This window comes from Caballeronia humi, from assembly GCF_001544475.1.
GTDB classification, from domain to species: Bacteria; Pseudomonadota; Gammaproteobacteria; order Burkholderiales; family Burkholderiaceae; genus Caballeronia; species Caballeronia humi.
The window spans coordinates 1-178028 of the sequence record NZ_FCNW02000008.1 but is presented as its reverse complement, the minus strand read 5'-3'; the positions used below and the strand labels follow the sequence as shown (position 1 = coordinate 178028).

The 178028-nt window shown below is 62.5% G+C and carries 148 protein-coding genes and 4 pseudogenes; 87 read left to right on the top strand and 65 right to left on the bottom strand.

The genetic code is table 11. The features are described from left to right. Positions 1-116 precede the first annotated feature (116 nt). Positions 117-1340, top strand: a complete 1224-nt coding sequence (locus tag AWB65_RS11520; protein WP_087667279.1) for a glycosyltransferase family 4 protein — start codon at positions 117-119, stop codon at positions 1338-1340. 79 nt (positions 1341-1419) lie between these two features. Here AWB65_RS11520 and AWB65_RS11515 read toward each other — a convergent pair whose 3' ends face one another. From AWB65_RS11515 to AWB65_RS11495, 5 genes are all read right to left on the bottom strand, one after another. Further along, complete coding sequence (locus AWB65_RS11515) at positions 1420-2010, bottom strand: phosphatase PAP2 family protein (protein WP_087667294.1); 591 nt, start codon at positions 2008-2010, stop codon at positions 1420-1422. Positions 2011-2061: 51 nt separating this feature from the next. After that, positions 2062-3435, bottom strand: coding sequence for a UDP-glucose dehydrogenase family protein (locus AWB65_RS11510; RefSeq protein WP_087667278.1), 1374 nt, complete (start codon positions 3433-3435; stop codon positions 2062-2064). A 388-nt stretch (positions 3436-3823) separates the two neighbouring features. Beyond that, positions 3824-4495 carry a glycoside hydrolase family 19 protein gene (locus AWB65_RS11505; RefSeq protein WP_087667277.1) on the bottom strand — a complete coding sequence of 224 codons (672 nt, stop codon included), beginning with the start codon at positions 4493-4495 and terminating at the stop codon, positions 3824-3826. Between the two features lie 373 nt (positions 4496-4868). Then, positions 4869-5126 carry a hypothetical protein gene (locus AWB65_RS11500; protein WP_087667276.1) on the bottom strand — a complete coding sequence of 86 codons (258 nt, stop codon included), beginning with the start codon at positions 5124-5126 and terminating at the stop codon, positions 4869-4871. 88 nt (positions 5127-5214) lie between these two features. Beyond that, the gene (locus tag AWB65_RS11495) at positions 5215-5907 is read right to left on the bottom strand and encodes an aspartate/glutamate racemase family protein (protein WP_087667275.1); all 693 of its coding nucleotides are present in this window, start codon (positions 5905-5907) and stop codon (positions 5215-5217) included. 153 nt (positions 5908-6060) lie between these two features. Here AWB65_RS11495 and AWB65_RS11490 point away from each other — a divergent pair, with 153 nt between their 5' ends. Continuing rightward, complete coding sequence (locus AWB65_RS11490) at positions 6061-6708, top strand: LysE family translocator (protein WP_087667274.1); 648 nt, start codon at positions 6061-6063, stop codon at positions 6706-6708. 7 nt (positions 6709-6715) lie between these two features. On the opposite strand, the gene AWB65_RS35545 is transcribed toward AWB65_RS11490, so the two are convergent. The 6 genes from AWB65_RS35545 to AWB65_RS11465 all read right to left on the bottom strand — a co-directional run bounded on the left by AWB65_RS35545 (position 6716) and on the right by AWB65_RS11465 (position 12023). Then, a complete protein-coding gene (locus tag AWB65_RS35545; RefSeq protein WP_125474115.1) occupies positions 6716-6877 on the bottom strand; it encodes a helix-turn-helix transcriptional regulator in 162 nt (53 codons plus the stop codon). Continuing rightward, positions 6874-7470, bottom strand: coding sequence for a TetR/AcrR family transcriptional regulator (locus tag AWB65_RS11485; RefSeq protein ID WP_268808247.1), 597 nt, complete (start codon positions 7468-7470; stop codon positions 6874-6876). The genes AWB65_RS35545 and AWB65_RS11485 overlap by 4 nt, the downstream gene beginning before the upstream one ends. A 96-nt stretch (positions 7471-7566) precedes the next feature. After that, the gene (locus AWB65_RS11480) at positions 7567-9006 is read right to left on the bottom strand and encodes an efflux transporter outer membrane subunit (RefSeq protein WP_087667272.1); all 1440 of its coding nucleotides are present in this window, start codon (positions 9004-9006) and stop codon (positions 7567-7569) included. 10 nt (positions 9007-9016) lie between these two features. Then, complete coding sequence (locus tag AWB65_RS11475) at positions 9017-10162, bottom strand: ABC transporter permease (RefSeq protein ID WP_087667271.1); 1146 nt, start codon at positions 10160-10162, stop codon at positions 9017-9019. Beyond that, complete coding sequence (locus AWB65_RS11470) at positions 10159-11100, bottom strand: ABC transporter ATP-binding protein (RefSeq protein WP_087667270.1); 942 nt, start codon at positions 11098-11100, stop codon at positions 10159-10161. The genes AWB65_RS11475 and AWB65_RS11470 overlap by 4 nt, the downstream gene beginning before the upstream one ends. Further along, on the bottom strand, positions 11097-12023 hold the full coding sequence (locus AWB65_RS11465) for an HlyD family secretion protein (RefSeq protein WP_235007596.1): 927 nt from the start codon (positions 12021-12023) through the stop codon (positions 11097-11099). Before AWB65_RS11465 ends, AWB65_RS11470 begins: the two co-directional genes overlap by 4 nt. A 553-nt stretch (positions 12024-12576) precedes the next feature. Between AWB65_RS11465 and AWB65_RS11460 the strand changes: the two genes are divergently transcribed. After that, positions 12577-15141: a PAS domain-containing hybrid sensor histidine kinase/response regulator gene (locus AWB65_RS11460; RefSeq protein WP_235007592.1), complete on the top strand. Its 2565-nt coding sequence runs from the start codon at positions 12577-12579 to the stop codon at positions 15139-15141. 197 nt (positions 15142-15338) lie between these two features. Next, positions 15339-16730: a sigma-54 dependent transcriptional regulator gene (locus AWB65_RS11455; protein ID WP_125474114.1), complete on the top strand. Its 1392-nt coding sequence runs from the start codon at positions 15339-15341 to the stop codon at positions 16728-16730. A gap of 13 nt (positions 16731-16743) precedes the next feature. On the opposite strand, the gene AWB65_RS11450 is transcribed toward AWB65_RS11455, so the two are convergent. From AWB65_RS11450 to AWB65_RS11415, 8 genes are all read right to left on the bottom strand, one after another. Continuing rightward, positions 16744-19197 carry a glycosyl hydrolase 2 galactose-binding domain-containing protein gene (locus tag AWB65_RS11450; protein ID WP_087667293.1) on the bottom strand — a complete coding sequence of 818 codons (2454 nt, stop codon included), beginning with the start codon at positions 19195-19197 and terminating at the stop codon, positions 16744-16746. Between the two features lie 5 nt (positions 19198-19202). After that, positions 19203-20243: a DUF1839 family protein gene (locus tag AWB65_RS11445; RefSeq protein ID WP_087667266.1), complete on the bottom strand. Its 1041-nt coding sequence runs from the start codon at positions 20241-20243 to the stop codon at positions 19203-19205. Further along, entirely contained in the window at positions 20240-21283 is a 1044-nt protein-coding gene (locus AWB65_RS11440; RefSeq protein ID WP_087667265.1) for an amino acid--[acyl-carrier-protein] ligase, read from the bottom strand. Before AWB65_RS11440 ends, AWB65_RS11445 begins: the two co-directional genes overlap by 4 nt. 2 nt (positions 21284-21285) lie before the next feature. Beyond that, positions 21286-22545, bottom strand: a complete 1260-nt coding sequence (locus AWB65_RS11435) for an acyl-CoA dehydrogenase family protein (protein ID WP_087667264.1) — start codon at positions 22543-22545, stop codon at positions 21286-21288. Continuing rightward, the gene (locus AWB65_RS11430; protein ID WP_087656904.1) at positions 22542-22793 is read right to left on the bottom strand and encodes an acyl carrier protein; all 252 of its coding nucleotides are present in this window, start codon (positions 22791-22793) and stop codon (positions 22542-22544) included. The genes AWB65_RS11435 and AWB65_RS11430 overlap by 4 nt, the downstream gene beginning before the upstream one ends. Before the next feature lie 479 nt (positions 22794-23272). Beyond that, the gene (locus tag AWB65_RS11425; RefSeq protein WP_087667263.1) at positions 23273-24187 is read right to left on the bottom strand and encodes an ATP-grasp fold amidoligase family protein; all 915 of its coding nucleotides are present in this window, start codon (positions 24185-24187) and stop codon (positions 23273-23275) included. Between the two features lie 49 nt (positions 24188-24236). Further along, complete coding sequence (locus AWB65_RS11420) at positions 24237-26558, bottom strand: polysaccharide biosynthesis tyrosine autokinase (RefSeq protein ID WP_087667262.1); 2322 nt, start codon at positions 26556-26558, stop codon at positions 24237-24239. Between the two features lie 12 nt (positions 26559-26570). After that, complete coding sequence (locus tag AWB65_RS11415; RefSeq protein WP_087667292.1) at positions 26571-27812, bottom strand: glycosyltransferase family 4 protein; 1242 nt, start codon at positions 27810-27812, stop codon at positions 26571-26573. Positions 27813-28670: 858 nt separating this feature from the next. Between AWB65_RS11415 and AWB65_RS11410 the strand changes: the two genes are divergently transcribed. Further along, on the top strand, positions 28671-29402 hold the full coding sequence (locus AWB65_RS11410) for a Crp/Fnr family transcriptional regulator (protein ID WP_087667261.1): 732 nt from the start codon (positions 28671-28673) through the stop codon (positions 29400-29402). Between the two features lie 48 nt (positions 29403-29450). On the opposite strand, the gene AWB65_RS11405 is transcribed toward AWB65_RS11410, so the two are convergent. Continuing rightward, the gene (locus AWB65_RS11405; protein ID WP_087667260.1) at positions 29451-30308 is read right to left on the bottom strand and encodes a DUF3667 domain-containing protein; all 858 of its coding nucleotides are present in this window, start codon (positions 30306-30308) and stop codon (positions 29451-29453) included. 358 nt (positions 30309-30666) lie between these two features. Here AWB65_RS11405 and AWB65_RS11400 point away from each other — a divergent pair, with 358 nt between their 5' ends. Further along, a complete protein-coding gene (locus tag AWB65_RS11400; protein ID WP_087667259.1) occupies positions 30667-32415 on the top strand; it encodes a ShlB/FhaC/HecB family hemolysin secretion/activation protein in 1749 nt (582 codons plus the stop codon). 59 nt (positions 32416-32474) lie between these two features. On the opposite strand, the gene AWB65_RS11395 is transcribed toward AWB65_RS11400, so the two are convergent. From AWB65_RS11395 to AWB65_RS11365, 7 genes and pseudogenes are all read right to left on the bottom strand, one after another. Beyond that, positions 32475-33494, bottom strand: a complete 1020-nt coding sequence (locus tag AWB65_RS11395) for a hypothetical protein (protein ID WP_327357832.1) — start codon at positions 33492-33494, stop codon at positions 32475-32477. A 574-nt stretch (positions 33495-34068) separates the two neighbouring features. Continuing rightward, a complete protein-coding gene (locus AWB65_RS11390; RefSeq protein ID WP_159907613.1) occupies positions 34069-35070 on the bottom strand; it encodes a DUF3616 domain-containing protein in 1002 nt (333 codons plus the stop codon). 46 nt (positions 35071-35116) lie between these two features. Next, positions 35117-36604, bottom strand: coding sequence for an MFS transporter (locus AWB65_RS11385; RefSeq protein WP_087667257.1), 1488 nt, complete (start codon positions 36602-36604; stop codon positions 35117-35119). A gap of 203 nt (positions 36605-36807) precedes the next feature. After that, positions 36808-37953 (bottom strand): glycosyl hydrolase, encoded by a 1146-nt coding sequence (locus tag AWB65_RS11380; protein ID WP_087667290.1) that lies wholly within the window; start codon positions 37951-37953, stop codon positions 36808-36810. A 329-nt stretch (positions 37954-38282) separates the two neighbouring features. Further along, on the bottom strand, positions 38283-39185 hold the full coding sequence (locus AWB65_RS11375; RefSeq protein WP_235007590.1) for a glycosyl hydrolase: 903 nt from the start codon (positions 39183-39185) through the stop codon (positions 38283-38285). Between the two features lie 554 nt (positions 39186-39739). Further along, positions 39740-40006 (bottom strand): annotated as a pseudogene (locus AWB65_RS11370) (penicillin acylase family protein); the annotation flags it as partial. A 65-nt stretch (positions 40007-40071) separates the two neighbouring features. Then, positions 40072-40950 carry a LysR family transcriptional regulator gene (locus AWB65_RS11365; protein ID WP_087667255.1) on the bottom strand — a complete coding sequence of 293 codons (879 nt, stop codon included), beginning with the start codon at positions 40948-40950 and terminating at the stop codon, positions 40072-40074. Between the two features lie 87 nt (positions 40951-41037). Here AWB65_RS11365 and AWB65_RS11360 point away from each other — a divergent pair, with 87 nt between their 5' ends. Continuing rightward, positions 41038-41805 (top strand): sulfite exporter TauE/SafE family protein, encoded by a 768-nt coding sequence (locus AWB65_RS11360; protein ID WP_087667289.1) that lies wholly within the window; start codon positions 41038-41040, stop codon positions 41803-41805. 211 nt (positions 41806-42016) lie between these two features. On the opposite strand, the gene AWB65_RS11355 is transcribed toward AWB65_RS11360, so the two are convergent. Beyond that, a complete protein-coding gene (locus AWB65_RS11355) occupies positions 42017-42874 on the bottom strand; it encodes an EAL domain-containing protein (protein ID WP_087667288.1) in 858 nt (285 codons plus the stop codon). A gap of 289 nt (positions 42875-43163) precedes the next feature. Between AWB65_RS11355 and AWB65_RS11350 the strand changes: the two genes are divergently transcribed. Further along, positions 43164-44057, top strand: coding sequence for an IclR family transcriptional regulator (locus tag AWB65_RS11350; RefSeq protein WP_087667254.1), 894 nt, complete (start codon positions 43164-43166; stop codon positions 44055-44057). A 20-nt stretch (positions 44058-44077) separates the two neighbouring features. On the opposite strand, the gene AWB65_RS11345 is transcribed toward AWB65_RS11350, so the two are convergent. Beyond that, the gene (locus AWB65_RS11345; protein WP_087667253.1) at positions 44078-45151 is read right to left on the bottom strand and encodes a porin; all 1074 of its coding nucleotides are present in this window, start codon (positions 45149-45151) and stop codon (positions 44078-44080) included. Between the two features lie 443 nt (positions 45152-45594). Between AWB65_RS11345 and AWB65_RS11340 the strand changes: the two genes are divergently transcribed. The 14 genes from AWB65_RS11340 to AWB65_RS11275 are packed head-to-tail and all read left to right on the top strand — an operon-like array spanning position 45595 to position 58790. After that, a complete protein-coding gene (locus tag AWB65_RS11340; protein ID WP_087667252.1) occupies positions 45595-45912 on the top strand; it encodes a non-heme iron oxygenase ferredoxin subunit in 318 nt (105 codons plus the stop codon). A 1-nt stretch (position 45913) separates the two neighbouring features. Further along, positions 45914-46225 (top strand): recombinase-like helix-turn-helix domain-containing protein, encoded by a 312-nt coding sequence (locus tag AWB65_RS11335; protein ID WP_087667251.1) that lies wholly within the window; start codon positions 45914-45916, stop codon positions 46223-46225. Between the two features lie 36 nt (positions 46226-46261). Continuing rightward, positions 46262-47317, top strand: a complete 1056-nt coding sequence (locus AWB65_RS11330; RefSeq protein WP_087667250.1) for an aromatic ring-hydroxylating dioxygenase subunit alpha — start codon at positions 46262-46264, stop codon at positions 47315-47317. After that, positions 47310-48065, top strand: coding sequence for an SDR family oxidoreductase (locus AWB65_RS11325; RefSeq protein ID WP_087667249.1), 756 nt, complete (start codon positions 47310-47312; stop codon positions 48063-48065). Before AWB65_RS11330 ends, AWB65_RS11325 begins: the two co-directional genes overlap by 8 nt. A gap of 31 nt (positions 48066-48096) precedes the next feature. After that, positions 48097-48624, top strand: coding sequence for a cupin domain-containing protein (locus AWB65_RS11320; RefSeq protein ID WP_087667248.1), 528 nt, complete (start codon positions 48097-48099; stop codon positions 48622-48624). 4 nt (positions 48625-48628) lie between these two features. Continuing rightward, on the top strand, positions 48629-49495 hold the full coding sequence (locus tag AWB65_RS11315) for an alpha/beta fold hydrolase (protein ID WP_087667247.1): 867 nt from the start codon (positions 48629-48631) through the stop codon (positions 49493-49495). Then, a complete protein-coding gene (locus AWB65_RS11310) occupies positions 49496-50356 on the top strand; it encodes an IclR family transcriptional regulator (protein ID WP_087667246.1) in 861 nt (286 codons plus the stop codon). Next, the gene (locus tag AWB65_RS11305; protein WP_087667245.1) at positions 50353-51150 is read left to right on the top strand and encodes an SDR family oxidoreductase; all 798 of its coding nucleotides are present in this window, start codon (positions 50353-50355) and stop codon (positions 51148-51150) included. Before AWB65_RS11310 ends, AWB65_RS11305 begins: the two co-directional genes overlap by 4 nt. Beyond that, entirely contained in the window at positions 51143-52810 is a 1668-nt protein-coding gene (locus tag AWB65_RS11300; protein WP_087667244.1) for a thiamine pyrophosphate-binding protein, read from the top strand. Before AWB65_RS11305 ends, AWB65_RS11300 begins: the two co-directional genes overlap by 8 nt. Continuing rightward, a complete protein-coding gene (locus AWB65_RS11295; RefSeq protein WP_087667243.1) occupies positions 52803-53627 on the top strand; it encodes an aspartate dehydrogenase in 825 nt (274 codons plus the stop codon). The genes AWB65_RS11300 and AWB65_RS11295 overlap by 8 nt, the downstream gene beginning before the upstream one ends. Positions 53628-53657: 30 nt before the next feature. Beyond that, positions 53658-55148: an aldehyde dehydrogenase gene (locus tag AWB65_RS11290; RefSeq protein WP_087667242.1), complete on the top strand. Its 1491-nt coding sequence runs from the start codon at positions 53658-53660 to the stop codon at positions 55146-55148. A gap of 10 nt (positions 55149-55158) precedes the next feature. Next, positions 55159-56124, top strand: a complete 966-nt coding sequence (locus tag AWB65_RS11285; protein ID WP_087667241.1) for a VOC family protein — start codon at positions 55159-55161, stop codon at positions 56122-56124. A 7-nt stretch (positions 56125-56131) separates the two neighbouring features. Beyond that, positions 56132-57346 (top strand): NAD(P)/FAD-dependent oxidoreductase, encoded by a 1215-nt coding sequence (locus AWB65_RS11280; RefSeq protein ID WP_087667287.1) that lies wholly within the window; start codon positions 56132-56134, stop codon positions 57344-57346. Between the two features lie 40 nt (positions 57347-57386). Next, on the top strand, positions 57387-58790 hold the full coding sequence (locus AWB65_RS11275) for an MFS transporter (protein WP_087667240.1): 1404 nt from the start codon (positions 57387-57389) through the stop codon (positions 58788-58790). A 47-nt stretch (positions 58791-58837) separates the two neighbouring features. Here the strand turns inward: AWB65_RS11275 and AWB65_RS11270 are convergent, their stop codons facing one another. The 4 genes from AWB65_RS11270 to AWB65_RS11255 are packed head-to-tail and all read right to left on the bottom strand — an operon-like array spanning position 58838 to position 62763. Next, on the bottom strand, positions 58838-59182 hold the full coding sequence (locus AWB65_RS11270) for a cupin domain-containing protein (RefSeq protein WP_087667239.1): 345 nt from the start codon (positions 59180-59182) through the stop codon (positions 58838-58840). A 29-nt stretch (positions 59183-59211) separates the two neighbouring features. After that, positions 59212-60189: a M14 family metallopeptidase gene (locus AWB65_RS11265; protein ID WP_087667238.1), complete on the bottom strand. Its 978-nt coding sequence runs from the start codon at positions 60187-60189 to the stop codon at positions 59212-59214. Next, a complete protein-coding gene (locus AWB65_RS11260) occupies positions 60186-61658 on the bottom strand; it encodes an NAD-dependent succinate-semialdehyde dehydrogenase (protein WP_087667237.1) in 1473 nt (490 codons plus the stop codon). The genes AWB65_RS11265 and AWB65_RS11260 overlap by 4 nt, the downstream gene beginning before the upstream one ends. Before the next feature lie 25 nt (positions 61659-61683). Next, positions 61684-62763, bottom strand: a complete 1080-nt coding sequence (locus AWB65_RS11255; RefSeq protein WP_087667236.1) for a tartrate dehydrogenase — start codon at positions 62761-62763, stop codon at positions 61684-61686. Positions 62764-62869: 106 nt separating this feature from the next. Here AWB65_RS11255 and AWB65_RS11250 point away from each other — a divergent pair, with 106 nt between their 5' ends. Together AWB65_RS11250 and AWB65_RS11240 are read left to right on the top strand one after the other, a co-directional pair. Then, complete coding sequence (locus tag AWB65_RS11250) at positions 62870-63760, top strand: LysR substrate-binding domain-containing protein (RefSeq protein ID WP_087667286.1); 891 nt, start codon at positions 62870-62872, stop codon at positions 63758-63760. Between the two features lie 631 nt (positions 63761-64391). Then, on the top strand, positions 64392-66272 hold the full coding sequence (locus AWB65_RS11240) for an ATP-dependent nuclease (RefSeq protein WP_087667234.1): 1881 nt from the start codon (positions 64392-64394) through the stop codon (positions 66270-66272). Between the two features lie 232 nt (positions 66273-66504). Here the strand turns inward: AWB65_RS11240 and AWB65_RS36910 are convergent. From AWB65_RS36910 to AWB65_RS11200, 9 genes and pseudogenes are all read right to left on the bottom strand, one after another. Then, positions 66505-66718: pseudogene (locus AWB65_RS36910) on the bottom strand (transposase); the annotation flags it as partial. 185 nt (positions 66719-66903) lie between these two features. After that, positions 66904-68058 carry a multiple monosaccharide ABC transporter permease gene (gene mmsB / locus AWB65_RS11235; RefSeq protein WP_087667233.1) on the bottom strand — a complete coding sequence of 385 codons (1155 nt, stop codon included), beginning with the start codon at positions 68056-68058 and terminating at the stop codon, positions 66904-66906. A gap of 28 nt (positions 68059-68086) precedes the next feature. Then, complete coding sequence (gene mmsA / locus AWB65_RS11230; RefSeq protein WP_087667285.1) at positions 68087-69598, bottom strand: multiple monosaccharide ABC transporter ATP-binding protein; 1512 nt, start codon at positions 69596-69598, stop codon at positions 68087-68089. A 113-nt stretch (positions 69599-69711) separates the two neighbouring features. Further along, positions 69712-70773, bottom strand: a complete 1062-nt coding sequence (chvE, locus tag AWB65_RS11225) for a multiple monosaccharide ABC transporter substrate-binding protein (protein ID WP_087667232.1) — start codon at positions 70771-70773, stop codon at positions 69712-69714. Positions 70774-71997: 1224 nt separating this feature from the next. Beyond that, positions 71998-73338, bottom strand: coding sequence for an MFS transporter (locus tag AWB65_RS11220; protein WP_087667231.1), 1341 nt, complete (start codon positions 73336-73338; stop codon positions 71998-72000). 201 nt (positions 73339-73539) lie between these two features. Further along, positions 73540-74037, bottom strand: a complete 498-nt coding sequence (locus AWB65_RS11215; RefSeq protein ID WP_087656943.1) for an Lrp/AsnC family transcriptional regulator — start codon at positions 74035-74037, stop codon at positions 73540-73542. 59 nt (positions 74038-74096) lie between these two features. Then, positions 74097-75503: an aspartate aminotransferase family protein gene (locus AWB65_RS11210; RefSeq protein WP_087667230.1), complete on the bottom strand. Its 1407-nt coding sequence runs from the start codon at positions 75501-75503 to the stop codon at positions 74097-74099. 150 nt (positions 75504-75653) lie between these two features. After that, entirely contained in the window at positions 75654-76580 is a 927-nt protein-coding gene (locus AWB65_RS11205) for a 2-hydroxyacid dehydrogenase (protein ID WP_087667229.1), read from the bottom strand. Positions 76581-76584: 4 nt separating this feature from the next. Further along, the gene (locus tag AWB65_RS11200) at positions 76585-77466 is read right to left on the bottom strand and encodes a GNAT family N-acetyltransferase (RefSeq protein ID WP_087667228.1); all 882 of its coding nucleotides are present in this window, start codon (positions 77464-77466) and stop codon (positions 76585-76587) included. 241 nt (positions 77467-77707) lie between these two features. Between AWB65_RS11200 and AWB65_RS11195 the strand changes: the two genes are divergently transcribed. From AWB65_RS11195 to AWB65_RS11145, 11 genes are all read left to right on the top strand, one after another. After that, complete coding sequence (locus AWB65_RS11195) at positions 77708-79186, top strand: aldehyde dehydrogenase family protein (protein ID WP_087667227.1); 1479 nt, start codon at positions 77708-77710, stop codon at positions 79184-79186. Positions 79187-79382: 196 nt separating this feature from the next. Beyond that, entirely contained in the window at positions 79383-80051 is a 669-nt protein-coding gene (locus AWB65_RS11190) for a haloacid dehalogenase type II (RefSeq protein WP_087667226.1), read from the top strand. A gap of 31 nt (positions 80052-80082) precedes the next feature. Beyond that, positions 80083-81357 carry an NAD(P)/FAD-dependent oxidoreductase gene (locus tag AWB65_RS11185; RefSeq protein ID WP_087667225.1) on the top strand — a complete coding sequence of 425 codons (1275 nt, stop codon included), beginning with the start codon at positions 80083-80085 and terminating at the stop codon, positions 81355-81357. A 52-nt stretch (positions 81358-81409) separates the two neighbouring features. Next, positions 81410-83029 (top strand): ABC transporter substrate-binding protein, encoded by a 1620-nt coding sequence (locus tag AWB65_RS11180; protein WP_087667224.1) that lies wholly within the window; start codon positions 81410-81412, stop codon positions 83027-83029. A 67-nt stretch (positions 83030-83096) separates the two neighbouring features. Next, positions 83097-84053 (top strand): ABC transporter permease, encoded by a 957-nt coding sequence (locus AWB65_RS11175; protein WP_087667284.1) that lies wholly within the window; start codon positions 83097-83099, stop codon positions 84051-84053. Beyond that, entirely contained in the window at positions 84050-85009 is a 960-nt protein-coding gene (locus tag AWB65_RS11170; protein ID WP_087667223.1) for an ABC transporter permease, read from the top strand. The genes AWB65_RS11175 and AWB65_RS11170 overlap by 4 nt, the downstream gene beginning before the upstream one ends. Then, positions 85006-86835 (top strand): ABC transporter ATP-binding protein, encoded by a 1830-nt coding sequence (locus tag AWB65_RS11165; RefSeq protein WP_087667222.1) that lies wholly within the window; start codon positions 85006-85008, stop codon positions 86833-86835. Before AWB65_RS11170 ends, AWB65_RS11165 begins: the two co-directional genes overlap by 4 nt. Further along, positions 86832-87146, top strand: coding sequence for a (2Fe-2S)-binding protein (locus AWB65_RS11160; RefSeq protein WP_087667221.1), 315 nt, complete (start codon positions 86832-86834; stop codon positions 87144-87146). Before AWB65_RS11165 ends, AWB65_RS11160 begins: the two co-directional genes overlap by 4 nt. Further along, positions 87131-88507: an FAD/NAD(P)-dependent oxidoreductase gene (locus AWB65_RS11155; protein WP_087667220.1), complete on the top strand. Its 1377-nt coding sequence runs from the start codon at positions 87131-87133 to the stop codon at positions 88505-88507. The genes AWB65_RS11160 and AWB65_RS11155 overlap by 16 nt, the downstream gene beginning before the upstream one ends. Then, on the top strand, positions 88504-89655 hold the full coding sequence (locus AWB65_RS11150) for an NAD(P)/FAD-dependent oxidoreductase (RefSeq protein WP_087667219.1): 1152 nt from the start codon (positions 88504-88506) through the stop codon (positions 89653-89655). Before AWB65_RS11155 ends, AWB65_RS11150 begins: the two co-directional genes overlap by 4 nt. Next, positions 89655-89999: a helix-turn-helix transcriptional regulator gene (locus AWB65_RS11145; protein WP_200821705.1), complete on the top strand. Its 345-nt coding sequence runs from the start codon at positions 89655-89657 to the stop codon at positions 89997-89999. The genes AWB65_RS11150 and AWB65_RS11145 overlap by 1 nt, the downstream gene beginning before the upstream one ends. Positions 90000-90004: 5 nt before the next feature. On the opposite strand, the gene AWB65_RS11140 is transcribed toward AWB65_RS11145, so the two are convergent. After that, positions 90005-90976, bottom strand: coding sequence for a LysR substrate-binding domain-containing protein (locus tag AWB65_RS11140; RefSeq protein ID WP_087667217.1), 972 nt, complete (start codon positions 90974-90976; stop codon positions 90005-90007). Positions 90977-91077: 101 nt separating this feature from the next. On the opposite strand from AWB65_RS11140, the gene AWB65_RS11135 reads away from it, so the two are divergent. From AWB65_RS11135 to AWB65_RS11110, 6 genes are all read left to right on the top strand, one after another. After that, positions 91078-92154, top strand: a complete 1077-nt coding sequence (locus tag AWB65_RS11135) for an ABC transporter ATP-binding protein (RefSeq protein WP_087667216.1) — start codon at positions 91078-91080, stop codon at positions 92152-92154. Positions 92155-92222: 68 nt separating this feature from the next. Further along, positions 92223-92933, top strand: a complete 711-nt coding sequence (locus AWB65_RS11130; protein WP_087667215.1) for an HAD-IA family hydrolase — start codon at positions 92223-92225, stop codon at positions 92931-92933. A 4-nt stretch (positions 92934-92937) separates the two neighbouring features. Continuing rightward, positions 92938-94254 (top strand): NAD(P)/FAD-dependent oxidoreductase, encoded by a 1317-nt coding sequence (locus tag AWB65_RS11125; protein ID WP_087667214.1) that lies wholly within the window; start codon positions 92938-92940, stop codon positions 94252-94254. Between the two features lie 38 nt (positions 94255-94292). Further along, on the top strand, positions 94293-95159 hold the full coding sequence (locus AWB65_RS11120; RefSeq protein ID WP_235007589.1) for an ABC transporter permease: 867 nt from the start codon (positions 94293-94295) through the stop codon (positions 95157-95159). Then, complete coding sequence (locus AWB65_RS11115; protein ID WP_087656963.1) at positions 95156-95950, top strand: ABC transporter permease; 795 nt, start codon at positions 95156-95158, stop codon at positions 95948-95950. The genes AWB65_RS11120 and AWB65_RS11115 overlap by 4 nt, the downstream gene beginning before the upstream one ends. A gap of 24 nt (positions 95951-95974) precedes the next feature. After that, positions 95975-97402 (top strand): aldehyde dehydrogenase family protein, encoded by a 1428-nt coding sequence (locus tag AWB65_RS11110; protein ID WP_087667212.1) that lies wholly within the window; start codon positions 95975-95977, stop codon positions 97400-97402. 134 nt (positions 97403-97536) lie between these two features. Here AWB65_RS11110 and AWB65_RS11105 read toward each other — a convergent pair whose 3' ends face one another. Both AWB65_RS11105 and AWB65_RS11100 read right to left on the bottom strand, forming a co-directional pair. Beyond that, complete coding sequence (locus tag AWB65_RS11105) at positions 97537-99216, bottom strand: GMC family oxidoreductase (RefSeq protein WP_087667211.1); 1680 nt, start codon at positions 99214-99216, stop codon at positions 97537-97539. Positions 99217-99223: 7 nt separating this feature from the next. Continuing rightward, complete coding sequence (locus AWB65_RS11100; protein WP_200821701.1) at positions 99224-100267, bottom strand: ABC transporter substrate-binding protein; 1044 nt, start codon at positions 100265-100267, stop codon at positions 99224-99226. 423 nt (positions 100268-100690) lie between these two features. Between AWB65_RS11100 and AWB65_RS11095 the strand changes: the two genes are divergently transcribed. From AWB65_RS11095 to AWB65_RS11085, 3 genes are all read left to right on the top strand, one after another. Beyond that, complete coding sequence (locus tag AWB65_RS11095) at positions 100691-103183, top strand: PAS domain S-box protein (protein ID WP_087667210.1); 2493 nt, start codon at positions 100691-100693, stop codon at positions 103181-103183. Between the two features lie 148 nt (positions 103184-103331). Continuing rightward, positions 103332-104672, top strand: a complete 1341-nt coding sequence (locus AWB65_RS11090; RefSeq protein ID WP_200821700.1) for an MFS transporter — start codon at positions 103332-103334, stop codon at positions 104670-104672. 280 nt (positions 104673-104952) lie between these two features. Continuing rightward, on the top strand, positions 104953-106302 hold the full coding sequence (locus AWB65_RS11085) for an MFS transporter (RefSeq protein ID WP_087667209.1): 1350 nt from the start codon (positions 104953-104955) through the stop codon (positions 106300-106302). Between the two features lie 78 nt (positions 106303-106380). Here the strand turns inward: AWB65_RS11085 and AWB65_RS11080 are convergent, their stop codons facing one another. After that, on the bottom strand, positions 106381-107592 hold the full coding sequence (locus tag AWB65_RS11080; protein ID WP_087667208.1) for a benzoate/H(+) symporter BenE family transporter: 1212 nt from the start codon (positions 107590-107592) through the stop codon (positions 106381-106383). 186 nt (positions 107593-107778) lie between these two features. On the opposite strand from AWB65_RS11080, the gene AWB65_RS11075 reads away from it, so the two are divergent. Next, a complete protein-coding gene (locus AWB65_RS11075; protein ID WP_087667207.1) occupies positions 107779-108843 on the top strand; it encodes an aldo/keto reductase in 1065 nt (354 codons plus the stop codon). Positions 108844-108856: 13 nt separating this feature from the next. Further along, complete coding sequence (locus AWB65_RS11070) at positions 108857-110893, top strand: M3 family metallopeptidase (protein WP_087667206.1); 2037 nt, start codon at positions 108857-108859, stop codon at positions 110891-110893. Here AWB65_RS11070 and AWB65_RS11065 read toward each other — a convergent pair whose 3' ends face one another. Then, a complete protein-coding gene (locus AWB65_RS11065) occupies positions 110894-112246 on the bottom strand; it encodes a dicarboxylate/amino acid:cation symporter (RefSeq protein ID WP_087667205.1) in 1353 nt (450 codons plus the stop codon). It lies immediately after the preceding gene. A gap of 334 nt (positions 112247-112580) precedes the next feature. On the opposite strand from AWB65_RS11065, the gene AWB65_RS11060 reads away from it, so the two are divergent. The 3 genes from AWB65_RS11060 to AWB65_RS36320 all read left to right on the top strand — a co-directional run bounded on the left by AWB65_RS11060 (position 112581) and on the right by AWB65_RS36320 (position 115040). After that, complete coding sequence (locus tag AWB65_RS11060; RefSeq protein ID WP_087667204.1) at positions 112581-113369, top strand: COG4705 family protein; 789 nt, start codon at positions 112581-112583, stop codon at positions 113367-113369. A 676-nt stretch (positions 113370-114045) separates the two neighbouring features. After that, positions 114046-114549 carry an MgtC/SapB family protein gene (locus AWB65_RS11050; protein ID WP_087667202.1) on the top strand — a complete coding sequence of 168 codons (504 nt, stop codon included), beginning with the start codon at positions 114046-114048 and terminating at the stop codon, positions 114547-114549. Positions 114550-114884: 335 nt separating this feature from the next. Beyond that, entirely contained in the window at positions 114885-115040 is a 156-nt protein-coding gene (locus tag AWB65_RS36320; protein WP_159907609.1) for a hypothetical protein, read from the top strand. Between the two features lie 86 nt (positions 115041-115126). Here AWB65_RS36320 and AWB65_RS11045 read toward each other — a convergent pair whose 3' ends face one another. Further along, positions 115127-116032, bottom strand: coding sequence for a LysR substrate-binding domain-containing protein (locus AWB65_RS11045; protein ID WP_235007588.1), 906 nt, complete (start codon positions 116030-116032; stop codon positions 115127-115129). A 128-nt stretch (positions 116033-116160) separates the two neighbouring features. Between AWB65_RS11045 and AWB65_RS11040 the strand changes: the two genes are divergently transcribed. Together AWB65_RS11040 and AWB65_RS11035 are read left to right on the top strand one after the other, a co-directional pair. Next, positions 116161-117003, top strand: coding sequence for a class II aldolase/adducin family protein (locus AWB65_RS11040; RefSeq protein ID WP_087667200.1), 843 nt, complete (start codon positions 116161-116163; stop codon positions 117001-117003). A 253-nt stretch (positions 117004-117256) separates the two neighbouring features. After that, on the top strand, positions 117257-118576 hold the full coding sequence (locus tag AWB65_RS11035) for an MFS transporter (protein WP_087667199.1): 1320 nt from the start codon (positions 117257-117259) through the stop codon (positions 118574-118576). Between the two features lie 35 nt (positions 118577-118611). Here AWB65_RS11035 and AWB65_RS11030 read toward each other — a convergent pair whose 3' ends face one another. Beyond that, positions 118612-119295 (bottom strand): GntR family transcriptional regulator, encoded by a 684-nt coding sequence (locus AWB65_RS11030; protein ID WP_087667198.1) that lies wholly within the window; start codon positions 119293-119295, stop codon positions 118612-118614. Positions 119296-119519: 224 nt separating this feature from the next. Between AWB65_RS11030 and AWB65_RS11025 the strand changes: the two genes are divergently transcribed. Both AWB65_RS11025 and AWB65_RS11020 read left to right on the top strand, forming a co-directional pair. Then, on the top strand, positions 119520-121061 hold the full coding sequence (locus AWB65_RS11025; RefSeq protein WP_087667197.1) for a Rieske 2Fe-2S domain-containing protein: 1542 nt from the start codon (positions 119520-119522) through the stop codon (positions 121059-121061). Between the two features lie 69 nt (positions 121062-121130). Beyond that, positions 121131-122126 (top strand): PDR/VanB family oxidoreductase, encoded by a 996-nt coding sequence (locus tag AWB65_RS11020; RefSeq protein ID WP_087667196.1) that lies wholly within the window; start codon positions 121131-121133, stop codon positions 122124-122126. Here the strand turns inward: AWB65_RS11020 and tssE are convergent. The 6 genes from tssE to tssK form a co-directional block, all read right to left on the bottom strand. Continuing rightward, a complete protein-coding gene (gene tssE / locus AWB65_RS11015; RefSeq protein ID WP_087667195.1) occupies positions 122123-122548 on the bottom strand; it encodes a type VI secretion system baseplate subunit TssE in 426 nt (141 codons plus the stop codon). The genes AWB65_RS11020 and tssE overlap by 4 nt on opposite strands. Continuing rightward, a complete protein-coding gene (tssH, locus tag AWB65_RS11010; RefSeq protein WP_087667194.1) occupies positions 122545-125154 on the bottom strand; it encodes a type VI secretion system ATPase TssH in 2610 nt (869 codons plus the stop codon). Before tssH ends, tssE begins: the two co-directional genes overlap by 4 nt. Before the next feature lie 59 nt (positions 125155-125213). After that, complete coding sequence (locus tag AWB65_RS11005) at positions 125214-125699, bottom strand: Hcp family type VI secretion system effector (RefSeq protein WP_087667193.1); 486 nt, start codon at positions 125697-125699, stop codon at positions 125214-125216. 66 nt (positions 125700-125765) lie between these two features. Then, positions 125766-127364 (bottom strand): OmpA family protein, encoded by a 1599-nt coding sequence (locus AWB65_RS11000; RefSeq protein ID WP_087667192.1) that lies wholly within the window; start codon positions 127362-127364, stop codon positions 125766-125768. Next, a complete protein-coding gene (locus tag AWB65_RS10995; RefSeq protein ID WP_235007587.1) occupies positions 127361-128026 on the bottom strand; it encodes a DotU family type IV/VI secretion system protein in 666 nt (221 codons plus the stop codon). Before AWB65_RS10995 ends, AWB65_RS11000 begins: the two co-directional genes overlap by 4 nt. Beyond that, positions 128023-129372 (bottom strand): type VI secretion system baseplate subunit TssK, encoded by a 1350-nt coding sequence (gene tssK, locus AWB65_RS10990; RefSeq protein ID WP_087667191.1) that lies wholly within the window; start codon positions 129370-129372, stop codon positions 128023-128025. The genes AWB65_RS10995 and tssK overlap by 4 nt, the downstream gene beginning before the upstream one ends. A 521-nt stretch (positions 129373-129893) precedes the next feature. On the opposite strand from tssK, the gene tssB reads away from it, so the two are divergent. The 7 genes from tssB (at position 129894) to AWB65_RS10955 (ending at position 138742) form a co-directional block, all read left to right on the top strand. Beyond that, the gene (tssB, locus tag AWB65_RS10985) at positions 129894-130409 is read left to right on the top strand and encodes a type VI secretion system contractile sheath small subunit (protein ID WP_087667190.1); all 516 of its coding nucleotides are present in this window, start codon (positions 129894-129896) and stop codon (positions 130407-130409) included. Between the two features lie 48 nt (positions 130410-130457). Then, positions 130458-131996: a type VI secretion system contractile sheath large subunit gene (gene tssC / locus AWB65_RS10980; RefSeq protein WP_087667189.1), complete on the top strand. Its 1539-nt coding sequence runs from the start codon at positions 130458-130460 to the stop codon at positions 131994-131996. An 11-nt stretch (positions 131997-132007) separates the two neighbouring features. Beyond that, positions 132008-134827, top strand: a complete 2820-nt coding sequence (vgrG, locus tag AWB65_RS10975; protein ID WP_087667188.1) for a Tle4 family T6SS lipase effector — start codon at positions 132008-132010, stop codon at positions 134825-134827. After that, positions 134824-135921, top strand: a complete 1098-nt coding sequence (locus tag AWB65_RS10970) for a T6SS immunity protein Tli4 family protein (RefSeq protein ID WP_087667187.1) — start codon at positions 134824-134826, stop codon at positions 135919-135921. Before vgrG ends, AWB65_RS10970 begins: the two co-directional genes overlap by 4 nt. Before the next feature lie 130 nt (positions 135922-136051). After that, positions 136052-137113: a T6SS immunity protein Tli4 family protein gene (locus AWB65_RS10965; protein ID WP_087667186.1), complete on the top strand. Its 1062-nt coding sequence runs from the start codon at positions 136052-136054 to the stop codon at positions 137111-137113. Positions 137114-137126: 13 nt separating this feature from the next. After that, positions 137127-138437, top strand: a complete 1311-nt coding sequence (locus AWB65_RS10960) for a KPHS_23130 family T6SS system protein (RefSeq protein WP_125474112.1) — start codon at positions 137127-137129, stop codon at positions 138435-138437. Between the two features lie 14 nt (positions 138438-138451). Beyond that, on the top strand, positions 138452-138742 hold the full coding sequence (locus AWB65_RS10955; protein WP_087667184.1) for a PAAR domain-containing protein: 291 nt from the start codon (positions 138452-138454) through the stop codon (positions 138740-138742). Positions 138743-139166: 424 nt separating this feature from the next. On the opposite strand, the gene AWB65_RS36905 is transcribed toward AWB65_RS10955, so the two are convergent. Beyond that, positions 139167-139424 carry a hypothetical protein gene (locus AWB65_RS36905; protein ID WP_235007586.1) on the bottom strand — a complete coding sequence of 86 codons (258 nt, stop codon included), beginning with the start codon at positions 139422-139424 and terminating at the stop codon, positions 139167-139169. A 555-nt stretch (positions 139425-139979) separates the two neighbouring features. On the opposite strand from AWB65_RS36905, the gene AWB65_RS10950 reads away from it, so the two are divergent. The 5 genes from AWB65_RS10950 to tssJ are packed head-to-tail and all read left to right on the top strand — an operon-like array spanning position 139980 to position 147440. Further along, a complete protein-coding gene (locus AWB65_RS10950; RefSeq protein ID WP_235007585.1) occupies positions 139980-142523 on the top strand; it encodes an ImcF-related family protein in 2544 nt (847 codons plus the stop codon). Further along, positions 142520-144094 carry a type VI secretion system protein TssA gene (gene tssA, locus AWB65_RS10945; RefSeq protein WP_087667182.1) on the top strand — a complete coding sequence of 525 codons (1575 nt, stop codon included), beginning with the start codon at positions 142520-142522 and terminating at the stop codon, positions 144092-144094. The genes AWB65_RS10950 and tssA overlap by 4 nt, the downstream gene beginning before the upstream one ends. A 22-nt stretch (positions 144095-144116) precedes the next feature. Further along, complete coding sequence (gene tssF / locus AWB65_RS10940) at positions 144117-145892, top strand: type VI secretion system baseplate subunit TssF (RefSeq protein ID WP_087667181.1); 1776 nt, start codon at positions 144117-144119, stop codon at positions 145890-145892. Further along, on the top strand, positions 145889-146923 hold the full coding sequence (gene tssG / locus AWB65_RS10935) for a type VI secretion system baseplate subunit TssG (RefSeq protein WP_235007584.1): 1035 nt from the start codon (positions 145889-145891) through the stop codon (positions 146921-146923). Before tssF ends, tssG begins: the two co-directional genes overlap by 4 nt. A 13-nt stretch (positions 146924-146936) precedes the next feature. Beyond that, positions 146937-147440 (top strand): type VI secretion system lipoprotein TssJ, encoded by a 504-nt coding sequence (gene tssJ / locus AWB65_RS10930; RefSeq protein WP_087667179.1) that lies wholly within the window; start codon positions 146937-146939, stop codon positions 147438-147440. Here tssJ and AWB65_RS10925 read toward each other — a convergent pair. Then, complete coding sequence (locus AWB65_RS10925) at positions 147437-148801, bottom strand: glycosyl hydrolase (protein WP_087667178.1); 1365 nt, start codon at positions 148799-148801, stop codon at positions 147437-147439. The two genes, tssJ and AWB65_RS10925, sit on opposite strands and share 4 nt — an antisense overlap. A 503-nt stretch (positions 148802-149304) precedes the next feature. Here AWB65_RS10925 and AWB65_RS10920 point away from each other — a divergent pair. From AWB65_RS10920 to AWB65_RS10870, 11 genes are all read left to right on the top strand, one after another. Then, positions 149305-149556 carry a hypothetical protein gene (locus AWB65_RS10920; protein WP_087667177.1) on the top strand — a complete coding sequence of 84 codons (252 nt, stop codon included), beginning with the start codon at positions 149305-149307 and terminating at the stop codon, positions 149554-149556. A gap of 84 nt (positions 149557-149640) precedes the next feature. Then, positions 149641-151266 (top strand): methyl-accepting chemotaxis protein, encoded by a 1626-nt coding sequence (locus AWB65_RS10915; RefSeq protein ID WP_087667281.1) that lies wholly within the window; start codon positions 149641-149643, stop codon positions 151264-151266. 18 nt (positions 151267-151284) lie between these two features. Continuing rightward, on the top strand, positions 151285-151752 hold the full coding sequence (locus tag AWB65_RS10910) for a chemotaxis protein CheW (RefSeq protein ID WP_087667176.1): 468 nt from the start codon (positions 151285-151287) through the stop codon (positions 151750-151752). After that, the gene (locus AWB65_RS10905) at positions 151749-153035 is read left to right on the top strand and encodes a CheR family methyltransferase (RefSeq protein ID WP_235007583.1); all 1287 of its coding nucleotides are present in this window, start codon (positions 151749-151751) and stop codon (positions 153033-153035) included. The genes AWB65_RS10910 and AWB65_RS10905 overlap by 4 nt, the downstream gene beginning before the upstream one ends. Next, positions 153032-153754 carry a chemotaxis protein CheW gene (locus AWB65_RS10900; RefSeq protein ID WP_087667174.1) on the top strand — a complete coding sequence of 241 codons (723 nt, stop codon included), beginning with the start codon at positions 153032-153034 and terminating at the stop codon, positions 153752-153754. Before AWB65_RS10905 ends, AWB65_RS10900 begins: the two co-directional genes overlap by 4 nt. Next, positions 153751-156141: a hybrid sensor histidine kinase/response regulator gene (locus tag AWB65_RS10895; protein ID WP_087667173.1), complete on the top strand. Its 2391-nt coding sequence runs from the start codon at positions 153751-153753 to the stop codon at positions 156139-156141. The genes AWB65_RS10900 and AWB65_RS10895 overlap by 4 nt, the downstream gene beginning before the upstream one ends. A gap of 22 nt (positions 156142-156163) precedes the next feature. Further along, complete coding sequence (locus AWB65_RS10890; RefSeq protein ID WP_087667172.1) at positions 156164-157174, top strand: chemotaxis response regulator protein-glutamate methylesterase; 1011 nt, start codon at positions 156164-156166, stop codon at positions 157172-157174. Positions 157175-157201: 27 nt separating this feature from the next. Next, positions 157202-158356, top strand: coding sequence for a diguanylate cyclase (locus AWB65_RS10885; RefSeq protein WP_087667171.1), 1155 nt, complete (start codon positions 157202-157204; stop codon positions 158354-158356). A gap of 258 nt (positions 158357-158614) precedes the next feature. After that, positions 158615-160834 (top strand): hybrid sensor histidine kinase/response regulator family protein, encoded by a 2220-nt coding sequence (locus tag AWB65_RS10880; protein WP_087667170.1) that lies wholly within the window; start codon positions 158615-158617, stop codon positions 160832-160834. A gap of 99 nt (positions 160835-160933) precedes the next feature. Beyond that, positions 160934-161680, top strand: coding sequence for a YoaK family protein (locus AWB65_RS10875; protein WP_087667169.1), 747 nt, complete (start codon positions 160934-160936; stop codon positions 161678-161680). 7 nt (positions 161681-161687) lie between these two features. After that, positions 161688-162605 carry a LysR family transcriptional regulator gene (locus AWB65_RS10870; RefSeq protein ID WP_087667168.1) on the top strand — a complete coding sequence of 306 codons (918 nt, stop codon included), beginning with the start codon at positions 161688-161690 and terminating at the stop codon, positions 162603-162605. Between the two features lie 8 nt (positions 162606-162613). Here the strand turns inward: AWB65_RS10870 and AWB65_RS10865 are convergent, their stop codons facing one another. Continuing rightward, on the bottom strand, positions 162614-163084 hold the full coding sequence (locus AWB65_RS10865) for a RidA family protein (RefSeq protein WP_087667167.1): 471 nt from the start codon (positions 163082-163084) through the stop codon (positions 162614-162616). A 263-nt stretch (positions 163085-163347) separates the two neighbouring features. Here AWB65_RS10865 and AWB65_RS10860 point away from each other — a divergent pair, with 263 nt between their 5' ends. Beyond that, entirely contained in the window at positions 163348-164583 is a 1236-nt protein-coding gene (locus tag AWB65_RS10860; protein ID WP_087667166.1) for an MFS transporter, read from the top strand. Between the two features lie 108 nt (positions 164584-164691). Next, positions 164692-165321 (top strand): hypothetical protein, encoded by a 630-nt coding sequence (locus AWB65_RS10855; RefSeq protein ID WP_087667165.1) that lies wholly within the window; start codon positions 164692-164694, stop codon positions 165319-165321. A gap of 55 nt (positions 165322-165376) precedes the next feature. Here AWB65_RS10855 and AWB65_RS10850 read toward each other — a convergent pair whose 3' ends face one another. The 3 genes from AWB65_RS10850 to AWB65_RS10840 all read right to left on the bottom strand — a co-directional run bounded on the left by AWB65_RS10850 (position 165377) and on the right by AWB65_RS10840 (position 167699). Then, entirely contained in the window at positions 165377-166711 is a 1335-nt protein-coding gene (locus tag AWB65_RS10850; RefSeq protein ID WP_087667164.1) for a type II toxin-antitoxin system HipA family toxin, read from the bottom strand. Positions 166712-166713: 2 nt separating this feature from the next. Then, positions 166714-167091 carry a helix-turn-helix transcriptional regulator gene (locus AWB65_RS10845; protein ID WP_087667163.1) on the bottom strand — a complete coding sequence of 126 codons (378 nt, stop codon included), beginning with the start codon at positions 167089-167091 and terminating at the stop codon, positions 166714-166716. A gap of 161 nt (positions 167092-167252) precedes the next feature. Next, the gene (locus AWB65_RS10840; protein ID WP_087667280.1) at positions 167253-167699 is read right to left on the bottom strand and encodes a universal stress protein; all 447 of its coding nucleotides are present in this window, start codon (positions 167697-167699) and stop codon (positions 167253-167255) included. Here AWB65_RS10840 and AWB65_RS35540 point away from each other — a divergent pair. Beyond that, positions 167698-167925: a hypothetical protein gene (locus tag AWB65_RS35540; RefSeq protein ID WP_125474111.1), complete on the top strand. Its 228-nt coding sequence runs from the start codon at positions 167698-167700 to the stop codon at positions 167923-167925. The two genes, AWB65_RS10840 and AWB65_RS35540, sit on opposite strands and share 2 nt — an antisense overlap. Before the next feature lie 21 nt (positions 167926-167946). On the opposite strand, the gene AWB65_RS10835 is transcribed toward AWB65_RS35540, so the two are convergent. Together AWB65_RS10835 and AWB65_RS10830 are read right to left on the bottom strand one after the other, a co-directional pair. Beyond that, positions 167947-168735, bottom strand: a complete 789-nt coding sequence (locus AWB65_RS10835) for an aldolase (RefSeq protein ID WP_087667162.1) — start codon at positions 168733-168735, stop codon at positions 167947-167949. Between the two features lie 15 nt (positions 168736-168750). Beyond that, positions 168751-169455: a haloacid dehalogenase type II gene (locus tag AWB65_RS10830; protein WP_087667161.1), complete on the bottom strand. Its 705-nt coding sequence runs from the start codon at positions 169453-169455 to the stop codon at positions 168751-168753. A gap of 116 nt (positions 169456-169571) precedes the next feature. Between AWB65_RS10830 and AWB65_RS10825 the strand changes: the two genes are divergently transcribed. Beyond that, a complete protein-coding gene (locus tag AWB65_RS10825) occupies positions 169572-170426 on the top strand; it encodes a LysR family transcriptional regulator (protein ID WP_087667160.1) in 855 nt (284 codons plus the stop codon). A 545-nt stretch (positions 170427-170971) separates the two neighbouring features. Next, positions 170972-172264, top strand: a complete 1293-nt coding sequence (locus AWB65_RS10820; protein WP_087667159.1) for a chloride channel protein — start codon at positions 170972-170974, stop codon at positions 172262-172264. A gap of 105 nt (positions 172265-172369) precedes the next feature. On the opposite strand, the pseudogene AWB65_RS37735 reads toward AWB65_RS10820, so the two are convergent. Continuing rightward, positions 172370-172850, bottom strand: a pseudogene (locus AWB65_RS37735) (RND transporter); the annotation flags it as partial. 192 nt (positions 172851-173042) lie between these two features. Between AWB65_RS37735 and AWB65_RS10810 the strand changes: the two are divergent. The 6 genes and pseudogenes from AWB65_RS10810 to AWB65_RS10785 all read left to right on the top strand — a co-directional run bounded on the left by AWB65_RS10810 (position 173043) and on the right by AWB65_RS10785 (position 177376). Then, entirely contained in the window at positions 173043-173864 is an 822-nt protein-coding gene (locus tag AWB65_RS10810; RefSeq protein ID WP_087667158.1) for an alpha/beta fold hydrolase, read from the top strand. 260 nt (positions 173865-174124) lie between these two features. Further along, a complete protein-coding gene (locus AWB65_RS10805; RefSeq protein ID WP_087667157.1) occupies positions 174125-175069 on the top strand; it encodes a helix-turn-helix domain-containing protein in 945 nt (314 codons plus the stop codon). Between the two features lie 50 nt (positions 175070-175119). Next, entirely contained in the window at positions 175120-175575 is a 456-nt protein-coding gene (locus AWB65_RS10800; RefSeq protein ID WP_087667156.1) for a DUF3331 domain-containing protein, read from the top strand. 56 nt (positions 175576-175631) lie between these two features. Then, positions 175632-176107, top strand: a pseudogene (locus tag AWB65_RS10795) (nuclear transport factor 2 family protein). Between the two features lie 130 nt (positions 176108-176237). Then, on the top strand, positions 176238-176786 hold the full coding sequence (locus AWB65_RS10790; protein ID WP_125474110.1) for a PH domain-containing protein: 549 nt from the start codon (positions 176238-176240) through the stop codon (positions 176784-176786). A gap of 221 nt (positions 176787-177007) precedes the next feature. After that, positions 177008-177376 (top strand): BON domain-containing protein, encoded by a 369-nt coding sequence (locus AWB65_RS10785; protein WP_087667154.1) that lies wholly within the window; start codon positions 177008-177010, stop codon positions 177374-177376. A gap of 108 nt (positions 177377-177484) precedes the next feature. Here AWB65_RS10785 and uraH read toward each other — a convergent pair whose 3' ends face one another. Beyond that, complete coding sequence (gene uraH / locus AWB65_RS10780; RefSeq protein WP_087667153.1) at positions 177485-177823, bottom strand: hydroxyisourate hydrolase; 339 nt, start codon at positions 177821-177823, stop codon at positions 177485-177487. Between the last annotated feature and the right edge of the window lie 205 nt (positions 177824-178028).

Here is a 178028-nt window from a genome sequence, read left to right as displayed (position 1 = left end):
GCCGGAAAGCTCGACTTCTCGGCCTTCAACCAACATGCCTCGTAAGCCGCATTACCCACTCCACTTTTGAAATAGCCGATTTTTTCAACCCACCGTTTTATAGCGAGAGAGATGCCGTGAAAGTTGCCATTGTCCACGACTGGCTTGTGGTGTCGGGGGGCGCCGAAAAGGTGCTGCAGCAGATCATCGAGTGTTTCCCGAACGCTGATATCTTTACCCTCGTCGATTTTCTCGAGGACCGTACGTGCATCAAGGGCCGTCCGGTGCAGTCGTCCTTTATACAGAAACTTCCGTTCGCGAAGAAGCGCTATCGGGGCTATTTGCCGCTCATGCCGCTCGCGATCGAACAGCTCGACCTCTCGGGCTACGATCTCGTCATTTCGAGCTCGTACGCGGTCGCCAAAGGCGTGCTGACCGGTCCCGATCAGTTGCATGTCAGTTACGTGCATTCGCCGATCCGCTACGCATGGGATCTGCAACATCAGTACCTGAAGGAGTCTGGGCTTTCCAAGGGCTTCAAGTCGATTCTTGCGCGCATCCTGCTTCACTACATTCGTGGCTGGGATGCGCGTTCGGCTAACGGGGTCGATTACCTGATAGCGAATTCGCATTTCATTGCGAGGCGCATCAAAAAGGCCTATCAGCGCGAATCGACGGTGATTTATCCGCCGGTCGACGTCCGCTCTTTGCCAGTTCGCGCGCAGAAGGATGATTTTTACCTGACCGCTTCGCGTATGGTTCCGTACAAGCGTATCGACATGATCGTCAGGGCGTTTTCGATGACGCCAGAGCGGCGGCTTGTCGTGATCGGCGACGGTCCTGATATGGAAAAGGTCAAGGCGGTCGCTGGGCCGAATGTCCAGATCATGGGATATCAGTCGTTCGAGGTGTTGCGCGATCACATGCAACGCGCCCGTGCATTCGTTTATGCTGCCGAGGAAGACTTCGGCATCTCGATCATCGAAGCACAGGCGTGCGGCACGCCGGTCATCACGTACGGCAAGGGCGGCGCGCTCGAAACGGTCATCGGCATGCCGCGCGAGCGGCCGACTGGCGTGTTCTTCCCGGAGCAGTCAGCGGAGGCGTTGGTCGACGCCGTCGAACGCTTCGAGCGCAATTCGCATCTTTTCGATCCGAAGGTCTGCCGCGAAAACGCCGAACGCTTCTCGACGGAGAAGTTCAAGGCATCGCTCTCTGCCTTCATCGAAGTGCGGCTTGCACGCTTCCGCTCGGAGACGGCAGTAGCACCGCGTCCCGCACGCAGCGAGACGCCGGCGACGGTGACGCGCATCGGCGAGGCATCGAACGCGGAGGAAAGAGTGGCGGTCCGGCATCAGTAAGCGGCTAGCGTAAAAAAGAGGGCGCGTTGAAGAAATTCAACGCGCCCTCTTTGTTGTGATGCTTGCGGTTTCGATGCGGTCAAAAACGCGTCGTGACCTCATGTGAGACCAACGCGCGCAGAGCTGGCGAATGCGTGTCGATCATTTCCTCGAACGGCATGCTGCGTCCGTAAGCGAGCATCGCCACGAGAGCGAATCCGGCCATCGCCCTCGCCGGCCAGCGCAGTTCCGCAGCGCTTCGCGTATAAGCTCGCAGGAACAACGCGGCAACGGCGGCGCCCACGAACCATCCCGAGATCACTTCGATCGGCGAATGCGATTGGTCGTGCACGCGCACGACGGCCGTAGCCGCGCCGATCAGCAGCCCCATCGCGACGCCCGGCGCCTTGCCGAGCATGACCCTGTCAGACAGCAGCGCGAGGACGACGGTCATCGTGGCCGTCGCCAGCATCGTGTGGCCGCTGACCATGCGAAAACCGATCGCATCGATCTCTGTGTGCCATCCCGCGTGGATGATCTTCGTGGCGCCCACCAGCCCCATGCCGAGGGCCAGTGTAACGATCCAGCGCATGGCAAGCCGCCAGCGCGATGTCGCGAGCCAGAGCGCGCAGGCGAAGGCGATCGGAAGGCTGAACCCCGCATCGCCGACATTGGTAAGAATATGCCCCATCATTTCCTTTTTGGTCAGGCGAAAACGATCGGGCTTGCGACGTGGATGCCGTTACATCGGCTCCACACTGCGTCGCCCGATGGCTTCATACACGAAGCCCAGTTCCGCCATGTTTTCCGGTTCGTAAAGGTTACGTCCGTCAAAAATCAACGGCGCATTCATACGCGCATGAAGCGTGCCGATGTCCGGACTCTTGAACGCTTTCCACTCCGTCACGATCACGAGCGCATCGGCGCCCGACACCGCATCGTATTGCTGCGAACAGAAATGCAGACGCTGGCTAAGGGCGGGCTGATCGGCGAGATCGAGCGCGAGCACACGTTCCGCTTCATCCTGCGAGACCGGGTCGTACGCGCGGATCGTCGCGCCCCGTGCGAGCAGTGCCGTGATCAGCGCGCGGCTCGGCGCTTCACGCATGTCGTCCGTATTCGGCTTGAACGCGAGGCCCCACACAGCAATCGTCTTGCCCGTCAGATCGTCGCCGAGACGCGCGCAGATCTTGTGGACGAGCACGCTCTTTTGCGCCTCATTCACCGATTCGACCGCATCGAGTATCTGGAGGTTCGCGCCGCGTTCCTGCGCTGTGCGGATTAGCGCACGCACGTCCTTCGGAAAGCACGAGCCGCCGTAGCCGCAGCCGGCGTACAGAAAGTGATAGCCGATGCGCGGGTCCGAGCCGATGCCGCGCCGTACCGCTTCGATGTCCGCGCCTACGATGTCCGCGAGATTCGCCATTTCGTTCATGAACGAGATGCGGGTCGCGAGCATGGCGTTGGCCGCGTACTTCGTGAACTCGGCGGAACGCACGTCCATGTACATCGTGCGTTCGTGATTGCGGTTGAACGGCGCGTAGAGGCGCATGAGCATCGCGCGGGCGCGTTCGCCGTCGGCGTCGTCCGCGATGCCGAGCACGATGCGGTCAGGACGCATGAAGTCTTCGACCGCGGCGCCTTCTTTCAGGAACTCCGGATTCGACACGACCGAGAAGCCATGTTTGACGCCGCGCGCATCGAGCGCCGCGCGCATGGTGGCCTGCACGCGATCCGCCGTGCCGACGGGCACCGTCGATTTGTCGACGATCACCTTGAAGCCTTCCGCATATTTGCCGATCTGTTCGGCGGCGGCGAGCACGTATTGAAGATCGGCGGAGCCGTCTTCGTCGGGCGGCGTGCCCACGCAGATGAACTGCACGTCGCCGTGTTCGACCGCTTTCGCGACGCTAGTCGAAAACTTGATGCGGCCTGCCTTGACGTTGCGTTCGATCAGTTCCTTCAGTCCCGGCTCATGGATCGGGATGCCGCCGTGATTGAGGATATCGATTTTTTTTGCGTCGACATCGAGGCAAAAGACGCTGTTGCCGATTTCCGCAAGACAGGCGCCGGTAACCAGGCCGACATAGCCCGTGCCAATGACAGTAACTTTCATATGTCCCGCTCGTCGTCGAAAGGTTAAAGGATTCTTTCCAGGAAATGCCGCGCGCACGAGGAAAGCGCATGGCGTCTCTGCCTTCTGCGCGGCATGTCGAATCGAAGGGGTGACGCCTTCGGGAGTATTGGGTGAAGCGTGGCCGATAACAGCTAGGCTTTGGCGGCTGTCACCGATGTGCTCTCACGAACTCGATGCAAAGAGGGTTGCGCCGCGTGTTGCGGGTGACTCGTTCAGCGCTGAACGTCGTCGGTCTTATCCTATCGTGGGAAACCCTCAGCTTTGTGGGCAAGGCAACTGAAGGGAACAATTAATCAATGGTCAAGGAAATTGGCTTCTTGTTTTAGCGGCGGCATGTGGGCCGATCTTAATGCCGCCGCCGTCGACTTCAGGCAACCGCGCTGCCGTTCGCCGGTTGCACGCCGAGCGCATTGCTTGCCAGTTCGAATGCGTCGTCGCGTCCTTCGGCGCCCGCCTTCGCCGGGTTGATCACCTTCGTGATCTGCTGGAAATTGCCGACATCGGCGAGTTCGTTGCAGCCATGCGATTTCCAGAACCATGCGGCGACGAGCGCGGCGACGTTCGCATCATTGCGTACGAGATCGGCCTTGGTCACGAGGTCCATGCCGATCGCCTTGCCTGCGCTGTCGAAGTTGGCTTTGAACGTGAGCTGGATGAGTCCGGAGCCGCGATACTTCCAGCCATCGCCGCTTGCCGCAGGGCCATTGCCGAATCGGTTCTGATACAGCAAGTTTGCGAGCTGCTGTTGACGCGCCGGCGGCACCGACGCCTCACCGGGCTGGCGGCCGAGCGAAGCGCACTGCGAGGGCGTCAGCGATGAGAACACTGCATGCAGGCGGTCCGCTGCATAGTTGAAACTCTCGGCGACCGGCGGCAGCGGAAAGCGTCCGCTCTCGTAGGCGACCTGTGCAAGAAAGGCGGCTTGTCGCGCAGGCGTGTTGATCTCGAATCGCTCCATCGCATTCATGATCGGCGTGAGCCAAAAGTTCGCGCTCGCCGCAGAGGCGCCGGTCGCTGCCATGAAGGTTGACTGGTCCATGCTGTTCTCCAAGTCCGAGTGGTGTAGGAGACACCTTCGTTCGTCGTCGGGAGGGTTGCGTCGACGAGGTGTCGATCGGCCAGTGTTGGAGTGAGATGCTTTTTTGCGCGGCCTCGAGGGGACGAATGCGACTAAGCCGGATGCGGCTCAGGGATATCGACCTGCGTATGGTTTTAGCACTCTTCGATTTGAAGATCATGCTTTGAATGATTGCGAATGAGCGCTTCGTCACACTTCGGTCTGTATGATGAACGGGCGATACTATGGGATGCGTAGCGATTCAAGCGCTATGACGATCCAGCGCAGGATTCTCCTATCACTTGCGCGGATCGTACTAACGGGTTCGACGCGCCGTGTGCTTGCGCGTCGCTGTCTATTCTTCTTTTGCAGGCTGTGGCAGCGCGCGGCCAGATTGCGTTTCAGCGAGCAGGAACGGTTGCCACGCGCGCATGACTTCGCCCCAAAGCAGAAACGGCGACGCGAACGGAAGGAGGAGCCATCGCGCGGCATCGAACGATGGCGTTGCGGTGATGTGGATCGTGATGCCTTCGGCGTTCTGGTCCGGCAGCGTGCGACGCGTGATCTCCACGTCGATGGCGGGAAGGTGTGCGGTCAACTTCGTTTCATCCATGTTCAGCCTCGCTGGTGGCGCGTGAATTCGCGCGGTCATGGTATCCGTTGCCTCTCCAGGCGGCAAGAATCCGAAATTTATAGCCGCTTCAAGTCAACGCCCAATCAACTGCAGCCTGCGCATGCAGCGCCGTGGTATCGAACACCGGCAACGCCACATCGTGCTGCGCGATCAGCATCGCGATCTCCGTGCAGCCGAGTATCACGCCTCCGACGCCTTGCGCCTGCATGCCTTCGATGACGCGTCGATACTCGTCACGCGAAGCATCGCGCAAGGTCCCGTGGCAAAGCTCGTCATAGATGATTCGATGCACGAGCGCGCGATCCTCCGCGCCGGGCACGATCACTTCGATGCCATGCCGTTCTTCCATACGGCCACGATAGAACGCCTGCTCCATCGTGAACGCGGTGCCGAGCAGACCGACACGCCGCACGCCGGCATTGCGCAATGCCTGTGCGGTCGGATCGACGATATGCAGGAGCGGTATCTTCAACGCGGCTTCGAGCACAGGTGCCACGCGGTGCATCGTGTTCGTGCAGAGCAGGACGAAATCCGCGCCAGCCGCTTCGACCTGCTGTGCGGCCTCTGCCATGCGCTCTCCGAGTTCGTCCCAGCGCTCTTCATGCTGCAGGGCCTTGATCTCTTCGAAGCTCACGGTAACCAGCACACTGCGCGCATTGCGATGACCGCCGAGCCGCGCCTTCATGTCCTGATTGATGACGCGGTAATACTCGACCGATGATTCCCAACTCATCCCGCCGATCAGTCCGATCGTTTTCATGCTGATTTCTTTGAGCGCCCGGGGCGCGTTTGCAGATTATGGAGGCGCAAATATAGCAGTCGATCAGGCGGTGACGTTCGTGAGATCATGCGGATTCTCTCGCCGCGCAACTGCATTGCATGGGGCCAGACTCTGGCCGACAGGAGAAAATATATGACCGCCGTCTCCGCCGTCTCCGCCGTCTCCGCCATTCTCGTTGCGCTGCTGCTTGGCGCCATGATCCCCGGTCCGAGCTTCGTGCTCGTTGCGCGCAATTCGATCGGCCTGTCACGCGGAGATGGCCTCGCCACCGCGCTTGGCATGGGCGTCGGCGGCATCTTTTTCGGCAGCATCGCGCTCGCCGGGCTTTATACGCTGCTGCTCGCCGTCGAATGGCTTTACATCGGCCTGAAGATCGCGGGCGGCGTGTATCTCGTCTACATCGCGTGGAATATCTGGCGAGGCGCATCGCAGCCGATGACCGTCGATGACGAAGCCGCGAGCCATCCGCGCAACGCGAGCAAATCGTTTTGGGTGGGTCTCACGACTCAGCTCAGCAACCCCAAGACCGCGATCTGGTACGGCAGTATCTTCGCCGCGTTGCTGCCGCAGCATCCACCGCTCTGGTGCTATTTCGTGCTGCCGCCGCTCGTCTTCGCGATCGAAGCGGGGTGGTACACGATCGTAGCGCTGTGCTTTTCGAGTCGTCGGCCGCGTGAGGTCTATTTGCGCGCGCGCAAGTGGATCGACCGGACCGCTGCTGCTGCGATCGCAGCGCTCGGATTGAGGCTGATTCTGACCGCCGGCAAAACGGGCATCTGAGCGACCGCTATTTCCGTTTCGAGCGCGCGTTCGCGCGCCGAAACGCGCGCGGCGTCCAGCCGACGTATCGATGAAACACTTCGGTGAAATGCTGCTCCCTAGGCAAGCCCGTGCGCGCGGCGACGTCGATGAGCGGGAGCGTTCCTTCGCCCGGCGTGAAAAGCGTCATCCGCGCGGCGCAACGGGTGAGTGCTGCCCGAACTTCTTGCGCGCGGCGGGCGTGAACACGCCGATGAAGAACAGGTCCAGCGCCTTCTCCAGCGCCTCGCGTGGCGTAAGGCCGGTTCGCGCGAGCATCGAAGGATCGTGCACGCCGCGCGCGACTTGTAGCCAGTATTCAGCGAGAAAGATCACGTCGATGTCGCCGCGGATCATCCCTTGCTCGATGCCGAGGCTCAGCACGCGAGAAAAAACCGTGGGAATGTTGCGCTCCTTGATCGCCTGGATTTCGCCGTGGAGTTGGGGCGCGAAGCGATCGAGGTCCTGCAGGAACGCTGGCGACATCGCGCCCACGTGATCGGCGACTACCCGCAGCAAACGCTCCAGCTTCTCGGGAAAGCGGCCAGGCCCATCGAGTATGTCGGTCACCTGACGTCGAATGGAGATGCCCGTCGCTGCGAAAATCGCGGAGACCATCGCGTCCTTCGACGGGAAATGCACATAGAGCGTCTTCTTGCTCATGCCGAGCGCAAGCGCGAGACGGTCCATCGTGAGGCCGCTGTAATGCTCGCGCAGCAGGATCTCTCGCGCGGCGGCGAGGATCGCGCCCGACGGCCCTTCGTCGAAGGCGACAGGCGGCAGAGATGACGGCGAGGTTGCGATTTTTCGATCCTTTGAAGTTCTTAGGGGAACGTCAGCTTAGCGTTGTGCCGTCTCCCAGCCGCCGCCCAGCGATTGAAAGAGAGCGGCGGTATCGGTGAACCGGTCGGCTTGCGCGCGGGTTCTATCGAGCGACGTCTGCAACGCTTGCCGTTGCGAATCGAGCAAGCTGAACTGGCTCACGCCGCCCGCTGCATATTGTGCATGAGCGATATCGACGCTCGCTTGCGCTTCGCGTGCGGCGTCCTCACGCGCCTGCAATTCGCGGGCGTCGTTCTGCAAGGCGGTCAGCGTATCCGCGACTTGTTGCAGCGCTTGCAGCACGGTTTGCTGATAGCCGCCGAGCGCCGCATCGTAGGCCGCTTGCGCCGAGCGTTTCTTTGCGCGCAATTCGCCGCCATGAAAGAGCGGCTGCGTGAGATTCAGGCCAATGTTCCAGATGTTCAATCCGCCTACCACGTCCTGTATGTTCGTGCGCTCCGACCCGATTCCCGCCGAGAGCGAGAACTGCGGATAAAGATTCGCCGTCGCGACGCCGATATTCGCGCTCGCCTGATGCAGCAGCGCTTCCGACGCGCGGATGTCGGGACGCTCGCGCGCGAGCGTCGAGGGCAGCGTGAGCGGCACGCTATCGGGCAAGTGAAGCGACTCGAGCGTGAGCGCATTGAAGCTCGCTTCCGATGGCGGCACGCCAAGCAGTATCGCGAGTTGATGATCGGCGGCGGCGAGTTGCGTCGCAAGCGGTGGCAGCGATGCGCGCGTTTGTGCGAGCAGCGTCCGCTGGGTGTGAACGTCGAGCCGTGACACGCCGCCCGCATCGAAGCGTGCTTCGACGATGGCAAGCTGCTGCGCTTCCTCATCGGCAAGTCGGCGCGTCAACGCGATCTGCTCTTGCAGCGACGCGCGCTTGATCGCGGTCGCTACGACGTTGCCCGCAATCGATAGCCGGGCTGCCTCCAGTTCGAAGCGTTTGTAATCGACTTGCGCCATCATCGCCTCGAGCGCGCGACGGTTGCCGCCGAATATATCGAACGTGTACGAGACGCTCACCGACGCGTTGAAAAGCGAGAACGGCCCCGGATTCGCCACATGCGGAATGCCGAATGCCGCGAGATCGACTTGTTGTCGCGAACCGGAGACTTTTGCATCGACGCTTGGATAAAGAGTAGTGCCCGCTTGCGCGTTGTAATTCTCGCGCGCTTCGATCAGCTTCGCGCGCGCTTGCGCGAGCGTCGGGCTTTGCTGCAGCGCTTGATCGACGAGACGGTCCAGCGCATCCGACTTGAATTGTTTCCACCACATCGGTATCGCACGATCTGCTGCGGCGAACGTCTGCGCGGTCCCGCTAGCCGTTTCGGTCGAAGCGGGCAGCGCTTCGTGCGTGTAGTTTTGCGTGCCGGGGACGGCGGGACTCTGGAAATCGGGGCCCACCGCGCAGCCACACAACGCGACGACGGTGAAGAAAACGAGGTGTTTCATGACGTGTTTCCTAGTCGAGCGTGCGCCGATAGAACCGCAGCGCGATGCCCATGACGATGGCGGTGAAGATCGCCATCGGCCATACCGAAGGCCAGAGATCCGCCCAGTCATTGCCCTTGAGCATGATGCCGCGAATCAGCCGGTTGAAGTACGTGAGCGGCAGCAGATTGCCGATAAACTGCGCCCAGCGCGGCATGCCAGCGAAAGGGAACATGAAGCCCGAGAGCAGGATGTTCGGCAGAAAATAGAAGACGGTGAGTTGCATCGCCTGCAACTGGTTTTGCGCGAGCGAAGAAAGCGTGATCCCGACCGTGAGATTTGCCGCGATGAACATCAACGCTGCGAGGTAGATCGCAAAGGGGCTGCCGACGAATGGAACATGAAACACGAAGTATGTCGCGAGCAGAATGATCGACGCCTGTATGAGTCCGATGACCACGTAAGGCACGATCTTTCCCGTCATCACTTCGATGGGAAGAACGGGTGTCGCGAGGAGGTTCTCCATCGTGCCGCGCTCGCGTTCGCGTGTGACGGCGAGGCCCGTCATCATGACGAGCGTCATCGTGAGGATCGTGCCCATCAGGCCTGGCACGACGTTGTATTGAGTGATGCCCTCGGGGTTGTAGAGGTTGTGGACCTGCACGCCGAACGCGGCCGGGCCGCCGTTCAGATGCGCGAGCGCCCCGGTGATGTCCTTGTCCGCGACCGGCTGCACGAGGCTCTGCAGCGCGGCGATTGCGGTGTTGGTCGCGGTAGGGTCGGTGGCGTCGGCTTCGACGAGCAGCGACGGTCGTTCTCCGCGCAACAGCCGTTTCGAGAAATCGACGGGGACGTTCAGCACGAATTGCACGCGCCCCTGTGCGAGTGCGCGGCGGCCGGCTTCCTCGTTTGGCAGCGTCTCGACGAAATCGAAGTACGCCGAGTTTTTCATCGCGGCGACGAAGCTGCGCGAGAACGCGCTGTTGTCGCCGACGATCACCGCCGTGGGCAGATGCTTCGGGTCGGTGTTGATCGCGAATCCGAACAGCGCGAGCTGCACGATCGGCAAGCCGATGATCATGCCGAAGGTCACGCGATCGCGCCGGAGTTGCAGGAATTCCTTGAGCACGATGCTCCACCAGCGCGTGATCGAGAAGCTATTGCGCAAGCTCGTCATGACGGCGCTCCGAAGTTATCCTTCGAGTGGCTCATCAGATAGATGAAGACGTCTTCGAGTCCCGTGCCGATGCGCTCGATTCGTAGCGGTGTGTTCTCCGTCGCCTGTTTGATCGAACGCTCGAGCGCGGCGTGATCGCGACCGCTGGCATGCAACGCTGAGCCGAAGACGACCGTCTGATCGATTCCCGGCATCGTGCGCAATTGCTCGGAAAGCTGGGTGAGTTGTTCGCCGTGGATGGCCCACGTCTGGAGGTCCTGTGATTCGATTACTTCGTTCGCGGTGCCTTTCGCGAGCAGCTTCCCGTACGCGATGTACGCGAGCTTGTGGCAGCGCTCCGCTTCGTCCATGTAGTGCGTGCTGACTAGCACCGAGATGCCGCGCGCGGCGAGCCGATGCAGCTCTTCCCAGAAGTCGCGTCGCGCGGTGGGATCGACGCCTGCGGTCGGCTCGTCGAGCAGCAACAGTTGCGGTTCATGAAGCATGCACGCGGCCAATGCAAGCCGTTGCTTCCAGCCGCCGGAAAGCGATCCGGTCAACTGATTCGCGCGGCTTTGCAGCCCGAGGCCTTCGAGCGAGCGCTCCACTGCTTCGCGCCGATTGCGCATCTGGTAGATACGCGCGACGAAGTCGAGGTTCTCGCGGATCGTCAGGTCTTCCCAGTACGAAAAGCGCTGCGTCATGTAGCCGACATTGCGCTTGATCTGGGCGCTCTCGGTGCGTATGTCGTAGCCGAGACAGGTGCCCGTGCCCGAATCGGGCGTGAGGAGGCCGCACATCAGACGGATCGAAGTCGTCTTGCCGCTACCGTTCGGCCCGAGAAAGCCGAAGATCTCGCCGCGTGCGACCTGCAAGGACACATTGTTGACAACATGCTTGTCGCCGAAGCGCTTGTTGAGGTTCTGCACGTCGATCACGTTATCGGGGGACTGGCTCATTGCAGTGTCACCGTGACGGGTTGTCCCGGATGCAGTTGCACGGCATCGGCAACCGACGGATGCGCCTCGACCATGAACACGAGCTTGGCGCGGCTCTCGTTGCTATAGATGACGGGCGGTGTGTATTCGGCTTTGCTCGATACATAGGTGATCTTCGCGGGCACGTCGGCGGCGCAGCCGTCGCAATGCACCATGAGCGCGCGCCCTGTTGCGAGTCCGCCGACGACGGCCTCCGGCACGAAGAGACGCACCTTGATGTTCTGCGGCGGCAGCATCTGAACGACAGGGCTGCCCGCCTGCACCCATTCGCCGGCGCGATACAGCGTGTCGTACACGAGCCCTTCCGCCGGCGCCGTCACGCGCTTCTGGTCGAGCTTCCATTGCGCCTGAACAACTGCTGCCTGTGCCGCTGCAACCTGCGCGGTCTGCGCCGTGATCTGCTGCGAACGGCCGGGGAGGCGCGCAACCTGCACCTGGCTCGTGAGCTCGCGAACTTGCGCGGTGGTCGCGTCGGCGTTGGCTCGTGAATCGTCGAGTTGCGACTTCGGGATGCCGCCCGCGCGGAATTGCGCTTCGTCACGCGTGAGTTGCAGCGCCGCCTTGCGCGCATTCGCTTGTGCTTGCGCCAATTGAGCGCGATCCACATCGATCTCGGGTGGCCGCTTGCCTGTCTGGATATCGGCCAGTTGAGCGCGTGCTGCCGCGAGTTGCTGCTGCGCTTGTTGAAGTGCAGCGTATTCGTCTGTTGATTCGAGTGCGAAGAGCGGAGCGCCTGATTTGATCGTCTGTCCGCGTGTCACCGGCAACTCCGCGAGCTGTCCCGATTGCGACGATGCCAGATAAACGAATTCGCCTTCGACGTAGCCCTGATAGGCGTTGTGATCCTGCCGCGAGCATGCCGACAGCAAGCCGACAATCGACATCAAAGCGAGCGATACGTATAGCGCGCGATTAACGGCGCGCCCGTGATAAGCAGCGTAAAGCGGTGACATCGTCTCGGTCCGGTTAAATGCAGTTATTCAAAGTGCGCTTAATACGCGTTTCCGAAACGAGCGTTGCCGCAGGCGCGTGCTTTTACGACGCATGCGTTTAGCGAACGTGCGTGCTCTGTTTTTAAAGCGTATTGACGGGCGTGGCGGGTTAAACGGAAACAGGCCGCTCGCCAGGAAGCGATGGAAACTATTATCGTAGTTATAGTTTCCTTGGTCAATCTCAAACTTGAGTGTCCGCGCGGGTTGAGTGGATATCAGAGTCAGGGAAGATTCGAGAGCAGAAGCGTAGTACCCCGCGCAATCGCTACTGTGCCGGGGCTGACGTTGAGCGTATCGTATGCACTAAAGGAAAAAAGGCCCGAGTGGTAGCCGCTTCAATTCAATCAGCGAGCTTTAAAAAATGGCTGAGGATACCCGGTCAGAAAGTGGACGTTCCGAGGCTGGCGGAGATGATCCCGCCCCCGCCCGCTTTCTGCCATCTTTCGTGTGGCGCGCGTCGCGTGATGGAGTCATTCGCTACGCCAATCCGTGGGCTTGCCAGTACTTGGGCGTGTCGTCGGAGAAGCTCGTCGGGCAGCACTGGAGTGTCTTCGTCAATCGCGAGGACATCGATTCCGTGCTCGAAGCAGTGCGTCAAATGAGCGGCAACGCGCTCTTGCGTAACGTCGACGTAAGGCTGCGCCGGGTCGACGGCGCCTTTCGCTGGCACACGCTTCACCTTCAGGCGACGCGCGACGAAGAGGGCAACATCGCGGACACCGTCGGCGTAGCGACCGACATCCACGAATGCAAGCACGCCTGGGAACTGTACGAAGCGAGCGAGCGGCGTCTCCAGGCCGCGTTTCAGGGCGCCTGCATGGGCGCCTGGGAATGGGACATGAAAACCTGCGTGGTGCGCATGACCGCGCAGCTCGCGAAGATCTATGCGTTCGCCGAAGGCACCGAAGCGGTGACGCTATCGGACCTGACAGAACGCGTTGCGCCCGCGTATCGCACGCTGTATCAACGCAAGCTCGACGAATGTCTGCGCTATCCCGAAACGTTCGAACTCGACTTTCTCCTGGACGAGCAGGTCGTGCCGCATCGGTGGCTGCGCATGCGCGGACATCCCGAATACGACCGCGACGGCCTCCTTGCGCGCGTGTATGGGGTAACGTTCGACATCAGCCAGCATCGACAGCATGAGGAACGCTTGAGCCTGAGCGAGCGGCGTTATCGCGCGCTCGTCGAATCGACAGGGGCAATGGTCTGGTCGGCGGGTCCGGATGGCCGCATTCTGCCGGCGGGTGGATCGTGGAGCGAATTCGCTACCGATTCTTCGCGCATGGCCGGCTGGGGATGGCTAGAACTTGTGCATCCCGAGGATCGCGAGATCACGCGCCGTGCGTGGCACGATGCCATTCACCAAAAGACGGCGCAGTCGCTCACGTTTCGCATGCGCAGAAACGACGGCGTTTATCGCGTGATGCAGGCACATGCGGCGCCGCTTTCGGATGAGCACGGCAATCTGCAGGAATGGTTCGGCACGACGACCGACGTCACCGTGCAGCACGAAGCCAAGGCCGCGATCGAGGCGCGCAGTCTGAGGCTGACCGTGGCGATGCAGGCGGCGAAGATACGCATCGTGACGCTGGAGCTGTCGGACTGGACGCTCTCCATCGAAGACGGCGGATACCGGCAGTTCAGCGAGCACTTGCCCTACGACATGGCCCTCGCGCGCGTGCATCCCGATGATCGCGCGGCGCTCGATCGCACGCTCAGGCGTCTTGCGAACGAAGAAGACCGCAGCGCGAACTTCGAATTCCGCGTCGAGAATCCCGATCGCGAGCAATGGATCGAAGGCAGCGCGCTTTTGCAGCGCAGTGTGGCGGGCAAGGCGGTGCGCATCATCGGCTCCATCATCGATATCACCGAGCGCAAGCGGCTCGAACTCATGCTGCGCGAATCGAGCCGTCGCAAGGACGAGTTCCTTGCGATGCTCGCGCACGAGTTGCGCAATCCTCTCGCGCCGCTAAGAACCGCCATCGCGCTGATGCAAAAGGACGAGCCGCGCAAAGAGCGCGAGCAGGATCTCATCGGGTTGATGCAGCGGCAAGTCGAACACATGACGCATATAGTCGACGACTTGCTCGAAGTCTCGCGCATCACGCAAGGGCGCATCGCACTCAAGCGCGAGCCGATCCTCGTATGCACGGCGGTTTATCACGCGGTAGAAGCGGTAGCCGGCATGGCGCAGGCGCGCGCCCAGCGCATGAATGTGCAGGCCGATGCAACGAGCTGGATTTGCGGCGACGGCACGCGCGTCTCGCAGATTCTGGTGAACATCCTGAACAATGCGAGCAAGTACACGCCGGAAGGCGGCAGTATCAGCGTCACGGCACAGGCAGACGATGCATGGGTATCGATCGTGATCGAAGACACCGGATCGGGCATTTCTTCCGATTTGCTGCCCAAGATTTTCGATCTCTTCTCGCAAGGCGAGCGTACGCTGGATCGCTCCGAGGGCGGTCTCGGCATTGGGCTATCGCTCGTGAAGAAGCTCGTGGAGATGCACGACGGACGGATCGCGGTGCAAAGTCCGGGTCCGGGGCTCGGTACGACCGTGACCGTCGATCTGCCGCGACTGCATCATCACGAGCCCCATTCGGGCGCGGCGCTTTCCGCACTCGATGCGCCAAGCGAAGGTGCGGTGCGGCGCATCCTGATCGTGGACGACAACCGCGACGCCGCCGATTCGCTTGCGATGCTTTGCGAGACGGAGAATCACATCACGCGCGTCGCGTATTCATCGATGGAAGCGCTCGATGCCGCGAGGGATTTTCGCCCAGATGTCGCTTTGCTCGATATCGGCCTGCCGGAAATGGACGGCTATGAACTCGCGCGGCGGCTACGTCAAAAAGGCGGTACGGCGCCATTGCTGATTGCGATCACGGGTTATGGGCAGGCGGAAGATCGTATTCGCGCGCAAGAGGCAGGATTCGATCTGCATTTTGTAAAACCGGTAAATGTCGAGAGTTTGCTCAAGGCACTTTCGGTGCGCGCGGCTTAAAGCGGCATTATTACCGATTCGGGTATTTATTTCCTGCACATGTAACAGCGTTGTTGCAATTAATCCCTCAAAAACCTTTATCGGTCTGCGGGATTGATCTAAACATTTCACATCGGTGAAACGTTTGCGCCGGATATCGCACATTGGGCCCTGCGGGCATACTGTCTCTTCATAATAAAAGAGCATGAGAGATCGCTATGACCGGGGAAACAAGGAGTGTGTATTACGTAGGGTCCGCTGTGGACGATGATTTGCACGCACGATTGACGGCGCGCAATTGGACTGTCGAATTAATCGATCCGGGTAAACGCGCTCCCGCAAATCGACGTTTCGACCAGGCTTCCGCCGGCATTCTCGATTTCTCGCATTGCCAATTCCCCCGCGATTTACCCGCGCTTCACGCATTGCTTTCCGTTTCGACCATCGGCTGGATCGCTATTGGTCATTCGGAACAAATTACCCAGCCGGCCGCGCTGCGACTCATCCGCGATTATTGCTTCGATTACCTCACGCTGCCGATGGCGAGCGATCGCATTATCGATTCGATTGGCCACGCGTATGGCATGGTTGCTCTGCATGACGCGGCATCGAACGATGCGCGCGGAGAGAGCCTGGGCGAAGGCGGCATGATCGGCTCGTGCGATGCGATGCTCGCGCTCTTCCGCTCGATCCGCAAGGTCGCCATGACCGATGCGCCCGTCTTTATCTCAGGCGAATCGGGCACCGGCAAGGAGCTGACGGCTGCGGCGATTCACGAGCGGTCGGTACGGCGCGCAGAGCCGTTCGTCGCGATCAACTGCGGCGCTATCCCGGCGCATCTCTTGCAATCTGAGTTGTTCGGCTATGAGCGCGGCGCGTTCACTGGCGCGAACCAGCGCAAGATCGGCCGCGTGGAAGCGGCGAACGGCGGCACGCTCTTCCTCGATGAAATCGGCGACTTGCCGATCGAGAGCCAGGCGAGCCTGCTGCGCTTCCTCCAGGAACGCAAGGTCGAACGGCTGGGCGGTCACGGCTCGACGCCGGTGGACGTGCGCATCATTTCCGCGACTCACGTCGATATGCAGACGGCGATGATCGAAGGGCGTTTTCGTGCTGACTTGTATCACCGCCTGTGTGTCCTGCAGATCGACGAGCCGCCGCTGCGCGCGCGCGGCAAGGATATCGAGCTGCTTGCCAAACACATGCTCGATCGCTTCAGGAAGGATGCGAGCCGTCGGTTGCGCGGCTTCTCGCCGTGCGCGATTGCCGCGATTCACAACTACGGCTGGCCCGGCAACGTGCGCGAGTTGATTAACCGCGTGCGTCGCGCAATCGTGATGTCGGAAGGGCGGCAGATTACTTCGCGCGATCTTGAACTCGGCGAATACGTTGAAGTCGCACCGGTGTCGCTGGCGCAGGCGCGCGAAACGGCGGAGCGGCAAGCGATCGAACTGGCGCTCTTGCGCCACCGCGGACGCCTGGGCGACGCAGCGCACGAACTCGGCATTTCGCGCGTGACGCTGTATCGGCTGCTCACGTCGCATGGGCTGCGTACGGCTTCGATCGACGTCACGGAGCCTCGTGCGCAAGTTGCGCGTCCGGCTGCGTGACGGGTGCCGCCCTTCAGTAACTGACCGCGCCTGCGGAATTCAAGGCGCGCACTTCACCTCCGGGCGGCGATGAAACCGACGCATTGCGCGCGATAAGCGGAATGCGCCGCGTGCTGCCCGGACGCAGATGAAACCAGTCCGCGCCCGCGTGATAGTTCTGATCGACCACGTGCACCCAGCGCGCGAGACGCGTCGATCCGACGACCAGATCCCAGCCCGCATTGCTCTTTTCCACTGCAACGCTCAAGCCCACGTCGTGCCGCTGGTCCAGCGACATGTCAGGGAAGTGGAATGCTTCGGAGATCACGTCGCCGTTCGCGCTCTCGGTCAGCGTGACGAGGGTTGCATCGTGCGCGCGCGGGCCGAAACGGTAAGCGTAAGTGAAGTCGAAGAACTGGCCGAGCAGCGCGCCTGCCGAAATCCGTTCGACGCTGCGTGCCTTCAGCACGACGTCACGCGATGCGCTTGCCACTTTCGTGACGCCGTCGCGCAGACACGCAAGCTCGATGCGCGCGTGCACATCGTGCGCCGTTTCGTTGATCAGATGCAGGTCGAGTCCGTCGAGGCCTTCATCGGTAACGAGTACCTGTACCGACTGCAACACGCTTGCGAGCCCATGCAGCGCGCTCTTCGGAACACCGAGCGCATCGATGATGCCCCAGCCCGCACCCGCCCGTACATCCTGCAATTGCCACACGATGCCGCCCGCGCATGACGATCCCGCGCGACGCCATTCGGAAAAGACCGCAGCCATCACATCGGCGACGATCGCGCGCGACAACTCCAGATAACGGTCATGATCTTCGTAACGCAGCCGCGCGATATCGACGCGATACAGCGTGCGCATGTAGTGCTCACGCACGTCGTCGAAGTCCCAGGACGCACCGGGATCGCGCGGCACAGCTTGCTTCCAGCCCGGTTCATGAATCAGCGCGGCGCGGGGCAGCGTGTGCAACGCGACATCGTCAGGCACGTTCGCGAAGCCGAGACATTCCGATGCGAAACGCACTTGCGCACGGCGCGCGTCGTCGAGCGGCCGTTGATATGCGCCGACGCCGTAGTAATGCGTGACGCCGGAGCGAGTCGCGAACGGCATCGACGTTTCATCGCCGGGAGCGGCGCACGGCGAGTTCTGGACGTAAGGGACATCCGGCCGCGACGCCGCGACGATCGACGGCAACAGTTCGGTAAAGAGCCGCTGCTGTCCTTGCGCGCGCGACAAGCCCAGCATCGCCGCTTGCTGATCGGCTTCGCTGCCGCCGCACAACACTACAAGCGAAGCGAAGCGCCGCGTGCGCGACAGGAACTGCGTGGCTTCCTGCTCGACGCTTGCGCGAAACGCAGGATCGTCGGGGTAGTCGAAGTTCGCGAAGGCGAAGTCCTGCCACACGAGGATGCCGTATTCGTCGGCGAGTTCGTAGAACGCATCGGACTCGTAGAGCATCGTTCCGCCCACGCGGATGATGTTCATGCCCGCCGCGCGAAGCGATTTGAATGCAGGTTCGAGTGTGTCGCGTGAGGCATTCAGCGAGACGAGGTCCGCCGAAGTCCAGCACGCACCGCGCGCAAACACGGGCACACCGTTAAGTACGAGCTGAAAGCCATCGTTCGATGCGCCGCGATCGACTTCGATTGTCCTGAAGCCAACGTCGCCCAGCGCGATCATGCCGAACGCTTGCGACTGGAGCCTGACCGCGTGAAGCGCTGGCTCGCCATGCGTATGCGGCCACCAAAGCGGCGCATTCGAAACCCGCACGCTGCCGGTGAGGGTGTGTGCATCGGTCCATTGAAGATCGGCTGAAGCCTGCGCGCATTCCAGCCGCGTCGCATGCCCATTCTGTGCATGAAAAAATCGCACGGTGACATCGACGATGCCATCCGCGCCATCCACACGCGAGCGCATATCGACACGATCGATCGACGCTGACGAATCGCCGATCAGTTCCACCGCGCGCCAGGGGCCCGCTGCTTGTATCGACGGACACCATCCAGGCATGTGACCGAGCAGCGTCGTTCGCACGTTGCGCAACGTCGCGGGCTGCGCAAGCCGCGGACGCCAGCGCGCACGTCCACGCCTTGCCGCGAGCGCGGGCGCCAAGGACCGGAAGCACAAATAAAGCGTAGCGTGACCGTCGACTTCGATATCGATGTCGTGCGCGACGAACATGGAATCAGAGTCGAGCAGCTTGCGGTCATCGAGCCACGCTTCGCAGATCGTCGCCAGTCCGTTCAGACGCAGCTTGCGTGCACCGTTCGCATCGAATCGCATGCGATACCAGTGATCACTGAACGCGAAAGCCGGTGCGTTGCTCTCATCGAGCTTGCCTGCGGCGCGAAGCGCGGACGCCACCGTGCCAGGCACTGGCGCATCGATCCAGCCGCTGGCGGAATCGAGTTCGGCCGGCGTCGCGAACGCGCCGGATGGCGTGCTGACGCACTGCCATCCGGAAGACAACTGACGTGCCATGATGTTCACGAGAAGAACGCAGCAAGCGGCGTCATCACGCGTTCATACGACACTTCGAGTCCGTCGAGGCAATCGTCGCAGAAGTCGGGACGTCCTCGCACGCGGGCTCGTGCCAGCCTGAACTGCATCACCATGGATTCCCGCGCGATGTGCTGCGCGTCCTTGGCAACACCCTCGGGCACGTCATAGCCGTGGTCGCGCAGCCACAGCACATACTTCGAGAGCATTTCGAAGTTCGCACCCAACTGACGCATCACGTTGAACGAATACTGATGAAAGTAATCGATGTCGCGATTTAGGACCGCATGGACGTGCTCTGCGAAAGCCGCGCGCCATTCGGTGATCGGATTGCTCGTCGGACGCCGCGAGAGATGCGTCGCAAGCGTGCTTACCGATACCTGCACGAGCTCCGTACCCGACAACGCAGGCCGATTGCGCTTGGCGAACTCCACGTACGGAAAGAGCAGGTTGGGATTGCCCGCCAGTTCCGGTGCAAGACTAAACACGCCGTCGTAATCGTCGCCGCCGAGCGTGTAATAGCCCGCGTTGTGGAAGTACTCGAGCTGCCGCGCGCTGGTATCGACGCGCTTGATGCCGATGGTGGTCTTCGAATGCGACTGATGGTAATTAGTCGCACGCGTGTCGGGCAGATAGAACGCATCGACCTCGACGATCACCAAGTGGCCGCGACGCGTCTGTTCGAGCACGTGCCGCTCCAGCGTGTCATAGATCGCGAGCTCCTGAGCCTGCAGGCCATAGAGCCGCGCGATGTCGTCCAGCGAAAACTTCGGAAACGTGAACTGGTCGCCTTCGAACGCTTGCAGCACGGTAAAGCCGAGCGCCGCGCGCGGATCGAAGCCGAAGTCGTGCAACAACTCAATCCACAGATCGACGTAGCAATTGGTTTCAAGCCACACGCGATCGCCCTGATGGAGCGGGTGACGATCCGCTTCGCGAAGCATTTGCCTCGCGAAAGCGGTTTGCTGCGGCGCCGCCGCCACGGCGCCATCCGCATTTGCGGCCTCAGCGGACGGGAGCGAACTCATGCGTTCGTGCCCGTGCGTGCCAGTGCGTCGGCGATCATCGGCGCGGCATCGCCCCACAGGAACGTGCGTACGGCTTCGGGCCATTTCGTCACGTCGAGGCCGTGATGGCGGAAGAGCGCGAGCGTGGTGCGCTCCATGCCGAAGCCGACACACGCCGTATGCGCAAGGCTGTCGTCGGCTTGCTGGATGTTCCAGATTTCGCCGAAGTGTTCCATGTGATAGTTGAACGACAGGCACGCGGTCAGCTTGTTCGGCGTCGCAACCGGCACGAGCAGTTCGAACTTGAGTTGCTGTTCGCGCTGGCTGTCGGCGACAATCTTGCCACCACGTCCGAAGAACGGATCGTTGGCGAGGTCGATTTCGAACGGCAGTTGCAAGAGGCGCACGAGTGCCGAGCCGCGCTCGATCCACTTCTGGCGGAACGCCATGACCTGAGCGGGGCTGCCGACGCGAATGTATTCGCGCATGCGGAACATCTGCATGCGGCCCGGATCGATGGAGGGCTCGTGGCGGAAGCAGTAAGCGAACACATCGACAATCGCGCCTTCTTCCGTGAGCTTGCCGCGCCGCGCGATCAGCGGATACACCGGATAGCAGGCGGCCGGCGTGAGCACGAGACGCGTCGGCTTTTGCTGATCCATCCATTCGTCGGAGCGTTCCTGGTCACCCACGGCGAGCGTCTTGTCGAGCGCTTCGAGCAGGCGATGATGGCCGCGGTCGTTGCCTTGGAATGCGTGGATCGTGCCGGCGAGATCGGGGAAGCTCTTCAGATACTCGCTATCCTCGAAGTCGTGACGGCGCATCGCGGGCGGAAAGCGCAGCACTTCCGCGCGCTGATCCGCGCCGAGCAGCGTGATGACCTTGTTCAGGCGATCGACCACATCTTCGAACACTTCACTACGGCCATAGAGACCGTTCTCTCCGGTATCGATCAGGATGCCGGCTTCGATCAGGCGATCGCGCAGCGTCGGATCGGATGCAACAGACGTCGTTTGTCCTGCGGCCTGCATCAGCACGGCCGGTTCGGTAGGCATGTTCATTTTTAGTTTGTCCCCGTTACTGCAGTGCGCTGCGCGAGCAGCAGATTGGCCGTGTTCAGTTCGATGCGGTCGTTGCTGATCATCAGCGGCGCCGACATGAGGTCGCGAAGATGGCGCCCCACGCTGTAGTCGCTGTCGTTTTTGTAGCCTGCCATGCCGCAAATCATCAGCGCTTCCTGCACGATCTGAAACGCCGATTGCGAGATCGCGATCTTGAGCATGTTCAGGTCGGCAGCCAGCCCGATCGACGCGCCGAGCGGCATGTCGACCTGGTCGCTTCCGATCGCCTGCCGTGCGACGCGTTCCGCGTTCGCTTCGGCAACCGCTTGAAGCGAAGCCTTCAGGCGAGCCTGCATCATGCGGTGCATCGTGACGGCTTGCACGAGACGCGATGCCGAGGGCGGCAACGCGCCGGGCTTGCCGCGCGCCTGATTGCGGAAGAACTGATGCGCGCGATTCACGGCATCCCCGGCGATGCCGATCCATACCGAAGCCCACAGCGTGTGCGATACCGGCAGCATGCTTTCATCCGCGATCTTCGCGAACGGCGCCGGCAGGATTTGCTCTGCGATGCCCTGCGCAGTGAGGCGATGGCCTTCGCTGCACGTTCCGCGCATGCCGAGCGTGTCCCACGTGCCGCGTCGCTCGAGTGTGAACGTATCGCGCGGTGCGACGATCAGCACCTGATCCGACGGCGGGGCATCCGGATGGCGGCGTGCCGTGACGAGGATGCAGTCCGCGTGCGCGCCATACGAGATGGTCGGCGCAAGCTTCTCGATGCTGAAGGCGCCGTCGACGAGATCGACTGCGCAAGCGCTCGTGCGCATGTTGCCGCCGATCGTCTCTTCGGACGTTGCCGAAGCGAGCAGCAATTGCTCACCGGCGATGCGTGCGAGCAGATCGTGCTGCCATGCCACGTCGGCCGCATGATCGACGATGCACGCGACCTGGCTCTGGTGCATCGCATAGATCATCGCGGCCGAAGCGCAGCCTTGCGCCAGCGCTTCGCAAAGACGCGCCACAGCATCGAGTTCGAGACCATCGCCGCCGAACGCGCGCGGGATCATTGCGGAGAGCAGGCGTTCGTTGCGCATCGCGTCGAACGCTTCGTGCGGGAAGCGTGCTTCGCGATCCACCGCGCTCGCATGCGCAGCCGAAATCGCGGCTACGCGACGGGCGGCGGCGAGCAGCGCGATTTCGTCACGCGCTGGCGGCGGCACGGTTGCGTCCGCGGGGTTGAAAACCTCCGTGCGGGCATTCATGCTGCGGCCTGCAGGCGGCGCAGTTCGACGATCGATGCTGCAAGCGTGTCGATGCTGGAAAACAGGCGGCGCGTGAGCATGCGATCGGGAATTTCGATGGCGAACTCGTCTTCGATGGCGAGCATCACATGCACGGTGGCAAGCGATGAGAGTCCTGCTGCATACAGATCGTCGCTGTCACCAAGCGAATCCACGGAGACGTCGAGACGGGCGGATTCAGAAAGGATACGGCGCAGTTGTGTTTTCATTGTTGTCATCCCCGGGGTGGCCACCGATTCATTCATTCGGCTATTTTCGATCAGAGCTTCGCATGGATTCGGCTTGCGTTCGGTGCTTGCCTGTTGCCATTCGAATCCCGCGCTGACGCTCGAGCGGCTCGTATCGAGTTGCTCATTACAAGCGTCTTACATCCGTCACCTTGCGCTCGTTCAGGCGTTGAAGCGGTGTCGTTTGTGTGACCGTATTTAACGAATTCCAATGGTCATACGTCCGTGCGATGGCGCACGAAATTGGGGCGGTCGGTATTTAGGCAACGTTTGAAGCATCTTGAGCTTCACTCGCGGTATGAGCCTTCGAACACAAAGCGTTTAGTGAGGCGTGTTCAGAATGCGGGGTCCGGGTGCTTACGTTGAGCAGGACCAGCATGAAAAGCTTCGATATGCACGCTCAAGCGGTGCAAAAAAAAAAGGCGCCTCGATTAAACGAGGCGCCTCTTTTTGCAAAAGCCTCAACGAGGCACGTTGACAGGCGAAGCAGCCACTCCCGTGGACGGAGAGTGCGCCTGGAGCATGCGTCCCCAGTCGTAGTCGATCTGATCCGGCGTCAGTCGATAAACACCCGCGCCCGGCGTAAAGGTCAACTCGCCGAAGAATATCCTGTCGTCCGGCGCGTAAAGGTCTACGCGCACATAGTCGAAGTTCGCCGACAGTTGCTTTGCGTTGCGGAGAATCTCGTCGAGGTTATCCGGACGCGGCGAAGGCACCGCGCTGTTCGGATAGTGCCCGATACGGATGTCGAGCTGGTTCCAGTCTTCATCGTAGAAGTCGCCGCGCGGATGAGGCGTGAAGCGGTCGGAGATATGCAGGATGAAAGCCTTCTGCTTACCCGCAACCTGGTTGAAGCAATGGATCTTGAAGTCGGCGGGGATGTTGCCGCTTTGATCGGTCAGCATCGCCTCGAAAAAGATCCGCGGCTTGATGTGCTCGTAGTGCCGCTCGCGCGCAACACGGTAGAAGTTCGCCGCCAGCCAGCGCTCGCTTAGCGCGTGCAACTCTTCGAAGGACGTCTCCGCTTTGTCATGAACCACCTTGACGTAGCCGCTTCCGTGATTGGCCTTCATCACGAACGAGGTGGGTAGCACGTCGAATACGTCCTTCGTGAAGTGATCGGGGCTCGCGAGTAAAGGAATCAGATGTTCCTCGCCGATCGTGCGGATGACGAAGTCGCGCACGAGGAGCTTGTCTGTCAGGTTCGCGAAACGTGGGTCAGGGTGAAGGCAGCGATAGACGATCTTCTCGTTGAACGTGACCGGATTCACGAGATCGGGAAACCGGCCAACGCTCATGCGGTGCGACAGACTCAAAAAGACCGAGTCGGGAAGTAGCTCTTTGACGGAGCCTGCGATTGTCTTCGAAAGCGACATGTCGTCCTCTGCTATTTGTTGTATTCGACCGCTTCCTTGGCTCACGCGGTCAGGGTTGGGAAGGGCCGTATGAGGGCGCGCCATAAGTACTTGAATACGCGCGGATGCGCTTGTCACTGCGACGCTTGGGCATTGCATTGAAAATCGCACCGGCCACTCTCGCCCCCGCGAGATCCAGCCGCTTGATCGCCTCACCGAGTTCGGCTTCACTTTGCGCGCTCGGACGCACCACGACGAGCGTCGAACCCGCAGCCGCGCCAACCATCACCGCATCGCTGACCGCGAGCACGGCAGGTGTATCGATGATGACAAGGTCGTATTGCGGCATCAGTTGTTCGAGCAGGGAACGCAGGCGCGTCGTCGAAAGCAGCTTCGACGGGTTGGCCGGCGGCACGCCGTTCGAGATCACGCTAAGACCCGGTATGCCCGACGCTTGCACCACCTCTTCGAGTTCGCGGCGATGCGTGAGCACTTCGGCGAGGCCGGCCGTGTGCGCAAGACCGAACTGGGAGGCAACCTGACCACGTCGCAGATCGCCGTCGATCAGGAGAACGCGATTGCCCGCTTGGGCGTGCAGCACGGCAAGGTTCGAAGCGATAAAGGTCTTGCCGATACCCGGCGTCGCACCTGCGACGGCGAGCACGTTGTTGCGCGCACCGTCGATGTCGCGCATCAAAGAAGTGCGGATGGCGCGCAACGCTTCGATGGCTTCTTCGTTCTGCGATGTCGTCGCGAGCAGGAGCGTGGCAGGGTCCGCATGCGGATCGCCGATACCGGCTTCAGCCAACTCCTTCGCGGCATCGCTCGCGTGCTCGTAAGGCATGCCGGGCAAGCGGCCACGAAGCGGCGATTCGTCCAGACGCAGTTGCTGGTCGCTGAACGCGACCGCGCCGAATACCGGAAGCTGCAGATGATGCTCGGCGGCATCCGGGCTGTGCACGATGCTCACCGACTTGCGCTGCCTCAGGAAGATATAGAGCCCGCTGATGATCAGGCCGCCGACGATCCCGCCCGCGATGACGAGCAAGCGCTTGGGCTTGGACGGCTCGGTCGGGTAGAGCGCGGTATCGACGAGGTGCACGTTGCCGATCGTGCCAGCGCGCGTGACCTGCAACTCGCGCGATTTGTCGAGCATCGCGACGTAGATGTCTTCAGCGACCTTGGCATTGCGCGTGAGATCGGCCGTCTTGCGATCCGACTCGGGCAACTGGTTGAAGCGCGAGTCGTACTGCTTTCTCTGCTGCTCGAGCGTCGCGAGTTGCTGATCGATCGTCTGCAGTTCCCGCGTGCCAGGTGCAAAGCGGCTGGCCGTTTGCGTGCGCTGCATCCTGAGGGTCGCGATCTGGGTTTCGATGTCGAGCGTGCCCTTCAAATACGACGATGCCTCCGCGCTCGGCGCCATCGAATTCGCTTGCGTGCGGTAGTCGCTAAGCTCGGTGTCCGCACGCTTGAGTTCGTCCTTGAGACGCGGCAGCTCGCTCTCGATGAAGTCGCGCGTGAGGCCCGCATCCTGACGCTTCTGATCGACATGCGACGCGATGTACGTTTGCGCGATCGAGTTGGTGATGGCTTGCGCGAGCTCAGGGCTCTTGTTCTCATACGAAATCTGCACGACGCCCGATTCCTTGGTGGATTCGGCCACCTTCAGCTTGCCGGAGAAGCGCTGCACGGCGGCGAACTCGCTAAAGCGCGCGACTGTGAACTCCGTGCCCGGACGCGCAACGAGATGGCGCACGAGCATCGTCACGCCATTGCCGGAAACCGGCGCACCCACTGCGCCTTCGAGTACCTTGTTGCCGTTGGGATCGATCAGCTCATAACGGTTGTTAGTCAGCGCGCGCAAGGTCATTTCCTTGTTGATGAAGCGCGACGGCACGTCGAGCGTATCGACGTTCAGCTCTTCACCACCCCATGCGAAAGAGCGCATGCCGAGAAACGCCGGCATCGGCTGGCCGGGATCTGAAAGCAACTCGGAGATGCGGCCGAGGACAGGGAACTGGTCCGGCGTCGCAAGGATGTCCTGCTTGTACTTTTTGATGACCGGCAACAGCACCGTGCGGCTCTGGATCATCTGGATCTCGGCATCGCTCGGCAAGGTCTTGGGGATGACCTCCTCTGATACGCTGCGTCCCGAACGCGAGTTGAGACCGAATGTGTTCGGATTCGGAAACTCGACGCGCACGACCGCATCGGCAGTGAACGTGGGTGTCGCCAGAAAGGCGTAGCTCGCGGCCAGCGCCGTGACCGCGATCACGATGAGAATGACTGCCCACATGTTGTCGATCAGCAGGCGCCATACGTTGACGGTGCGGGACGCCACCGTATTCCCGCTCGTGGAGTAAGGACCGTATTCGAGGATGGGTGTATTCATTACGCGCGTTCCTTATTTGCTGGTCGATTGCAGTTGCGGCGGGCGGTGCGTCGACGCTGCGCTGCGCTTCAGCGCTTCGCGATAGACCTTCAGATACGAATCGACCATCCTGTCAGGGCTGAACGAATCGGCATAACGGCGCAGTCGATCGTGCACTTGCGGGTCTTGCAGGGATGCGATCGCCTCGTGGATCCTGCCGATCATCGATTGCGGATCGTTGATGTCGAACACGAGATGCGAGGTGGGCTCGATCACTTCCGGGATGCCACCGGTATTGGCGCCGACGACCGGGACGCCTTGCGCATACGCTTCGACGATCACGCGGCCAAACGGCTCGTTCCATCGTGACGGCACGACCAGAACGTCGATGTCGTGCAGGAACGACGACGCATCGACGTGCCCGAGGAATTGCACGCGCGGGTCGTTGTAACGTGTCTTGAGGCTTTCGAGGTAGGCGTCGTCGCCCGTGCCGCCGATCGTTAGCGTCCAGTTGAGCGATGTATCGCGCATCAGCTCATCGACCAGCAATTCGACGCCCTTCTCTGGCGACACGCGACCGAGCATGCCGAGCCGCACCGCGTTCTTGACGAGACGGAAAGGGGTCTCCGGCGGTTCGCTCATCTCGGGCAAATGACAGTCGCTGATCACGCCTGTCGACGTTGCGCGCGCGAAGAAGCCGTTGTCGAGATGCTTGTCGAGCACGAAGCGGCTCACGCCGATCGCAACATCCACCTGGTCCGATTCGCTGCGCTTGTAGCCCGAGTAACAGGCGCACAGGGTGCATTGACGATCGCAGGAGCGGTTGCCCGAGAGCATCGTCGCGGAGGGGCACATCAGGTAGTAATCGCGCGCAGTATGAACGACCGGCAAGCCGGCCTTCTTGGCGATGCGCCAAAGATCGACGGAGAGGCACGACAGGTTGCTCGTGCTAACGAGATCCGGCTTTTCCTTGGCGACTACAGCGCGCAGCTTGCGCGCCATGAGCAGATTGTGCGAGTCGATGGCGTGCCAGACGAGCTTGGCGACGCGCGAGCGCTTGCCGGGGCGGTGAGGCCAGTAGAGATTGGCGAAACGAAGGCGCCAGATCTTTACGCCATTGAGTTCGGTCACGTGATCGACGCCCGTACCCGACGCGCAGACTACGGTCACTTCAGCGCCGGCTGCAACGAGTCCTTCCGCGAGTATCTGTGTGGAGACCTCCGCTCCGCCAAGAACGTCCGGATAGTACAGCGTGTTTGCAATCAATATCTTCATCTTATCCCCGGCCCACCTGAAGCCAGCCGTCATGCGAACGCCTGTTCGCAGCGTGTCACGTTATGCGCGCACGCAATGTCGACGTATTGCCGGGTGGGCTCGATCGCTTAATACGGTTTATTCATACGAAAAGAGCCGGACGTGGTCTACGTCTGGATCGCAACGCTCATGGATGTTGCTTTGGGCATAGACATCCTGCCCACGGGTCCACGGTATGTTGTTCAGCCGTGTCGTCTCGGTGCGTACGGATACACATAGACGATGCGGTGAAAACCGCAAGGGCTAAAGATAGGCTGGAAAGGACAACCGCTCAAGCTCGGTAACAGATTGATTCAGATGGACACAGGCGTGGCCCACGATTGCCTTTCAGTATCATATGAGCTTATGAAAGTTTTCGCCAATATATTTAGTTGGGATCGCGAATCAATGGATTAATCGGGAACTCGTTTGTTACTTAGCGTGAGCTTTCAGAAACAGGTTGCTTCGTGGATCGTTGTTGCACCAATGACGTGTTTTTTTGTTATCGTGCGCTCCTCTCTTACACACGGCGTTTGCCCATTTCGCCAATGAATCCGAAAAAGGTGCAATGCATATAATTTTTTAAATTCGCGCATTTTGCTCCGCGCAAACGGTTGCGCGTGACGTAAATCCGCTAATTCCCGTTATTGGGGCATTTTTTGCCCTTTCTGCGTCAAACCCTTTGCTGGCACGGGCGAGGTAATTGCTGCTGCGGTTCAAGCGTATACCCGTTGACGCTTCCTTCCTTTGCGAGCTTGCCTCGTTCCAGAGGCGCGCCCCTGTTTTCGCTTTAACCGACCCCGGCTGCGCCTCATGTGCGCGATTCCTGGAGATATGTCTATGCTGATGCTGCAATCCGATTTACACGGCAATCACTTGCTGAGCGGCCTTCCCACACAAGAGTGGAAGGCGATCGCCCCTGACCTCGAACTCGTGCGCCTCGAGTCTTCGCAGGTGCTTTGTGATGCGGGCGCGCGCGTGCGCCACATCTATTTTCCGATCACGGCGGTCGTTTCCTTGCTGCACACGATGGAGGACGGCCGCTCCGTCGAAGTGGCTTCGATCGGGCGCGAAGGAACAACCGGCGCCAACGTGCTGATGAACGGCGATGCGATGCCGTCGAACGTCGAGGTCCAGTGTTCGGGATCGGCGTATCGCGTAGACGCAGCGGCCCTGCGCCAGCATTTCGACCGATCGGAGGCAATGCGTCGCCTGATCATGCTGTATGCGCATGCGTTGTTTACGAAGATCGCGCAGACGGCTGCCTGCAATCGGCATCATTCGGTGAGTAACCAGTTCTCGCGCTGGCTTCTCGAGGCGATGGATGCGACCGGCTCGGACAAGCTCGTGATTACGCAACAGCGGATCGCAGATCTCCTGGGTGTGCGTCGCGAGGCGGTGACTGAAGCGGCGGGGCGCTTGCAATCGGCTGGGATCGTGTATCAGACGCGCGGTTCTATCCGCATCGTCGACCGGTGTGGACTCGAGGGACGTGCTTGTGAGTGTTATGGGTTGGTCAAGCGTGAGTTTGCTCGCCTTTTGCCTGCCATGCTGACAGAAGAAGCTGCGTAAGTATCGGAATATATGACCGCATTGTTTCGATGCGGTATCTTTTGCGTATTACGTCAGGTATAGCGTGATCAAAAAGATGACGAAGCGGTAGCCGAGGACAATGAACGCCGCGCCGATGGTCAACGCGGTGGCCCTGACAAAGCGCGCGAGTCCATGAGAATCGAACACGGGTCCCAGCGCAAGATATGCATATATCCCGCAGACACTGAGATTGATGAGCGAAAGCACCTTATCGACCGCGGGCGATGCGAGGCCTGCGCCTCCCGCGTGCACATTGATCGCCGCTATCATCAACGCCAGTGAAAAGAGCAACAGCAGAAACGCATAGAGATGCAGCGAGAAGTACACGTACGCGACGAACGGCTTGCGTTTCTGCTTGCGGACAAAAGCAAACGTCACTGAGAGCAGTAGCGCGAACGGCACGACCATGAGAATGATGAGCGATTTCGCATTGAGCACCGCAGCGCGATTGAACTCAGGCGTGTACTGCGCAAGATCGGTGTGAAGCATGGCGACTCGTTCAGCGACGAGGGTCGTCGCAAGCGGACTCCAGTCTTGGTGATTGAGATGCGACTCCATCGTCGAGCCGAAAATTTGCGTATCGGTCAGCGACTGCATCGCGAAGAAGAACGCGTTGGCAATGAGAAATAGTTGGAACGGAGCAACGTACGGCATGCGCTGCCCCTTGAGATGCGCGACGGTCAATTGCCCCGGATGGCAAAGCAGACACCACACCGTGCGCAGCAGTCTCCCGTCGATGCTCGTTGCCGCGTGCAGTACCTTGGCTGCGATGCCGCGCAGCGTGAGATCGGGCGGACGCAGCGGACTCTCGCCGCACTGCGGGCAGAAGGGGGTCGTGACCTCGATCGCACATGTTGGACATGTCCAGTGAGCGGGCGCAGACATGTTTGTCTCCTGCGCGGCAGCGCCGCATGAAGGCTGGTTCGATGCCATTGTGCGCCGGCGTCAGGCGATTGCTCGCTCATTTTGGAGGCCGCGTTGGCCGAAAAGGCGGGATCGAACTATCAATGCATTAATCGTCTGCTAAAGTAATGAGCGCTTTAGCGACATGAAAGTCAACCGGGCGCGCATATACGGCTTCGATCACTAACAGGCTCATCCGGAGGAACGGCGTGGTGACTATAGATGGCCGCTTCATGGCATCGGAACTCGAATCCGATACCCCCGCGTCAGGCCACACGCCTTTAGCGGCGCAGGCCATCCTTTTAATGCGCCGCTGGCAATTCGCGCATTGAGCCGCGCAATGGTGGCTTCATCGCGCTCGCTGCGCCTGCTTTGCGCGCTCGTCGCGCCTGCGTCGATGCTCGTCGCGACTGCCTCGCATGCGCAGTCCTATCGCGATGTGAACCCGGTTCCGCCGCCCGCGCCAGCACGTCCCGTCGCACCGCCGGTGCCGCCGGAGCCCGTCAGCGATTCGCAGCAGGTGGCCATCGAAGCATTGCGCGGTCTGATATTCGAAGCGCCCGGCGCGAGTGCGGATGAGCGCCCGAAAGACGGGATCGTCGCAAGAGACCTGCCGCTTCTCGACGAGGCGTTTCTCGCGGGCTTCGCCGCGGATATCGGCAAGCCGCTCACGCTCGGACGGCTCGCAGAAATTCGCAAGAGCGTCGTGCGGCGCTATCGCGATGCAGGCTTGCCGCTCGTCGACGTCTACGCGCCCGAGCAGGACGTAACCGATGGCGTCGTGCGTATCGTCGTCGCGAACTATCGGCTCGGTGCCGTGGTGCCGCGCGGCAATCGCTATTTTTCGAGCGATCTGCTCATGCGCGAAATGCCGCTCACCAAGGGCGCCCCGATCCGCGAAGCTGACGTGTCGTCGGGTCTCGCGCTGCTTAATGCGAATCCGTATCGAACGGTGGACGTGGTCTATGCGCCCGGCACCGAAGAGAATACGACCGACGTCGTGCTGCAAACACAGGACCGCTTTCCGCTGCGCGTAACCGCCGGCTACGATAACGCAGGCGTGCCGCAACTCGGTCGCGACCGTTTTTTTGCGGGTATCGACTATGGCAACCTGTTTGGACTGGATCAGCAGATCGCGTATCAGGTAACGGTCAGCAACGATTTTTTCAGCGGTAATCCGGACATCGAGGGACGGGAAAATCGTCCGCGTTTCGTTGCGCATGCGATGAGTTATAGCGCGCCCTTGCCGTGGCTGGACCGCATCGAACTGTTCGGTGTTTATGCGCAGAGCACGCCGCGTCTTCCCGACAGCTATGGGCAAACAGGCATCTCTGCGCAGCTCAGTTTTCGTTACGACTGGCGGCTCGCACCGCTAGGGACGTGGCAGCAGCAAGTGCAGTTCGGCTACGACTTCAAGCGCTCGAATAACGATCTCGAGTTCGGCGGCTTCCAGGTCTTCAATTCGAATACGCACATTCATCAGTTCGTCGTCAACTACGAGATCAGCAGGACGGATGCGCGCGGACAGGGGCGCGCGAACGCCATGGTCGTGCTGAGTCCCGGGCGTCTCGACGGAGACAATCAGGACGCCGCATTCGATGCGGCCCGCCACGGCGCGACGCCGCGCTATGCTTATCTGCAGTTGTCCGGGCAACGCGATGTGACGTTCGGACCCGGTTTCTCGGTTTCTGCGCGCGGCACTTTTCAATGGACGCCCGATACATTGCTGCCTAGCGAGGAACTCGGCCTCGGTGGAGACAGCAGTGTGCGCGGCTATGAACCGTATGTCGTGCAGGGCGATCGCGGCTGGAATGTGCAGACGGAACTACGCGTGCCTGCGTGGATCTTCGGTTCGAGCGGCATCGGCCTGCAGCCGTTCGTCTTCGTCGATGCGGGGCACGTTTGGAGCCGCATCGATCAGCCGGCCGAGCCGACCAATGGATCGCTCGTGAGCGTCGGCGCGGGCTTCCGTTTTCAGGCGGGGCGTTACGTGAACGTGCGCGGCACGTACGGTTTTCCGCTGCGCGCGCCGGTGCCTAACGGATCCAAGGCGCCGCTTGGAATGATCTTCGTCGTGCTTGGGAGTTGAGTGTCGTTAAAGCGCTTCAGGCGACAATCGCCGCCTGAAGCGCCATTATCGAACGACCATTACTTTGGCTCGTCCCAGTTGTAGGTGGCGAGCGTGCTGATCGGCGTCGTGCCCACCTGCAGCGTTACCGAGCGATGCGACGTCAACTCGATGTCGCTCAACGACCCCATCCAGCGACGCACGTCGCCATTGTCGTTGATATAGGCGACCACCGGACCCATCACACCCGCGACGTTCGTGCTCGTCAGCGGCTCTCCCCAAAGCGCAAAGAACTTGCCAAGCGTGAAGGCCTTGAGGTTGGGCGTCTCGATGTGAATGACGCCGGTGTTATCGTGCGTGTGCGTCTCATAGTTGCATCGCGGTGTAATGCCAATGTTCGCAGGCAGCGCAAGCCATTGGCCATCCTTGAAGATCGCGAGATGGGCATGTACGTGGTAGGACTCGACCATGCCGGCCGCGCAGATCACGTCGCCAATGGGCTGGCCCGTGCCGCCTGTCGCTGTGCTGCCGTTCGGCCAGAACGACGTGCCGATCGAGGTGCCGAAAGTGAGCGCAAGACGGTTGTTGTCGAAGGGCGGCGGATCGGTCCACGTGTACGTGGGGATCTGTGTGAGTGGCGTGCCGATCATGATGGTCACTTCACCATGCGTCGGCAGGACGAGACTCGAGAGGTCGCCCGTGTATTGCGTGAGTACGCCGTCACTCGTGACGTATGCGGTGACCTGCGTCCCCGTCACGCCGGCGACGTTCGTTGACGTAAGCGGTTGACCCCATATGGCAAAGAACTGTCCGAGCGTGTACGACGTATTGGTGCTCGCATCCATGCGGATCTTGCCCGATGAATCAAGAGTGTGAACGGGATACACGCACCCGGTTTGTGCAGCCAGCGTCGGCGCGATTGCGCCCACGTTAGCCGGCAGCGCGAGCAACTGGCCGTCCTGATAGATAGACAAATGCGAGTACGTATAGGCGCCGCCGGTCAGCGTGCAGTTGAGCCCACCGACAGCCTGGCCCAGTCCGCCCGACGTCGTCGCGCCTGCACTCCAATGAGCCGTGCCGAGTGGAGTGCCGTCGATCACGGGCGTTGCCGCTGCGAGCACTGGCGTGCTGGCCGCGCCGCCACTTGCACCCGCCGGGGCGCTCGCGCCACCGGGCGCAGACGCTGCTCCGTCGCTTGCGCCTGTTGCGGGGGCGGCCGTGCCACCGGAGGTGTTGGAATTGCTACTGCCTCCACCACCGCAACCGGCGAGATAAAGAAAACCGCTTATCACGATTAACCGCAAACAGACGCGACGCCACATGTCTTATCCCTCGCACAGATCATTGATTGAATTGTCAGCCAGCTACAAGAATGTCCTGTCTTTCGGCCAAGCGCAAACGTTTATGTCACGTCGAGGCAACGGCTAAGGGTCATTACCCATCCATTGCTTCGCTTAGCGAAGTTGCTAAGATGAATGACATCGATATGAATGCGCCGTATCGGAAAATAAGAAAGACGCACTGACGCGCTAAAGGGAAGAGTTGCTGCGGGCTTGGAGCACTTGAGTGGGTCACTCGATCAAACGACCGTGCTCAAGATGAGGTCGTTTCGCACGTCGTATTGCTTGCGCTTTGACGAATGCCGTCTATGTGTGGTCTGCCCCACAAATAGCTTTATGGGTAATCGAGCGCGATGCCTCTAAAGGTTTTGGCATCGGAAGGGAAGGGCTTCTTGCCGCAATCGACACGGTCGGCACGGTCGCCGCCGTCATCGCTCAGAAGATAGAGTTGATGCTTTCCCTGCATCTCGAAGATCGCTTCGGCGTGGAAGTCAGATGGTTCGACGTCGGTCCAGAATTTTGGCGCATCGGCAGGTGAGCCGCTCCACTTGTATAGCGCAAAGCGCGACGCGATGGATTTGCCGTCGCCATCATCGTGAGGTCCCGCTACGATCACGTATTGATGGCCGATGCGCTCGAGGCTCCGAATGCCTCGACCCGAAAGATCGAAGCGCACGAGGTCATCGAATACCGGGGCGGCGCCGCGTTCGACGACATCAGCCGGGTTGCGCAGCTTGAGCACGAGCGCCTGCTTGTTCGGCAAGGGGTTTCTGAATCCGATCAGCAAGGCGCCGTCTTCACTATCCGCCAGACCCTCGATGTTCAAGCCACCGGGCGCTTCAGGCGCGAGTTTCGATGCACGCGTCAACACGTCGAAGCGCGGATCCGCAGCGAGTGCCGTAAGGAGATTTGCGTAAGGTTGGGCTGCGACGGGAACAACGCCAGGCACCCCTTCCGTACGATCGATGCGCGTAACGAACAAGCGGTAGCGCGCGGGCTCGACGTTGCCGTGCCGGTCGCGTCCATGCGATGCGATCCAATAGATTCGGTCGCCGATTCTCGCCGCGCCTTCAAGGTCCGATTCCTTGTTCTTCTTGCCGTCCGGTGCGGCGAGATACTTCGACAGATCGACCATGCCCACGTGTGCGGGCGTGCCGTACTGGTAGATCATCAACGCGTTGTGCTCGTCGTCGGCGACGATGAAGTGACCTGTGCCAAGGTCGATGCCGGCCGACGCATCGCAGATCCCGCGATATGTCGTGACGGGATGCGCTGCTGCGTGGTGCATGGCTGCGAACGCGCAAGCCGCGATGATGGTTCTGATCGTTGCACGCATGATGTTTCGTCCGGTTAGCATTAACGCATGCATCGTACTGCATCGCTTAACCCGCAGGCTTCTTCCCTTCCAACAGCAAATACGCACAGACCGCACTTGTCAGAGCCAATGCCGCGGAGATAAAGAGCACCCATCGATATCCATCGACAAAGGCATCTCGCACCGCGCCAAGCACGCGCGAATCATTGCTGCTGATCGCGGCGAGCAACGGGCGTTGTTCCTCCACGGCATGGCGTGCGAGCGCAGGCAGCGCAAGCGCATCGAGCCTGTGCTCGAGGACGGTATCGAAACGCAAAGCAAGCACGAGCCCGAACACCGCAATCGCGAGCAGCCCGGCAATGCGTGATACAGCGTTGTTGACACCCGAGGCCACGCCGGAATCGTCGATCGATACGGCATTCATCACCGCTGTCGTGAGCGGCGCGACGCAGATCGCCATGCCAAATCCCAGCACGACCATCGGTGGAAAGATCGTGGTCCAGTAAGAGCCGCTCCTGGTGGACCATCCGAGCCACGCGAATCCCGTCGCGACGATGACCGGTCCGATCACGAGAGGAAGCCGCGCGCCATGACTCGCGATCAGTCCGCCTGACCAGCGCGATAGCGCGAAGATGAGCAGAATGAGCGGCAAAAGCGCGCCGCCCGCTTCGGTGGCCGTATAGTGCTGCGCCTGAATCAGGTTAAGCGGCAGAAAATACATCGTGCCGCCTAAGGCCGCATAGAGAAACAGCGTGATCAGGTTCGCGCCGCTAAAGGTGCGCGATCGAAAGAGCGAGAGCGGCACCATCGGCGCTGCGGAATGCGCTTCGACAACGATGAACGCAACGAGCGCGATCACGCCGCACGCAGCGGTGGCCGCGATGACCGCACCGCCTCGCGATGCCTCGATCAGCGCGAACGTGACGCAGCCGAGCCCCATGCACGCGAGCACCGAGCCCGGCCAGTCGAGCTTGCGCAGCATCGACTCGTTGCGGCTTTCAGGGACGCTCGACAGCGTGATCCAAGCGGTGACCGCCGCAATCGGCACGTTAATGAAGAAGACTGCGCGCCAAGAAACGTTCTCGGCCAACCAGCCCCTGAGCACGGGACCGAACGCGGTCGTGATGGCGGTGAATGCGGACCATGTGCCGATGGCTTGTCCGCGCGTGGCTTCGGGGAATGAGGCGCTGATCAGCGAAAGGCTGCCTGGTACGAGCAGCGCTGCCCCGATGCCTTGCACAGCGCGCGCCGCGACGAGCATCTGTATCGTTCCCGCAAGCCCGCACCACGCAGATGCCAGCGCGAAAACCAGCACGCCGGTCAGGAAAAGCTTGCGCCGTCCATAGAGATCGCCGAGCGATCCGCCAAGGAGCAGCAGCGAGGCAAGCGTAAGCGCGTACGCTTCGACGACCCATTGCAGATTGCTCGCAGTCGCATGCAGGCTGGCCTGAAGCGCGGGCAGTGCGACGTTGACGATCGTGCCGTCGATGAACGCCATGCTCGAACCGAGTATGGTCGCTATCAGCACCCCTCGTGAGGCGGCCGGACGAGGCATGGAATCGGGATGGTCTGTTAAACGCGCAATGGTTGGCCCGCACCGCGTCGGTCATGTGCGCGTGTCATGACCGTCGTCGATGGAGCGAAGTTTCGAGGATAGCAGGAGTAACAACGCAGGGTTGAGCGCGCGAACGATCCGAGGTCGCATCGGGATGTGCGGCTACAACTCGCGGGGAATCGACTAAACCCCAACGCATGCGGTCAAACCGGGTTGGCGGCGACGAAGTTCTTGAACGTTGTGTACGAAAGATTTTTAGTGGCGCCGTCGGGCTGGATCAGGCCGTAGTTCGCGTCGATCACGCAGTACATCATCACCGACTGGATGTTGTACTTGTCTTTGATCGACTTGTATGAGGTGAGTGCGTACGTCATGTAGTCCGAGGCGGACTGCGCGGTGTCGTTGCTGCCCGACCAGCCGAATTCCGTCAGCCAGATCGGCACGTTGAACGAGTCTTTCAGCACTTGAAGGATGTTGACGCACATGTTGTTGCGTCCGGCGCATTCGATCTTGCCCGAGCTCTTGTACCAGTGATACGTCGTGAAGTCCCAGCGTACGAGCGCCGCACCGCCAACGCCCTGAGCGGTGCCATTCGGTGTCACGCCTGTCCAGAGCATTTGCAGCGCGCGATACGCCATCGGAATACCGACGTTGACGCCGCAGTTGATCGTCGGGTCGACCGCCTTGACGCCGTCGATCATGCCCCGGATCACGCCACGGAACGACGGCCACTGCGCCGGATTCCAGTCGGTAGTCTGACTGCCGTCGCCGCCGATCTTGAGGCCGATGGTGTCGAGTTCGTTGCCGCATTCGATGTACTTGACGAGACCCACGAGCGGCTTGGTGATGCGCACCGCGAGGTCATAGCCGAGCGTGTAGGCGGCCGCTTCCGTGCTGTTGGGGTCCCAGCGCGCCGAGCGCGGGTTGATCACCGGAAGGATTGCGACACCGCTACCGGCGAACGGTCCCTTCAAAGCGGTAGCGAGGTAGGTCGACATGCCTGCGTCGGCCACGTCGCAACGGTAGTTGGTGACGCCGAGGTCCTGGAGGATCGCGAGTTGTTGAGCGGGGGTCATCGTCTTGTAGATGCCCGTGCCCCATGCCATGTGGCCGTTCATGCCGTAGAAGAGGCTCTGGGTCGCGCTTGCCGCTTTTTGGGTTGCGGCGAGGTCGGTGGTCTTTGCCGCGGCCTCGATTGCCGAGGTTTCGCTTCCGCCACCGCACGCGGCAAGGGCTGCGCTGCCTGCGCCTGCCATCATCAGCGAGAGAAAATTCCGGCGCGAAATGGTTGCGTCAGGAAGGACGGCAACGGTCGGTAATGTTTGCTCGATCTTGGATTTCTTGGACATGATGATCAGGTAATTTGGTTTCAAGGAACTTACGTGATCGACTATAAGTTCCTATTTTTTACCTGTCACCGTAACAATTTCTAACAAATGGAAATAGGTGGATTGATGTCAGTTCATATCGTATGAATAGAAAATTACTCGTTTGGAATGAAGATAAGGGAAACGTTTGCGCATGCTGGAATACAATAAGGTATATATTACTTGATCATTTTGTGATGGCTTTCCTAAAGATTTTTGATAAGTAAAAAGTACTCGATATTAACGAAGTATCAACTCGCTTAACAAATTAACAGATCGGTATATATTACTCAAACGATGAGACTTAAAAATTAAACCGGATTGGCCACGATGAAGTCTTTGTACGCGTCATACGCGGGGTTCTTCGTAATGCCGTCGGACTGAATCAGGCCGTAGCTCCCATCGATCACGGAGTACAGCATCACCGACTCGATGTTGTACTTTTCCCTGATCGACCAATATTGCGCGAGCGCTGTTAATACGTAATCAGCGGCCGATTGCGGCGTGTCCATGCTGCCGGACCAGCCGAATTCCGTCAGCCAGATCGGGACGTTGAACGAGTCCTTGAGGGTCTGCAGGATGTCGACGCAAGCGTGGTTGCGTCCGCCGCATTGAATGTTGCCCGAGCTCTTGTACCAGTGATACGTGGTGAAGTCCCAGCGCACCTGTCCCGCGCCCGATCGACCCTCCGCGGTGCCATCGGGCCATACGCCTGTCCATAGCATTTGCAGCGCGCGATAAGCCATCGGAATGCCCACGTTGACGCCGCACTTGATGGTCGGATCGATTGACTTGACGCCCGCGATCATGCCGTGAATCACGCCGCGAAACGATTGCCACTGCGCCGGATTCCAGTCGGACGTCAGGCTGCCGTCGCCTGCGATCTTGAGTCCGATCGTGTCGAGTTCGTTGCCGCATTCAATGTGTGTCACCACGCCTTGCAGCGGCTTCGTGATGCGCGAGGCCAGGCGATAGCCGAGCAGATAGCCTTCGGCTTCTGAACTGTAGGGGTCCCAGTGAGCGGAGCGTGGATTGATGACAGGAAGGATCGAGATGCCGCTGCCGGCGAAGGGTCCCGTCAACGCTGCGGCAAGATACGCGGCCATGCCGTGATCAGCGACGTCGCAGCGGTAGTTGGTGACGCCGAGGTCCTGGAGCAAAGCGAGTTGCCAGGCGGGCGGCAACATCCAGTAGATGCCTTCGCCCCACGCCATATGACCGTTGACTCCATAGAAGAGCTTCGGAGGCGAAACAAATTCCTTTGTCGTTTTACCGGGAGAATCGGTGTCCGCGATCGCGTCTTCAACGAGGCTTTCGCCGCCGCATGCGGCAAGCGCTGCGCTTCCGGCTCCGCTCAACAGCAACGCGAGGAACTGTCTTCGTGATGCTGGGATTCGGGCCATCGCATGCATGGCGGATCGTGCTTGCGCGGTCATGCTCGTGAACATTTGCTTCAGGAAAACCTTTGAGCGAGGCAACGCCCCGAGTATAGGTTCGTGCTTGTGTGTTTCCAGAGGCCGTTCTTTGGCGACTTGGAAAAAAGGAGAATGCTTCCTGGCCGCGTGTGCCGCAAAGCAGAGTCCGTGTATGGGGCGGATGGTTTACGGAAGGTTTTCGGCGGTGCAATGACTGATGATAGTGACGCGATTCAGGCAATCATTCGACATCGATGAAATGCGGATTTGCTTTGATGATGCCGGCGAAACCGAGTATCGAATCGACGTGAGTCGTTGCTCACGTTACGGATTCAATTCCTGGTTCGCAACGATCATTTCGTTTGCGTGCCGGGCACGAGATGAATACGCGATTCAGTAGCTGCCTCGACTGCTGCGCGCGAATAGAGCAGCGGGAAGTACTCGCCCTTCAGCCACATCGACACGAGGTCGCGATAGTGCCGACTGTCCGGATCTCCCGCCTCGCCCGGCAGGTTCACTGCGCGAGAGTTGTCCCAGTTGCCGACATCGACCACGACGCGAAACGATGGCCCGTTCGTTTGCCGGAAGTCGCTCGCACGATACGTCGACTGATTCGGCGTGTCTAAGCGGATCGCAGGAAATGCTTTAGCGCGTTGATCAATGCCTCAAACGCTCACCGTAGTTTTCAGGTTTGCAATAGCTGCTGCGCGAGCAAATCCGCATGAGGCGTCAGCGCGGAAAAATCGCGTGCGCAAAGATGCAGACGCCTCGCGGCCCAAGGTTCCGATAACGGCACGATCGCCAGCCCCGGACGCCGCAGCGTATCCGTCGAGGCTTCGGAGACGATTGCGATCCCGATGCCCGTCTCGATCATCATCGCGACGTGATCGATGCTGCGCATCTGGATGCGATAGAAAATTTGCCGGCCGAGGCGCGAGGCGCGTTCGGCAAGATGCGCTTCGAGGGCCGCGTCGGACAGTCCGACAAAAGGTTCGTCGAGAATCTCCGCGAACGCCGCTGACGCAAGCCTGGCGATACGATGCGATTCGCTTGCGACTACGACAAGCTGATCCTGCGCGATCAAATGTGTTTGCAGATTCGCAAGGTCCGCGATATCGGCGACGATGCCAAGGTCAGCGCGTCCCTCGGCGAGCGCCTGGACGATCTCCGTGCTTGGCCGTTCTTCCAGGTCGATGGAAAGATCCGGATAAGCGGCCAGAAAGCGGTTGAGCCGTGGCGGAAGAAAGGAAGCCAATGCGGCTGTATTGGAGAGCAACTTGATACGCCCTTTGAGGCCTGTCGCGTAAGTGCGCAACTCGCCACGCATCTGTTCGACCTGGCCCAGGATCGAACGCGCGTGTCGCACGAGCGCAAGGCCCGCCGCCGTCGCGCGCACGCCGCGACGATTGCGTTCGAGCAAAGGCGCGCCGAGCGCCGCTTCCATTCCCGCGATGCGCTCGCTCACGGAAGCCAGCGCAAGATGCATCGCCCGCGCGCCTTGTGTAAGGCTGCCGTGCTCCACTACGCTCAGAAAAAGCCGCAGGTCGGTGAGATCGAAACGCATGACGTATCCGTGGTTTCGGTTTCGCCGAAGTCTAGCATTGGAATTGCCAGATTGCGGGCGCATGGCACTATGGCTAGCATCGCTTTCATGCACTCCCTCATGATGGTCTTTGCGGCAGGACTGCTAGCCGGCGCGATGAACGCGCTGGCCGGCGGAGGCTCGTTCGTCAGCCTGCCCGCGCTTATCGCGGCCGGCGTGCCACCGGTTCAGGCGAACGCTTCGAGCACGGTTGCGCTGTTCCCGGGCGGCATCGCGAGCGCATGGGCTTATCGGGATGGGCTCGGACCAGTCGGCTCGGTGACGATGCGCGCGTTGCTCGTCGTCACCCTGATCGGCGGATTTGTCGGCGCGACGTTGCTGCTTCGGACCTCGTCGACCGCCTTCTCTTTTGTGTTGCCGTGGCTGCTGCTGCTGGCGAGTTTCGCGCTCGCTTTCGGGCGCAAAATAGGCGAAGTGCTGCGCGCCCGCTGGCATATCCGCGCACCGGCCGTGCTTGCAATCCAGTTTGCGCTCGGCGTGTATGGCGGCTACTTCGGCGGCGCGGTAGGCATCATGATGATAGCGATGTGGGGACTGCTCGACTCACGCGATCTCAAGAGCCTGAACGCGCCCCGCACGCTGCTCGTGAGCGCGGCGAATGCGGTAGCGGTTGGTACGTTCATCGTCGCGCATGCGGTGCATTGGCCCGAGACGATGGTGATGCTGGTCGCGGCGGCCCTGGGCGGGTACGGCGGCGCGCTGCTCGGGCGACGCGCCCCAGCCAACATCGTGCGCACGGGTACGCTTCTCGTCACGTTCTGCATCACGATCGCGTTTTTTGTGCGCACCTACGCGCCGCAATGGTTGCATCGCTAATCAATGTTCTCCTGTTGCGGGAGGGAATCATGTCAGCCCTGCTTGAAACGATCGGTGCGCTCGCCATGCTGGCGAGCTTCGTGGTTCACGTTTCGATCTACCTCGACTCAAGAGACGCTGCCGCCAAAAAAATGCCGACGCCCAGACGGACGCCGGCAACATTCCGGCATACGAGGGGTTGCCAGAAGGTACGGAAAGGGTCACGCGCGCATCATGCAGCGCGCATGCGGTGTGCGTGGTCGAGAGCGAGCGTGCGCGCGCCTGGAACCGATTCGATCCCGAACGATGGCCGCGCGAGAAAGAACCCCTGTGCGAGTAGTTGCGGCCACTGCGCGAGCCATTGCGCCTGCGCCGCCGTCTCGACGCCTTCGACGACCACCGTCATGCAAAGCTGTGTCATCAGCGCGACGACCGCCGATACCACTGCGCATGCGTTAGGGCATGCCGGCACGGCGGAGAGCAATTCCTTGGCGACCTTTACGGTCGAGAAACCGGTCGGGCAGAGCGCGGCGAGACACGCGTAGCCGGTGCCGAAATCATCCATCGCTACGCCGACGCCATGCTTGCGCAACAGCTTCACAACCTTAGGGAGATCGGGGAAACGCGCGAGATCCTGTCCTTCCGACAATTCGATTTCGAGGCAGCGCGGCTCGATGCCATGCACGCGGCAGACGTCCTGCAGACGCTGCGCGAAGCCGGGCGTCGCGGCGACCGATGGCGGCACGTTGATCGCGACCGGCCGCACCGCGCCGCCGTCGTGCTGCCACTGCGCGAGCTCGCGGCAGACGGTATCGATCACGAAGGCGGTGAGTTCGGCGGCGACATCGGGATCGTCGAAGGTATCGGCGAAGGCGCCCGGCAAGAGCAATCCGTATTGGGGATGTTGCCACCGGACGAGCGCTTCCAGCCGCGCCAGATCACCGCTCTCGACGCTGTAAATGCCCTGATACGCCATGCGGAATTCGCCCGCGCGCAGTCCGGCGAGCACGCGCTGGCATAACGCGGCGCGCGCCGCGGCTTCGTCAGGCGCGCAGCGGGCAGGGGGTTCGTCGCACCGGGTGGGGGTCATCGGGTTCATGCTCCGCCGTTCGTCCGAAAGGGTCGGTTGGGACGCTTGCACAAGTCGTGCCAGATCTAAGACATAAGGCTGCATACACCGTCAATGTCGTGAATCGTCCATCGAAAACGGCATGTGGCGCCACAATGGCCGACAACGCCGGCATTCATCAGAACGATGTCACGTGACAAAGCGCGCAAGACGTTACAACTCCACGCGCATTCCGGTCAGTGAGTTTGAAGAAAAGTCGCCCTTGCGCCGCGCTATGATTCGCCTAATCGATCAAAAGCGATAACCGGACATGCCAAAGCAAGACAAGCCGCAAGAAGGAATCGAAGCATCCGACGACGACGCCAACGCGTCCTCATCGACGTACCTCGTGCCGGGGCTCGAGCGCGGTTTGCGCATCCTCGCCGAATTCTCGGCACGCGAGCCGGTGCTCGGCGCGCCCGAACTGTCGAAACGCATCGGCATTCCGCGCACGACTACGTTCCGCCTGCTGCAAACGCTCGAAGCGCTCGGCTTTCTAGAACGCGTGAACGGCGACCGCAGTTTCCGGCTCGGCGTCGCGGTGCTGCGGCTCGGCTTCGAATACATGAGTTCGCTCGAACTCACCGATTTCGCGACGCCCGTCCTCGAACGCCTGCGTGCCGCGACCGGCCTGACGACGCACCTCTTGATTCGCGATCAGCGCGACGTCGTGTTCGTTGCGAAGTCGCAAAGTCACGAGCCGATGTTCAGCTCGGTGAAGGTGCACGTCGGCACGCGGCTGCCCGCGCACGCGACGGTTCACGGCCACGTCCTCATGGGCGATCTGACGCTCGACGCGCTGCGCCAGCTCTATCCCGAAGGCAAGCTCGAACAATTCACCGAGCGCACGCCCGCGACCGTCGAAGAACTCGACGAACGCGTGCGCGAATGTGCGGCGCTCGGCTTCGGATTGAGCGAGGCATCGTTCGAACGGGGCATTTCGGTCGTCACGGCGCCGGTGCGGGATCGCATGGGTGCGATCGTCGCGGCGATCACCGTGACCGTGCCGCGCTCGGAAATCAGTTCTTCGGAAGACGAAAAAAACCAGCTCGTCGAAGCGGTGTGCGGCGCGGCGCTCGAACTCTCGACGCGCCTCAACTATCGCCCCGACGCGAGCGACGCCACCGCCGCGCTCGCGCGCCGCAACGCGGCAGCGGCGAGCTGAGCGGCTTCAAAGGTCCACGCTCAGAACGAGTGGTGAATCCCTGCGAGCACGATCACCTGATTGGCCGTGCTCGACACTCCCGCCGTGAAGAACGCGCCCTTCGCGCCCGACGACCCATGCTCGTAAAGCGCGTTCACATAGAGCTGCGTCGACTTCGAGAGCAGGTAGATGTCGCCGATCTCGAACTGCGTCCAGCGCTTGCCGTCGAAGGTCGTCGTCGCGGCACCGCCTGCGATCCAGTTCGTCGGGATCATCTTGTAGGTCGCGCCGGCGTCGTAGGTCTGATACGTGCTCGAAAAGCCGTTCGATTCCAGCTTCACGCGCGTATAAAGCCCGTGCACGACTACGTTGCCGATTTCGTATGACACGCCCGCGCCCATGTTCTGCAGCTTGTCGGCGACGTAGGTCGCGGCGGACTGACCCTGGAACGTGGTAATGCCGGTCGTCACGATTGCGGGCGTGCGGTTGTGTTCGTCCGAATAGGTCGCTGCCGCCTTGAACGGACCGTTCTGATACGTCACGCCGAAGCCGAGCGTCTTGCCGAACGAGAAGTCCGTCGTGTTGCCGAGGCCCATCATCGCGCCGAACGTGAAGCCGCCGAAACTCGCCGAGCGGAATTTGGCCGAGTTGTCATAGGGCACGACGCCGGTATCCGCAAGCGCGTCGATGTTGCCCGGGTGGAACGCGTACCAGCTCGCCGCGAGATAGGCGGTGGAAAGCGGTCCGAGCATGTCGAAGCTGAACGGTGTCTGATGGCCGAAGGTCAGCGTGCCGATGTCGTCGCGGCTCAAGCCCACGTACGCCTGCCGGTTCCACAGCGTGCCGGCTTTCGCGAAGTTGCCGGTGTTCGTGTAGAAGCCGTTCTCCAGTTGCGCGACCGTTTTGTAGCCGCCCCCGAGATCCTCGACGATCCGCAGGCCCCAGCGGTCGGGCTGCATGTTGCCCTGTTCCTGGATCCACTTCGGATGGCCGCCCGCGTTGTTGATGTACGCGACGCCGGCATCCAGACTGCCATACAGCGTCACGCTGCTTTGCGCCGATGCGCCCGATGCAATGCCGGCCCCGATCAGCCCGGCTGCGATGATGTGCTTCACCCTTTGTTCTCCTAGCCCGTCTTTCACATCGGCGGAACCTGCTCCCGCCGCTCCAATGCCCCTTTTCTCCTCGCGTAGATCGCCTGCATCCGCGCCTGACAGTCATCGTCTTTTCTGTTCCATATATGGTTAGATGTGCTGCCTATGGAAAGTATAGTGAGACAGAATGCGAGAAAAAATAAAATTTTGAGAGGCGGTCGAGCGGTAAAAACGACGTGTGACCGGGCGCGCAATATCCAGCGGAGCCATACGGAATATGGCTGTGAGCACCGCAACGGTGCTGCGCGACGGCTATCGGCGGGACATTTTCAGGGCTCGGCGTCGGTGTTTTCACCTAGCCGCCAAGTTTCTATTTTTTTCCAGCGAAACGACTCCTATAATGCCCATACATAAACTATCGTTCCTTAGATGGAACATAGTCGAACCAGAGGAAGGGTAAAAAGATGTCTGAACAATGGCGCTGCGCCGGACATGCCGGTGACTTGTCGGAAGACGCTCCGATCGAATTCAAGTTCGACGACGGCGTGGAAGTCGGGATCTACAAAGTGGGCGACGACGTGTACGCGCTCGAAAACGTCTGTCCGCATGCGTATGCGCTGCTGACGCAGGGCTTCATCGACGGGGACACCGTCGAATGTCCGCTGCACGAGGCCGTGTTTCACATCCCGACCGGCAAATGCTTGAAAGAGCCCGGTGGCCGCGACCTGAGGATGTATTCAGTGCGGCTCGCCGGTGAAGAAATCCAGATCAAGGTGGAATGACATGCGAGAGGTCGCCGTGAACTTCAATCCGTTACTCAAGCCGTGGCTCGCGCCGCAGCCGAACAACGTCGCCGGCAAGGGCGTCATCGAAAAGCCGGGTGAAACCGAGAACTTCATCTGGCAAACGCGCAAGGCCGAGCCGACCCAGTACGAAAACGATTTCGGCGACGCGCTGGAACAAGTGTTCGAAGCCGGCGCGCTGGAACTCGAGCAGGTCGTCGAAGGCTTGAATCGCATCGGCTTTCGCACGCCCGAGGGCAGCGCGTGGAGCGCCGAGCGGCTCGCCACGGAACTGCGCACGCTGGCCGACTGACGGCGGCATCCAAAGAATAGATTTCGGAGTTTCTTCATGACGTCCCCCCACACAAGCAACGTCGCAGCCGATCCGGTCCAGGCCTATCTCGATCGCGGACTGCGCAACTACTGGTATCCCGTGGCGCCGAGCTGGCAGGTCGCGAACGCGCCGATCGGCCTCACGCGTCTCGGCGACCAGATCGTTCTCTGGCGCGATCAGGAAGGCAAGGTCCACGCGCTCGAAGACCGCTGCCCGCATCGCGGTGCGCGCCTGTCGCTCGGATGGAACCTCGGCGGCAGCGTCGCGTGCTGGTATCACGGCATCGAAGTGGATGGCGGCGGTGTGGTGCAGAAGGTGCCGGCGGTGTCGGCGTGTCCGCTCGAAGGGCAGAAGTGCGTGAAGTCGTATCCGGTAGAGGAACACGCGGGCGCGATCTTCCTCTGGTTCGGCGACGAGGCGAACAAGGAGCCGGCGCCGCTCGTGCTGCCGGAAGAGCTCGTCGGCGCTGAATATGCGAGCTTCCTCTGCATGTCGCACTGGAAGTGCAATTACCAGTACGCAATCGACAACGTGATGGACCCGATGCACGGCGCGTATCTGCACGCGACGTCGCATTCGATGGCCGAAGGCGACAAGCAGGCTGACATGCGCGTGCGCAAGACCGATACGGGCCTGATGTTCGAAAAGGTTGGCCAGCGCGACGTGAATTTCGACTGGGTCGAACTCGGCGAGACGGGCTGCCTCTGGATGCGCCTGGCGATTCCGTACAAGAAGAAGTTTGGCCCGGGCGGCAACTTCGGGATCATCGGGTTCGCCACGCCTGTCGATGAAGACAATTGCGTCGTCTATTTCTGGCGCACGCGCAAGGTGTCGGGCTGGCAGCGCGACGCGTGGCGCTTCCTGTATCGCAATCGTCTGGAAGGGCTGCACTGGGCGGTGCTCGAACAGGACCGCTACGTTCTCGAAAGCATGGCGCCGAACGCGCGCAATCACGAGTTCCTTTATCAGCACGACGTCGGCATGACGCGCGTGCGGCGCATGTTCAAGCAGCGCGGCCAGCAGCATCTCGCGGCGCTCGAAGCGTACCGCGCGGAGCAGGCTCATGCGTGACGCGCTCGAAGGCCGGCGCGTGCTGGTGACCGGCGGTGCGCGCGGACTCGGCGCGGCGTTCGTCACGGCGCTCGCTGAAAGCGGCGCGCACGTCGCGTTCGGCGATGTGCTCGAAACCGAAGGCCGGGCGCTCGCGAAATCGCTGAGCGAAGCGGGCCGCGTCGCCCACTTCGTCCCGCTCGATCTCACCGATCCGGCGAGTGTCGACGCGTGCATCGCGATGAGCGTGGAGAAGCTCGGCGGCCTCGACGGCCTGATCAACAACGCGGCGATCACGAACTCGGGTGGCAAGTCCGCCGACGAACTCTCGACCGCGACGTGGGACGCCGTGATGAACGTCAACGTGCGCGGCACCTGGCTCGCGAGCACGGCGGCGCTGCCGCATCTGCGCGACTCGAAGCGCGGCGCGATCGTGAACATTGCATCGGATACGGCGATGTGGGGCGCGCCGAAGCTGCTCGCGTACGTCGCCAGCAAGGGCGCAGTGATCGCGATGACGCGTTCGCTTGCACGCGAATTCGGCGCGCACGGCGTGACGGTCAACGCGATCGCGCCTGGCCTGACCGAAGTCGAGGCGACCGCCTACGTGCCGGCCGAGCGCCACGAGTACTACCTGAAAGGCCGCGCGCTGACCCGCGCGCAAGTTCCCGACGACGTGAACGGCCCCGTGCTGTTCCTGTTGTCCGACGCGGCGCGCTTCGTCACCGGCCAGTTGCTGCCGGTGAACGGCGGCTTCGTCATGAATTGATTGATTAAGACTAGCTGATAAGGAGAGATCGATGGCGGATGCAGATATCGAACGCAAGTCATGGGACCAGCCGGTAGGCGCGAGCTTCGCGCAGTGGATGGACACGCGCGTCGCGCGGCTCGAAACCCGCAAGTACGACTGGGACGCGCTGAAGTTTCAGGCCGACTACGACCCGAAGTACCGCCGCGCGCAGATGCGCTACGTCGGCACGGGCGGCACGGGCGTGGCGAAGGACGTCAACACGGTTCCGGCCGGCGGCTTCACCTTCTCGACGATGGTCATCCCCGCCGGCAACATCGGCCCGAGCCATATCCACATGGATGTCGAAGAGATCTTCTTCGTGATCCGCGGAAAAATGAAGGTCATCTGCGAAAAGGACGGCGAGACGTGGGAAACGATCGTCGGCGAGCGCGACCTGATTTCGGTGCCGCCGGGCGTGTATCGCACGGAAGTGAACATCGGCGAGGAAGACGCGTTGATGTGCGTGATGCTCGGCGCGCCGAAGCCGATCACGCCGACGTATCCGCCGGATTCGCCGCTCGCCAAGCTGAAGCGCTAAGACCATGACCGCGCACACCCTCACTCACGCCGACGCGCTCGCTTCGTTTCCCGAAGCGCGCATCGACACCGCGCATCGCACGATCGGTTATCGCGAGGCAGGTGCCGCGCATCTGCGCACCCTGCCGGTCGTGCTGCTGCATGGCATCGGTTCGGGCGCGGCTTCGTGGGTGCGGCAGATGGAGGTGCTCGGCGCGACGCGGCGCGTGCTCGCATGGGATGCGCCGGGGTACGGCGCATCGACTCCGGTTGCCGCCGCGTCGCCCGATGCATCGGACTACGCGGCGGCACTCGCCGATTGGCTCGATGCGCTCGACATCGAGCGCTGCGTGCTGGTCGCGCATTCGCTCGGCGCGATCATCGGCGGCGCGTTCGCGGCACGGCATGCGTCGCGCGTCGCGGGCTTGCTGCTCGTGTCGCCGGCGGGCGGCTATGGCGCGGCATCGGTGGAAGAGCGCGAAGCGAAGCGCGACGCACGTCTCGCGATGCTCGCCGAACTCGGCCCGCGCGGTCTCGCGGATACCCGCAGCGCGAACATGCTTTCGGCGCACGCAAGCGACACGGCACGCGAATGGGTGCGCTGGAACATGGCGCGCATCGTCCCGCACGGCTACGCGCAGGCGACGCATCTGCTCGCCAACGCGGACTTGGCCGCCGACTTGCAACGCTATCGCGGACGCGTCGCGGTAGCCGTCGGCGCCGACGACGCGATCACGCCGCCCGCCGTGTGCGAGCGCATCGCGCGCGTCGCGGGCGTGAGCCTGCGGGTGATCCCGCACGCGGGACATGCGGGCTACGTCGAATCACCCGCCGCCTACACGACGCTCATCGATGCGTTTTGCCAGGCCGGCAATGCACAACGGAGCAATTGAATGACACCCGACACGATCGGCGCCGCATCGGACGATGCGGACAAAGCCGACACGAACTACATGGTGCCGGGCCTTGAACGCGGTCTGAAGATCCTGACCGAGTTTTCGCCGCGCGAGCCGGTGCTGGGCGCGCCCGAATTGTCGAAGCGCCTGAAGATTCCGCGCACGACGGTGTTCCGTCTCTTGCAGACGCTCGAATCGCTCGGTTTTCTCGAACGTGCCGACAAGGATCGCAACTACCGGCTCGGCGTTTCGGTGCTGCGGCTCGGCTTCGAGTACCTGAGTTCGCTCGAACTGACCGATCTCGGCCTGCCGATCATCGAGAGCCTGCGCGACATCACGGGCCTGACGAGCCACATCCTGATTCGCGATGGCCGCGATGTCGTGTTCGTCGCGAAGGCGCAGAGTCACGCACCGATTTTCAGCTCGGTGAAGGTGAACGTCGGCACGCGTTTGCCCGCTCATGCGACGACACACGGTCACGTGCTGATGGGCGACCTCTCGCTCGACGAAATGCGTGCGCTGTATCCGGAGAAGCCGCTCGAACGCTTCACGAAGCTCACGCCGGAGACGGTCGAGGAGCTTTATGAGCGCGTTCGCGAGGACGCCGAGCGCGGCTACGCGATCAGCCAGTCGTCGTTCGAGCGGGGGATTTCGGTCGTCACCGCGCCGGTACGTAACGACACTGGGCGCATCGTCGCCGTCATCACGACGACGATCCCGCGCCCCGAAATCGACGCGACGCTCTTCGACAGCGGCCTCGTCGACAAGGTGCGCAACGCGGCGGGCGAACTCTCGCGGCGGCTGAATTACCGGCCTGCGGCGGAAAGCAAATACATGAAGTCATTGGGGTTGCAATGATCCAGATCGATCTCACAGGGCAGGTGGCGGTGGTGACGGGCGGCTCGTCCGGCATTGGCCTGGCGACAGCGGAACTCTTCCTGCGCGCGGGCGCCTCGGTCGCGATTTGCGGGCGCAACGCGGAGCGCCTGAATGCGGCGCAGACGTCGCTCACGGCGCAGTTTCCGCAAGCGCCATTGCTGGCGGCGCGCTGCGACGTCCTCGATGCAGACGACGTCGCCGCCTTCGCCGCGCAAGTCGCCGAGCGTTTCGGCCGCACCGACATGCTGGTGAACAACGCGGGGCAAGGGCGTGTATCGACCTTCGCCGACACCACCGACGACGCCTGGCGCGAAGAACTGGAGCTGAAGTACTTCAGCCTCATCCGCCCGACGCGCGCGTTTCTCCCGATGCTGCGCGACGCAGAAGCGCCGTCCATCGTCTGCGTGAACTCGCTGCTTGCGTTGCAACCCGAGCCGCACATGGTCGCGACTTCGTCGGCGCGCGCGGGGACATTGAGCCTCGTGAAGTCGCTCGCGAGCGAACTCGCGCCACAGCGCATCCGCGTGAATTCGATCCTGATCGGGATCGTCGAGTCGGGGCAATGGCGGCGGCGTTTCGCTGAGCAGGCGGCGCCGGGCCAGAACTGGGAAGACTGGACCGCCGAACTCGCGCGCAAGAAAAACATTCCGCTCGGCCGCTTCGGACGTCCCGAAGAAGCGGCGCAGGCACTTTTTTATCTGGCTACGAACCTGTCGTCGTACACGACCGGTAGTCACATCGATGTCTCTGGAGGCGTTGCACGACATGTCTAACACAACCACCGTCGGCGAACTGATCGCCGCCTTTCTCGAACAATGCGGCGTGCGCACGGCGTTCGGCGTGATCTCGATCCACAACATGCCGATCCTCGATGCAATCGGCCGGCGCGGCAACATGCGCTATGTCGGTGCGCGCGGCGAAGCGGGTGCGCTCAACATGGCCGACGGACTCGCACGCGTGTCGGGCGGTCTCGGCGTCGCGTTCACATCGACGGGCACGGCTGCGGGCAACGCGGCGGGCGCAATGGTCGAAGCGCTGACCGCGGGCACGGCGCTCCTGCACATCACCGGCCAGATCGAAACCGAATACCTCGATCAGGACCTCGCGTATATCCACGAAGCGCCGGATCAACTGTCGATGCTGTCGTCGATTTCGAAGGCGGCGTTCCGCGTGCGTTCGGTCGAAACCGCGCTGCCGACGATCCGCGAAGCCGTGCGCGTCGCCCAAGCCGCGCCGAGCGGGCCGGTGAGCGTCGAGATTCCGATCGACATCCAGGCTGCGCAAATCGAATGGCCCGCCGACCTTGCCGCGCCGCACGTCACGACGCTCACGCACGACAGCGCGCGTGTCGAGCAACTCGCCGATGCGCTGGTGCGCGCGAAGCGTCCGCTGCTCTGGCTCGGCGGCGGCACACGGCATGCGCGCGCGGCGGTCGAACGGCTCGTCGCGCTCGGTTTTGGCGTGGTCACGAGCGTACAGGGGCGCGGCGTGTTGCCGGAAGATCATCCGGCGACGCTCGGCGCATTCAACGTGCACCCGGCAGTGGAAAGCTTCTACAAGACGTGTGATGCGATGGTCGTCGTCGGCTCGCGTCTGCGTGGCAACGAGACGCTGAAGTACAAGCTCGCGCTGCCACAGCCGCTCTATCGCGTCGATGCCGACGCCCTCGCCGACAACCGCGCGTACCGCAACGAACTCTTCGTGCACGGCGATGCGGCCGCGGTCCTCGACGATCTCGCGACGCGCCTCGAAGGCCGTCTCGCGATCGATCCGAAGTTCGCCGGCGATCTGGCCGCCGCGCGCGAAACCGCCGTCGCCGATGTGGCGAAGGGGCTCGGACCGTACAAGCGTCTCGTCGAATCGCTGCAGCGCGCGGTGGGCCGCGACTACAACTGGGTCCGCGACGTGACGATCTCGAACAGTACGTGGGGCAATCGACTGCTGAAGGTGTTCCAGCCGCGCGCGGGCGTGCATGCGCTCGGCGGCGGCATCGGGCAGGGCATGCAGATGGCGATCGGCGCGGCGCTGGCTGAATCGGCGGCGAAGACCGTGTGTCTCGTCGGCGACGGCGGGCTGATGGTGAACGTCGGCGAACTCGTCACGGCCGTGCAGGAAAAGGCCAACGTGATGATCGTGCTGATGAACGACCAGTGCTACGGCGTGATCCGCAACATTCAGGACGCGCAGTACGGCGGACGCCGCATGTTCGTCGAACTGCACCAGCCGGACTTCGCGCAGTTCTGCGCGAGCTTCGGCATGACGCACCGGCGCATCTCGTCGCTCGATCACGCGGACGACATCATCCGCGAAGGGCTTGCCATCAACGGTCCTGTACTGGTGGAAGTGGACATGCTTTCGGTCGGCTCGTTCGCGACCGCGTTCGCCGGTCCGCCCGTCAAGAAGGAAGAGCCGAAGGAGCCGGAATATGCGTAACGGGCACGCTCCGCACGCCGCGATCGATGTCGCGATGATCGGCTTCGGCGCGATCGGCTCGGCCGTGTATCGCGCGGTTGCGGCCGATCCGCAAGTGCACGTCTCGCACGTGATCGTGCCCGAGCGCTACATGGCGCAAGTGCGCGAGTCGGTGGGCGCGGACGTGGACGTCGTCTCCTCGGTCGATGCGCTCAGCAGCCATCCGCAGTTCGCGCTGGAATGCGCGGGGCATAGCGCGCTCGTCGATCACGTCGTGCCGTTGCTGAAGTCCGGCACGGACTGCGCTGTCGCCTCGATCGGCGCGCTCTCCGACATGAGCCTGCTCGACGCGCTCTCGAACGCGGCCGGCGAAGGCGCGGCGACGCTCACGCTGCTCTCGGGCGCGATCGGCGGCGTCGATGCGCTCGCCGCCGCAAAAGAAGGCGGCCTCGACGAAGTGCTCTACACGGGCCGCAAGCCGCCGACCGGCTGGCTCGGCACGCCTGCCGAAGACCTCTGCGACCTGCGCGCGCTGACCGAAGCGCGCGTGATCTTCGAAGGCAGCGCGCGCGATGCGGCGCGGCTCTATCCGAAGAACGCGAACGTCGCGGCGACGATCGCGCTCGCGGGCCTCGGCCTCGATCAGACGATCGTGCGACTGATTGCCGATCCGGCTGTCGAGCGCAACGTGCATTGCATCGTGGCGCGCGGCGCGTTCGGCGAGATGTCGCTGGAGATGAGCGGCAAGCCGTTGCCCGACAACCCTAAGACCTCCGCGCTGACAGCGTTCAGCGCGATCCGCGCGCTGCGCAATCGCGCGGCACGCTGCGTGATTTAAGCGAAGCGCCGAGCTGAAAGGAACCTGAGAATGAATCAACCCGAATCCAGTCTGATCGCGTCGAGCGATATCTTCATCGGCGGCGAGTGGCGCGCCGGCCGTGGCGCCGCGTACGCGAGCCTCTATCCCGCCGACCAGTCGATCAACGCGGAGATCACGGCCGCGAGCGCCGACGACGCGCGCGAAGCCGTCGAAGCCGCCGATGCCGCATGGCGCAAGCCGAACTGGGCGGGTCTGAAACCGCATCAGCGCGCGGCCGTTCTGCATCGCATCGCCGATCTGATCAACGCGCGTCATGAATCGCTCGCGCAATTGCAGCGCCGCGACAACGGCAAGCCGATCAGCGAGACGCGCGGGCTCGTTACGAGCGCGGCGAACACGTTCCGCTATTTCGCGGCGTGCGTCGAAACGTTCGAAGAGACGCTGACGCCTTCGCGCGGCGACTTCATGACGATGAGTGTGCACGAGCCGCTCGGCGTCGTCGCGGCGATCACGCCGTGGAATTCGCCGATCGCCTCCGATGCGCAGAAGCTCGCGCCCGCGCTCGCGGCCGGCAACGCCGTCGTGCTGAAGCCTGCCGAAGTGACGCCGCTCGCGTCGCTCGCGCTCGCTCGCATCTGCGAGGAAGCGGGCGTGCCGGCCGGTGTGATCAGCGTGCTGCCGGGCAAGGGCTCGATCGTCGGCGATGCGCTCGTGCGCCATCCGCTCGTCAGGAAGATCGCTTTCACGGGCGGCACGGAAGTGGGGCGCGGCATCGCGCGGCTGGCGGCGGACAAGCTGATGCCGGTATCGCTGGAACTGGGCGGCAAGTCGCCGACCATCGTCTTCGAAGACGCCGATCTCGATCACGCGGTGAACGGCGTGCTGTACGGCATCTTCAGCTCGTCGGGCGAATCGTGCATCGCGGGGTCGCGGCTTTTCGTGCAGTGCTCGATTTATAAGGAATTCGTCAAGCGTCTCGCCGATGGCGCCCGCAAGCTGCGCGTGGGCGACCCGTCGCGCGAAGACACGCAGATGGGGCCGCTCATCACGGGGCAGCATCGCGAGTCGGTGGAGCGGTATGTCGCGCTCGGGCTGGAAGAGGGCGGCACGCTGTTGTGCGGCGGAGAACGCCCGACCGGCGACGGCCGCGAGCAAGGTTTTTTCTATCTGCCGACGATCCTCGAAGGTCTGACCAACGGCGCGCGGATTTGCCAGGAAGAGATTTTCGGGCCGGTGCTGGTCGTCATGCCTTTCGACGACGAAGCATCGCTCCTGAAGGAAGCGAACGACAGCGTGTTCGGCCTCGCCGCCGGCATCTGGACCGCCGACTACAAGCGCGCCTGGCGCCTCGGCCGCGCGCTCGAAACGGGCACGGTCTGGATCAACACCTACAAGCAGTTTTCGATTTCGACGCCGTTCGGCGGCTGGAAGGACAGCGGCATGGGCCGCGAGAAGGGGCGTCTCGGGATCTGCGAGTACATGCAGCAGAAGAGCATGTACTGGGGCCTGAACGACGCACCGCTGCCGTGGGCGAACTGAAGAGGCACCTATGACGATCCTTGGCATTGAACAGATTACCTACGGTGTGACCGACCTCGACACCTGCCGGCGCTTCTTCGCCGACTGGGGCCTGAAGGAAGTCGCACACGACGAAACCCGCGCGCGCTTCGAGTCGCTCAACGGCTGCACGATCCTAGCTGTCGATGCGAACGACCCGTCGCTGCCGCCCGCTTTCGAGCCAGGTCCGACCTTGCGCGAAGTGACCTGGGGCGTGGCGACGAACGCAGAACTCGACGCCTTGCGAGGACGCTTCGCCGGTCAGCCGGGACATTTCGAAACGGAGTCGGCGGTCGGTTGCATCGATCCGAACGGCATGGCGATCCGCGTCGAAGTCACACGCAAGCGCGCGATCGACGCAAAGGGCTCGCCTTCAAACGTGTGGGGCCAAACCCTGCGCGTCGATACGCCGAGTCCGGTATACGAGCGCGCGGAGCCGGTCGAAGTGGGGCATGTCGTGTTCTTCACGAACTGCGTCGCCGAGCAGGAGAAGTTCTATCACGAGCTGCTCGGCTTCGAGACCTCGGACCGCTATCCGGGACGCGGCGCGTTCATGCGCTGCGCGCCGCACGGCGGGCATCACGACCTGTTCCTGCTGCAACTGCCCGACGGCAAGCGCGGCCTGAATCACGTCGCGTTCACCGTGCGCGACATCCACGAAGTGTTCGGCGGCGGCCTGCACATCAGCCGCTGCGGCTGGACGACGCAGCTCGGGCCGGGGCGGCATCCGGTGTCGTCGGCGTATTTCTGGTACTTCCAGAATCCGGCGGGCGGGTTGATCGAGTACTACGCGGACGAGGACATTCTCACGCCCGAGTGGCAGCCGCGCGACTTCGAGCCGGGGCCGACCGTATTCGCGGAATGGGCGGTCGATGGCGGGCTCGACGGCAATACGCGCCGTCAGAAGAACGCGAAGGCGCCCGAGGGCAAGTTCATGACGGAGCGGAAAAATGGCTGACGACATCATGCAGGACGCGCCGCGCACGATCGTCGTGATCGGCGGCGGACAGGCGGCGGGCTGGATCGTGAAGACCTTGCGCAAGGAAGGCTTCGACGGCCGCCTCGTGATGATCGCCGACGAGATCCATCTGCCTTACGAGCGTCCGCCGCTCTCAAAGGCCGTGCTTTCGGGCGACGCCGGTATCGACACCGTGCGCCTCGTCAACACCGACGATTTCGCGGCGCTCGACGTCGAAGCGTGGCAGCCGGATTGCGCAACGTCGATCGATCGCGCGGCGCGCATCGTGCATACGGCGAGCGGCCGCGAGGTGCGCTACGACCGCCTCGTGATCGCGACCGGCGGCGCCGCACGTCGTTTGGCCGAGTGGCTCGTCAGAACCTCGCACGTCACGTATCTGCGCACGCTCGACGATGCCGTCACGCTCGGCTCGCGGCTTCGCCAGAGCCAGCGCGTGCTGGTGATCGGCGGCGGCTGGATTGGACTCGAAGTGGCGGCGACGGCGCGCAAGCTGGGCGTCGACGTGACGGTCGTCGAAGGCGCGCCGCGTCTTTGCGGACGGTCGGTGCCGCAGGGCGTGTCGGACTTCCTGCTTGAGTTGCATCGCTCGAACGGCGTCGATATTCGCCTGAACGCAGCGCTCGTGTCGGTCGACGATCGCGACGAAGGCGTGCGCGCCAGGTTCGCCGATGGCTCGACGCTCGACGCCGATTTCGCCGTGGCGGGCATCGGGCTGACGCCGCATACGTCGCTCGCGGAAAACGCCGGGCTGGAAGTGAACGACGGCATCGTCGTCGATGAATTCGGTGCGACGAGCGACCCCTGCGTGTTCGCTTGCGGCGACGTCGCGAATCATCCAAACGCGTGGCTGAAGCGCCGCGTGCGGCTCGAATCGTGGGCGAACGCGCAGAACCAGGCGATCGCGACCGCGAAGGCGCTGATGGGCGTGCGCGCGCCATACGCGGAGATTCCGTGGTTCTGGTCGGATCAGTACGACGTGAACCTGCAGATTCTCGGCGACATTCCGGCGGGCGTCGAACCCGCCGTGCGCGGCGATCTGCAGGCGAGGCGCGCGACGCTCTTCTTCCTCGACGATGGCATGATTCGCGGCGTCATCGCGATCAACTCGCCGCGCGATCTGAAGCTCGCGCGCAAATGGATGGGACAGGGGCGCGCGGTGGATGTCGCGACGCTCGTCGATGCGGGCAAAGCGCTCGCCTGAGCGCTGGCTCGATCGGCACACAACACGACAGGGAACAGGCATGAGAACTATCGGCAACACGATCGCGGAGCAGGGCGGCGCCAGCGTCTCGGGCACGGTGACCAAAGGGTCGATCATCGCGCGCATCGAGCGCCTGCCGGCGAACGCCATGCAGGTGCGCGCGCGGATTCTGATCGGCGCGGCGACCTTCTTCGACGGCTTCGACGTCATCACTATCGCGGCCACGCTGCCGCTGCTCATCCAGAAGTGGGGGCTGACGCCCGGACAGGTCGGCTTTTTGATCGCGTCGGGATCAATCGGGCAACTGATCGGCGCGTTCCTGTTCCCGTCGCTCGCGGAACGCTACGGCCGCGTGCGGGCGATTGCGTGGAGTTCGGGAATCATCGGCCTCACGAGCATCGCGTGCGGCTTTGCGCCGACGTTCGCCGTATTCGTCGCGCTGCGCATCGTGCAGGGATTGGGGCTCGGCGGCGAGTTGCCGGTGGCGGCGACTTACATCAACGAGATCACACGCGCTCACGGACGCGGGCGCTTCGTGCTGCTGTATGAGATCGTGTTCCCGATCGGCCTGCTCGCATCGAATGCGCTCGGCGCGTGGATCGTGCCGCGCTTCGGCTGGGAAGCGATGTACTTCATCGGCGGCGTGCCGCTCGTGCTGTTCTTCCTTCTGCGCGTGCTCGTGCCCGAATCGCCGCGCTGGCTCGGCGAGCGCGAGCGCATGGCCGATGCCGACCGCGCGCTCAACGCGTTCGAAGCGAGTGTGAAAGGCCCGCTGCCGCCGGTGAAGGACGTGGCCGAGTTCGAAGCGATGGTGCATCGTCACCCGAAGCGCCGCATGGCCGATCTGTTTGGTCGCGCCTACATCAAGCGCACCGTCGCGGTCGCGCTGCTGTGGATGACGTGCGGCGTGATCCAGTACGGCCTATCGACGTGGCTCCCGACGATCTACAAGACCGTGTATCACGCGCCGCTGCAACTTGCGCTGAACCTGGCGGTCGCGGCATCGGTGCTCGGCGTGCTCGGCTCGCTGACGTGCGCGCTCATCGTGGACAAGGTCGGGCGCAAGCCGGTGATCAACCTGTCGTTCGTGCTGTGCGCAGTGTCGCTCGTGCTGGCGGGCGTGTTCCATACGCAGTCGGTGTATGTGGTCGCGACGTTCTGCGCGCTGGCGCTCGGCTTCATGGCGTGCGGGTTCATCACCGCTTACGTGTACACGCCGGAGCTTTATCCGACGAGTATTCGCGCGTTCGGCTGCGGTCTGGGCGGCGCGTGGCTGAAGATCGCGGCGATTTTCGCGCCTGCGCTGGTGGGCAAGACGCTCGTGGGCGGCAATCTGGACATGGCGTTCTATCTGCTCGCCGCCGTGCCGGTGCTGGCGGCCGTCGCGGTGCATTTTCTCGGAATCGAGACGAAGGGGAAGGTGCTGGAGCAGCTTGAGGCTTGATAAAGGAAACGGGGCGCATCGACGATGCGCCCCGTTTCCAGAAGCGATCAGAAAATCACATACACCTTGCGCATCGTCTCTTCGACTTCCCACAGTCCTTCTGTATTTGCTTCGAAGAAGAGCGTATCGCCGCCTTTGAAGTGAACCGTGTCTTCGCCATCGGGCGTAAAGCGGCCGCTTCCGCTAAGCATGTGCATTACTTCCGCCTGCTTCACCGAGCGCCGATACGTGCCGGGCGTGCATTCGAAGATGCCCGTATCGATCGCTTCTGCGCCCGGAATCACGCGCTGTGCGCCGGAGACGCGAATCTCCGGCGTGCCGGGGAGGCCTGCCGTGCCCCAGTCTTCCAGTCCTTCGAGGGCGATGCTCTGCCTGATCTGCTGTACTTTCATGTCGCTCGTATTCGGTGAGGGTTAAAGGTTCAGCGTGAAGCAGCGATGCGCTGCTCGATCTTGCCGAGCCGCACGACGGTCACGCCCGGGCGCAGTTGCCTGAGCGATGGCATCACGAGCATGCAGTCGTCGTAAGGCGTAACGACCGCCTTTCCCTCCGACCAGCCGATCACGCTGCCTGCTTTCTCGAAGACTTCGAGACCGGTATAAGGCCCGGCGAATTTGAAGTCGAGACTCTCTGCAACCACCGGTTCCGTCACCCGCACGACGAGCATTTCATCGGGCAGCGGCGCGAACCAGTCTTGCGGCAAGTCGCTTGCATCGACCACGCCCGAGAGCGTCAGAAAGCGCGCGGTGACATCGCGCGCGACATCGACGGCGCTCGCCTCCCAATGCTGTCCGCATTCGATCAGGAGCGCGTTCTTCGGACTCGCGGCATCGCCGAAGCCTTCGTAATCGCGCATGCGACGGCCTTCAGGATGGCCTTCGTCGCAGATCACGGTCGTGGGTGCTCCAAGCTTCGCCGACAACTCGATGCCCTTCGCAAGCGGTCCCGCCACGATCAGCGGCTTGCTTTTCTCGTGCATCGAATGGAGGTCGAGCAGGAGATCGACGGTATCGATCACGGGACGCATCGTGCGCGCGCGTTCGAGTTCACTGGAGACACGCGACGTGTCGTCGAGCGTCTTCGCGGTCCACACGCGGTTGAAGTCCTGATCGACGAAACGCGCGGCGTCGGGCTTCGACGCATCGAAGCTCAGATACGCCGCGACGTTCGCGAAGGCAAGCGTCAGGCGACCGCGACGTGGCCGCAACTTCGCGCGCAAGAGCGCATCGACGACGATCGCGCCGCACACTTCGTTGCCGTGCGTGAGCGCGTTGATCATCACGTGCGGCCCGGCGACGCCGGAGTCGAACGTATGCACGTACGCGATACCCGAGTCGCTCGCTTCGTGCGCGGAGATATCGGGGAACGCGACTTCGATCGGATAGGCTTCGATGCTCATTCGAGACCGCCCTGGCAGAGATATTTGATCGACAGGTAATCGTCGAGACCGTACTTCGATCCCTCGCGGCCGTAGCCCGATTCCTTCACGCCGCCGAACGGCGCCGCTTCGCTCGCGAGCGCGCCTTCGTTGATGCCGACGATGCCCGCTTCGAGCCCGCGTGACACCCGGTCGATGCGGCGAATGTCCTGACTATAGAAGTACGACGCGAGGCCGAACGGCGTGTCGTTGGCGGCGCGTAGCGCTTCGGCTTCGTCGTCGAAACGGAACAACGGCACGACCGGGCCGAACGTCTCTTCACAGCTCAATTGCATCGCGGACGTGGCATCGGCGAGCACGGTCGGCGCGTAGTAGTTCGGTCCGAGCGCGGTCAGCCGCTTGCCGCCCGCGAGCACGCGCGCACCTTGGGCCACGGCATCGTCGACGTGGCGCACGATCTTGTCGATTGCGCGCGCGTTGATCATCGGGCCGATCTGCGCGTCGGGGTCGGTGGCGGGCGCGACCTTCAGCGCCGCGACGCGTTTCGCGAGCATGTCGCCGAACTTTTCGTACACGCCCGATTGCACGTACACGCGATTCGGACACACGCACGTCTGCCCGCCGTTGCGGAACTTCGAGACGAGGAGGCCCGTGACGGCGGCGTCGAGATCGGCGTCGTCGAAGACGATGAAGGGCGCGTTGCCGCCCAGTTCCAGCGACAGCTTCTTCAACGTCTCCGCTGATTCGCGCGCCAGATACTTGCCGACCGGCGTCGAGCCGGTGAACGTGATCTTGCGCACGCGGCTGTCATGCAGCCACGAGGCGACGGCCGACACCGCGTTCTCGCGCGACGCCGCGATCAGGTTCAGCACGCCCGGCGGCACGCCCGCCTCATGCGCGAGCAGGACGAGCGCGAGCGCGGTGAGCGGCGTGTCCTCGGCCGGCTTGCCGACGACCGTGCACCCCGCCGCCAGCGCGGGCGCGATCTTGCGCGCGATCATCGCGAGCGGGAAATTCCACGGCGTGATCGCCGCGACGATGCCGACCGGCTCCTTCACCGCCGTCATCCGCTTGCCGCGCTGCTGCTGCGGAATGATGTCGCCGTAGATGCGCGTCGCTTCGTCCGCGAACCACTTCACGTAGGACGCGCCGTACAGCACCTCGCCGCGGCCTTCCGCGAACGGCTTGCCCTGTTCGAGCGAGATGAGCCGGCCGAGCGCGTCGGCGTTTTCCATCATCAGGTCGTGCCAGCGATGCAGCACCGCCGCGCGCTCTTTGGGCAGCGCGTCGCGCCACGCGGGGAAGGCGCGCGCGGCGGCGTCGGTGGCGGCGCGCGCGTCGGCTTCACCGCTGTCGGCGACGTCGGCGATGACTTCGCCCGTCGCCGGGTTCGTCACGCCGAAGCGCTTGCCGCTCGCGGCGGCGACCCACTTGCCGTCGATGAAGTTGTCGGGACGGATCAGGTCCTTGAGTTCCAGCTTCGATGCCATGTTGCAGACTCCTTTCACACTTCGATCACGCGAGGCGTTCGGCAATGGCCTTGCCGACTTCGGTCGTATTGGCCTTGCCGCCGAGGTCGCCGGTATGCGGGCCTTCCTTCAATACCGCTTCGATGGCGGCAAGCATTGCGTCGTGCGCTTCGCGTTCCACGCCCTGGCCGCCGCCGAGGAAGTCGAGCATCATCGCGGCGGACCAGACCATCGCGATCGGGTTGGCGATGTTCTTGCCGGAGATGTCGGGTGCCGAGCCGTGGACCGGTTCGAAGAGCGACGGGAACGTGCCTTCCGGATTCAGGTTGCCCGACGGCGCGATGCCGATCGTGCCGGTGCACGCGGGGCCCAGGTCCGAGAGGATGTCGCCGAAGAGATTGGTCGCGACGACCACGTCGAAGCGATCCGGGTTCAGCACGAAGCGCGCGCAGAGGATGTCGATGTGCTGCTTGTCCCATTTCACGTCGGGGTAGAGCGCGGCGACTTCGGCGGCGCGTGCATCCCACCACGGCATGCTGATCGAGATGCCGTTGCTTTTCGTCGCGACGGTGATCTTCTTCTCGCGGCGCATGGCGAGATCGAATGCGAACTTCAGCACGCGCTCCGAGCCCTTGCGCGTGAAGATCGATTGCTGCATCACGAGTTCGCGGTCCGTGCCTTCGAACATCGTGCCGCCGACCGACGAATATTCGCCTTCGGTGTTTTCGCGCACGATCATGAAGTCGATGTCGCCGGCTTTGCGGCCCGCGAGCGGGGAGGGCACGCCGTCGAAGAGACGCGCCGGGCGCAGGTTGATGTACTGGTCGAATTCGCGGCGAAACTTGAGTAGCGATCCCCAGAGCGAGACGTGATCGGGCACGGTGTCGGGCCAGCCGACCGCGCCGAAGAGGATCGCGTCGGCGCCTTCGAGCTGCGACTTCCAGTCGTCCGGCATCATCTGGCCGTGCTTGGCGTAGTAGTCGCAGCTTGCCCACTCGATGTGCTGGTATTCAATCGCGATATTGAAGCGCTTGCTGACGGCGTCGAGCGCGCGCAGGCCTTCGGGCATCACTTCCTTGCCGATTCCGTCTCCGGGAATGACGGCGATCCGGTATGTCTTGCTCATGCGAGTCTCCTGATGAAAGTGTCGATGAGGGATAGTTTATTCCTGCTCGAACATCTTAGAATCGTTGTTTTGGTTAAGCCACTATGCACGTATCGTGAAGAAAGTTTTGAACCCTACGCCGAATCTCGACGACCTGCGTGTTTTCTGCCTCGTTGCTCGCAAAGCCAGCTTCAGCGCGGCTGCCGACGCGCTTTCGGTGTCGGCAGCGTATGTCAGCAAGCGGGTGAGCGTGCTGGAGGCGGACCTCGGCACGCGACTGCTGCACCGGTCGACGCGTCGGGTGGCGATTACCGAGGCGGGAGAGCGCGTTTACGCATGGGCCGAGAAGATTCTGGACGACGTCGATCAGCTAGTCGAGGACGTTTCGACTACGAGACGCCTGCCACGGGGGACGCTTTCGGTGTCCAGTAGTTTTGGGTTTGGGCGGCATGTTGTGGCGCCTGCTCTGGCACGATTGACGGAGCGGTATCCGCAGTTGAGCGTGCGGCTGGAGTTGTTTGATCGGATCGTGGATGTCGCGGGGGAAGGGTTCGATCTCGATGTGCGGATCGGCGATGACATCGCGCCGCATTTGATCGCGAAGAAGCTGGCGGAGAATCATCGGGTTTTGTGTGCGTCGCCGGGGTATGTGGAGAAGCATGGGGTGCCGAAGACGGTGGCGGATCTTGGGGCGCATCAGTGTCTTGCGATCAAGGAACGGGATCATCCGTTTGGGCTCTGGCGTTTGAGCGTGCGTGGGGAGATGACTTCTATTAAGGTGACCGGGCCTTTGTCTACTAATCATGGGGAGGTGGCGGTGCAATGGGCGCTTGCCGGGCGAGGGATTGTGCTGCGGTCGATGTGGGATGTTCGGCCCTTGCTTGAAAGTGGGGCGTTGGTGCAGGTGCTGCCCGACGTTACCCAAAGCGCTAATGTTTGGGCGGTTTATCCGGCTAGAGTGGCGGCTTCGGCGAAGGTTAGAGTTTGTGTGGAGTTTTTGGGGGAGGAGTTGGGGTAACGAAGCCAACTCCCAGGCGGTCTGAGGTTAATCGGCCTCGAACAATTCGCTCTGGCGTCGGCAACGTTTACCGGTTACATTGATCATACGATAAATTTTCTGGCAGGTATTGCCGTCTCGTTGCTACCGACGAGCAGGTCTTGCTGGACAACAAACCGAGGGTCAAATGGAACGACTGATATTGGAAGCTATCGCACAAAAGCAGTTGATAGAGTTTCATTACCGCGATCTTCTGCGCATCGCTGAGCCCCATATATATGGCTCTACTAAAGGAGTTCGGCAGATTCTCTGTTATCAGACGGGAGGGCGGAGTAGCAATGGTGATTTGCCTGACTGGCGACGTTTCGATCTCGATCAGATGTCACGGCTTACGATCGTCGCCCAGACATTTCCCGGGCGTCGGCCTTTCCCGTCCGGAAAGCATAGCTCATGGGATCATCATATAGCGGTCGTTGACTAGACCCCTGGGACACGCTCAACGGCTTCCACCACGCGACCAAAACGGACTAACGCGCGGTGCCACCTAGCGGCGCGCAGAAAGTTAGCGAATGAACTGGCGATCGGCTGCTCCTCTGAATAGTCGTAGCCGGCGTCCGTAACTTGTCGTTAAAAAAGAGCACACGGATCCGCGATGAAGATTCAATCTGTTCGCGTAAGAAACTTTCGCGCGTTAAAGGATGTGACGATTCCCTTTGATACGGTTACAACGTTTATTGGGCCGAATGGTGCGGGCAAGTCAACTGTGCTGAGAGCGCTCGATTGGTACTTCAACGGCAAACCCAATTCACTGACCGAGAAGGACTGCTCCTTCGGAGTGACATCCGAGAACGTCGAGGTTCAAGTGACCTTTTGCGACCTCACCGAAAAGGATCGCGAAGCGCTTGGCAAGTACGCTCCTGCAGGAGTTGAAACTTTCACAGCATGGAAGCGTTGGGCGACCGACGGTTCTGAGGTACTTTCGGCGAATGCGAAGGGCTTTCCAGAATTCAACGCGATCAAAGCAGCCGGAGGTGCGACGGCGAAGAAGGATCTATACGCGAATCTCCGAAGGATCCGCGCGGATCTAGATCTCGCAGCAGCAAATACAGGTGCAGCCGTTGATCAAGCGATGATGACTTGGGAGTCTGCTCACACCGACCTGCTTGTCGACGCTCCCGAAGCCTTGCAGACCAACTTCTTTGGCTTTAACAGTGGCGGCAAGATGAGCGGACTTTTCGACTTCGTCTTAGTCGCTGCAGACCTTCGGGCAAGCGAGGAGTCGGTCGACGGAAAGTTAAGCGTCATCGGCCGAATTCTTGAGCGTTCAATCGATCGAGCCGCCGCAGACGAAGAGATCGCGAAGATTGTCCAGGAATCTCGCGCGAAGCAGCAGAGTGTCTATGAGGAGAAGTTTAAGGCGCAGCTTGAGATGATAACGACGCAGCTCAACGAGGTCGTCACTTCTTACTCGCCTGGTCGGGCAGTCACTGTCGCCCCTGCAGAGGTTGAACTCAAGGCTCCTCGTACCATCTTCGAGGTTGCAGTGCTTGACGGCAAGACCGAGACTGCGGTCGAGCGACAGGGACATGGCTTTCAGCGGACGCTTCTGATCTCCGCCCTTCAACTTCTCGCGCAGTCGGGAACAGCGTCGGCGGAGGGCGTCATTTGTTTAGCGATTGAGGAGCCGGAGCTTTTCCAGCACCCGATCCAAGCCCAAGCGTTTGCGAAGGTGCTCCGATCGCTTGCCGAGGACACCTCTAAGCGCATTCAAGTGACCTATGCGACGCACAGTCCTTATTTTCTGGAGGCGCGACATTTTAATCAGGTTAGGCGGCTCACGAGGTCGTCTGACGAGACGCCTGTCGTCACGGCCCACCTCGCTACAGTTGCTGACGTAAAAGCAAAGCTGAATGGTGTACATAGCGGCGAGACGGTCGACCGTCAGATCGATGGCATCGTAGCGAATCAGCTTGCCGTGGCGCTCTTCGCGCATCGCGCTTTCATCGTAGAAGGCACGACAGAGTCGTCGGTGTTTCACGGAATCGCCGATAAGACCTTTGTCGGCTCACTTGAAACTGCTGGCGTTTCCATTGTTCCTGTAGGAGGTAAGACATCCATCCCGCTCGCACATGCGATCCTGACGTCGATTGGCATCCCAGTGTATGCGTTGTTTGATGCAGATAGCGGGTTTGAAGCGCGCGCAAAGGCCAAAGGGAAGACACCAGAAAAGATCGTCGAAGAGCGGAAAGCCCATGCGACAGAGAATCGCGTGGCGCTGAAATATTTCGGGCGGGCTGAAGAGGACTTCCCCGCTACGATCGTCGCTAATGAGGTAGCGATCTTCGAGGATAACCTTGAAACATTCCTGTCGGCGAACTGGAACGAATGGATTGCGGCCTGCAATCACATCGAGGCTGCGGCAGGTATCACGCTCGCGAAAAATCAACTCACCTATCGTACCGCAACACTTCAAGCCAAGGGCGCAGTACCAGAGATGCTCATGCAGATCCTGGGCAAGGTTAAGGGAACGTAGCCGAGACGCTGACCAAACCTGCCGTTAGTTCATGTCGTGTCAAGAACATGGACGGCCGATAGACTGTTGCTGCAGCAATTAGCTAACCTCGGAGAGCCAGCACCTCCATCAGTGGACTAGCACTTTCGACCCTTTGCGGACGTCATAGACTCCAGGGCAAAGGGTCGGCTTCGCACTCACGATCTGCCATTCGCACGCCTCGATAAGAGGGAAGCGGCCCTGGCGGTACGCCGCGATATGCAAGGTTGAGATCAACCTCTTCGCAAGGACGAACGGCCGAACGAATTCCAAAGCAGTAACCCACGAGCAACATGCCAACCATGAGCGCGGCGTCGATGGAAGGATCAGATCCCACGTACGACTGTAGTGAGATGTCAATGCCCTCGAAAGCCGGTACGCTCAACGTACCGATCGACGTGACGTAACAGATGTGTTTGCGGCACGTGATGACCAAATGGACCGGCTCACACCGCGAGCAAACAAGCGCAATGACCCAGTTGGTTTTGCTTCATTCCGAGCGCATCGACATCGGGCTTTACTACCCGCCCGTTTCACACACAAGAAATCGAATACGCCCGGAGTTAATCGTGACAGGCTCTCGGAGAGACAAAGGACGTGTTGTCGTGTCCCGTCAGGCGCGGTTACGGTTGTAGACATCAAGAAACACCGCCGCCAACAAGACCATCCCCTTGATCACTTGCTGGTAATCAATGCCAATGCCCATGATCGACATGCCGTTGTTCATCACGCCCATGATGAAAGCGCCGATCACCGCGCCCACCACTTTGCCCACGCCCCCGGAGGCCGATGCTCCGCCGATGAAACAGGCCGCGATCACATCGAGCTCGAAGCCGAGGCCAGCCTTCGGCGTTGCCGTGTTCAGGCGTGCCGCGAAAATCAGACCCGCCACTGCCGCCAATACTCCCATGTTCACAAAGGTCAGGAAAGACAGACGCGCGGTGTTCACGCCCGACAAACGCGTCGCCTTCTCGTTGCCGCCCAGCGCATAGATACGGCGACCGATCGTCGTGCGATTGGTCACGAACTGGTAGATCAGGATCAGCACGGCCATCAGGATCAACACGTCGGGCAAGCCCTTGTACGTGGAAAGCAGCCACACCAGATAGGTAACGGCTCCCGCGAACAACACGTTCTTCGCCACGAAGAACGCCACCGGTTCGACGTCCATATCGTGTGCCAGTGCCTTGCGGCGCTTGCGCACCTCCGCCGCGACCAGGCCCAACGCCAGGAAGACGCCCACGATCAGGGACAGCACCCGGAAGTCCGTGCCACCGAACGGATCAGGCAGAAAGCCCGTGCTGATCCGCTGAAATCGCAGCGGGAACGGCCCGACCGATTGGCCTTGCAACAGCGCCAGTGCGAGCCCCTTGAAAATAAGCATCCCTGCCAGCGTCACGATAAACGACGGAATGCGCGCGTAAGCCACGAACCAGCCCTGCGCCGCACCGATCAACGCTCCCACCAGAAGCGCCACGATGATCGTCGGCACTACAGGCCACGAGTACTGCACGATCAGCACCGCGGCTAGCCCGCCGATAAAGCCGCTGACCGATCCGACGGACAGATCGATGTAGCCGGCCACGATGACGAGCAGCATGCCCAGCGCCATCACAATGATGTAGCTGTTCTGCAGAACCAGATTGGTGATGTTCAACGGCTGCATCAGCACGCCGTCGGTCTGGAACTGGAAGAACCCCATGATAACGACCAACGACAGCAGCAGGCCGTAGTCGCGCAGATTGTTCTTGAGAAAGCCGAGTTTCATTAAATGGCCTTGATTCGATGTAGATAGGTCACGCATGACCGGCATTCACAATGGCGCGCATGATACGTTCTTGGCTCGCTTCGTTTCGATCGAGCTCGACCACGAGCCGACCTTCGTTCATCACGTAGATGCGGTCGCACATCCCAAGCAGCTCCGGCATTTCGGACGAAATCATCAGAATCCCTTCGCCCCTGCGCGCCAGCTCGTCGATGATGGTGTAGATCTCGTATTTGGCCCCGACATCGATACCTCGCGTGGGTTCATCGAGAATCAGCAGACGCGGCTTTGTAAACAGCCACTTGCTCAGCACGACCTTCTGCTGATTGCCGCCCGAGAGATTGACCACCCGTTGCTGGATGCCCGAACTGCGGATGCGCAACGATTCGCGATACTGCTGCGCAACCTTTGCCTCGGCGTGTTCATCGATCACACCGTGATCGGACACTTCGGCGAGATTGGCGAGCGACACGTTTTTGCGGATTTCCTGCTCGAGGATCAGGCCATACCCCTTGCGATCCTCGGTCACATAGGCAATGCCATGCTTGATGGCCTTGCCGATGGTCGATACATCCACTGTCTGGCCGTCGATCAGCACCTGTCCGCTGATCCGCCGACCATACGAGCGCCCGAAGATACTCATGGCCAGTTCGGTGCGGCCCGATCCCATCAGTCCGGCGATGCCGACGACTTCGCCCTTGCGCACGTTCAGGTCGATGCCCTTGATGACCTCCCGCTCCGAATACTGTTCGTGGAACACGTGCCAGTCGCGTACTTCGAAGATGACGTCGCCGATCTGCGGCGTGCGCTGCGGATAACGGTGTTCCATGTCACGGCCGACCATGCCGCGAATAATGCGATCCTCGCTGATCTCGCTTGCGGCGCAGTCGAGCGTCTCGATCGTGCTTCCGTCGCGGATGACGGTAATCTGATCCGCGACCTGTGTAATCTCGTTGAGTTTGTGCGAAATGAGAATGCAGCAAATACGTTGTGCCTGGAGTTCCAGCAGCAGTTTCAGCAGCGCGGCACTATCGGTCTCGTTCAGACTCGCAGTGGGTTCGTCGAGGATCAGCAGCTTCACGCGCTTTGACAGCGCCTTGGCAATTTCCACCAGCTGCTGCTTGCCGACGCCGAGCTTTCCTACAGTAGCATCGGGCGACTCGTTCAGACCGACGCGCCGCAGCAATTCGCGCGTGCGCTTATGCGCCGCGTGCCAATCGATCACGCCACATCGCGCCCGTTCATTGCCAAGGAAAATGTTTTCGGTGATCGAGAGCATCGGCACCAATGCCAATTCCTGATGGATGATGATGATGCCGCGCTCTTCGCTATCGCGGATGTCCGTGAAGCGTTGCACCTGCCCTTCGAAGTGGATTTCCCCCTCGTAGGACCCGTGCGGATATACACCGCTCAGCACCTTCATGAGAGTGGACTTGCCCGCGCCATTCTCACCGACGATCGCATGGATTTCTCCGGCTTTGACCGTCAGATTGACATTATCGAGTGCTTTGACACCCGGAAACGTCTTGGTGATGCTGCGCATGGACAGGATGGTCTCGTCCGCCACGCCGTCTCCTGAATTTGTGATGTTGTGCAGGGTCCGCTAGCCGGAGCGCGCGTGGCGCCTCCGGCGACAGACTTGACTTCGATATTGCCTTACTTGACCTGCGCTTCCGTGTAGTAGCCGCTGTCAATCAGGATCGGCTTCCAGTTGGAGCCATCCACCAGTACCGGGTTGAGCAGATACGACGGAACAACCTTCACACCGTTGTTGTAGGTTTTGGTGTCGTTCACCTCCGGCTGCTTGCCTTGTGCCATCGCGTCGATCATCGCAACCGTCACCTTGGCGAGCTGACGCGTGTCCTTGAACACGGTCGAGTACTGCTCGTTGTGCAGAATGGACTTGACCGAAGGAACCTCGGCGTCCTGCCCGCTGACGATCGGGCACGGCTGCTGAGCCGTGCAATAACCCACGCCCTTGACCGACGACAGAATGCCAATGCTCAGGCCGTCATACGGGCTCAACACGGCGTCGAGCTTGGCATTGCCGTAGTAAGCGGACAGCAGATTGTCCATACGGGCCTGAGCGACGGCGCCATCCCAGCGCAACGTACCGACCTTGTTCATACCAAACTGCTTGCTGCGCACCACCAGCTTGCCGCTCTTGATGTACGGATCCAGCACGCTCATCGCGCCGTTATAGAAGAAGAAGGCGTTGTTGTCGTCGGGCGAACCACCGAACAGTTCGATATTGAAAGGGCCTTTACCCTGTTTCAGACCGAGCTTGTCGACAATGGACTGCGCCTGCAGCACGCCGACCTTGTAGTTATCAAACGTCGCATAGTAATCGACATCGGCCGTGCCCTTGATCAGGCGATCGTATGCAATGACCTTGATGCCCGCATCGTGCGCCTTTTTGAGCACATCGGTCAGCGTCGTCCCATCGATTGCTGCTATCACCAGCACCTTCGGTTTCTTGGTGACCATGTTCTCGATTTGCGCGAGCTGATTCGGAATGTCATCGTCGCCATACTGGAGATCGGTGGAGTAACCATCCGCCTGCAGATACTTGACCATGTTATTGCCATCGGCAATCCAGCGCGCCGACGACTTGGTCGGCATGGACACAGCAACTAACCCCTTGTTGTCGGCATGTGCGATACCGATCATTGGCAGCGCCATGACCGCAATTAGGGTTTTCAAGAACAGACGTTTCATCGGTAAGTCTCCTTCGGCGTATGAATGAGTGCCGCTCTGGCCGCGGTCCAGGCGAGCGTATTGTTAAAACACCGCGAATTGATCTTTACTTGTCCGTGTCATGCCCGCATTCAGGTGGTCTCGGTGATGGAACGGAACCCTCTTCATCAAGCCCCGGCTCGCGCGCACTCAAGCTTGCACCCGTCTTGTAGGCCTGCGCCCGGTCACCGTGCGTATAGCAGGCGACCACTTCACGCCCGTCGGGGGATTGTTGCAATACCCCTTGTGACGCCGCTGACCCGGCGCCCATTGATGTAATTCGTGTCTCCCGCTCCGGTTTCGCTCGTTTTGATTTTTGCCCTCAGGCGGATTGGAAGCAAGTCTACGTCCGGCGTCAGCATGCGTCCAATATAAAAATCCCCTAGCATTGATATCATTTTTGGTATCGCCCGTTGCACTGCCCTCTACACCCGCTGCAACGAAATCGGCTAGCTGATTGCAGGGCTAGACGGTGGGATTGTGTTTGGCCGGACTTATATAGCTATCCGTGCTGGGGGAAGCCGGCGTCCTGCCGCCCCATCGACAAATGTCCGGTCCCAATCGCGTAGCCGCCGCCCGAACGCCCCGTCCATGTAAGGCACTAACGTCCCTTGATGGCCGTCAGTTCGCGTTCAAACCACTCACCAGAAAGGCGACGTCGCGGATCATAACGTCGGCTCGGTAGAAGCTTCATTCCATTGGGGCTCTCGGCCAGGAAGCGTCATTCGCCCATACTGTCGCTCGGACATTCACGAGTCGGTTTCACTCGGGGACCGGCCATTCAATTCGCGATGGCGAAGTGTTGCTTGACGGCGTTTCCTGTCATTAGAGCGTCGGTCTCCGGCGGGCAGCTTGGAGTACATCTCGTTCAACTGCCACCACGATATCAACGCCATGCTTTTCAGGCTAACGTTCGCGGAGCGTCTGTGAGTCCGGCTAGTGGTTGCGTTATTTTTGTTTTCCTCCTCGTTATGACTAGACTATTGATCGCGAGGTCGATTCTTCCTTTGCAATAGCAGTGTCGCGGCCGTGTCTGAGACTGGTCAACGTTGACGAAGTCGAGGCCATTCGTTATGTTCGATTTCCTCGGAAGAATACGCGTCCCGACTGCTCATAAAGCATCGACTCGCGGACGTACACCCCCCGCGCGGACACCAACGGCACATCAAGAAACGAATGACCCGGCCGCAAGGCCGGGTCATTCCCCTACGACCCCGCCACCGCCGCTTCCCCTTCCTCCGGCCGAGCCGAAGCCTCCAACGCCGGATCATGCGGCAACAGCAAAACGGCGCCAACGCCAACCAGCCCCGCCCCAGCCAGACAAAGCAGCCCGGCCCCAAACCCCCCGGTGCTATCCTTGATCCACCCCATAGCATAGGGCCCAAAGAACCCCGCCAGATTCCCTAAGGAATTAATAGCAGCAATCCCTCCCGCCGCAGCAGCTCCCGAAAGAAACGAAGCCGGCAGAGTCCAGATAATCGGCAAGCAACCAAAGATCCCGAACCCGGCAACCGACAAAGCAATCATCTTAAGCACAGGATTATCGAGCCCAGCCGAAGCCGCAATCCCTCCGGCAGCAACCATCAGTGCCAGCGCCACATGCCACTTCCGCTCAAGCGTCCGATCCGAGTGCCTCCCCCAAAGCACCATACTGATGACACCGACGACATAAGGAAGCGAAGTAACGAACCCTGTTTGCAAGTTCGTAAGTCCAAAGGCCTTAACAATCTGCGGCAAGAAGAAACTCAACCCATAATTCGTCGCATTAGCGCCAAAGTAGATCAAGGCAATCGCGAGCACCTTGGGATTGAAGATCGCTTCTTTAACACTAAACGAATGCACCGCTTCCCGATGCTGCCTCTCATGCGCTTGCCGATTCACTAACCAGTCCCGCTCATCTTTAGGCAGCCAATGCGCATCCGCAGGCTTATCGGTCAAATAGAAAAACACCACGAACGCCAGCACCAGCGCGGGCAACGCTTCGATGAGATAAAGCCACTGCCACCCAGCCATCCCTTTCAGCCCATCGAGCGACAAAAGCGCTCCGGAAATCGGCCCACCGATCACTGTGGAAAGCGGAATCGCAGCCATGAAGTACCCGACGACACGCCCCCGGTAAGCCGCAGGAAACCAGAGCGTCAGCAGAAAAATGATCCCTGGAAAGAACCCAGCCTCAGCGATCCCCAGCAAAATCCGCAGCGTATAAAACACATGCGCGGCCGACATCCCCGTGTACTGAGAGATCTGCGGAATATAGGCCATCGCGGCCGCAAGAATGCCCCATGTGAACATGATCCGCGCGATCCAGCGTCGCGCGCCGAACCGCTCCAGCAGCAGGTTCGAAGGCACCTCAAAGAAGAAGTAAGCGATGAAAAAGATACCGGCGCCGAACCCGAACGTACTTGCCGAAAACCCTAACGCCTTGTTCATCTGCAACGCCGCAAACCCGACGTTGACCCGATCAAGATAAGCAATGAAATAGCAAAGGATGAGGAACGGCACGAGCCGGACCATCACGTGCCTCATGGTGCGAGTTTCGATCTCCATCTATGTCTCCTCCGAATCGAGTCGGCTGGTCGTTGATGTAGATCGAGACTACTCTTTACGCGGTGACTTCTGAAGTAGTGTTTTCGATCGCCCGTACACATTCCGGCGGCGAAGATCGGCAGGCATCCCAAATTGTGCGTGATTACGCGTTTGTAATGCGCCGTGTGGTTGTTGTAATCACACGTAGCCGCCTAAAACCACTTATTGATGCCCACCCGAAAACAGCGTCTCAAGCGGATAGTGGCTTTTAACAAACGGCGACTTGATGATCACATAGCTGAAGTATTTCTCGATGCCGATATCGCGCTCGAGCAGTCCTTCGATAATGCTCTGATAGTGGCTCACGCTGCGCGTTACGAACTTGAGCAGGTAGTCATACCCGCCGCTCGCGAGATGGCACTCGACGATCTCGTCGATATCCTTGATCGCGTTGACGAACTTGATAAAGTCCTCGCGACGATGATCGGCGAGCGTCACTTCGGTGAAGACGATCTGTACGTCGCCGAGTTTCTCCAGCGAAATCTGCGCGCCATATCCGACGATATAGCCCGCCTTCTCCAGCCGCTTCACACGAATCAAACAAGGGCTCGGCGACAGCCCGACCGCGTCGGCAAGCTCGACGTTTGTGATGCGGCCTTTCTTTTGCAATTGCGAAAGGATCCGCAGATCGATACGGTCAAGCTTGCAGTCGTTGCTCATCTTGGTGGTGTCGTTCGGGCATCTCGAAAATGTCCGTCGATCTTATCACGCGGGTTTTGTTACGCCGCCGCGCGTGCCGTCTTGCCCTGCGCGCCGAGCGCGGCACGCACGTCGGGCTGGGCGAGCACGTCGTCGAGGGTCTTTTCGAGGCGCTCGAACATCATGTCGAACTCGCTTTCCGTGTAGCAGAGCGCGGGCGCGAAGCCGAGGATGTTGTCGTTGAAGGCTCGGAACACGAGGCGGTTTTCATACGCGGCCGCAGCTATCCGCTCGGACAGTTTCAGCGACGCATCGAAGCCCTTTTTGCTCTCCTTGTCCGACACGAGTTCGAGCGCGCCGAGCAGCCCGCGATGCCGCGAATCGCCCACCAGCGGATGCGCGAGCAGCGCATCAAGCCCTTGCGCGAAGCGCGGCCCACGTGCGATGCCGTTCGCGAGCAGCCCGCCTTCGTGATAAAGCCGCATCACTTCGAGGCCGATCGCCGCGCTCACCGGATGCGCGGAATACGTGTGCCCGTGGCCGATCGCAGCCGCGGCATCGCCGCCGTCGGCAATGCCCTGGTAAATCGCGTCGGACATCAGCACCGCGCCCATCGGCGCGTAGCCGGCGGTCAGGCCCTTGGCGACCGTCATCAGATCCGGCTCGACGCCTTCGCCTTCGCACGCGAAGAGCGGGCCGGTGCGCCCGAAGCCGGTGATGACTTCATCGGCGACGAAGAGGATGTCGAGCTTGCGGCACGCGTCGCGCATCGCTTTCAGCCAGCCCTTCGGCGGCACGATCACGCCGCCCGAGCCCTGGATCGGCTCGCAGAAGAACGCGGCGACGTTTTCCGCGCCGAGCGCCGCGACCTTAGCTTCGAGCGCGGCGACCGATGCGGCGATCAGCGCGTTGTCGTCGGCGAACGTGTTGCGGTACGCGTAGGGCGATGCAATGTGATGCTGCGTCGAAAGCGGCAAGTCGAAGTTGCGATGAAACGCGGGCAGGGCGGTCAACCCCGCGCCGACAGACGACGATCCGTGATAGCCGCGCTCGAGCGCGATGATGTGCTTCTTCGACGGGCGGCCCGTCGCGTTGAAATAGTGCGTGATGAAGCGCAGCGCGGAATCGACGGCATCGGACCCGCCGAGCGTGAAGTACACGTGCTGCAGCGAAGCGGGCGACAGTTCGACGAGCTTCGCCGCCAGTTCGATCGCGGGCTCGGAGCCGAAGTGGAAATAGCCGGTGGCGTAGGGCAGGCGCGTCATCTGCTCGGTCGCGGCCTTGACGATGCTCTCGTGTCCGTAGCCCGTGTTCACGCACCAGAGGCCGGAGAACGCGTCGAGCAGTTCGTTGCCGTCGATGTCGCGCAGGAACACGCCGTGCGCGGATTCGAGGACGGTAACGCCGCGCGCTTCGTGTGCGCGATAGCTGACTACCGGGTGGATCAGGTGCTTGCGGTCGGCTTCGATGAGCGAAGGATTCGGCATGTCGGTTCTCGTCTCGGGATGGGCTATTGACCGTTCCATACTACTGAGAGAGCGCCCCTCGCCGTACCGCCAAAAAAATGCCGAAAAAGCGTGGATGCCGCGTTTTACGATGCGCTCGCAGCATTTTGTGCTGTGCGCGCTTGAATCCAGTCAGTAACCGCGGCTCCGGTCGATCTGACCGATCATCGGCTGCCCCGCGCGATGCCGGCGAATATTGTCAAGCACGACATCGACGGCGGTGTCCGGCCGCGTCGCGCTCGCGATGTGCGGCGTGATGCGCACGCGCGCGTGCGTCCAGAGCGGATGCGAAGCGGGCAGAGGCTCGGGATCGGTGACATCGAGAATCGCGTTTTGAAGCTGGCCGCTTGCAAGCGCCGCGAGCAGATCGTCCTGATTCAGCTGCGGTCCGCGACCGACGTTCACGATCGAAGCACCCTCCGGCAGCGCCGCAAAGAGCTTTGCGTTCAACAGGCCGCGCGTCGCATCGGTCAGCGGGAGAAGGCAGATCAGGACATCGGTGCGCGCGAGAAACGCATCGAGCGATTCGGTGCCCGCATAACACTCGATGCCATCGAGCGTGCGCGGCGAGCGGCTCCATCCCGCGCACGGAAAGCCGAAGAGCCGCAGGCGTTCCAGCACGGCCGTGCCAAGCACGCCAAGCCCAAGCACGCCGACCCGCCGCGACGCTGCCGCGCGCACCGGCATCTCGCGCCACTGGCGCTCTTGTTGCTGCAAGCCGTAGTCAAACAGATCGCGATGAATCGTGAGCACCGCCTGCGTCACGTATTCCACCATCCCCTCGACGATGCCCGGCTCGATCATGCGCACAACCGGCACGTGCGCAGGCACGCCCGACAAATCGAACTGGTCGATACCCGCGCCCACCGAAAACACGACTTCGAGGTTCGGCAGCGTGCGCGCGGGGTCTTCGGGCGGCTGCCAGGCGGCGAGATAGCGGATCGCCGCCGGATCGCCGACGTCGGGCCACACGCGGAATTCGAGGTCCGGCGCCTTTTGCGCGAAGAGGCGGGCCCATTGTTCGCCGCGAGCGGGATCGGCTTTATAGAGGAACGTCATCGTGTTAGCAGACCGCCTGGTTGATGATGCCAAATTGCCGCACTTCGCCGTCCACCGCGAGCGTGCCGTTGCGTGCCATCTTCACGACGGTATCGACGCGCGCGAGACCCAGCCCTTCGAGCCAGTCCGAGAGGCCGCTGTCGCCGGGGGTATCGATGCGCACGAACACGCCCGCGTTCAACGCGAGCCAATGGCTGATGAGCGCCTTCGCGCGGCTCGAATCGTCGGAATCCGGCGCGACGACCGGGCCGATCGCATAACCGCGGCCGAAGCGCCGATAGAGCGCGAAGCCGAGCAGCTCGCCATCGCGATCGAGCGCGATGCCGCCCGCGACGTCGAGCAGAGAAGGCAGAAGCGCGCTCCGGTCCAGCCCGCTCGCTCGCGAGGCCATTTCGATCAGGCGCGGCGTATCGTTCGAGCCGAGCGGGCGCAGGCGCTCGCCGGGCGGCAGCGAAACGAGCGGCGGATGGAACGCGGCGCCCTGATGCTGGTGCAGCGTTCCGATTTCGCGAAAACCGAGCTTTTCATATAGAGGCTTGCCGGCGGGTGTTGCGTGCAGGAGCGTCGTGCGATCGCCGAGTTCTTCCAGCAGCAGCTCCATCAGCTTGCGTCCGATGCCGCGCCCCTGCTGCTCCGGCGCGACGATCACCATGCCGAGCGAGGCCGTGTCGCGGCCGTACTTCCAGCAGAGCGCCGTGCCGATCACGCCGCTCGCATCCTCGGCGACGAAGCCCGTGCCCGCGTCGGCGACGAAACGCCAGTCGTCCGCGCGATGCGGCCAGTTGAGCCCGGTCGTGAGCGCGTGCGCGGCGCCGATGTCGCCGGTCGTGAACGGCCTGTATGAAAGCGCTTGCTTGCTGGCTTGATCGTTGTTTGGGTCGGACACGCCGCCCTCCTTTGGCTAGAGACTCACGCCCTTACTCTCGCATTGCACTGCAGCGTTGACTAGGACGATCTTTCTATCGCCTCCGCGTTTGCCGTGCTGGCCGCAGATCGATGCAAAACGCGCAGTCGGCGCGTCGAGAACGCGCGCGATGTGCTGAATCGGCCTTTTTGTCGGTGAGTTATGCGGCACGTGAAGGCCTACGATTTCAGTCACCCAAGCACGCTGCAAAAGGACCCAGGCAATGGACAGTTTCGATCCGGCAAAGATCGTCGTACGCGGTGGACATTTCATCGGCGGCGAATATGTCGACGAGGGCGCGGTGCGCATCGACGTGGCGCGGCCGTCGGACGGCGTGGTGTATGCGTCGGTGCCCGTCGCCGATGCCGCGATGATCGATCGCGCGGTGGAAAACGCGTGGACGGCGTTTCGCACGAGCGGCTGGGCGCGCATGGCGCCGCGTGAAAGGGCGCGCATCCTGCGCCGTTTCGCGGACCTCGTCGCCGCGGATGTCGAGACGCTCGCGCCGCTGGAAGCGATCGGCTCGACCCGCCCGGTGCGCGATGCCGCCGCCTGGGACGTGCCGTACACGGCAGAAGGCATCCGCTTCTACGCGGAATTCGCCGACAAGCTCGGCGGCGAAGTGATGTCGACCGATCACGATCACCTCGGCCTGACGATTGCCGAGCCGTACGGCGTGATCGGCGCGATCGCTCCGTGGAATTTTCCGCTGGTGATGGCGTCGTGGAAGATCGCGCCGGCGCTCGCGGCGGGCAACGCGGTCGTGCTGAAACCGTCGGAAATGACGCCGTTCTCAGTCCTGCGGCTCGCGGAACTCGCGATCGAGGCGGGCGTGCCGAGGGGCATCTTCAATGTGGTGCAGGGCGACGGCCGCACGACCGGCGACGCGCTCGTGCGTCACCCGCGCATCGGCAAGGTGACCTTCACCGGCTCGACGCGCACGGGCGCCGCGATCATGGCCGCGTGCGCCGAGACCGGCACGAAGCCTGTCACGCTCGAACTGGGCGGCAAGAGCCCGCAACTCGTTTTCGCCGATGCCCCGCGTCTGGACGACGTCGCGCGCCGCATCGCCGGGGCGATTGCGGGCAACGCGGGGCAGGTGTGTAACGCAGGCTCGCGGCTGCTCGTCGAGCGCTCGATCGCGGACGATCTGGCGCTGCGCATCCAGCGCGTGTTCGCCGAACTCAAACCCGGCGCCACCTGGGCGAGCGGCACGACGCTGCCGCCGATCATCTCGGAGCCGCAGGCGGCGCGCATCGAAGCGATCGTCGGGCGCACGGTCGCGAGCGGAGCGCAGTTGCGCTTCGGCGGCGAGCGCGCCGACGGCGGCACGCCGGGCGCCTTCTACACCCCGACGATTCTTTCGAACGTGACGCAACACTCCGAAGCCGTGCGCGAGGAAGTGTTCGGCCCGGTTCTCACGCTCCAAACCTTCGACACCGAAGAAGAAGCGCTCGAACTCGCGCAGCATCCCGAATACGGCCTCGCGGCTGGCGTGCATACAGCCGACCTCGGCCGGGCACTGCGTCTCGTGCGCGGCATCGAGGCAGGCAACGTATGGGTAAACCGCTACGGGAGAACCAGCGATTTCATGATCCCGACAGGCGGCTACAAGCGTTCGGGCATCGGCAAGGACCTCGGACGGCAGGCTTACGAGGCGAATCTGCGCTTCAAGAGCGTGCTGATCGACCTGCGTCCGTAAGCCCCGGCGCGCCGTTGAAGGGCCACCGCAGACTCTGCTGTGGAGGCCCCTCAAAACGCACAGTTTGTGTTTTTGCAGGCCCCGAATCAACGACACCCCTGCTTTTTGCGCTGTTTAAATCTTCCACAGGAATGAGCTTTCCTGTTTTCGCCACTGAACCCGACGACGGGTTCAAAACAACGATAGGACCTTCATCATGATCGATTTCGAGCCGAAGTACATCACGTTCGACTGCTACGGCACGCTGACCAAATTCCGCATGGCCGACATGGCACGCGAAATGTACGGCGACCGTCTGCAGGGCGCGGAGCTGGAGAAGTTCGTCGCGTTCTTCTCGGGCTATCGCCGCGACGAAGTGCTCGGCGCATGGAAGCCGTATCGCGACGTGATCGTGAATTCGGTGCGCCGCACCTGCGAACGCATGGGCGTAGAGTTCAACGAAGCCGAAGCCGAAAAATATTACACCGCCGTCCCGACCTGGGGCCCGCATCCGGACGTACCGGAAGGCTTGTCGCGTCTCGCAAAGAAGTACAAGCTGGTGATTCTGTCGAATGCGTCGAATGATCAGATCCAGAGCAACGTCGACAAGCTCGGTGCGCCGTTCCACAAGGTCTTCACGGCGCAGCAGGCGCAGTCGTACAAGCCGCGCATGCAGGGCTTCGAGTACATGTTCGACCAGTTGAACTGCAATCCGGAAGACGTGCTGCACGTGTCGTCGAGCCTGCGCTACGACCTGATGACCGCGCACGACATGGGCATCAAGCATAAGGCGTTCGTCAAGCGCGGCCACGAACCGTCGACGCCTTACTACGACTACCACGAAGTCGACGACATCCCCGGCCTCGCGACGCTGCTCGGCCTGTAAGACCCGCCACGCCAACGCTCAGGGACACCCGATGAAGCTCGATTCCTATTGGCTCGACACCGCGCCCACCTGCTCGCTCGTGAGCGAAGGACCGGTCGAAGGCCAAGTCGATGTCGCCGTGATCGGCGGCGGCTTCACCGGCCTGTCCGCTGCGCTGGCGCTCGCGAAACGCGGCGCGTCGGTGGCCGTGCTCGACGCGGGCCGCATGGGCGGCGGCGCGTCGGGCCGCAACGGCGGGCAGTGCAACACGGGTGTGGCGCAAGACTACGTGGCGCTCTATGCGCAACTCGGCGCCGATCGTGCGCGCGGCTGTTATCGCGCATATGCATCGGCGGTGGAAACCGTCGAGCGCCTGATTCGCGACGAGCAGATCGATTGCGACTATCTCGCTTCGGGCAAGCTCAAGCTCGCCGCGAAGCCGCATCACCTCGAACACCTGGAAAAGACGGCGGAACTGATCCGCCGCGAAGTCGATGCCGATATCGACATCATCGGCCGCGACCGGATTCGCAGCGAAGTGCAGTCGGACAGCTTTTACGGCGGCTTGTTGCAGAAGCATGGCGGCCAGATGCATATGGGCAAGTTCGCCGTGGGCCTCGCCAATTCAGCGGCGCGCAACGGTGCGCGGCTTTTTGAAAACGCATCGGTTTCGTCGATCGAAAAAGATAGCGGCGCGTACCGCATCGCCTCCGCGCGCGGCGAACTGCGCGCCAAGCAAGTACTGGTCGCGACGGGCCCGTCGCGGCATGGCCCGTTCGGCTGGTATCGGCGAAGGCTCGCGCCGGTGGGTTCGTTCATCGTCGTGACCGAGCCGCTGCCGGCCGCCGAACTCGCGCGCCTGTTGCCGCAGCGCCGCTCGTACACGACGAGCCGACTGATGCACAACTACTTCCGCGTGACACCGGATTCGCGGCTTCTTTTAGGCGGCCGCGCACGCTTCACGGCATCGGAACAGCCTTCCGATGCGAAAAGCGGCCGCATCCTGCAAGAGAACCTCGTGGCGATGTTCCCGACGTTGAGCGATGCGCGCATCGACTATTGCTGGGGCGGTCTCGTCGATATCACCGCCGACCGCCTGCCGCGCGCCGGCCAGCACGACGGCATCTATTTCTCGATGGGTTACAGCGGCCACGGCACGCAGATGGCGACGCACATGGGGCAGGTGATGGCCGATGTGATCGGCGGCAACGCGGACGCGAATCCGTGGCGCGAATTCGACTGGCCCGCGATTCCGGGGCACACGGGCAAGCCGTGGTTCCTCCCGCTCGTCGGCACGTACTACCGCATCAAAGACGTCTTTTATTGAAACAGAAACAGATTACATAAAACCCATAGCACCCCTCACGCGGAGAAGTTTCATGACCAAGGACAAATCGCTTGACGTAGTCGCCAACGCTGGCATCCGGCTCGACGAGTTGACTCGACGCGGCGCCTCGCGGCGCGACGTCCTGCGTGCGATGGCCGCTGGCGGACTGATGTCGATGACGGGCGCGGGCCTCCTCACCGCGAGCGGCGGTGCCTTCGCCCAGCAGGCGAAACCGAAGCAGGGCGGCAAGATCCGCGTGGCGACGCAGTCGGCCTCGGCCGCCGATACGCTCGATCCCGCGAAGGGCGCGCTCGGCACGGATTACGTCCGCGCCAACATGTTCTACAACGGCCTGACCGAACTCGACTCGCATCTCGGCGCGCGCATGGGTCTCGCGGAATCGCTTGAAACGAAGGACGCGACCGTGTGGGTCGTGAAGCTGCGCAGCGGCGTGCAGTTCCATGACGGCAAGTCGCTCACGCCCGCCGACGTCGTCTATTCGATCATGCGCCACAAGGACCCGGCGACGGCATCGAAGGCAAAGACGCTCGCCGACCAGATCAAGGACGTGAAGGCCACCGGCCCGAACGAAGTGACGATTACGCTCGAAGGCGCGAACGCCGACCTGCCGGTGATCCTCGCGACCTCGCACTTCCTCATCATCAAGGACGGCACGAAGGACTTCAAGACGGCGGTCGGCACGGGCCCGTACAAGGTCAAGGAATTCTCGCCGGGCGTGCGCACGGTTGGCGTGAGGAACGAGAAGTACTGGAAGCCGGGCAAGCCGTATATTGACGAGATCGAACTGATCGGCATCGGCGACGAACCGGCGCGCGTCAACGCGCTGCTTTCCGGCGACGTGCAGCTGATCAACGCGGTGAGCGCGCGCTCGACGGAGCGCATCAAGGGCACGCCGGGGTTCGGCGTGCTGGAAACGAAGACCGGGACGTACACCGACCTCATCGTGCGCGACGAAGGCGGCATCACCGGCAGCGACGATTTCCGCCGCGGCATGATGTACCTGATGGATCGCGAGCAGATCCGCCGCGCGGTGTTTCGCGGCTACGGCGCGATCGGCAACGACCAGCCGATCGATCCGACCAACAAGTACTACATGGCGGGCCTCCCGCAACGTGCCTTCGATCCGGAGAAGGCCAAGTTCCACTTCCAGAAGGCGAAGCTCGGCAGCGCGCCGGTGGAGATCGTGGCATCGCCCGCAGCGGACGGTTCGGTCGAAATGGCGATGCTGCTGCAACAGGTCGCGCCGCAAGCGGGGCTCAACCTGAAAGTGACGCGCGTGCCCGCCGACGGCTACTGGTCGAATCACTGGATGAAGCATCCGCTCGGCTTCGGGTCGGTGAACGGCCGCCCGAGCGCGGACGTGATCTTCACGCAGTTCTTCAAGTCCGACGCACCGTGGAACGAAGCCAACTGGAAGAGCCCGCAGTTCGACCAGATGCTGATCGCGGCTCGCGGCGAACCGGACGACACCAAGCGCAAGAAGATTTACGGCGACATGCAGGTGCTCGTGAACCAGTCGGGCGGCATCGGCATTCCGCTGTTCCAGAGCTCGCTCGATGCCTACACGAGCAAGCTCAAGGGTCTCGGCTCGGTGCCGCTCGCGGGCCTGATGGGCTTCGCGTTCGCGGAGAATGTCTGGCTCGAAGCCTGAGGCCGTTTTCGTCACAGCGCGCGCCGCGCTTTCGCGGCGCGCGGTCTCAACCCAGGAGGCGTTTCCGATGAAAGCACACGCGCAACGACTCATCGCCGCGCGCCTCGGCCTCGCGCTGCTCACGCTGCTGCTGGTGTCGGCGGTCGTGTTCGCGATCACCGGCCTGCTTCCCGGCGACGCCGCGCAACAGGCGCTCGGACAGGCGGCCACGCCCGAGGCCGTCGCGGCGCTGCGCCATCAGTTCGGGCTCGACCAGCCCGCGCTGCAACGCTACTTCCAGTGGCTCGTTCATATCGTGAGCGGTAATTTCGGCACGTCGCTGTCGAACAATCTGCCCGTCAGCGAACTGATCGCCACGCGTCTGCCGAATTCGCTCGTGCTCGCCGGACTGACCGCGCTCGTCTCCGTGCCGATTGCGCTCGTGATCGGCATTTCGTCGGCGATGTTTCGCGGCTCGCTGCTCGATCGCACGCTGAACGTGCTCACGCTCTCTACCGTCGCCGTGCCCGAGTTCCTGATCGCGACGATCGCCGTGCTGATTTTCGCGGTGAAGCTGCGCTGGCTGCCGGCGCTGTCGTATCTGTCGGAGGTGTCGTCGTTCGGGGGGCTCTTGCGCATCTACGCGATGCCCGTGATGACGCTCTGCTGCGTGATCGTCGCGCAGATGGCGCGCATGACGCGCGCCGCCGTGCTGGATCAGCTGAACGCGTCGTACGTGGAGATGGCGATCCTGAAAGGCGCCTCGCCGATGCGCGTCGTGCTGCGCCACGTGCTGCCCAACACCATCGGCCCGATTGCCAATGCCGTCGCGCTTTCTCTGTCGTATCTGTTCGGCGGCGTCGTGATCGTCGAATCGATTTTCAACTATCCGGGGCTCGCGAGCCTGATGGTCGATGCCGTCACCAACCGCGATATGCCGCTCGTGCAGGGCTGCGTGATGGTGTTCTGCGTGGCGTATCTCGCGCTCGTGCTGATCGCCGACCTGTGCCAAATCGTCTCCAACCCGAGGCTGCGTCAACGATGAACCGACCCGCCACACCCCATGCCGCAACCGTGCTATACGCCGTGTCCGATAACGACGCGCAGCACGTCTCGCCCGCGCTGCAAGAGCCGCTACCCGAAATCCGGCCGGTCGAGAAACGCGGCCTCCTGAAGCGCCTCGTTCATCGCTTTTCGGTGCTCGGCCTGATCGGGCTCGTGATCGTCGTGTTCTGGCTCGTCGTCGCGTTCATCGGGCCTCTGGTCGCGCCGTACAAAGGCGGCGCGCTGACTTCGATCGACATCTTCGGGTCGTACAGTTCCGCCTACCCGCTCGGCACCGACTACCTTGGCCGCGACATGCTGAGCCGCATTCTCTACGGCACGCGCTACACGGTCGGGCTCGCGCTCGCGGCGGCCGTGCTCGCGAGTTGCATCGGAACGTTCTTCGGGCTGCTCGCGGCGGTGTCGGGCCGCTGGGTCGATGAAATCCTGAGCCGTCTCTTCGACGCGCTCATCTCGATCCCGAGCAAGGTGCTCGCGCTCGTGGTGATCGCGGCGTTCGGATCGTCGATCACGATGCTCACGGCGGTCGCCGCGCTCGCCTATATCCCCGGCGCGTTCCGCATCTCGCGTTCGCTCGCCGTCAACCTGATGACGCTCGAATACGTGCAGGTGGCGCGGGCGCGTGGCGAGGGTTTGTTCTATATCGCGCGCGTCGAAGTGCTGCCGAACATGATCCATCCGATGCTCGCCGACTTTGGCCTGCGCTTCGTCTTCATCGTACTGCTGCTGAGCGGCCTGTCGTTCCTCGGCCTGGGCGTGCAGCCGCCGAACGCGGACTGGGGCTCGCTCGTGCGCGAGAACATCGGCGGATTGTCCGAAGGCGCGCCCGCCGTGCTGATGCCGGCCGTCGCCATCGCCACGCTGACCATCGGCGTGAACCTCTTGATCGACAACCTGCGTCGCCGTGGCGGCCGTGGGCAGGGAGCCGCGCAATGAATATGATCGAAGTGAAGGGCCTGCGCGTGGTCGCGGGCGCCGCGCCCGATCCGGTAATCGAAATCGTGAAGGGCGTCGATTTCTCGGTGAAGAAGGGCGAAGTGCTGGCGCTGATCGGCGAGTCGGGTTCGGGCAAGACGACGATCGCGCTCTCGCTCCTCGGCCACGCGCGCTCGGGATGCTCGATCGCGGGCGGCTCGGTGCGGATCGGCGACGTGGACGTGCTCGCACTCGATCAGCGCGGACGCCGCGCGTTGCGCGCGCGCACCGTCGCTTACGTGGCGCAGAGCGCGTCGGCCGGTTTCAACCCGGCGCGCACGATCATGGACCAGGTGACCGAGCCCGCGCTCCTGCACAAGCTGATGTCGCCCGCCGCCGCGCGCGAGAAAGCGATTGCGCTGTTCCGCTCGCTCGCGTTGCCCGCGCCGGAGACGATCGGCGCGCGCTATCCGCACCAGGTGTCAGGCGGGCAGTTGCAGCGCCTGATGGCGGCGATGGCGCTGATTACGGACCCGGCCGTCGTCGTGTTCGACGAGCCGACGACCGCGCTCGACGTCACCACGCAGATCGAAGTGCTGGCCGCGTTCAAGAAGGTTATTCGCGAACTGGGCACGACGGCGGTGTACGTGTCGCACGATCTCGCAGTGGTCGCGCAGATGGCGGACCGCATCGTCGTGTTGAACGGCGGGACGGTGCGCGAGAACGGCGCGACGGCGCAGGTGCTCGATGCGCCCGTCGATGCGTACACGCAGCAATTGCTCGCCGCGACGCGCCGTCCGGAGCCGGAACTCGCGCCGGTTGCGCAGGAAGCGGCGCCGCCGCTTCTCGAAATCCGCGGCTTAAGCGCGGGCTATGGACGCATCGATCGCAACGGCGTGCCCGCCGTGCGCGTGCTCGACGATGTAAGCCTGCGCATCCCGCGCGGCAGCACGCTCGGCGTGATCGGCGAATCCGGTTCGGGGAAGACGACGCTGGCGCGCGTGGTGGCGGGTCTCGTCGACCGGGCGCGCGGCGAGGTGCTGCTCGACGGCAAGCCGCTGCCAGCGCAGTTGAGCAAGCGCACGCTCGATCAATACCGGCGCATCCAGATCGTCTTCCAGAACGCCGATACCGCGCTGAACCCGAGCCGCACGATCGCCGATATTCTCGCGCGGCCGATGAATTTTTATCACGGCCTGACGGGCGCCGCCGCGCAAAAGCGCATGCTCGAACTGCTCGATCTCGTGAAGCTGCCCGCATCGATTGCGAAACGCCAGCCGGGCGGGTTGTCGGGCGGGCAGAAGCAGCGCGTGAATCTCGCGCGCGCCCTCGCCGCCGATCCCGCGCTCATTCTTTGCGACGAAGTGACCTCCGCGCTTGATACGGTCGTCGGCGCGGCGATCCTCGAATTGCTCGCGGAGCTGCGGCGCGAGCTGGGCGTGTCTTACATGTTCATCAGCCACGACATTTCCACCGTGCGCGCGATTTGCGATGAAGTGATCGTGCTGTACGCGGGACAGCGCGTCGAAGCGGGCCAGCGCGACGTGCTCGCCGCGCCGCCGTATCACCCGTACACGGGCCTGCTCGTCGATTCGGTGCCCGCGTTGCAGCCGGGCTGGCTCGACGCGCGTCGCCTGATCGCGAGCACGGCGCTCCCGGCGATGGGCGAAAGTCACGACGTCGCCGAGTTGTGCAGCTTCCGGGCGCGCTGTCCGGTGCGCATCGACGGACGATGCAACGTCACGCCGCCGTCGCTCAGGAAGCTGCCTTCGGGCGCCGAAATTCTGTGCCATCACTCGATCGAGGAGCTGAACCGGATGCAGACCGTCGATACGGTGGCCGCATGAGTGGACGTTTCGTACGCGTCGCGGAAAAAGGGCGCAGGACGTTCGCGATCACCATCGACGGCGCGCGCGCGGAAGCTGCCGAAGGGGACACGCTGATGGTCGCGTTGTTGACGTCGCAGAACGCGTTACGCGATTCCGAATTCGGCGATGGACGCCGAGCGGGCTTCTGTTTGATGGGCGCCTGCCAGGACTGCTGGGTCTGGACGGCAGACGGCACGCGTGTGCGCGCCTGCACGACGCCTGCCGCGCCCGGCATGTCGATCGTGACAAGACTCGCGACGGCCGGGGAGGGCGTATGGCCGCGCGCGTAATCGTGATAGGCAGCGGACCGGCGGGCGTGCGCGCCGCGCAGGCGCTGGTCGAGGCAGGGCTGCGGCCGACCGTCATCGATGAGGGACGGCGCGACGGCGGGCAGATCTATCGACGGCAGCCGGAAGGGTTTTCGCGTTCCTATGAGGCGCTCTATGGCACGGAGGCGAAGCGCGCGGCGTCGCTGCATCGCGACTTCGACGCCCTCAAGAGTCGTATCGACTATCTGCCCGAGACGCTCGTCTGGAACATCGGACCGAAGAGCGTACATCTCGTGAGCGGCACGCGGTATCGCGAACTGGCTTTCGATGCGCTGATCATTTGCAGCGGCGCGACCGACCGGCTGATGCCCGTGCCCGGCTGGCATCTGGCGGGGACGTACAGCCTCGGCGGCGCGCAGGTCGCGCTTAAGTCGCAGGGCTGCGCGATCGGCGCGCGCACGGTGCTGATGGGCACCGGGCCGCTGCTGTACCTCCTCGCCGCGCAGTACGTGAAGGCGGGCGCGACGGTCGCGGCGGTGCTCGATACATCGACTGCGATGCAGCGTCTGCGCGCGCTGCCGGGATTGCTTGCGATACCGGCGGCCTTGAGAAAGGGCGTCGCGCTGATCGGCGTGTTGAAGAAGGCGCGTGTGCCGATTCATCGTGGCGTGACACCTTCGCAAATCATGGGCTCGGCGGAGAACGGCGTGACGGGCGTTCAGGTCGGGCTGACCAGCGGCACGAAGCTCGAAGTCGCGTGCGATGCCGTCGCGCTCGGCTATCACTTGCGCCCCGAGACGCAGCTCGCGGATCTCGCCGGCTGCGAATTCCGCTTCGATGACGACGCGCAGCAATGGCTCCCGCATATCGACGAAGACGGCCGCAGCACGGTGAGGGGTGTCTATCTGGCAGGCGACGGCGCGCGCGTGCGCGGCGCCGATGCCGCCGAGTGCTCCGGACGGCTGGCGGCGCTGGCTGCACTGAATGACGCAGGTGTGAAAACCGAAGGCGCGGAAGGCTTGCGCGCCGAACTCGCACGCTTCACACGCTTCGCCGCAGGTTTGCGCGCGGCGTTTCCGTGGCCCGCGCGCTTTGCTTCCGCGTTGCCGGACGAAACGATCGTCTGCCGCTGCGAAGCGATCACGGCGGGCGAGTTGCGACGCGTCGTGCGCGAAACGGGCGCACAGGAAGCGAATCGTGCGAAGGCATTTTCACGCGTCGGCATGGGGCGTTGCCAAGGGCGATTCTGCACGCATGCGGGCGCCGAAGTGATCGCGGCGGAAGCGCGCGTGCCGCTGGCATCGGTCGGACGATTGCGCGGACAGGCGCCCGTCAAGCCTTTGCCGATGGCGCTGGAGCAAGAAGTGGAGAACACGCAATGAGCGAGCAAGCCGACGTGATCGTAATCGGCGGCGGCATCATGGGCACGTCGACGGCGTTCTTCCTGCGGCGTCGCGAGCGTTCGGTGATCCTGCTCGAACGCGGCCTCACGGGCCAGCAGGCGAGCGGCGTCAACTTCGGCGGCATCCGCCGGCAAGGGCGCGCATTGCCGCAACTCGCGATGGCGAACCGCGCGCTTGAAACGTGGCGCCGTTCGAAGGAACTGCTGCACGAGGACGTCGAGTTTCTGGCCTCCGGCCACACGCGCGTTTGCTATCACGAACACGACGCCGAGTATTTCGACCGCTACGCCGCCGACGCCCGCGCCTACGGTCTCGACCTCGAAGTCCTGCACGGCGCGGCGATGTTCGAGCGCTTTCCTTTCCTCGGACGCGAGGTGCTGGCCGCCTCGATCTCCCCGTTCGACGGTCACGCGAACCCGCGTCTCGCCTCCCCCGCGTTCGCGCGCGCGGCGGCGCGGCTGGGCGCGCGGATCGTCGAGAACACGGAGATCGTGCGCGTCGAGAAGGACGGCGGTGGCTTTCGCGTCGAGAGCGCGGCGGGCGACGTGTATCGCGCGGCGCAGCTTGTGATCTGCGCGGGCGCGTGGGCGAGCGCGCTCACGCAGCAGTTCGGCGAGCCGGTGCCGCTTGAAGCGCGCGGACCGCAGATGGCCGTGACGGAGCCGGTGCCGTATGTGTTCAAGTCGTCGATGGGCGTGTACACGTCGGTCAAGGAGGAGAGCGTGTACTTCCGCCAGATTCCGCGCGGCAACATCATCCTCGGCGGCGGCCCGGCCGGTCCCGCCGATGCCGTCACGCGTCGCGCGTCGGTTGTGCCGCGCAATACCGTCGGCCAGATCGCGCAGTTCCGGCGGCTCGTACCGTCGCTCGCGCCGCTCAATGTGATTCGCGTGTGGAGCGGCGTCGAGAGCTATCTGCCGGATTCGGAACCGGTGATCGGCCCGAGTTCGAAAGTCGATGGCTTGTTCTACGCGTTCGGTTTCAGCGGGTCGGGATTCCAGATCGGACCGGGTGTGGGCGAGACGCTCGCCGAACTCGCCGATACCGGCCGCACGCCGATCCCGCTCGATCCGTTCTCCATCAGGCGCTTCGCCGCCGCGCCGCAGACTCCGGTGCTTTCGACATGATGCCCGCGAAATCAGCGGCCGCGCTGGATGACGCGCTCGCGTTCATCGAAGCGCATTTCGACGAACCCGTGCGCCTCGCGCAGCTTGCGGAGCTTTCGGCGCTGTCCGTCTCGCGCTTTGCGACCGTGTTCAGGCAGCAGGTCGGGTTGTCGCCGTACCGGTATCTGTGCGGCGTGCGCATCCGGCGCGCGCAGACGCTGCTGCTCGCGGGCGTGCCGGGTTCGGTCGTCGCGGCGGAAGTCGGTTTTTTTGACCAAAGCCATTTCGCGCGGCATTTCAAGCGCTTTTGCGGGATGACCCCGAGTTCGTTTTTGCAGAGCGCGCGATCGGTGAAGGCCGGCTGAAACGCTCACCCCAGCACGAGCCCCGCGTCTCCCAGCGCTTCACGCAAGCCGAGCGCAGGATACGCCCGATCCACCGTGCGCATATCCGCGCGCGTCTCTTCGATGATCCAGTCGCGCACATCGGCGACGATCGGCCGTAGCGGCCGGTTCTCCGGCCACACGAGGCAGCAGCGCCGGTTCGTCACTACGATTTCCTCTTCCGCGGCCACGAGCGCCCGCTCCGACAGCCAGTGCGAGACCACGTTCAGCCACCCGAGCGCGATGCCCTGCCCGAGCAGCGCCGCTTGCACCACGATCGCGTAATCATTGAAGCTCAGCATGCTTGCCGCATGCCTTCCGTGTGCGGCGAAAGCGGAAAAGCGGTCGTGCCAGCCGCGCTCGCCGTCGTCCATCACGATTACCGTGTCGCCGTGTTCGCGGGCCGCCTCCGTGCCCGCCGTCTCGTGATAGCGCTGATTACACACGGGCAGCAGCGTTTCGGGCATCACGAGCACGCTGTTCTCGCCGATTTCGTCCTCGCGCATGAAGCGCATGCCGAGATCGACGTCGACGAGTGGCCCGCCGATGCGCCCTGAAATCAACTGAAACCGCAAATCGACAGTCGGGAATGCGCCGTTCAGCCGGCTCATGCGCGGCATCAGCCAGTGCGTCGTGAACGCCGTCGACACCGAGAGCGTCACCGACTCGACGCCCGTCGCACGCGCCTCGATCTCGCGGATCGCGCCCTCGATGCCGTTGAACCCCTCCGAAATCTTGCGATAAAGGATCTTCCCGTTCTCCGTCAATTCGATGCCGCCCCTCACGCGCTCGAACAATTGCACGCCGAGATGGTCTTCCATGCGGGCGAGCATGCGGCTCACGGCGGGCTGGCTGACATACAGTTCCTGTGCGGCGCGCGTGAAATTGCCGCAGCGCGCGGCCGCTTCGAACACGAACAGCGCATTGGCGCTCGGCAGTTTCTTTCGGAGATTGGGCATGACCTGATGTTATGCCTGATCCAACAATTTGGGAATTGCCGCCAAAAACATGGCGGCCTATATTTTCTTCAACGCAGGCCTTACCAGCGAGACAAAACGCAATGGACGCACGAGCGAAAACAGGGGTTTCGATCCGATCGGCAGCGAAGCGCTACGGCCCCGTAGTCGCGCTCGACGACGTATCGCTCGAAATCGAGCCGGGCGAGTTCGTGTCGCTCCTCGGGCCTTCCGGATCGGGCAAGACGACGCTGCTCGGGATTCTCGGCGGCTTCGTGCAGCCGAGTTCGGGTGCGGTCTGGGTCGGCGATCGCGACATTACATTTGCGCCGCCGCACAAGCGCGACATCGGCATCGTGTTTCAGAACTACGCGCTCTTTCCGCACATGAGCGTCGGCGAGAACGTGGCCTTTCCGCTGCGCGCGCGGCGCCAGCCGAAATCGACGTGGGCGAAGAAAGTCGCCGATGCGCTCGCGATGGTCGAACTCTCGGGTTATGAGCATCGCGGCATCGGCCAGTTGTCGGGCGGCCAGCGGCAACGCGTGGCGCTCGCCCGCGCGATGGTCTTCGAGCCGCAACTGATCCTGATGGACGAGCCGCTCTCCGCGCTCGACAAGCAACTGCGCGAAACCATGCAGATCGAATTGCGCCGGCTGCATCGCAAGCTCGGCGCGACCATCGTCTATGTGACGCACGACCAGCGCGAGGCGCTCACGATGAGCGACCGCGTCGCCGTGCTGAAGAACGGCCGCCTCGTGCAGATCGACACGCCCGAGCGCTTATACGACCGTCCGTGCGATGCGTTCGTCGCGAGCTTCATCGGCGAGGCGACGCTGCTCGACGTAACGCGTGTCGGCGACGACGCCGTGCGCCTCGGCGACACGGTTCTGCGCACGGCGCACCCGCTGCCGCGCGGCGACAAGCTGCTGCTCGCGGTGCAGACCGAGAAGCTCGTGATCGACAGCGGCGAAGCCCGCGACGGCATGAACCGCCTGTCGTGCCGCGTCACCGAGGTGCTGTACCAGGGCGAGAGTCTGCGCGTTTTCGCCGTGCTCGCCGATGGCACCGCGATCAGCCTGCGCCAGCCCGGCAGCCACGATGCGCGCCAGCGCATTCCTCAACCGGGCGCGCAGATGAGCGTCACGCTCGATCCACAGGACACGATCGTCGTGCCTGCCTGAATTTTTCCGCTGCCCGCGCGCGGGCGTTCTTTCTCCCGATTCAAAGCAAACTGCACAAGGATGATTTCATGAAGCTCACCGATTTCAAGGTCCTGACGTTGGATGTCGTCGGCACGCTGATCAACTTCGAAGCGGGCGTGCTCGCCTCGGTGCGGCGCCTCGGCGGCCCGGCGGCGAAGGACCTGACCGACGACCAGATCTTCGAGCCGTACATGCGCGGCCGCGCGACGTATCCCGGCCGGTCGAGCCATGAAATGGCGAATGTGTATCTATCGCTCGCAAAGGAACTCGGCTTGCCCGACGATCCGCAATCGGCCGCCGCCTTCCAGCGCGACGTGCTCGAATGGCCCGCGTTCGAGGATTCGGTCGCGGCGTTGAAGCGCCTGCGCAAGCACTATCGACTGGTCGCGATGACGAACGCGGATCGCGTCGCGCTGTCGGCGTATGCGCACACGCTCGGCGATCCGTTCGACGACTCCGTCTGCGCCGATGAAACCGGCGTCGCCAAGCCCGACCCGCAATTCTTCGCATACAACCGCGGCCGTCAGGCAGCGTTCGGATTCAAGTTCGGCGAGATCCTGCATACGGCGCAGAGCCAGTATCACGATATCGGCATCGCGACCGAACTCGGTTATTCGACGTGCTGGATCGAGCGCCGCCAGGGTCTGAAGGGCTTCGGCGCGACGCCGGTGCCCGAAGCCGTCACGACGCCGACCTTCACGTTCCCGACGCTCGCCGCGCTCGCGGACGCCGTCGAAGCCGAAGCCCGCGCGGCCTGAACGCATGCTCGCGCCGACGACACCTTCGAGGCCGCAGCCCGATTCGCTCTGGCGGGCGCTGGCCGGTCCCGCGCCCGAAGGCGCGCCGCTCGAGCGTGACATCGATGTCGAGGTCGCGGTGATCGGCGCGGGTTATTCGGGACTCGCCGCCGCGTATGCGCTGCAAAAGCGCGGCGTCGAGTGCGTGGTGCTCGACGCGAACCCTGTCGGATGGGGCGCGAGCGGACGCAATGGCGGGGTGGTGTCGTCGAAGTTCAGGCTGTCGTTTCCGACGATCGACAAGCTGCACGGCATCGAGACGGCGAAACGCATGCACAGGCTCGCGCACGATGGCGTGCGCGTCGTCGAATCGTTCGTCGATGAATTCAAGCTGGAGCGCGCGCGCTTCGAGCACACGGGCAGCCTGCGTTGCGCGCACACGGAGCGTGCGCTTGCCTCAATCTGTGCCGAAGCCGACTGGGTCCGCCAGGCGCTCGGCGATACGTCGATGACCGTGCTCTCGCGCGAGGACGTGACGCGCGAGACGGGGTCGAAGGGCTTTGTCGGCGGCGTGCTGAGTGCGGATGCCGGCACGATCCTGCCGCTCGAATACGTGCGCGGACTCGCGCGCGGCATCGCGGCGCGCGGCGTGCCGATCTACGAATCGACGCCCGTTCTGGAAATGCGCCGCGCCGCTGGCGACACGCGCGTCACGCTGCGCACGCCGGGCGGCACGGTGCGCGCGAAGCAGGTGATCGTCGCGACGAATGCGTATTCGGACCTGACCTCGGCGACATCGAAATATCAGCGTGAACTCGTGCCGTTTCGCAGCGCGATGATCGCGACCGAGCGCCTGCCCGCCGAACTCGATGCGCGCCTGATGGTGGAAAACCGCAGTTACACCGAAACGCGGCGCATGATGAAGTGGTTCCGCAAGGCCGATGGCCGCATGCTCTTCGGCGGCCGCGACGCGTTCGGCAAGGAAGGCCAGATGACCGGCTTCGATGCGCTGCAACGCGCGATGGTCGGCCTCTTTCCGGAGCTGGCCGGCGTGCGCGTGGAGTATCGCTGGTCGGGTTACGTGGGCATGACGTTCAATTCGCTGCCGCATGTCGGCAGAAGCGATGATGCCACGACGTTTTGTCTGGGGTATAACGGAGCGGGGGTCGCGATGGCGAGCCTGCTGGGTCAGCACGCCGCGGCGCTCGCGCTCGGCGAGACGCCCGAGCTGGCGCTGCTCGCGGCGCCCGGTTTGCGGCCCGTGCCGTTTCATTCGCTGCGCGCGCCGGGTGTGAGACTCGTCGCGGCGTGGTATCAGTTCCTCGACGCCGTGGGTGCATGATGACGACCGCCAAGCGGATTCTCCAAGGACCCTCCCTGATGCAGGCAACCCAGTCCGATCCATCCGTTCGCTATCAGCGCCGCGAGGATCGCACGATGCTTCTTCTCATGACGCCGGCGCTCCTCGTGATCGTCGTGCTGCTGCTCGTCCCGCTCGTGTGGCTCTCGTGGCAATCGATCTGGCACGACGGCTTCACGTTCGAGAACTATCGGCGCATGTTCACGGGCGCTTACGTCGACACCTTCCTGCTGACCTTCAAGCTGAGCATCATCGTGACCGTCGTCACGCTGTTGCTCGGTTATCCCGTCGCGTACTTCGCGGCCTCGCTGCCGCCGAAACTGAGCGCGCTCGTCCTTGGCATGGTGATTTTGCCGTTCTGGACGAGCGTGCTCGTGCGCACTTACGCGTGGCTCGTGCTGCTTCAGCGCACCGGTCTCGTGAATAAAGCGCTGCTGGCGTCCGGCCTGATCGACCGGCCGGTGCAACTCGCGTACAACCAGTTCGGCACGATCATCGCGATGGTCCATATCCTTCTGCCGTTCATGGTCCTGCCGCTCTACTCCGCGATGCAGAAGATCCCGCCGAATCTCTCGCAAGCCGGTGCGAGCCTGGGCGGCTCGCCGCTGCATGTGTTCCTGCGCGTGTTCCTGCCGCTCTCGATGAGCGGCGTGCTCGCGGGCGTCACGCTCGTGTTCGTGCTGTGTCTTGGCTTCTACATCACGCCCGAGCTGATGGGTGGCGGCAAGTCGATCATGGTGTCGATGGTGGTGAGTCGCAACGTCGAGATCTATAACAGTTGGGGCGCAGCGAGCGCGGTGAGCGTCGTGCTGCTGATCTGCGTGTTCGCGATCTTCTATGCCGCGAGCCGCGTTGTGCCACTCGAAAAGACCCTGGGCGCGAAATGAAAAAGCTCTCGTTCGGACGGATCGTGCTTGGTGCCGTGGTCGCGCTGATCCTCGTGTTCCTGATGGTGCCGATATTGATCGTGGTGCCGCTGTCGTTCTCCGATACGCGCTTCATGACGTTCCCGCCCCCCGCGTACTCGCTGCGCTGGTATCACTCGTTCTTCGACAACCCCGCGTGGATCGACGCCGCCCGCACGACGCTCACCGCGTCCGTATGCGCCGCACTGATCGCGACGCCTCTCGGCGTGGCCGCCGCGTACGCGATCCAGAACGGCACGCACTGGATCATGCGCTACCTGCGCACGCTGCTGATGCTGCCGCTGATGGTGCCGATCATCATCGTCGCGGTCGGCGTGTTCTTCGTGTATTCGCAGGCGGGATACGTGAATACGCTCGGCGGGCTGATCGTCGCGGATACGATGCTCGGGCTGCCGTATGTGCTGATCTCCGTCGGCGCCGATCTGCGCACGTTCGACCGCACGCAGGAGATGGTCGCGCGCAGTCTCGGCATGAACCGTTTTCGCAGCTTCATGACGGTGACGCTGCCGCAGATCAAGGCAAGCGTGATTTCGGGCGCGGTGTTCGTGTTCATCCAGGCGCTCGATGAAACCGTCGTCGCGTTGTTCATCTCCGGCGGTTCGAACCAGACGCTCACGCGCCGCATGTTCGTCACGCTGCGCGACGAAATCGATCCGACCATCGCCGCGATCAGTACGATGCTGACTGCGCTGACGCTGTGCCTCGTCATGATCGTCGTGGTGAGCCGCCGCTCTTCGGCGGCGCGGGCCTGAACCTTCTTTCTGGATACCTGCTGCATGAATAACGCACTGAAGTTTTATATCGATGGCGCGTGGGTCGAGCCGTCCGGCACGGCCCGCTTGCCCGTCGTCGATCCGTGTACGGAGGAAGCGTTCGCCGAAGTCGCGATGGGCACGCCTGCCGACGTCGATCGCGCTGTCGCCGCCGCGAAACGCGCGTTCGCCTCGTTCTCGATGACGACGCCCGCCGAGCGTCTCGCGCTGATCCGACGCATCCTCGATGCGTTTCTCGCGCGGCACGACGAGATGGGCGACATCATCTCGCGCGAGATCGGCGCGCCGAAAGCGATGGCGCATGCGTGGCAGGCGGGCATCGGGAGGCGGCATCTGGAGGAACTGATCCGCACGTGCGAAACGTTCGAATGGCAGCGCATGAAGGGCACGACGCTCGTCAATCATGAACCGGTCGGAGTCGTCGCGCTGATCACGCCGTGGAACTGGCCGATCAATCAGATCGTCTGCAAGGCTGCGCCAGCGATTGCTGCGGGTTGCACGATGGTGCTCAAGCCTAGCGAGGTTTCGCCGCTCAATGCGGTGCTGTTCGCGGAGATTCTCGATGCGGCTGGCGTGCCGGCTGGCGTGTTCAATCTCGTGCACGGCGACGGGCCGACTGTCGGTGCGGCGCTTGCGGCGCACCCGGATGTCGATATGGTGTCGTTCACTGGCTCGACGCGTGCGGGTATCGAAGTCGCCAAGCTGGCGGCGCCGACGGTCAAGCGCGTGCATCAGGAGCTGGGCGGGAAGTCGGCGAATATCCTGCTCGATGACGTCGATTTCGAAGCGGCGGTGACGGCGGGGGTCAACTCGTGCTTTGGCAACAGCGGCCAGTCGTGCAATGCGCCGACGCGGATGCTCGTGCCTGAAGCTCGGCATGATGAAGCGGTCGAGATTGCGCGGCGGGCGGCCGAGGCGCATCGGGTCGGGCCTGCCGACGATGCTGCTACGACGATGGGGCCGGTTGTCAGCGATGTGCAGTTCGAGCGCGTGCAGCGGTTGATCGCGATCGGGATCGGTGAAGGGGCGCGGGTCGTGGCGGGTGGCTTGGGACGGCCGCAGGGGCTTGAGCGCGGGTACTACGTGCGACCCACGGTTTTTGCAGACGTGAAGCCTTCGATGACGATCGCTCGTGACGAGATCTTCGGGCCTGTGCTCGCGATCATGCCCTATCGCGATGAGGATGAAGCGGTAGCCATCGCTAACGATAGTCCGTTTGGGCTCGCGGCTTATGTTCAGTCGGGGGATTCGGAGCGGGCTCGGCGGGTGGGATTTCGGCTTAGGGCCGGGAGCGTGTATTTGAATTACCCGTCCTGGGATGCAGGGGCGCCGTTCGGCGGTTACAAGCAGTCAGGGAACGGACGCGAGTATGGGGAATGGGGGCTTGAGGCGTTTTTGGAGGTTAAGGCTTTAGTAGGGTTTGGGCGCTAGCGTTGCGACGTTGGGGCGCCTGGGCTTCGACGGAGATCATTTTCTTAGCGATCGATAGAACGCTAAAAATGCCAATTCCTTGGAAGCCTAAGCGCGCTAAATGGTCTTAAACGACCGCATCCCGTGCGCCGTCATCACTCGGCCAGCAACAGATCCCCGATCCTCTCAGCCACCATAACCGTCGGCACATTCGTATTCGCACAGGGGATCGATGGCATCAACGATGCGTCGCAGACATGGAGCCCCTCGACGCCATACACCGCCCCACGCGCATCGCAAACGGCGAGCGGATCATCAGCGGCACCCATGCGGCAAGTCCCCACCGGATGCCACGTGCCGCCCACGGAACGCGTCACGAAGTGCGTCAAAGCGCTGTCGTCGGCAAGCAGGTCGCGCAACGTCACACCTTGCGTGACAACGCGCCGCACGAGCCAACCACGCAACGGCCCGGCAATATCGAGCAGGCCGCTAAGCGCTCCGCGCTGCAAAGCATTCCAGGTGCCGGGCACCGCGACACTTGCCACACGCGGCGAATAGCTCGACGGAAACAGCGTCCCACGATGCTCTGCCATCATCGGATCACCAAGCGTCTTGGCGCCGAAGCGCAACGCAAGCTTCAGGCGCTCAAGATCTCGGGAATCCGAGAGCATGTTGAAGTTGACGGCGGGTTCATCGTGAGGATCGGTCGATGTCAGCTTGACGCGCCCGCGCGAGTACGACTTGTTGACCCAAAAGAATATCGTCCCCAGCCGATAACCGACCGAATGCCACCCTGATCGCGATAGGATCGCACCGTGCATATCGCCCGAAACCGTCCCGGGCACGCCCGAAGAAAACCGCACGATAGCCTGTTCATGATGCTCCTCTGGAAACGGTGTGCGAGCCGAGCGCGGCAGAAACGCCGACACCGCGATCGACGGATGCTCCATCAGATTGCCACCGACCCCGGCGCGATCGGCAACCACATCGATACCAAGCGCGGCAAGATCATCAGCCGGACCGATGCCGCTTCTCATGAGCAGCGCGGGACTATGAATTGCGCCCGCGCAGACGATCACACGCGCGGCGCGCAGCACCTCACGCTCGCCATTCCCGCCGATGACACTCGCGCCCACCGCGCGCTTGTCCTCGAACAACACGCGCTCGACAACGTGCCCCGTGCGAATCGTCAGGTTGGCACGCTTGCGCACGGTGTCGTCGAGATAGCAAACAGAAGTCGGGATGCGCTCGCCCGCATCGCTAACCGCGATCGATCCGATGAACGTTCCATCTTCCCACGGACCGTTCTGATCATCACGGCGGACGTGGCCGCGCGCGTCGAGTGTTCCGAGCACCGCGCGCACGAACGGCGAGATGCGGTCCCACGCTGCGCGCTGGATGCGCAGCGGACCGCTCGTGCCGTGCAACTCGCCGCCGAAGTCGCAATCGGTTTCGAGCTTGCGGAAGTAGGGCAGGCACGCGGACCAGTTCCAGCCTTTGGCGCCGAGCGCTTCCCATTCGTCGTAGTCGGCGGGAGCGCCGCGGTTCGCCATCAGCGCGTTGATCGCGGAGCCGCCGCCGAGCAGGCGCGCCTGTTCATAGCGCCTTGGTGCCGCAGACGACGTGCTCATGCGCGCCTGTAGTCTCTTCCAGATGTTCGATGTATCGAGGTAAGCACGCCCCGGATAGCGGCTGCGCACCGCGGCGGGCATGTTCGCCTGTGAGATGTCGCGGCCGGCCTCGACGAGGCATACGGTCTTGCCCGCATCTTCGGAAAGACGCGCGGCCAGCACGCAGCCGGCCGAGCCGCCGCCGAGTATCAGATAGTCGGTCAAAGACCGCTCACTGCATGAACTTGAGCCACCGCGCCTTGGCCTGCACACCGGCTTCCGATGCCCACCAATCCTCCGACATCAACGCCTGCTTCGCCGCATTCTCCGGCGAACTCGGCAATTCGCTCGCACGCTTGGGATCGATCTTGCCGGTCTTGAAGGCCGCCGGATTACCCGGACCATAGTCGATATAAAGCGGCAAGTTCGCCTGCAGTTCGGGCGACACAGCCGCATTGACGAAGCGAATCGCCTCCGGCAGATTCGGCGCGTTCTTGAGCACGCACAACTGCGTGTTCTGCAGGATGCCGTCGTTGAACGTGAAGTCGACGTCCGGATTGTCCTTGCGCACGGCGCTCGCGCGGCCGTTCCAGATCATCGTCATGTCGACTTCGCCGTCGTGCAGCAGTTGCGCCGATTGTCCGCCCGACGTCCACCACACCGTCACGTCCGGCTTGATCTGCTGCAGCTTCTTGAACGCGCGATCGACGTCGAGCGGATAGAGCTTGTCGCGCGAGACGCCATCGGCGAGCAGCGCGGCTTCGAGCACCGTCTGCGGATCGTTGCGCAACGCGCGCGTGCCGGGGAACGCCTTGACGTTCCAGAAATCGGCCCAGCTTTGCGGTACTTTCTTGAGCGATTTCTTGTTATAGCCGATGACGGTCGAATAGAACTCGTACGCGACCGAGTACGGCGTGCGGTACTTCTCGGGCATCGCGGCCGCGTTAGGGATCTTCGAAAAGTCGAGCGTTTCGAGCAGCCCTTCGCGGCCGCCGCGCAGACAGTTCGACGTCGGCGTATCGACGACGTCCCAAATGGGCTTGCCCGTCGCGGCCTGCGCCTTGATTTGCGGCCAGGCGTCCGGAATGCTTTCCTGGTTGATCGTGATGTTCAACTGCTTGGCAGCCGGGTCGAGGATGGCCTTGGTCTGCGCTTCCTGATACGTGCCGCCCTGCGAGACGAAGGTGATCTTGCCGGCGGCAAACGCGGGCGCATGGCTCGCAATGCCCAAGATTAGTGCGGCGGCAAGCGGGCGCAACAATGGCTTTGTTATCACGACTTTGTCCTCGAGACGGTTGGGCAAAAAAGTTCGTCGATGTAATGCTGTTTTTTGGCGCAGCCTGGGCGTAGCGGCAGCAAAGCGGCAACGGCGACGATATGCGAAGATACGACGCGCCGTCTTGTCTCCGCTTTAGCGTCGTCACTAAAAATATAGTGAGTCAATATGCTGGCGACAACGCCGGAATTGTTTGAGGCCCCATGACGTCATGTTATGGCAAGCTTGATCATGCGGTTTAAATTACCTGCTTGGCGGTAAAAATCTCCCAGATGAAATTATTCGATGATTCGCGCTAATCGATGAACGCAAACGTTTGCGCGCGCATTCTGTTTCAATCACACTCTCCAGAACAATTGCGCGGGGTGGATCGCGCTCGCGGCAAAATGCAGTGCGGTTCAATCAATAACAACGGAACGGACCATGCGCTTCCAATACGAGGCTTCGTCACCAGTGGAAAAGCAGTCGGAGCGCAGCCGGCAGGCGCACTTTCAGAGGTGGTTCTCGGCGTTTGCGAGTCTCGCGCACTCCAAATTGCCACTCGGTCCTTATCTGCAGCAAGTCACCGACACGCTCAAGGAAGTATCGGGCGTCGCGTCCGCTGTCGTCGAATGGATCGACGGCGAGGAACTCGTCTACCGCGCGGCGAGCGGCGAGGCAGCACGTCATATAGGCACGCGGCTTGCGGCGAGCGGAAGCCTGTCGGGGCTATGCATCACGCGGCAACAGGCGCTCATCTGCCGCGATACGTCCACCGATCATCGCGTAGACCGCGCGGCTTGCGAAGCGGTGGGTGCGATATCGATGGTCGTGGCGCCGGTGGTCTGCGAAGGACGATCGGTCGCGGTGCTCAAGCTGATTTCGCGCAAGGTCGATTACTTCAAGGCCACCGACGTCGGCATTCTGGACGCGTTCTGCGCCTGCATCGCGGTGACGATCGCGCGGGAAGAGGTCGCCTCCGAGAACGAGGCGCTGCAGAGGCAGAATGAAAGCGTCAGCGCGAATCTCACGGTCGAGTCGTCGCTGCGCATCGAGTACGAGAAGAAGCTCGCCGATGCGCTGAGGCGGCGGCGCACCGTGCTTGAAAACGCGCACGTTGCCTTCGTCTCGATGGACGAGGCGGGCATGATCGTCGACTGGAACAACGCGGCGGTGAACCTGTTCGGCTGGCGCGCGCAGGACGCCGTGGGCAAGGAACTCGCGGCGCTCTTGGTGCCCGAGCGCTTTCGCGACGCGCATCGCGCGGGCCTCACGCGCTATCTCGCGACGGGCGAGGCGCGCATGATCAACAAGCGCGTCGAGTTGCCCGCGTTGCGCCGCGACGGCTCCGAATTCCCGGCCGAACTCACGATCAGCGAGGTCTGGTTCGAGAGCCAGCGCCAGTTCACCTGCTTCGTGCACGACATCACGGACCGCCGCCGCGCCACCGAGGCCGATGAGCGCCTGCGCTCGCTGATCAATTCGGTCAGCGACTATGCGATCTACATGCTGGACCACGACGGCTTCGTGCGGTCGTGGAACGACGGCGCCCGCGCGATCTTCGGATACGTGGCGGATGAAGTGGTCGGCCGGCACATCGCGATGTTCTATTCGCCCGACGACCTTAACCGCGACATGCCCGGCGAAGAGCTGCGCAAGGCGGCCGCGAGCGGCCGCGTGGAAGAAGAGGGCTGGCGCGTGCGGCGCGACGGCTCGGCGTTCTGGGCGCATGTCATCATGACGGCGCTGCGCGATGGCGAAGGGCGGCAGCAGGGCTTCGTCAAGATCACGCGCGACATGACCGCGCGGCGCAGGCTGGAGGAACTGGAAGCGTCGAGCCGCAGGATGAACGAGTTCCTCGCGCTCCTCGGGCACGAGTTGCGCAACCCGCTCGCGCCGATACGCAATGCGGTGAGCATCCTCAAGGTGCAGGCATCGGACGATGCGAACGTCGTGAGGAGCCGCCAGATCGTCGATCGGCAGCTCGCGCATCTGACAAAGCTCGTCGACGATTTGCTCGACGCGGGCCGCATCAGTTCGGGAAAGATTCGCCTGACGAGCGAGACCGTCAACGTCGCGGATATCGTGCAACTGAGCGTCGAGGCGAGCCAGCCGCTCGTCGACGAGCGGCAGCAGCGGCTTGTCGTGGAGGGCGCCGGCATACCGCTCTTTATCCGGGGCGACGTGACGCGGCTCGTGCAGGCGCTCAACAATCTGCTGAACAATGCGTCGAAGTTCAGTCCGGTCGGTTCGGCGATTTCGCTACAGACCGGGGCGCATGCGAACGCGCTCGTGATCCGGATCATCGACAACGGTCGCGGCATTTCCGCCGAAGCGCTCGACAGGGTCTTCGATCTTTTCGTGCAGGAGCATGCACCGGGCGCGCATCCCGATGAGGGCGGGCTTGGCATCGGCCTCACGCTCGTGCGGGCCATCGCGGAGTTGCATGGCGGACACGTCGAAGCGCGCAGCAACGGCGCGGGGACGGGCAGCACGTTCAGCCTGTGGCTGCCGCTCGCACAGGCGCCATCGCGCGAAACCATCGCGCCGCCGCCAGCGGACATGGCGAAGAACCAGCAGCTCGACGTGCTCGTCGTCGATGACAACAAGGATTCCGCCGACAGCATGACGCTGCTCGCCGAAATGCTCGGGCACACGTCCCGTGCAACATACGACGGCCCCGGCGCGCTCGAGGAATTCGAGCGCCGCACGCCGCAGGTCGTGCTGCTCGATCTCTCGATGCCCGGCATGACCGGCTTCGACGTGATTCATCGGATGCGTGCGCTATGCGGCGAGCGCGTGATCATTGCGGCGATGACGGGCCTCGGCTCCGATGAGGACATCGCGCGCACGCAGGCGGCCGGTTTCGACGCGCATCTCGTCAAGCCGGTCGATCTGCCCGAACTCGAAGGCGTGCTGGCGCGCGCCGTGCGTTAAGTCAGCGTCTGCTGAACTCGCACCATGCCTCTGGGGTATGGTGCGAGACTCGATCAGTATTGGACGGCGTGTGTTTGGCTCGCCTATTCTGGCCCGGCAGTGATCCATCAAGCCAACCAGAACAACGCGTCAAACGCACGGAGACACAATGAGTACCGCACTCGACGTATCGTCGCTGATCGACCGGGAGCCGATCCGCCCGTACCAATGGATGATCTTCGCCCTGTGCTTCGCCACGACGCTTTTCGACGGTTTCGATACCCAGGCGATTGCATACACCGGCCCCGCGATCGTTGCGGCGTTCGGTCTTCGGCCCGGCGACCTTGCGCCAATTTTGATCGCAGGCACGCTCGGCATGACGATCGGCGCGATGACGCTCGGCCTCCTCGGCGACCGCGCGGGACGGCGCCCGGCTTTGCTCGGCGGTGTCGCGCTCTTTAGCGTCGCCTCGCTGCTGACCGCATTTGCCGGAAGCACCAGCCAGATACTGATCCTGCGTTTCATTGCCGGGCTCGGCATGGGCGGCTGCACGCCCGTGCTGCTCGCGCTTGCCGCCGAATTCGGACCTGCGCGGCATCGCGGCGCGATTATGACGGGCGTGCTGCTGGGCCTGCCCGCGGGCGCGATGCTGGGCGGTCTGCTCGCGGCGCGCATGATGCCGGTCATCGGATGGCAGGGCGTGTTCATCGTCGGCGGCGCGGCGCCGCTCGTGCTGCTCGTCGTGCTTTATTTCGCGCTGCCCGAATCGCTCAATTACCTTGTTAGCCGCTCACGCACGAACGGTATGCAGACGGTGCGCAAGACGCTGAGCCGGATCATACCCACAACGCTGCCCGCCGATATCGTATTCAAGGCACCGGAAGCGGCGGCGTCGCGCGCAAGCGTTGGGGCGCTCTTCAAGCATGGCAACGCACGCAACACGATCGCGATCTGGGGTGTCTATCTCTTCAACTGGATCGCGTGGTTCATGCTGCTCTCCTGGCTGCCGACGGTCCTCAAGGCCGCAGGTCTGCCCGCCGCGCAAGCGCCGATGGGAACGGTGGTCGTGAACGCGGTCTTCATCGTCTGCGCGATTCCGCTTTCCATTCTTCTGCCCAGGATCAACACGCGGCGCCTGCTGATCGCGCTCCTCGCATTGGGCATCGCGATTGCGATCGGGCTCTCTTATGCGGGTACGTCGTGGGACCTCGTGTTCGTGCTGGCAGGCGCGGCGGGGCTTGGCATCGGCGGTCAGCAGATCGCGCTCAACTATCTCGTGGTCGGCGCCTATCCGACGACGCTGCGTGCCACCGCAACAGGCTGGGCCATCGGCATGGGGCGCGTCGGCGCGATCGCGGGCTCGGCAGTAGGCGGCAGCGTGCTCGCGCTTGGCGGTCCAAGCGGGTTCTATATGGCGCTGGCTGTGCCGCTCGTCGCGGCGCTGCTGGCGGTCATCGCGATTCGCACGAGTGGCGATGTGATCGATCGCAATCTTGCGGCGGCGCATTGATGTTCGTTATCTAGCTGTTCTGGCCTGAGAGAAGGCTCGACTCGATCGAAGAATCGGCCAGCCGCGCTTGCAGTTTTCGAAGCAAGACAATCTTAAAAAAATCGGTTGGCGCCGTTCCTTGGCGGCGCAAGCAAAAGCCGATGTTCAAAGCAACCTTTCCAAATCTTTGAGTGAGCGTGAGCGCTTTTTGGCCCTTGCGCTCAGCGCTTCGTCGTGCCCTAAAGCAAGGTGCTACCAGGCGCCCACCAGCATTTCAGACCGACAGCGAAGGAGATATCGCATGCGTCAAATCGATGTTCACAAACTCGCGGACGATGCCCGCTTCAAGGGCTTCCACGCAATCGTGCTTTTCTGGTGCGCGCTGATCATCATCTTCGACGGCTACGATCTGGCTGTTGCCGGTATCGCGTTGCCGTCGATCATGAAGGACATGGGCGTCCAGCCGACGAGCGCTGGCTTCATGGTCAGCTCCGCGCTATTCGGCATGATGTTCGGCGCCGTATTCTTGGGAACGATCGCGGACCGAATCGGCCGCAAGCGCGCCATCGCCATTTGCATCGTGCTCTTCAGCGTATTCACGGCGGCTGCAGGTTTCACGAGCGACCCCGTGATGTTCAGCGTCACGCGTTTTCTCGCGGGGCTGGGTATTGGCGGGGTGATGCCGAACGTTGTCGCGCAGATGACTGAATATTCGCCGCGCAAGATCCGCAGCACGATGGTCACGCTGATGTTCAGCGGCTATTCCGTGGGCGGCATGCTCGCGGCGCTGCTCGGCAAAGGGCTGATCGAGCGCTTCGGCTGGCAGTCGGTGTTCATCGCCGCCGGCCTGCCGATCCTGCTCGTCCCGGCGATCCTCAAGTGGATGCCCGAGTCGATGCCGTTCCTCATCCGCTCGGGACGCATCGATACGCTGAAGGGCATCGTGTCGCGCATCGAGCCCGGCTACCAGCCGCAAGAAAGCGACCGCTTCGCGCTGCCCGGCGAAGACACCCGGCGTGCGCCGCCGATCGGCAAGCTGTTCACCGATGGCCGTGGCTTCAGCACGGTCATGCTATGGATCGCGTTCTTCATGTGCCTCTTCATGGTGTATGCGTTGAGTTCGTGGTTGACCAAACTCATGGCAAGCGCCGGCCACAGCCTCGGCTCGGCACTGACGTTCGTGCTGGTGTTGAACTTCGGCGCGATGATCGGTGCCATCGGTGGCGGATGGATGGCCGATCGCTTCAACATCAAGTACGTGCTGATCGCGATGTACGCGTTGGCGGCGGTATCGATCAGCCTGCTCGGCTTCAAGGTGCCGACGTGGGCGCTCTTCGTGCTGGTCGGGCTCGCGGGCGCATCGACCATCGGGACGCAGATCGTGACTTATGCATTCGCCGGCCAGTTCTATCCGATGGCAGTGCGGGCGACGGGTATCGGCTGGGCATCGGGCGTCGGGCGCAGCGGGGCGATTCTCGCGCCTATCGTGATCGGCGTGCTCGTCAGCATGGCGCTGCCGCTGCAGCAGAACTTCCTCGCGATCGCGGTGCCGGGGGTGATCGCGGTGCTCGCTGTTTCGTTGATCAATCAGCGACGCTCCGCCCAGCACGATCATGCGACGGCTGATCCATTAATAACCGAAGCGGCTTAGACGCCGCGTGTGTTGAATAACCACGGCTGGCGCAGCGTCATTGATCGCGAGTGCGTGAGAGATGCGCGTGGACAGGAGCTATACCCGCTTCCGTCTATCCGCCGCTCCCAGTACGAGATGGGCCAACGACCCAATCACGATGCCCCAGAACGCGGACCCGAGCCCAAGAAAGCTCATGCCCGATGCCGTGGCGACAAAAGTAATGAACGACGCTTCCCGGTGCTGTTCATCCTGCACGAGCGCGATCAGGTTCGATAGCGTCGCGCCGAGCAGTGCGAGCCCGGCGAGCACCGCAACGAAGCCTTTGGGAAGCGCTGCAAAAAGCAAAACGACTGTCCCCGCAAAGATGCCGCCGAGCAGGTAAAAGAAGCCATTCGCGATGCCTGCGATGTAGCGTTTATTCGGATCGCGGTGTGCATCAGCGCCCGTACAGAGCGCCGCGGTGATCGCGGCGATGACCACGGTGATCCCGCCGAACAGAGCGACGACCATCGATACCGCGCCCGTAATCATCAGGACGGGACGCGCGGGCGTCTGATAGCCGGACACTCTTAGAATCGCCAGCCCCGGAAGGAATTGACCAGTCAGGCTGACGAGAACCAAAGGCAACGCGAGACTGACAGTCGATTGCAAGGTCCAGTGCGGAACGATGAATTCGGGCCGCGTAATCTGGAGACTAACCGACTCGAAATGTGCCGTGCCGTGCACGACGGCAAAGATACTGCCAAGCACCAGCACGACGATGAGCGCATAACGCGGCAGCAGCCGCCGGAAGATCACATAGGCGGCCACCATGCCTAGTGCGAGCGCGGGATCGACGGAGACTGCCTTGAACACGCCGGTCGTGAATTGGAACAGGATGCCCGCCATCATCCCTGATGCGATGCCCGGCGGGATCTTCTTGATGACGAGGTCGAAGTAGCCCGATGCGCCAAGCGCGAGAATGATCAGCCCGGCGGTAATATAGGCGCCGATCGCTTCGTTGAGCGGCAGCGCGGGAAACAGCGTGACCAGCAGGGCCGTGCCGGGCGCGGACCACGCGGTGATGATCGGCTGCCTGAGCAACCAGCTCAGCGTGATGCCGCAAATAGCCGATCCGATCGAGATTCCCCATACCCACGAGGCAACCGTCGCGTTGCTGGCGTGAGCCGATCTCCCTGCTTCGAACAGGATCGCGAGCGGTCCCGCATAGGAGATCAGCACGGCCAACAGGCCGGCGGTGATTGCTGAAAGGGACAAGTCTTCCCGCAGGCTGCTGCCCTGTATCTGTTTTTGGCCGTCGAGGCTCATGGATCACATCGTCGTGTAAGGAAACAGCGCACGCAACTCTACATCGAAATCGCTGCATCGTCCTCCTCCCCAGATGCGATTCTGCTTCGCTACGAACAAGCGCGTAATCTGTCGGCTTGGATGCATCGGCGGGGACCGGTCGACGGTCTTCGAATCTCAGTCACTCACACGGGACGCTTCTCCATCATGGAATATCGACAACTCGGCCGCTCGGGCCTCAAGGTCTCCACTGTCACGCTCGGCACGATGACCATGGGCGGCAAGGGCAAGTTCGCTTACGTCGGCGACGTCAGCCTTGACGACGCGCGCCGCCAGATCGACATGTGCATCGACGCAGGCGTCAACCTGATCGATACCGCCGACGTTTATTCGAACGGCGCGTCGGAGGAGATCGTCGGCGAGGCGCTTGACGGCAAGCGCCGTGGCGGCGTGCTGATCGCGTCGAAAGCGCGCTTCCCGATGGGCGACGGCCCGAACGATCGTGGCCTCTCCCGTCATCATCTGGTGCGCGCTTGCGAGGCGAGCCTCAAGCGCCTCAAGACGGATGTCATCGATCTCTATCAAGTGCATGAATGGGACGGCATCACGCCGCTCGAAGAAACGCTCGAAGCGCTCGACTTGCTCACGCGGCAGGGCAAGATCCGCTATGTGGGCTGCTCGAACTACTCGGGCTGGCATCTGATGAAAGCGCTGCACGTCAGCGAGCGCGATCGACTGCCGCGCTTCGTGAGCCAGCAGATCCACTACACGCTCGAAGCGCGCGAAGCCGAATACGAGCTTGCGCCGATCGCGCTCGACCAGGGCTTGGGCATCCTCGTGTGGAGTCCGCTCGCGGGCGGGCTACTGTCCGGCAAGCACCGGCGCGACACGACGCCCGAAGGCACGCGCCAGCTCGCCGGCTGGACCGAGCCGCCGATCCGCGATGCCGAAAGGTTGTGGTCGATCGTCGATACGCTCGTCGAGATCGCGGGCGAGCAGAACGTGTCGGCTGCTCAGGTCGCGCTCGCGTGGACGCTTGGGCGGCCGGCGGTGGCGTCGGTGGTCATCGGCGGGCGCAACGAGGCGCAATTGCGCGACAACCTCGGCGCGGCCGATTTGAAGCTGTCTGCCGATCAGCGCGCGCGGCTCGACAAGGTCAGCGCGCCGCCGCTGCTTTATCCCTACTGGCATCAGATGCAGACCGCGAGCGACCGACTCAGCCCCGCCGATCTGTCGCTGCTTGCACCGCATATCGATGCATCGCGCAAGTGAGAGGCACACCGACATGACAGGCCATAGCAATCCGCTGCTGCGAGGCTGGCAAGCGTTGCCGCCCTTCGACGAGATTCGTGCGGAGCAATTCGCTCCTGCCTTCGCGGAGGCTTTCAAGCAGCATCTGAATGAAATCGATGCACTCGCCGACAACCCCTCCGCGCCCACGTTCGACAACACCGTCGCCGCGTTCGACGCAGCAGGCGCAACGCTTGATCGCGTGCGGTTGACGTTCGAGAACCTGTGCTCGTCGGAAGCGCCGCCTGCGTTGCAAGCGGTCGAGCGTGAAATGGCGCCGCTGCTCGCCGCGCACGACAGCAGGGTCACGCTGCACGCCGGTTTCTTCGCAAGGCTCGATACGATTCACCAGCAAGCCGACACGCTCGGTTTGAGCGAAGAGCAGCAGCGTCTGCTGCAACGCCTGCATACCGATTTCGTGCGCGCGGGCGCCACGCTGCACGGCGCCGATCGAGAGCGCTTTGCGGCCATCGCGACGCGGCTCGCCGATCGCCAGACGCAATTCGCGCAGAACGTCCTCGCCGACGAAGCCGCCTACCAGTTGCGCCTTTCTTCCGAAGCCGACCTCGCCGGTCTGCCCGAATTCCTGCGTCAGGCCGCGCGCGGCGCCGCACACGAACGCGGCGTGGACGGCTACGTCATCACGCTCGCACGGTCGCTGGTGCAGCCGTTCCTCACCTGGTCGTCGCGCCGCGATCTGCGCGAAGCGGCGTGGCGCGCGTGGACGAGTCGCGGAGAAACAGCGGCGCGCGACAACCGTCCGCTGGCGCGCGAAATTCTGGCGCTGCGGCAACAGCAGGCTCGCCTGCTCGGCTACGACCACTACGCCGACTACGCCCTGGCCGATCGCATGGCGGGAAGTGCCGCCGCCGTTCATGGGTTGCTTGCACAGGTGTGGGAACCGGCGAAGGCGAGCGTCGAAGAAGAATTGAAAGCGCTTGCCGCGCAAGCCTCCGCACTCGGCGAGCCGACCGACATCGAGCCGTGGGACTGGTATCACCTCGCCGAGAAAGTACGTGCGGATCGCTTCGCCCTCGACGATGCGCAAGTGAAGCCGTACTTCAGCCTCGATGCAATGCAGAACGCGATGTTCGATTGCGCGGGCCGGTTGTTCGGTCTGGAGTTCGTCGAGCAGCGAGGCGTGCCGTTGTATCACCCGGACGTGCGACTGTGGGAAGTGCGCCGGGGAGGGGAGCGCGTGGGCGTTTTCATCGGCGACAACTACGCGCGGCCGAACAAGCAGGGCGGCGCGTGGATGAGCATCTACCGCAGGCAGAAGCGCGATGCCGGCGGCGGCAAGGTCGAGCCGATCGTGGTGAACAACACCAACTTCTCACGCGTCGAAAACGGCCCGACGCTGCTCGGTTTCGACGACGTCCGCACGCTGTTCCACGAATTCGGCCACGGCCTGCACGGCTTGCTGTCGGATGTCACGTATGGCCGGTTGTCGGGCACGAACGTGCCGCGCGATTATGTCGAGTTGCCGTCGCAGTTGATGGAGCACTGGGCCACCGTGCCGGAAGTGCTCGCGAAGCATGCGCGGCATGTGACGACCGGTGAGCCGATTCCCGCTGTGCTGATCGAGCGCATCAGGGCTGCGCAGACTTTCAATCAGGGGTTCGATACGGTCGCGTACACATCGTCGGCGCTGATCGACATGGCGCTCCATTCGCAGAAGGACGCTGACGGTATCGATATCGCGCGGTTCGAAGCCGAGGAGCGCGAGCGTATCGGCGTGCCGCGCGAAGTGGGCATGCGTCATCGCTTGCCGCACTTCGGGCACATCTTCAGCGGCAGCTACTATGCGGCCGGATACTACGTGTACATGTGGGCGGAAGTGCTCGAAGCCGATGCATTCGATGCATTCGAGGAAGCCGGCAACGCGTTCGATCCCGCGCTCGCGGACAGGCTGCAACGCCAGGTGTACAGCGCGGGCGACAGCCGCGAGCAACGCGCCGCGTACCGCGCGTTTCGCGGCCGTGATCCGCGCGCCGAATCGATGTTGCGCAAACGCGGCTTGCTGGCGGGCTGATCAGACGTGATCTGATCGCGGTCCCGATGCCGCGACGGGCATCACCTCGTCGGTCCGGTCGAAGACTTTTTCGGGCTCGTCGGCTTCTTCGGGCGTTTCGTTGTCGAGGACTCTGCGCATCCTGTCTTCGTCGAGTTCGCGGGTCCACTTGGCGACCACGAGCGTCGCCACCGCGTTGCCGATGAAATTCGTCAGCGCGCGCGCCTCCGACATGAACCGGTCGATGCCGAGAATCAGCGCGAGTCCTGCGACGGGTACGTGTCCGACCGCGGCGAGCGTTGCCGCAAGCACGATGAACCCGCTGCCCGTCACGCCGGCGGCGCCTTTGGACGTCAACAGCAACACGGCCAGCAGCGTGAGCTGATGCGTGAGGTCGAGTGGTGTGTTGGTCGCCTGCGCGATGAAGATGGCCGCGAGCGTGAGGTAGATCGACGTGCCGTCGAGGTTGAACGAATAGCCCGTGGGAATCACGAGCCCGACCACCGATTTTTTCGCGCCGAGATTCTCGAGCTTGACCATCACGCGAGGCAAAGCCGCCTCCGATGACGACGTGCCCAGCACGATGAACAGTTCTTCCTTGAGATACTTGATCAGTTTGAGCACGCTGAAGCCGTGAAACCGCGCTATCAGTCCGAGCACGACGAAGATGAACAGCAGGCAGGTGGCATAAAACGTCAGCATCAGCTTGCCGAGCGAGAGCATGCTGCCGATGCCGTACTTGCCGATCGTGAAGGCCATCGCGCCGAACGCGCCGATCGGCGCCACTTTCATGATGATGCCGACGATGCCGAAGAAGACATGCGAGATCTTCTCGACGAAGTCGAATACGAGCGTGCCCCGGCCGCCGAACCTGTGCAACGCGAAGCCGAACATCAGCGCGAACAGCAGGACCTGAAGTATCTCGCCCTTGGCGAACGCGTCGACGACGGTCGAGGGGATGATGTTCATCAGGAACTCGGTCGTGCTCTCCATCTTGCGACCGCTGGTGACGGTGGCGACCGCCTTGGCGTCGAGCGTCGAAGGATCGACGTTCATGCCGGCGCCCGGCTGCACCAGGTTGACGATCACGAGTCCCACCACGAGCGCGATGCCGCTGACGATTTCAAAATAGAGCAGCGCAAGCCCACCGGTCTTGCCGACCTTCTTCATGTCCTCCATGCCGGCAATGCCTACCACGACCGTGCAGAAGATGATCGGGGCGATGATCATCTTGATGAGCTTGATGAACGCGTCGCCGAGCGGCTTCATCGTTTCTGCGGTGTGCGGCGCAAAAAATCCGAGCAGAACGCCGGCGATGATCGCGACGATCACCTGAAAATAAAGTGATCTGTAAAGCGGTTTGTGCGCTGCCATTTGAGCCCCCAAACAGTCACTTCGGTCGTCGTCAGCGCCCTCACGCGGGCCGCCGTCGCGATACCGGTCGATCAAACATTATCTGCTTACCGGATCATTACGAAGGCTAGGCTTCCCGTTCGTCGGCGGCAACCGGGCAAACCCGAGGGTGCGTTGCAGCAAAACGTTTGCAAGAGCGGGCGTTCCCGGGCGATTCGTCAAAAGGCGCAACGCATTACAAAGCCACTACGCGCTTAAGCCGCTCATAAGGTTCGGCTCGCTATGCTCTGTGGCACTCTTTTTTTGATCGCCGCAAGCGTGATTGACCACCGATCGCCACTCACAGGAATTCGACATGACCAAAGACGCCCATACCGCAACCGAATATGCCCTAAGCAAAGTCCCTCAGATTACCCTGGGCTTCTGGGTCATCAAGATCGCCGCCACGACGCTCGGCGAGACGGGCGGTGACTGGGTGACGATGTCATTGAACCTCGGCTATCTGATCGGCTCGGCGATCTTCACGTTGTTCTTCATCGTGCTCGTCTCCGGGCAGATCAAGGCCGATCAGTTCCGACCGTTCCTCTATTGGGCGACCATTGTCGCCACGACGACGCTCGGCACGACGATGGCTGATTTCGCCGATCGATCGCTCGGTGTCGGCTATCCCGGCGGCGTCGCGATCATTCTGGTGCTCCTCGTCGCGAGCCTTGCGATCTGGTATCGAACCGAAGGCGACGTCTCCGTTCAAAGCATCACGACGCCCAAGGCCGAATGGTTCTACTGGATCACGATCCTGCTTTCGCAGACGCTCGGCACGGCGCTCGGCGACTGGCTGGCCGGCGACGATCGCGGCGGCCTCGGGCTCGGCTACGAATATGGCGCGCTGATCTTCGGGGCGGGTCTGGTGGTGGTCGCGGTGCTCTATTTCCGCACGGCGATATCGCGCACGGCGCTCTTCTGGGCCGCTTTCATCCTGACGCGGCCGCTCGGCGCGACGCTCGGCGATTTTCTCGACAAGCCCGTCGCGCAGGGCGGCCTGCATGTCAGCCGGCTGTACGCTTCGCTGATCCTGCTTGCGTTTATCGTCGTCAGCGTCGCGCTGATTCCGCAGCGCGCCGCGCAGAAAACCGAGCCGGTTTGAGCGGACGCGTTACAGCGTTATCGGCCGAAGAAGACGTTGCACTGCGGGTCCGAGCGGCATGGCCGTGACTGGTATCGTCCCATTTGCTTCCGGGTGTCCGGTACCGCTCCGTACGATGTGTCCGGGGTCGACTGGCTCGTCGCTGCGGCGTTGGTGGGATCGGCGGCGCCAGGCTGGCCCTGGGCGTAAGCCGTCCCTGTCAAGGCGAACAAACCGAGCGCGGTTGTCGCCAAAATCTGTGCTGATTTCATGTTAGCTCCTTGGATACACGCGAGTGCGGACCGCCAATGACGGCTCATGATGTCGATATGACGGGTTCTTTAGGGTCTCGCATCCGGCACGCGCAAGGCATGGCGTGGTGCGAACCTCGTACGAGGGAACATCTGCTCGGCGGTCGCCGGACAGTGCAGAGAGGCGGGCGAAATCGGCGGAAGCCGATTCGACTTCGTGAGTCGTTCGGTGCGGCAAGAAAGCGGTCTGCCTCTACGTTATAGACCGTCCGATTGCTTGGTGTGAGGAATTGCGCCTGGCGCCTCGTTGGTGGCAAGAACGGGCGGCGTGGAGACTCGCAGGTCGCTAAAAAGAATCGTCGCTCTGGTGTGGGAAACACACGAACGCAGCGCACGCAACCGATGCTATCGTTCCTGCCATCCGTCGTCATCGAAAGGAGAGGCTCGTGAACGCATGGCTGCATCAGGCGTGGTCGACGGTGCAGCGCGAGTTTTCGGATCTGAACGACACGGAGGACGTGACGCAAGTCGTCCTCCGGCTGGGTCTCGCGCTCGTGCTCGGCGGTGTGCTCGGTTTCGAGCGAGAAATGGCGGGCCGGGACGCGGGCTTGAGGACCCACATGCTGGTGTCGGTCGGTGCGGCGCTGTTCGTGCTCGTGCCGCTCCAGTCGGGTTTCTCGCAGGAGAACATGAGCCGCGTGATTCAGGGGCTCGTGTCCGGGATCGGCTTTCTCGGCGCCGGTGCGATCATCAAGCTGAGCGCCGAGCGCGAGGTGCGAGGGCTCACGACAGCGGCGAGTCTCTGGGTCAGCGCGGCCGTCGGCATGGCGGCGGGCTTGGGGCGCGAGGCAACCGCGATTCTCAGCGTGGCGATCGCGCTGATCATTCTTTCGGCGGCACGGGTGCGTAGACCGGCGGAGTCGTCGGAGACATCAGAACCGCCGAAATGATCGAATGACGAGTTCCAGCGACGGTACGGGAGTCGCGCCTCTTTGAACTCGTGCAGCACTTCCCTTTCTTCGACGCAGAACTTCGGCTGCGGGCGTCGGCACAACTCTGAAGCCCACATGTCCTGCGTCCAATCGTTCGCTGCGATGACTTCGCGCGCGAATTTGTGCTGCTGGTCGGCTCAGGGCCGATCCCGGCAGAGCAAATCACGCACGTTTTGATTAGGGTTTATACTTATATACATCTGTGATCGTTCCAGAGCTAGCGCAATGCCGCCCTTTTTACGCCCGCATCAGCGCAACTGTTGTCGAAGAAACATATTCAGAGGTACCACGCCATGAAATCGCTTTTTGCCATAGTCATCTGGGCTACTGTCCTGACTCCTGTCGTCACAAGCTGGATTCCGAGAATCCGCGCATCGGTGCTGGAAGCGCTGCAAGTGCGCGCCGAGGTCAGTGAAATCATGGCCGAAGCGTATCGTCGTCAGCGCTAGGCTCAGGCGCAGCCAGGCAAGCAGGGGCGACGCAATGTCGCTCTCGTCGAGCAGGTCTTAAGACAGCCTCAGCGCGGCAACTTTATTCATACAACCCGCTCTGCATCGAGCCCCACCTTCGCGCACAGCCAGTCGCAGAAGCACTTCACCTTCTCTGCGTTGCGTTCGTTCACGCGATACGACAGAAAATGCGTCTCCCGGGCGAGCGGCTCGAAAACGTCCGCACCGAATTCAACCAGTTCTCCACGCGAGAGCTCGCGCTCGGCGAGTCGCGTAGTTTCGAGCGCAACGCCCATGCCGTCGACCGCCGCCGATATCGCGAGCGCGCCGCGATCGAACGACGGCCGCGCGCGCGGTGGCAACGCAAGTCCGTTGAGCGCGAACCAGTCGGACCAAGTCACGCGGCTCAGTTGGGAATCGATGAGCGTCAGTTCGGCCATCTGTTGCGCGGCGGGCACATCGCGCCGCACGAGCGCTGGCGCGCACATCGGCACGATACGCTCGGCGCCCAGCGCGCGCGTGACGACCCCCGGACGCAACTGAGCGATCGCATACGAAATCGCGACATCGACTTCATGCACGCGCGTGAGATCGATCGGCTCCGCCCCGGACGACAGCCGGATCGTCACTCCCGGATACGCCTGCATGAACTCGGGCAGGCGCGGACCGAGCCACTTCGCCGCGAAGCTCGGCGCGCTGTGAACGGCGAGCACCTGGGCGTCGGGCGCGAGCGACACCTCGCTGCACGCCGCCTCGATCACATCGAACACGCGGCCGAGGCTCTCAAAAAGACGCCGCCCTTCCGACGTCGCCTCCACCCGCCGATTGCGCCGGTAAAAGAGCGGCCGCCCGAAATACTCCTCGAGCTCTTTCACCTGATGGCTGATCGCGGACTGCGTCAGATGCAGTTCTTCCGCTGCAAGCGTGAAACTCTCCAGCCGCGCGGCGGCTTCGAAGGCGCGCAGCAACACGAAACTCGGTATCCGTCTCATGCCTCTCACCGATACATGAATGTCGTTCATCTTTCTATGAACAGCCATCGTTTGTCAATGAGGGCCGCGGCCGCGACCATAGGACCCGTCGAAGCAATCCGTTCCCAACACTTCAAAGGAGTTCCGTCATGGCCGCAGTCATGGATGCACCGCCGCAATCGATCGTCAAGGCAGGCAAGGTTTCGATCTACCAGCCCGAACAGCAAGGCCTGATCTTTCCCGAGGTGCCGTCGTTTTCGCATCACGCGGCGCATCGGCAGCATCTGAAGGAACGGCTCGTCGGCGCGTGCCGCGCGTTTGCGCAGCAAGGATTCGACTACGGCTTCGCCGGTCACCTGACCGTGCGCGATCCCGAGAATCCCGGCCTCTACTGGACCAATCCGATGGCCGTGCACTTCTCGCAAGTGAAGGTCTCGAACCTGATCTGCGCGGACCACGAGGGGCGCGTCGTGGAAGGCCGTCACGCGATCAACCGCGCCGGCTTCGTGCTGCACGCGGCGGTGCACGAGATGCATCAGGACATCGTCGCGATGTGCCACGCGCATACCGTATATGGCACCGCGTTCGCGTCGCTCGGCAGAAAGCTCGAGCCGATCACGCAGGACGCCGCCGCGTTCTTCGAGGATCACGTCGTGATCGGCGACGAAGCGGGGCAGGTCGCCGTGGAAGTGAAGGCGGGGCACAAGGTCGCGAATGCGTTCAAGGGCGTGAAGGCCGCGATCCACCAGAACCACGGGCTGTTGACGGCTAGCCGGCACAGCATCGAATCGGCGGCGTTCTGGTTCATCGCGCTCGAGCGTTGCTGCCAGCAGCAACTGCTCGTCGAGGCGACCGGCATCGCGCCGAAGCTCGTAACGCCCGAACGCGCGCGCTATAGCCGCGAGCACGTGGGCAGCGATTACATCGGCTGGCTGCACTTCCAGGCGATCTGGGATGACCTCGTTGCTGCTCAGCCCGACATGTTCGACTGAACACGTATTCAAACACCGCGACATACCGCACGGCGGCACGCAAAAAGAGCGCGAAAGACGCCAGGCCGCCGCAATTGGCACCCCAGCAACCATCTTGCATGAGACCAGAGTCAGCGCTAAAGCGCCAAATCTCGTCGACATGCTCTGCATGGGGTCACAGTAAGCGCTAAAGCGCTAACTGTGGCCGACATACGCTGCATGGGGCCACAGTAAGCGCTAAAGCGCTAACTGTGGCCGACACAGGAGACACACAATGAGTTCCCCCAGTCCGGTTGCGTATTACGAAGGCTCGGAGTCGTCCACCTATGCGAAGGTGACATGGCGACTTCTACCGTTCCTGTTCCTATGTTACTTGTGCGCATATCTCGATCGCATCAACGTGAGCTTCGCGAAATTGCAGATGCTGCAGGATCTCCATTTCAGCGATGCCGTCTACGGCGCGGGTGCCGGCGTCTTCTTCGTCGGCTATCTGCTTTTCGAAGTGCCCAGCAACCTGATCCTGCTGCGCGTCGGCGCCCGACGATGGATCGCGCGCATCATGATCACGTGGGGCGTGATCTCGGCGGGCATGATGTTCGTCACCACGCCGACGAGCTTCTACATCATGCGTTTCCTGCTCGGCGTCGCTGAAGCCGGGTTCATCCCCGCGATCCTGCTTTACCTCACGTACTGGTTTCCTGCGTCGCGGCGCAGCAAGGTCACCGCGCTCTTCATGACGGGCATCCCGATGTCGGGCGTGGTCGGCGGGCCGCTGTCGGGCTGGATCATGAATCACATGAACGGGTCGCACGGCATCGCCGGCTGGCAGTGGCTGTTTCTGCTGGAAGGCATTCCGACGGCGATCGTCGGGCTCATCGCTTTTTTCTATCTCGACGACAAGGTCGCCGATGCAAAGTGGCTCACCGGTTCACAAAAGGCGATGCTCGAAGCCAACCTGAGGGAAGAGCAGCCCGCCCACGCGCTGCATTCGGTAAAGGACGGCCTGATGCATCCGAAGGTGCTGCTGCTGAGCCTGATCTACTTCTTCTTCACGATGGGCCTCTACGGCGTGAGCTTCTGGCTGCCGACACTCGTGAAGGCGAGCGGCGTGGCCGATCCGCTGGACATCGGCCTGCTCTCCGCGATTCCTTATGCGGCTGCTGCTGTGTCGATGTTGCTCGTCAGTCAGAGCTCGGACGCACGCGGCGAGCGTCGCTGGCATCTGGCCGTGCCGGGCGTGGTCGGAGCGGCGGGATTGTGCGCGAGCGTCGCGTTCGCCCATTCGACGCCGATCGCGATGATCGCGTTGACGATCGGTACGATGGGCGTCATGACGACGATCTCGCAATTCTGGGTGCTACCGCCCGCCATCCTGAGCGGCGCTGCGGCCGCCGCAGGACTCGCGTTGGCGAACTCGATCGGCAGCGTTTCCGGGGTCGTCAGTCCGTATGTGATCGGACTGATCCAGACCGGCACGGGATCGACGGGTAACGGCGTGCTAGGGCTGGCGGTGAGCCTGATCATCGGCAGCGTGCTTGTTTTCACCGTGCCTGCTGCGCTCGTAAACAGCCGTCGCAAGGACGGTTCGACGTAACTGCTCCGACCCCTTGTTTTGTGAGGTTCTTTGCTTTAGCTCGCTCGTTCTTCCATGTCACTCAACACACGGCCGAGCCGCTCGACGAGATTTTCGCGCGCGCGGGTCGTGTGCAGGTCGGTGAGTTCGGAGGCGAGCTTCGGGTCCTTGTCGGCGATGGCTGCCGCGATGGCCGCATGTTCGTCCCAGATCGACTTGCGCTGCCCGGTTGCCTGCAATACCGCGCCCATCACGCGGCGCAGATGCACCCAGTGCATCTGCGCCGTCTCCGCGATCAGCGGATTGCCCGACGCCGCATAGATTGCCGCGTGGAAGGCCATGTCAGCGTCGATCATTGCCTTGACGTCGTCACCCTTCGAGGCACGGCGGCCGTTGGCGATCAGCGCCTTGTCGAGCTTCGCGCCACGCTCGGCGGCGAGCCGCGCGGCGAGCGAATCGAGCGCGCCGCGAATCTCGTACAGATGGCTGATCCACCCGGCATCGAGCGGCGTCACGAGCAGGCCGCGGCCAGGCGCGTCCTGCACGAGTCCGTCCTTCTTGAGGAGCCGCAGCGCCTGCAGCACCGGCGAACGCGACACCGCCAGTTGTTCCGCAATCTCCTCCTGCGTGATGCGCGTCCCCGGCGCGAGCGTCCCGGAACTGATGGCGTCGAGAAGCACCTTGTAGACCTCGTCCACGTAGTCGGTGCGCGCCTGAAGCTTGAGCAGTTTGGCCGCCATGATTTAAACACTCTCACTGGATACAGAATACGCCAAGGTTACAGCCGCGCTGCGTGGACAGTCAATGCCGGCGCTGCGGCGAGTTGTGCGAATCCTCGCGTTTACCCATAGAGACAGCGCCGGATATCACGACTAATCTTTGGATACAGAGTACGGAGTTCTGAATAGCAAAGTCGATATTCAGAGGAACCGCTGATTTTCCCTCCCCACGAACAGGATTTGCCATGACGATCAAGGAAGACAAGCTCGAAGGACAGAAGACGAGCGGCGGCAAAGTCGTATCGAAGAAGCTGATTCCGTTTGGCGGCTACTACACGAACAAGGTCCCCGGCCACGACCCCGAACTCACGGAAACCGGCCCAGGCACGCCGATGGGCGAATACATGCGCGCGTTCTGGCATCCCGTGTGCATGTCGATCGAACTGACGGACACACCGCGCTTCCTGAAGATTCTCGGCGAGGAACTGGTGGCGTTTCGCGATGGCAGCGGGCGCATCGGTGTGCTGCACGCGCATTGCGTGCATCGTGGCGCGTCGCTGGAATATGGCGCAATCCAGGAACGCGGCATCAAGTGCTGCTATCACGGCATGGTCTTCGACGTGGACGGCACGTGTCTCCACGTGCCCTTTCCGAACGGCGAAGAGAAGGAAGCCGAGAAATACGCGTGTTCGATACAGCAGGGCGCGTACAAGGCGGTCGAGCGCAACGGCCTCGTATTCGCCTACATGGGGCCGCCGGATGCCGAGCCGCCGTTCCCCGAATGGGAAGGCGACTACACGGTGCTGCCCGGCGACGAGCTTGTGCCTTACAGCAACTTCCAGCATTGCAACTGGCTGCAGGTGCAGGACAACGCCGCCGACAACTATCACCCGACCGCGCTGCATGCAGGCAAGAACGTCGTCAACGGTCACTATCAGGGCACGACATTCGACGAAGTCGGCGCGGCCTCGATGGAAGTCGCGCCCGACATGCATTTCGTGCCGGTGCAGCAGGGCCGCAGTCTCGCGTGCGCCGGTGCGCGCCGCGTCGACAAGGATCGGCTCTTCGTGCGTGTTCAGCATCAGGTGCTGCCCAATCTGAGCCTGCATGCGTACACGTCGGAAGACGGCTCGAAGAAAAAGCTCTTCAGCCGCTTTCACATCGTTCGCTGGACCGTGCCCGTCGACGATGAAAACAGCAAGATGATCGGCTGGCGCGTGATGGGACCGGGCATCGATACACGCGGTGTGGGCGACAAGGAACTCGTTGGCTACGAGTCGATCGACTTCCTCGAGGGACAGGTTGCGCTGCGCCGCCCCGAACGCTTCGGCGAATACAAGCTGGAAGATCTGCCGCCGATCCCGGCGAACCATCGCGAGCGCCCGAACTATAAGGCCGCGCAATACGCGCCCGGCGACTACGAAGCGATCATCAGCCAGCGGCCCATTGCTGTACACGCGCTAGAGAATCCGACCAAGTTCGACGCGGGCCTCTTTCTCTTTCGCAAGATGCTGCGCGATGCGGTGCGTGGCACGAATCCGGCGGCATCGGCGCAGAACTTCGCCGAGTGGTTCCGTGCCAATGCGGGTGCGCCGAACAGCTTCTGTTCGGGCAACGTGTTCGACATTCCGGAAGGCGCGACGGTCGAAGAAGAAGTCACGCGGCGCCGCAAGGTGACCAAGACGATCGTCGCGATCCTCACAGAGAGCGAACGGTTAAAGGGCGATGAACGTGCCGCGTTCGTGCGCGGAAAGTTCGAGGAACTCGAGCAATCGCTGAAGAGTTGAAGCACACGTGTCGCACGGGGCGCGTAGTGCGTCCCGTGCGCGAAGTCAGCACCATTCAGGACATGCAAAATGGCAAGCGAACCCACATCGACATCCGGCGAGCGTACGTTGCAGTTGCTCGTGCGGCAGATTCGTTTCGAGGGCAAGGGTATCAATTCGTATGAGCTCGTCGATCCGCAGGGCGATGAGCTTCCGGTTTTCACGGCGGGCGCGCATATCGACATCCACATCGGCGACGGCATGGTGCGCCAGTATTCGATCTCCAATTCGCCCGCCGAACGCAAGCGCTATGTCATCGCGGTGCTGCGCGACGAAAGTGGACGGGGCGGTTCGAAGACGCTGCACGAGCGCGTGCGCGTTCAGGACATCGTGCGCGTGAGCAGGCCGCGCAACAACTTCCATCTCGTCGATGATGCGAAGAAGGTGGTCCTGATCGCGGGCGGAATCGGCGTGACGCCGTTGAAGTCGATGGCGCATCGGCTCGAAGACGCGGGCATCGATTACGAAATGCACTACTGCGCGAAGGACGCGGGCTGTACCGCGTTTTCAGCCGAGCTCGAACCGATGCGTGCGAATGGCCGCGTGCATTTTCACTTCGATGGCGGCGATCCCAAGGCGGGACTCGACCTTCGACGCTTGCTGAGCGAACCGTCGCAAGGGCAGCACGTGTATTACTGCGGGCCAGGCGGCTTCATGAGCGCATGCGCCGAAGCGACTGCGCATTGGCCTGCCGGTACCGTTCATCTGGAGCACTTCAAGGCGCCGGAACGCATCGTGTCGGAGAGTGCGGCGAATGAACCAGTCGATACGTTCAGCGTGAAGATCGCGAGCACGGGGCAGATGATCGAAGTCGCGAAGGACCAGAGCATTGCCGAAGCGCTCGACAATGCTGGCGTGACGATCGAAACGTCGTGCCACGCGGGCTTGTGCGGGACGTGCAAGGTGCGATATTTGTCGGGCGAAGTGGAGCACAACGACTGCATTCTCGACGACGGTGAAAAGGCCGAGTATCTGACCGCTTGTGTATCGCGTGCGCGAGGCAAGGTGCTGGTGCTCGATCTTTAATCGGCATCCACGCGTCGGCGCCATTCCAGGCGCGTGCGTCCTTGAGGTTCGTAGTGCGTGCCGAAGCGCACGAGGCCATGCTTCCTCAGATGGCACGTCATTTCATAGCTCACGAGCATACCGTTCTCGGTCGGCAGCACGTCAAGGTCGATCGAACGGATGCGCGGCTCGTAGACAAGTAACGTCGCCTCCATCTGCGCCTTGAGTTGATGCGCGGATGCCGGCAGGTTCCGGTAGATGGTGCTCAAATCGGGCAGGCCATAGTCCGGCAGATGTTTGAGCGTACCGGCGCGTGTGTTCAGGATGCGCCTCAGGTTTTCCAGCACGCTCAGGATTTCAAGCGTGTTGTTGTCGTGGCCATCGAGCGGTTTTCCGTCGATATGGCCGAGCAGCAAGTCGTAGAGCGATGGCCCGATCGTCATGCGATTGTGCCTGCTTCGTCGAACTCTACCGCGATGCCTTCGTCATCGGAGAACGAGAGGCGCACGCCTGTGCACGCGTGCTGAGTGGCGGCGCGTGCGAGCAACTCGCGCGCGAGTACCGGCAGGATCTGCTGGTCGAGCAGGCTGTCGATATTGCGCGCGCCCGAATCTGGCAACAGACAGGCACGCACGAGTTCGTCGACCAACGCGTCATCGCAGACGAGCGGCACGTTGAAGCGCCGCTCGATCCGTCTTGTGACTTTATCGAGTTTCATACGCACGATCGACGCCAGCGCATCCGTCGACAGTGGCCGATAGACCACCGTCTGGAACCGCGCGAGCAGCGCCGGCTGAAAGTGCTCGACGAGCAACGGACGGAGCAATTCCATCAGCATGGACGTAGTTGGCACGCCCCCGGGCGCACCCGCTGCCATGATCTCCTCGCTGCCGAGATTGGATGTCATCAGGATCACGGTATTGCGGAAGTCGATCACCCGGCCTTCGCCATCGCGCATGAATCCGCGATCGAACACTTGATAGAACAGGTTCAGCACATCGCGGTGCGCCTTCTCGACTTCATCGAGCAGGATGACGGAGTAGGGCCGCTGACGCACGGCTTCGGTCAGTACGCCGCCTTGCCCATAACCCACATAGCCCGGCGGCGAGCCCTTCAGTTGCGACACGGTGTGCGCTTCCTGATGCTCGGACAGATTGATCGTGATGAGCGCGCGCTCGCCGCCAAACATGAGATCGGCGAGGGTACGCGCGGTTTCGGTCTTGCCGACCCCCGACGGCCCCACGAGCAGAAACACGCCGAGCGGCGCTTCCTCCGACTTGAGCCCCGCCTTGGCGGCGCGCAGGCTCTTGCCGAGCATTGCAAGCGCATCGTCCTGACCGACTACGGCGCGGCCGAGTAGCGATTCGAGATCGAGCAGCGTAGCGAGTTCATCGGACAAAAGGCTGCCGGCCGGAATGCCGGTCCAGTCGGCGATGACGCGGGCGATCGCCGCTTCATCGACCTCCGCGTGGATCAGCGCATCCGAGCCGTGTTGCGCAATGGCCGCATGCGCTCGCGCGCTCGCGCGTTGTAGATCGCGTCGCGCGGATTCATCGGTAGCCGCAGTCCACATTTCGCGGTGTTCGATGAGCGTTTTAATTTTGGCCTTCTGCTCGACGAACGCACGTTCAAGCCGTTCGAGTTCGATCGCGAGCGCCGCAAGCTTCGCGTCGATCGCGGTCAATCTCTCGCTCACATCAGCCGATATGGCGCCTTGATCGCGCACGAGCGCCGTGCGTTCGACTTCCAGCGCCGCGCGTTCCGCCATGCAGGTCGAGATGGCTAAGGGCGTCGCTTCCATGCTCATCTTCACGCGCGCGGCGGCGGTATCGAGCAGATCGACGGCCTTGTCGGGCAACTGGCGCCCCGTCAAATAGCGGCGTGACAGACGCACCGCCGCGCCAACCGCCGCGTCCGTTATATGCACGCCATGGTGCTGCGCATAGCGCTCTTTCAAACCGCGCAGCATCAGGCAGGCGCGTTCGTCGTCGGGTTCATCGACCTTGACCATCTGAAAGCGCCGTTCGAGCGCGGCATCGCGTTCGAAATATTGTTTGTATTCGGACCACGTCGTCGCGGCTATCGTGCGCAACTCGCCGCGCGCGAGGGCGGGCTTGAGCAGGTTCGCGGCGTCCGCTCCACCCGCTGTATTGCCCGCGCCGATCAGCGTGTGCGCTTCGTCGATGAACAGCAGGATCGGCGTCACGGATTGCTGGACGGCTTCGATCACGTTCTTCAAGCGCTGCTCGAATTCGCCCTTGACGCCCGCGCCCGCCTGCAACAAGCCGAGATCGAGCGTGAGCACGCTCACGTTGCGTATGACGGCGGGGACGTCGCCTTCCGCGATTCGGAGCGCAAGACCTTCGACAAGCGCCGTCTTGCCGACACCCGGCTCACCGACGAGGATCGGGTTGTTCTTGCGGCGCCGCGCGAGAATATCGACCATCTGACGAATCTCGACATCGCGCCCGAACACCGGGTCGATCTTGCCGTCGCGCGCCTTTTGCGTGATGTCGATGGTGAAGCGCCGCAGCGCTTCCGACTCGGGTTCCTGCTCCGTTGATGCTGCATAAGACGCTTCGACCGATACCCGATCGAGCTCACTGCGCAAGCGCTCGATTTGCGTCGTGGACACGGAGAGCAAGGGCCACGCATCGGGGGCGCGCAAGAGGTGAGGCGCATCGGCGAGTGCGGCGAATAGATGGGCGGAACGGATCGATGGCGAGTCGCCTTCGAGCGACGCGCGCACCCACGCCGCTTCGAGCCACACTCCAAGCCGTTGCGATAGCCCCGGCTTGCCGCGCAATTCGTGCGGTAACCGGTCGATGGCGGCGAGCAAACCGTTCCAGATCGACTCGACGTCCAGTTCATAGTGTCGCAGGATCGCGACGAGATCGCCGTCGCCCAGTTCGAGGAACTTGATCAGCCAGTGTTCGACATCGATATCGCGATGCGCGCGCGTTTCGCACAGACTCGCCGCAGCGGCGAGCGCGCGGGCGCAATGATCGTTGAGCCGGCGCAGGTACGGGGAAAGTTCGCGTTGGGTCATGACGAAAAGGGCAAGGATGGCGTCGGTCCGCGCGGCGGACCGACGAAAAGAAAACGCTGTTACGAGCGCTCGTTCCAGCTATCGGCGTGGATGATGTTGCCATCCTTGTACGACCACGTGATCTTTTCGTAGCGCAGTTCGATGTCTTCGAGATGATTGTGTTTCTCGAACGACGGGTTCTTGATGTCGAGCATCTTCGGCTTCACCGCGACGACCTTCACGTTGTCGAGCTTCGTGTTGAAGTACTCCTTTTCCTTGCCCGCATCGTCGATCTTGTACCACTTGATCTCGATCGACTTCAGCGTCTGCCCGCTCGTGACGGCCTTGTAGAGATACGGCGTGGACGCGTCGGTTTCCTTCGTGAAGGTGATCGGCGCATGCACACGCGTGCCGGTCAGCTTGCCCGTGTTGTTGTCGGTCGGAATGTTGACGCCGTGATTGAACTCGACGATTTCGACACTGCCTTCACGGCCATTGACCGTGACCGAGCCTTTGATGTCGGCGCCGCCATCGTCCTTGATCCACATGTATGCCGGAATAGCCATTTCTATTTCTCCTTGGTGGGTTGCAGCAAAAGTCCCGAAGCGCCTTGCTTTGGGAAGGATTCGGGTTCACGGAATATCCGGAACCAGCGTGATCTCCACGCGCCGGTTGCGCGCGCGGCCTTCGGGCGCGCGGTTGTCGGCGATAGGTCGCGTGTCGCCGTAGCCCTGGATCGCGAATGCCGATGCGGGCGTCGCGGACGCTTCCATCAGCCAGTCGCGCACGGCGCTCGCACGCGCGATCGAGAGGCGTTGATTGGTTGCGCCGTCGCCGATGTCGTCGGTGTGGCCGGCGATGAGGATTCGCTTGCCGCGCTGTGCGTTGATCATCTCCAGCGCGCCGACCAGCGCGCGCGTCGAGCCGGGCTTGAGTTGCGCGCGGCCGCTGTCGAAAAGCGACATGCTGTCGAGCGTGACGATCGAAGGACTCGGCTCGTACGACGCGATCTTCTGGTTGAGCACAGGCAACAGCGCTGCGCCGCGATACATGCCAAAGCTCAGGCGCAGTGGTACGCCCGTGCGTTCGTATCGATCGAGTTGGTCACGATTGGCGACAAGCGCGGACAATGCGTCGCGGCGCGTGGCGTCGTTGCTGTCAGGTGCGCTTGCATAACGCGTGAGGTTCGCAGTGATCTGATCGATCAACGCCCGATTGTTCTTCGCTGCGCCCCAACACGCGAGCGCCACGGCGCAGGCGAGTATCGCGATCGCGTGGGCGAATGCGCGCAGACGCGGCGGAACCCACGCGCGTTTTGGACATGCGTCGATCAGCGGCTCGGGCAAGGACCACGGTCTCTCCGATCCGGTGAGTGGTGGCAGGACGAGATGCGTGAGCGACCGCAAATGCGCGAGCCAGGGCGAAGCGGGCTGGCTCGCCCCGCCGCAATCGATCCACGCTGCGCCGTGCAGTGGCCACGGCGCGGCGGGCTGGCGAGGGTCCTGCAGCACGCCGTTGACGTACCGCCAGGTCCAGTCGATCAGCGACGCAAGACCCGCAGCACGTGGTTCATGCCGCTCAGCTTCGGCTGCGTGGATGACGGCGTCGAACTGACTGACCGCTGTTACCGGCGCTTCGGCGGACAGGCCGTACCAGTGCGAAGTCGGGCCGTTCTCCTGCGTGAGCCGCTGATACACCGCCAGGTACGCCGGCACACTCGTACCGAGCAAGCGCGTCGTATCGCTGAGCGCCTGCCGATGCGCGCGCAGCATCTGCGTGAGCGAGTCGTGCGTGTGGGCATCGGGTGCGAGCGTCAACACGACGCCATCCAGCGTACGATCGCCGCGCCACGCTCTCGCCGCGAGCGCGAGATCGGGCAGCTTGCGCGGCTTGTCCACGCGCATCCAGATCGCAGTCGCGCCGACATGGACGCTTCGTCCGTTCGCGAAGAGATGTGCGAGCGCATCGCCGAGCACCATGACGAGCGGCATGCGCGAGCGCAGTGCATCCGGCAGATCGCTGACCGCCCGCAACGTCGCGGCGTTGTGTTCCAGCGCGCGTCGCACGCGCATCGAGTGCCACGCGATCAGGGCCGCAGCGGTTACGACTATCGCGAATGTGATACTCCACGCGATGCCACGGCTCAATGGCAGGACCGCGAGCACGACAGCCGCCGCGAGTAGCGCGGCAAATGCGACCAGCGCGCGAAACGGGTAAGCATGGCTGTTCATTTCGCTCGGGCTGCAATCAGGCGCGCGACCTCGGTATCGAGTGCATGCCCCCAGGCGAACCAGACGAGAGCCGCCACGACGCACGCAAACCCCGCTATGGCCCACGGCGAAACGTGCCGCAGCCAGCCGAAGCGATTGCCGCCGCCGCTATCGATGATGAAGCTCGGTTGCGCACCCGGCCGCGCTTTGGAGATCTGCGCGTTGAGCGTCTTGATCAACGCAGCACGTTCGTGCTCGTTCTCATCGCGCGCGTAGCGTCCACGAAAACCGAGGCCCAGTACCGCGGCATAGCATTCGAGCAGTTCGATGTTCGACGGCGTCTCGCGCATGCGCACTGCGAGCCGTTCATACACCTCTTCTCCGGCGTTGTGATTTCCCGAGCGTTCGACCTGCAGCGGATAAGCATCCCATTGCGAGCGTCCGTCGGGCGAAAGGTGCGTCATCGCCATCTCGTCGAGCAGCCCGCATTGCGCATGGATCGCGTCTTCCTTTACGTCGCGCGGAACGTGGCGAGCTTCGAGCGATGCATCGAATTCGTGGACCAGATGCAGACAGCGCTGGCGCAGCACCGGTACGGATTCAGTCGTCGCGCCTTGCGCGAGCAGCGAAACTTGCAGCGCCGTGTCGCGCAGCAAAGCGCGCATCGTGGGTGCTTCGTTCATGACGTCAGCACCGCGTAGAGCTCGAGTGAGGCCTCCGGCACGGAAGCCGGCAGATAGAGCTGGCAGGCCCGTGCGGCGAGCATGCGCGCGTGTGCGGGATCGCTGGCATCGAGGGAGAAGTACTGGTTTTCGAGGCGCACCGGAATGGCGGCCGGCACCCGCTGTACCGCTTTCAAGGGAATACCGGCGAGCGCCGAGTTCACGATGTGTTCGATATCGTCGGGCGAGCCGATCTTGCAGAGCTTCGGAATCTGCTCGATAAGTTGGAATGCGGGCAGCGCGGCATTCACCGACAGGTAATAGTCGGCGCCTTCGAGCAGCCGGTCGTCCCTGAACTGACCGGTCCAGGATGTTGCGCTCCTGTGCGAGAGCCCGATCGGAATGACACGCGACGGGATGATCGCATCGATCAGGTCGCGGATCAGCGTTTCAAGCGTCGTGAAGATCTCATCCTGTTTCGTGTGTTCATACGGCGGGATGGAGGTGAGCGACGTGCCCGTGGAGAAGGTCATCAGCGCGCCGGACAACGTCGCCAGCACGTCGTACAGGCGCTCGGGCGGCTGGTTCGGATGCGTGCCGAGAAACGACAGCCGCGGCCAATGTGTATGCATGCAGTGCAGCAGCCAGAAGAGCGAAACATCGGCGACGCCGAACTCCGCGATCTGGTCGATGCGTTCGCTGCGTCGCGCAGCGAGCGCCGTGCTCTTTGCGAGCAGGATGTCCGAAAGACGCGCGACGCGTTCCCGATGGCGTTCATGCGCGACGAGCGTAAGGCACGGCGGCACGAACGCGCGGTCCAGCTCGAACTGGCCGCGCGCACCGCGCACGAGCCGCGCGATCGGGCACACGACGTCGTCCGCATGCGGCTCGAAATCGAATAGCAGATGCACGGCCTGACGCTCGACCGACAACTCCTCGACGCCGGTTCCATTGAGGTCGGGCACTTCCACGAACTCGTGAAAATAGCGACGCGGACGCGAAAGCGTTTCGTCGCCGAAGCGGCAGTTGTTGCCGTCGGCATTCAGCAGTGGCAGCGCGGCGAGCACGGTCACGCTTTGCACGTCGGCGCCGATGTCGCGCGAAAGATCGCGGGGACGCGGCAGCACATCGGCCCCCGACGTATCGACGAGTGTGCCGTCCGGAAAGCGCAATTTCAGGCGCGTGAGCGTGAGCCGGTTGGCGGCGAATGTGTCTTCGTCGAGTTGAACATCGATGATTCCCCATGGCTCGGCGATGAAGAGGGAGGCAAATTGCCGGTTTGCGGCATTAAGCCATTGTTCCTGTTGCTGAAAATGCTGGGGTGTGAGAATCAGCCCCTCGTGCCAAAGCGGCTTGAAAGTCCGCATAACGATTAATCGCTTATTTTTGGTTTATCGAATGTTTTGTCATTTTAAACATGAACTATGAGGCCTCGTCTATTATTGAGATGAATGTCCTGATTTTGAATGTGTCTCCAAATATTAGGAGCGTGTATCGAATTTAAGAGACTTTCAAGATTTGTCTGTAATGTTCTGCGATTTGTATTTTTCTGGCTCCCTGTCCAGCCACGACAAGCGGGCAATTCCTGCGCTTTAAAACGTTGAATCCATTGGACGCGTTGGACGATAACGAAGAATGACGAATTGTCCTGAAATAATCTTCGTCTTATCTCAAATTAATCCGTGTCTTTACGCTTGACGAAAGTCGGTCTTGCCTGATCTAATAAAAAGTAATAAAAGGGGCGCAACAACGATTCTCGCGCAATATCGCGATGACGCAGGCTGATTCAAAGCAACTGGATAATTGCGGCATTCAACCGGACATGGCCGTGAGTCGTGGCGGCGTCGCTTGCGTGTCGTATAACCATCGATAAAAGAAAGGCGAAACCATGTCAGAAAGTTTCCAGAAAGAGATTCCCAAAGCGCGCGTCAATATTTCGCTGGATTTGCATACAGGCGGGGCGCAAAAGCGCGTGGAGTTGCCGCTCAAGTTGCTGGTCATGGGCGACTACAGCGCGGGTCAGGCCGCTGGCGCGCTTGCCGATCGCAAGAAGATCGACGTCAACAGGAACAACTTCGATGCGGTTCTCGGCGAATTGAACCCCCGGGCTCGTATCAACGTGGAAAACACGCTTGCCAACGACGGATCGGACACGACGGTCGCGCTGAACTTCAAATCGATGAAGGACTTCGAGCCGGAACAAGTGGCCCGCCAGATTCCCGAACTGCAGACGCTGCTGGCAGCGCGCAACCTGCTGCGCGACCTCAAATCGAATCTGCTCGACAACAGCACGTTCCGTCGCGAGCTGGAGAAGATCGTCAGGAACCCGGCGTCGACGGAAAGCTTGCGCGCGGAGCTGGAGAAAATCGGCACCACCGTTTTGCCGCCGGCGGATCACGACTGAACGCCTCTTCGACCGCCAATCAAATCAACTACGCATAACGGGAAGACCATGTCACGCAATGAAGCAGAGGCGCTCGGCGCCGAGACGATCACGCTGGAAAAAGACGGCCCAAGCGTCTACGCGACGCTCTTCGAAAAGATCAACCTGAAGCCTGTTGCGAGTGCTCGTCCGCTCGAAGCGTTCCAGGACAACGACGCGCTCGCCGAAGCGCCGACCGACGAGCGCCTGTCGCGCGCGGTGAGCGTGTTCCTGAAGATGGTCGAGGAGGCGAGCCGCCCGGTGGATCGGGTGGACAAGTCGCTGCTCGATTTTCATATCGATACGCTCGATCAGAAGATCAGCCGCCAGCTCGACGCCGTAATGCATTCGGAGCAGTTTCAGCAGATCGAATCGGCGTGGCGCGGGCTCAAGTTCCTCGTCGACCGGACGGACTTTCGCAAGAACGTGCGCATCGAATTGCTCGATTGTTCGAAGGAAGCGCTTCAGCAAGACTTCGAGGACACGCCCGAGGTGATCCAGAGCGGGTTGTATCGGCACACGTACATCCAGGAATACGACACGCCTGGCGGTCAGCCGATTGGTTCGATCATCTCGAACTTCGAATTCGCCAACTCGCCGCAGGACATTGCGTTGCTGCGCAATATCTCGAAGGTCGCGGCGTCCGCGCACATGCCGTTCATGGGATCGGTCGGGCCGAAATTCTTCGGCAAGGAAACGATGGAAGAAGTGGCCGCGATCCAGGACATCGGCAACTACTTCGATCGCGCCGAGTACATCAAGTGGAAGAGCTTCCGCGATACCGATGACGCGCGCTACATCGGCCTGACGATGCCGCGCGTGCTGGGCCGCCTGCCGTACGGTCCCGATACTGTGCCGGTGCGGGCCTTCAACTATCAGGAAGCGGTCAAGGGTACCGATCACAGCCGCTATCTGTGGGTCAATGCGTCGTTCGCCTTTGCCGCGAACATGGTCAACAGTTTCATCAAGAACGGCTGGTGCGTGCAGATTCGCGGGCCGCAGGCGGGTGGGAAGGTCGCGGATTTGCCGGTGCATCTGTACGACCTCGGCACGGGCTATCAGCCGAAGATTCCAACGGAAGTGCTGATCCCCGAGACGCGCGAATTCGAGTTCGCCAATCTTGGTTTCATCCCGCTGTCGTTCTACAAGAACCACGACTTCGCGTGCTTCTTCTCAGCGAATTCGGCACAAAAGCCCGCGTTGTACGACACGAAGGAAGCGACTGCAAACAGCCGCATCAATGCACGTCTGCCGTACATCTTCCTGCTTTCGCGCATCGCACATTATCTGAAGCTGATTCAGCGCGAGAACATCGGCACGACCAAGGACCGTCGGCTGCTGGAGATGGAGCTCAACAACTGGATCAAGAACCTCGTCACCGAGATGACCGATCCGGGCGATGACTTGCAGGCTTCGCATCCTTTGCGTGAGGCAAAGGTGACGGTGGAGGATATCGAGGACAACCCGGGCTTCTTCCGCATCAAGCTTTTCATCATTCCGCACTTCCAGGTCGAAGGTATGGATATTGGGCTGTCGCTCGTGTCGCAGATGCCGAAGGCGAAGAGCTGAGAGTCGCCGCCATGGGTTCGATGACCTTACCGACGCAGGCTTATACCTTAAGTCTCGCGAAGCAGCCCGCGCCGTTCTCTATGCTGTCGTTCGAGGGGCGCGAGGCGATCAGCGAGACGTACCGGTTCGCGATCGAATTCACAAGCGCGCGGGCCGCGATTCCTGTCGCGGACGTGCTTGGCAAGCCAGCCAAGTTCGCGATCGAACCGATCGACACCCACGCCGGACTGCCTGCGGAACTCGTCGCGCGTCTTGCGAAGGAGCCGGCGCGGATCTTCAGCGGGATCGTCACGGCGTTCGACGAACTCGGTTCGTCGGCCGATGAAACGCGCTATCGCGTCGTGCTCGAGCCGCGTCTGTCGGACCTTGGGCTCGAAATCGGAAGCCGGCTGTTTCAGAACCAGACGGTGCCTGCGATCATCGAATCCGTGTTGCGCCACTATGGCTTTGCCGCGATCGATTTCCAGTTCAAGTTGCGCGCCGAGTATGACAGCCGCGAGTACACCACGCAGTACGGCGAATCGGCGCTTGCGTTCGTCAAGCGCATCGCGGCCGATGAAGGGATATGGTTTCGCTTCGAGCAGAGCGCCGAGCGCGAGATGATTGTGTTCGGCGACGATCTCGATGCCTACGCGCGCGAGCCAAAATTGACCGCACCGTATCGTGAGGAAGGGGGCATGGCGAGCCCGGGCGTGGAATCGGTGATGTCGCTGAGCGAGCATCGTACGCGTGTGGTGCAGTCGGTGACGGTGGATGACTACAACCATCGCACGGCAGGGGTGACGTTGCTGACCGAAGTCAACGCGGCGCGTGACGATGGAACCACGGCGGGCAGCCAGTATCGCTGGGGTGAGCATCACGCGACACCTGACGCGGGCAAACGTGTCGCGACGCTGCGGCATCAGGCCGAGCTGGCGCGTCAGGTGATGTTCGAAGGAAGCGGCAACGTGATCGGCATGACGCCGGGCGCAGTGTTTCGCTTCGGCAATCGGCAGCTTGGCAACGCAGAACATGGCCTGTTGCTGACGACCGCCGTTCACCGCGCGTCTCGCAAGGAAGCTTATACGTGCGCGTTCACGGCGATTCCTTCGGATCGGATCTATCGGCCTTTGGTCGATGAGTCCGCGAAACCGAAGATTACCGGCATCCTTCCTGCGCGCGTGATGTCGCCGGATAACTACAAGTATGCCTATCTCACGCCGCAGGGCTGGTATCGCATTCAACTTCCATTTGATCTCGATACGTGGAGCCCCGGTGGCACGAGCCGGCCGGTGCGGCTTGCGAAGCCCTATGCGGGGCGGGATTATGGGTCTGTACATTATTCATCCGTGACTTCAGCTCCCGATGACAGCACTGCCGTGTGCTACATGGTTCCCGATCGTGTGATTCCGGTCGTCGTGGTGCCGGGGGTGATGGGAACGAATTTGAGTAACAACCAAGACGAGCCCGTATGGGTCGTGGACGATATTGAGTCCCTAGCAGGCTGGTTAGTGAAAGGCGCGGAGTACAGGAAAAACAAACTCGATCCTACTCAGACGAAAGTTATAGACGTTGGATCAATTTCGGCTGGAACGGCGCTTTCCGAAATCAAACTACGTGAGCGCGGGTGGGGAAGCATATCCAAGATGTTTTATGGGGACTTTCTAGTATGGCTGCAAAACGCCCTGAACGATTGTCATCCGGACACCGATCATGGACGAAGCGGTTTGCGCGTCAAGTTGACGCGAGAGCTTGTCGCGCCAAGTCTAGGAAAGCTTTCTGACCCAGAGGTTTCGCTTTCGTATAAATATCAATTCCCGGTGCACGCGGTTGGTTACAACTGGCTCCAATCGAATGCCGATTCCGCATCTCGGCTTGGCAAACAGATCGACGCGATTATCGAAGGCTACCGCAAGCGTCGTTACCGATGTGAAAAAGTCATTCTCGTCACGCATTCGATGGGCGGCCTCGTGGCCCGATATTGCTCGGAAGTCCTCGGATACCGCGAGAAGATCCTCGGCATCGTGCATGGCGTGATGCCTGCGACCGGATCGGCCACTGCCTATCGACGCGTGAAGGCGGGGACCGAACCGGGCGGGGACGTTGTGAGCTATGGCACGAGTCTGATTCTAGGGAACACGTCGAGCAAAGTTATGCCGGTCTTTGCGCAATCGCCTGGTCCGCTTCAGCTTTTACCAAGCCCGGAGTACGGTTCGGGTTGGTTAAAGATCAGGGATGGCGCGCGTTTGATCGAGTTGCCGAGGTTCAATGATCCGTATGGCGAGATATATACGAAGCGCGGCGCGTGGTGGAGCCTCATCGATGAAGAATTACTGGATCCTGAGAAGAAAACCGCGACTGAGAAAAACTGGACGAGTTTCGCAAAGCTAATAACGGAACAGGTTTCTCGATTCCATCAATCGATTAGTGGCCGATACCACTCGCAAACCTATGCATTTTGGGGAGATGACGATCAGCATAAAACATGGGGCGACGTGATATGGCAACGCACTCAGATCTCGTCCTTGTTGAATGGTGATGCATATGACGTCGAGAACAAACCCGTCAATGCGAACGACCTGATGGGAACAATCGATGTAGTGGCGGGGAGCGTTGGCCCAGTCGACATTCACAAGACCTTTAATCTGCAAGCTGCAGCGGAAGACGGCGACGGTACGGTTCCGGTCCGCTCGGGGCGTGCGCCGGCCCGCCACGCTCAAGCGGCGGTCGGGTACAAGGGGGTGGAGCACGGTGGCGCGTATCGCGGACTCCCTCAACAAAAGTTTGTGTTGTGGGGAATCGTGAAACTACTGAAGAACGTGGCGGACACGCCCCTGGAATACAAGGCATGAATCTGCGACGCCTGGTGCAGATCGCGCCGCTGCTGTTGCTCATCGCGGCCTGCAGCAAGAATCCGTTACCGCTGACACAGCCGGAGAAGCAAACCATGACTGAACTGACAGCCAGCCTGAAGACTCGCTGCGTGGGGCGATATCTGATCGACATGCCAAGCGATGCCTTGTCGACGGGATCGGCAACGATTCAGGGCGTCACGTTCGAAGCGACGTCGATGACGAATGAGACGTTTGAACAAGAGATGACCGCACGTGAAACCGAACTGAAGTCAAAGGTCAACCGGCATGGCTACCGAGTACTGTACGACTATGGGCAGATATCGAACACGCCACACAGTCGATATTTCGTCGCATTGCGCGATGTGGACGACACGGCGGATCTGAGTCGGGCAATTGAGGCATACAAGTGGGACGCTGGATATCAGTTGAAGCTCCGGATCGAGGCATCGGATTGGGTACATTCGGAATATAAAAAGAAGGTGCAGGGTACTCCCTATGCAGTTCCTGACATGAGCCTGAACGACGTACCGGAGAAAACGAATCTGGTAATGGATCTCATCAGGAAGGTTCGAGGTCGCGCAGACGACGAGATACCGGCGGAGCCCGGCGTGTGTTTCCTCGGTGGATTTCTGCCGCGAAAGGCAGCGAATGGCGAGGATATTAGTGTGCTGTTTGCGATGAAAGACCGTACCGACGCGTTTTTTACGTTGCAAACTAATACTGACCTCCGTGAACTGCCAAGAGACACTCTTCTCAACCGATTGCCTGATATCCGTTCAAAGATCAAGGATCCCAACGCTAACGGACGCATCATCCGATCAGGAACGGTGCAAGTGGGCGGCATCAAGGCGGAGGAGTTGCTGCTTTCCGGCACAACCACTGCTCGTATAGCGGGACATGTTTTCACGCTGGAAGCAAATACTGCTACGAGTGGTTCCATGACGCCGTATCTTGTACTCGATATGGGCAATGGAAGCATTAATACCTTTGCTCGAAACGGTATCCAGAAGGCCTCCCTAACCGATGGCGAAGCGATCGCCCTGTGGGACACGGTCTCGCGCACGCTACGGCCGCGGCCGAACGGCTTTTAACGAGCGAAGGGGGTCCGATGCTCATTGATTACACACTGCCGTCGATCACACATTCGTTATTAGGTGACGTGCTGTGGTGCATAGTGGCGACCGCAAAGGGCAGCACAGGCACGCCTCTGGAATACAAGGCATGAATCTGCGACGCCTGGTGCAGATCGCGCCGCTGCTGTTGCTCATTGCGGCCTGCAGCAAGAATCCGTTACCGCTGACACAGCCGGAGAAGCAAACTATGACTGAACTGACAGCCAGCTTGAAGACTCGCTGCGTGGGGCGATATCTGATCGACATGCCAAGCGATGCCTTGTCGACGGGATTGGCAACGATTCAGGGCGTCACGTTCGAAGCGATTCCGATGGCGCGGACGGAGTTCGAAGAACAAATAGCCGCGCGCGAAACCGAATTGCTAGCGACAAAGAGTCGCGACGGGTATCAGTTCATGTATGACAGAGGTGAAGTGCGTGGTGTGCCAAACAGCAAATACTTCGTTACGTTGGGCAACTCTAACGCCGACAGCGATCTAGGCCGTGTGATCGAGGCGTACAAGTGGGATGCCGGTTATCAAGTCAAGCTTGAGGTCAAAGCGACTGATTCCATTCACTCGGAGTTTGAGAAACGGGTGAAGGGAACGCCGTATGAGTCCAAGGACTGGAAAGTGAACGACGTACCGGAGAAGACGAATCTGGTATTGGATCTCATCAGGAAGGTCCGAGGTCGCGCAGACGACGAGATACCGGCGGAGCCCGGCGTGTGCTTTCTCGGTGGATTTCTACCGCGAAAGGCAGCCGTCGGCGAAAGCATCAGTGTGTTTTTCGCGATGAAGGACAAGTCGGATGTGAGTTTTGAACTCGCGACCGACACTGACGTGCGAGATAAACGGGAAGACACGCTTCCTGGGCGCCTACGCCAGATCCGATCGGAGATCAAAGAGGCCAATGGTCGTATTATTCGAACGGGGGCCGCAGAGGTGGAAGGCATCGATGCGCAAGAAGTGCTGATATCCGGTACGAGCGTGACCAAGACCGTGGGCCACACCTTCTTGCTGGAGGCCAATACGGCAACCAGTGGAGCGTTAAACCCATTTCTAACGGTCAGCCTTTATGACATTCAAATAGGCGCACTGACAGAAGGGGAAGCGATCGCCCTGTGGGACACGGTCTCGCGCACGCTTCGGCCGCGGCCGAACGGTTTCTGACGGTGCAACACAAATGCCTGTCGATTTCGATCTGCTGCCTCCGGCCCAGTCCCTGCCGTCGCCTCCATCTCGTCTCGTCTGGACGACAGTGTTCTTCGTCGTAGCGCTTATCGGGGTTTTCGCGGTCCTGCTTCTCTGGCCGAAAGAGGAACCTGTCCAGACGCCCTGGTTTTGGACCTGTGTTTCCGTCTATCCGGCCGGCGTCGCCACGTTCGTTGTGTTGCGTCGATACAGTGTGTACGAAGGCGGACGTCTTGATGCCATCGCCTGGAACAACGCGCGTGAAAGATACATGAACGAGATTTTTGACAAGGCGAGCCGCCCCTTGAGCATCCTCGCATCAGGCTATCGGTTCTCGAGCGATCCGGTGGAAAACGCGATCGACGGCGTGCTTTCCGGATTTCTCAAGCTCGCCCAGCAAATCGCACCTGCACCGGATACGCCGCCGGTCAAGGCGCGTTGGTTCGCAAGCCCGGATCGGGACGAGAAGAAGGCAAAGCACGTCAGCGACAGTGACAGACAGCGAGACGTACTCAAATGGCTCTTCGGAGAACTTCTGGACGATGTGGCGGCAACCGTTCGTGACCTTCCGGATGGGACAAGACTGTCGGTGCAACTCGTCTTTGCGGGTTCGGCTATTCCGGACAACGCGCGCAAAACGTGGGAGACAACATGGGCAAATCGAAAATTGCCGCGCGCAGGCACAACGTCACAAATCGAACCCTGCGATCTGATGTCGCTGGATACGTGGCTCGATCGTATAAACGACCGCTGCGATACGGAAGTGCGTCTGTTGGTTTTTGTTCAGCTGCAGCAAGTTATCGAACGCTCACCTCCTCCTGGAAGTGCAGAGGCTGCCGTTGCGATTCTGTTGGCACCGCCGTCGATGATCGAGCAACTGAAGTGGGCGTCCGTCGCGGAAATCCATAGACCGATGACCAGCGAGAACACGTCTGTGGATGAGGCATTGGCATACGCGTGGAAGTGGGGGAAGGTCGCGCCGTCGGACGTCGGGCGCATCTGGCAAAGCGGTCTCGACGTGAGCGCTGCAGGTGACGCGACGCAGTCGTGGGTTAAGGCCGGTGTCGGCGCGACGGCGATCGATCTGGATCACATCGTCGGCCATGCCGGCGTAGCAGCGCCGTGGCTTTCGCTCGCGTGTGCTGTAAAGGCCAACGGATCAGGGAATACGGCCCAACTTCTCGCTACCGGATCAACGGATGGCTCGCAATTCTCGATCGTCCGCGGCACGCAGATCGACATGGTTGATACGAAAGCCCCGCAGCGAGTAGGGACAGACGATAAAACCGGTAGCGACACATAGAGGAGGGTAGAACGATGACTAGACGCTATGACATCGCAAAAGGCGATCGAACAACAGCAGGTGGCATCGTGACCACTGGAGATCCACTTGACAGACTCGGCAATCGGGAACGGGCCTATGAAGGCGATGAAGTCTGGTGCACGGCTTGCCACAACGTCGGGAACATAGTGTGTGTCGGCCCGCGCCTTTCAATGACAGGCCCGGACGGACGCGAAGCAGCGCTAAGCGGCGATTTGTGCATATGCCAGTGTGATCCCCGTCCACTTCTCGTTCCGTCTCAATACGACTCGTTCGTTGACGCATGAACGCCGATTTCGATAAGCCTTTTGGCGGCTTGCCTCGTCAGGTCATTTCAATAACGCTTCGCCTGCATTTGCGTTCATTTGTACGGCGCATGACGTCACCCGCTCGTTGCTCACTTTAATGACATACCGATTCCGGATCGACATCGCCAGCAGTATTCTGTTAGTTGTCTTGTCAGGCGTTGCCGTCTGGTTGAAGGGCAGCGACTGGTTGCATCTTCATTCTCCCGAGCAACGGGCCGGAGTGTTTCTTTTGCTGTGCATCCTGTTCGGTGCGCTGTTTGCGTGGTTCAGTTTCGACGAATCATCGCGACCGGCAGTCGCAGTGCGTCGTATCAAGCACTGGGTCGGCGAGCAAGTCAAAGCGTCGTCCGCGTCATCGTCTGCAGGTGTCAGCGCGCAGGTACATGGTGCACGAGCCGAGTCGCTATACAACGCACTGCGCCAACGCCACGGCTGGCGCTGGCGATTCAGCGATCGCTGGATCGTCGTCACCGGCGATGATCACGTCGTCGTGCGCCTCGCACCAGGTCTCGTCGAAGGCGGCTACGCGATCTCGGACGGCATCGTCGTGCTCTACTCGAAGCAGAAGGATCATCAGATCGACGACGCGTGGATGGATCAAATACGCCGCTTGCGCCGCCGGCGCCCGGTTGATGCGGTCGTCGCAGTCGTGGATTGCCATGTATCCGGCAATCAGCCGATCGACGCAGACCGAACTACGCAGCGTCTCGCGCGCGTCACTCGTTCACTTCGTTGGGCCGCTCCGGCATACCTGCTGAACGTGGCTGTCTCGGATAGCGCGACGTCAGCCCAAGGTGAAGCGTTTGGCTGCACATGGGCGAGCGAACGGATCCTTCAAGCCGACGTCGATGCTTCGGTGCATGCGCTCTCCGACGAATTGGCGGGTGTCGGTGTCGAACGCATCGCAAGCGACAAGACTGATCGCTTTCCAGCCGAACTCTCACGTCACATCGCGCGGGACGCAAGCTCGTTGACCGATCTAGTCACACGAATTGGACTTTCCCGAGCCTCGCACAATGCGATTCATGGCGTGTTCTTCGCTCCCTTGAAAGAGAGCGCTGCCGGAGTTACCGCACCCGAGAAAGCGCAGGATAAAGCCCCTATTGATCGACCGCATGCGGTTTGGCAAGCCGTCGCCGAGCATGCACACCGCCTCCGTGGCCATCGCGTCGGCTTTTCACTATCGTCCGCAACAGCGTGCCTCGTCACATCCGTCATGGCTCTGTGGATCGCCGGCACTTTGCTCTCCGGCTTCTCCAACCGCGTAACGATCCAGACCGCTGCCGACACGGCATCGAAGCTCTCGACCGCGCAAGACCGCACGCAAGCCTCACTCACGCTCGACGCCCTGCAAAAGACGATCGACACCTTCGAAACCCGCCAGCGCAAAGGCAGCCCGTGGTACACCCGCTTCGGCCTGAACCGCGATAAGGAGACGCTCAGAGCCCTCTGGCCCTTCTACGCCGCAGCCAGCAACCGCACTCTGATCCAACCGATCCGCGCAAACCTCGAAGCCGACCTGCGACAACTCGGCGCGCTAACCGATCAGCAGTTCGCGAACGGCGGCGAAGCGCAGATCAAGCGCGCCTATGACAAGCTGAAGGCTTACCTGATGCTGGCCCAGCCGCAACACGCGGACGCCAGCTTCCTTATCCCCGAACTGATGCAAACATCGGAACCCGTGCGCCCCGAATCGTCGCAGATGAGCCCGGGCGCCTGGCACGACCTGACTCAACGCCTCGTCATCTTTCACGCGAACCATCTCGCGCAGCACGGCCCATCGCTCGCGTTCCCTGCCGACGCAAGCCTTGTCAGCACGGCGCGCCAGACGCTCGTCAGCGTGGTCGGCCTGCAGAACTCGACCGACACCGTCTACGAGCAGATCCTCGAAGAAAACCGCAGCAAGTACCCGCCGATATCGCTACAAACGCTGCTAGGCGATGACAACACCAGCCACGGCCTCTTCACCACGAAGGAAACCGTGCCCGGCATCTACACGCGCGCCGCTTGGGACGAACGCATCGGCCGAGCAATCGAAAAAGCCGACGAGCAACGTACGATCACGGCCGACTGGGTGTTAACGACCGCACCTTCGACCACCTCCAAGGGCGTGCTAAAAGAAGCCCTGCGCCAACGCTACTTCGACGATTACGCGCGCAACTGGCAGCAGTTCCTCAACAGCGTGCGCTGGCAGCCGGACACGACGCTATCGGGCACCGTCGACCAGTTGAGCCTCTACGCCGACGCCCAACGCTCACCGCTCTCGGCGCTGTTCAAGGTGATCGCGTTTCAGGCCGCAACAGGTACGAGCGGAGAGTCGCTGTCGGACACGCTCGTCACGAAAGCGCGGGAGTTGATCAAGAGCAGCACGAAGGAGGATCCGTCCAGAGCAAGCCCGCCCTCTGACGCACCGCTCGCCGCCGCATTCGCGCCGCTCCTGCGCTTGGCCGGAAGCGATAAGACTTCGACGCCACAATCCGATCTGAGCCTCCCGCGCTACCTCGAACGCGTCACGGCGGTGCGCCTGAAGCTGCAGCACATCATGGCGAGTCCCGATCCCGACGCCCTGTCCCGCGCGGCGGCGCAGGCGGTCCTGCAGGGCAAGACTTCGGACCTCGGCGACAGTCGCGACTATGCGGGCCGGGTCGCCGCGAGCCTCGGCGAACAGTGGGCGGGTCTCGGCGATGCGCTGTTCCAGCGTCCGCTCGACCAGACCTGGGAGGTCGTGCTCAAACCCGCATCGTCGAGTTTGAACGAGACGTGGCGTGCCTCGGTCGTCGCCGCATGGAATAAGTCGTTTGCCGGGCGCTATCCGTTCGCGGACTCGGACAACGACGCATCGCTGCCGGAGATGGCGCGCTTCCTGCGCGCGGATAGCGGCGTGATCGCGCAGTTCGTCACGACGCAACTCGGTGGCATCCTCGAACGTCAGGGCGACCAGTGGGTCGTCGCGCAGGGGGCGGGACGCAATGCACTGGCCGTCGACCCCGAGTTCGTGCGTTCGCTGAACCGGCTCACGCGCGTATCCAACGTATTGTTCCCCAACGGCGACGCGGGCGTGCGGTACGAACTGCGCGCGATCCCGACGCCCGGCGTCATCGACATGAGATTCAAGCTGTCGGGCCGTGAGCTGCACTATTTCAACCAGAAGGAGGAATGGACGCCCTTCATCTGGCCGGGCGATGCGCTGGAGAATAACGCGCACGTCGAATGGCAGACCGAGCAGGCGGGCGTTCGTTCGGACCTCGATTTCGCGGGCCGCTTCGGCCTGATCCGGCTGCTCGAGCGCGCGACGGTGACGCAGCAGGACGGCGCGCGCTATGTGCTGAAGTGGATGCCGGGTGGACGGACTTCGGTGCCCGCGGCTCGTAAGGACGAACCCGCGCGTCCGCGGATCGAAGCGAGCGTACCGGCTCCGGCGAAAGCGGTGCACATCCGCGACGACTGGAGCGCAGACCCGTCCGCGACGCTCGTGTCCACACCGCTCGCGCTTGCGGCCATCGAAACCAAGCCGGCATCCAGCCCCCGCGCGCCGGTCCAGCCGATCGCGTTGCAGGTGCAACTGCGCAGCGAATCAGGCGCGGGCCCGCTCGATGCCTTGAAGCTGCGCCATTTCACCTTGCCCTCGCGCATTTTCCTGAGCGGCGTCGCAGCAAAGAGCGTGTCGTCGAATCCGCCGCCCTTGCCCGCAGCGGCAATCGAAGCGGCGAAGCACGCCGCGACGCCGTTGCCGCGCAATGCGATGCCGGAGATCGAATGAGCGTCTTCTCGACTCTGCTCAAATCGCTGTTCGGCGCGCGCGATCCTGACGACTTGCTGCGCGAACGCATCGAATCGTGGGCCGCGTGGCTCGAGCCGCTTCCTGGCGACGACGGCATCGGCCGCGACCCGGGCTACGAAGATGCATTCTTCGCGATCAAGGACGAACTCGCGAAGCTCTCCGGCATCGACGTTGCATTGATCGTGCGTTCTTGCGAGCAGTTGCTCAAGGAGTCCGGCAAGGATCTGCGCCTCGCCGCCTACTACGCGTACGCGAGGCTTCGACAGGACGGCACGGCCGGTTTCACTGACGGGCTCGAACTGACCGCCACGCTTGTCGATCGCTTTGGCGAAGCGCTGCTGCCAGCGCGTCTGGAAGCGAAGAAAGGCGCGCTCGACTGGCTCGCGACATCGCGCATGATCGACCAGCTCGCAAGCGTCGGCGATAACGCGTCGTTCGCCCCGGCCGATCTCGAACGCGCGATGGCTGCGCTGAACCTGCTCGTCACGCACACGGCGCAGTGGTCCGAAGCCGCGCGTCCGAACCTGCAGCCGCTCATCTCTCGCTTCGAATCGCATACACAGCCGCTGCAGCCAACGCCCGTGCCCCTGGTGCATGCGGTGGCGCAAGGCGTCGCCGTGCCGATCGCGTCCTCACGCGACCTTCTTGAGCAGACCCGCACGATGGCCCGCTACCTGCGCGATCAGGAGAACGGCTATCTGCCGGCTGCGCGGCTGATTCGCTGCGTGCGCTGGGATACGGTCCACGACCTGCCGCCAGCCGATGCCCAGTCGCGCACGCGTCTGCCCGCGCCGCGCGCCGAGTTGCGCCAGCAGTTTCGCCGGCTCGTGCTGCAAAAGCACTGGCACGAGTTGCTCGAACGAGTAGAGGGCGCGTTCACCGAGGACGCGAATCATTTATGGTTCGACCTGCAGTTCTTCCAGCACACGGCGCTCGATCACGCGGGCAGCCCGTACACCGAATGGCGCGATCTGTTGCGCACCGATTTCGCGCTGCTGCTCGAGCGCCTGAACGGCATCGAGCGGCTCGCCTACAACGACGGCACGCCCTTCGCCGACGACACCACGCTCGACTGGATCGCGCGCCACGCTGTGGTGCGCGATCTGGAGGCAGGCGAGACGCTGGCGCCGCTGCCCGTATCGGGCGACGAAAACGATACGAGCGGCTGGGTCGAGATGGAAGCCCAGGCGCGCGATCTGTTCGCAAGCCAGGGGCTCGATGCGGCGTATGCGTGGCTGTCGGGCCTGCCCGGCATCCAGTCGGATCGACAGCGCTTCCTGCAACGCTGGCTGATGGCGCGGATCGCGGACCACGGCGGTAAATCCGACATCGCGCTGCATCTCCTGACCGATCTGAACGAAGCGACCGGACGATTCGGCCTTGTGCGGTGGGAGCCCGCATTGACCTTCGAGGTCAAGCATCACCTGCTGCGCGTGCTGAAAGCGGCGCTGACCCGGAAGGACGCCGACAAACCCGCGTTGAGCCGTCGCGTCGAGCAGCTACAGAGCGAACTGACCGTGCTCGATCCGGCTCGCGCCGTAGCGCTCTAAACGAACCAGGGAACTCAAAAAAATGGATGACTCGATCCTTCGCTACTACGAAGCGGAGATGCGCTATCTGAGCGAGGCCGGCAAGGAATTCGCCGAGGCGCATCCGGACCGCGCGCGCATGCTGAACCTCGATCGCGTGGGCGATCGCGATCCGTATGTCGAGCGTCTCTTCGAGGGCTTCGCGTTTCTCACGGGCCGCCTGCGCCAGAAGCTCGATGACGAATTGCCCGAACTGACCGAAGGCCTGGTGAGCCTTTTGTGGCCGCATTACCTGCGCATGATCCCTTCGCTGTCGATCCTCGAAATGACGCCCGCGCTCGAAACGCTGCAGCAAACGGAGATCGTGCCGGCGGGGCTCGCCGTGCGCTCCGGCAAGGTTGGTGCGAGCGGCGTGCAGTGCCTGTATCGAACCACACAGCCCGTCTCGCTGATGCCGATTCGTCTGACCGATGCCGCGCCTTCCGTCCGTCACGACGCCCGCTCTGTGATTCGATTGAGTTTCGAGATCGATCGGTCGGCGCGTCGCGAGGCGCTCGATCTGTCGCGCATCCGTCTGTATCTGAACGCCGATTTACCGGTGGCCTTTGCGCTGCATCTCGCGTTGACGCGACAGGCGCAATCCGTGTCGCTGCGCATTCCTGAAGTGCGCGACGGCGTGTCCACGCAAGTCAAAAGCGCGCGGTTCGAAGCGGCGGGCTTCGCAGCGGACGAACGTCTGTGGCCCAAGGCCGATATCGCTTTCTCGGGCTATCAGTTGCTGCTCGAATACTTCACGTTCCGCGAGAAGTTCCTGTTCGTGGACCTGTGCGGCCTGAGCATGGACGCCTTGCCGCCCGATGCCTGGAGCTTCGAAGTCGAAGTGCTGCTCGAACAAAGCTATCCCGCCGATCTGCGCTTCACGGCGGCCAACGTGCGCCTCTTCTGCACGCCGATCATCAACCTCTTCGAACTCGATGCCGAGCCCGTGCGCATCGATCACCACGACACCGAATATCGCGTGAAGCCGATGCATCACCACGGCGGTTTCGTCGAGACGTATTCGGTCGAAGCGGTCGAATCGTTCGATCACGAGAGCGCCGAGCGCTTCGAGTACGTGCCGTTCTCCACGTTCCGCCATCGCGGCGGCATGCTGCGCCACGAAGCGCCGGAGCGCTACTTTCACACGCGCGTGAGGCAGGGCGTCAAAGGTCTGTTCGACACGTGGATCATCCTCGGCGGCCACGCCTGGGAATCGATGCAGGACCTGCCCGAGGAGACGCTGTCGCTGCGCGTGACCGGCACCAACGGCATGCTTCCGCGCAAGGGCCTGCGCGAAGCGAGCATCGTCGATCTCGTGGAAAGCGCGCCGAACGTGGCGCACGTGCGCAATCTCACTGCGCCGACGCTGCCGGTCTATCCGCCTGTCGACGATCGCTTTCAATGGCGCGTGCTCTCGCATCTGGCGCCGAACTTCCTGTCGCTGATGGACGCGGAAGTGCTGCGCGGCGCGCTTGCGCTGTACGACTGGACGAGCGACGAAATGAACCGTCGCAGGCTGGCCGGCATCCAGCATGTTTCGCAGACGTTGAAGCGGCAGGTGAGAGGCGGGGGCGTCGAGCGCGGCGTGCTGATCGAAGTGACGCTCGACAGCCACGCGTTCGCAGGCGAAGGCGATGTGTGTCTCTTCGGTGAACTGCTGCATCGATTCTTCGCGCTCTATGCGGAAATCAATCTTTTCACGCAACTAACGGTCATTTCGCTGCCATCCGGCAAACGCATCGGTTGGCCGGCGAGTCATGCCGAGCGGGCGCCGCTATGAACGCAATGGAAACCCGAGCCAGCAAGCCGGATGTGCGGCCGCTCATGCGTGCGGTGCTCGCGCGCGCGTCGCGGATGAACTTCTTCCAGTTGTGCCAGTTGCTCGAACGTCTTGCGCCGGACCACGCGGGGCTTGGCCTGTCCGACAGCCTTGCCAGCGAGTCTGTGCGGTTCCGGCCGTATCCGAAGGTGGGGTTTCCCGGCACGGAGGTCGCCGCCGTCGAATTCGATGACGAGCGTCCGTATCGGCCGCCATCGGTTCGCACGACGTTCCTCGGTCTTTACGGCGTGAACGCGATGATGCCGCCGCACCTGATTGACGACATCGTCCTGAAACGCGAAGGGCACGAGGAAGTCATGGCCTTTCTCGACGTATTCAATCACCGGATCGCGACGCTCTTTTATCGCGCGTGGCGCAAGTATCGGTACGCGGCGGGTTTCGAGCCGGGCGGCACCGATGCAATGTCGCGCGACCTGCTGTGTCTCGCGGGCTTCGGTCTCGGCGACAAGGCCGCGCGCGCCGGGTTGCCTCCTGCACGCGTGCTCGGCTTACTGGGCCTGCTTACGCAACGCACGCGCACGGCCGAAGGGCTCGCCGGAATCGTGGCGCTCGCGGTGCCCGGTGCGGGCGTGAAGATCGACGAGCGGTTCCCGGTTTGGGTCCGGCTTGAAGATCAGTGCGGGCTTGGATCAGGCGAAGGGCTCGGGCACGGACATGTGCTCGGGCGGCGCATCCTCGATCGCGGCGGGGCGGTGCGCATCACGCTCGCGCCCGCAAGTGCCGCGCAGGCGCATGCCCTCTTGCCCGGCGCGCCGCTCTATCGCGAATTGATGAGCCTGCTGCGCGTGTACCTGGGCAACAAGGCGGATGCAGTGCTGCGCATGGAAGTGTCGGCGGCTGTAGCGCCCGTGCTGCGGCTCGGGACGACCGCTGGAAAAGAGGAAGGCGGCCGTCTAGCCTGGACGACGTTGCTGAAACCCGTCGGGGATCGTGTGATTACGATTCCGCTAGGCCGCTACAAAGCCATTTGAACCTGGAGTCTGCATGCGATTCATCGTTGTTGTCGTAGCGCTTGCGCTGAGCGCGTGCGGCGCGTGGCAGTCGGTATCCGACAAGACATCGGACACGTATCGCGCCGTGTTCTACAAGCAGGTCAAGACGCTGAACGTCGATTTCACGGCGCGCGCGTCGCTCAATCCGGACGAGGCGGATCGTCCGGTCTCGGTCGCGGTGCGCGTCTATCAGCTGAAAGACCGCAAATCTTTCGATGCCGCTTCCTACGACGATCTCCTGAAAAACGACCGCACCGCGCTAGGCGGCGATCTGCAGGACGCGGCGGGCGTCGTCGTCAATCCGGGGAGTGCGGCGAGCCTGTCGCAACCGATGCGCGCGGACACGCAATATGTGGCGATCGTCGCGTTCTTCCGCGATGTGCGCAATGAACGCGACTGGCGCCGCGTGATCGCGAAGAAGTCGATGCCGGCAGATGCGCCGCTGAAGTTCGAACTGATCGATCGCGAGTTGATCAGTTCGAGCGACTCACGCTAAACCGGATTCGCCGCGATGAAGTTTTTCATCGTCGCGTAGGCCGGGTTGCGGGTCACGCCATCGGGCTGGATCAGGCCATAGTTGCCATCGATCACCGCGTACATCATGATCGACTTGATGTTGTACTTGTCCTTGATCTCGCGATACGAGCCGAGTGCGTATGCGATGTAATCGGCGGCCGATTGCGGCGTGTCCTTGGCGTCCGACCAGCCGAATTCGGTCAGCCAGATCGGTACGTTGAACGAGTCCTTGAGCACCTGAAGGATGTTCACGCACGCATTGTTGCGCCCGGCGCATTCGATTTTGCCCGAGCTCTTGTACCAGTGATACGTCGTAAAGTCCCAGCGCACTGGCGCGGCGCCGCTCACGCCCTGCGCCGTGCCGTTCGGCGATACGCCGGTCCACAGCATCTGCAGCGCGCGATACCCCATCGGGATGCCGACGTTCACGCCGCAATCGATCTTCGGATCGACCGCCTTGACGCCGTCGATCATGCCGCGAATCACGCCGCGGAACGACGGCCAGTGCGCGGGATTCCAGTCGGACGTCTGGCTGCCGTCGCCAGCGATCTTGAGGCCGACGGTATCGAGCTCGTTGCCGCATTCGATGTACTTGACGAGGCCCGCGAGCGGCTTCGTCACGCGCACGGCGAGGTCGTAGCCGAGCGTGTAGGCGGCGGCTTCCGTGCTCTCCGGGTCCCAGCGGGCGGAGCGCGGGTTGATCACCGGGAAGATCGCGACGCCGCTGCCCGCGAACGGGCCCTTCAGCGCGGTCGCGAGATAGGTGGACATGCCGGCGTCGGCGGTGTCGCAGCGGTAGTTCGTGACGCCGAGGTCCTTCAGGATCGCGAGCTGCTGCTCGGGCGGCATCGTCTGGTAGATGCTGTTGTTGCCCCACGCCATGTGGCCGTTGATGCCGTAGAAAAGCGCGGCGTCGGCGGCGGCCGTGTTGCCGCGCGGGTCGGACGTGCCGATCGAGGTCCACGGACTGCCGCTCTTGTACCAGCCGCCGATCGAGTTTTGCGCGTAGATCTCGCCGTTGAAGAACAGCATCAGGACGAGCGGTTTGGCGGAACCGGTCGAAACGCCGGCGCCGTTCTTCGTCACGCGGCTGTTGACGAGCGTCCAGACGTTGCCGGTGTTGTCCGTGATCGATGCGGCGGGCGGGATGACGGTGCTATTCGGCGATGCCTTGCCGGTGGCCGCTTTCGAAACGGGAGCGATGTCGACGGCGTTGTCTGGTTCGACTTCGCCGCTACCGCCGCCGCATGCGGCGAGCGCTGCGCTGCCGGCGCCGGCTATTGCCAGGGAGAGAAACTTTCTGCGGGTGAGGAGTGATGTTTCGCGTGAATAATGGTTCATGAGTAACAGGTTTATCCGATCCGATTTTGTCAATGGACCGAATGGTATTTAACGAATTTTTACCTGTCAGCGTTACGGATTCTTAAAAAAATGTGGATGAGTTAATAGAATTGGAAAATGCCGGATTGAGAGGGAATTTGCTCTTTCATTCGCTCTAGCGGGAATTTATTTCAATGCGGATTAATACGAGAAACGATCAATATCGATTGGCTGCATAAACGCTGCTCGCAGAAAATCCGATCGAGCTATTGGAAAGTGATTTAGCGGATTTATCCTATTTACCGGATTTGAAATTCGCTGAAGCGCGGTAAATATCGCACCTCCCCATCTCAAACACTACCCAATTCGCGCTGCTTTCAATCCGGCAAACAAGCGCCCAAACCCCCGTCTGTTCGACGCGCCGAGTTCACGCCTTCGCTGCGACACTCCTTCCATGCTCGCGAAGAACCAGCCAGAGCCGATTACAGAAGCGTTTCCCCAATGATCCCGATTGCAGTCAGTGGATGGTCCGTTTGAAAACCGTCGTCGAACAACGGCGGGAGGCCGATCACGTCCGGCATCGGCTGGAAGACGAAGGCGTGACCATCGCGCGGCATCGCTCGCGTTCGGCACGTGGCAGGCGCACGCGCGACGACTGGCTGATCCTCGGCGGCCTCGCGCTGTTCGTGGCGTCGGTCGCCGTGTTCGGGGTGATCGCCGTATGGCAGGTGGCCCAGTGGCTGCTGCCGTTTCACTGGATGTCGTTCGCCGACTGACCGGGCGCCAGGCATCCGACGTAACAATCCCGGTCCGCGGCGCTCTTGCACCGCGCGGCCATTTACCTTGATGAAGGCACCCGCGTGAACCGATTGACGATTCGACAACGCATCCTGGCGAGCTTCGGCATCATCCTCGCGCTGATGCTCGTGATGGCCGCGCTTTCCTACGCAATCCTGCGCGGCATCGATCATGATGCGAACAGCCTGCAGGAAGACACGATGCTCGGCACGGCGATCTCCAGCGACCTGCGCGCCGCGTGGACGGAAAGCTATGCGACAGCCGAGCGGCTCGCCTACATCGACGACGATCCTGAACAGACGAAGCGCGACACGCTGCTGCTCGCGGAGTCGCGCACGTCGATCGAACGTCTGATGGACCGCTACGTGCCCACCATCTTCGACGATCGCGACCGTCAACTGTTCGAGGACTTCAAGCGTCATAGCGTGGTCTATGGCCCTGTGCTCGACCAGTTCCTGCGCGAACGGGCGGCCTCGAAAGACGCCGCGACCGCCACCTTCAACACGAAGCTGACGCCGGCATGGGAAGCGGGCCAGAAGGCGGCGCGCGTGCTCGTCGAGAACAATCAGGTGGCGCATGCGCAGTCGGTCGCGAGCATTCGTGAATCCGTACGCGAATCGCAGATCATGCTGGCGGTGATCATGCTGATCGCCGTTGCAGCGGCCGCGGTGCTCGGCTTCATGCTGCTCAAGTCCGTGACCGTGCCGATGCTGCGTCTCGTGGACGTCGTCGACAAGATGCGTACCGGCGACCTCACGCAGCGTCTCGCACTCGATCGTCGCGACGAGTTCGGCACGCTCGAAGCAGGCTTCAACCGCATGACGGACGAATTGACCGGACTGGTCGGCCAGGCGCAGAAATCGGCGGTACAGGTGACGACTTCCGTCTCTGAAATCGCCGCGACGGCGCGCGAACAGCAAGCCACCGCGAGCGAAACCGCCGCGACGACGACCGAAATCGGCGCGACATCGCGCGAGATTTTTGCGACCGCGCGCGACCTGGTGCGCACGATGAACGAAGTGTCGGGTGTGGCGGAACAATCGGCGGCGCTCGCGGGCACGGGGCAGACCGGCCTCACGCGCATGGAAGAAACGATGCGCCTCGTGATGGATGCGGCTGGCTCGGTCAACGGCAAGCTCGCGATCCTCAACGAGAAGGCGGGCAACATCAATCAGGTCGTCGCCACGATCACGAAGGTCGCCGACCAGACCAACCTCCTGTCGCTCAACGCCGCGATCGAAGCCGAGAAAGCGGGCGATTACGGCCGTGGCTTCGCAGTCGTCGCGACCGAAATCCGGCGTCTCGCGGACCAGACAGCGGTTGCCACGTTCGACATCGAGCAGATGGTGAAAGAGATTCAGTCGGCCGTGGCGGCGGGCGTGATGGGCATGGACAAGTTCTCCGAGGAAGTGCGGCGCGGCATGCTCGACGTGCAGCAAGTGGGCGGCCAGTTGTCGCAGATCATCCATCAGGTGCAGACGCTCGCACCGCGCTTCGTGATGATCAACGAAGGCATGCAGACGCAGGCGACCGGCGCCGACCAGATCTCGCAGGCGCTCTCGCAACTGTCCGAGGCCGCGCAGCAGACGGCGGAGTCGCTGCGCCAGTCGACGCAGGCCATCGACGATCTCACGCACACCGCGAACGGGCTGCGCACCGGCGTGTCGCGCTTCAAGGTCGCGGCCTGAACGCGGGTGAATGAACCGATGCTCTTCGTCCAGTTCTCGCTCGGCTCCGACCGTTATCTGCTCGACAGCGCGCAGATGGAACGCATGCTTCCGCTCGCGCCGCTGAAGGCGCTGCCGGGTGCGCCGGACTGGGTCGCCGGCGTCATGGATTACGAAGGGGAGCCGGTGCCCGTCGTCGATCTCAGTGCACTCGCGCTCGCGCGTGCCTCGCGCGAGCGGCTTTCGACGCGGCTCGCGCTCGTGCGCTATCCGCAGCGCACGGCGAGCGGCATCGAAACGCGGCGTCTCGGGTTGCTGCTCGAACAGGCGACGCGCACGATCAAACTCGATGCCGCCAGTTTCCGCGATGCGGGCATCGATACGCCGCACGCGCGCTATCTCGGGCCGCTTGCGCACGATGGACTCGGTCTGCTGCAATGGGTCCGCATCGAACATCTGCTGCCGGACGACGTGCAGGCGCTGCTGTTCGCGGAGCGTGCCAGGTGAACCATTCACACGTTCAATACGATCACGCGCTCACCGAGCGCTTCGTCGCGCTGTTGCACCGGACGATCGGGCTCGATGCCGAATCGATCGGTTCGGGCGCGATCGTGCGCGCGGTGCGCGAGCGCTTTACGGCATGGCGCGAGGCCAACGCTTCGGAAGCCACGCTCGACGACTACTGGCACGAAGTCAACGCCGCGCCTGAACAACTGCAGGATCTGATCGAAGCCGTCGTCGTCCCGGAAACGTGGTTCTTTCGCGATGCCGAAGCGTTTGCCGCGCTCGTGCGTCTCGCGCGGCTGCGGCTTCACGATCATCCGGAGAAGCGCGTGCGCGTGCTGAGCCTGCCGTGCTCGACGGGCGAGGAAGCGTATTCGATCGCGATGGCGTTCTGCGACTCCGGCATCGCGCCGGAACGCTTTGCGGTCGAAGCCATCGACGTGAGCGAGCGCGCGCTGGCTAACGCCCGCCGCGCGCATTACGGACGCAACGCGTTTCGTGGTCATGCGATTGGCTTTCGCGACCGACACTTCGAACGCACGAACGATGGCTGGCGTCTGAATGCGGCTATCGCAGAACGCGTGCGCTTCACGCATGCGAACCTGCTGCAACTCGATCCGCATGCGTTCGAGCGTTTCGACTTCGTGTTCTGTCGCAACGTGCTGATCTATTTCGATCCCGCGACGCAATCGGCCGCGCTGCGCGTGCTCGATGCCTTGCTCGCCGACGGCGGCATGTTGTTCGTCGGTCCTGCCGAGACGGGCCTCATGATGCGCGAAGGGATGCGCTCCGCGAAAATTCCGCTCGCGTTCGCGTTTCAGCGCGCGGAGCCTGAGGCGCAGCCGGTTGCTGCGGCGCCGATCAAACCGTGGATCGCGCCGTCGAAGCCGCTTCCGGCGTGGACGGTTCCCGCGCCGCGTCCAGTTACGCCCGCGCCATGGTTGATCAAGCCGGTTGCGGTAAAGCGCGACGATACCGCCGCGACCCTCACCCAAGCACGCGCCCTCGCCGACGCAGGTCAGCTCGATGCCGCCGAAGTCGCCGCACGCGCTTATCTGGAAAGCCACACATCGAGCGCCGACGCCTACTACCTGCTAGGCGTGATCGCCGACGCCCGCGACGACCGCGCTGCCTCGCGCAGCCAGTACAAGCGCGCGCTCTATCTCGATCCCGCGCATCGCGAGGCGCTCACGCATCTCGCCGCTCTCCTGCAAATCGATGGCGACGCAGCCGGTGCGGGGCTTCTGCTCGCACGCGCCGAGCGGCTCGAAGCGAGGCCGCGATGAACGATCGTTTAAATAGCGCAGTCGATGTCGCCCACATCGACAGGATCGACGACTGCTGGAACCGCATCGGCGTACGCGGAGACGGTTCGTGCCCGAAGCTCGAAGAGTACGTGCATTGCCGCAACTGCCCCGTGCACGATGCCGCCGCCGCGCGCGTGCTCGACCGCGTCGAGGCACGCATCGAAGCACATGATTTCGCCAAGGCGCCGTCGGCGGAGCAAAGCGCGGAAGCCGTGTCGTATCTCGTGTTCCGAATCGGCGACGAATGGCTCGGCCTGCCGACCGCGATCTTCCGCCAGGTCGCGCAACTGCGGCCGATCCATTCGTTGCCGCATCGGCGGCATCGCGCGGTGCTGGGCGTCGTGAACGTGCGCGGACGTTTGCTCGTGTGCGCGTCGCTTGCGCGGCTCTTCGGCATCGAAGCCGCGCAACCGCAGGCCGCGAGCCGCGCGTCGAGCACGGCCATCGACGCACGCGAACTGGGACGCTTGCTCGTCGTCGAAGGGCAGGGCGAAGCGAACGCGGGCCCGATCGTTTTCCCCGTCGATGCAGTCGATGGCGTGCATCGCTTCGCGCGCTCCGCGTTCAAGCCCGTGCCCGCGACGCTCGCGCATCACGCGGCGTCGCATGCGCGCGCGGTGGTCGCGTTCAAGGGTGTGACCGTGGGCCTGCTCGACGCCGAACGCCTCCTCGATACCTTGAACCGGAGTCTCACATGACGAGCGGCGACACCATTCCGCCGTCGCTGATCGAGCTGTTCTGCGAGGAAGCCCGCACGCAAGCGCAGATTCTTTCGGACGGCCTGCTCGCGCTCGAACGTGCGCCGCGCGAGCCCGTCACGCTCGAAGCGTGCATGCGTGCGGCGCATTCGCTGAAGGGCGCGGCGCGCGTGGTCGGCGTACCGGTCGGCGTGACGCTCGCGCATGTGATGGAAGATTGCTTCGTCGCGGCGCAGGAAGCGCGCTTGACGCTGGATGCCGGGCATATCGACATGTTGCTGCGCGGCGTCGATCTGATCGTGCAGATCGGGATGACGCGCGGCGCGGAAGAGGAAGCGCAACTGGAACGCAATGCCGATGCGTTCGCCGCCGAGTTGAGCGCGCGGCTGGAAGGCACGGCGGCCCTCGCGCCGGCGCATGACCGCTTGGCGATCTCTCCGGTCGGAACGAATGCGAAAGCGGCCGCGCCATTCGACTTGTCGAGCGAACTCACGCTGCCGGCCGTTTCTGTCTCCGCGCCAGATCGAAGCGAAGAACGCGAAGAACGCGAAGAACGCGAAGAACGCGAAGAACGCGAAGAACGCGACGAACCCGCAGAACCCGCGTACAACGCTCCCTCTGGCCCGCGCATGCTGCGCGTGCGCGCCGACACGCTCGACCGCCTGCTGAGCCACTCCGGAGAGTCGCTTGTCGAATCGCGCTGGGTGAAACCGTTCGCGCAATCGATGCTGCGCGTGAAGCGCATCCAGCGCGACGCGAACCGCGCGCTTGAACGCCTGCACGAAACGCTCGCCGACGTCCCCGAATACCAGCAACTCGACCCGCGCGCCCGCGCCGCGCTCGACGAAGCGCGCCAGCTTTCCGCCGAAGTTCACCGGCATCTCAACGAGCGCCTGGCCGAACTCGAAAACTTCGACCGCCGTTCGACGCATCTGTCGCAACAGCTTTACGACGAAGCGCTCGAATGCCGCATGCGTCCTTTCGTCGACGCCACAGGCGGCTTCGCGCGCATGGTGCGCGACGTCGCGCGTTCGCTCGGCAAGGAAGCGCGGCTCGTGATCGTCGGCGAATCGACGCAGGTGGACCGCGACATCCTCGACATGCTCGACGGCCCGCTCGGGCACTTGCTGCGCAACGCTGTCGATCACGGCATCGAACCGCCGTCGGTGCGGCGCGCGCTCGGCAAGCCCGCCGAGGGCACGATCACGCTCGAGGCGCGGCACAGCGCGGGGTCGCTTTTCATCAGCGTGACCGACGACGGCGCGGGCATCGACATCGATGCGTTGCGGCGCGTGGTCGTGCAGAAGGCGCTCGCGAGCGAAGCGACGGCGGCGCGCATGTCGGACGTGGAACTCTCCGAGTTCCTGTTCCTGCCCGGCTTCTCGATGCGCGATACCGTCACCGACGTCTCGGGCCGCGGCGTCGGGCTCGATGCCGTGCAGGACGCCGTGCGGCAAGTGCGCGGCAGTGTGCGCGTGATCCACGACGCCGCGCAGTCGCACACGGGTACGCGCTTCCTCTTGCAGTTGCCGCTCACGCTTTCGGTGATCCGCAGCCTCATCGTCGAGGTCGCGGGCGAGCCTTACGGGCTGCCGCTCGCGCACGTCACGCGCACGATGGTGCTGCCCGCGAGCGCGATCGACATGCTCGAAGGCCACCAGCATTTCTCCTTCGACGGCCGCCGTCTCGGCCTCGTCACGGCGCATCAGGTGCTGCAGGCCGGCACGTTTGACGCTACCGGCGACCAGTTCAACATCGTCGTGATAGGACAAGGCGCGGTGAGTTACGGCATCGTCGTAGACCGCTTTCTCGGCGAGCGCATGCTCGTCGTGCAACCGCTCGACAAGCGCCTCGGCAAGGTGCGCAACATCGCGGCGGGGGCGCTGATGGAAAACGGCGACCCGCTCCTGATCGCCGATCTCGACGACTGGCTGCGCTCGGTGGAGAAGCTGGTCGCGGGCGGCGAGATCGGGCGCGTGGGAGCGGGCGCGGCGCGCACCGAGGTGGCGGCGAAGCGTGTGCTCGTCGTCGATGATTCGCTGACCGTGCGCGAGCTGGAAAAGAAGCTGCTCGTCTCGCGCGGCTACGACGTGACCATCGCGGTCGATGGCATGGACGGCTGGAACGCCGTGCGCGGCGAGCGCTTCGACCTCGTCATCACCGATATCGACATGCCGCGCCTCGACGGTATCGAACTCGTGTCGTTGATCCGGCGCGATGCACAACTGTCGAATCTGCCGGTGATGATCGTGTCGTACAAGGACCGCGCGGAGGACCGCCAGCGCGGACTCGACGCGGGCGCCGACTATTACCTCGCCAAAGGCAGCTTTCACGACCAGACGCTGCTAGACGCCGTGCGCGACCTGATCGGCGAGGCGAAGTCATGAAGCAAAGCAACCAGGAGCCGCGATGAGAATCGGCATCGTCAACGACGTGTCATTGGCCGTGGAAGCGCTGCGGCGCGCGCTGACCGCGCGTCCGGACTTCGAGATCGCGTGGGTCGCGCACGACGGCACGCAGGCCGTGGACTACTGTGTCGCGCAGACGCCCGACGTCGTGCTGATGGACCTCGTGATGCCGAATCTCGATGGTGTCGAGGCGACGCGCCGCATCATGGCGCGAGCGCCGTGCGCAATCCTCGTCGTGACCGTCGATGTCGGCGCGAACGCATGGCGCGTCTACGAGGCGATGGGCGCGGGCGCGCTCGATGCCGTCGATACACCTGCACTCGCCGGCGCCGACGCGCGGCGCGGCGCGGCGGCGCTGATCGCGAAGATCGACCAGATCGGCGCGCGGATCGCGGCGGCGAATGGCGCACTCGCAGCGCGCGTTGCTCCGCGCGTGACGAAAGGCGGCGCGCTGGTTGCGATCGGCGCGTCGGCGGGCGGGCCTGCCGCGCTCGCGACGCTGCTCGGTGCGCTGCCTGCGGATTTCGCGGCTTCGATCGTGATCGTGCAGCACGTCGACCGGGCGTTCGCCGAAGGCATGGCGCAATGGCTCGACGCGCAAACGAAGCTGCCCGTGCGCATCGCGCGCGAAGGCGACACGCCCGTGCCAGGCACGGTCCTGCTCGCCGCGACGAACGACCACCTGCATTTCGCCGATGCCACGCGGCTCGGCTACACGGCGGACCCCGTGGATCTGCCATACCGGCCTTCCGTCGACGTGTTCTTCCAGAGCGTCGCCGAGCGCTGGACGGGACGCGCGCTCGGCGTACTGCTCACCGGCATGGGGCGCGACGGCGCGATCGGCTTGAAGACGATGCGCGCGAAGGGTTATCACACGATTGCGCAAGATGAAGCGACCTGCGCGGTCTACGGCATGCCGAAAGCGGCGGCCGCGCTGAACGCGGCCGTCGAAATCCTGCCGCTGCCGCGCATCGCGCCCGCTATCACGGCCGCACTCAGAACGGCTGGCTGACACCACTTATTGACCAAGGACATCTCAATGGAACATCCCAATCCGGATTCGCTTGCCGAACGCGCCAGACGCGCTGTCGGCGCTGCCGGTGTGGCGGGAGCCGCGACGGCCGCAGGGGCGGTTGCCGCGAGCATCGAACGGGCCAGCGCGCGCTCGCACGCCGACGAGCGCGCGGTCGCCGATCTGCTCGCTGCCGCGCTGAACGCGCCGCCGGCCGCGGAATGCCCGGTGATGGCGCTGCTCGTCGACGATCAGGCGATCATCGCCGAGGCGCTGCGCCGCGCGCTCGCCGGCGAGCCCGATGTCGATCTCCACTACTGCGCGAATCCCGAGGACGCGTTGCGCGTCGCACGCGAGACGCGGCCGACCGTGATCCTGCAGGACCTCGTGATGCCGGGCGTCGACGGGCTGACGCTCGTGCGCCAGTATCGCGAGAATCCGTCGACGCGCGATATCCCGATCATCGTGCTCTCGACGAAGGAAGAGCCGCGCATCAAGAGCGCGGCGTTTTCGGCGGGCGCGAACGACTATCTGGTCAAGCTGCCCGATACGATCGAACTCGTCGCGCGGATTCGCTATCACTCGCGCTCGTATCTGAACCTGCTGCAGCGCGACGAGGCGTATCGGGCGCTCAGGCAGTCGCAGCAACATTTACTTGCGACCAATCTCGAATTGCAACGGCTGACGAATTCGGACGGGCTGACGGGGCTTTCAAACCGCCGGCGTCTGGACGACTACGTGAGCGCCGAATGGCGTCGGGCAATGCGCGACGGGGCGTCGATCGGTTTCCTGATGATCGACGTCGACAACTTCAAGTCCTATAACGACACCTACGGCCACGTTGCCGGCGACGACGTGCTCAAGTTGATCGCGCATGCGATCGAAGCGAGTCTGAACCGCTCGTCGGATCTTGCTGCGCGCTTTGGCGGCGAGGAGTTCGCGGTCGTCCTGCCGGGAACGTCCGTGCCCGGGATGCGGCTTTTGTCTGAAAAAATCCGCATCGCCGTCGAGGCGCTGGGCGTGCCGCACTCGGGCTCGCCGCACGGACGGGTGACGGTCAGCATCGGCGGCGTGACGCAGACGCCGCATAGCGAAGACGGTTCGAAACAACTGATCGAAGCCGCCGACGTCGCGCTGTATCGGGCGAAGCGCGACGGGCGCAATCGCGTGGTGGTGGGATAGCGTTGTCGCGGCTGACCGACACGCGGGTAAATGACAGGAGAGGCACGACGCCGGATTGCGGTGCGCCGTTTGCGCAACGAAATAGCAATCCGCATCGATTTCGTGCTCGCGGTTGAGGACATTTGCGCGATAAGGCAGATGAAAGCACCTGATCCCTGATTCGGAGCCGCGTTTTGCGACCCGGACCTTTTTTGCACCAGTTTGACGTGCATGATTCATCTGGATAATCTTCGCCTTCTGAAGATAGCAGGGTCTGTAATGAGCGAGCATCAAGAAGTAGCGGCGCTGGACAGTTCTGCTCTCGATATCCCCGTTCCGCCGCGCGATTTTGGTGCAACACGCCGCCTGCTGATCATCGTTCTGGTTGCGTCGATCGTTACACCCCTGTTTTTCATCGTCGGCTACGGTTATTTCGGATACCGGAGCAGGATCGCCGAATCGTCTGAAGTTATCGACCGCCTGGCACGCGTCGCCGAGGAGCAGGCGGTCAAAGTGCTCGATTTGAACCGCGAGATGTCGTCGCGGCTTGTCGGCATGCTGGGCACTGACGGCGACGTGCAAATCCTCGCGCGCCAGGAAGAATTGCATCGCGAATTGCGTGCTATGACCGAACGCCTGCCGCAGATCGCTGCTATCGCGATCTTCGGGCGCAACGGCGACCTGCTCGTCAGCAGCCGCGGATTTCCGGCGCCGCGCGTCTCAATCAGCGATCGCAGCGACTTTCGCACGGGCCGCCGTTCGGCCGCGACGCAGATCGAGATTTCGCTGCCGTTCACCGGCGTCGTCACCGGCGCCGACGTGTTCAACACGAGCACCGCCCGGCGCGACGCCTCCGGACGCTTCCTCGGGATCGTCTCCATCTCCCTGCAACGCGCCTATTTCATGTCGTTCTACCGCGAACTCGCGGCTCAGGACGGCGCGCTCACGCTCGGGCTTTATCGGCGCGATGGCGGCATTCTCGTGCGATCGCCCCCTCCCCGGATACAGCCCGCGCCCGCGCGCAACCTGCCGCTCGTCAACGCAATCGACGGCGCGGGACCGCACGGCCGCATCCGCTTCGAATCGGCACTCGATGGCGTCGACAAGCTGCTCGCGTATCGGCAGGTCGGCGCGTATCCGCTTTACGTGACAGCGGGAATCGCCGTACCGGCGGTGACGAACCGCTGGCTGCAGCAAGATGGCCTGATCGCGCTCGCGACCTTGCTTCCTTGTAGCGGAATCTGGATTCTTGTTGGTTTTTCGTTGCGTCGTCTGAAGGAAGAGCAGGCGGCGTGGGAAAGCTGGCGCACCGAAGTGGGCATGCGTCTTTCTGCTGAAGCGACAGCGCGCCAGATGCGACGGATGGGCGCGCTCGGCAATCTGGTAGCGAACGTCGCGCACGACTTCAACAATCTGCTGATGGTCGTCAAGGCGAATATGGAACTCGCGCGGCGCAAAGGCTTCAACGGGCTGGAGAAGGAAGTGACGGCGGTCGAGCGGGCATCGGTCGGGGCGGAAGTGCTGGCGCGCAAGCTGTTGAGCGTCGCGCGCAAGCAGCCCTTGCGGCAGGAAGCCACCGATCTGAAAAAATGGCTCGCGGACGCCACGTCGCTGATCGAGACATCGCTCGGCGAGGACGCAGAGCTGACGATCTTCTCGGCGCCCGGTCTCTGGCCCGTCTACGTCGACGCAACCGAAATGCAGGCCGCGCTGATCAATATCGCCGTCAATGCGAAAGACGCGATGCCCGACGGCGGTGAGTTCGCCGTGCGCTGCGAAAACGTCCAGTTGAAGCACACGTCCGGGCGGCTGAAGCCGGGCGAGTACGTCGTCGTCGCGTGTTCCGATGACGGCACCGGCATGCCGGCGGCCATCGCACAACGCGCATTCGAGCCGCTCTTCACCACCAAGACGACGAGCGCGGGGACAGGCCTCGGGCTCGCGCAAGTGGCGGCGATGTGCGAGCAGGCGGGCGGCACGGCGCGCATCGACAGCGTGCCGGGTAAAGGCACGACGATCCGCCTTTTCCTCCCGCGATGGGCGGGCGAGGCGTCGGATGCTGCGGCATCGGCGCAGTCGGCGGCATCGGCCGGAGCGTCGAGCCAGGGCTCTGTGCTGCTTGTCGAGGACAACGAGGAGGTCGCGGCGGGCCTGGCCGCCGTGCTGGAAGTGTTCGGCTGGGATGCCCGTCACGAGCTGACCGGCGACGCCGCGCTCAAGGCGCTGGAGGAGGGCGCGACGTTCGACCTCATCCTCTCGGACATCCAGATGCCGGGCGCGAACAACGGCATCGACGTGGCCGAGAAAGTCAGGCGCACGTGGCCGCATCAGGCGATCGCGCTGATGACCGGTTACGCCGACGAACTGGAGCGGGCGAAACACGTCGGCGTGACGATCCTCGCGAAGCCGTTCAACATCGACGACTTGCAGGCGCTCCTGCAACGCGTGCACGTCTCGACGCGGCTGGCCGGAGCCGGCACTGAACTCCGGCTGAGCTAGTTCGTGCCTTAGTGCGCATGATGCCTGTCGTGCGCAAACACACGCGGCGTCCACGTTTTGAAGGCATAGAATGAGCGCTCGTCTGTCTGGGCGCTTCACATGCCGATCCACTATCTTCGCAGCCTGACTGCCCGCAACCGCACCGGCGTGGCCAACCGGCGCCTCGGCCTCGCGCTGGCGTTCGTCGCGGGAGCCGCGAACGCGGGCGGTTTTCTCGCGGTCGGGCAATACACGTCCCACATGTCGGGCATCGTGTCGGCGCTCGCGGATAACCTCGTGATCGGCGAAACGATGTTGCTCGTCGGTGGCCTGAGCGCGCTGACCGCATTCATCGCGGGCGCGGCGGCTTCGGCGATGCTCATCAACTGGGGGCGCCGCCGTCAGGCTCACAGCGAATACGCGATGCCGCTCCTGATCGAAGCGTTGCTGCTGCTCGTCTTCGGCCTGCTTGGATCGAACCTCGAACGGCATCGCGTGCTGTTCATGCCCGCGACCGTGGCCCTGCTGTGCTTCGTCATGGGTTTGCAGAACGCGATCATCACGAAGATATCGAAGGCCGAAATCCGCACGACGCACGTGACGGGGCTCGTTACCGATATCGGCATCGAATTGGGCAAGCTCTTCTACTGGAACCTCGGCGACGGGACAGCCAAGGTGCGCGCCGATCGCGCGCGCCTGCGGCTGCTGTCGTCACTGCTCGGGATGTTCGTCGCGGGTGCGCTCGCGGGCGCCTTCGGATTCAAGCATGCCGGTTTCATCGCGACGGTGCCGCTCGCGACGATCCTCGTCGCGCTCGCGGCCGTCCCCGTCCTCGACGACTTGCGCAGCAAGAGCATGCGCGTTTGAGATCGACATGAAACGTCAATTCGACGACTTGCAGATCGGCAGCATCGAACTCTTTTGCCTCGCCGCCGAACTGAGCAGCTTCAGCGCGGCCGCGATCGCCGCCAGCGTGACGCCGGCTGCCGTGAGCCGCTCCGTGTCGCGGCTCGAAGGAAGACTCGGCGTGCGGCTTTTCGTGCGCACGACGCGCCAGATCCGTCTCACCGACGAAGGCCAGATCTACTTCGAACAATGCCGCGGCGCGCTCGCGCAACTCGTCGATGCCGAGCGTCAGGTGAGCGGCCAGCACGGCCACCCGGCGGGCACGCTGCGCATCAGCCTGCCGACGCCCTATGCGCACTATCGCGTGCTGCCGCTGCTGCCTGAATTCAGGCAGCGCCATGCGGATGTCAGGGTCGAGACGCACATCAGCAACCGCAACGTCGATTTCGCCGACGACGTCTTCGATCTCTCCGTGCGCGGCAAGGCACCCGACGATTCGAACCTGATCGCACGCAAGCTCGAAGATGCGGAACTCGTCGTCGTCGCGACGCCGGGTTATCTGCGCCGCGCGGGAACGCCGGCGACGCCTGAAGATCTCTTGCGTCACGAGTGCATCCAGTTCGATATGCCGAGCAGCGGGCGGCGTCTCGTGTGGACGCTGCGTACAGACGCCGAAGACATCGACGTGCCGACCGCCGGCAGCTACGGCTGCGCGGAAGACGTGCTAGGTGGCGTCACGCTCGCGCGCGCGGGGGCGGGACTGTTCCAGACGTATCGCTTCGTCGTGGAGGAGGACCTGCGCGCGGGTACGCTCGTCGAAGTGCTGAAAGAGCACGGCGGCGCGACGCGCCCGTTCGTGCTCCTCTATCCGCATGCGCGGCACATGTCGTCGCGCGTGCGCGCCTTCGTCGATTTCCTGATCGAGAAGAAGCGGCTCGTGATTTGAGCGGCGCGTCAGTCGCCCTGCGGCCTGATCTTCGCGATGACCACGAGCACCACGCTCGCGTTCGCCGGCAACTGGCGGTGCGAGAACGCGGATCGCGCGTGACCGGCCTTCGATTCGAGCACATCGGCGAAGAGATCGGATGCGCCGTCGATCACGGCGGGTTGCTCGAAATTGCCATCGGCGCTCGCGACATGCCCCTCGACCCGCACGATGTGCTCCAGCCGATCGAATCCGCCCAGATGCGCGTGGATTTGCGCGAGCACGTTGAGCGCGGCGATTTCGGCGGCCTGGCGGCCTTCCTCGACGCTCACGTCTTCTCCGACGCGCCCTTGAAACGCGACGCGGCCATCGCGCAGCGGCAGTTGTCCTGACACGAACAGCAGGTCTCCGGCTTCACTTGTCGCCGTGTAGCGGCCGAGTGGCTTGGGCGGCTCGGGCAGGGCGAGGCCGCGTGCGGCGAGACGGGTTTCGACGGACATCATGATCTCCTTGCTTGGTTTGGCTTGGGTTGAACTATAGAAAGCGGCAGCACCGCGAAAAAGCCCCTGAGCCGAAAAGGAGTTGATACATGAGGGAACAGGCGACGCTGGATTGCCTGATTCTCTGCCTCTGCGGCTCGTCATGCACCACGACAAGGCACCAATCCGGTGAGTTCTGCAAGACCCTTGATGCGATGTTATGTTGCGGCAACGACTGGCCCGGAATCTCCTCCGCTGCCGCACAACCTTAAAAAAACCTATCGATGGAAAACGTCTCCTCAACCGTTAGCGATCTACCTCTAAGCGACACACCTTCATCGTTGCGCCAGTGGCTCGCCGTAGCAGCGGTGACGATCGGCGCATTCGCGTTCGTCACGACGGAATTCCTGCCGGTCGGACTGCTGCCGCACGTCGCCAGCGAACTGGACGTGCTGCCGGGAACCGCCGGACTGATGGTCACGACGCCGGGAATCATCGCCGCGATCTCGGCACCCGGATTGATGCTCGGCGCGGGGCGCATGGATCGTCGTCATGTGTTCCTGCTGCTCACCGCGATGCTGCTCGCGTCGAACCTGTTGTCCGCGTTCGCGCCGAATTTCACCGTCATGCTGGTTGGGCGCGCGCTCCTGGGCGCAGCGTTGGGTGGTTTCTGGACGCTCGCCACGTCGGCAGCAAGACGCCTCGTCGAGCCCAGAGACGCAGCCCGGGCGATGGCGATGATCCTCACTGGCGTGACCTGCGCGACGGTGATCGGCGTGCCGCTCGGCACGTTCATCGCGAGCCTGGCATCGTGGCGGGTCTCGTTCATGGCGACGGGCGGACTCGTCGCCGTCGCGCTGGTGGCACAGTTGCTCCTCGTGCCGTCGCTGCCGTCGGCGGCGGCGTTGCGGCTCTCCGATCTCACGCTGCTGCTGCGGCGCTCGCATCCCCGCAGAAGTTTGCTGATGGTGGCGCTCGTGTTCGGCGCGCACTTCTCGTCCTATACGTACGTCACGCCGTTCCTGCTCGGCGACGCCCATCTCGATATGTCGACGATCACGTGGCTCTTGCTCGGCTTCGGTGTCATCGGCTTCGTTTCGAATTTCGTGGCATCGGCTGCGGTTGTGCGCAACCTCAAGCTCTCCGTCGCGGCGATGGTGTCCCTCTTGATGTTCGCGTTGCTGCTGATGCCCGTGCTGCGTCACTCGGAGTTCGGCGTAAGCGCGGTCGTGCTGGCGTGGGGCATCGCCTTCGGCGCATTGCCGCTTTGCTTCAGCGTGTGGATCCAGCGTGCGACGCCCGAACAGCCGGAAGCGGGTTCGGCGCTTTTCGTGAGCATCATCCAGGTGGCGATCGCGGCGGGGTCGTTCGTCGGCGGCACGGTGGTCGATCACGTCGGCATTCCCGCCGATTTCATGTTGGGCGGCGCGCTGGCCTTGCTGGGGCTGGCGGCGCTCGCGAGCATCGGGACAGAGGCTTCCGAGGGCGCCGCGATTCCCTGCAACGCGACGCCGGAGTGATGGTTCAAGATACTCACCCGTCAAGGATAAATGTTAGCCAGCGCACATTAGCCTGAAGCCGGATGGATCGACACTCCCGGGATTGCTTCGCCTGACAGGAGCGCGACCATGATGCGACGAGCCATCGGCTCCAGACTGTTTCGCGATCGCAATCGAACCATCAACGCGCCGGACACGCAATCCGCTTCCAAGTCCGACGAACGCGCGATGGAGGAGTGGCGGCAGTTGCAAGCCATCATCGGACGCTACGATGGTTTCGATTTCTCCATTCGCGGCTGGTTGCTGGTACTCGTCGGCGCGGCGATGACCGCGCATTTCTCGAAGGGCTCGCCGATCAGTACCGGCCTGTTCGTCCTGCTCGCGCTGACGGCGATCATCGCGTTGCTGATGTCGGAGCTTTCGATACGGGTCGTGAAGCGGCGCGCGATCAACCGCGTATTCGTGATCGAAGAAGCGCTGCGCAAGGAAGCCGACTACGACGGCCCGCGAATATCACTCACGTTGTCGAGCCAGTACACGGCGGACAAGGAAAGCATCGATTTCGGCGAGCGTGTATCCGGGAAGCTGGAACGGTGGGGCTGGAAGGAAAGCCGCGCAACGAGGGTCCGTAAGGTCGTCGTATCGACGCTTCTCTGGTTCGGCCTGATGTTCCCCGAATTGCTGTATCCCCCCGTTCTGCTGTTCTACGTTCCGCTCATTGCCGTGGTCATCGCCGCTTCGTTTCCGGGCGCGGCGTGAATTTATCGCTTCGCCGCGAACGTATCAGGGGGTGGTCGGCATGTGTCGGGATGATTCACGCCGTCACCGCGAGCCTCCGGTTCAGCCGGCGCATGCCGTTGAAAATCGCATCGGCGACGTCCAGCGGGAAATCGCGCGGCAGCAGCGCGGCTATTTCGTCGATCACGCTCGCCGTTCGCGCCGTCAACTCGCCGATCATCGCTTCGACATCCGCCTTCGAAAACCCGACTCGCTGACCTTGCGCGATCCAGTGCCGCTGCTGGATCTCGTTGATCAGGTAGTGGACGTTGCGGCTGCGCACGGCCATCGCGAGTTTCACGCGCTGCGCGGCGAACTGGTTGCCTTCGGTGCCGATGATGGGATGCGCGGAAAGTACGTCATAGAGCGGTGTCGAGCGGTAGCGGTTGCCGGGAAGGTGCGCGATGCTGAAGTTCTTCGCGTGGCCGTCGGTGGCGGCGAGCAGCCAGAAGACCATCTGCGTCATGAAGAAGTCGCGCCGGTCTTCCACTGCACGCTCCGACGCCGACAGCACTTCCATGATCGCCTCGATACCGGGACCGCCGTCCGCCTGATACTTCTGTAGCGCGGACGTCCCTGTCGCCTGGCACATGTCCTCCTGCGGCAGCCGCACGATCCAGGTCTCGTCGCTCGACGGGCTTCGATCGAACCGCTCGACGACGAGCACCTTCTGGTCGTCGAAACGGGCAATCTCGCAGCGGGCGATCGGCAAGCCGTAAGCCGCGACGATCTTCGAGCAGAGCCATTCGTTTTCCACCGAGGTCCGCATGTCGGCGCGCATGTTGCCGACGAGCCCGAGCGGCAGTTTGAAGATGTGCGTCGTCGGCGTGCTGCCTTCGGGCAGAAGCCACTGATCGCCGTGCCAGAGAAGGGCGGTTTTTTCCTGCGCACCGGCAATCGAGAGGCGCAGATCATCGACCGATTCGTGCTGTCCCATCGTGGGCGCCGCGATGGTGTCGCGTAACAGGCGCGCGATGTCCGCCTCGCTCAGGGCTCGCCCGCGGATGCTCTCCAGGTCGACGGGTTCTTCGTCGGGCGGCAGCATCTGGATCGCGCCGACGCAGTCGCGGCCGAGTTTCGCGAGCAACTGGAAGGGCGCGGTGCCGCCGGTCCGGTAGCGCGCGGCGATACGTCGGCGGATGGGCTCGCTGTCGGGCAGGAGGTTGTCGAAATAGTCGGTGACGACTTGCCCTCGATACGGCTGGTTGCCCGGCGTAAAAGGCAGCGAAAGCGATAACGGACGGCCTTGGCGGTCGTCGATCCAGTCGTCGCGGTAAACGAGGCGCTCGGCCCCGCGCGCCGTCTCCCAATAACCGACAGGCAATCCGTTCATCCACAGGTCGAGCCGTCCCGGTTGCGTGCGGCGCGCCATGCTTACCAGTTCTCCCTTTTCTTCGCGACGGATGCCCGCTTTGCGGGCGTCGGGCTTTTCTTTCGTGCGGCGGGTTTGGGCACGTTGTACTCGGGCATGTGCTCTTCGGCCAGAGCGGGCTTTGACGGGGCGTCTTGTGGATAGACGACATTGCCGGCATCCTCTGCGGTTTGCGTCAGCATCAGATCGACACCCAGCACGCGCAAAACCTTGAACAGCCGCTCCACGCTGACGGCGGCGGGGTTCGCCTCCAGTTGGGCATACGTCTGCTGCGTCACACCGAGGTGAGCGGCCATTGCGGCCTGCGTGAGTCCCCCAGCCTTGCGGAAGCCCAGCAGGATCGGCCGTAGCTGGCTAAGTGTCTTGACCGGATAGTCCACCGGAGGCTCCTACAGGTCTAAAGCTGTAAATCGAAATAACAGTCTATACGCTGTTTTGTATCGATACAAGCTAATGACTGTAAAAAGTGGCGGTCGATAGGTCAAAAAAAGAGCCGGACAAAGCCGGCCCATGAAACCTCTCAATTGCGCGCGGCCCGACCCTACACCGGAGGCCGCACGACAAGCACCGGCAGGTGACTATGCGTGAGCACCTTCTGCGTTTCGCTTCCGATCAGCAGGCCGCGAATGCCGCCATGTCCGTGCGACGCCATTACGATAAGGTCGCAGTTCCGCTCTTTCGCGGTATCGAGGATCGCCTCGTACGGATGCGAGCCGCTCGCTGCCACCGTGTCGCATTCGACGCCCGCGTGCGCGGCGATATTCCGGACCGTCGTGAGGTATTCCTCGGCGCGCGCGCGATCGGAGGCGAGGAATTCGTCTTCCGTATAGCCGACCATTTCGGCGCTATAGATGGTCATATGGAACGGGCGCACCATATAGATCCCCGTGACCGTCGCGTTGTTTTCCTTGGCGAGTCCCACGGCCATCTGGGCCGCGCTTTCCGACAGCGCGGACCCGTCCGTCGCCACAAGCAGGTGCTTGAACATGATGACGTCCTCCAATCGCGTTCCGGGCCCGCCCGACGCATCGAAAGATCGCCAAGCGAGCCTCGTCAACAAAATATTACATCGCGATTACAGTATAGGCGACGGTTGGGCGAAGGCGCCGTGCGGAGAATTGACGCGTGACAAGAAAGCTCGCCTTTCCGGCGGTCAACCGCGTCGCCGCTTCCTCGTCAGCGACCCGACCGCGAGCCCCGCCAAAAAAAAGTGACCATCGCAGCGCGAAGCTTCATCACGTCTCGAATGCCACCCCGCGCCTGCGAAGCTCCCGCATGGCGCTGTCGAGATGCGCGCGAGCGCTTTCCTTGTCGCCGAGACGCATCTGTTCGTAGGCACGTTGCGCGATATCCGCCGGGACGGGCTTGAGCGGGCGATTGGCGCTCATCGCTTTGAGTTGCACTTCGGCCGCGCGTTCGAGGTAATACAGGTCGTCCCAGGCTTCCGCGATGCTCGCGCCCGCCACCATCACGCCGTGGTTTTTCAGGAACAGGATATCCGCGTCGCCGAGCGCGGCCGCGATCCGGTCGCCTTCCGATTGGTCCAGTGCGAGACCGTTGTAGTCCTCATCCACCGCTGTGCGGCCGTAGAACTTCAAGGCGGTCTGACCGAGCCACAACAACGGCGGCCCTTCGAGCAGACACAACGCCGTGGCGTTCGGCATGTGCGTGTGAAAAGCCGCCTTCACGCGCGGCATCAGGCGATGCAGCCGCGCATGAATATAGAACGCGGTGGCTTCGGGCTTGCCGTCACCCTCGATCACGTTGCCGTCGAAATCGCAGATCAGAAGCCGCGACGCCGTGACCTCGGAGAACGCGTACCCGTACGGATTCACGAAAAACAGATCGTCATGTCCGGGCACGACGGCGGAGAAATGGTTGCAGATGCCTTCCTCGAAACCGAGCTGCGCCGCGAGCTGAAAACACGCAGCCAGTTCGATGCGTGCCTGCACGATCTCGTCGCTATCGAGTCGCCGGTGGCCTGCCGACTGAGCGTTGGAAACGGATGAAAGCGTATGCGCCATATGTTGTCCCTGGGATCACCAGCCGAGCGAAGCAAAGAGGGGCGGCACTTCATCGAGCGTCGAAAGCGTCGCGTCCGGGCGATAGTCGGGAAGCAGCGTGCGCCCCGTGCCGCGGTCGATCCAGATACACCGGAACCCGATATCGCGCGCCGCCCCATGATCGAGATGCGGGCTCGCGCAGATGTGCACGACGTCGTCCTTCGTGACGCCCAGTTGTTCGTGGGCGTAATCGAACAGCCGGCGATCCGGCTTGTACGCGCCGGCCTGCTGCGCGGTGATCACGCGATCGATATGACCGCCGAGCTGCGCGACGTTGCCGGCGATGATGTCGTCGTCGGTATTCGACACGATGCACAGCCGATAGCCTGATTTCTTGAGCTGCCGCAGCGTATCGACGACTTCGCTGAACGGCGGCATCGCGGAGATGCGCCCGGTCAGCAGTTCAGTGTCGCCTGGTGCGCTGGGCAAACCGAGTTCCTCCATCGCCAGCCGGAGCCCGGCGCCTGCCACCTCGCGAAAACTCCGATGCGGCGACGTCTGTTCCAGCGCGTGCTCGTGCCGATCGTACACCGCGATAAGTCTGGCAGGGTCGATGTCGTGGCGCGGCTTCGTCGCCAGGATGTTGCGCACCGCGGCCTGCAGGCCTTCATCCCACTGGATCAGCGTGCCGTAGCAATCAAATGTCAGCCACTTCGGGCGAGGAGTCGCGTGCAATGTCATGGGAGCATCCGTCGAAAAGTTGGGGATGTCGATAGCGTAGGTCAGGCGTCAGATAGTGGGAAATTAAATTTATATGTTAATCTCAGTGATAAAGTAAATATCGATCGGAAGAGACCATGCTCGATCTCGAACTCTTGAACACACTCGTTTGTGTGGTCGAAGAAGGCAGCTTCACGCGTGCCGGTGAGCGCGTGCATCGTACGCAATCGACGGTGAGCCAGCAGATTCGCAAGCTGGAAGAGTCGGTGGGTTGTGCGCTGCTGCTGCGCGATCGCACCGGCAATCAGGTGACCGCCACGGAGCACGGTGAAGTGCTGGCGCAATACGCGCGGCGGCTGCTGTCGCTCGCGCAGGAAGCGCACGACGCGCTGACGAGTGACGTCGAACTGGTGCCGCTTCGCATCGGCGTGCCGGAGGATTTCGACGCGAAACGCATGACGGCGATGCTCTCCGGCTTTATGAAGGCGCGGCCCGGCGCGCGGCTGGAAACCGTCGCCGGCATGAGTTTCGACTTGCAGCGCAAGCTCACGGCGGGCGAGATCGAAATCGCGTTGGTGAAGCGCGAGCCGGGCAGCGGGGAGTGTCTCGCTTCGTGGCCCGAGTCGCTCGTCTGGGTTCAGGGACCGCAATCTCAGATCGACGACGAACCCGTCGCGCTGGCGGTTTTTCCGCAAGGCTGCATTTATCGGCAGCGCGCGATCCGGAGTCTCGACAAGGCGCACCGGCGCTGGCGCATCGCGTTCGGCAGTCATAGCCTGACGGGGATTCAGGCGGCCGTATCGTCGGGGCTGGGAATTTCGGCGCTGCCCACCACTGCTTTGCTCCCCGATCATCGTCTATGCGACGGGTTGCCGCCTTTGCCTCCCTCGGAACTCGCGCTCGTCAGTTCGGGCGGGCCGCTCAATGCGCTTCAGCGATCGCTGGTCGATTTCTTGCGCTCGGAGATCGCGGTTCAGGCGTCGTCTAGCTAAAGCGCGGACGCGCGATGGCAACGCTCAAGGTCGCGCTGAGTTGTCTCGGGCCACTCGATCGTATTCACTGTCACTCAGTTCAATGCGGGTTCATGGCAACTCTTGCCGCAATGACCGCACATTAAAGAATCGTCGATGACGAACCACCTACGAACGACTCGACATGACAGCCGGCTGCATGATGGAAACGTACCTGAGTGTGAGGTCGCGAATGCGCGTGACGCCGCGAAGAACCCACACCTGCATATGAGTCGGACAAACCAATCGCAGCGTCGTGCGAACGAACGTAGGGATGGTTCTGGCGATACCGATTCGCTACTTTGAATGGACCCGCCGTGCAGCGTCATGTCAACGCACCATGACGGCCAGATACAGGTTTGATAACGGCCGGATGAGGTTGGCCATACGCGGGCGTGAACGTGACGGCGGTGCGCTTCCTCGGTACGATGCATGATTTCATGATGCTGAACCCGCTGCGCGACACGCTGGCGGCGCTGGCGGGCAGCATGCTGAATCAGGCGTTAACGACATAGGGAGCGTCGAGCGTGCAACCCGCATCCGGACCGTTTGCTGTTAGCCATGCGTTGCGGTGGGGCGTTGTCGTCGGCTTGACAGGGCTCGCTGGTGGTCTCAGCGGGCTGGGGCTCGCCGCGCTGTTGCACGCGATCCAGCATCTCGCGTATGGCTACGGCTTCGCGTCGCTCTTTCACGGCGAGAGCTTCCTCGACGGCGTCGAGGCGGCCAGCCCGCTGCGTCGCGTGGCTGTGCTCGGCGTCTGCGGTTTGCTCGCGGGAGTCGGCTGGTGGGCGGTGTATCGCTGGTGCCGGCCGCTCGTCAGCATCGCGCGTGCGGTGAAGGGCAACGATCCGCGCATGCCTGTCGTCGCGACGACTTGTCATGCGTTGCTGCAGATCGTGACGGTTGCGCTCGGGTCGCCGCTCGGACGCGAAGTCGCACCGCGCGAAGTGGCCGCGATGATCGCGGGCAAGCTGTGTTCATGGGCGCGGCTCACGTCAGACGAATCGAAGGTGATGGTGGCTTGTGGCGCGGGGGCGGGGCTCGCAGCCGTCTACAACGTGCCCGTCGCAGGCGCGCTTTATGTCCTTGAAGGATTGCTCGTTAGTTTTGGCTGGCGTGCGCTGGTGCCTGCGGTCGTCACGTCGGTGATCGCGGCGCTCGTCGCGCGACTGGGTCTCGGCGACTTGCCGCAGTACGCGGTGCCGCACTATGCAGCCACGCCTTCGCTGATGATCTGGTCGGCGCTGGCCGGGCCGCTTATCGGTCTCGCGGCGTATCAATTTACGCGGATCACCGGTTCAGCGCGCGCTAACGCTCCGCGTGGTAACTGGCTGCCGTTCCTGTGCGCTCTCAACTTTCTCTTCATCGGCCTGCTTGCGACGCAATTCCCGATACTACTCGGCAACGGCAAGGGGCCCGCGCAAGTAGGCTTCGATGGTTCCATACCGTTGCGCCTCGCCGCTATCCTGTTGATGCTGCGCGTGCTGATCACATGGACGAGTCTCCGCGCCGGTGCAGAGGGCGGCTTGCTGACGCCTGGATTGTGCAACGGCGCGCTGCTGGCGATCGTGCTGGGCGGCGCATGGTCGATGCTCTTGCCGGGCACGCCGCTCGGCGCGTTCGCCGTGATCGGTGCGGCGGCGTTCCTTGCTTCCTCGATGCGCGTACCGTTGACAGCGGTCACGCTGATCTTCGAATTCACGCAGCCGAGTCAGGCATTTTTGATCCCGGTGTTGATTGCGGTTGCGGGGTCGGTGGCTGCGTCGGAATGCGTGAGTGGCGTCGTAGCGGCACGCGTGCGAAATAGCGTCGTGGCCTGAGCAATCTTTCCGCCGATGAATCCGGTGCTGCCCGATCCCGTCCGCCACCAAACGCTGTCGCCAACACCACGCTCGCCGCCAGTCGCCGCGCCTGAATCTGCGCTTCCAGAACGCCGCATTTGCCTGACCGATCTGCGCATTCGCCGCGGCTACGCGCCGCTCGGCCGCCGCGATATCCGGCCGCCGCTCCAGCAGTTTCGAAGGCACGCCTGCGGGAATCTGCGGCACGGCCGTCGTCTCGATCTTCGGCGGCAATGAAAACGACGATGCCGGCACGCCGATCAGCGATCGCGATCGCATGCGTCGTCTGCGCGATTTGAACGTCGATGTCGGTGGCCTGCAAGCGGGTGCTTTCGCGTTGCGTTTGCGCTTGCGCGGCGGCGGAAGCGTCGATCGCGCCGTCGGCCACTTGCTGCTGGAGAATCCTGAACGCAGCGGCGTAAGCGGTGACGCTGTCGTCGAGGAACTTCTTCTGGATCTCCAGCGCACGCACCAGGAAGTAGTGGCGGGCGAGATCGCTGCGCATCGCCAGGCGCACCACTTCGAGAACGGCTTCGCTTGCCTGCGCGTTGTCGCTTGCGTTGACCACTTCAGCCTGAAGCACTGTCGTTGCCGATTCGCACGATGACCTTCAACGAAACAAGCGACGAGTTCGAGCGTGCGAATCCAAACAATCCGGGCGATATGAAACAGGCGTCTCCTGGCCGTCGCGAATACTCACTGTCACGCATGCCACGACGGCGCATGGCGTTCAACCAGACCGAAAGGAGCAGTAGAGATGGCTTACTTCACAACCAGGGACGGCACGGAGATCTATTACAAGGATTGGGGCACGGGCCAGCCGATCACGTTCTCGCACGGCTGGCCGCTCGACGCGGACGCCTGGGACGCACAGATGATGTATCTCGCCGAGCGCGGCTATCGCGTGATCGCGCATGACCGCCGCGGCCACGGGCGTTCGTCGCAGCCGTGGAACGGCAACGAGATGAACACCTATGCGGACGACCTCGCGGAACTGATCGAGTCGCTCGATCTGAAGAACATCGTAATGGTCGGCCATTCGACCGGCGGCGGCGAAGTGGTGCGCTATATCGGCCGTCATGGGACGAAGCGCGTGGCGAAGGCGGTGCTCATCGCTTCCGTGCCGCCGGTCATGCTGAAGACGGAAGCGAATCCGGGCGGTTTGCCGCTCTCCGTATTCGACGATATTCGCCACGGCGTCCACGACAATCGCTCGCAGTTCTTCAAGGACCTGGCGCTGCCCTTTTACGGTTTTAATCGGCCGGATGCCAGGGTTTCGCAAGGCACGATCGACTCGTTCTGGCTGCTCGGTATGCAAGGCTCGATCAAGGGCTTGTACGACTGCGTGAAAGCGTTTTCAGAAACCGATTTCACGGAAGATTTGAAGAAGATCACCGTGCCGGCGCTCGTCCTTCAGGGCGACGACGACCAGATCGTTCCGCTCGACGATTCGGGCAAGCTGTCGGCGAAGTTCATGCCGAATGCGAAGCTTAAGATTTATGCGGGCGCGCCGCATGGGATGTGTACGACGCATGCGGATCGCGTGAACGCGGACTTGCTGGAGTTCATCCGGTCGTAGCTACATTTGTTGAAGGAAAACGCCGCTCCAGTCGAGACAGAGCGGCGTTTTGCGTTTGGAACCTATACCTGAGTATGACTCTGTCTGGGCTTTATTCATCCCGCGCCGCAGCCCGCTAAAGCCGCAAGACTAAACCTGAATATGAGTCGCCCCAACCATTGGTCACGAGAGTCAACCTAAGGTAGGGATGGGCGCCGCGTTTGCCCTGCGATACCTTGGAGTCGTCGCAACCCCGACCTACTCAACCGGACGACCAGATCATGACCAGCTCGATGACTTTTCTTCCCGACGCCGCCGTGGATGTCGCACCGACGAGAAGGGCCAGCCCGATCGGCATCGAGCATCAATGGCGCCGTCCCGTCGATCCACAGTCGCCGTCCAACATCGTTGTCTCTCGCTGGACGCGGAACGTGGCGCACCCGCTGAGGGTCGTGAATCCGGGCAACGCCGAACACCATTGCATCGCGATGAACCTCAAGTGCGCGTCGTTGACGTTCAAGCATGAGGGCGCGCCGCTCGTGCGCGGCCGGGTCGCAGCGGGCGCCGTTCAGGTGACGGCGCCGGACGTGGCCTGCAGCGCCGAGTTCGAATCGTCTGCCGACGTATTGCATCTTTTTGTCTCGCAGCAGGTACTCGCCGAATGCTACGAAGACATGTTCGGCCGTGTACATGCAGGCGATATCCGCATCGACGATCCCAGGCTTGTGCGTGATCCCGCGCTCGAACGTCTCGGGCAGGCGCTCGCGGTCTCGCAATCGGATGATGCCGCGCTCGGCAAGGTCTTCACGGACAGCGTGAGTCTCGCGGTCGTATCACGCGTGGTCGCGCGTCACTTCACGCTCGCGGAGCGCCGGACACGCGAGGCGAGCCCGCTGCCGTCATGGCGTCTGAGCCGCGCGATCGAATACGTCGATGCGCACCTCGCCGAACCGATCGGACTCGCGGACATCGCCAGCAGCACGGGTCTCACGCGCATGCACTTCGCCTCGCAGTTTCGCCGTACGACGGGGATGCGTCCGCACGAATATCTGACGCGTCGCCGGATCGAGCACGCGCAGCATCTTTTGCTCACTTCGAAGCACAACGTTCTGGACGTCGCGCTGAGCTGCGGCTTCCGCTCGCAGGCGCACTTCACGACGGTGTTCAAGCGGCTGGTCGGCGACACGCCTTCCAACTGGCGGATGAAGGAGAACATCGACCGGTAAGCGTGAGCGTCGAAGGTCAAGCGGTCCTACTGGAACAGGAGAGAGCGAACATGCTGGACGATGCGAGTTTCACCGATCCGTGGTTACGAACCCTCGGCTTGCTGTCCGCGATATCGGACGGCACGGGCGTCGATCAACAAGCCGCGACCGCCGTACGATTCGGACGCAAAGGCGGCCAGCCGGCAGTCGCGGGGCAGCGTTTCGAGGCGCAAGTCCAGGTGCTCGACCGGCCGACGCAATCAACCGCGACCGTTGCATGGCGCAGCTCGACGCTTTGTTCCTACGGCGATCAGGTCTGGCACGCGAGCCGTGCGCGCGTGGCCGGCACCTGCGTGATGAGCGGACTGACGATCGCTCCGGGTGATGCGATCTACAAGCCGCGTCCCTATCGCACCTTGCCGCTGAATGCGGGAGCGATGATTCTGCAGTCCGTGTTGCACGAGGCCGTGTTGATCGACCCTGCGACCGGTGCGCCATCGTGCAAGTCTGAAACTCAAGCGGCTTGAGCAACACGTTTCACTCGCCGCGCGATGCGACGACGATTCAACCAACTGGCGCTTCTATGTCAGCCAATAGCCCAATTCCTCCCTTTCCTCCATTCACGCTCGAAACCGCCGCGCAAAAAGTGCGTGCTGGCGAAAACGGCTGGAACTCGCGCAACCCGAGAACGTCTCGCTCGCATACTCCGTGGACAGCAAATGGCGCAACCGCGCTGAATTTGTCACCGGCCGCGAGCAGATCGTTCCGTTTCTGCGGCGAAAATGGGACCGCGAACTGGAGTATCGATTGATCAAGGAACTGTGGGCGTTCACGGACAATCGCATCGCCGTCCGGTTTGCGTACGAATGGCACGACGATTCGGGTCACTGGTTCCGATCGTTCGGCAACGAGATGTGGCAGTTCGATGAAACCGGGCTGATGGCCGTGCGCCACGCATGCATCAACGACATGCCGATTCACGAAAGCGACCGCAAGTTTTTTTGGGCGCTCGGAGCGCGCCCTGAAGATCATCCGGGGCCGAGCAGTTTCGGCTTCTAGAGGCGCGCCCGGGGACGGTCTTCGTCGTTAAGGCTATACTTGACGGATCGTCGGCAATGGTGTCGAGGCGTGCCGCAATGGCTACAAAGCGTTCACACCCACCGTACGCAGCCGACGAAAGAACACGACCGTGCATCACGATAAAGGGGACTATGCGATGGCCAATCAGGTGATTTTCAGCGGCGCGCCGTCGCAGGCCTGTAACCTTCCGGCGCTCCTCAAAGGCATCGCTGTCATGGCTGTGATCGGCGGCATCCATCTTTGCTTGTCGGGTTCCTTTCCGCTTCACTGGCCCGTGTTGCTCGCGCAAGCCGGAGCGGTGTTGATCGGTGTCGCCTTTCCGTTCAGCAAGACGGCCTTCACGCGGATCGTCATCGATACCGCGCGGATCACCTGGACGCAGGGCATCTTCAATCGCCGCTCGTCGATTCTCGAGCTTTCGCGCGTTCAGACCATCACGTCGATTCATCCGTGGTGGCTGCGTATGTTCGGTGCCGGCTCGATCATCCTGACCACCGACGATCTGGCTCATCCTGTGCGGCGTTTGCCCGGCATCCACGACGTCGATCAGCTTCGCGCGAAACTGGTCGAGGCGGTGACGCTGTGTCAGGAGCGCCTCAGTGCTGCGAAGACATTCGATCCGAACGCCGCCGACTACAGTCAAGCTCACGGCGTCTGAATAGACGCTTATCCCGTCCCTATCCGCGACCGGAGACACTTGCACGCTCGCTTCCGTCCGTCTATTGGACTAAAGTCTCATGGCGCTGCTGCTAAAACGGGAGCAGATTGCGCGTTGAGCATCGCGCGCTCGATCCATTGAAATGAGGCGCGATATCGAACGATCGTCCATCCCCGCAAGAGTCGCCACGAACGCGCGGCTCGCACTCACCGGAGCGAACAATGAATGCAATCAAGACACTCAAGTTGATGGGCGGAGCTTTGATCGTCGTCGCGTCGTTCAATGCCTGGTCGCAGACGAGCGATGCAACGGCAACGCCGAGTCAATCCGGCGCTACGGCCAGCGCGGGAACGTCGAAGTCCACTGCCAGAAAGGCGAATCGGGCGCTAAGCAAGAAGGTGCTGCAGGCGTTGTCGAAGGGCGGCGTCAATACCGCTGGAATCAGCGTTCTCGCGAAGGGCGGCGCCGTATCGCTGGCGGGACACGTTTCGGACCCAGCCGACATCGACAAGGCCGGCTCGATCGCGAAGGGCGTGTCCGGCGTGAGTTCGGTTAAGAATGCGCTGTCGATCAATCAAGGCGGGCAGTAAGCGGATCACGCATCGGCCACGCGGCTCCCGGTCTGGCGAACGGGAGCCGCGTTTTTTTTCAGGGTTTCTCGCAAATCATCAGTCTATTGACCGCGATCCGCAACGCGATCAACTCCCCCGATACGTCCCGAAGCTCCACGGCGAGCACAGCAGCGGCACGTGATAGTGCTGCGCCGCATCGGCGACGGTGAAGCGCACTGGCACGACATCCGCGAATACGTCGGGCGTCCGGAAGTAGTCCGCTACCCAGAACCGTAGTTCGAAGTCGCCCGCGCGAGCTTGCGCGGCGGGCAGGATCGGCGTATCGGTGCGACCGTCGCGATTGGAGCGCGTGCGGGTGATGAGCTTCGGCGGCTGCGTGCTCATGTCGAAGAGTTCGATCTGCATGCCGGCGGCGGGCTTGCCGAGCGCTACATCGAGTACGTGGGTTGTGATGCCAGCGGCCATGTCTTTCTCCTGTGTCGACCGGAGTTAGCGCTTCAGCGCTTACTGCGGTCCCATGCAAAGCGGTCGACCGGAGTTAGCGCTTCAGCGCTTACTGCGGTCCCATGCAAAGCGGTCGACCGGAGTTAGCACTTCAGCGCTTACTGCGGTCCCATGCAAAGCGGTCGACCGGAGTTAGCGCTTCAGCGCTTACTGCGGTCCCATGCAA

What these genes read in the sequence shown, in the direction of transcription:
- AWB65_RS11045 (WP_235007588.1), bottom strand. Translation starts at nt 116,032, where the DNA reads ATGAGACGGATACCGAGTTTCGTGTTGCTGCGCGCCTTCGAAGCCGCC.
- AWB65_RS10850 (WP_087667164.1), bottom strand. Translation starts at nt 166,711, where the DNA reads ATGGCGCGCCGCACGCAACCGGGACGGCTCGACCTGTGGATGAACGGA.
- AWB65_RS11145 (WP_200821705.1), top strand. Translation starts at nt 89,655, where the DNA reads ATGCCCGCGAAATCAGCGGCCGCGCTGGATGACGCGCTCGCGTTCATC.
- AWB65_RS11310 (WP_087667246.1), top strand. Translation starts at nt 49,496, where the DNA reads ATGACACCCGACACGATCGGCGCCGCATCGGACGATGCGGACAAAGCC.
- AWB65_RS11315 (WP_087667247.1), top strand. Translation starts at nt 48,629, where the DNA reads ATGACCGCGCACACCCTCACTCACGCCGACGCGCTCGCTTCGTTTCCC.
- AWB65_RS11450 (WP_087667293.1), bottom strand. Translation starts at nt 19,197, where the DNA reads ATGGCACGTCAGTTGTCTTCCGGATGGCAGTGCGTCAGCACGCCATCC.
- AWB65_RS11185 (WP_087667225.1), top strand. Translation starts at nt 80,083, where the DNA reads ATGAAGCTCGATTCCTATTGGCTCGACACCGCGCCCACCTGCTCGCTC.
- AWB65_RS11295 (WP_087667243.1), top strand. Translation starts at nt 52,803, where the DNA reads ATGCGTAACGGGCACGCTCCGCACGCCGCGATCGATGTCGCGATGATC.
- AWB65_RS11400 (WP_087667259.1), top strand. Translation starts at nt 30,667, where the DNA reads ATGGTGGCTTCATCGCGCTCGCTGCGCCTGCTTTGCGCGCTCGTCGCG.
- AWB65_RS11025 (WP_087667197.1), top strand. Translation starts at nt 119,520, where the DNA reads ATGACGATCAAGGAAGACAAGCTCGAAGGACAGAAGACGAGCGGCGGC.
- AWB65_RS11320 (WP_087667248.1), top strand. Translation starts at nt 48,097, where the DNA reads ATGGCGGATGCAGATATCGAACGCAAGTCATGGGACCAGCCGGTAGGC.
- AWB65_RS35545 (WP_125474115.1), bottom strand. Translation starts at nt 6,877, where the DNA reads ATGACGCTTTTCACGCCGGGCGAAGGAACGCTCCCGCTCATCGACGTC.
- AWB65_RS11210 (WP_087667230.1), bottom strand. Translation starts at nt 75,503, where the DNA reads ATGCCGAATCCTTCGCTCATCGAAGCCGACCGCAAGCACCTGATCCAC.
- AWB65_RS11515 (WP_087667294.1), bottom strand. Translation starts at nt 2,010, where the DNA reads ATGGGGCATATTCTTACCAATGTCGGCGATGCGGGGTTCAGCCTTCCG.
- AWB65_RS11385 (WP_087667257.1), bottom strand. Translation starts at nt 36,604, where the DNA reads ATGCCTCGTCCGGCCGCCTCACGAGGGGTGCTGATAGCGACCATACTC.
- AWB65_RS11155 (WP_087667220.1), top strand. Translation starts at nt 87,131, where the DNA reads ATGGCCGCGCGCGTAATCGTGATAGGCAGCGGACCGGCGGGCGTGCGC.
- AWB65_RS11150 (WP_087667219.1), top strand. Translation starts at nt 88,504, where the DNA reads ATGAGCGAGCAAGCCGACGTGATCGTAATCGGCGGCGGCATCATGGGC.
- tssA (WP_087667182.1), top strand. Translation starts at nt 142,520, where the DNA reads ATGAGCGTCTTCTCGACTCTGCTCAAATCGCTGTTCGGCGCGCGCGAT.
- AWB65_RS11330 (WP_087667250.1), top strand. Translation starts at nt 46,262, where the DNA reads ATGACGTCCCCCCACACAAGCAACGTCGCAGCCGATCCGGTCCAGGCC.
- AWB65_RS11420 (WP_087667262.1), bottom strand. Translation starts at nt 26,558, where the DNA reads ATGAATACACCCATCCTCGAATACGGTCCTTACTCCACGAGCGGGAAT.
- AWB65_RS11275 (WP_087667240.1), top strand. Translation starts at nt 57,387, where the DNA reads ATGAGAACTATCGGCAACACGATCGCGGAGCAGGGCGGCGCCAGCGTC.
- chvE (WP_087667232.1), bottom strand. Translation starts at nt 70,773, where the DNA reads ATGAAACGTCTGTTCTTGAAAACCCTAATTGCGGTCATGGCGCTGCCA.
- AWB65_RS11165 (WP_087667222.1), top strand. Translation starts at nt 85,006, where the DNA reads ATGAATATGATCGAAGTGAAGGGCCTGCGCGTGGTCGCGGGCGCCGCG.
- AWB65_RS11205 (WP_087667229.1), bottom strand. Translation starts at nt 76,580, where the DNA reads ATGACGTTCCTCTATAAAGCCGATCCCGCTCGCGGCGAACAATGGGCC.
- AWB65_RS11505 (WP_087667277.1), bottom strand. Translation starts at nt 4,495, where the DNA reads ATGGACCAGTCAACCTTCATGGCAGCGACCGGCGCCTCTGCGGCGAGC.
- AWB65_RS11455 (WP_125474114.1), top strand. Translation starts at nt 15,339, where the DNA reads ATGACCGGGGAAACAAGGAGTGTGTATTACGTAGGGTCCGCTGTGGAC.
- AWB65_RS11355 (WP_087667288.1), bottom strand. Translation starts at nt 42,874, where the DNA reads ATGACCCCCACCCGGTGCGACGAACCCCCTGCCCGCTGCGCGCCTGAC.
- tssE (WP_087667195.1), bottom strand. Translation starts at nt 122,548, where the DNA reads ATGACGATCGGGCCATCGCTCTACGACTTGCTGCTCGGCCATATCGAC.
- AWB65_RS10955 (WP_087667184.1), top strand. Translation starts at nt 138,452, where the DNA reads ATGACTAGACGCTATGACATCGCAAAAGGCGATCGAACAACAGCAGGT.
- AWB65_RS11120 (WP_235007589.1), top strand. Translation starts at nt 94,293, where the DNA reads ATGCAGGCAACCCAGTCCGATCCATCCGTTCGCTATCAGCGCCGCGAG.
- AWB65_RS11000 (WP_087667192.1), bottom strand. Translation starts at nt 127,364, where the DNA reads ATGAACAGCCATGCTTACCCGTTTCGCGCGCTGGTCGCATTTGCCGCG.
- AWB65_RS11335 (WP_087667251.1), top strand. Translation starts at nt 45,914, where the DNA reads ATGCGAGAGGTCGCCGTGAACTTCAATCCGTTACTCAAGCCGTGGCTC.
- AWB65_RS11270 (WP_087667239.1), bottom strand. Translation starts at nt 59,182, where the DNA reads ATGAAAGTACAGCAGATCAGGCAGAGCATCGCCCTCGAAGGACTGGAA.
- AWB65_RS11060 (WP_087667204.1), top strand. Translation starts at nt 112,581, where the DNA reads ATGACCAAAGACGCCCATACCGCAACCGAATATGCCCTAAGCAAAGTC.
- AWB65_RS11175 (WP_087667284.1), top strand. Translation starts at nt 83,097, where the DNA reads ATGAAAGCACACGCGCAACGACTCATCGCCGCGCGCCTCGGCCTCGCG.
- tssJ (WP_087667179.1), top strand. Translation starts at nt 146,937, where the DNA reads ATGCGATTCATCGTTGTTGTCGTAGCGCTTGCGCTGAGCGCGTGCGGC.
- AWB65_RS10965 (WP_087667186.1), top strand. Translation starts at nt 136,052, where the DNA reads ATGAATCTGCGACGCCTGGTGCAGATCGCGCCGCTGCTGTTGCTCATT.
- tssC (WP_087667189.1), top strand. Translation starts at nt 130,458, where the DNA reads ATGTCACGCAATGAAGCAGAGGCGCTCGGCGCCGAGACGATCACGCTG.
- mmsA (WP_087667285.1), bottom strand. Translation starts at nt 69,598, where the DNA reads ATGCGCAGCATCACCAAGACGTTTCCGGGTGTCAAAGCACTCGATAAT.
- AWB65_RS11020 (WP_087667196.1), top strand. Translation starts at nt 121,131, where the DNA reads ATGGCAAGCGAACCCACATCGACATCCGGCGAGCGTACGTTGCAGTTG.
- AWB65_RS11195 (WP_087667227.1), top strand. Translation starts at nt 77,708, where the DNA reads ATGGACAGTTTCGATCCGGCAAAGATCGTCGTACGCGGTGGACATTTC.
- AWB65_RS10825 (WP_087667160.1), top strand. Translation starts at nt 169,572, where the DNA reads ATGCTCGATCTCGAACTCTTGAACACACTCGTTTGTGTGGTCGAAGAA.
- AWB65_RS11005 (WP_087667193.1), bottom strand. Translation starts at nt 125,699, where the DNA reads ATGGCTATTCCGGCATACATGTGGATCAAGGACGATGGCGGCGCCGAC.
- AWB65_RS11465 (WP_235007596.1), bottom strand. Translation starts at nt 12,023, where the DNA reads ATGTCGATTGTCGGCTTGCTGTCGGCATGCTCGCGGCAGGATCACAAC.
- AWB65_RS10995 (WP_235007587.1), bottom strand. Translation starts at nt 128,026, where the DNA reads ATGAACGAAGCACCCACGATGCGCGCTTTGCTGCGCGACACGGCGCTG.
- tssB (WP_087667190.1), top strand. Translation starts at nt 129,894, where the DNA reads ATGTCAGAAAGTTTCCAGAAAGAGATTCCCAAAGCGCGCGTCAATATT.
- AWB65_RS11030 (WP_087667198.1), bottom strand. Translation starts at nt 119,295, where the DNA reads ATGGCGGCCAAACTGCTCAAGCTTCAGGCGCGCACCGACTACGTGGAC.
- AWB65_RS11110 (WP_087667212.1), top strand. Translation starts at nt 95,975, where the DNA reads ATGAATAACGCACTGAAGTTTTATATCGATGGCGCGTGGGTCGAGCCG.
- AWB65_RS10855 (WP_087667165.1), top strand. Translation starts at nt 164,692, where the DNA reads ATGATGCGACGAGCCATCGGCTCCAGACTGTTTCGCGATCGCAATCGA.
- AWB65_RS11040 (WP_087667200.1), top strand. Translation starts at nt 116,161, where the DNA reads ATGGCCGCAGTCATGGATGCACCGCCGCAATCGATCGTCAAGGCAGGC.
- AWB65_RS11410 (WP_087667261.1), top strand. Translation starts at nt 28,671, where the DNA reads ATGCTGATGCTGCAATCCGATTTACACGGCAATCACTTGCTGAGCGGC.
- AWB65_RS11180 (WP_087667224.1), top strand. Translation starts at nt 81,410, where the DNA reads ATGACCAAGGACAAATCGCTTGACGTAGTCGCCAACGCTGGCATCCGG.
- AWB65_RS10950 (WP_235007585.1), top strand. Translation starts at nt 139,980, where the DNA reads ATGGCTCTGTGGATCGCCGGCACTTTGCTCTCCGGCTTCTCCAACCGC.
- AWB65_RS11285 (WP_087667241.1), top strand. Translation starts at nt 55,159, where the DNA reads ATGACGATCCTTGGCATTGAACAGATTACCTACGGTGTGACCGACCTC.
- AWB65_RS10860 (WP_087667166.1), top strand. Translation starts at nt 163,348, where the DNA reads ATGGAAAACGTCTCCTCAACCGTTAGCGATCTACCTCTAAGCGACACA.
- AWB65_RS11115 (WP_087656963.1), top strand. Translation starts at nt 95,156, where the DNA reads ATGAAAAAGCTCTCGTTCGGACGGATCGTGCTTGGTGCCGTGGTCGCG.
- AWB65_RS11490 (WP_087667274.1), top strand. Translation starts at nt 6,061, where the DNA reads ATGACCGCCGTCTCCGCCGTCTCCGCCGTCTCCGCCATTCTCGTTGCG.
- AWB65_RS11140 (WP_087667217.1), bottom strand. Translation starts at nt 90,976, where the DNA reads ATGCCCAATCTCCGAAAGAAACTGCCGAGCGCCAATGCGCTGTTCGTG.
- AWB65_RS11130 (WP_087667215.1), top strand. Translation starts at nt 92,223, where the DNA reads ATGAAGCTCACCGATTTCAAGGTCCTGACGTTGGATGTCGTCGGCACG.
- AWB65_RS11340 (WP_087667252.1), top strand. Translation starts at nt 45,595, where the DNA reads ATGTCTGAACAATGGCGCTGCGCCGGACATGCCGGTGACTTGTCGGAA.
- AWB65_RS11380 (WP_087667290.1), bottom strand. Translation starts at nt 37,953, where the DNA reads ATGTCCAAGAAATCCAAGATCGAGCAAACATTACCGACCGTTGCCGTC.
- tssK (WP_087667191.1), bottom strand. Translation starts at nt 129,372, where the DNA reads ATGCGGACTTTCAAGCCGCTTTGGCACGAGGGGCTGATTCTCACACCC.
- AWB65_RS11325 (WP_087667249.1), top strand. Translation starts at nt 47,310, where the DNA reads ATGCGTGACGCGCTCGAAGGCCGGCGCGTGCTGGTGACCGGCGGTGCG.
- AWB65_RS11365 (WP_087667255.1), bottom strand. Translation starts at nt 40,950, where the DNA reads ATGCGTTTCGATCTCACCGACCTGCGGCTTTTTCTGAGCGTAGTGGAG.
- AWB65_RS10885 (WP_087667171.1), top strand. Translation starts at nt 157,202, where the DNA reads ATGGAACATCCCAATCCGGATTCGCTTGCCGAACGCGCCAGACGCGCT.
- AWB65_RS11440 (WP_087667265.1), bottom strand. Translation starts at nt 21,283, where the DNA reads ATGAACATGCCTACCGAACCGGCCGTGCTGATGCAGGCCGCAGGACAA.
- AWB65_RS10810 (WP_087667158.1), top strand. Translation starts at nt 173,043, where the DNA reads ATGGCTTACTTCACAACCAGGGACGGCACGGAGATCTATTACAAGGAT.
- AWB65_RS11480 (WP_087667272.1), bottom strand. Translation starts at nt 9,006, where the DNA reads ATGAAACACCTCGTTTTCTTCACCGTCGTCGCGTTGTGTGGCTGCGCG.
- AWB65_RS10800 (WP_087667156.1), top strand. Translation starts at nt 175,120, where the DNA reads ATGCTGGACGATGCGAGTTTCACCGATCCGTGGTTACGAACCCTCGGC.
- tssH (WP_087667194.1), bottom strand. Translation starts at nt 125,154, where the DNA reads ATGACCCAACGCGAACTTTCCCCGTACCTGCGCCGGCTCAACGATCAT.
- AWB65_RS11375 (WP_235007590.1), bottom strand. Translation starts at nt 39,185, where the DNA reads ATGGCGTGGGGCGAAGGCATCTACTGGATGTTGCCGCCCGCCTGGCAA.
- AWB65_RS10890 (WP_087667172.1), top strand. Translation starts at nt 156,164, where the DNA reads ATGAGAATCGGCATCGTCAACGACGTGTCATTGGCCGTGGAAGCGCTG.
- AWB65_RS10925 (WP_087667178.1), bottom strand. Translation starts at nt 148,801, where the DNA reads ATGAACCATTATTCACGCGAAACATCACTCCTCACCCGCAGAAAGTTT.
- AWB65_RS11170 (WP_087667223.1), top strand. Translation starts at nt 84,050, where the DNA reads ATGAACCGACCCGCCACACCCCATGCCGCAACCGTGCTATACGCCGTG.
- AWB65_RS11070 (WP_087667206.1), top strand. Translation starts at nt 108,857, where the DNA reads ATGACAGGCCATAGCAATCCGCTGCTGCGAGGCTGGCAAGCGTTGCCG.
- AWB65_RS11445 (WP_087667266.1), bottom strand. Translation starts at nt 20,243, where the DNA reads ATGAGTTCGCTCCCGTCCGCTGAGGCCGCAAATGCGGATGGCGCCGTG.
- AWB65_RS11135 (WP_087667216.1), top strand. Translation starts at nt 91,078, where the DNA reads ATGGACGCACGAGCGAAAACAGGGGTTTCGATCCGATCGGCAGCGAAG.
- AWB65_RS11305 (WP_087667245.1), top strand. Translation starts at nt 50,353, where the DNA reads ATGATCCAGATCGATCTCACAGGGCAGGTGGCGGTGGTGACGGGCGGC.
- AWB65_RS11300 (WP_087667244.1), top strand. Translation starts at nt 51,143, where the DNA reads ATGTCTAACACAACCACCGTCGGCGAACTGATCGCCGCCTTTCTCGAA.
- AWB65_RS11405 (WP_087667260.1), bottom strand. Translation starts at nt 30,308, where the DNA reads ATGTCTGCGCCCGCTCACTGGACATGTCCAACATGTGCGATCGAGGTC.
- AWB65_RS11095 (WP_087667210.1), top strand. Translation starts at nt 100,691, where the DNA reads ATGCGCTTCCAATACGAGGCTTCGTCACCAGTGGAAAAGCAGTCGGAG.
- AWB65_RS10830 (WP_087667161.1), bottom strand. Translation starts at nt 169,455, where the DNA reads ATGACATTGCACGCGACTCCTCGCCCGAAGTGGCTGACATTTGATTGC.
- AWB65_RS11255 (WP_087667236.1), bottom strand. Translation starts at nt 62,763, where the DNA reads ATGAGCAAGACATACCGGATCGCCGTCATTCCCGGAGACGGAATCGGC.
- AWB65_RS10805 (WP_087667157.1), top strand. Translation starts at nt 174,125, where the DNA reads ATGACCAGCTCGATGACTTTTCTTCCCGACGCCGCCGTGGATGTCGCA.
- AWB65_RS11220 (WP_087667231.1), bottom strand. Translation starts at nt 73,338, where the DNA reads ATGGAGATCGAAACTCGCACCATGAGGCACGTGATGGTCCGGCTCGTG.
- tssG (WP_235007584.1), top strand. Translation starts at nt 145,889, where the DNA reads ATGAACGCAATGGAAACCCGAGCCAGCAAGCCGGATGTGCGGCCGCTC.
- AWB65_RS10880 (WP_087667170.1), top strand. Translation starts at nt 158,615, where the DNA reads ATGAGCGAGCATCAAGAAGTAGCGGCGCTGGACAGTTCTGCTCTCGAT.
- AWB65_RS11280 (WP_087667287.1), top strand. Translation starts at nt 56,132, where the DNA reads ATGCAGGACGCGCCGCGCACGATCGTCGTGATCGGCGGCGGACAGGCG.
- AWB65_RS11350 (WP_087667254.1), top strand. Translation starts at nt 43,164, where the DNA reads ATGCCAAAGCAAGACAAGCCGCAAGAAGGAATCGAAGCATCCGACGAC.
- AWB65_RS11390 (WP_159907613.1), bottom strand. Translation starts at nt 35,070, where the DNA reads ATGCGTGCAACGATCAGAACCATCATCGCGGCTTGCGCGTTCGCAGCC.
- AWB65_RS11190 (WP_087667226.1), top strand. Translation starts at nt 79,383, where the DNA reads ATGATCGATTTCGAGCCGAAGTACATCACGTTCGACTGCTACGGCACG.
- AWB65_RS10835 (WP_087667162.1), bottom strand. Translation starts at nt 168,735, where the DNA reads ATGGCGCATACGCTTTCATCCGTTTCCAACGCTCAGTCGGCAGGCCAC.
- AWB65_RS36320 (WP_159907609.1), top strand. Translation starts at nt 114,885, where the DNA reads ATGAAATCGCTTTTTGCCATAGTCATCTGGGCTACTGTCCTGACTCCT.
- AWB65_RS10865 (WP_087667167.1), bottom strand. Translation starts at nt 163,084, where the DNA reads ATGTCCGTCGAAACCCGTCTCGCCGCACGCGGCCTCGCCCTGCCCGAG.
- AWB65_RS11360 (WP_087667289.1), top strand. Translation starts at nt 41,038, where the DNA reads ATGCACTCCCTCATGATGGTCTTTGCGGCAGGACTGCTAGCCGGCGCG.
- AWB65_RS11260 (WP_087667237.1), bottom strand. Translation starts at nt 61,658, where the DNA reads ATGGCATCGAAGCTGGAACTCAAGGACCTGATCCGTCCCGACAACTTC.
- AWB65_RS11080 (WP_087667208.1), bottom strand. Translation starts at nt 107,592, where the DNA reads ATGAGCCTCGACGGCCAAAAACAGATACAGGGCAGCAGCCTGCGGGAA.
- AWB65_RS11075 (WP_087667207.1), top strand. Translation starts at nt 107,779, where the DNA reads ATGGAATATCGACAACTCGGCCGCTCGGGCCTCAAGGTCTCCACTGTC.
- AWB65_RS11470 (WP_087667270.1), bottom strand. Translation starts at nt 11,100, where the DNA reads ATGAGCCAGTCCCCCGATAACGTGATCGACGTGCAGAACCTCAACAAG.
- AWB65_RS11125 (WP_087667214.1), top strand. Translation starts at nt 92,938, where the DNA reads ATGCTCGCGCCGACGACACCTTCGAGGCCGCAGCCCGATTCGCTCTGG.
- AWB65_RS10920 (WP_087667177.1), top strand. Translation starts at nt 149,305, where the DNA reads ATGGTCCGTTTGAAAACCGTCGTCGAACAACGGCGGGAGGCCGATCAC.
- AWB65_RS11495 (WP_087667275.1), bottom strand. Translation starts at nt 5,907, where the DNA reads ATGAAAACGATCGGACTGATCGGCGGGATGAGTTGGGAATCATCGGTC.
- AWB65_RS35540 (WP_125474111.1), top strand. Translation starts at nt 167,698, where the DNA reads ATGATGACGTCCTCCAATCGCGTTCCGGGCCCGCCCGACGCATCGAAA.
- AWB65_RS11425 (WP_087667263.1), bottom strand. Translation starts at nt 24,187, where the DNA reads ATGTCGCTTTCGAAGACAATCGCAGGCTCCGTCAAAGAGCTACTTCCC.
- AWB65_RS10840 (WP_087667280.1), bottom strand. Translation starts at nt 167,699, where the DNA reads ATGTTCAAGCACCTGCTTGTGGCGACGGACGGGTCCGCGCTGTCGGAA.
- AWB65_RS11415 (WP_087667292.1), bottom strand. Translation starts at nt 27,812, where the DNA reads ATGAAGATATTGATTGCAAACACGCTGTACTATCCGGACGTTCTTGGC.
- AWB65_RS11500 (WP_087667276.1), bottom strand. Translation starts at nt 5,126, where the DNA reads ATGGATGAAACGAAGTTGACCGCACACCTTCCCGCCATCGACGTGGAG.
- AWB65_RS11215 (WP_087656943.1), bottom strand. Translation starts at nt 74,037, where the DNA reads ATGAGCAACGACTGCAAGCTTGACCGTATCGATCTGCGGATCCTTTCG.
- AWB65_RS10870 (WP_087667168.1), top strand. Translation starts at nt 161,688, where the DNA reads ATGAAACGTCAATTCGACGACTTGCAGATCGGCAGCATCGAACTCTTT.
- vgrG (WP_087667188.1), top strand. Translation starts at nt 132,008, where the DNA reads ATGGGTTCGATGACCTTACCGACGCAGGCTTATACCTTAAGTCTCGCG.
- tssF (WP_087667181.1), top strand. Translation starts at nt 144,117, where the DNA reads ATGGATGACTCGATCCTTCGCTACTACGAAGCGGAGATGCGCTATCTG.
- uraH (WP_087667153.1), bottom strand. Translation starts at nt 177,823, where the DNA reads ATGGCCGCTGGCATCACAACCCACGTACTCGATGTAGCGCTCGGCAAG.
- AWB65_RS36905 (WP_235007586.1), bottom strand. Translation starts at nt 139,424, where the DNA reads ATGGCAATCCACGACTGCGACGACCGCATCAACCGGGCGCCGGCGGCG.
- AWB65_RS11290 (WP_087667242.1), top strand. Translation starts at nt 53,658, where the DNA reads ATGAATCAACCCGAATCCAGTCTGATCGCGTCGAGCGATATCTTCATC.
- AWB65_RS11435 (WP_087667264.1), bottom strand. Translation starts at nt 22,545, where the DNA reads ATGAATGCCCGCACGGAGGTTTTCAACCCCGCGGACGCAACCGTGCCG.
- AWB65_RS11035 (WP_087667199.1), top strand. Translation starts at nt 117,257, where the DNA reads ATGAGTTCCCCCAGTCCGGTTGCGTATTACGAAGGCTCGGAGTCGTCC.
- AWB65_RS11065 (WP_087667205.1), bottom strand. Translation starts at nt 112,246, where the DNA reads ATGGCAGCGCACAAACCGCTTTACAGATCACTTTATTTTCAGGTGATC.
- AWB65_RS10875 (WP_087667169.1), top strand. Translation starts at nt 160,934, where the DNA reads ATGCCGATCCACTATCTTCGCAGCCTGACTGCCCGCAACCGCACCGGC.
- AWB65_RS11240 (WP_087667234.1), top strand. Translation starts at nt 64,392, where the DNA reads ATGAAGATTCAATCTGTTCGCGTAAGAAACTTTCGCGCGTTAAAGGAT.
- mmsB (WP_087667233.1), bottom strand. Translation starts at nt 68,058, where the DNA reads ATGAAACTCGGCTTTCTCAAGAACAATCTGCGCGACTACGGCCTGCTG.
- AWB65_RS11160 (WP_087667221.1), top strand. Translation starts at nt 86,832, where the DNA reads ATGAGTGGACGTTTCGTACGCGTCGCGGAAAAAGGGCGCAGGACGTTC.
- AWB65_RS11475 (WP_087667271.1), bottom strand. Translation starts at nt 10,162, where the DNA reads ATGACGAGCTTGCGCAATAGCTTCTCGATCACGCGCTGGTGGAGCATC.
- AWB65_RS10970 (WP_087667187.1), top strand. Translation starts at nt 134,824, where the DNA reads ATGAATCTGCGACGCCTGGTGCAGATCGCGCCGCTGCTGTTGCTCATC.
- AWB65_RS11265 (WP_087667238.1), bottom strand. Translation starts at nt 60,189, where the DNA reads ATGAGCATCGAAGCCTATCCGATCGAAGTCGCGTTCCCCGATATCTCC.
- AWB65_RS10895 (WP_087667173.1), top strand. Translation starts at nt 153,751, where the DNA reads ATGACGAGCGGCGACACCATTCCGCCGTCGCTGATCGAGCTGTTCTGC.
- AWB65_RS10960 (WP_125474112.1), top strand. Translation starts at nt 137,127, where the DNA reads ATGCCTGTCGATTTCGATCTGCTGCCTCCGGCCCAGTCCCTGCCGTCG.
- AWB65_RS10910 (WP_087667176.1), top strand. Translation starts at nt 151,285, where the DNA reads ATGCTCTTCGTCCAGTTCTCGCTCGGCTCCGACCGTTATCTGCTCGAC.
- AWB65_RS11430 (WP_087656904.1), bottom strand. Translation starts at nt 22,793, where the DNA reads ATGAAAACACAACTGCGCCGTATCCTTTCTGAATCCGCCCGTCTCGAC.
- AWB65_RS11090 (WP_200821700.1), top strand. Translation starts at nt 103,332, where the DNA reads ATGAGTACCGCACTCGACGTATCGTCGCTGATCGACCGGGAGCCGATC.
- AWB65_RS10785 (WP_087667154.1), top strand. Translation starts at nt 177,008, where the DNA reads ATGAATGCAATCAAGACACTCAAGTTGATGGGCGGAGCTTTGATCGTC.
- AWB65_RS10900 (WP_087667174.1), top strand. Translation starts at nt 153,032, where the DNA reads ATGAACGATCGTTTAAATAGCGCAGTCGATGTCGCCCACATCGACAGG.
- AWB65_RS11085 (WP_087667209.1), top strand. Translation starts at nt 104,953, where the DNA reads ATGCGTCAAATCGATGTTCACAAACTCGCGGACGATGCCCGCTTCAAG.
- AWB65_RS11510 (WP_087667278.1), bottom strand. Translation starts at nt 3,435, where the DNA reads ATGAAAGTTACTGTCATTGGCACGGGCTATGTCGGCCTGGTTACCGGC.